Source organism: Pseudomonas sp. Irchel 3F3, assembly GCF_900187545.1.
In the GTDB taxonomy this organism is placed as follows: domain Bacteria; phylum Pseudomonadota; class Gammaproteobacteria; order Pseudomonadales; family Pseudomonadaceae; genus Aquipseudomonas; species Aquipseudomonas fortuita.
In genome coordinates this window covers 113,094-338,640 of the sequence record NZ_FYDS01000006.1, presented here as the reverse complement: position 1 = coordinate 338,640, position 225,547 = coordinate 113,094, and the positions used below count along the sequence as shown (strand labels likewise).

Here is a 225,547-nt window from a genome sequence, read left to right as displayed (position 1 = left end):
GGGATGTTCACCCTGAGTATCACCAGATCACCGATCATCTGCCGAACATGTACCGGTATCTGAAGGAGTTCGACACGGTCTTGTCGCTAAACTATGACCTGCTGGTTTACTGGACGGTGGCCTATGGTCTCAACATCCCGGACGGCCATATGTTCAAAGACTGCTTCGTCGATGGCGGGGTATTCGATGACGACTGGCGTCGATTCCGGAAGCTGTACAAGGAGCGAGTGAATACGTTGGTGTTCTACCCCCATGGCAGCTTAGCTTTATGCCGCAACAACATAGAGGAAGAGTTCAAGATCCGCGCATTGGGCGGCGGCTTGCTGGAAGCCATTCTTCAGGAGTGGAAAAACGAGCGTGTGGTACCGCTGTTTGTCAGTGAAGGAACCATGCGTCAGAAGGTAGCTTCGATTCAAAATAGCTACTACCTGTCGACTGTCTATCGAGAGGTGCTTACGGCGCCCCGGAAGACACTGACACTGTTCGGTTGGGGCCTGGGGGAGCACGACAGGCATTTGCTCAAGCGAATGAAGGGGACGGGCATTGAGCGCGTAGCCGTCTCAGTCTTTCGGGGATATCAGCCTTATTGCAACATGGCTTACCAAATCATTCAGGATGACCTGGGGCCAGTTGAGGTCGATTTCTTCGACAGTGAGAGCCCGGGCTGCTGGGTTCAACCCGAATAGCGGGCAGGACATCCACTCCTGAAATCTCAGAGGTGGCTGTAAGGCCCGTCATTACTGGGCTAGACAGTTTTTATTCTCTGGCGCATTTGTCCGAGTCAACGGTTTTGGGGGCTCGCGACAGTTTTGCGTTTCCTCCGAATCGGGCTGAAGGCCACGGAAACTGGGCCTCTTTGCGACAGTTTTAATTCTCTAAATCCAAAAAGCCCTCCATATGGAGGGCTTTTTGCTTAATGATGATCAGGCAATAGCGCCCCAGGACATATGACTCGAATGCCTTGGGGAGCGAGGGGTACTGTCAGATCTGCATCGCCATGCCGTCCACATTCATCGCTGCCTGGCGCAAGGCCTCGGAGCGGGTCGGGTGGGGGTGGCAGGTCAGGGCGATGTCTTCTGCCGAGGCCGAGAATTCCATGGCCACACAGAACTCACCGATCATCTCGCTGACGCTTGGGCCCACCAGGTGCACACCTAGCACTTCATCGGTTTGGGCATCGGCGATGACTTTGGCGAAGCCTTCGGTCTCGTGGTTGATCTTGGCGCGGCTGTTAGCGGTGAAGGGGAATTTGCCGACTTTATAAGCACGCCCTTCGGCTTTGAGCTGCTCTTCGGTCTTGCCCACGGTGGCCAACTCCGGGCGGGTGTAGATCACGCCAGGGATGAGGTTGTAGTTGACCTCGTGGGGCTTGCCGGCAATACGCTCGATGCAGGCTACGGCTTCGTCTTCGGCCTTGTGCGCCAGCATCGGGCCGGAAGTGACGTCACCAATCACCCACACACCGGGCACAGAAGTGCGGTGGTGTTCGTTACCGAGCATGCCGCGCTTGTCGGTTTCCAGGCCCACGCTCTCAAGGTTCAGCCCCTTGGTATAAGGGCGGCGGCCGATAGCCACCAGCACGTAATCGGCCTGCAGCGATTCTGCGGTGCCGCCGGCAGCAGGCTCCAGCGTCAGGCTCACACCCTCGGCACTTGCAGTGGCTTGAGTCACTTTGCTGCCCAGCTTGAACACCATGCCTTGCTTGGCGAGTGCCTTTTGCAGGGTCTTGGCGGTTTCCGTGTCGGTACCTGGGCAGATGCGATCAAGGTATTCGATGACGGTGACTTGGCTGCCCAGGCGGCGCCAGACGGAACCCAGCTCAAGGCCGATCACGCCGGCACCGATGACGACCAGATGCTTGGGCACTTGCGGCAGCGACAGTGCGCCGGTCGAGTCGATGATGCGCTGGTTATCGATGGTCACCCCCGGCAGAGGGGTGGGCTCCGAGCCGGTGGCGATGACCACATCCTTGGCTTGCAGCGCAGTTTCGCTGCCGTCTTCAGCCTTTACTACAACCTTGCCGACGCCGTCCAGGCGGCCCCAACCTTTGATCCAGTCGACCTTGTTTTTGCGGAACAGGTATTCGATACCTTTGGTCAGGCCGGTCACGCTCTCGTCCTTCTGTTTCATCATCTGGGCGAGGTTAAGGGTGGGCTTTACTTCGATACCGAGGTGGGCGAACTCTTCACCGCTGGCGGCCTCGTACAGCTCGGACGCATGCAACAGTGCCTTGGAGGGCATGCAGCCCACGTTCAAACAAGTGCCGCCCAAGGTCGAGCGGCCTTCCACGCAGGCAACACTCAGGCCAAGCTGGCCAGCGCGGATGGCTGCGTTGTAGCCGCCAGGGCCACCGCCGATGATCACCACGTCATAGGATTTCATGGGTTCAACTCCAGGATGTAGAAGCGCGAGAGGGGCACAAGGTTAAGCTGAGATGCGAGAATTGTATACAATCTGCTGTATGGATAAGATCAGTTGGTTCTAGACCTTGGTCTCGTTTAGAGGAAACCTCCCACCAATGAACTACTCTGATCCGACGACGTTCGAAATATCAGGCGTTGTAGCCAGAAACGGATAGGGAGGGTTGTTCATGCTCGCGCAACTTCCACCTGCACTGCAGAGCCTGCATCTGCCGCTGCGGCTGAAATTGTGGGACGGTAACCAGTTCGATCTGGGGCCTAGCCCGCAGGTCACCATCCTGGTCAAAGAGCCACAGTTGATCAGCCAGTTGACGCACCCGAGCCTGGAGCAGTTGGGCACAGCGTTCGTCGAAGGCAAGCTGGAGCTGGAAGGCGACATCGGTGAAGCCATCCGGGTATGTGATGAGCTGAGCGAGGCGCTGTTGCCTGATTTTGAAGAGGCTTCGCCGGCGCGGCTTGCTCACGACAAAAGCACTGACGCTGAAGCCATTTCCTATCACTACGATGTTTCCAACGCGTTCTATCGGCTGTGGCTGGATCAGGACATGGCCTATTCGTGCGCCTACTTTCGCGAGCCTGATAACACGCTCGATCAGGCACAGCAGGACAAGTTCGACCACCTGTGTCGCAAGTTGCGCCTCAATGCCGGCGACTACCTGCTGGACGTGGGCTGTGGTTGGGGTGGCCTTGCGCGCTTCGCTGCACGGGAATATGACGCCAAGGTATTCGGCATCACCTTGAGCAAGGAGCAGCTCAAGCTTGGCAGGCAGCGGGTCAAGGCCGAAGGGTTGGCCGACAAGGTCGACCTGCAGATTCTCGACTACCGTGACCTGCCTCAAGACGGTCGCTTCGACAAGGTTGTCAGCGTTGGTATGTTCGAGCATGTCGGGCATGCCAACCTGGCGCTGTATTGCCAGAAACTGTTCGGCGCCGTGAGGGAAGGGGGGCTGGTGATGAACCACGGGATCACCGCCAAGCATGTCGATGGCCGCCCGGTCGGACGTGGCGCAGGTGAGTTCATCGACCGCTACGTGTTCCCCCATGGCGAGCTGCCTCACCTGTCGATGATCAGCGCCAGCCTCTGCGAAGCGGGACTGGAGGTCGTAGACGTGGAAAGCCTGCGCCTGCACTACGCCAAGACCCTGCATCACTGGAGCGAAAACCTGGAGAATCAGCTGCACAAGGCGGCGGCGCTGGTGCCGGAAAAAACCCTGCGCATCTGGCGCCTGTACCTTGCAGGTTGTGCCTATGCCTTTGAGAAGGGCTGGATCAACCTGCACCAGATCTTGGCAGTGAAGCCATACGCCGACGGGCACCATGACCTGCCCTGGACGCGCGAAGATCTGTATCGCTAAGCATGTAGATGCGGATTTTGTGGGAGCGGCCTTGTGTCGCGAGAGGGCCGCAAGGCCGCTCCCACACTCATACTGCTTAGCTTAAAGGATTGGCGAAATCAGCCGTGCAATCCGCATCCCCAACTGCTGCAGTCGATGAGTGTCCAGGCTGTCCTCCGCAGTGATTTCCCGCGACTGTTCAAAGTCATTGATCAGCATCTTCTCCACCTGGTCGGCGAAGCTGCGGTCGACGGTGAGCAGGGTGATCTCGAAATTCAGACGGAACGAGCGGTTGTCCAGGTTGGCACTGCCGATCGCGCTGACATCATCGTCCACCAGCACCACCTTTTGATGCAGGAAGCCCGGCTGATAGCGGAACATGCGCACACCCGCGCGCACCGCTTCGAAGGCGAACAGGCTTGAGGCGGCATAGACCACACGATGGTCTGGTCGTGACGGGATCAGCACGCGTACATCGACCCCACGCAGCACCGCCAGGCGCAAGGCGGCGAACACCGCCTCGTCCGGGATGAAGTAGGGGCTGGTAATCCACACCCGGCGGGTGGCGGAGTGGATTGCTTCGAGGAAGAACAGCGAGCAGGTTTCCTGCGGGTCGGCCGGGCCGCTGGCCAAGGCCTGGCACAGCACGCCGTTGTCCGGGTAGGTATCCGGCAGGATCAGCGGCGGTAGCTGGCGCGTGGCCCAGTACCAGTCTTCGGCGAACGACTCCTGCAGGCAGGCCAGCACCGGCCCGCCGATTTGCACATGGGTGTCGCGCCAAGGGGAAAGCTTCGGGTGCTCACCGAGGTATTCATCGCCCACGTTGTGCCCGCCGATGAACCCAATCAGGCCATCCACTACCACGATCTTGCGGTGATTGCGGAAGTTTACCTGGAAGCGGTTGAACCAACCGCGGCGGGTGGCGAAGGCATGAATCTGCACACCGCCGTCGCGCAGCTGCTGGCTGTAGCGGGCTGGCAAGGCATGGCTGCCGACGCGGTCATAGAGCACGAATACCTGCACCCCTTCGGCGGCCTTACGGAGCAGCAGTTGTTGCAGTGCCTTGCCGAGGTTGTCGTCATGGATGATGAAGAACTGCACCAGCACCACATCGCGGGCTTTGTCGATGGCGGCGAAGATGGCATCGAAGGTGGCCTTTCCATCGATCAGCAACTTCACCTGGTTGTTCGCCAGGCAGGGCATGCGGCCCAGCTTGGGCATGGCGCGCAGGGCTGTGTAGCTTTCTGATTCCCGGGCGGTGAGGGCTTCTTCCACCCAAGGCCGCCAGTTGAGATTGGCCATGGCCACGTGCATCTCCTGGTTGGCCTGGCGCCTGGCCTTGATGTAGGCATAGAACGAGCGGGCGCCGAAGATCAGGTAGGGGATCAAGGTAAGGTAGGGGATGAAAAACAAGGGCATGGCCCAGGCGATGGCGCCTTGGGCGGTACGCACGGTAAAGATCGCGTGCAGCGCGGCGACGATACCCAGTAAGTGAATCAGTCCGAGTAGGTAACCAAAAAAGTAGGGGCTGTGGTAATCCATATGCATCCTGCTTGCCGAGTACACTTGAGGTAACAGAACACGTTCCCGGTCCGCCTTGCAACCTGAAGGTGGATTTGGCGTCCAAGTTTCAGCCCGGCCCGCTTGGCCGGTTTTTTCAGGAGCGATCGTCCATGAAGATTCGTCTGCCACTGTTGGCGTTGGCCCTGGCCATGAGCAGCCCACTGGTGCATGCCCAGATGCTGCAACCAGGTTTGTGGGAGCTGACCACCAGCAATATGCAGGTCGATGGCAAACCGTTACCCGACATGCAGTTCATGCTCGGTCAGTTGAAAAATCTGCCGCCAGAGCAACGCGCGATGATGGAGGGGGTATTGGCGAAACAGGGGGTAACTGTCGGTGGCAATGGTGTGCGTTCGTGCCTGACGCCAGAGCAGGTGGCCACCAACGATATCCCACTGCAGGATCCGAAATCGGGCTGCACTCAAAAGATTACCGACCGTACCGGTAATGTGTGGAAGTTCCAGTTCAGCTGCCCCAAGGCACAAGGTACTGGCCAGGCTACCTTCCTCAGCGACCGGGAGTTCACTACTCAGGTCAGTGGTACCTTCAACGCTTCGGGTGTGCAGCAGCAAGGCAGCATGAACACCCGTGCGGTGTGGCTAGGTAATGACTGTGGCACGGTCAAACCGCGCAGCTGACGTCCCATTGCCATTGGCTGGTAGCGACGGCGTCGTGGGCATGCAGGCTTTCTGCATGTTCCACGCGCAGCTTGAAGGCCGTGCTCCATTCCATTTGCCGCAGTGAGTTGTGCAGGCGTCGTGCGGCGTCTTCGCAGAACATCAGGTTCTGCCCGTTGGCCAAGGCGAAGGCTTGTTCGTCTGCACGTTTCACAGCAGTCTGCACAGCGGTCCCCAAGCTTCCCTCTACGCAGTTAATCAATTCGGTGATGGGTAGATCCTGCTGAGTGCCGCGCAGCCGTACCTGAATTTGCGCGGTACTGCGTTGGCTATGGGGCGTCGCCACAATGCCTTTGGCGCTACCCAGCCACTGCAATATGGCGGATTTTTCGACCTGCTGCTCGCTGAAATCGTCCAGGAACTGCTGCTGAATCAGTTGCCGTGCAAGTGCAGCCGAGCACGGGCAGGTGGAGGAGTACGGAACGGAAACAGATAGTTCCACGTGGAACATTTCATTTTCTATCCTTGCATCGACTGTTACCGCATAGCTTTTCCAGCCTGCCAATGGGCTGATCAAAGCCGGCCGTTTCAGCATGTGCTCGAAGCGCAGGCGCAGGTAGGCTGCCGAAGAAAGGCCCTCATGGCTGCTCAGGAAATCAGCCAGTAGCCGCCTGATTGCCAGCGGAGTGAGGGGCTGGTGCTCCAATGTCTCAAGGGCAAGGTAAAGCCGCGACATATGGATACCGCGTGAACTGCCGTCAACCAGGCTTACGCCTGCATCGATTTTGGCGGCTGCGGTACGCCCTTCGAATTGCACAGGCAAGGCGATGCCGCACATGCCCACCCAGTCCAAAGGCAAGGTGTACTCCAGGGCTTGTGCTGCGATGTCGGGGAGCTTGAGCTGGGTCATCTGGCTTTCCAAACAAAAAGAGGCATCAGTGGCAAGCGCCGATCAGGCTGCAATGCAGCTTGAAGCGCTGCCCACTGGAGCTGGATACGCGGTTCAGAGTGGTCCAGCCAACGCGACGGCTGTAACCCACCCAGGCTTCGCCATCGCTGGCCAGGCCGGTAAAAAAGGTCAACGTGCCATAGCGGCTGTTGGTTTGTGCCCATAGGCGCCGGCTGGTGAAGTCGTAGCCGCGCAGGTAGAACATATTTCCTTCGTTGCGCACGCTGTAATAGCTGCCTTTGCCGTCCTGGCAGGCAAGCAGTGTCGCGCTGCGTGTACACATCGCCATCGGGCTGTTCTTTGGCATGGCGAACAGCGAAGTAGGCATGGCGAGCAACAGCAACACCATGGCGCGCAGCAGATTCATTTTTCATCCCCGGTGAATACTCGTCTGTCGAGAACGGCTTGGCGAAATTGTATTGTTACTTTATAACATTGTGCAATGCATCGTTTCGAATGCGCTCGCCTGAAGAGGTTTCGCCATGTCCAATCGTCTCCCTGTCACCGTGCTGTCTGGCTTCCTTGGCGCCGGCAAGAGCACTTTGCTCAACCATGTGCTGCGTAACCGCGACCACCTGCGGGTCGCGGTCATCGTCAACGACATGAGTGAAATCAACATCGACGCCAGCGAGGTGCAGCGCAACGTCAGCCTCAACCGCGCTGAAGAGAAACTGGTCGAGATGAGCAACGGCTGCATCTGCTGCACACTGCGTGAAGACCTGCTCGAAGAGGTTGCGCGGCTGGCCGAAGAAGGCCGCTTCGATTATTTGCTCATCGAGTCCACGGGTATCTCGGAGCCGCTGCCGGTTGCCGAGACGTTCACGTTTCGCGACGAGCAGGGCCGCAGCCTTTCCGACATGGCGCGGTTGGATACCATGGTCACTGTGGTCGATGGCCTGAATTTTTTACGCGATTACCAGGCAGCAGACAGCCTGGCCAGCCGTGGTGAAACCTTGGGCGAAGAGGACGAGCGGTCGATCAGTGATCTGCTGATCGAGCAGGTGGAGTTCGCCGATGTGTTGTTGCTGAGCAAGATCGACCTGATCAGCCAGCACGAGCGCGAAGAACTCATGGCCATTTTGCGCAGCCTCAACGCCCGGGCGCAGATCGTGCCCATGGTCATGGGCCAGGTGCCGCTGGCGCGCATTCTGGACACTGGCCTATTCGACTTCGACCAGGCTGCTCAAGCGCCTGGCTGGTTGCAAGAATTGCGCGGCGAGCATGTGCCGGAGACTGAAGAGTACGGCATCGCGGCCACGACCTGGCAGGGGCGGCGGCCACTTCATCCACAGCGCTTTTTTGATTTTATCCACAAGCCCTGGAGCAATGGTCGGCTGCTGCGTTCGAAGGGTTTTTTCTGGTTGGCCAGCAAGTACCAGGAAGCCGGTAGCTGGTCCCAGGCAGGTGGCATGATGCGCCATGGTCTGGCGGGCCGTTGGTGGCGTTTCGTGCCGCGCGAGCAGTGGCCCCAGGATGTGGATAACACTGCCGATATCTTGAAACACTGGCACGCCGAAACCGGTGACTGCCGGCAGGAATTAGTGTTCATTGGTCAGAATATCGACTTCAAAAAGTTATCCACAGAGCTTCAGGCCTGCTTGTTGACGGATGAAGAAATGGAGTTGGGGCCTATGGGCTGGTTGCGTCTGGCTGATCCATTTGGCCCTTGGCACGAGGAGGCAGCAGCATGAACCAGGCGCTCAAGCCTGTGGATATCTTCCAGGTGTTTGGCGAAACGCCGCTGGTGTTGACCGACGTGCTGCAGGACGGCGTGAACCTGGCGGTCTGGCGCCGGCGCTTGCCGCCACAGCTGGAGGATTTTGCCGAGCTGGTAGTCAGCCTTGGGCAACCCCTGTCAGATCAGTGGGTAATGGATGTGGACGAGCAGCAGATGCCGGTTATGTCGGATTTGCTACGCGAAGCGGCGGACCTGCAGGGTTACGAAGCGTTCGTGGCCGATGTAGCCTGGCTGGTGGCGGCATATACCTGCCTGGTTGGCGCGCGGCGGGTCGGTTTGCGCCTGCGGGTGCTGACCGGGCCCATGTGCCCGCGCTTTCATGTGGATAACGTGCCGTTGCGATTGCTCACCACCTATGCGGGCCCGGGTAGCGAGTGGTTGCGAGAGCAGGAGAGCCCACGCGGGGAGTTACACACAGCTCAAGTGCCTGTGAATAACATTCAGAAACTGCACGTCGGTGAAGTGGCTGTACTCAAGGGCGAGAAGTGGCAGGGCAACGAAGGTGCAGGGCTGGTGCACCGCTCGCCCTCGGGCCAGCAAGGGCGCCTGCTGCTCAGCCTTGACTGGCTAGCCTGACGGCGCATAGTGAGCCTTTACCCCGCCTGAAGCCACCCCATGCTGCAGAACATTCCCACCCATGTCATTGCAGGCCCCCTGGGCGCCGGCAAGACCACCCTGATCCGCCATCTGCTGGCCCAGCGCCCGCGCAACGAACGCTGGGCGGTCTTGATCAACGAATTCGGCCTGGTTGGCCTGGATGCGGCGTTGCTCAGCCGTGACGAAGATGGCATCGCCATCGGCGAGGTTGCAGGTGGCTGCCTGTGTTGTGTCAACGGCATGCCGTTTCAGGTGGGCCTGGGCCGGTTGTTGCGCAAATCCCGGCCTGACCGGCTGTTTATCGAGCCGTCTGGCCTGGGTCACCCGTTGCAGCTGCTTGCTCAGCTGAAACAGGCTCCGTGGGCTGGAGTGCTGACAATTCAGCCATTGTTGATGGTTGTCGATGCGCAATCCATGGCGCGAAACGAGCCGCTTCCGGACGCCCAACAGCAGGCTTTCAACGCCTCTGAATACGTGCTTTTCAACAAGTCGGAGGCTGTGGATGAAAAATCTAAGTTGTTGATAACTAATAAATTTAACGACAAGAATGTGATGTGGTCGGTACAGGGCCAGGTGCCGCTATCAAGCCTTCCTGGCGCCCTCGTAGAGATTGTCGACAGCCCATTTCAGGAAGACCAGATTGTCGACAATCTTGGGGGAGCCCCAACAATATTGTGGACAGACCCCAGCCAGCCGATCTGTCTTGCGCAGGAGGGGGAGGGAGGTTGGAGCATTGGCTGGCGCTGGCATCCCGCACAGCAGTTTTATCCACAGCGCCTACTGGCGTTCTTGCGGACCTTGCCATGGCGGCGTGCCAAAGGGGTTATCCACAGCGTGGAAGGTTGGCAATCATTTAATGGGCTCAAGGGTGACATGCCGATATGGCAGCCCAGTGAATGGCGCAGGGATAGCCGTATCGAGCTGATTTTTGATCAGCCGCAATCGCAACCCACGCTGCAAGCGGGGTTGAGCGAATGCCGCGTCAGCTGATCAGTTGCGCCAGCGATTGTGTTCCTGACGCCACTGCTGCATCTCGATGACATTGTCGGTGCGTGGTGGTGTCTTGATTTCAAACGGGTAGGGCGCCAGCTCGATCTGCACGCTGTGCGCGCCGAACTGGGTCACAGTACCCGGGTGGCGTTGCTCGCCGGTGACGGTGAACTCAAAGGCATAGATGCGCGCCAGGCGCTTGCGGCCATTGGCGTCACGGACAAAGGCGATGCGCTTGAGTGCGACGGCATCGTCGAGCAGCTCGAGGTCGAGCTTGGCACAGTGCTGTTTGACCCGTTCCAGGGCTTTTTCGCGCAACCCATGGTTGTGCCACAACCAGCCGCCTGCCGTGGCCAACAGCATCAGGACGAAGACGTTCTCCAGGGTCAACATTTGCATATGCTCCAAACAGGTAGATCCAGCTTAACTGCGTCCCTGGCCTGTCGTACAGGTGGCAATCGAGTTCATACTGCGCTGCGCACAATCCTTGAAACAGCTTTGGAAACCTCCCGCATGAAACGTACCCCGCACCTGCTCGCCATTCAGTCCCATGTGGTGTTCGGCCACGCCGGCAACAGCGCCGCGGTGTTTCCCATGCAGCGTATCGGGGTCAATGTCTGGCCGCTCAATACCGTGCAGTTCTCCAATCACACACAGTATGGCCAGTGGGCGGGTGAAGTGCTTGCCCCGGCGCAAATTCCTGCGTTGGTGGAAGGTATTTCCAATATTGGCGAGCTGGGTCACTGCGATGCTGTGCTTTCCGGCTACCTGGGCAGTGCCGAGCAGGGGCGGGCGATCCTGGCTGGCGTCGAGCGGATCAAGGCGGTGAACCCAAAGGCTCTGTATCTGTGTGACCCGGTCATGGGGCATCCGGAGAAGGGCTGCATCGTGCCGCCGGAGGTGAGCGAGTTCCTGCTCGACGAGGCGGCGGCCCGGGCCGACATCCTGTGCCCCAACCAGCTGGAACTGGACAGCTTCTGTGGGCGCCGCGCACAGTCGCTGGAGGATTGCGTGAACATGGCGCGCAGCCTGCTGCAGCGTGGCCCGCAGGTGGTACTGGTCAAGCACCTGGTTTACCCCGGGCGGGCCGAAGACCAGTTCGAAATGCTGCTGGTGACTGCCGAGCACAGCTGGCACCTGCGCCGCCCGCTGCTGGCGTTCCCGCGGCAGCCGGTGGGGGTGGGTGACCTGACCTCAGGCCTGTTCCTGGCGCGTGTGCTGCTCGGCGACAGCTGGGTGCAAGCCTTCGAATTCACCGCTGCAGCCGTGCATGAGGTGCTGCTGGAAACCCAGGCCTGCGCCAGCTACGAACTACAACTGGTGCGGGCCCAGGACCGCATCGCCCATCCGCGGGTGCGCTTTGAGGCGCAGCCGCTGGCGCTTTAGATCGCGTCGGTTTTCAGGTCCTGGTAGCGCTTCTCAAGCTCTTGGCGGATCTGCCGACGCTGCTGGCCTTGCAGGAAGCGGCGCTTTTCTTCGCTGCTGTGCGGCTGGCGCGGCGGCACCGGCACCGGGCGGCGGTTGTCGTCGACCGCGACCATGGTGAAGAAGCAGCTGTTGGAGTGGCGCACCGAGCGCTCGCGGATGTTCTCGGTCACCACTTTGATGCCGACTTCCATCGATGTATTGCCGGTGTAGTTGACCGACGCCAGGAAGGTCACCAGTTCACCCACGTGCACGGGCTCGCGGAAGATCACCTGGTCGACCGACAGGGTCACCACATAGCTGCCGGCATAGCGGCTGGCGCACGCATAGGCCACTTCGTCGAGGTACTTGAGCAGGGTGCCGCCATGTACGTTGCCAGAAAAGTTGGCCATGTCCGGGGTCATCAGGACGGTCATGCTCAGCTGGGCGTTTCCAGGTTCCATAGTGTGCTCACGGTGAGGTTGCGCTGAATCGGGCGAATGGGGGGCGTTATCTGCTGACACTTCTGTTCCCCTCTTTTGAATTTGCCTTGTTGGTACGGGACGTTGGCTGACGCGCCATCGTCACGCTGATCATGCCATCAGCGGCGCTTTTCCAGCCGATCTGTTTCTGCATATTGCACCGGCTTTTTGCGGCGGGGTGCGATGTTAACCTGAGTACGCCCATGCAACATGGGCATTCCTGCATTCAATACAGTATGTACTTGCTGCTCGCTCAGGTTTGCCTTGGCAGAGGAGCGGTCTGCCCAGGCATTCAAAAAAAAGACGAGAAAAGGAGTATCACGCCATGCATGCCATCAGCTTTATCCAGGACCTGGCAGTCATCATGCTGGTCGCTGGCGTGGTCACCATTCTCTTTCACCGCCTCAAACAGCCCGTCGTACTGGGCTATATCGTCGCCGGCTTCATCATCGGCCCGCATACCCCGCCATTCGGCCTGATCCATGACGAAGAAACCATCAAGACCCTTGCTGAACTGGGAGTGATCTTCCTGATGTTCTGCCTGGGGCTCGAATTCAGTCTGCGCAAGCTTTTCAAGGTTGGTGCCACGGCGTTCATCGCGGCCTTCCTGGAAATCGTGCTGATGATCTGGATCGGCTTCGAGATTGGCCGCTGGTTCGGCTGGAACACCATGGATTCGCTATTCCTCGGCGCGATCCTGGCCATTTCCTCGACCACCATCATCGTCAAGGCACTGAATGACCTGAAGATGAAGAACGAGCGCTTTGCCCAGTTGATCTTCGGCGTGCTCATCGTGGAGGACATCCTTGGTATCGGCATTATTGCCCTGCTGTCAGGCATCGCTGTCAGCGGCACGGTCAGCTCGGGCGAAGTGTTCTCCACAGTGGGCAAGCTGTCACTGTTCATGATCGTTGCCTTGGTTATCGGGATTCTGCTGGTGCCGCGGCTGCTGGCCTATGTGGCCAAATTTGAAAGCAACGAAATGCTGCTGATTACCGTGCTTGGCCTGTGCTTCGGCTTCTGCCTGTTGGTGGTAAAGCTGGAATACAGCATGGTGCTGGGCGCCTTCCTGATTGGCGCGATCATGGCCGAATCACGTCAGTTGCTGAAGATCGAACGCCTGATCGAGCCGGTACGCGACCTGTTCAGTGCCATCTTCTTTGTCGCCATCGGCCTTATGATCGACCCACAAGTGCTCGTCGATTACGCCTGGCCGATCGTGGTCATCACCCTGGCGGTGGTATTGGGCAAAATGCTCTCCTGCGGCATGGGGGCGTTCATTGCCGGTAATGACGGGCGCACATCGCTGCGGGTGGGCATGGGGCTTTCGCAGATTGGCGAGTTTTCCTTCATCATCGCCGCGCTGGGCATGACGCTGCAGGTGACCAGCGACTTCCTTTACCCGGTGGCGGTCGCGGTATCGGCAATTACCACGCTGCTGACGCCCTATCTGATCCGTGCGGCCGACCCGCTGTCGCAGAAACTTGGCAATGTGGTGCCCAGCCGCCTGGCGCGGGTGCTTTCGTTGTATGGCGAGTGGTTGCGCAATATACAGCCGCAGGGCGAGAGCGCCATGCTGGCGGCGATGATCCGGCGCATCCTGTTGCAGGTGGGGGTGAACCTGGCGCTGGTGATCGCCATTTTCTTCAGTGGTGGTTACTTTGCAGAGCGCATCGGCAACTGGCTCAGTGAGTGGGTCAGCGATGCCAGCCAGCAGAAGGCGGTTATCTGGGGCGCGGCGTTGTTGCTGTCGCTGCCCTTCCTGATCGCTGCCTATCGCAAGCTCAAGGCACTGTCGATGCTGCTGGCAGAAATGGGCGTGAAGCCGGAAATGGCCGGGCGCCATACCCAGCGAGTGCGCCGGGTGATCGCCGAGGTTATCCCGCTGTTGTCGCTGCTGGTGATTTTCCTGCTGCTGTCGGCATTGTCGGCGAGCATTCTGCCCACCAACGAGTTGCTGTTGGTCATTGCCGTGGTGGCGGCGGTGGTGGTGGCCTTGCTGTGGCGCTGGTTCATCCGCGTGCACACGCGCATGCAGATCGCCTTGCTGGAGACGCTGGAAAACAGTCGCGAGAATACGCACTGAAGGGCGCAATGCTCCCTGAGCAAGATTTCATCGTCGTTCGCGGGGACTGAGCGGTAGCAATGTCGCCAGGCGGAGAAAGCCTGGCGATTCTAGCCACATTGATGGCACCGGGCCGTAAACTTCCTGTGCCTGTCCGGCCTCTTCCCGGGCTTGCCCGCTTCCACAGGTACCCCACAGGAGCTGGAGGCGATGGTGTTCCTGTGGGGGCAGAGATTGAAATCAGCTCTCCAGCCAGACATCCCGCGCCCAGTGCCACACTGATTCCCAACTGTCTTCACCGGCAATTTCCTCTTCGGCGTCCCACAGCACCACGGTGCCGTCTTCTTCGACGCAGTAGTAGTTGTCGCCATCCTGGCACAGCGGAATCAGGTCACGCGGCACGCCGGCGTCCCAGGCGTTGGCGGCAACGTCAGGCAGGTAGGTGTGCGATTGTGGGTCGGTGACGGTTACCGGCTCCAGCGAGCCATACACCACGTCGCTGACGGTCAGTAGAAACTCTTTGAACACGAACGGTATGTTGATGAACAGCTCTTCTTCGATTTCGACCAGCTGGTCCTCGTCGGGAAGCTCAAGGGGCACCGGCACTGGCTGATTGGCTTCACGGAGTTGTTCGATCACTTCTTCCACGGTTCACTTCCTCTGACCTAGATGACAACGCTGCGCGTTATACCCTAGTAGGCCACTCTGGCAAAAGCAAAAACCCCGGGACAGGCCCGGGGTTTTTTATGTAGCACGCAGCGGTTAGCCGTTTTGACGGATACCGGCCACCAGCCAAGGCTGGTTCTCGCCTGGGGCGCGAACCATGTGCCAGCTTTCGCTGAACACTTCGCCCTGGTCGAAGCGCGAGGTTTTCGACACGCCGCGGAAGGTCAAGGTGGCGTCCGTGCGGTCGGCGCGGTCGTCGATACCGTCCAGCTGTACTTCGAGGTTGTCGATGTAGGTGGCCTGGAAGCCGTCACCCAGCTCAGCACGCTCACGCTTGAGGAACTCGAGCATTTGCGGGGTAACGAACTCGCTGATCTTGTCCATTTCGTTGGCATCCCAGTGCTGCTGCAGCGACTGGAAGTGGTTACGGGCGGCAGCCAGGAAGCTTTGCTCGTTGAACCAGGCCGGGGCGTTGATCACCGGAGCGGCGGCAGGTGCGGCCGAACCACCAAAGACCGATGGCTGTGCTGGCTGGTTGTGGGCTTCACGCTGCATCGGCGCATGGCCTGGCATAGCCATTTGCGGCTGCTGCTGGCGGCGGCGCGCTGCAATGAAGCGGAACACCAGGAAGGCGATGAGCGCCACGATCAGGAAGTCCATGATCTGGAAACCTTCGAAACCGTCGCCCATGAACATGGACGCCAGCAGTCCACCGGCGGCCAGGCCGGCCAGTGGGCCCAACCAGCGCGAAGCACCGCTGGCGGCAGCCGGGGCACGGCCAGGTGCGGTCGGTGCGGCTGCAGGCGTGGTTGGCGTGGCTTGGCGGGTCTGGTGGATAGGCGCGGAGCCCGAGCTCTTGCCGCCGCCGAAACGTTTGGCGTTGGCGTCCAGGCTCAGCGTCAGGCCGACGCAGAGCGCCAGTGCGATGCTAAGAAAACGTTGCATAAGTGGGATATCCCCTGTTGTGGATTGCACGCGCGTCATGTTGCACAGGTTCCCGTGCACATGACCAGTGACATAGTGTTTCGAGCTTTTGCCTGAATGTTACAAGGCCGCCCGGCAGAGCGGCCCAGTACATCAGATGGCTTCGAGCTTCGCATACCCCAGCATCAGCCACTTGCTGCCTTCGGCAAAATTCACTTGTACCCGTGCCTGGGCGCCCGAACCCTCGAAGTTGAGGATCACGCCTTCGCCAAACACCGCATGTTGCACGCGCTGGCCGAGGTTGAACGCCGTCTGTGGAATATTGGCATTGGCAAACAGGTTACTGTTGGTGGCCGTCTTGGCCCCACTGAACGGGCGACTGACGCTGTTGGACAGACGCACCTCCTGAATAAGGCCTGCGGGAATTTCACGTACGAAACGCGACACCTTATTGTAGGTTTCGCTGCCATACAGGCGACGTGTTTCGGCGTAGGTCATGACCAGCTGGCGCATAGCCCGTGTAATTCCCACATAGGCCAGGCGGCGCTCCTCTTCCAGACGGCCGGGTTCTTCCAGGCTCATCTTGTGCGGGAACAGGCCTTCTTCCATGCCCACCAGGAACACATACGGGAACTCCAGGCCTTTGGCGCTGTGCAAGGTCATCAGCTGGACGCTGTCTTCATGCTCATCGGCCTGGGTATCGCCGGCTTCCAGCGAGGCATGGCCGAGGAAGGCCGAAAGCGGCGAGAGATCGGCGTCTTCTTCGGTGGACTCGAAGTTGCGCGCCGCGCTGACCAGTTCCTCGAGGTTTTCTACCCGTGCCTGGCCCTTTTCACCCTTTTCTTCCTGGTGATAGGTGATCAGCCCGGATTGTTCGATGGTGGTCTGGGTCATGGTATGCAGCGGCATGTCCGTGACCTTCGTGGCCAACCCCTCGATCAGCTCGATGAAGGCACCCAGAGCGCTGGCGGCGCGGCCTTTCAGCGCCTTGGCAGCCAACAGCTGGCACATGGCTTCCCACATCGACACCTGGCTGTGGCGGGCATGCTCGCGGATGGCTTCGACGGTTTTCTCGCCAATGCCGCGTGGCGGCACGTTGATCACCCGCTCCAGGGCCGCATCGTTGCCACGCCCTTCGATCAGCCGCAGGTAAGCCATGGCGTTCTTGATTTCGGCGCGCTCGAAGAAGCGCTGGCCACCATAGATACGGTACGGGATACGCTCGCGCAGCAGGGCCTCTTCCAGCACCCGCGATTGGGCGTTGGAACGGTAGAGAATGGCGATTTCGTTACGCGCATTGCCCTGCTTGACCAGGCTTTCGATGGTTTCCACCACGTAGCGCGCTTCGTCGTGCTCGTTGTAGGCCGCGTACAGCGTCAGCGGTTCGCCTTCACCCATGTCAGTCCACAGTTCCTTGCCCAGGCGCCCGCTGTTGTTGACGATCAGGGCGTTGGCAGCCTTGAGGATGCCGCCGGTGGAGCGGTAGTTCTGCTCCAGGCGGATCATTTCGGCGTCGGGGAAGTCGGCGGTGTACTGGTGAATGTTCTCGATTTTGGCGCCGCGCCAGCCGTAGATCGACTGGTCGTCGTCGCCCACCGCCATCAGGCTGGCACCACCGCGCGCCAGCAGGCGCAGCCAGGCGTACTGCACGGCGTTGGTGTCCTGGAACTCGTCTACCAGTACATGCTGGAAGCGCCGCTGGTAGTGCTCAAGCAGGCCCGGGTGGTCGCGCCACAGGTCCAGTGCACGCAGCAACAGTTCGGAGAAGTCGATGACCCCCGCGCGCTCACAGGCCTGTTCGTAGGCGGTATACACCTCGCGCATGGTCGCCAGGAACAGGTCGCCCCCCGCCTGTATATGCTGCGGGCGCAGGCCTTCATCCTTCTGCCCGTTGATGAACCACTGGGCCTGGCGTGCCGGCCACTTCTGCTCGTCCAGCCCCAGTTCGCGCATGACCCGCTTGATCAGGCGCTGCTGGTCATCGCTGTCGAGGATCTGGAAGTTCTGCACCAGCCGTGCTTCCTGCCAGTGGGCCCGCAGCAGGCGATGGGCCAGCCCGTGGAAGGTACCGACCCACATGCCTGCCGGGTTGATCCCCAGCAGTTGCTCGATCCGATGGCGCATTTCTGCCGCAGCCTTGTTGGTGAACGTCACCGACAGGATTGAGTGCGGCGATGCTTGTTCCACCTGGATCAGCCATGCGATGCGATGCACCAGCACGCGGGTTTTACCGGAGCCGGCGCCAGCAAGCACCAGTTGACGCCCGAGCTTGGCCGCGACGGCCTGGCGTTGAGCATCGTTGAGGGAGTTCAGCAGGAGGGAGAGGTCATCTGTGTGCATCGCGCCATTCTAGGGCGGGGCAAGTGCCGGGTAAATGGTACTGTATAAATAATCACCCTCTTACGCTGCCATTCATCAGTGCAGCCCGGTTGCAGCAGTGGGCCGGCCGAACCTGATCACACCCTCGTTCTGCCGGCCTGGTGCTTAAGGGGCTACTCAGGGTGTCTCAGTCGATGGTCACGATTTTCAGCCTGCCCTCGCAGCCCTGGATTTCCAGGTCGGTCCAGGGGCTGATGCCCGCTTGCTCGTAGGCAACCGGCTTGGTCGTCATCACGGCCATGGAGGGGGAGTCAGGCTCAATCAGATCAAGACGAAGCACTTCCCAACCGCCGCGGTGGCGGGGGGATGGGGTGCTCAGTACCGGTTCGATTCCTGGATTGGCGACCGTTACGGTGCCGAACACGCGAAACGCCTCCTTGCCGGGGCGCTTGTCGTTGATTGCTACGAAGTTGTCGATGTCGATTGCCATGATTTGAGCCTCTGATGAAAGATGGGGTGCCTCGCGGGGCACGCACCACTTTCATCTCGCGCAGGCCAGACTGAAATCGGGAACGGCTTCAGCTATGCCAGGCTCTTCCGCGGTGGGCCAGCAGGCTGTTGGCCTGCTCCGGACCGTTGTTGCCAGCCGGATAGTGGCGTGGCGCCTGGAAGTGTTCTTCCCAGCCCTTGAGGATCGGGTCGATCCAGGCCCAGGCTGCTTCCACTTCGTCACGCCGCATGAACAGCGTGGAATCGCCCTCCAGGATATCCAGCAGCAGGCGTTCGTAAGCGTCCCAGCGGCGGGTCTGGCCGAACACCTGCGCCAGGTTGAGGTTCAGGTCCACCGGCTCCAGCCGCATACCTTTGCCTGGGCTCTTGGTCATCATGCGCAGGCTGATGCGCTCATCTGGTTGCAGCTGGATCAACATTTGGTTGACCTGACCACCGCTGAACAGCTCGTGGGGTACAGGCTTGAACTGAATGACGATCTGCGACGAACGCCGTGCCATGCGTTTGCCCGTGCGCAGGTAGAAGGGCACACCTGCCCAGCGCCAGTTGTCGATGTGCGCTTCGATGGCCACGAAGGTTTCTGTATCGCTGTCGTTGTCGACGTCCTTTTCGAAGTAATAGGCAGGCACCTCCTGGCCGCCGATGTGTCCGGCACCGTACTGACCGCGCACGGTCTTGTCCTGCACATCCTGGCCGGTGATCGGTTTGAGGGCCCGCAGTATCTTCACTTTTTCGTCGCGCACCGCTTCAGCCTCGAACTGCGCAGGCGGCTCCATGGCCACCAGGCACAACAGCTGCAGCAGGTGGTTCTGCAGCATGTCGCGGGTTGCCCCGGCACGGTCGTAATAGGCGCCGCGGTTCTCTACCCCGAGGGTCTCGCAAACGCTGATCTGGACGTGGTCGACCTGATTGTTGCGCCACACCGGCTCCAGCAGGGCATTGGCGAAGCGCAGGGCCATCAGGTTCTGCACGGTTTCCTTGCCCAGGTAGTGGTCGATGCGAAAGACCTGGTTTTCGTCGAACACTGCGCCAATCGCTTGGTTGATGGCGGTGGCCGAGGCCAGCGAGTGGCCAATCGGTTTTTCCAGCACGATACGCGCTTCGGGGTCGGCCAGGCCGGCGTTGCGCAGGTGGTTGGCAATTGGCACGAACAGGTTGGGAGCGGTGGCCAGGTAGAAGATGCGCGTCAGCCCGCCGGGCTCGCCCAGGTAGCGTGCCAGGCGGCCGAAGTCGGCACTTTGCGAAGCATCCATGGCGAAATAGTCCAACCGGGCGGAAAACCGCTGCCAGACCTCTTCGTCGAAGTCACTGCGGGCAATTTGTGCCCGGCAGTGGCGTTCGGCGAGCTTGAGGTAGTCGTTACGTGGCAGGTTGCGCCGCGCCAGCGCGATGATGCGCACAGCATTGTTCAGGCGGGCCTCGCGGAACAGGTGGTAGAGCGCGGGAAGCAACTTGTGCAGCGCCAGATCGCCGGTGCCACCGAACACCAGAATGTCGCAAGGAATAGTCAAACCGCCACTCTCCACGTTCGTTTAACTGGGCGGGTTGGCGTCCATGTAGTATAACTACAAGAAAGCTACAACCCGGCCAGCCGATCATAACCGAGTCCAGCCCGTGAATCTGTTGCAACACATTGCCCAATCGCGCCACTTGCTGCGCAAATCGGAACTCAAAGTGGCCGACCACGTGCTGCTCGACCCGGCTGCGGTCATGCACAGCTCCATGGCCGACCTGGCGCACAGCGTGGGTATCAGTGAACCGACCATCGTGCGTTTCTGCCGGGCAATCGGTTGCTCGGGGTTCCAGGACCTGAAATTGAAGCTGGCGCAGAGCCTGGCCGCCGGGGCCAGTTTTGGCCAGTTCGCGATCCATGAAGATGACTCGGTTGCCGACTACAGCCTGAAGATTTTCGACACCACCCTGCACACGCTGATGGAAGTGCGCGAGCACCTCGACCCGCATGCGCTGCAACAGGCCGTGAGCGCCATGGCCCAGGCGCAACGCGTGGAGTTCTATGGCTTTGGCGCATCCGGCGCGGTAGCGGCGGATGCCCAGCACAAGTTCTTCCGCCTGCTGCTCAGTGCGGCCGCGTATTCCGACCCGCACATGCAGGCGATGTCCGCGGTTACCTTGAGGCCTGGGGATGTGGCGGTGTGCATTTCCCAGTCGGGCCGTTCCAAGGACCTGCTGATTACCGCCAATCTGGTGCGTGAGAGCGGTGCCAACCTTATTACCTTGTGCCCAAGCCAGACGCCGTTGGCCGAGCTGTCGACCGTGAACCTGGCAATCGACGTGCATGAGGACACCGAAATCTACACCCCGCTGACCTCGCGTATCGCCCACCTGGTGGTGATCGATGTGCTGGCCATGGGCGTGGCCATGGCGCGCGGCCCGAGCCTGGTCAACCACCTGAAGAGCGTAAAGCGCAGCTTGCGCAGCCTGCGTTTGTCGCCCAAGTCGATCAAGGCTACAGACGACTGAATCCAACCTGTAGCGGCCTCTTCGCGGGCTTGCCCGCTCCCACAGCAATTGCACCGATTAAAAAGGTGCACAGTACCTGTGGGAGCGGGCGAGCCCGCGAAGAGGCCGCTACAGGCAGTAAAAATTCACGATTCTGTCACCATCCCACAGCCAAACCGTAAACCTTCAAGGCCAGTCTGAAAGTCCCGCATCCTATCTGGGAGACAGGCAATGGCACGTGACCACGACGGTATCTACCAACCCAACGCCAAGGCTCGCAAGCAGCAGGAAAAGGATCAGCGCCGCATGGAATACCGCCGCGCGATCGAGACCTATTGCGACCAACGTCAACTGCTGCGCGAGCTGGTGGACTACCCCGAGTTGCAAGCACTTACAGTGTGGCAGTCTTCAGTGGCAACTTCCCCGAAAAACGCTCAACAAGCGCACTGATCAGCGCACGTTCGCTGCGGATGAACGCCAGAAACGCCAAGGCCACCGGCGACTGCCGCTTGGCCTTGGCCTGCACCACGCACCAACTGCGGTACAGCGGCAGCTCTTCTACCGGTAACTCTTTCAGTGCGCCTGTGGCCAGTTCCAGATTGACCGCATGGCGAGTCAGCAGGGCAATCCCCAGGCCGGCGATCACACACTCGCACTGGGCATCGGCCGAGGCCACTTCCAGGGTCTGGGTGAAATGCACGCGCTTGTCCTTGAAGTACTCCTCGCAGGCCTTGCGTGTGCCTGAACCCTGCTCGCGTACCAGCAAGGTATGAGGCTCCAGGTCTTGCAGGCGCAATTGCTCCAGCTTGCACAGCGGATGCTCAGGCGGCGCCACTGCGATGATCGGGTTGTTGAGGAACGGCAGAAATTCCAGGCCCATGTCCTGCGGCACCATCGACATGATGATCAGGTCGTCGCGGTTGTCCGAAAGGCGGCGGATGGCTTGGGCGCGATTGACCACCGTCAGGGTCAGATTGACCTCCGGGTGACGTTGCTTGAAGGCGGCGAACAGGTGTGGCACGAAGTACTTGGCGCTGGACTCGATCGCCAGTTTCAGCTGCCCTTGCAGTGAGCCCTGCATGTCCGACAGCTGCATGTCCAGGCTCTCGAGGCGGCCGAATATATCGCGGCTGGCACGTTGCAGCGCCTCGGCCGCTTCGGTCAGGTACAGCTTCTTGCCCACGTACTCGAACAACGGCTGCCCAATCAGCTCTTCGAGCTGACGAATCTGTAGACTAACGGCGGGTTGCGTCAGGGACATTTCTTCCGCTGCACGGCTGTACGAGCGCAAATCACACACCTCATTGAAGATCTGCAATTGACGCAAAGTCATACGCATCAAGGACTTACGCATTTATAACCCGCCCTTCGGCAATACCTTGTTACCGCACTATAAGCTTTTGCTAATATTGCATCTAACAAATATTGATTTTTGTTTATCGACCTACAGCGCTAGGGTGAATACGCGACTGGCCAGCAACGCCTGGTCACGCGCCGACCGGTAGAACCGGCTCGACTGTTCCTACGGCTTTGGGAAGACTCCAGTGATAAAAAAAATCCTGATCGCCAACCGAGGTGAAATCGCAGTTCGGATCGTGCGTGCCTGCGCCGAGATGGGCATACGCTCGGTAGCGATCTATTCCGACGCCGACCGGCATGCCTTGCACGTCAAGCGCGCCGACGAAGCACACAGCATTGGCGCCGAGCCGCTGGCCGGGTACCTGAACCCGCGCAAGCTGGTGAACCTGGCTGTGGAAACCGGCTGTGATGCCCTGCACCCGGGCTATGGTTTCCTATCGGAAAACGCTGAACTGGCAGAGATCTGCGCTGAACGCGGGATCAAGTTCATCGGCCCGGCCGCCGACGTCATTCGCCGCATGGGCGACAAGACCGAAGCGCGCCGCACCATGATCGCCGCTGGTGTGCCGGTAACCCCGGGCACCGAAGGCAACGTTGCCGATATTCATGAAGCCCTGAGCGAAGGTGAGCGCATCGGTTACCCGGTGATGCTCAAGGCCACCTCCGGTGGTGGCGGCCGCGGTATTCGCCGTTGCAACAGCCGCGAAGAGCTGGAGCAGAACTTCCCGCGAGTGATTTCCGAAGCCACCAAAGCCTTTGGTTCGGCCGAAGTGTTCCTGGAAAAGTGCATCGTCAACCCCAAGCACATCGAGGCACAGATCCTCGGTGACAGCTTCGGCAACGTGGTGCACCTGTTCGAGCGTGACTGCTCTATCCAGCGCCGTAACCAGAAGCTCATCGAAATTGCCCCAAGCCCACAGCTCACGCCCGAGCAGCGCGCCTACATCGGCGACCTGGCGGTGCGTGCGGCCAAGGCGGTGAACTACGAGAACGCCGGTACCGTGGAGTTCCTGCTCGCCGATGGCGAGGTGTACTTCATGGAAATGAACACCCGGGTGCAGGTGGAACACACCATCACCGAGGAAATCACCGGTATCGACATTGTCCGTGAGCAGATTCGCATCGCCTCGGGCTTGCCGCTGTCGGTCAAGCAAGAAGACATCCAGCACCGCGGTTACGCGCTGCAGTTCCGCATCAACGCCGAAGACCCGAAGAACAACTTCCTGCCCAGCTTCGGCAAGATCACTCGTTACTACGCCCCCGGTGGCCCGGGCGTGCGTACCGATACAGCGATCTACACCGGCTACACCATTCCGCCGTTCTACGACTCCATGTGCCTGAAACTGGTGGTGTGGGCGTTGACCTGGGAAGAGGCCATGGACCGCGGCCTGCGAGCCTTGGACGACATGCGTGTGCAAGGGGTGAAGACCACTGCCGCCTATTACCAGGAAATTCTGCGCAACCCGGAATTCCGTAGCGGGCAGTTCAATACCAGCTTCGTCGAAAGCCACCCTGAACTGACCAACTACTCGATCAAGCGCAAACCCGAAGAGCTGGCCTTGGCCATCGCCGCCGCCATCGCCGCCCACGCAGGCCTGTGAGGAAACCTATAATGTCCAAGAAAATTCACGTAACCGACACGATCCTGCGCGACGCCCACCAGTCCCTGCTGGCCACCCGCATGCGTACCGAAGACATGCTGCCGATCTGCGACAAGCTCGACAAAGTCGGCTACTGGTCGCTGGAAGTCTGGGGTGGCGCCACCTTCGACGCGTGCGTGCGCTTCCTTAAGGAAGACCCGTGGGAGCGCCTGCGCAAGTTGCGCGCAGCCCTGCCCAACACCCGCCTGCAAATGCTGCTGCGCGGCCAGAACCTGCTGGGTTACCGCCACTACAGCGACGACGTGGTCAAAGCCTTCGTCGCCAAGGCAGCGGTCAATGGCATTGATGTGTTCCGCATCTTCGACGCCATGAACGACGTGCGTAACCTGCGCGTGGCCATCGAAGCGGTCAAGGCTGCCGGCAAGCATGCCCAGGGCACCATCGCCTATACCACCAGCCCGGTGCACACCATCGAGGCCTTCGTGAAGCAGGCCAAGCAGATGGAAGCCATGGGTTGCGACTCGGTGGCGATCAAGGACATGGCCGGCCTGCTGACCCCGTTCGCCACGGGTGAACTGGTCAAGGCGCTGAAGGCTGAGCAGTCGCTGCCGGTGTTCATCCACTCCCACGATACCGCCGGCCTGGCCGCCATGTGCCAGCTCAAGGCTGTGGAAAACGGCGCCGATCATATCGACACCGCCATCTCGAGCTTCGCCTGGGGCACCAGCCACCCGGGTACCGAGTCGATGGTTGCTGCGCTCAAGGGCAGCGAATTCGACACCGGCCTGGACCTGGAGCTGCTGCAGGAAATCGGCTTGTACTTCTACGCCGTGCGCAAGAAGTACCACCAGTTCGAAAGCGAATTCACCGCCGTGGACACCCGCGTGCAGGTCAACCAGGTGCCCGGTGGCATGATTTCCAACCTGGCCAACCAGCTCAAGGAACAGGGCGCGCTCAACCGCATGAACGAAGTGCTGGCCGAAATCCCGCGTGTGCGTGAAGACCTCGGCTTCCCGCCGCTGGTGACGCCGACCTCGCAGATCGTCGGCACCCAGGCGTTCTTCAACGTGCTGGCTGGCGAGCGCTACAAGACCATCACCAACGAGGTGAAGCTGTACCTGCAAGGCGGTTACGGCAAGGCCCCGGGTGTGGTCAACGAGCAGCTGCGCCGCCAGGCGATCGGCAGCGAGGAAGTGATCGATGTGCGCCCGGCCGACCTGCTGAAGCCAGAGATGACCAAGCTGCGTAACGACATCGGCGCCTTGGCCCGCTGTGAAGAAGACGTGCTGACCTTCGCCATGTTCCCGGATATTGGCCGCAAGTTCCTCGAAGAACGCGAAGCCGGCACCCTCACTCCGGAAGCCCTGTTGCCAATTCCAGAAGCTGGCGCCGTTTCTGCTCCAGGCGGTGAAGGGGTACCGACCGAGTTCGTCATCGACGTGCACGGCGAAACCTACCGCGTCGACATCACCGGGGTGGGTGTTAAGGCCGAAGGCAAGCGCCACTTCTACCTGTCTATCGACGGCATGCCGGAAGAAGTGGTGTTCGAGCCACTCAACGAGTTCGTCGGTGGCGGCGGTAGCAAGCGCAAGCAAGCCACCGATCCAGGTCACGTCACCACCACTATGCCGGGCAACATCGTTGATGTACTGGTCAAGGAAGGGGACGTGGTCAAGGCTGGCCAGGCCGTGCTGATCACCGAAGCCATGAAGATGGAAACCGAAGTGCAGGCGGCCATTGCTGGGAAGGTCGTGGCCATCCACGTGGCCAAGGGCGATCGCGTGACGCCGGGTGAGATCCTGATCGAGATCGAGGGCTGAGATAAGCCCTCATCTACAAGCGGTTAACCTCTGGGGAGCGGATGCTCCCCTTTTTTTGTGCTGTATTTGCCGGCCTCATCGCGGGACAAGCCCGCTCCCACAGGTTTACCACTGCACTTGAGGGCAGTGCAGTACCTGTGGGAGCGGGCTTGTCCCGCGAAGAGGCCAGTGAGACCCATACAGCTATCAGCCGTTGCGGCATGCCTCAAGTGTATTCACCTGCCCCTCGGGCCGCTGATTCTCCTGGCTCAACCACCGCTCGAAGCCGGCAGCCACCGCTGGCCATTCATCATCGGTAATCGAATACCACGCCGTATCGCGGTTATGGTCCTTCACCACCAGGTGCTTGCGGAATACGCCTTCGTAGACGAAGCCAAACCGCTCCGCTGCGCGCTTGGAGCGGGCATTGGCGTTGTTGCACTTCCACTCCAGCCGACGGTTGCCCAGTTCGAAGCCCAGCTTGCCCAGCAGGTACACCGCCTCGGTGCCCTTGGGGGTGCGCTGCATGGCGGCGCCGAAGGCGATGTGGCCGATTTCAATGCGCCCGTGGTCGGGCACGATCGACATCAGGCTGAGAATACCCTGGGCCTGGCCGCTCGCGCGGTCGATTACGGTGTAGAACAGCGGGTCGCGCCCTGCGGCGTTGCCCTGCAGCCAACGGTCGAATTCGGCCCGCTCGGTGAACGGGCCATAGGGCAGGTAGTCCCACAGCACTGGGTCGGACGTTGGGCCTTGCAGCACTTGCCAGAGGTCGTCGCCATGGCGCGCCGGGTCGAGCTTTTCCAGGCGGATGAAGCGGCCTTCAATTGGCTCGGCCTGGGGCGTTGCGGCGGGTTTCCAGTTCAATGCGTCTGTCATGTTCGGCCTACAAGCCTTTGCGGAATTGGATGAAGCCCGACCGCTCGGCAACCTGCTGATACAGGCTGATGGCGGTAGCATTGGTTTCGTGGGTCAGCCAGTGCACCTTGATGCAGTTGTCGGCCTTGGCTGTGGTGTAGACGTGCTCGATCAGCTGGCGACCAATGCCCAGGCCGCGCTGCGAGCTGTCCACGTACAGGTCCTGCAGGTAACAAGAGTTTTCGATGCTCCAGTTAGAACGATGGTAGATGAAGTTGACCATCCCCACCGCCTTGCCATCGACCCAGGCCAATGCCGCATGGGTTGGCTCGCTCGGGTCGAGCAGGCGCTGCCAGGTGCTGAGGCTGACTTCATCGGCCAACTCGGTTTCATAGAAGTGCAGGTAGGCCTGCCACAGGGCGAGCCAGGCGGCATGGTCTTGGGCGCCGACAGGGCGCAGGGTAACGCTGGGCATGGGGCTATTCCTTCAGGGTTGGCGCATGTGCGCTGCGAGTTGGTTGTCCAGTTGATCGGGGCTGGCGGCCAGCCCGTCACGCACGCCGGCGATATCTTGCGCGGAGCGGTTCTGGCTGAGCTTGCGCGCACCTTGCAGGCGGGCGATGGGCAGGCGGATACCGACGATGGCGCGCAGCATGCCCTCGATGTAGTCGGCAGGGGCGTCGGTGACTTTCCACGGTTCGCTGCGACCGTGTTCGTGGCGATCGGTCAGGCGGCTCACGATGGCGAGCAGGGGCTCGGCTTCATGGATGACTTCGGCCGGGCCATACGCGTGGACGGCCAGGTAGTTCCAGGTCGGCACCACTTTGGGGTTATCGGCTTTGCTCGGGTAGTAGCTGGGGCTGACATAGGCGTCGGCACCGGGGAAGACCAGCAGGGCTTCGCTACCTTGTGCCAGGTCCTGCCATTGGCGGTTGGCCCGTGCCAGGTGGGCATAGACGGTGCCGAACTCGCCCTCGGTGATATCCACCAGTACCGGCAGGTGTGTGGCCAACAGGCCTTGGTCACCTTGGCTGACCAGCACGGCCAGGCGGGTGTCGAGCATGTGCTGGTGCAGGCGGCCGAGTTCGTGTTCCTGATGGGGTTTGCTGTTGTACATGCTCGGTTTCCTTGTGCAGTGGAGCCATCCTAGGCAGGCTATTGGTTCTGGGTAAGAGCCATTAATGCCTGTTTTCATAGGTCCAATGCCATGAATGATAGCCCCCTCGTTTTGCCTTTCGACCCTTCCGGGATCGCCCTGGACCGCCGCCGCGGGCTCAGCCAGCAGCTGTACCAGGCGCTGCGCGCGCGGGTGCTGGACGGGCGCTTGAGCAGCGGCACCCGGCTGCCGGCCACCCGCGAGTTGGCCACCATGCTGGTGTTGTCACGCAACAGCGTGGTGCGGGCTTACGACCAGTTGTACGCCGAGGGTTACATCGAAAGCCGTGTCGGCGATGGCACCTATGTAAGCCGGCTACCAAAACTATCCACACAAGTATCCACAGGGTTATCCCATGGGTTATCAACAGGGTTATCCACAATTTCAGAAGAATATACTGAGGATTTATCCAGCCACCGACGTTCAAGCGAAGCTTTGCGGCGTCTGAAAACCCATCACTTGTCGCCACCAAGGAGCGGTCAGCCGCGTGCTTTTCGCGTTGGCATTCCAGCATTCGACCTGTTCCCGTTTGACGTCTGGGCCAAGCTGCAGGCGGGTTTCTGGCGTAACCCGACCCCCGCTCAACTCGGTTATGGCAACCCGGCGGGCGAGCCGATGCTGCGCGAACTGATCGCTGCCTACTTGCGTCGCTCGCGCGGGCTGAATTGCATGGCTGAACAAATTGTGATCACCAGTGGCGCGCAGCAGGCCATTAGTCTTTGTGCACAGTTGCTATTAGAGCCGGGCGACGGCGTAGCTGTGGAAAACCCGGGCTATCGGGCGGCCGGTCACGCCTTTGCACTGGCGGGTGGCCAGTTGTGCGGCGTACCGGTGGATGGGGAGGGGATGGATTGCAGCCGGCTTGGGCAACTGAAGGATTGTCGGATGGCCTATGTGACGCCTGCCCACCAGTACCCGACCGGGGTGACCATGAGCTTGGCGCGCCGCCTGGAATTGCTGGCCTGGGCTGACCGAAACGATGGCTGGATCATCGAGGACGACTACGACGGTGAGTACCGATACAGCGGCGCGCCCTTGGCCCCGTTGGCGGCCCTCGACCGGCACGGGCGCGTGCTGTACGTCGGCACCTTCGGCAAGATTGCCTTCCCGGCGCTGCGCCTGGGCTACCTTGTACTCCCGCCGCAGTTGGCGCAAGCATTCAGCCAGGGCAAGGCGCTGGCGGTGCGGCATTCAGAGGTCAGCAGCCAATGTGTGATGGCCGAGTTCATGGCCCGCGGGCACTTTCAGCGGCACATCCGGCGCATGCGCAAGGCGGCGCTAAGCCGGCGCAATGTACTCAAGGCAGGCTGGCCTGAGGATATTCCCGGTTTGGGCGCCATGCCGGCAGTGGCGGCCGGGCTGCATGTGAAGGTTGATGTGGATAACTTTGCGCGCGAACAGGAACTGGTGGCCAAGGCGGAAGCGGTGGGAGTGGAGGTTACGCCGCTGAGTAATTTCTGGTTGACGGACAGCGAGGTGCCTGTGGATAAGCGAGCGGGGCTGGTGCTGGGGTTTGCGGCGGTGCCGGAGGGAGAGATTGCCGAGGCACTGATGAAACTGCGAAAGGCCTGGAGAAGGTGAATGGGGCCGCTGTGCGGCCCAGGGCGCTATATCAGGTGCCGGACTTGATCCGCGTCCAGGCCCGGGTCCTGGCCCGTTCGGCATCCCGCGCAAGTGGCTTGAGGGTATACAGCTTGGCCATCGCCTCCGCAGTCGGGTACAGGTTGGGGTTGTTGCGAATCGCCGGGCTTACCTTGTCGGTCGCATCCTTGTTCGGGTTGGGGTACCCGACAAAGTCGCTGATCGGCGCAATCACCTCCGGCCGCAGCAGGTAGTTGATGAACGTATGGGCGTCTTCCGGGTTGGCCGCGTTTTTCGGAATCGCCAGCATGTCGAACCAGATCGGCGCGCCTTCCTTGGGCAGGCGCATGTCCACCACCACGTCGTTCTTCGCCTCGCGGGCGCGGTTTGCGGCCTGCGAGAAGCTGCCGCTGTAGCCCACTGCCACGCAGATGTCGCCATTGGCGATGTCTGCCATGTACTTCGAGGAATGGAAGTAGGTGATGTAGGGGCGAATCTTCAGCATCAGCGCCTCAGCCTTCTTGTAGTCGGCCGGTTTGTCACTGTTCGGTGGCAAGCCCAGGTACTGCAGGGCCAGTGGCAGAATCTCCGAAGGCGAGTCGAGCAGGGCCACGCCGCACTGCTTGAGCTTGGCAATGTTCTCTTCCTTGAAGATCAGGTCCCAGCTGTCGACCGGCGCGTTGTCGCCGAGTGCAGCCTTGACCTTGGCCGGGTTGAAGCCGATCAGCACGGTGCCGTACATGTACGGCACGGCAAACTTGTTACCCGGGTCGTTGGCCTCGATCAGTTTCATCAGCGCCGGGTCCAGGTGTTGCCAGTTCGGCAGCTTGCTGCGGTCTAGCGGCTGGAATACCCCGGCCTCGATCTGCTTGGCGAGAAACACATTGGAAGGCACCACCACGTCATAGCCGGAGTTGCCGGTGAGCAGCTTGGCCTCCAGTGCTTCGTTGGTGTCGAAGATGTCGTAGATCAGTTTGACGCCGCTGTCCTTCTGGAAGTCGGTCAAGGTCTGCGGGGTGATGTAATCGAACCAGTTATACACACGCAGGGTGCGCTGCTCGGCTTGGGCGTGCAGGGCACCGGTGAACAGGGTGGCAGCGATGAACGGGGCGAGCAGACGCTTGAGTCGGACCATTACCGGGCTCCTGGCTGGGCGCGCTGGAAGCCTTCCAGCACATTGACCGCGTTGATACCGATTTCTTCCACAGCGTAGCCGCCTTCCATCACGAACAGGGTCGGCTTGCCGAGCTGGCCGATGCGCTTGCCCATTTCCAGGTAGTCCGGGCTGTCGAGCTTGAACTGCGAGATGGGGTCGTCCTTGAAGGTGTCCACACCCAAGGAGATGACCAGCACGTCGGCGTCATAGCTGGCGATGCGCTGGCAGGCGTCTTCCAGCGCGGCGCTCCAGGCGGCCCAGTCGCTGCCGGCCGGCAAAGGGTAATTGACGTTGCAGCCCTCGCCGGCACCTTCGCCGGTTTCGTCGGCATAGCCGAGGAAGAACGGGAATTCGTCCTGCGGGTCGCCGTGGATCGAGGCGAAGAACACGTCGTCGCGGCTGTAGAAGATGTCTTGGGTGCCGTTGCCATGATGGTAGTCAACGTCGAGGATGGCGACTTTGCGCTTGCCCTGGTCGAGGAACGCCTGGGCAGCGATGGCGGCGTTGTTCAGGTAGCAGTAGCCGCCCATCACTTCACCGGCGGCGTGATGCCCTGGCGGGCGGCACAGTGCGAAGGCCGAATGGGCGCCTTGCTGGATCGCTGCCTGGGCGGTAAGGGCGACCTGGGCGGCGCTGTAGGCCGCTTGCCAGGTGCCGGCGGTGATCGGCGCACCGGCATCGAAGCTGTAGTAGCCCAGTTCACCGTGCAGGCCGGTGGGCTTTACCTGGCGCAGCGTGCGTGCAGGCCAGGTGAAAGGCAGCAGGTCGCCTTCCTGGCCCAATGCTGCCCAGCGTGCCCAGGCGCCTTCGAAGAAGTCCAGGTAATCGGCGCTGTGGACGCGCAGCAATGGCGCCCGGCCGAAGTCGGTCGGGCCCTGGATATCGCCGAGGTCGCGCTTTTTCACCTGGTCGAGTACATGGTCGGCACGCGAAGGCATTTCGAAACAGGGCATCAGCTTGCCGTCGATCAGCTCGCAGCGGCCATGGTGCAGGCGGTGGTCATCGGAATAGATCGTCAGCATTGTTGTTCTCCGGTGGGTACTGGCGTGGGTCCATTGTCATGGGCGGGTCAGTAGCGGAGAACGACGCAAGTGGCCAAAAGGGGATCGATCTGGCCAAGCTCTCTGGTCGTGCTTTCCTGTGCCGGCCTCTTCGCGGGCTTGCCCGCTCCCACAGGTATCCCAAAGTACTCGGGACTTGTGCAGTTTCTGTGGGAGCGGGCAAGCCCGCGAAGAGGCCGGTACAGGTCAACCGCGGAAGTGGCTGGGCGCCACACCACTCCAGCGCTGGAAGGCATGGCGGAAACTGGCCGTCTCGCTGAACCCCAAGGTCTCGGCAATACGGTAGATGGGCATCTGCTCATCGGCCAGCAACTGCTTGGCCCGCTCGAACCTGAGCTCGTCCAGCAGCTGTTGATAACTGCTGCCCAGCGCCTGTAGATGCCGGCGCAAGGTGCGCGACGAGCAGTTCATTTGCCGTGCCAGGCCTTCCAGCCCAGGCGCGGCATCCAGTTGCTGGGTCAGCAGCTGACGAATACGCCCCAGCCAGGCCTGGCGGCCGGTGAACTCAAGGTTCAGGCGCCGGCAGCGCTCGCTCATGGCTTTGTGGGTAATCGGGTCGGCCAGCGGCAGCGGCGTGTCCAGCCAGCGTCGTTCGAAGGCAAAGGCATTGTCTTCGGCGGCAAAACCGACCGGGCACTGGAATGCATCGGCATAGCGCACGTGGTAGCCGGGCCGAGTGTGCTCGAAACGGGCCCCCAGCAACGGCAACGGGCGGCCAAGCAGGTCATCGCAGATGACTTTCAGCGACACCAGGCAGAACTCGGCGTTGAAAGCGCTCAGTGCCGGGCTGTCGTGGTAGTCGCTGGCGCTGAACCAGACCCGCTGGCCATCGTCGAGCAAGCGCAGCTTGAAGACTGTTCCCAGCAGTGCCGGATACTGCAGCGCCAGGCGCAAGGCGTCACCCAAAGTGGCACTGGAGAGCAGGGCGTAACCCAGCATGCCGTAGCACGACACATGCATGCGCCGGCCCAGTTCCAGGCCGATGTCCTCGCGCCGGGCCACGGCGTTGGCGCACACCTGCAATTCCTGCTGGGTGGTGATGCGCGCATCCGCGTGCCCCAGGTCTGCCGGGCCAATGCCGCTGCCGGCCAGCAGCGCCGAAGCCTCGCAACCTTCTGCCTGAAAGACGTTGAGGATCAGCGAAACGGCGTTGAGGGTAGTCAGATGGCTGTGCAGCATGCTGGGTAATCCCGTGGGGCTGGGACGCATTATGGAGCAAGTTGTGTGCCGATATCCGGGCGTTCGGGCAAATCCATCAGACAAAAAAAGGCCCGAAGCATTGGCTCGGGCCTTGAAAGGTTGAGAGGTGTCTAGTCCCTTAACCTGGTGAGACTGTTTGCAGCGGTCGGGTTACGCCTTCAGCGGAACCAGACGTGGAGCGATCATGTTTTCCGGACGCAGGATGTCGTTCAGCATCTCTTCGTCCAGCAGCTTCTCTTCGCGCACCAGTTCCAGCACGCCGCGGCCGGTTTCCAGGGCAACGCGGGCGATACGGGTGGCGTTTTCGTAGCCGATGTACGGGTTCAGGGCGGTGACCAGGCCGATCGAGTGCTCAACCAGTTCACGGCAGCGCTGTTCGTTGGCAGTGATGCCGACGATGCAGTGCTCGCGCAGCATGTCCATGGCACGTTGCAGCAGGCGGATCGAGTCGAAGATCTTGTAGGCGATCAGCGGTTCCATCACGTTCAGCTGCAGTTGGCCACCTTCGGCGGCGACGGTCAGGGCCAGGTCGTTGCCCATGATGGCGAAGGCGACTTGGTTGACGGCTTCCGGGATAACCGGGTTGACCTTGCCTGGCATGATCGAGCTGCCTGGCTGACGCGCTGGCAGGTTGATTTCGTTGATGCCGGTGCGAGGGCCGCTGGACAGCAGGCGCAGGTCGTTGCAGATCTTCGACAGCTTGACGGCAGTACGCTTGAGCATGCCGGAGAACAGCACGAAGGCGCCCATGTCGGAGGTGGCTTCGATCAGGTCGGCAGCCGGTACCAGCGGCTGACCGCTGATGATTGCCAGGCGTTGCACCGCGAGCATCTGGTAGCCCGGGTCGGCGTTGATGCCGGTACCGATGGCAGTACCACCCAGGTTGATTTCGGTCAGCAGCTCAGGCGCCAGCGAACGCAGACGGTTGAGGTCTTCGGTCATGGTGGTGGCGAAGGCGCGGAATTCCTGGCCCAGGGTCATCGGCACGGCGTCCTGCAGCTGGGTACGGCCCATCTTCAGTACGTGGTCGAACTCTTTACCTTTGGCTGCGAAGGCCTGGATCAGGCTGTCGAGGCTGGCCAGCAGGGCATCGTGACCCAGCAGCAGGCCCAGACGGATAGCGGTCGGGTAGGCGTCGTTGGTCGACTGCGCCATGTTCACATCGTTGTTCGGGTGCAGGTACTGGTACTCACCCTTCTGGTGACCCATGGCCTCCAGCGCGATGTTGGCGATGACTTCGTTGGCGTTCATGTTGGTAGAAGTACCAGCACCGCCTTGAATCATGTCTACCACGAACTGTTCGTGGTAGTCGCCCTTGATCAGTCGTGCGCAGGCTGCGCTGATCGCAGCGTGCTTGGCATCGCTCAGGTGCCCCAGCTCACGGTTCGCGTCAGCAGCTGCCTGCTTGACCATCGCCAGGCCGACTACCAGTTTCGGGTAGTGCGACAGTGGAACGCCGGAGAGGTGGAAGTTGTTGGCAGCGCGCAGTGTCTGGATGCCGTAGTAGGCATCAGCAGGAACTTCAAGGGTACCCAACAGATCTTTTTCGACGCGGAACGATGCAGCGGAGGACATGATGTATATCATCTCGATGTTGACCCGGCACATGCCGGAATGGCGCCAATCCTAGGCCTTAAGGTGATTTTGCGGCCAATGCTGTTGCACGCTAACCTATGCACAAACGGCATAGTGTTTCATGTGACGCCAATTGACATTCGAGCGTGTTCCATTTTGGTGCACGCCGGGAGATGTGCTTCGTGAACCTTGAAAGCAAATGGCTGGAAGATTTCAGCGCACTCGCCGCTACCCGCAGTTTTTCACAGGCGGCAGAGCGGCGTTTTGTCACCCAACCGGCCTTCAGCCGGCGCATTCGCAGCCTTGAAGCGGCATTGGGCCTGCAACTGGTGAACCGTTCCCGCACGCCCATCGAACTGACTGAAGCCGGCCAGCTGTTTCTGGTCACGGCACGCACTGTTGTCGACCAGTTGAGCGAAATTCTGCGCCATTTGCATCATCTTGAGGGCGGGCAGGGCGAGGTGGTGCAGGTGGCTGCGGCACACTCCCTGGCGTCGGGTTTTTTCCCCCGTTGGGTTGCCCAGTTGCGCAACGACGGTTTGAACATCGCCACTCGCCTGGTTGCGACTAACGTCGGAGATGCCGTGCATGCATTACGCGAAGGTGGCTGCGACCTGATGCTGGCTTTCTATGACCCGGACGCGGCCCTGCAGATGGATGCCGAGATCTTCCCCTCACTGCACATGGGCACCACCGAAATGTTGCCGGTGTGTGCCGTGGATGCCGAGGGCAAGCCGTTGTTCGACCTGGAAGGTGAGGGCAGTGTGCCGTTGCTGGCCTATACCGCTGGCGCATTTCTGGGCCGCTCGGTCAATTTGCTGCTGCGCCAGCGCAACCTGCGCTATACCACCGTCTATGAAACCGCCATGGCCGACAGCCTCAAGAGCATGGCGCTGGAGGGTATGGGTATCGCCTGGGTACCGCGCCTGTCGATGCGTGGCGAGCTGGAGCGCGGCGAACTGGCCGTCTGCGGCGGCAGCCAGTGGCATGTGCCACTGGAAATACGCCTGTACCGCTGCGCCCTGGTGCGCAAGGCCAACGTCAGGCTGTTGTGGCGCAAGCTCGAGGGTGCGGCGGCGGTTGACCCAAAAGTCAGCCAAAGCCCCGAAAAATAAGGCCCGACAGTTGGTCGCCGGGGTGCCTTAAACGCACCACCTTACGGTATACTGCGCGGCCTTTCGACCGGATGAGTCCGGTCCTGATCAGCAAACAAGCCACGCCGGTCGTCCCGCGTGGCTTGTTGTTTTTTGACGCGCCCGCGGGCGCACAAGCGAAGAGGCTCGACGATGAGTGCACTGGTTGGCGTGATCATGGGCTCCAAGTCCGATTGGTCCACCCTTAGCCACACCGCCGATATGCTGGAAAAACTCGGCATTCCTTACGAAGTGAAGGTGGTTTCTGCCCACCGCACCCCGGATCTGCTGTTCCAGTATGCCGAGGAGGCCGAAGGCCGCGGCATCGAGGTGATCATCGCCGGTGCCGGTGGCGCAGCCCACCTGCCAGGCATGTGCGCCGCCAAGACCCACCTGCCAGTGCTGGGTGTGCCGGTGCAGTCGTCGATGCTGTCGGGCGTCGATTCGCTGCTGTCGATCGTGCAGATGCCAGCCGGCGTGCCGGTTGCCACGCTGGCCATCGGCCGCGCCGGTGCGATCAACGCTGCGCTGCTGTCGGCCAGCATCCTGGGCGCCAAGTACCCGCAGTACCACGCGGCACTGAAGCAGTTCCGCACGGAACAGACCGACACTGTGCTGGACAACCCAGACCCGCGCCAGGCTTGAGGCTCAACCCATGAAGATCGGTGTAATCGGTGGCGGCCAGCTGGGCCGCATGCTGGCCCTGGCGGGTACCCCGCTGGGCATGAACTTCGCCTTCCTCGACCCGGCACCGGACGCCTGTGCCGCGCCGTTGGGCGAGCATCTACGTGCCGACTATGGCGACCAGGACCACCTGCGCCAGCTGGCCGACGAAGTCGACCTGGTCACCTTCGAGTTCGAAAGCGTACCGGCCGAGACCGTGGCTTTCCTCTCGCAGTTCGTGCCGGTCTACCCCAGTGCCGAAGCGCTGCGCATCGCCCGTGACCGCTTGTTCGAAAAGAGCATGTTCCGCGACCTGGGTATTCCTACCCCGGCCTTCGCCGACATCCTTTCCCAGGCAGACCTGGACGCCGCAGTGGCCAGCATCGGCCTGCCTGCCGTGCTGAAAACCCGCACCTTGGGCTACGACGGCAAGGGTCAGAAGGTGCTGCGCACGCCAGAAGACGTGGTAGGCACCTTCGTCGAGCTGGGTAGCGTGCCGTGCCTGCTGGAAGGCTTCGTGCCGTTCACTGGCGAAGTGTCGCTGGTGGCCGTGCGTGCCCGTGATGGCGAAACCCGCTTCTACCCGCTGGTGCACAACACCCACGAAAGCGGCATCCTGCGCCTGTCGGTGGCCAGCCAGGCGCACCCGCTGCAGGCATTGGCCGAAGACTACGTTGGCCGTGTGCTGCAGAAGCTGGACTACGTTGGCGTCATGGCCTTCGAGTTCTTCGAAGTTGACGGTGGCCTGAAGGCCAACGAAATCGCCCCGCGCGTGCACAACTCCGGGCACTGGACCATCGAAGGCGCCGAGTGCAGCCAGTTCGAGAACCACCTGCGCGCCGTCGCTGGCCTGCCGCTGGGCTCGACGGCCAAGGTGGGCGAGAGCGCAATGCTCAACTTCATCGGTGAAGTGCCGGCCGTGGACAAGGTCGTCGCCATCGGCGACTGCCACCTGCACCACTACGGCAAGGCCTTCAAGGTCGGCCGCAAGGTTGGCCACGCCACGTTGCGCTGCCATGACATGGCCACCCTTCAGCGCAAGATTGCCGAAGTAGAGGCTCTGATCAGCAACTGATCGGGCTACAAATCGAACTTCTGCAAGCGGCTTGCCCTCTGAACATGGCAACAAGCCAAAGCCCGTCTAGGCTTTGGCTTGCTCCATATTCACTGCAGAGGGATTGCCATGGGCATCATTGGAACCATTTTTATCGGCCTCATCGTCGGCCTGCTGGCCCGCTTCATCAAGCCGGGCGACGACAGCATGGGCTGGATCATGACCATCCTGCTGGGTATTGCCGGCTCCTTGCTGGCGACCTATGGCGGCCAGGCACTGGGCATCTACCAGGCCGGTCAGGCGGCGGGCTTCTTTGGCGCGCTGGTCGGTGCCGTGGTCCTTCTGGTGATCTACGGATTCATCAAGAAACGCTGAATACTGGTTAGAATGCCCGGCAATTCATTCGAGTTGCCGAGCATTGCCATGCGAGCCTTTTTTCTCGTCCCCCTGTTGTTGGCCAGTACCCTGGCCCATGCCGAACTGCCTGAAACCGACTGGCTGGAGCTTATGCCCAAGTCGGACCAGAAAGCGCTCGAGCAAATGCCCGAAATCGATCACAACTCGCCGGAAGCCATGGGCACCTTTACCGACAAGGGTGGGCTCAAGCAGAGCAAGGGCCTGCCAGCGGTGATGTATTCGACCAAGACCGTGGCTGCCATGAACGGCAAGGACATTCGCCTGGGTGGCTACCCGGTGCCGCTGGAAAGCGATGCCAAGGGCAACAGCACGCTGTTCTTCCTGGTGCCGTACCCGGGCGCGTGCATCCATGTGCCGCCACCGCCGCCGAACCAGCTGGTGCTGGTGCGCTACCCGAAAGGGTTGAAGATCGATGACATCTACACACCGCTGTGGGTCAGCGGCAAGCTGAAGGTGGAAAAGGTCAGCAATGACCTGGCCGATGCGGCCTATGCGCTGGATGCGGGGAAGGTGAGGGTGGTGGAAGACGCAGACCTCTGATACCTGGCCCGGCCTCTTCGCGGGCAAGCCCGCGAAGAGGCCGGCAAAAACATTGCAGGCCTCAGATCATTTCACAACCGATCTGTACACCCAGCGAATGACTCGCCCCAGGCTTCAATTCCACCAGATCATTCCACACATTCGCTGTCTCGATGCACAGCATCCGCTGCCAGCCATCATCAGCCATGTCCGCCAGCTCCTTGGCCCGCTCGGTCCAGGGGTTCCAGATCACCGCCGAGCGCGAGCCACTGCTGGTCAAGGTAATCCGCCGGTTCCAGTGCGGGTCGACAATGCTCAGGGTCTGTGGGGTAGCGAGGTAGATCCGGTCAGTTTCCCCGGCAAACGCCAGTGCGCCCTGCTGCTCCCGCTGTTCCCAGTCGGCAAGGGTTTCGATATAGCCCAGGCCCTCGACGCCTTCGACCCGCGCCTGGCGCACATCGCTGACCGCGAAGTAGCTGTGCAAGGCCTGGCTGATGGTAACGGGGGTATTGCCCATATTGCGGCTGGTCAGGTTCAGCTTTAGCGCCTCATCCAGCTCCACCACCAGCTTCAGCTCGACCTCATGAGGCCAGCCGGGTAGATCGCCCTGCGCTTCAGGCAATTGGAATTCAATGCGCAGGCCGTTGCCCGCTTCCTCGATACCCAGCAGCTGCCAGTCACGCGAGCGCGCAAGCCCGTGAGCAGGCGCCTGCTCGCCGTGGTACATGGCCTGAACGGCCTGGGGGTTGCGCTGCAGGTTGCCGAACCACGGCCAGCACACCGGCACACCGGCGCGTACCGACTTGCCGTGGCGGAAGATGGCCTGGTCGCTCAGCCACAGCAGCGGCGGCTCGCCGACCCGCTGGTAGCTGAGGATCTGTGCGCCCTGCTGGGCGATCAGGAGTTCGGCGCGATCGCTGCTGATACGCCAGCAATTGAGTTCGCCATGTTGCTCGGTTACGACCTGAAAGGTAGCCATTGCGTTCATCTCATTGATAGCCAGTGGGCCTTGGACCCGGGCACATGCAATGAGTTTACCGCCCGCGTGGCTCAGCGACGAGGCACGGAACGGGTGCGGCCACTGCCGTCGATGGCGACGAAGACGAATGCCGCTTCGGTAACCTTGCGCCATTCACTGGACAGCGGGTCGTCGCTCCACACTTCGACCATCATCTGAATCGAGCTGCGGCCGATTTCCAGGGTCTGGGTATAGAACGACAGCTGTGCGCCCACTGCAACGGGTACCAGGAAGGCCATGCGTTCAATGGCCACGGTCGCCACGCGGCCACCGGCGACGCGGCTGGCCATGGCGGTGCCGGCCAAGTCCATCTGGGCAACCAGCCAGCCGCCGAAGATGTCGCCAAACCCGTTGGTTTCGCGCGGGAGTGCGGTGATTTGCAAGGCCAGGTCGCCTTGCGGGATTGGATCTTCTTGTTCGAGCTCAATCATGCGATGGGGCCTCTGACCCGTGACGCTTTTCGTTGGTGTGGCGCGAAGGCCGGGTAAACGATTCAGCTTGAAACATACTACGCCGATTTCGTTTCACTGGACGGCCGTAGGGAAACTCTGCGAAACCGTCTGACATAAAGACCGGCGTTTTCGCACAACATCCCACGCGGGCAACAACCTTTTCCTACGAATCAGCAGTATATAGGGCATAACTGCCAGCGACGACCGCGCATTCATGAATATCTGTATGGATTTTGTATCGCTTTCGGCGCGGCTCGGCAATTTGCTATCTTCGCCTGTCTCCCAATCCAGAAGCCGCGTGCCAAGCGGCCTGCATGCCCTACAAGAGAACAACGATCGATGACTTCCGTGCCGAGCAGTATCGAGCAGCCTCCGCGGCCGCTGACCCGCAGTGACTACAAAACACTCTCGCTGTCCGCCCTGGGTGGCGCACTGGAGTTCTACGACTTCATCATCTTCGTGTTCTTCGCCACGGTGGTTGGCAAGCTGTTCTTCCCGGCCGACATGCCCGAGTGGCTGCGCCTGATGCAAACGTTCGGCATCTTCGCCGCTGGCTACCTGGCGCGGCCGCTGGGGGGCATCATCATGGCCCACTTTGGTGACCTGCTTGGACGCAAGAAGATGTTTACCCTGAGCATCTTCATGATGGCCCTGCCGACCCTGATCATGGGCCTGCTGCCAACATACGCACAAATCGGCATGTGGGCGCCGATCCTGCTGCTGCTGATGCGGGTGATCCAGGGCGCGGCGATTGGTGGCGAGGTGCCGGGCGCCTGGGTGTTCGTCTCTGAGCACGTACCGGCGCGCAACACCGGCTACGCATGCGGTACCCTGACCGCAGGCCTGACGGCGGGCATTCTGCTGGGCTCGCTGGTGGCGACCTTGATCAACAGCGTGTACAGCGCCGACGAAGTGGCCGATTACGCCTGGCGTATCCCGTTCCTGCTCGGCGGTGTGTTCGGCCTGTTCTCGGTGTACCTGCGCCGCTGGCTGCACGAAACCCCGGTGTTTGCCGAAATGCAGCAACGCAAGGCGCTGGCCGAGGAGCTGCCGCTGCGCGCCGTGCTGCGCGACCACCGCGGCCCGATCATCCTGTCGATGCTGCTGACCTGGATGCTGTCGGCCGGTATCGTGGTGGTTATCCTGATGACCCCTGCGCTACTGCAGAGCTTCTACCACATCAGCCCGCTCGACTCGCTCAAGGCCAACAGCATGGCCATCGTGCTGCTCAGCTTTGGCTGCATCGGCGCCGGCAGCCTGGCCGACCGCTTTGGGGCGGGGCGGGTGTTCGTGATCGGCAGCCTGCTGCTGCTGGCCAGTTCCTGGACCTTCTACCATAGCCTGCCAACCCGGCCCGAGCTGCTGTTCCCGCTGTATGCGCTGACCGGCCTGTGCGTGGGTGTGATCGGCGCGGTGCCTTATGTGATGGTCAAGGCATTCCCGGCGGCGGTGCGCTTCAGTGGGCTGTCGTTCTCGTACAACGTGGCCTACGCGATTTTCGGTGGCTTGACGCCAATGGTGGTGACCGCGCTGCTGAAAGTAAGCCCGATGGCGCCTGCCTATTATGTAGCAGGCCTGTGCGCCGTGGGTCTGGCGGTAGGCCTGTACCTGCTCGCCAACAAGCGCTGATCTGTTTCGGGGCTGCTGGCCTCTTCGCGGGCACGCCCGCTCCCACAGGGCTCAGCACAACCCCTGTGGGAGCGGGCGTGCCCGCGAAGAGGCCAGACCTGCTATCAGTGATGGCCTTTCATCCAATTGTCACAATGAAGTCATATCGTGTTCATGCGGCCTGCCGATACTTGGGCCCGTTCCATCCAACACCCCAATATTCCTGCTAGGAGCAAGGCATGAAACTGAAGCGTTTGATGGCGGCCCTTACCTTTGCCGCCGCTGGCGTTGCAACCGCCAACGCGGTAGCCGCTGTCGATCCTGCAATCCCGACCTACACCAAAACCACCGGTGTTTCGGGCAACCTCTCCAGCGTCGGTTCCGATACCCTCGCGAACCTTATGACCCTGTGGGCCGAGGCCTACAAGAAGGAATATCCGAACGTAAACATCCAGATCCAGGCTGCCGGCTCTTCCACCGCGCCACCCGCGCTGACCGAAGGCACCGCCAACCTCGGCCCGATGAGCCGCAAGATGAAGGACGTCGAGCTGCAGGCCTTCGAGCAGAAGTACGGCTACAAGCCAACTGCCATCCCGGTTGCCGTCGACGCCCTGGCCGTGTTCGTGCACAAGGACAACCCGATCAAAGGCCTGACCATGGCCCAGGTCGACGCCATCTTCTCCTCCACCCGCCTGTGCGGTGGCAAGGCTGATATCAAGACCTGGGGCGACGTTGGTGTGACCGGTGATCTGGCCAACAAGCCAATCCAGCTGTTCGGCCGCAACTCGGTATCGGGCACCTACGGTTACTTCAAGGAAGAAGCCCTGTGCAAAGGCGACTTCAAGCCTAACGTGAACGAACAGCCTGGCTCGGCGTCGGTCGTGCAGTCGATCAGCTCCTCGCTGAACGGCATCGGCTACTCGGGTATCGGCTACAAGACCGCCAGCGTCAAGACCGTAGCCCTGGCCAAGAAAGAAGGCGGCGAGTTCGTTGAAGACAACGAAGCCAATGCCCTGAACGGCACCTACCCGCTGTCGCGCTTCCTGTACGTCTACGTCAACAAGGCCCCGAACAAGCCTTTGGCGCCGCTGGAAGCCGAGTTCGTCAAGCTGGTACTGTCGCAAGCTGGCCAGCAGGTCGTGGTGAAAGATGGCTACATCCCGCTGCCGGCCAAAGTCGTCGACAAGACCCTGGCTGACCTGGGCCTGTCCCACGCCGGTAACGTCGCAAAGAAGTAAGTAACTGAAGAGGGGGCCGGTGCTGATGCCCGGCCTCTTCCACGAATTTCCAGTCCGAAGCCAGGTTCACTGTGCGGCGGGCTTTCGCGCGTCACCACTTTGTAATGTTTTTGTCACACGGGACCGCTAGGGTGTGCGCATGAATGATCTGGCCAATTCCAACATGACCCAAAACTCCCAGCCCGTGCGCATTGATTTCAATACGCCCGAGTTGCAACGCAAGCGCCGCATGCGTGCGCTCAAGGACCGCCTGACCCGCTGGTACGTCCTGGTGGGCGGGCTTGCCGTGTTGGCGGCAATCACCCTGATCTTCTTCTACCTGGCCTATGTGGTGTTGCCACTGTTCCAGGGCGCCGAGCTCACCAGCAAAAAAGCCCTGGAGCCTACCTGGCTGCAACAGGATGCCGGTAAGCCGCTGCTGATCGCGCTTGAAGAACAGAACCTGGTGGGGATGCGAGTTTCGGACAAGGGCCAGGCACTGTTCTTCGATACCAAGACCGGTAACGAGCTCAAGCGGGTCGATCTGCCAGTGCCGGCAGACACCCAGGTCACCTCGATCAGTACCGACCAGCCGGGCAGCCCGTTGGTGGTGCTGGGTTTGTCCAATGGTCAGGCGCTGGTGTTCCACCACACCTACAAGATCACCTACCCGGACAACAAGAAAACCATCACCCCCGGCATCGACTACCCGTACGGTGAGCAGCCGTTCGTGCTCGACGAACAGGGCCGTGCGCTGGAACACGTCAACGTCAACGTCAATGGCGACACCCTGGTACTGGCCGGGTCTACCGGCGCGCACCTGCAGGTGGTGCAGCTGACGCGCACCGAAAACATGATGACCGAAGAGGTCACCACCGAGCAGAACCGTATCGTGCTGCCGCAGATGACCGAAGCGGTGAAGAACATCTTCATCGACCCGCGTCAGCAGTGGCTCTACGTGATCAACGGCCGCGCCACCGCCGACGTGTTCAGCCTGCGTGACAAGAGCCTCAACGGCCGCTACAAACTGGCCGAAAGCGCTGACACTGAAATTACCGCCAGCGCCCAGTTGGTCGGCGGCATTTCGCTGATCATTGGTGATTCCAAAGGTGGCCTGGCCCAATGGTTCATGGCCCGTGACCCGGACGGCGAATCGCGCTTCAAGCAGATCCGTACCTTCCAGATGGGCAAGGCCCCGGTGGTGCAGATCGACGCCGAAGAGCGCCGCAAAGGCTTCATCGCCCTGGACGCCGACGGCAAGCTGGGCGTGTTCCACAGCACGGCGCACCGCACCCTGCTGGTGGAGCCTGCTGCCGAAGGCCCGGGCACCTTGGCCCTGTCGCCGCGCGCCAACCGTATCATCATCGAAGAGGGCGGCAAGCTGCTGCCGCTGAGCCTGCGCAACCCGCACCCTGAAGTTTCCTTCAGCGCACTGTGGGGCAAGGTGTGGTACGAGAACTACGACGAGCCGAAATACGTCTGGCAATCGACTGCTTCCAATACCGACTTCGAGCCCAAGCTGAGCCTCTCGCCGCTGACCTTCGGTACGCTGAAGGCCGCGTTCTACGCGATGATCCTGGCCGCCCCGCTGGCCATTGCCGCCGCCATCTACACCGCCTACTTCATGGCCCCGGGCATGCGCCGCAAGGTCAAACCGGTGATCGAGCTGATGGAAGCCATGCCGACGGTAATCCTCGGCTTCTTCGCCGGCCTGTTCCTGGCGCCGTACCTCGAAGGCCACCTGCCTGGCGTGTTCAGCCTGTTCCTGCTGATGCCGTTCGGCATCCTGCTGGCCGGCTTCACCTGGAGCCGCCTGCCGGAGTCGATCCGCCTGCGTGTGCCGGATGGTTGGGAAGCTGCGATCCTGATACCGGTCATCCTGTTCACCGGCTGGTTCGCCCTGACCATGAGCCCGCACCTGGAAAACTGGTTCTTCGGCGGTGACATGCGCCTGTGGATCACCAACGACCTGGGCATCACCTACGACCAGCGCAACGCCCTGGTAGTGGGTATCGCCATGGGCTTTGCGGTCATCCCGAACATCTACTCCATTGCCGAGGATGCCGTATTCAGCGTGCCGCGCAGCCTGACCCTGGGCTCTTTGGCCCTGGGTGCGACGCCTTGGCAGACCCTGACCCGCGTGGTCATCCTCACCGCCAGCCCGGGTATCTTCTCGGCGCTGATGATCGGCATGGGCCGTGCGGTGGGTGAGACCATGATCGTGCTGATGGCCACCGGCAACACCCCGGTGATGGAGATGAACCTGTTCGAGGGCATGCGCACCCTGGCCGCCAACGTGGCCGTGGAAATGCCGGAATCGGAAGTCGGTGGCAGCCACTATCGCGTGCTGTTCCTGGCCGCCCTGGTGCTGCTGATGTTCACGTTCGTCATGAACACCTTGGCCGAGCTGATTCGCCAGCGTCTGCGCAAGAAATACTCGTCGCTTTGATAGAAAGGTAGCGATCCGTGAAAAAGGATTCCCTCAAAGGCTGGTTCAAGAGCGGCGCCCCTGGCGTCTGGATGAGCGGCGGCGCCGTGGCCATGGCGGTGATCATGACCGTCGGCCTGCTGGCGGTGATTGCCGTGCGCGGCCTGGGCCACTTCTGGCCGGCCGATCTTGTCCAGGCCACCTACAAGGTGCCGGGCCAGGCTGACCATGTCGTCATCGGCGAAGTGGTGCAAAAGGAAGAGGTACCCCGTGCCCGCCTGAAGGGGGCCGGCCTGCCGGTACCGGACCAGGGCCCGGAGTTCATGACCCGCGAGCTGATAAAGGTGGGTAACCGCGACCTCAACGGCAGCGACTTCACCTGGGTGGTCGGCGACTGGCTGGTCGATGAACAGCGCCCGGCCGACCTGATCGCCCTGGAGCGCCGCGAGTGGGGCAACTTCTATGGCTACCTGGTCAGCGTCAAGGAAGAGGGCCGCGTAGTTGCCGAAGGCCCTGCTGCGTGGAACGAACTGCAGGCCCGCCTAAAGCGCGCCAACCAGCTCAACGGTGAGCTGCAGCAGTTGGAGAAGAAGGACATCGGTGCCATCAACCATGGCCTTGAGCGCCTGCGCCTGCAGGCCCGCAAGCTGGAACTGGACGGCAAGCTGGACGCCGCCGCCCAGGCCGACATGGACGCCGACCGCGCCGAGCTGAACAGCCGCTACAAAGCCATCGAAGACCGCTTGAGCGGCCTGCACCAGGCGTTCGCCCGCGACAGCCTGGTGGCCCGTGACGCCAACGGCCGTGAAGTGGAGATCAACCTGAGCAAGGTGGTGCACGCCATCCAGCCGAACGGCATGTCCGGTTTCAACAAGCTGGGTACTTACTTTGCCAAAGTCTGGGAGTTCCTCAGCGATGACCCGCGTGAGGCCAACACCGAAGGCGGTATCTTCCCGGCCATTTTCGGTACCGTGATGATGACCCTGATCATGGCCGTAATCGTCACCCCGTTTGGCGTGCTGGCTGCTGTGTACCTGCGCGAGTACGCACGGCAAGGCCCGGTGACCCGCCTGATCCGTATTGCAGTGAACAACCTGGCTGGCGTGCCGGCGATCGTCTACGGTGTGTTCGGCCTGGGCTTCTTCGTCTACGTGCTGGGTGGCTCGATAGACCGCTTGTTCTTCCCCGAAGCCCTGCCGGCGCCGACCTTGGGTACCCCGGGCCTGCTGTGGGCATCGTTGACCCTGGCACTGCTGGCTGTTCCGGTGGTGATCGTGGCCACCGAAGAAGGTTTGGCGCGTATTCCGCGTACCGTGCGCGAGGGCTCGCTGGCCTTGGGCGCGACCAAGGCCGAGACGCTGTGGAAGATCGTCTTGCCCATGGCAAGCCCGGCCATGATGACCGGCATGATCCTCGCCGTGGCCCGCGCTGCCGGTGAAGTGGCGCCGCTGATGCTGGTGGGTGTGGTGAAGCTGGCGCCGTCGCTGCCAGTGGACGGGAACTACCCCTACCTGCACCTGGACCAGAAGATCATGCACTTGGGCTTCCACATCTATGACGTCGGCTTCCAGAGCCCGAACGTCGAGGCCGCGCGGCCGCTGGTGTACGCCACGGCACTGTTGCTGGTGCTGGTGATCGCTTCCCTCAACTTGTCGGCCGTGTGGATCCGCAACCACCTGCGCGAGAAGTACAAGGCGCTGGACAGCTGAGCCTGATTGCAAGCGTGCCCCCGGTGAGCCGGGCGGCCCTTTGAAACGAATTGACAGCGTATGGAGTTGACCATGCAGCAAGATTCTCATACCCACGGCATCGACATGTCTGCCCTGGGCCGCAACAAGCAGAGCCTGCACCTGGCCGAAGAAACCGTGGCCATCGAAGTGCCGGGCCTGAGCCTGTTCTACGGCGACAAGCAGGCGCTGTTCGACGTCAGCATGAACATTCCCAAGCAGCGCGTAACCGCCTTCATCGGCCCCTCCGGCTGCGGCAAGTCGACCCTGCTGCGCACCTTCAACCGGATGAACGACCTGGTTGATGGCTGCCGTGTGGAAGGCGCCATCAACCTGTACGGCAACAACATTTACCGCAAGGGCGAAGACGTGGCCGAGCTGCGCCGCCGTGTGGGCATGGTGTTCCAGAAGCCCAACCCGTTCCCCAAGACCATCTACGAGAACGTGGTCTACGGCCTGCGTATCCAGGGCATCAACAAAAAGCGTGTGCTTGACGAAGCCGTGGAGTGGGCGCTCAAGGGCGCGGCCCTGTGGGACGAGGTCAAAGACCGCCTGCACGAGTCGGCGCTAGGCCTTTCCGGTGGCCAGCAGCAGCGTCTGGTCATCGCCCGCACCATTGCCGTGGAGCCGGAAGTGCTGTTGCTCGACGAACCGTGCTCGGCACTGGACCCGATCTCGACCCTGAAGGTCGAAGAACTGATCTACGAATTGAAAGCCAAGTACACCATCGTCATCGTGACCCACAACATGCAGCAGGCGGCCCGGGTTTCGGACTACACCGCATTCATGTACATGGGCAAACTGGTCGAATTCGGTGACACCGATACCCTGTTCACCAACCCGGCGAAGAAGCAGACCGAAGACTACATCACCGGTCGCTACGGCTAGCAGCCACGCGGCCCGCTCCCACAGGGAATGACACGAACTACTTGAAGCTTGAAGCCTCTTCGCGGAGCGAACGATGATCAACAAAGAAAGCCTTACTCACCATATTTCCCAGCAGTTCAACGCCGAGCTCGAAGAGGTGCGCAGCCACCTGCTGGCCATGGGTGGTCTGGTGGAAAAACAAGTCAATGACGCGGTTACAGCGCTGATCGAGGCCGACTCGGGTCTGGCCCAGCAAGTGCGCGAAGTCGACGAACAGATCAACCAGATGGAGCGCAACATCGACGAGGAATGCGTGCGCATCCTCGCCCGTCGCCAGCCGGCGGCCTCCGACCTGCGCCTGATCATCAGCATCTCCAAGTCGGTGATCGACCTTGAGCGCATTGGTGACGAGGCCACCAAAATTGCTCGCCGCGCCATCCAGCTGTGCGAAGAAGGCGAGTCGCCGCGCGGCTACGTCGAGGTGCGCCACATTGGCGACCAGGTGCGCAACATGGTCCGCGATGCGCTTGATGCTTTTGCCCGCTTCGATGCCGACCTGGCATTATCGGTAGCCCAGTACGACAAGACCATCGACCGCGAGTACAAGACTGCCCTGCGCGAGCTGGTGACCTACATGATGGAAGACCCGCGCTCTATCTCGCGGGTACTGAGCGTGATCTGGGCGCTGCGCTCGCTGGAGCGTATCGGTGACCATGCCCGCAACATCTCCGAGTTGGTGATTTACCTGGTGCGCGGCACCGACGTGCGCCACATGGGCCTCAAGCGGATGACGGCAGAAGTGCAGGGTACCGCTGTCGCCGACGGCGAAAAGGCTAATGTTCCGGGCGAATCTGACGATAAGTAAGGTTGCTCCCGAGCTTCGACGCCCGGCCTTGGCCGGGCGTTTTCGTTTGCGGTCGAGGAGCCGGCAGGCACCCGCGAACGATGTGAAGAAGTCCCGGCGTGACCAGGTTGTAGCAAATGGCCATTATTTGGCAGTAGGCTAGTCGGGATTCAGAAGGAGTATTGATGAGTAAAGTGAATGTGCTGGTCGTGGATGACGCCCCGTTTATCCGTGACCTGGTCCGCAAGTGCCTGCGCAATGCCTTCCCGGGCATGGCCATCGACGACGCCATCAATGGTCGCAAGGCCATGGCCATGCTGGGCAAGGAAGCCTTCGACCTGGTCCTGTGTGACTGGGAAATGCCGGAAATGTCCGGCCTGGAATTGCTCACCTGGTGCCGTCAGCAGCCAGCGCTGAAGAACCTGCAGTTCATCATGGTGACCAGCCGTGGCGACAAGGAAAACGTCATTCAGGCGATCCAGGCGGGCGTTTCCGACTTTGTTGGCAAGCCGTTCACCAATGAACAACTGCTGACCAAGGTGAAAAAAGCGCTGACCAGGATCGGTAAGCTCGACAGCCTGATGGCCATCGGCCCGGCGCGGGCCAACCCGGCATTCGCCAACGATTCTTTGAGTGCCCTGACAGGTGGCAAGCCAGAGGCAGCCAAGGTGACGGCCCCCCCATCGGCGCCAGTGGCTGCCAAGCCATTGGTCACTGCACCTACGCCTCCAGCCCCCGCGCCGACGGGGCGGGGCCAAGGCCAGTTGCGCCTGGCCAGCGGCATGCAACCGTGCGTGATCAAGGCGCTGAGCCTGAAAGAGGCGCTGTTGGTGGTACGCCGCAGCGAAGCGCTGCCGCAGGTGCTGGAGGGCGCCGTGCTGGACCTGGAGCAGGGCGAGAACGCCGAAGTCGCCCGCCTGAACGGCTACCTGCACGCCGTTGCCGCATTGGAGCCCAAGCCCGACAGCGACTGGCTGCAGTTGACCTTCAAGTTTGTTGACCAGGACGCCCAGAAGCTTGATTACCTGTCGCGCCTGATTGCCCGCGGCACCGCGCAGAAACACTTCACACCCGGCGCCTGAGCCCGGCAATTCATGCGGCGAAGCTGAAATCCTGGGGCTGCTGCCGCAGCCCTATCGCGACACAAGGCCGCTCCAAAAGCCCGCGCAGCCCTGAGCCATCCGACCAACTGCAATACCTGCCTCAAAACGCGCTGCTAGGCTTCGACAGATCATAACTGTCAAAAAGCCACTATCATGCCCGCCCGCCTGCTGCTGTTCTGTGCATTGCTCATGGCCTCGGCGTCGAGCCTGGGTGTGACGCTCTATAAAATCACCGACGATTTCGGTGTCGTGTCCTATACCGACCGGCCAGGCCCTGGCGCCAAACCCTTGGTGCTGCGCGAGCCCATGGTCGAAACGCTCGAAGGCCAAGTGCTGCTGAACGCGAAAACCTTCGACGGCGGCGTGAGCTTTTCGGCACGCAACGAGCTGCATGTGCCGGTAGAGGTCGAATTACGCCTGGACAACCTGGTGAACGCCCAAGGCGGCGATGCCCCGCGTATCGTGCGCCGGCTGCTGCCGCCGCGCACCACGCAAATGCTCAGCGTGCTCAGGGGGCGCCCCGGGCTGCTGCTGAACTACCGCTCGACGCTGCTCCAGGCCATGGGGGACCCTGGCAAGCGGCCTCAGGGCTTCCGGTATGCGTTCCCCTGGGTCGGCGGGCCGTTCCGCGTCACCCAAGGCCCCAACGGCCGTGTCAGCCATTTTGGGCCCAAAGGGCGCTACGCCATGGATTTCGCCATGCCTGAAGGCACTACCATCATCGCGGCGCGGGAAGGCGTGGTGGTGAAGACGCAGAACAGCCAGAGCGGGCGCGAGCCCAACCCCTCGGGCAACTTTGTCAGGATCCTGCACCCGGACGGCACCATGGGCGTTTATCTGCACCTGATGCGTGGTTCGGTGGTGGTGGCGGAGGGGCAGCGGGTACGCCAGGGGCAGATGCTGGCCAAGTCGGGCAATACTGGCAACAGCACAGGCCCGCACCTGCATTTTGTGGTGCAGCGCAATGTGGGGTTGGCGCTGGAGTCGATACCTTACCGGTTCGACCGGCCGATCAGCGGGTTGCCCGACTTTACTGCGGGTAACCCTTGAGATTTTTGGGGCCGCTTTGCGGCCCTTTCGCGGCACAAGGCCGCTCCTACAGGATTACGCGAACCCCTGTAGGAGCGGCCTTGTGCCGCGATGGGCTGCGCAGCAGCCCCGTACTCCTCAATCGAGCTTGAGCACCTTGGCCAGCACGATCTTGGGCCCTTTCATCTTCTTGATGATGATGCGCAGCCCTTCGACCTCCAGCACTTCCTCTTCTTCCGGTACGCGCTTGAGCGTCTCGTAGATCAGCCCCGCCAAGGTTTCCGCCTCGATGTGATCGAGGTCGATGCCCAGCAGGCGCTCCACCTTGAACAGCGGGGTGTCACCGCGTACCAGCAGCTTGCCTGGCTGGTACGCAAGGATGCCGCGCTCGGTCTTGCGGTGTTCGTCCTGGATATCGCCCACCAGCACTTCCAGCACGTCTTCCATGGTCAGGTAGCCGATTACCTTGCCGTCGGCTTCCTCCACCAGCACGAAGTGCGCGCCGCCCTTGCGGAACTGCTCCAGCAGTTGCGACAGCGGCATGTGCCGCGATACGCGCTCCAGCGGCCGGGCAAGGTCGTCCAGGTCGATGGTCTCGGGCAAGTGCTCCAGTTCGGCAAGCTCCAGCAGCAGGTCCTTGATGTGCAGCAGCCCGGTGAACTCTTCACGCTCGGCGTCATACACCGGGTAGCGGCTGAATTTGTGGCGACGTATCAAAGCCAGGATCTGCTTCAGCGGTGCATTGGCATCGATGCTGACCATGTCTTCACGCGAGTTGGCCCAGTCGACCACTTCCAGCTCGCCCATTTCCACGGCCGAGGCGAGCACACGCATGCCTTGGTCGCTCGGGTCCTGGCCACGGCTGGAGTGCAGGATCAGCTTCAGCTCTTCACGGCTGTAGTGGTGGTCGTGGTGCGGGCCCGGTTCGCCCTGGCCGGCAATGCGCAGGATGGTGTTGGCGCTGGCATTGAGCAGGTAGATGGCCGGGTACATCGCCCAGTAGAACAGGTACAGCGGCACGGCCGTCCACAGCGACAGCAGCTCGGGCTTGCGGATGGCCCAGGATTTGGGCGCCAGCTCACCGACCACGATGTGCAGGTAGGAAATGACAAAGAATGCGACGAAGAACGACACGCCCTTGATCAGTTCGGGCGAGTCGACACCGAAGTACGCGAGCAGCGGCTCGAGCAAGTGGGCAAAGGCCGGTTCGCCGACCCAGCCCAGGCCCAGGGAGGCGAGGGTGATGCCCAGCTGGCACGCTGACAGGTAGGCGTCGAGCTGGTTGTGGACCTTGCGCAGGATATTGCCGCGCCAGCCATGCTGTTCGGCGATGGACTCCACGCGCGTGGCGCGCAGCTTGACCATGGCGAACTCGGCGGCAACGAAGAAGCCGTTGAGCAGCACCAGCAGCAAGGCAAAGATGATCATGCCGAAATCGGCGAATAACGAGGTGAGGCTGATACCAGGGGAAGGGTCCATGATGGAGTTTTTACGGGGTCCGTCTTGAGATTGGGAGAAAAAAAGTGCCAGCTCTTGCTGGCACAGGGGATCCAATGTAGCGGCTGGGGCCGTAAAAGCAAAGGGTGGCTGGCTTATTGCGGTCCGTGTGGAAGCGGGCCTGCCCGCGAAGGGCTGCGCAGCCGCGCCGATCTCAAGCCTTTTCGTTGACCAGTTGTGCCGGCGCAAAGTGACAGGTAAAGGTGCTGCCGTGGCCCGGCACGCTGCTGATGTCCAGTTTGCCGCGGTGGCGCATCAGCACATGCTTGACGATCGCCAGCCCCAGCCCTGTGCCACCGGTATTCGATGCACGGCTGGAGTCCACCCGGTAGAAGCGTTCGGTCAGGCGGGGCAAATGCTTGGCGTCGATGCCCACCCCCGAGTCCTGCACCGACAAGTGGGCACCCTGGGCATCGGCCCACCAGCGGATGCGGATGTTGCCCTCGTCCTGGGTGTACTTGACCGCGTTGAACACCAGGTTGGAAAAGGCACTGCGCAGCTCTGACTCGCTGCCCTTCAGCTTCACACCGGGCGCGGCTTCGAGGGTGATGCGCTGGTTACGTGGCCCAGACAGGGCCTGAGCGTCGTTCTTGATCGCGGCGAGCAGGGCTTCGACCGCCACCGGCTGGTTGTCCGACGGGTAATCGGTGGCTTCCAGCTTGGCCAGCAGCAACAGGTCGTTGAGCAGCGTCTGCATGCGCGAGCCTTGCTGGCTCATCTGCTGCAGGGCGCGGCCCCAGCGCGGGTTCACATCCTCTACGTTGTCCAGCAGGGTTTCCAGATACCCCGTGATCACCGTCAGTGGCGTGCGCAATTCGTGCGACACGTTGGCGACGAAGTCCTTGCGCATCTGTTCCAGCTGGTGAATGCGCGTGACATCGCGCACCAGCATCAGGTGTTCGTTGTTGCCGTAGCGGGTGATGTGCAACTGCAGGCGCATCCGGTCGTTGATGGGCGAGGGTATTTCCAGCGGTTCGAGGTAGTTCTCCGTCTCGAAGTACTCCTTGAAGCGCGGATGGCGCACCAGGTTGGTTACCTGCTGGCCACCGTCCTGCGGGGTCTTGAACCCCAGCAGGGTTTCGGCGGCACGGTTCCACCACTCCAGGTTGCCGTCGCTGTCGAGCATGATCACCGCGTCGCGCAGCGCGGCGGTGGACTCCTGCACCCGGTCGATCACTGCCTGCAGGCGGCCACGCACGCGCTGGTCGCGGCGCTGCAGGTGGTAGATGCTGTCGAACACCTCGCCCCATAGGCCGTAACCATCGGGCGGTGCTTCATCGGGTTGGTGGTTGCGCAGCCAGTCGTGCAGGCGCAGCAGCTGCTTGAGGGTCCAGCCCAGGTAAAGCGCCAGGCCAATGGCCAGGCTCCAGCCATAGTAGCCGCTGACCAGCCCGCCAATCAGGCAGACGGTAATCAGCAACAACAGATGGCGAATCAGGGTTGCGTGCCAGTTCTGGTTCAATTGACGGTCCTTGTACAACGACGTGCAGCTTGGCGCTTTTGAACTCGATCAGCTCTTGGTCGAGAAGCGGTAGCCAGTGCCCCGCACGGTTTGTACCAGATTTTCGTAGGCCTCACCCAGCGCCTTGCGCAGACGACGGATGTGTACGTCGACGGTGCGTTCTTCGACATAGACGTTGCCGCCCCACACCTGGTCCAGCAGCTGGCCACGGGTGTAGGCGCGCTCCTGGTGGGTCATGAAGAACTGCAGCAGGCGGTATTCGGTGGGGCCCATCTCGGCGGGCTTGCCGTCGATGGTGACGCGGTGGCTGATCGGGTCGAGCAGCAGGCCGCCGACTTCGATCGGTGCTTCGCTGTCGCTCGGGCCGGTGCGACGCAGCACGGCTTTCAGGCGCGCTACCAGTTCGCGCGGCGAGAACGGCTTGGTGATGTAGTCGTCAGCACCCACTTCAAGGCCCTGGATCTTGTTGTCCTCTTCACCCTTGGCGGTAAGCATGATGATCGGGATGTCGCCGGTCAGCTCATCGCGCTTGAGGCGGCGGGCCAGCTCGATGCCAGAGGTGCCGGGCAACATCCAGTCGAGCAGGATCAGGTCCGGTTTGCGGTCGACGATGATCGCGTGGGCCTGTTGGGAGTTTTCCGCTTCCAGGCAGTCATAGCCGGCCATTTCCAGGGCAACGGCGATCATCTCGCGAATGGGTGCTTCGTCGTCGACGATCAGAATGTTCCTGCCAACCATGCTCAAAACCTCTCCTGGATTCGGTGTCTTGGCCCGCATTAGATAACGGAATTATTGCAGCTGTGTGACAGGGTGTTGGCCGTTATGGCGACATTGCGTGACTGAACTAGGCTTGAAAGGGCCGCTGCGGCGGCAACCCGAACCTAATTCCCCCAGAAACAATGGTGAATCCAATGACACGACAAACGCTGAGCTGGATGGCCCTTTTCACTGCGCTGGCGCTCCCGGGGGTGGCGTCGGCCCACCATGCCATGGAGAAGGACGGCATGTGGGTCGATCATGCCGGCATGACGCTGTACACCTTTGACAAGGATGCGGGCGGCAAGTCGATGTGCAATGACGCGTGCGCCAAAAACTGGCCACCGTTGCTGGTCAAGAAAGAAGACGAAGCACCGAAGGACAAATGGACCCACGTAACGCGTGACGATGGTGCAATGCAGTGGGCCTACGACGGCAAGCCGCTGTATACCTTCATCAAGGACACGAAGGCCGGTGACAAGACCGGTGATGGCGTGAAAGACGTCTGGCATATCGCCAAGCCTTGATATTGCCGGGGCCGCTGTGCGGCCCATGGCCGGCAAGCCAGCTCCCCCGGTTTTTGTGCAGCCTCGCAGGCAGCGCTGTACCTGTGGAGGCTGGCTTGCCGGCGATAGGGCCATCAGCCTTGACGCAGTGTGTAGTCCAGCACTACCCCGATGAACACCAGCAACCCCGCCCAGTGGTTGTGCAAAAACGCTTTGAAGCACGACTCGCGGTCCAGCTTGCGCGTCGACCAGTACTCCCACGCAAAGCACGCCGCCGCACCCAGCAACCCCAGGTGGAACCAGCCCCCCAGTTCGAAGCGGCTACCCGCAAGTAACAGGCAACCTAGCGACAGCATCTGCAAGGTGAGGATGATCGCCCGGTCGGCTTCGCCGAACAGGATCGCGGTCGACTTTACGCCAATCTTCAGGTCGTCATCGCGGTCGACCATGGCGTAATAGGTGTCGTAACCCACCGTCCACAGCAGGTTGGCGATGTACAGCAGCCAGGCGCTGGCCGGCAACTCGCTCCCTGCGGCGGTGAAGGCCATGGGAATGCCCCAGGAATACGCCGCGCCCAGCACCACCTGCGGGTAATAGGTGTAGCGCTTCATGAATGGGTAGCAGGACGCCAGCGCCACCGCGCCAAACGACAGCCACACCGTGCGGCTGTTGGTGCATAGCACCAGCAGGAAGCTTACCCCGACCAGGATCGCAAACAGGGCCAGCGCCTCGCGCGGCTTGACCCGGCCGCTGGCCAGCGGCCGGTCGGCGGTGCGTTTGACGTGGCCGTCCACCTTGCGGTCGGCAAAGTCGTTGATGCAGCAGCCCGCGGCCCGCATCAGCACTACGCCAAGGCCGAAGATCAGCACGTTGGCCAGGGTGGGAGCACCGTTGCCGGCAATCCACACCGCCGACAGGGTCGGCCACAGCAGCAGGTAGATACCGATCGGCCGGTCCATGCGGCTGAGCTGGACGAAGTCCCAGGCCCGTGGGTGCAGGCGGTTCAGTGACTTCAGCAGTTGCATGTACATCAGCGGTTTTCCTCCCTGGCCGCTTGCCACAAGGCCGGCAGGAACACTTCTGCCACCAGCAGGTCCAGGCCGTCTCGTTCAAAGCGCGAGCGGCGCCCCCAAAGTGCTGCATGGGCGGCGTCGGCCGGCAGCCACGCCTGTGGGTAGCTGCACACTTCGATCGGGTGGCGGATGAACGCTTGGTCGCAGAACAGCAGCTCGCCCAGCGAGCGGCTGCCGAGGGTTTCCAGGTCCAGCCCGCCGCGCTCCAGGGCGCTGCGGCTGGCGACACTGCGGGCGAACACCCAAGGCTGGCCATGGCCGCGCAGGTACACCTCGCGCACCCAGCCTTCGGCGCCGGCGGCAATGCCCAGCGCTTGGCATTCATCGTCGCGCAGCGGTTGCCAGCCCTCGAACAGCGGGGTGACGGAGAAGTGATCAAAGGACAGGCGGGTCAGGCGGCGGGTCAGCGAACCCTCGTCGAACAACCAGTCAAGGGTAGGCTGGTCGAAGTCGGTCGCCAGCTGTGAATACGGCAGCCACGCGACAGCGGCTGCTTGCGGGGATTCGTACGACACGTCGGTCTGCTTGTTACAACCAATGAGGCGGCGAGCTTAGCATGATTGCCCCGACTGCTTGCATAATGGCTGAAGCAGGGCCAAAGACCCGCCAGATAAAGCCTGAGTTCTAACGAGGAAAAGACCTGATGAAAAAGTGGCAATGTATTGTCTGTGGCCTGGTCTACGACGAAGCCGAAGGCTGGCCCGACGACGGCATCGCCCCCGGCACCCGTTGGGAAGATGTGCCTGAAGACTGGCTGTGCCCCGACTGTGGCGTGGGCAAAAGCGACTTTGAAATGATCTCCATCGGCTAATCGAGGAAAGCACGACATGACGTCCCCTGTGGTAATCATCGGCACCGGCCTGGCGGGCTACAACCTGGCCCGTGAATTTCGCAAGCTCGATGCGCAGACGCCGCTGCTGCTGATCACCGCCGACGATGGTCGCTCCTACTCCAAGCCCATGCTCTCCATGGGCTTTGCCAAGCAGAAAGACGCCGACGGCCTGTGCATGGCCGAGCCGGGTGCCATGGCCGAGCAACTGAATGCCGAGGTTCGTACCCATACCCGCATCAGCGGCATCGACCCAGGCCACAAGCGCCTGTGGATCGGCGAAGAGGCTGTGGAGTACCGCGACCTGGTGCTGGCCTGGGGGGCGCAGACCGTGCAGGTGCCGATAGAAGGCGATGGCAGCCATCTGGTGTTCCCGATCAACGACCTGGAAGACTACGCACGCTTCCGTACCGCCGCCGTCGGCAAACAACGTGTGCTGATCCTCGGTGCCGGCCTGATCGGCTGCGAATTCGCCAACGACATGAGCTTGGGGGGCTTCCAGGTCGACGTGGTGGCGCCGTGCGAACAGATCATGCCGACCCTGCTGCACCCGGCCGCTGCGGCGGCGGTGCAGGGCGGGCTCGAAGGCCTGGGTGTACACTTCCACCTGGGGCCCGTGCTGACCCGCTTGCACCAGGTGGACCACGGCCTGGAGGCACACCTGTCGGATGGCAGCGTGATTGCCTGCGACCTGGTCGTTTCGGCCATTGGCCTGCGCCCCCGCATCGACCTGGCCGCCGCGGCCGGCTTGCAGACCCATCGTGGCGTCAGCGTAGACCGCGAATTACGTACATCCCACGCCAACATCTTCGCCCTTGGCGATTGTGCCGAGGTCGATGGCATCAACCTGCTCTACGTGATGCCGCTGATGAGCTGTGCCCGGGCGCTGGCGCAAACCCTGGCCGGCAAGCTGACAGCGGTGGCCTACGGGCCGATGCCTATCACCGTCAAGACCCCGGCCTGCCCTTTGGTGGTATCGCCGCCGCCCTTGGGGCACGATGGTACTTGGCAGGTGGAGGGGCAGGGCAGTGACCTCAAGGTGCTCTGCCACGGGGCTGACGGCGAATTGCTGGGTTATGCCCTGACCGGGACAGCCGTCATGGACAAGCTGGCACTGAATCGCCAGTTGCCACCGGTAATGGCGTAAATAGAGGGCGTTCTGTCGGATTTATCCTGTTGTTGCCTGCACAATGGCCGGCCTGATACTGGCGCGGCCCCTGAGCACGTGCCATTCTCACTTCCGTCTGCCGCAGATTAGAGCCTGCGGTGCCTTGAGCGCTGCTCCCAAAGGCAGCACGGCATAACAACAAGAATTCCGTCAAAGAGGCTTCACTATGCGCAAACCAGAACTCGCCGCCGTCATCGCCGATAAGGCTGATCTGACCAAGGAAAAGGCCAATCAGGTGTTGAACGCGATTCTCGACAGCATCACCGGTGCCCTGGACAAGGACACGGTGACCCTGGTCGGTTTCGGCACCTTCGAAAAACGTCATCGCGGCGCGCGTACCGGCAAAAACCCGCAAACCGGTGAGCCGGTCAAGATCAAAGCCAGTAACACCGTGGCCTTCAAGCCAGGCAAGAACCTCAAGGACAGCGTCAATCCACCGGCCGCGCCAGCCAAGGCCGCCAAGAAAAAGTAAGCTTCCGCTGACGAATCGTTGATCCCGAACGGGCGCCTTCATGGCGCCCGTTGTGCTTTACACGCAGTAACTGCTGTGAACTTGCATAAAATGGTCGTTAAGAGGATAAAGTGCGAAACTTAGTCACTTTTACATCGAGGCGTGTCGATGAAGTTCCGCTTTCTTCTCTGGGCCATGGGGCTTTTGATGGCCAGGGCCAGCCGTAACAACCCGGCATTCCAGCAGCAGCTCAAGGGCAAGGACCTGGTGTTCCAGATGCAGACCCTGGACGGCAAGGTTGCCCGGCACTTCGTCGTCAACAACGAGCGCATCAGCAGCAAGGGCGGCGCACATCCGCAGCCGGCCTTCGCCATCGCCTTCAAGGACGCTGCCTACGGCTACGCCACGATGCAGGCGGGCAACAAGCAGTTGGCGTTCATGCAGGGGATTCAGGACAAGAACATCCAGATCAAGGGCAACCCGGCGCTGGTGATGTGGTTCCAAGGCTTGATGAAATACCTGAAACCGAAGAAGAAAGGCTGAAATTGCCGGGGCTGCTGCGCAGCCCATTCGCTGGCTTGCCGGCGATTGGGCCGCAAAGCGGCCCCTCGCGATATCAGTGCGGTGCGTGAAACTGCGAAGCCAGCTCGCGCAGCAGGTTCTCGGCCTCGAGCACCTTGTTCACCACATCCTCGGCCTTGTCCCGGGTAATCCCCAGGCGCTCCAGCAACTCGTCAGGAATCTCTTCCTGCGGCCCGGAGCCAATCCCTCGTGTACGCAACAGGCGGGTCGCCAGGCACACCAGGTTGGGGAACGCCGAATACTCGCCGTCGTACGCCGGGTCGTGCTGGAAGCGCAGCGCGGTCGACAGCTCTTCGGGCATGTCCCACAGCTTCATCAGCCAGGCACCGATCTGTTCGCGGCTGATGCCTAGCAGGTGCTGTTCCACATAGGTGTGGTTCAGGTGCGGGTTCACCTCCAGGTGGCGGCAAATCAGCGAGAAGTGCGGCGGGAACACGTGCGCCAGCAGCAGGTAACCGAAGTTGTGCAGCAGCCCGGCCAGGTAGGTCAGCCCGGCTTCGGGGCGTTCTGCCCGAGGCATGGCGCGGGTCAGGCCTTCGATGATCGCGGCAGTGTAGATCGACTGCTGCCAGTAGGGTGTGGCCTGTTGCGGCTGGTCTTTCGGCAGGCTCAAGGTCTTGCCCAAGGCCAGGCCCAAGGCCAGGTTGATCACCAGGTCGAAACCCAGCACGCGCACGATGGCGTCCTCCACCGAGCGGATCTTGCCCGGCGAAGCGTAGTAGGGCGACGCCGCCCAGCTGACTACCTGCGCCGCCAGCGCCGGGTCGGTTTCGACCACGCCGGTGATGTCATCGATGCTCGCGTTGGGGTCTACCCGCAGCTTGATGATCTTCTGCGCGGTATCGGCCAGCGGCGGAATCTCGATGGTTTCTTCCAGACGCTTCTGGATGCGTCGGGCGGTGAACGCCTGAACGGCATTGGTGATTTCCAGGGTGTCGTCATGGGGGCGGTCGAGGTTGGGGCTGATGGCCTCGACCTCCTGGCCGAAGCTGCTGGCGCTGGCCTTGGCCAGCATGCGCTTGAAGTGGGCGTGCTCAATCTCTAGCAGCAGGCCGACTTCACCAGACTGGATGTACACAGTCTCGGCGTCGAGCAGGCTCTTTTCGTACTGGCACGGTGAGCTGGTCAGCGCAGGAATGGCGGGCAGGGCCTTCAGCTGGTGCTTGTCGAGCATTTGCTTGAGGCGCGGCACCGACACGGCGGTGAGCTTGCGCCCGGTCAGCTCGGCCAGGCGGTTGAGGTCCAGCAGTTGGCTCTGCGGGAACAGCACCATGAGTGCGCCGACCTCGTCGTCGAGAAGCACCGCCTGGACCCGGGAGGCCGCAGGCAGGTGCGGGTGTTCGACCACCTCACGGTAGACGACGCCGACCTTGTCGAGCAGCAGCCTGATAACAGAGGGGGCGTGTGGGGTTGCGGTGTCCAGGGCAACTTCAGTCATGGTCCGTATCCACTGATTCTTTTAAACGCGAAGTATAACCAGCCTGCGAGCAAATCTGGATCCATTCTGGGACTAGCGTCACACTTGGCCATATTGCTGGCCATGGCGCAGCCAGCGGTCGAGCAGCGGGCTGACATGGTCCGGCCAGCGGGCCACCAGGGCCTGGGCGGCATCGCGCACAGCCGGTAACAGGTCGGCATCGCGCATCAGGTCGGCGACCTTGAATTGCAGCAGGCCGGTTTGGCGTGTACCCAGCATTTCGCCGGGGCCGCGCAGTTCGAGGTCTTTCTCGGCAATGATGAAGCCGTCGTTGGTCTCGCGCATGATCCCTAAGCGTTCGCGGCCAATCTGCGACAGTGGCGGGTGGTACAACAGCACGCAATGGCTGACGGCACTGCCCCGGCCAACCCGGCCGCGCAGCTGGTGCAACTGGGCCAGGCCCAGACGTTCTGGGTTTTCGATGATCATCAGGCTGGCGTTGGGGACGTCCACGCCGACTTCGATGACCGTGGTCGCGACCAGCAGCTGCAATTCGCCGGCCTTGAACTGGGCCATGATTTCGGCTTTTTCCGCAGGCTTCATGCGGCCGTGGATCAGGCCCACACGCAATTCGCCCAAGGCGCTGCCGAGTTCTTCATAGGTGCTTTCGGCGGCCTGGCAGGTCAGCTCTTCGGATTCTTCGATCAGGGTGCACACCCAGTAGGCCTGACGCCCCTCGGCGCAGGCGGCGCGAACCCGTTCGACCACCTCGAAGCGGCGGCTGTCGGCTACCAGCACGGTGTTTACCGGCGTGCGTCCAGGGGGTAATTCGTCGAGCACCGAGGTGTCCAGGTCGGCGTAGGCGCTCATGGCCAAGGTGCGCGGAATAGGGGTGGCGGTCATGATCAGCTGGTGCGGGCACAATTCGCCTGCCACGCCTTTCTTGCGCAGGGCCAGGCGTTGCTGCACGCCAAAACGGTGCTGCTCGTCGATGATCGCCAGGGCCAGATGCTTGAACTTCACTTCTTCCTGGAACAGCGCGTGGGTGCCGACCACCATGGGCGCACCGTTGGCGATCTGCTCCAGGGCGCTGGCCCGGGCCTTGCCTTTGAGCTTGCCGGCCAGCCAGGCCACTTCGATGCCCAGCGGTTCGAGCCAGCGCTTGAAGGTGATGAAGTGCTGTTCGGCGAGGATCTCGGTGGGCGCCATCAGTGCCACCTGATAGCCCGCTTCCAGCCCTTGCAGTGCTGCCAGGGCGGCAACCACGGTCTTGCCGGCACCGACATCGCCCTGTACCAGGCGCATCATTGGCTCGTGCTGGCTGAGGTCGTAGGCAATTTCGTTGGCCACGCGCTGCTGTGCGCCGGTAGGCTGAAAGCCCAGGTTTGCCAGGTACTGCGCCTGCAGGCGCGTGGCCTTGGGCAGCACCGGCGCCCGCAGGCTGCGCAGGCTCTCGCGCAGGCGTTGCTGCGACAACTGGTGGGTCAGCAGCTCTTCAAAGGCCAGGCGGTGCTGGGCCCAGTGCTGGCCTTCGGCAAGTTCATCAAGGTCGGCGTCGGCCGGCGGGTTGTGCAGGTAACGGATGGCATCGTCCAGCGGCGCCAATTGGTAGTCCCGGGCCAGCTCGTCAGGCAGCCAGTCGGGCAGGCTGCGCGGGCCAAGCAGGCCCAGGCTCTGCTGGCACAACAGGCGCAGGCGTTGCTGGGTGAGGCCTTCGGTGGACGGGTAGATCGGCGTCAGGGTCTGTTCCACCGGTGGCGGCGGCTCGTCACCATTCAGTGCGCGGTACTCCGGGTGGTAGATTTCCAGGCCCGAGGCACCGGGGCGGGCTTCGCCGTAGCAGCGCAGGTGGGTGCCACGTTTCAGGCCTTCCTTCTGCGCGTTGCTGAAGTGGTAAAAGCGCAGGCTCAGCACGCCGGTGCCGTCACCCAGGCGCACCACCAGGCTGCGTCGCTTGCCCATGGTCACGTCGGCGCCGCTGACCACGCCCTCGATCACGGCATCCTGCCCTGGGCGCAATTGGCCGATCGGCACCACACGGGTGCGGTCCTGGTAGCGCAGGGGCAGGTGGAACAGCACATCCTGCAGGTTCTCCAGGCCGACCTTGGCGAGTTTTTCCGCCATGGCCTCGCCAACGCCCTTGAGTACCGTGACCGGGACCTTCGACAGCTCACTCATGACTCAGGCCGTTTGTTCCGCAGGGGCTTTGGCGACCGAGCACAGGCGGATCGAGTCGGCGAGGATCTCGATGGCCTTTGGCCGCGGGAAGCTGGCGCGCCAGGCGATGGCCACGGTACGGAACGGTGCCGGTGCCGTCAGTGGGCGAACTTCGATGACCCCAGGTGCATAGTGGTGGCTGTGCACCGCCGACAGCGGCAGGATCGACACGCCAAGGCCCGACGCCACCATGTGGCGGATGGTTTCCAGCGAGCTGGACTCGACGGTGGTGTGCCTGGCGCCTTCGCCCCCCTTGTTCAGGGTAGGGCAGGCTTCCAGTACCTGGTCGCGGAAGCAGTGGCCCTCACCAAGCAACAGCAGGCTCTTGTCGTTGAGCATGGCGGTGTCGATGGTCTTTTTCGCCGTCCATGGGTGGTCGGCGGGCATCAGGGCGCAGAACGGCTCATCGTACAGCGGCAGGGTCAGCACATCGGCTTCGTTGAACGGCAGGGCGATGATCACTGCGTCCAGCTCGCCGTTACGCAGCTTTTCACGCAGTACGTGGGTGAAGTTTTCTTCGATGTACAGCGGCATCTGCGGCGCTACGCGATGCAGTTGCGGAATCAGGTGCGGGAACAGGTACGGGCCGACGGTATAGATGGCACCGACCTTGAGCGGGGCAGTCAGCTGGTTCTTGCCGGCCTGGGCCAGCTCGCGGATGCCCTGGGCCTGCTCCAGTACCTTCTGTGCCTGGGCGACAATGCTCTCGCCGACGGGGGTCAGGCGTACCGCGCTTTTGCTGCGCTCGAAGATCAGAACGCCAAGCTCATCCTCGAGCTTCTTCACACCGACCGACAGGGTCGGCTGGCTCACATGGCAGCGTTCGGCGGCATGGCCGAAATGCTGTTCCTGGGCGAGTGTGACGATGTAGCGTAATTCTGTGAGGGTCATAACGTGCGTCCATGAAGTTGCGGGCCCAGCATAGCGGCTGCAATCGATAGACGCACGTTATCAGACTTGCCGATTTGTGACAGAAGCAAAAGTCTTAGCGGCGGTCCAGCGAGTAGACGAACGGTGCCACGACTTCGATCGTGCCATTGTTCAGCAACTCGGGTGGCGGCTTGGGTACCGTGCCGGCCCGACGGATCATTTCAAGGGTTGCCCGGTCCAGTGCGGCACTGCCCGACCCACCTGCCATGGAGTACGACACGACCTTGCCTTCGGCGTCGACCACGAAGCGCAGGCGGTTGATGCCTTGCAAGCCGCGACGGCGCGCGTCTTCCGGGTAGCGCTTGTACTTGGCCAGGTGGCGCAGCAGGTCGCTCTGCCAGGTTGGCAAGGCGTTGCTGTTGGACGCAATGCTCGGCGCCGGTGCCGCGGACTTCTGCGGTGGCGTATTGCTGGGCGGTGCGTCTACCGTTTGCTCGGTAGGTGGCGCTTCCTTAGGCGGCTCAGGCTTTTTCTCGGGCTTCGGCGGCTGGGGCTTGGCCTTCGGCTTGGGCGGCTTGGGGATGGCGATCTTGGGCTTGGGTGCTTCCGCCAGCTTGGGCAACGGCGGTTCTTCGACCGGTGCCGGTGGCTGCGGAGCCGCTTTCGGTGGTGGTGGTGGCGCAGGCTCCGGTAACGGTGCCAGCTCCACCATCATCGCTGCCGGGGGCAGCTCGATGGCCTGAGGCACCGACCAGTTGAGCGTCAGCAGCACGGCGACCACGTGCACGCCCAGCACGATCGCCAGGCTGCCACCGTAGCGCGCCATGTTTGAGCGCGTTTTCGTCATTTCTTGGCTGCCGTCTCGAGACCTACCAGACCGACCTTGAGGTAGCCGGCCGCCCGCATGTTGTTCATCACTTCCATCAGGTCGCCGTAATCCACGCCTTTGTCAGCCTGGAAGAAGATGGTGGTTTCCTTGTCACCCTTGGTCTTGGCGTCGAGCATCGGGCCAAGCTGGTCGGGCGCCGCAACCTGATCGTCGCCGACGTACAGCTTCTGGTCGGCCTTGACGCTGACGAACACCGGTTTCTCGGGCCTGGGCGCCGGCTTGGCGGTTGAAGCCGGCAGGTCGACCTTGATGTCGACCGTGGCCAAGGGGGCAGCGACCATGAAGATGATCAGCAGCACCAACATCACGTCGATGAACGGCGTAACGTTGATTTCGTGGTTTTCGGCGAGGTCGTCGCCACCTTCGTTGAGATGCAGGCCCATGGCTTACCCCACTTTCACCATGTGCGGGGCGGCGCGCTCGCTGCCCTGGTGGTCCAGGTCACGGCTGACCAGCAGCAGTACCTGAGCGGAGGCGTCGGACACCTGGGCCTTGTAGCCAGCGATGGAGCGGGCGAAGACGTTGTAGATGACCACAGCCGGGATTGCAGCGACCAGGCCCAGGGCGGTGGCCAGCAGGGCTTCGGCGATACCTGGGGCAACCACCGCCAGGTTGGTGGTCTGGGTCTTGGCGATGCCGATGAAGCTGTTCATGATGCCCCACACGGTACCGAACAGACCGACGAAAGGCGCGGTGGAGCCGATGGTGGCGAGCACGCCGGTGCCGCTGCTCATGGTGCGGCCGCTGGCGTGCACCAGGCGCTCCAGACGGAAGCTGACGCGTTCCTTGATACCTTCTTTTTCGCGGGCGTTGGCCGACAGGCGCATCTCTTCGAGGGCATCGTGGACCAGGGTATGGGCCAGGGTACCTTCCTTGTTGGAGACTTCGCTCGCGTCTTTCAGGGTGGTGGATTTCTTCAGCTGGGCGATTTCGCCACGCAGGCGACGTTTGGCGCCCATCAGCTCGAAGCCTTTGGCGATCCAGATGGTCCAGGTAATGATGGAGGCGATGGCCAGGCCGATCATGACGATCTTGACCACGATATCGGCGTTTTTGTACATGCCCCATGGGGACAGGTCGTGGGCCATGCCCAGCGAGGTGTCTTCAACCAGCGCCTCAACGTTCGGGTCTACCGCAGCCGGTGAAGCAGCAGCGTTGGCAGCAGGAGCCTGCGCATCGGCAGCCGGGGCAGCAGCAGGTGCGGCCGGGGCAGTGGCAGCAGCAGGCGCGGCGGCGTTGGCGGTTGGCTCATCGGCCATGGCCACCGGGGCCAGCACCAGGCTGAGTGTCAGCGCGGCGATGGCGCGCCAGGCGCGCGACGGGGTTGGCGAAGCGGAAGGTTGAATACGTGTCATGCTGGCCGGACCTGATGAAGAAATAAAGTGAGCGTTCTCCAAGGCCTCGAGGTAGGCCGAGAACAAATTGGCGGCCATTATTGCAAGTAATTCTTGTTAACAAAAGTAATCTTGTTGCTTTTTTCGCCTATGGTCTAGCCATCCATCGTGTAGCGTGGGTGGGCTGATCAATTGGTCTAGGGAGTTCAGAGATGTCAGACCTTTCCGTGATGGTGGTGGGTTGTGGTGATGTAGGTGGGCGTCTGGCCCTGCAAATGCTGGGTAAAGGCTGGCAGGTAAGCGGCTTGCGCCGCGCTGTCGGGCAGCTGCCTGCGGGCGTTCAACCGGTTGCCGCGGACCTGGCCGAACCGTCGATCCCGCAAGCCTGGCCACAGGGCACGCTGGATTATCTGGTGTACTGCGTGGCGGCCAGCCAGCACGACGAGGCCGGTTACCAGGCGGCTTATGTGGATGGCTTGCGCCATGTGCTGGCCTGGCTGGCCGAGCGAGGCCAGCGCCCCCGTCGCCTGTTGTTCGTCTCCAGCAGCAGCGTGTATGCGCAGAAGGACGGCGAGTGGGTCGAGGAAGGCGCAGCCACAGAGCCCGAAGGTTATTCCGGGCGTGTGATGCTGGAGGCTGAACGGCTGGCGCTGGCCAGTGGTATCCCGGCGAGCGTGGTGCGCCTGACCGGCATCTATGGCCCAGGCCGCGAGTGGCTGTTGAGCCAGGTGCGCCAGGGTTACCGTGTGGCCGAAGAGCCGCCGCTGTATGGCAACCGCATTCATGCCGAAGATGCCGCCAGCCTGTTGGCGTTTCTGCTGCAGGCCGATGCGGATGGCAAGGTGCTGGACGACTACTACATTGGCGTTGATGACGACCCGGCGCCCCTGGCCGACGTGGTGGCCTGGCTGCGGGCATACATGGGGGTTACCGAGTGGTCCGATGAGCAGCGGGTTCGGCGTACTGGCAGCAAGCGCTGCAGCAACGCCCGGGCCCGGGCGCTGGGCTGGGCACCGGAGTACCCAAGCTACAAGGAAGGGTATGCAGCCATCCTGAAAGGAGGGCGTTGAATTTACCGGCCTCTTCGCGGGTAAACCCGCTCCCACAGGGGTATCACAAGGCCTGAAGACAGTGATTACCCGCTAAGAGGCCAGTGCATTCAGTGCAAATGCAGCAGGATTCAGTTCTGCTCCAGCACCCACTGGCGCTTGCCCGCCGCAAGCTCCGGCATTTCATCCGGTTGCGCACGGTTCACTGCCTGGAAAATCTCCAGCTTGTCGCCAGTTCGCTTGATGATGAACGGTGCACCACGCTGGTTACGCTCCAGCCACAGGCTGTCATTGCTGCCGCCCATGGTCGCGCAGTCACCTGCCAGGCACAGGGCAAAACGGTCCGGCCCCGGCAGGCCGGTGACGTTGCCGGTGTCGCTGAAGCGCACGCTGGCACCTTTGCCCTCACCTTCGACCACCTTCCAGTTGCCGCCCAGGTAGGCCTGGTACAGCGCTTTCTCGAAGCTGCTGCCCAGCGGCGCATTGGCAGTTGCCGGCGCCTTGGCACGCACGAAGGTCTGCTTGGCGCCACGCTGGTCGACGGCTTGCAGCTCGTCACCGTCGAGCGACAGCTGCTCGGTCTGGCCGCCCTCGAAGCTGGCCTGCCATTGCTTTTCGTTGCTGCTCAGCTGGCCGTCAGCGGCCTCGAAGCCATTGCTGTAGCTGGCCTGCTGGCTGGCAACGTCGAGCTTCCATTCGAACACGGGGCCGTGTTCATTCAGCGCTTGGCGCAGGCTGCCGCCCTTGACCGCTGCAGTGATGGCCTCCTGGTTGATCCAGGTGCCGTTGAAATCTTCGGGTTTGTGGCTGGCGCAGCCGCCCAGTAGCAGGGCTGCCAGCGCGATGGGCAGTGCTTGACGCATGACGGGGTAACCTTGCAAAAGGAGGAGTGACGGGCAGGGCGCCCGTCACCGGGGCATCACTCGATGACCAGGATGGCGTCCATTTCGACCTGGGCACCTTTCGGCAGCGCGGCAACGCCGATGGCGGCACGGGCCGGGTAGGGTTGCTCGAAGTAGCGGCCCATCACCTCGTTGACCTTGGCGAAGTGGCTCAGGTCGGTGAGGAAGATGTTCAGCTTGACGATGTCCTTGAACGAACCGCCAGCGGCTTCAGCCACGGACTTGAGGTTCTCGAATACCTGCACGGTCTGGGCTTCGAAGCCTTCGACCAGTTCCATGGTCTTCGGGTCCAGCGGGATCTGGCCCGACATGTACACCGTGTTGCCGGCCTTGATCGCCTGCGAGTAGGTGCCGATGGCGGCTGGGGCCTTGTCGCTCGTGATGACGGTCTTGCTCATGATGACTCCTTGCGGTTGGCGGACTACGTACGCATGCGGGTGATGCGGACCACGCCGGTCAGGGTACGCAGCTTCTTGATCACACGCGCCAGGTGCACACGGTCGTGCACGCTGACCACCAGTTGGACCACGCTGATACGGCCGTCGCGTTCGTCCATGCTGATCTTCTCGATGTTGCCGTCGGCGGCGTTGACGCTGCTGGCCAGCAGGGCAATAAGGCCGCGCTGGTGCTCCAGTTCGACACGCAGTTCGACATTGAACTCACCGGTGATGTCCTTGGCCCAGGAAAGCTGCACGCATTTTTCCGGGTTGTGGCGGATTTCACTGATGTTGCGGCAATTTTCCAGGTGCACGACCATGCCCTTGCCGGCCGACAGGTGGCCGACGATCGGGTCGCCAGGGATTGGCGTGCAGCATTTGGCGTAGCTCAGCACCAGGCCTTCGGTGCCACGGATCGCCAACGGGCCTTCCGGCGCAGGCAACTGCTCGCCGTCAGCCGACAGCAGGCGGCGTGCGACCACGTAGGCCATGCGGTTGCCCAGGCCGATGTCTTCGAGCAGGTCTTCGATCAGTTCCAGGCGGTACTCGGCGAGAATCGCCTGGATGCGCTCCTGGGGGATTTTATCCAGGCTGCTGTCAAAGCCGGTGAGTACCTTGTTCAGCAGGCGCTCGCCCAGGCTGATGGACTCGGAGCGGCGCTGTTGCTTCAGGGCGTGACGGATGTGCGTACGCGCCTTGCCGGTCACCACGAAGTTGAGCCAGGCCGGGTTCGGCCGAGCGCCGGGGGCGCTGACGATTTCCACCGTCGAGCCGCTTTGCAGCGGTTCGGACAGCGGCGCCAGGCGGCGGTTGATGCGGCAGGCGATGCAGCTGTTGCCGACGTCGGTGTGTACCGCGTAGGCGAAGTCCACCGCCGTGGAGCCTTTGGGCAGCTCCATGATGCGGCCTTTGGGCGTGAACACGTAGACCTCGTCCGGGAACAGGTCGATCTTCACGCTCTCGATGAATTCGAGTGAGTTGCCGGCACGTTGCTGCAACTCGAGGATACCTTTGACCCACTGCCGCGCGCGGGCATGGCTGCCCTTGGGCTGCTCGTCGTCGTTGGACTTGTACAGCCAGTGCGCGGCGATGCCGTTGTTGGCCATCTCTTCCATTTCGCGGGTGCGGATCTGGATTTCGATGGGCACGCCGTGCATGCCGAACAACGTGGTGTGCAACGACTGGTAGCCGTTGGCCTTGGGGATCGCGATGTAATCCTTGAAGCGACCAGGCAGCGGCTTGTACAGGTTATGCACGGCGCCGAGCACGCGGTAGCAGGTGTCGACCTTGTCGACGATGATGCGGAAGGCATACACGTCCATGATCTCGTTGAAGGCACGGCGCTTGCCGCGCATCTTCTTGTAGATGCCATAGAGGTGTTTCTGCCGGCCGCTGACCTCGCCTTCGATGCCGTCGGCAGCCAGGCAGTTGGCCAGCGAGTGTTCGATCTTGGCGACGATCTCTTTACGGTTGCCGCGTGCGCTTTTCACCGCCCGGTGAATCAGCGACGAGCGCATTGGGTGCATGGCCTTGAAACCCAGGTCCTCGAACTCCACGCGCACGGTGTGCATCCCCAGGCGATTGGCGATAGGGGCGTAGATTTCGAGGGTTTCCTTGGCAATGCGCCGGCGTTTTTCGCCGGACAGCACTTCCAGGGTGCGCATGTTGTGCAGGCGGTCGGCCAGCTTGACCAGAATCACGCGAATGTCGCGGGCCATGGCCATGGCCATTTTCTGGAAGTTTTCGGCCTGCGCCTCGGCCTTGGTCTCGAAGTTCATCTGGGTCAGCTTGCTGACCCCATCGACCAGTTCGGCCACCGTCTCGCCAAACTGCTGGCTGAGGGCTTCCTTGGCGATACCGGTGTCTTCGATCACGTCGTGCAGCATGGCCGCCATCAGGCTTTGATGGTCCATGTGCATGTCGGCGAGGATGCTGGCCACGGCCAGCGGGTGGGTCACGTAGGGCTCGCCGCTGCGGCGGCGCTGCCCATCGTGGGCCTGTTCGGCGTAGAAATAGGCGCGCCGGACCAGGTTGACCTGTTCGGGGCCAAGGTAGGTCGACAGCCGTTCGGCCAAGGCTTCTATACCCGGCATGGGTTGACCTCCTGCGGAGGAAGAGGGCCTTGCGCCGTGCGACGTCGACCTGGCATCAATCAGACAGCCTCGTTGTTCTCGTCCTCGAAGGCGGCGAAGACCGGATCCTCGGTGACGATCTCTTCTGCGGCGATGAACTCGTTGGTGACGATGCCTTCGGCGATTTCACGCAGGGCAACAACGGTCGGCTTGTCGTTTTCCCACGCTACGCGTGGTTCTTTGCCGCCGGTCGCCAGCTGGCGAGCGCGCTTGGTCGAGAGCATGACCAGCTCGAAGCGGTTATCCACGTGTTCCAGGCAGTCTTCAACAGTTACGCGGGCCATGGTCTTCCTCAGTAGCAAATGCGGTGGGCGTGCAGCCCAGTAATGGGCAGGCGGACTCGATAGTATAAAAATTCACCAGCCAATAGGGAAGCGCTGTTTTGCCGGGCGGTCACCTTGAAGCACTGTGTTTGCTTCTTCGCGGGTAAACCTGCTTCCACAGGCACCGCCTACCCTGTGGGAGCAGGTTTTGCCGCGAAAGTGCCGGACCAGACAGCCGCAATACTTGAGCCCGACGATAACCTCAGAGCATCGCGCCACGCAACCGCGGCGTCAGCTCTTCGAACAAGGTCTGCACCGAGCGCAGCGCCCGGCAATCCGGCCGGGTCAGTAGCCAAAGCTGAGTGTCGCAACCCGGTAGCGGTCCGCTCAGCGCTTCCACGCCGGGCAGGGCGTGCACCATGTAATCCGGCAGCGCCGCCACGCCCAGGCCGGCGGTTACCAGCTGGGCGATGGTCGACATCCCGCTGCACTGGTAGCGCGGGCTCAACCCAGGGTGCTGCTGGTTGCGCCAGACCACCGTGGGGTGGTCCTGCATCGAGTCGTCGGGGGCGATCCATGGCACGCTGACGGCCGATTCTGCCAGGCGCTCGCGCCACTGCGGCTGGCCGCAAACCACATAGGATGTTGACCCCAGGTTGCGACCTACCAGGTGCTCCGGTGGTGTATTGGTCAGGCGCAGGGCAATGTCGGCGTCACGCCGGCTGAGGTTGGCGAAGGTATTCGAGGTGCCCATCTCCAGCGACAGGGCCGGGTAGTTGGGCATGAACTCGGCCAGCGCCGGCAGCAGCAGGCTATGCATCACCGCCTCGGTGCAGGTCACCCGCACCGTGCCGCTGACCACCTGCTCGCCACTGGTCATGGCAATGCGTGCCGCCTCCAGCGCCTGCTCGGCGCGCTCGGCCTGCTCGGCCAGGGCCTGCGCGGTGTCGGTCGGCAGGTAGCCCTTGCGGCTCTTGACGAACAAGGCGGTGCCCAGCGCCGACTCCAGCCGGCGGATCGAGCGGAACACCGTCGAAACGTCGACTTTGAGGAGCTCGGCGGCCTTGGCCAGCGAGCGGCCACGCTCCAGTGCCAGGACCAGGGAGAGGTCGGCGTGGGTGATCTGATATTGCATTGGTGCACGCTCTGCTTGCCGAATTGCCAATGTCTGTTGCGTCGGGGCCATTTTATAGTGAAACCGCCCCCCGGAATCAATGCGTCCGGTCGGGTAACCAATCCCCACGATGGGAAAGTGAAAAAAACAACAGCTGCAACCATCGTCGCCCGTGAGGCGCCAGCCGTATCCCCACATCGCCGCAGCACATCAAAGGATGTACACCATGACGTCGGTAACCCCGTGCGCCAGTTCTTCCAGCGAGATGAATGACTTCCTCCAGGCCCACCCGGACACACAGTACGTCGACCTGCTGATCTCCGACATGAATGGCGTGGTACGTGGCAAGCGCATCGAGCGGGCCAGCCTGCACAAGGTGTACGAGAAAGGCATCAACCTGCCGGCTTCGCTGTTCGCCCTGGACATCAACGGTTCCACGGTCGAAAGCACCGGCCTTGGCCTGGACATTGGCGATGCCGACCGCATCTGCTTCCCGATCCCCGGCACACTGTCGGACGAGCCATGGCAGAAACGCCCCACCGCCCAGCTGCTGATGACCATGCACGAGATCGAAGGCGCGCCGTTCTTTGCCGACCCGCGTGAAGTGCTGCGTCAGGTGGTGAGCAAGTTCGACGACCTGGGCCTTACGATTTGTGCTGCGTTCGAGCTGGAGTTCTACCTGATTGATCAGGACAACCTCAACGGCCGCCCGCAGCCGCCGCGCTCGCCCATTTCCGGCAAGCGTCCGCAGTCGACCCAGGTGTACCTGATCGACGACCTCGACGAATACGCCGACTGCCTGCAGGACATGCTCGAAGCGGCCAAGGAGCAGGGCCTGCCTGCCGATGCCATCGTCAAGGAAAGCGCCCCGGCGCAGTTCGAGGTCAACCTGCACCACGTGGCTGACCCGCTGAAGGCCTGCGACTACGCGATCCTGCTCAAGCGGCTGATCAAGAACGTGGCCTACGACCATGAAATGGACACCACCTTCATGGCCAAGCCCTACCCGGGCCAGGCAGGCAACGGCCTGCACGTGCATATTTCGTTGCTGGACAAGAAAACCGGCAAGAACATCTTCTCAAGCGATGACCCGCTGCAAAGCGACACGTTGCGCCACGCCATTGGTGGTGTGCTGGAGACGATGCCGGCATCGATGGCCTTCCTCTGCCCGAACATCAACTCCTACCGCCGCTTCGGTGCGCAGTTCTATGTGCCCAATGCGCCGAGCTGGGGCCTGGACAACCGCACCGTGGCCGTGCGCGTACCTACCGACAGCAGCGACAACGTGCGCCTGGAACACCGCGTGGCCGGCGCCGACGCCAACCCGTACCTGATGCTTGCGGCAGTCCTTGCCGGCGTGCACCACGGCCTGACCAACAAGGTCGAGCCGGATGCGCCGATCGAAGGCAACTCCTACGAGCAACTGGAACAGAGCCTGCCGAACAACCTGCGTGATGCCCTGCGCGCGCTGGACGACAGCGAAGTCCTCAACCAATACATCAGCCCGGACTACATCGATATCTTCGTGGCCTGCAAGGAAAGCGAACTGGCCGAGTTCGAAGTGTCGATCTCCGACCTTGAGTACAACTGGTACCTGCACACGGTGTAAGCCCATGAGCGCAAATGCGGTCCCCCTGATCGGTGTCAGCGCCTGCCGCCAGCAGGTGGGGAAGAACTCGTCGCATACAGTAGGCGACAAGTATGTCGAGGCGGCCGGCTTTGCCGGTTTGCCGCTGATCTTGCCGGCCCGTGACGGCGGCAGTGACACGCAGGCGCTGCTGGCCCGTCTGCACGGCATTGTTTTTACCGGCTCGCCTTCAAATATCGAACCGCATCATTACAATGGCGCCCCTAGCGCGGCGGGTACCCGGCACGATCTGGCGCGCGATCGCCTGACCCTGCCGCTGCTGCAGGCGGCAATTGCCGCTGGTGTGCCGGTGTTCTGCATCTGCCGTGGTTATCAGGAACTGAATGTGGCGTTGGGTGGCAGCCTGCACCAGCGCGTGCAGGAATTGCCCGGTTACCTTGACCACCGCGAACCTGAGGACGCACCCCTGGAGGTGCAATACGGCGCTCGTCACCTTGTCGGCATCGAGCCAGGCGGGTTGTTCGAGCGCCTGGGGCTGGCTGAGCAGTTCGAGGTCAACTCGCTGCACAGTCAAGGCATCGAACGCCTGGCGCCCGGCCTGCGTGTCGAGGCGCGGGCCCCGGATGGCCTGATCGAAGCGGTGTCCATGCCCGCAGCGCCGGGCTTTGTGCTCGGCGTGCAGTGGCACCCGGAATGGCGCTTCACCGAAAACCCGGTTTCGCTGCGCCTGTTTCAGGCGTTTCGCGAGGCCTGCATTGCCTACGCAGCACGGGAGGGCGCACGGCAGGAAACAGTCTGACGTCAGCCGAAGGTCTCGGATGACCGGTCCCCGGCAGCAAGCTTTCAATGAGTGAAAGCAGGCCTTGTGCGCAAGGCCTGCGAAAACAATTCCAAAATTTACGGCAAATACTCATGAGCAATTATACAGAAGCCGGCCGCCCACCCGATGTGGCGGCCGACGCAGGCAACACCCAGCGCGGCAAGGGCTTGGCCAAAGGCCGCTTGGGCCTGCTGGCCAGCGTGGTGCTGGGCATTTCCACCATCGCCCCGGTCTACACCCTGACGGGCGCCCTCGGCCCGACCGTGCGCGAGGTGGGTGCCCACCTGCCAGCGGTGTTCATCGTCGGCTTCCTGCCGATGCTGCTGGTGGCCCTGGGCTACCGCGAGCTGAACTCGGCAGAGCCGGACAGCGGTACTTCGTTTACCTGGTCGGCGCGTGCCTTTGGCCCGATGATCGGGTGGATCGGCGGCTGGGGGCTGGTGGTCGCCACCACCATCGTGCTGTCGAACCTGGCGGGTGTAGCCGTCGACTTCTTCTACCTGTTCCTTGGCCAGATCACCGGCAAGCATGAGCTGGCAGCATTGGCCGACAATCTGTTGATCAACATCAGCACCTGTTGCGTGTTCATCGGCCTGGCCGTGTGGATCTGCTGTCGTGGCATCGCCACCACCATGACCGTGCAGTACGGCCTGGTGGCCCTGCAGTTGCTGGTGCTGATCGGCTTTGCCTTCGCCGCCTTCGGCGGCACCACTGCGCCGCCACCGCTGGCGTTCGATTTCGCCTGGTTCAACCCGTTCGGTGTCGAGTCGTTCTCGGCCTTTGCTGCCGGGCTGTCGCTGTCTATCTTCATTTTCTGGGGCTGGGACACGTGCCTGACCGTCAGCGAAGAGTCGGTGGGCAGCGAAGAGGTGCCGGGCAAGGCTGCCACCTGGACCGTTATGTTGATCCTCGGGCTGTACCTGTTCACCGCTATCGCCACTCTGCAGTTTGCCGGTATCAGCGAAACCGGGCTGGGCCTTAACAACCCACGCATCCAGGAGAACGTCTTCGCCCACCTGGCCGGCCCGGTCATGGGGCCGCTGGCGATCCTGATGTCCATCGCCGTGCTGGCCAGCACCGCGGCATCGCTGCAGTCCACCTTCGTGGCGCCGGCGCGGACTCTGTTGGCCATGGGTTACTACGGTGCGGTACCGCAGAAGTTTGCCAGCGTCTGCCCGCGTTCGCAGACCCCACGCTACGCCACCATTTGCGCTGGCCTGGCAGCAGGCCTGTTCTACGTGACCATGCGTACCCTGAGCGAGAACGTGCTGGCGGATACCATCACCGCGTTGGGCATGATGATCTGCTTCTACTATTCCCTGACCGCGTTCGCCTGCGTCTGGTATTTCCGCGACAGCCTGTTTGACAGCCTGCGCCACTTCATCATGCGCGGCCTGTGCCCGTTGACAGGTGGGGTGATCTTGTCGGTGATTTTCGCGCGCACCGCCATCGACAGCGCCTCGCCGGACTTCGGCAGTGGCTCGCATGTGGGCGGGCTGGGGCTGGTGTTCGTGATTGCCGCGATCATCTCGGTGCTCGGCATCGGGCTGATGATGCTGTCGCGCATGCGCGCGCCGGCTTACTTCCTGGGGGCTACCCTGCGTCAGCAGGCTACCCTGCCGCTGCAGGAATGACTGGAAGGGGCTGCTCTGCAGCCCATTCGCGGGACAAGCCCGCTCCCACAAATACTGCGCCGACATTGAAGGCAGCGGTTGTCCTGTGGGAGCGGGCTTGTCCCGCGAATGGGCCGCAAAGCGGCCCCATCGTTTTCAGCCAACCAACTGTTTCAGCAAGGCCCCGTGGCGCTGCTGCTGTTTCTTCAGCACCAGGCGATTAGAACGGAACACCGACTTCAAATCTTCCAGCGCGACGTCGAAATCATCGTTGATGATCACGTAGTCATACTCGTCGTAGTGCACCATCTCGCTCACCGCTTCCTTCATGCGCCCGGCGATGATCTCTTCGCTGTCCTGCCCACGGCCGTCCAGGCGCTGACGAAGGGCTTCCTGGCTTGGCGGCAGGATGAACACCGACAATGCCTGCGGCATCAACTTGCGCACCTGCTGGGCGCCTTGCCAGTCGATTTCCAGGATCAGGTCATAGCCCTGGTCCAGGGTGTGCTGCAGTGCACTGCGCGAGGTGCCATAGAAGTTGCCGAACACTTCTGCATGCTCCAGGAAGTCGCCTTGCTGGATCAGCGCCTTGAACTCCTCATGGACAACGAAGTGGTAGTTCACTCCGTGCTCCTCGCCCGGGCGCATGGCGCGGGTGGTGTGCGAGACCGAGACGCGGATTTGCTGGTCGTCCTTGGTCAGGGCCGTTACCAGGCTGGTCTTGCCGGCGCCCGAAGGGGCCGAAACGATGTAGAGGGTGCCGCTGCTGTGGTTCATGGTCGGGGTGGCCTTACTCGATGTTCTGTACTTGTTCACGCATCTGTTCGATCAATACCTTCAGGTTGACCGCCGCTTGCGTACTGCGTGGGTCGAAGGCCTTGGAGCCGAGGGTGTTGGCTTCGCGGTTGAGTTCCTGCATCAGGAAGTCCAGGCGCCGGCCGGCGGCGCCGCCACCCTTGAGCACCCGACGCACTTCGGTGACGTGGGTGCTGAGGCGGTCGAGTTCCTCGGCCACGTCGCTCTTCTGGGCCAGCAGCACCATCTCCTGCTCCAGGCGCTGCGGGTCGAGTTCGGCCTGCATGTCGCCGAAACGGTCGAGAATCTTCTGCCGCTGCGCCGCCAGCATCTGCGGCACCAGGGCGCGCAGGGTGGTGACTTCGCTGGTCATGTTGTCCAGGCGCTCGTTGATCAGCCGGGCCAGTTCCTGGCCTTCGCGCTGGCGGCCAGCCTTGAGTTCGGCCAGGGCTTCGTCGAACAGTGCCATGGCCTCGGCGTTCAGCGCCTGTGGGTCGCTGGTGTCTGCCACCAGCACGCCTGGCCACGACAGCACTTCCAGCGGGTTCAGCGGTGCCGGCTGCTTGATCAGGCCGGCCACTTCCTCGGCGGCGGCGACAAGCTGTGCGGCGCGCTCGTGGTCTACCTTCAGCGGCTTGCCGTTGCTGTCTTCATTGAGGCGCAGGGTGCATTCCACCTTGCCCCGTGAAAGGCCCTGGCGCAGGCCTTCGCGCACGGCGCCTTCGAGGTCGCGCAGGGCCTCGGGCAAGCGCAGGTGGGGTTCCAGGTAACGGTGGTTGACCGAGCGCAGCTCCCAGATCAGGGTGCCTTGGCTGCCGGCGCGCTCGACACGAGCAAAAGCGGTCATGCTGTGCACCATGGGGAGTACCTCGCGTAGATGTATGAACGGTGGGAGCCTCTCGGCTGCAAGGCGCAGGATTGTAGCGCAGTGGGGCCTCGGCGCCCAATCCACCCATGTTACAGAGGGGTGGCCACGGCAGTCGGAAAAGGCGACGGGCTGTGTCGGGCGCGACAATAGGCATGTCTTCCCCGCGCTGCGGGCTCTATAATGCTCGGCAGATTCAAAGTCCCAGTACAGGTATCCCAGATGAAACGTCCAAGTGGTCGCGCCGCCGATCAGCTCCGCTCGATCCGCATCACCCGCAACTACACCAAGCACGCCGAAGGGTCGGTACTGGTCGAGTTCGGTGACACCAAGGTCATTTGCACGGTCAGCGTGGAAAACGGTGTGCCGCGCTTCCTCAAAGGCCAGGGCCAAGGCTGGCTCACCGCAGAGTACGGCATGCTGCCGCGTTCCACCGGCGAGCGTAACCAGCGCGAAGCCAGCCGTGGCAAGCAGGGTGGCCGCACCCTGGAAATCCAGCGCCTGATCGGCCGTTCGCTGCGCGCTGCGCTGGACATGAGCAAGCTGGGTGACATCACCCTGTATGTCGACTGCGACGTGATCCAGGCCGATGGCGGCACCCGTACCGCGTCCATCACCGGTGCCATGGTCGCCCTGTGCGACGCCCTGGCGGTAATCAAGAAGCGCGGTGGCCTTAAGGGCGGCAACCCGCTCAAGCACATGATTGCTGCCGTGTCGGTAGGCATGTACCAGGGCCAAGCCGTGCTCGACCTGGATTACCCGGAAGACTCCGCTGCCGAAACCGACCTGAACGTGGTGATGACCAGCGCCGGTGGCTTCATCGAAGTGCAGGGCACCGCTGAAGGCGCGCCGTTCCAGCCGGAAGACTTCAACGCCATGCTGGCGCTGGCGCAGAAGGGCATGAACGATATCTTTGAGCTGCAGCAGGCGGCTCTGGCTGACTGACTGTTTGGGGCCGCTGCGCGGCCCATTCGCGGGACAAGCCCGCTCCCACAAGATTTGTACAGCTTTCCAGCCATGCATGAATCCTGTGGGAGCGGGCTTGCCCTGCGAATGGGCTGCGCAGCAGCCCTGGCATGCTCCCACAAGCTTTGTACAGCTTTCCAGCCATGCATGAATCCTGTGGGAGCGGGCTTGTCCCGCGAATGGGCTGCGCAGCAGCCCTGGCACTCAGATGGTCAACGTCCAGTCATAATCCACGATAAGCGGCGCATGCTGGGAGAAGCGCGGCTGACGCGGCAGGCGGGCGTTGCGCACGAAGCGGCGCAGGCCCGGCGTGAGGATCTGGTAGTCGAACCGATAGCCCAGGTTGAGCATCTCGGCCTGCTCGTTGTCTGGCCACCAGCTGTACTGGTCACCTTCACGGCTGACTTCACGCAGGGCATCGACGTAACCCATCTCGCCGGTGATCGCATCCATCCAGGCGCGTTCCGGCGCCAGGAAGCCCGGCGACTGCTGGCTGTCACGCCAGTTTTTGATGTCGAGCTTCTGCTGCGCCACGTAGAACGAGCCGCAATAGATGTATTCGCGACGCTTGCGACGCTGTTTGTCCAGGTACTTGGCGAAGTCGTCCATCAACTTGAACTTCTGGTTCAAGTCTTCGTCGCCGTTCATGCCCGAAGGCAGCAGCAGGCTGGCAATACTGACTTTGTCGAAATCTGCTTGCAGGTAACGCCCGTAGCGGTCGGCTGTCTCGAAGCCCAGGCCGGTGATGACTGCCTTGGGCTGCATGCGCGAGTAAAGGGCCACACCACCTTGGGCAGGCACCTCCGCGTCGCAGGCATAAAGGAAATAGCCATCGAGCTGGAAAGCTGGGTCATCGAGTTCAAAGGCCGAGGCGCGGGTATCCTGAAGGCAGATGACGTCGGCATTCTGGGCTTGTAGCCAGCTGAGCAAACCACGCTCGGCCGCAGCCTGAATGCCATTAACGTTCACACTGATGATCCGCATAAATGGCCCCAAAAATCTCGTGCGTGTATGATACCCGAGCTCAACCCATTTAGCTAAATCCGTGGTGTCCGGGACTATTCATGCAGCCGTATCAGCGCGACTTTATCCGTTTTGCCATCGATCGCGGGGTACTGCGTTTCGGTGAATTCACCCTGAAATCGGGGCGTACCAGCCCGTATTTCTTCAATGCCGGCCTGTTCAACACCGGTTCTGCATTGGCCGAGCTGGGGCGGTGCTATGCCGCAGCCATCGTCGACAGCAAGATCCCGTTCGATGTGCTGTTCGGCCCGGCCTACAAGGGCATCCCTTTGGCGGCGACCACCGCCGTGGCCCTTGCCGATCAGCATCAGCTCGATGTGCCATGGTGCTTCAACCGCAAGGAAGCCAAGGACCATGGCGAAGGCGGCAGCCTGGTTGGTGCGCCGCTGGCCGGTGATGTGCTGATCATCGACGACGTGATCACCGCCGGTACCGCCATCCGCGAGGTCATGCAGATCATCAACGCCCAGCAGGCCAAGGCCGCTGGTGTGCTGATCGCGCTGAACCGCGAAGAGCGTGGCAATGGCGAACTGTCGGCGATCCAGGAAGTGGAACGCGACTTCGGTATCCCGGTGGTCAGCATCGTTTCGCTGACCCAGGTGCTGGAGTTCCTGGCCGATGACCCGCAGCTCAAGCAGCATCTGCCGGCTGTCGAGGCTTACCGGGCGCAGTACGGGATCTGATCCTGGCCTGGAAATGAAAAAGGCGACCTTCACATGAAGGTCGCCTTTTTTGTGTCACCTGTTCCGGCCCTTTCGCGGGTGAACCCGCTCCCACAGGATCTCCACAGCCCTCAAAGGCGGTGCTATCCCCTGTGGGAGCGGGTTTACCCGCGAAGAGGCCGGTGCAGGCTAGCCAATCACTCAGCGCGGCTTTCGGTTGGTAATGAGGGTACCCACGCCGCTGTCGGTGAAGATTTCCAGCAGCACCGCGTTCGGTACGCGGCCGTCGATGATGTGCGAGCTGTTCACGCCACCCTGCACCGCATCCAGCGCGCACTTGATCTTCGGCAGCATGCCGCCGTAGATGGTGCCGTCGGCGATCAGTTCGTTGACCTGCTCGGTGGTCAGGCCGGTCAGTACCTGGCCCTGTTTGTCCATCAGGCCGGCGATGTTGGTCAGCAGCATCAGCTTCTCGGCCTTCAGCGCCTCGGCTACCTTGCCAGCCACCAGGTCGGCGTTGATGTTGTACGACTCACCGTTGGCGCCCACGCCGATCGGCGCGATCACCGGGATGAAGTCACCCTTCACCAGCATGTTCAGCAGGTCGGTGTTCACGCTTACCACTTCGCCCACGTGGCCGATGTCGATGATTTCCGGGGTGGTCATCTCGGGCGTCTGGCGGCTGACGGTCAGCTTGCGGGCGCGGATCAGTTCCGCGTCCTTGCCGGTCAGGCCGATGGCGCTGCCGCCGTGGCGGTTGATCAGGTTGACGATGTCCTTGTTGACCTGGCCACCCAGCACCATCTCCACCACGTCCATGGTCGCCGAGTCGGTGACGCGCATGCCGTCGATAAAGTGGCTTTCGATCGACAGGCGCTTGAGCAGGTCGCCGATCTGCGGGCCACCACCGTGGACCACCACCGGGTTGATGCCCACAGCCTTCATCAGCACGATGTCACGGGCGAAGCCTGTTTTCAGCTCCTCGCTTTCCATCGCGTTGCCGCCGTACTTGATCACCAGGGTCTTGCCGACAAAGCGGCGGATGTAAGGCAGTGCTTCGGACAAAACCTCGGCTACATGGGAAGCGGCATCGCGATCGAGGGTCATGCAGGGCTCCTGTAAGGAACAGATAGTCGGTCAGAACGGCAGTTGCAGCTCAGGCTCAACCCGCAGCAACTGGGTACGGAATACATCCTTGATACGTTGCAATTCGGCGTCGCTGTCGGCCTCGAAGCGCAGCACCAGCACCGGGGTGGTGTTGGAGGCGCGGACCAGGCCCCAGCCGTGGGTATAGTCAACCCGCACACCATCGATGGTGGTCAGGCTGGCTTCGCCCCAATCGGCGTCGCGTTGCAGTGCATCAATGATGCTGAATTTACCCTCGTCGGTCACATCAATATTGATTTCCGGCGTGGAAATATCGTTAGGGAAGGCGGCAAACAGGTTTTCGGCGCTCTGTCCGGCCTTGCTGAGGATCTCCAGCAGGCGCGCGGCGCTGTAGATGCCGTCGTCAAAACCGTACCAGCGTTCCTTGATGAAGATGTGACCGCTCATTTCGCCGGCCAGCAGCGAGCCGGTCTGTTTCATCTTCTTCTTGATCAACGAATGGCCGGTCTTCCACATCAGTGCGCGGCCGCCATGCTGTTCGATCAGCGGGGTCAGGCGACGGGTGCATTTGACGTCGAAGATGATTTCGGCGCCGGGGTTGCGCGCCAGCACGTCCTGGGCAAACAGCATCAGCAGGCGGTCCGGGTAGACGATGCTGCCGGTGTTGGTCACCACGCCGACGCGGTCGCCGTCACCGTCGAAGGCCAGGCCGATGTCGGCGCCGGTTTCCTTGACCTTGGCGATCAGGTCTTCGAGGTTTTCCGGCTTGCCCGGGTCCGGGTGGTGGTTGGGGAAGTTGCCGTCGACCTCGCAGAACAACGGGATCACTTCGCAGCCCAGGGCTTCGATCAGCTGCGGTGCGACCACGCCGGCGGCGCCGTTGCCACAGTCCACCACCACTTTGAGCTTCCTGGCCAGCTTCACGTCGCTGACGATTTGCTGGAAATAGCGGTCCAGGATCTCAACCTTTTCCACGCGGCCTTCGGCCAGGGTCAGGTCGTTGGTTTTCAGGCGGGTCAGCAGGGCCTGGATCTGTTCGTTGGCCAGGGTGTCGCCGGCGATGACGATCTTGAAACCGTTGTAGTCCGACGGGTTGTGGCTGCCGGTCAGCATCACGCCCGACTTGCCGGCCAGCACATTGGCCGCGTAGTACAGCGCCGGGGTGGGCACCAGGCCGATGTCGCTGACCTGGCACCCGGCATCGACCAGGCCTTTGATCAGCTGTTCGACCAGCATCGGGCCCGACAGGCGGCCATCGCGGCCTACCGAAACCTGCGGTTCGCCCTGGGCCAGGCTTTGCGCGCCGATGGCGCGGCCGATCCAGTAGGCGGTTTCGGCGTGAAGGGTTTTGCCGACCACGCCACGAATGTCATAGGCGCGGAAAATGCTGTCTGGTAGCGCGGCGGGGACCAGGTGGGCCATGTCGTTCATCTCTGGTAGCTCCAATAATCAAAGGTCTGGGCAGGCGCAAACTGACGCTTGGACGGTGCTTTCGCCAGAGAGTTCGCCATCCTTGGCCTGAACGGTCATCTGCCGGCTCAGTGGCTGCCGGAGTGACCAAAGCCACCAGCGCCACGCTGGCTTTCATCGAACGCTTCGACGATGTCGAAATGGGCCTGCACCACCGGCACCAACACCAGCTGGGCGATACGTTCGCCAACGGCGATGGTGAACGGCGTGTTGCCACGGTTCCAGCACGACACCATCAGCTCGCCCTGGTAGTCCGAGTCGATCAGGCCGACCAGGTTGCCCAGCACGATGCCGTGCTTATGGCCCAGGCCCGAGCGCGGCAGGATTACCGCGGCCAGCCCCGGGTCGCCAATGTAGATCGACAGGCCGGTAGGAATCAGCAGGGTCTGGCCTGGCTCGAGGACGGTGTCCTCCTTGAGCAGGGCGCGCAGGTCCAGGCCGGCGGAGCCGGGGGTGGCGTAGGTCGGCAGCGGGAATTCGCTGCCCAGGCGTGGGTCGAGAATCTTGGCTTGAAGAGCGTGCATGTAACTTATTGAACCTGGTTGAGCCGATCGGCGATGAAGGCGACCAGTTGCCGGGCGATCTTGCCTTTGCTGGTCTGCGCGAAGAGGGTCTGGTGCTGCTGGCGGTCGATCACGGTCAAGGCGTTTTCTTCGCTGTTGAAGCCGATGCTGGGGTTGGCCACATCATTGGCGACGATCAGGTCGAGGTTCTTGTCCTTGAGCTTGCGCGTGGCGTAATCGAGCAGGTGTTCGGTTTCGGCGGCGAAGCCGACGCTGAACGGGCGGTCGCTGCGGCCAGCAATGGTGGCAAGGATATCGGGATTGCGCACCATCTGCAGCAGCATGCCGTCGCCGGTCGTAGGATCTTTCTTCAGCTTTTGCGTGGCAACGACTTCCGGGCGGTAGTCCGCGACCGCGGCCGAGGCGATGAACAGGTCACACGGCATGGCCGCTTCACAGGCCGCGAGCATGTCCCGCGCGCTGACCACGTCGATGCGGCTGACCCGGTCGGGCGTTGGCAGGTGCACAGGGCCCGTGACGAGGGTGACCCGAGCCCCGGCTTCGGCGGCTGCTTCGGCCAGGGCGAAGCCCATCTTGCCGGAGCTATGATTGGTGATGTAGCGCACCGGGTCGATGTTTTCCTGGGTCGGGCCGGCGGTGATCAGCACGTGCTTGCCGGTCAGTGCCTGGCGCTTGAAGCTTTCTGCGGCGCACCAGGCCAGGTCGGTGGCTTCGAGCATGCGGCCCAGGCCCACGTCGCCACAGGCCTGGCTGCCGGACGCCGGGCCGAACACCTGGATGCCACGGCTCTTGAGCAGTTCGAGGTTGGCCTGGGTAGCCGGGTCGCGCCACATCGCCTGGTTCATGGCCGGGGCGACGGCGACGGTGGCGTCGGTGGCCAGCACCAAGGTGGTCAGCAGGTCGTCGGCCATGCCTTGGGCCATGCGCGCCATGAGGTCGGCCGTGGCCGGGGCGATCAGTACCAGGTCGGCCCACTTGGCCAGTTCGATATGGCCCATTGCCGCTTCGGCGGCAGGGTCGAGCAGGTCCATGTGCACCGGGTGGCCCGACAGCGCCTGCAGGGTCAGCGGGGTGATGAACTCGGCACCACCACGGGTCATGACGACGCGCACCTGCGCGCCGTGCTCCAGGAGACGGCGAATCAGCTCGGCGCTTTTGTAGGCGGCAATGCCGCCACCCACGCCGAGAACGATGCGCTTGCGATACAGCCGCTGCATAGGCTTGCCTTTTTCCAGTGAGAGCGGGCGGCGACGTTTGAGATTGCCTGCGGCAGTACGTCGCATGTACGAGGCGAAATAGATTAACACAGGGTCGAAATGGGCCGCAGCAAGGGCAGGGGGCGGGGATGAATATCAGGGAATGGCCGGCTGAAGAAAGGCCGCGGGAGAAGTTGCTGCAGCGTGGGGCTGGCAGCCTGACCGATACGGAGTTGCTGGCTGTATTTCTCGGTTCAGGTGTGCGCGGGCGTAATGTGGTGGAGCTGTCGCGAGGCCTGCTGGTGAAGTTCGGGAGCTTGCGCCGGTTGTTGGAGGCCGACCGCGAGGCCTTCGTCGGCGAGCTTGGGCTGGGCCCGGTGAGGTACAGCCAGTTGCAGGCGCTGCTGGAAATAGGGCGCAGACACCTGGCGACATCGATTGAGCGGGAATCTGCCATGGACAGCCCGGAAACGGTGCGGCGCTATTTGAAAGCGATGCTGCGACATGAGGCCAGTGAGGTGTTCGGGTGCCTGTTTCTGGATACCAAGCACAGGCCGCTGGCGTTTGAAATCCTGTTCAGGGGCACGATAGATCGGGCGAGTGTCTACCCGCGGGAGGTGGTGCGGCGGGCGTTGCTGCATAACGCGGCGGCTTTGATCCTGTGTCACAACCATCCTTCGGGGAACAGTGAGCCGAGCCAGGATGACGTGCATTTGACCCTGTCGTTGAAGCGGGGGCTGGGGCTGATCGATGTGCGGGTGCTGGATCACATCATCATCGGTGACGGGGAGCCCTTATCGATGGTTGAGCAGGGGTGGATTGTCGCTTAGAGGTGTGCATGTGCCGGCCTCTTCGCGGGACAAGCCCGCTCCCACAGATTCGCCGCCATATTGGAGGGCAGCGCAGACCTTGTGGGAGCGGGCTTGTCCCGCGAAGAGGCCGGTGCAGGCTTACTTGGTAACCGACACCTTGCTGAAATCCAGCCGCCCGAACGGGCTCACCTGGTACCCCTCAACCCCTTGGCGCAACAGCGTCGCCGCCGTCGGGTGCGCCAGTGGTACCCACAGCGCCTGCTGCTGAATCAAGGTCTGCGCCTGCTGATACAACCGGCTACGCACGCTCTGGTCGTTGGTGGTGCGCCCGGCGCTGATCAGCTGGTCCAGGCGGTTGTCGCAGAAGCGGGCAAAGTTGGTCCCCGACTCGACCGCAGCACAGGAAAACTGCGGGCTGAGGAAGTTGTCCGGGTCGCCGTTGTCACCCGCCCAGCCCATGAACAGCAGGTCATGCTCACCGGCTTTGGCGCGGCGGATCAGCTCGCCCCATTCGATCACGCGGATCTCTGCCTTGACCCCGATCTTGGCCAGGTCGGCCTGCAGCATCTGCGCGCCAAGGCTGGGGTTTGGGTTGAGCAGGCTGCCCGACGGGCGGGTCCAGATGGTGGTGCTGAAACCATCGCTCAGGCCGACCTTGGTCAGCAGGGCCTTGGCTTTCTTCACGTCCAGCGGGTAGCCAGGCAGGTCCTTGGCATAGCTCCAGGTGTTGGGCGGGTAGGGGCCATTGGCGGCCACTGCGGAGCCTTCGAACACGGCCTTGAGGTAGGCCTGTTTGTCGAAGGCCAGGTTGATGGCCTGGCGTACTTCCGGCTTGTCCAGCGGTGGGTGCTGGCTGTTGATGGCGACGAAGGCTGTCATGAACGCCGGGGTAGTGGCCACCTTGAGGCTGCCGTCCTTGCCGGCCTCGGCAATGTCCAGGGGCTTGGGTGACAAGGCCACCTGGCACTCGCCACGCTTGAGCTTTTGCAGGCGCACGTTGGCATCGGTGGTAATGGCGAAGATCAGCGGGTCGACCGCGGGCTTGCCGGCGAAGTAGTCAGGGTTGGCGCGGTAACGTACCACGGCGTCCTTCTGGAAACGCTGGAACACGAACGGCCCGGTGCCGATCGGCTGGTTGTTGAGCTTCTCGGGCGTGCCCGCCTTCAGCAGCTTGTCTGCATATTCGGCAGAGTAGATCGAGGCGAAGCCCATGCTCAGCGTGGCCAGGAACGTGGCGTCCGGGTGGCTGAGGGTAAAACGCACGGTGTTCGGCGCTGGCGCCTCGATAGCCTTGATCAGGCTGCCCAGCTGCAGCGACTGGGCATGTGGGTAGCCACCCGGTGCAGTCTTGTGCCAGGCATGGGCGGGGTAGAGCATGCGCTGGAAGCTGAACAGCACATCGTCGGCGTTCAGCGCGCGGCTTGGCTTGAAATAGGCAGTGGTGTGGAATTTCACGTCATCGCGCAGGGTAAAGTCATACACCAGGCCGTCGGCTGACACCGTCCAGCTGGTTGCCAGGCTCGGCACCACCTTGCCTTGCGCGGCGTCGAACTCCACCAGGCGGTTCATCAGCACGTCGGCCGTGGCGTTGGTGGTGGTCAGTGAGTTGTACTGCACCACGTCGAAGCCCTCAGGGCTGGCTTCGCTGCAAACGCTCAGCGGCGCGGCCTGGGCTGCACCGGCAGCGAACAGCGCGCCGGCGGCGAACAGGGAGTTGAACAATAAGGAAAGGGCGGCAGCACGCATGGTGGCTCCTTGGCTGTCAGTGGCCCATCTGCCAGTGCAGTCTGGAAAAGGCCTACCCTAGTGCGCCCGTCGGTAAATGACCACACCCTTTTTTACAAATGTGGCGACGAGTGGTCGACGGCCGACGGGGCCTGCCGCTATGCTGGCCCGGCGCGTTCTGGCGTGCGGCAATGTGTATCTACTGTTGTTGCAGCCAAGTCTTTCTGGTATAAAGCAGCGCTCTTTTCTAGGGGCTCGGCCTGTCGCATAAGCGGATCCGGTCGATAAGACCTCCAGAATCACGGCGCCCAGGCGCCAAAGACTGAGAGATTAAGCGGCCAACCCATGCCGGGTTGGGCATGTGGTTTTAGAGGGCTGAGTCATGTCGAGAGTCTGTCAAGTTACTGGTAAGGGTCCAGTAACCGGGAACAACATTTCCCACGCAAACAACAAAACCCGTCGTCGTTTCCTGCCGAACCTGCAGCACCACCGTTTCTGGGTTGAATCCGAGAAGCGTTTCGTGCGTCTGCGCGTTTCCGCCAAGGGCATGCGTATCATCGACAAGCGCGGCATCGACGCCGTTCTGGTTGACATCCGTAAAGCTGGCGCCAAGGTTTAAGGGAGAGCATCATGCGTGAATTGATCCGTCTGGTTTCGAGTGCCGGTACCGGCCACTTCTACACCACCGACAAGAACAAGCGCACCACCCCGGACAAAATCGAGATCAAGAAATATGATCCGGTTGTTCGCAAGCACGTGGTGTACAAGGAAGCCAAGATCAAGTAATTGATCGGCGACCTGAAAAAAACCCGCATCCGAGAGGACGCGGGTTTTTTTATGCCTGTCCGGTGCCTTACTTCTGCTCGAACATCACATAGATCTTGCGGCAAGGCTCGAGCACTTCCCAAGTGCCCTTGAACCCGGCAGGGATGACAAACCGATCACCGGCCCGCAGGGTCTTGGCCCCGCCGTCCTGGTCACGCAGCACCGAAACGCCCTGGACGATCTCGCAGTACTCGTGCTCGGTGTAGTTCACCGTCCACTGCCCCACCTCACCTTCCCAAACGCCTGCGGCAAACTGCCCGCAAGGGCTGGAGTAGTGGTTATAGACCGCTTGGTCTGGCTCGCCCTTGAGGATTTTTTCCGCCGCCGGGCGGTAGCGTTCGGCCTCGGTGATGATCTGCGCGAAGTCGATGATGCTGTCGATTCTCATGGTGCGGCTCCTGTTTTTGTTTAATAAAATGAACATCAGTAGGCGTTTGAGCCTTTCGTGTCAAATATATTGATAGTTTACACCGGCTGGTTTAGGGTATCGCTTGCCAGTGTGCGCTCGTCGCCCGGCCAGAATTCTGACAACGCCTGTGAGTCCTCAGTGCGGCGTTGCACCTAAACAAGAGGAGGAGTTTCGTATGACTACCCTGACCCGTGCGGACTGGGAACAGCGTGCCCAGCAACTGAAGATTGAAGGCCGCGCCTTCATCAACGGCGAATACACCGATGCCGCATCCGGTGAAACCTTCGAGTGCCTGAGCCCGGTCGACGGACGCTTCCTGGCCAAGGTTGCCAGCTGCGACCTGGCCGATGCCAACCGCGCTGTGGAAAACGCCCGCGCCACCTTCAACGCCGGCGTGTGGTCGCAACTGGCCCCGGCCAAGCGCAAGGCCAAGCTGATCCGCTTTGCCGACCTGCTGCGCAAGAACGTTGAAGAGCTGGCGCTGCTGGAAACCCTGGACATGGGCAAGCCGATCGGCGACTCCTCCAGCATCGACATCCCGGGTGCGGCCCAGGCCATTCACTGGACTGCCGAAGCCATCGACAAGGTCTACGACGAAGTTGCCCCGACCCCGCACGACCAGCTCGGCCTGGTGACCCGCGAACCCGTGGGTGTGGTGGGTGCAATCGTACCGTGGAACTTCCCGCTGCTGATGGCCTGCTGGAAACTCGGCCCGGCGTTGGCCACCGGTAACTCGGTGGTGCTCAAGCCGTCCGAAAAATCCCCGCTGACCGCCATCCGCATCGCTCAGCTGGCCATTGAAGCCGGTATCCCGGCTGGCGTGCTGAACGTGCTGCCAGGCTACGGCCACACCGTAGGCAAGGCCCTGGCCCTGCACATGGACGTTGATACCCTGGTGTTCACCGGCTCGACCAAGATCGCCAAGCAGCTGATGGTGTACGCGGGCGAATCGAACATGAAACGCATCTGGCTGGAAGCCGGCGGCAAGAGCCCGAACATCGTCTTTGCCGACGCGCCGGACCTGCAAGCTGCCGCCGAGGCCGCTGCCAGCGCCATCGCCTTCAACCAAGGCGAAGTGTGCACCGCAGGCTCGCGCCTGCTGGTCGAGCGTTCGATCAAGGACAAGTTCCTGCCAATGGTGGTCGAAGCCCTGAAAGGCTGGAAGCCAGGCAACCCGCTGGACCCACAGACCACGGTCGGTGCCCTGGTCGACACCCAGCAGATGAACACCGTGCTGTCGTACATCGAGGCTGGCCACAAGGACGGCGCCAAGCTGCTGGCCGGCGGCAAGCGCACCCTGGAAGAGACTGGCGGCACGTATGTCGAGCCGACCATCTTCGACGGCGTGACCAACGCCATGCGCATCGCCCAGGAAGAGATCTTCGGCCCAGTGCTGTCGGTGATTGCCTTCGACACTGCCGAAGAAGCCATCGCCATTGCCAACGACACGCCCTATGGCCTGGCGGCTGGCATCTGGACGTCGGACATTTCCAAGGCCCACAAGACCGCCCGTGCCGTGCGCGCTGGCAGCGTCTGGGTCAACCAGTACGACGGTGGCGACATGACCGCACCGTTCGGTGGCTTCAAGCAGTCGGGCAACGGCCGTGACAAGTCGCTGCATGCGCTGGAGAAATACACCGAGCTGAAGGCGACCTGGATCAAGCTGTAACTCCAGGGGGCCGCGTTGCGGCCCAATCGCCGGCAAGCCAGCTCCCACAGGTTCTTCGCAGCCCTCAAGGCCTCCGTTATACCTGTGGGAGCCCTGCTTGCCGGCGATGGGCTGCACAGCAGCCCCAACAATAGCCGGGTCGGCTCACGCTGACCCGGCTTCGTCGTTTTTGCTGTTCACGAATTCTGCCTGGGAGGCTGCAATGCGTTGGGGTACCTACTTCGCCGTACTGGCATCGGTGCTGAGTGTCGGGCTGGCGCTCGGCGTGAGCATGCCGCTGGTGTCCCTGCGCCTGGAGGCTTGGGGCTACGGCAGCTTTGCCATCGGCGTGATGGCGGCGATGCCGGCGCTGGGTGTGCTGGCCGGTGCCAGCCTGGCCAGCCGCCTGGCCGGCTGGGTTGGCGTACCTTCTGCGATGCGCCTGTGCCTGTGGGGTGGGGCGCTATCGATCGGCCTGCTGGCCCTGTTGCCTAGCTACCCGCTGTGGCTGCTGCTGCGGCTGATGATCGGCATGTCCCTGACCGTGGTGTTCATCCTGGGCGAAAGCTGGATCAACCAGCTGGTGGTCGAGCAATGGCGTGGTCGCCTGGTGGCGCTGTACGGTAGCAGCTACGCGTTGAGCCAGCTGGCCGGGCCACTGGTACTGGGCTTTCTCGGCTCTGATGACGATTTCGGTTTCTGGGCTGCGACGGGCCTGCTGCTGGTCGCGCCGCTGATCCTGCTGGGGCGAGGCGGTGCACCGAGCACGGAAGCGTGCAACGTGACCTTCGGCGACCTGTTTCGTTTTTGCCGTCGTTTGCCGGTGATCGCCTGGGCCATTGCCCTGTTCGCTTCGTTCGAGGCGATGATCCTGACTTTGCTGCCGGTGTATTGCCTGCAGCAGGGCTTTACCACCGAGATTGCCCTGTTCATGGTCAGTACCGTGGTGGTGGGTGATGCGGTGTTGCAACTGCCCATCGGGGCGTTGGCCGACCATATGTCGCGCCGCACCCTGTTCACCGGCTGCGCGGTGACCCTGCTGGTGTCCAGCCTGGCGATTCCACTCATGCTGCATACCCCGGTGATCTGGCCGTTGTGGGTATTGTTCGGGGCCAGCGCAGGGGGCTTGTTCACCTTGTCGCTGGTACTGATTGGCGAGCGCTACCGGGATGACGCGCTGGTGCGGGCCAACGCCCATGTTGCGCAGCTGTGGGGTATTGGTTGCCTGCTCGGGCCACTGTTGGCGGGGGCGGGGAGCCAGTGGGTCAGCGGGCACGCGCTGCTGTGGCTGATGGCGGCGGGGGCTGCGGGGCTGGTTGTGTTGACCCAGCGGCGTGGGGCGTTTGAACCGGTTTCTGCCTGATGGATTTTGGGGCCGCTTTGCGGCCCTTTCGCGACGCAAGGCCGCTCCCACATTGATCGGTGTACACCGTACCGTTGTGGGAGCGGCCTTGTGTCGCGATGGGCTGCGAAGCAGCCCCAACGATAGCGGCTACAACATCTTCTCCAAGCCAACCGCCTTGCTGATCCACGCGTTGAACCGCCGCCACATCCCACCCGGTTCAGACGTCAGCACGTGCCGCTTGCCATTGTCCTCGGTCGCCCACACCAGCTTGCCCCCCACCAGCTTCACCTGGTAACTCAACGCAGGCGCCATACCCTGTTGGGCCAGCTCGCGGGTGTACTCCGCCAGCTCCGGGCTGTCCACCAGCACTCCAACCTCGGTGTTCCACAGCACTGAACGCGGGTCAAAGTTGAACGAGCCGATGAAGGTCTTGCGCCGGTCGAATACGATCGCCTTGGTGTGCAGGCTCGAATCCGAACTGCCACGAAAACTCAACCGCCCCGCGCTTGGGTCGCCTGGCTGCCGGCGAAGCTCAAAAAGCTGCACCCCGTGCTCCAGCAAGGCCCGGCGATAGGGCGCGTAGCCGCCATGCACGGCCGGCACGTCGGTGGCTTCCAGCGAGTTGGTCAGCAGCTTCACCGAAACGCCAGCGTCGGCGCGGCCGGTCAGGTACAGCAGGCCCGGTTCGCCCGGCACAAAGTAGGCCGATGCCAGGATCAGTTCGCGGTGCACGTTGGCCAGGTCCGGTGCCAGTTGCTGGCTCAACAGCAGCTGTGGGTCCGGTTCGTTGTCGGCCAGCACCTTGTTGGGTGCATCCCACAGCACTTGGGCGTGGGCCCAGATCAGCTCGTTGCGCCACACGTCCAGGCGAGGCTGCGACTGGTAGGCCATCAGGCGGTCGTACAGGGCTTTGCGTTGGGTCCTGGCTTCGGCCAGCGACACTTCCAGGCGATGGCGGCTGGCACGCAGGTCGTTGGCATTCGGGTCGCGCCAGAGGAAGTCGGCGATCGGCCGGCTGAGGGCGCTGTTCCAGTACTGGTCGAAACTGTGCCCCAGCTGCTCGGCCACCGGGCCAATACCCAGCAGGTCGATGTCGGTGAAGTTGAGGTTGGGCTCGGCATCGAAATACTCGTCGCCCAGGTTACGCCCGCCGACAATCGCCATGCTGTTGTCCACCAGGAACAGCTTGTTGTGCATGCGCCGGTGCTGGCGCGACAGGTTGAACAGCCGGCCCATGGCGCGGGTCACGCCAGTGCTGCGGCCCAGGTGCAGCGGGTTGAACACGCGGATCTGGATGTTGGGGTGGGCATCGAGGGTGCCCATGATGGTGTCCAGGCCGTCGCTGGTGGTGTCGTCCAGCAGGATGCGCACACGCACGCCACGGTCGGCTGCACGCAGCAATTCATGCACCAGGGCGCGGGTGCTGAGGCCGTCGTGGACGATGTAGTACTGCAGGTCGATGCTCGCCTGGGCGTTACGGATCAGTTCGGCACGGGCGCGGAACGCTTCATTGCTGTTGGGCAGCAGGCGAAAGCCCGAGCGGCCGCCGTAAGGCGCGGCCTGGCGCAGCACCGAGCGGCCAAAGGCGGAGTCATGGGCGGGCAGCGCCTGGCTGGTTTCGCGGGGCGCGCTGACGCTGGTGCAGCCGGCAAGGCCGAGCAGCAGCACCAGCAGCAGGGGCAAGGCGTGCTGGAGTCTCAAGGGTGGACCGTCCTGTGCAGCAAGGGCTTTGGGGTTGGACCGTGGCGGGCGGCGCAAAGTTACGCGTCGGCGCTTTCTTCATCCAGTAGACGAAGGGCGGTTTCACCTACCTTGCGCACAGCGGCCTCGATCTGAGGCGTCGGCCGCGCGGCGAAGTTCATGCGCAGGCAGTGGCGAAACTTGCCCGAGGCCGAGAAGATGCTGCCCACGGCAACTTGCACACCTTGCTCCAGTAAAGCCCGGTTCAAGCGCAGCGTATCGAAATGTTCGGGTAATTCTACCCACAGCATGAAGCCACCTTGGGGGCGGCTGACCCGGGTGCCTGTTGGAAAGTAGCGGGTTACCCATTCGCTCATCAGGTCGCGGCCACGCTGGTACTGGCTACGCATGCGCCGCACGTGGGGCTGGTAGTGGCCGCCGGCGATGAAGTCGGCGATGGCCAGCTGCGGCTGGCTGGCGCTGCTGCCGGTGCTGATGTACTTCATGTGCAGCACCCGCTCCAGGTAGCGCCCGGGCGCCACCCAGCCTACCCGCAGGCCGGGGGCGAGGGTCTTGGAAAATGAGCTGCAGAACAGCACGCGTCCATCGTCGTCGAACGACTTGATAGTCCGCGGACGCGGGTAGGTGTAGGCCAGGTCGCCGTACACATCGTCCTCCAGAATCGCCACGTCGTAGCGCTGCGCCAAGCTAAGGAGGGCCTTCTTTCGGGCCTCGGGCATGATGTAGCCGAGCGGGTTGTTGCAGTTGGGGGTGATCTGGATGAGCTTGATCGGCCACTGCTCCAGGGCCAGTTCGAGCGCCTCCAGGCTGATGCCGGTCAGCGGGTCGGTGGGAATTTCCAGCGCCTTCATGCCTAGGCCCTTGAGGGTTTGCATGGCGCCGTGGAAGCTGGGCGAGTCGACTGCGACGATGTCGCCTGGCTCGCAGACCGCGCGAATGCTGCACGACAGCGCCTCGTGGCAGCCGGTGGTCACGACCAGGTCGGCCGGGCTCAGGCGGCAGCCGGAGTCCAGCATCAACCGCGCAACCTGCTCACGCAGGGCCAGGTTACCGTGGATGTTGTCGTAATACAGGCCGGGCATGTCCTGCCGCCGACTTAACTGAGCCAGGCTGCGCAGCAGGGGCTTCAGGGTAGGGGTGTTGATGTCGGGCATGCCACGGCCGAGCTGGACCACATCCTGGCGCGGCGTGCTGCGGATGAGCTCCAGCACCTGCTCCCATTGCGAAATATCCACCGGGCGCTGGGCCGGGCGGCTGACGGCGGGCAGCGCTGGCAGCTGGCGGTGGTCGCTGACGAAGTAGCCGGATTTGGGCCGGGGCGAGACCATGCCGCTGTCTTCCAGCATGCGATAGGCCTGTTGCACGGTGCTCAGGCTGACCCCGTGTTCCACGCTCAGGGCGCGCACAGAGGGCAGGCGCTGGCCAGGGCGATACAGGCCTTGCTCGATACGGGCGCCGAGCAGTTCGGCCAGGTTCAGGTAGAGGGTCACGGCATACTCCTGCGCTGCATTGGCATAGCGACCGGTACAGTTGGGCTGAAAATACAGCATTCAGTCGGCCAACGGCCAATTCTGTATGGGAATAATAAGGCTGTATTGGCTCTGTATTGTCGATGGTGCCGACGCGCATCCTTTCTCCACGGTATCAACTGAACGAGAGGGTGCGGTGATGGGCGGCATGAGCGATGTGCGCTTGCAACTGATGGCCAGTGAACTGGAAGCCGGGCAGCAGGCCAAGGTATTCAACGCGCCGCAAGGGCTTGGGCGTTGGGGGCTGATGCTGCATCGCTGGCATACCCGCAGGGCGCTGTTGCAGCTGACGGATGACGAGTTGCGCGATGTCGGGCTGAGCTGGGAGCAGGCCCGTACAGAGGGACGTAAACCCTTCTGGAAAGACTAACAACGAGACGCTGCGCGGCCGCTCCTACACCGACCGCGTCAGTTTTCAGATCAACTCTTTAAGCCTATGCCACAGCATGCCCAGCGCCAGCAGTGGCGAGCGCAGGTGCTTGCCGCCGGGGAAGGTGATATGCGGCACGTTGGCGAACAGGTCGAAACGCCCGCTTGCCTGGCCACTGATTGCCTCGCCCAGCAGGCGCGCGGCCAGGTGGGTGGCGTTGAGCCCATGGCCTGAATAGGCCTGGGCGTAATACACGTTCGGCTGGCTGGCCAAGCGGCCAACCTGCGGCAGGCGGTTGGCGCCGATGCCGATCATGCCGCCCCACTGATAGTCGATGCGCACGTCGGCCAGCTGCGGGAACACCTTGAGCATCTTCGGCCGCATGTAGGCGGCGATATCTTTCGGGTCGCGGCCTGAATAGTGGCAGGCACCGCCAAACAGCAGGCGGTGGTCGGCAGACAGCCGGTAGTAATCCAGCGCCACGCGCTGGTCACACACCGCCATGTTCTGCGGCAGTAAAGCGCGGGCGCGTTCTTCGCCTAGCGGTTCGGTGGCGATGATGAAGCTGCCGGCCGGCAGCACCTTGCCGCCCAGCTCGCGGTTGAGGCCGTTGAGGTAGGCGTTGCAGCACAGCACCAAGGTCTTGGCGCGTACCCGGCCCTGGGCGGTATGCACTTGCACCTCGGGGCCATAGTCGACGCGGGTAACCTCGGACTGCTCGAACAGCTTCACGCCCAAGCGGCTGGCCACGGCCGCTTCACCCAAGGCCAGGTTGAGCGGGTGCAGGTGGCCGGAGCCCATGTCGACCAGGCCGCCCACATAGCAGTCGGCGCCGACCACGCTGTGGATATCGTCCTTGCCGACCAGCCGCAGCTCATGCGCATAGCCCAGGCTGCGCAGTTCTTCGGCGTCTTCGGCAAAGCCCAGCAGCTCGGCCGGCTTGTTGGCCAGGTCGCAGTAGCCCCAGGTCAGGTCGCAGGCGATGGCATGTTTCTCTACCCGCTCGCGCACGATCTGCACGGCCTCCAGGCCCATCAGCCTCATGCTGCGCACGCCTTCCTCGCCAATCACCGGCAGAAACTGTTCCAGGCCGTGGCCGACGCCGCGGATCAACTGCCCGCCATTCCGCCCGCTGGCGCCCCAGCCAAGTTTGCGCGCTTCCAGCAGGATGACCGAAAAGCCGCGTTCGGCCAGCTCGATGGCGGTGTTCAGCCCCGAGTAGCCGCCGCCGACGATGCAGACATCGGCGCTGTGCTCGCCTTGCAGGAAGGAGTAGTCAGGGTGTGGCGCGCTGCTGGCGGCGTAATAGGAGGCGGCGTGCTGCGCGCTGTGGATCATGGGCTTGGTCCTGAGGCTGGTGGGCTAGGGGAGGAGGATAAGTCGGGGTGGGGTAGTGGGCAACAAGGCGAGGGCTGCGCCCTCGTTCGCGGGCAAGCCCGCGAATGGGCTTATAATCCAACTTATCAATCAGCTTTGTACTTGCCCATGTCCTGCAACCGTCACAAGATCCACTTCCTGCGCGAACTCATCCCCTCGTTCGAGTGCGAGCCCGGCTGCCACGATTGCTGCGGCCCGGTCACCACGTCGACGGACGAAATGGCCCGCCTGCCGCGCAAGTCCCAGGCCGAGCAGGAAGCCGCTCTCGAGCGCCTGGACTGCGTGCACCTGGGCCCCAACGGTTGCACGGTGTATGAAGAGCGCCCCATGATCTGCCGCCTGTTTGGCACCACACCACGCATGGCCTGCCCGCGTGGCCGTGGCCCTGAGCCGATGATCGAGCCCGCAGCCGAGCAACTCGTGCACCAGTTCATCGCCACCACCCGGCAGGTGCTGGTCTAGTCTCAGTCCGGGATCGGCAGGCAGAGGCTTTCTTTCACCTCTTCCATCACGATGTAGCTCTTCGATTCGCGCACATGCGGCAGCTTCAGCAGAATGTCGCCAAGCAGCTTGCGGTACGACGCCATTTCCGAAATGCGCGCCTTCACCAGGTAGTCGAAGTCACCTGACACCAGGTGGCATTCCAGCACGTGGGGCAGCTTCAACACCGCGCGGCGGAACTCTTCGAAGGTGTCGCCCGACTTGTAGTCCAGGCTGATTTCCACGAACACCAGCAGGCTGCCCTTGAGGTGCTGCGGGTTCAGGCGGGCGTTGTAGCCCATGATGATGCCCTCGCGCTCCAGACGGCGAACCCGCTCGGTGCAAGGGGTGGTGGACAGCCCAACTTTCTCGCCCAGTTCGGTGAAGGAAATACGCCCGTCATTCTGCAAGATCCGCAGGATGTTACGGTCGATCTTGTCCAGTTCACGCTTGCTCTGGTGCTGGGTTCTCATAGGGGATGCCCCTCCGTGAAAGGCGATTTTGCCGAGAATTCTCGCCAATAATAGGCTTTTATATAGTGAATTGCACTGGTCTCAAATTCCTATACTGCGCCCATTCATGCCATATCAATAAAAGTCTGCGGCGTGCCGCGTGTGAGGGATATAACGATGCGAGTTCTGGTACTTGGTAGCGGTGTAATCGGAACCGCCAGTGCCTATTACCTGGCCCGGCAAGGTTTTGAAGTGACGGTGGTCGACCGCCAGCCGGCGGTGGCCATGGAAACCAGTTTTGCCAACGCAGGCCAGATCTCGCCCGGCTATGCCTCGCCCTGGGCCGCCCCAGGCGTGCCGCTGAAGGCCATCAAGTGGCTGCTCGAGCGCCACGCCCCCTTGGCCATCAAGCTCACCGGCGACGTCGACCAGTACCTGTGGATGGCGCAGATGCTGCGCAACTGCACCGCCAGCCGTTACGCGGTAAACAAGGAGCGCATGGTGCGCCTGTCCGAGTACAGCCGCGACTGCCTTGACGAACTGCGCGCCGAAACCGGCATTGCCTACGAAAGCCGCTCCCTGGGTACCACCCAGCTGTTCCGCACCCAGGCCCAGGTGGATGCCGCGGCCAAGGACATTGCCGTGCTCGAGCAGTCTGGCGTGCCTTACGAACTGCTGGACCGCGACGGTATTGCCCGCGTCGAACCGGCCCTGGCTGGCGTGAAGGACATTCTGGCCGGTGCCCTGCGCCTGCCTAACGACCAGACCGGTGACTGCCAGATGTTCACCACCAAGCTCGCCGACATGGCCATCAAGCTGGGTGTGGAGTTCCGTTTTGGCCAGGACATCCAACGCCTGGACTTCGCCGGCGATCGCATCAATGGCGTGTGGATCGACGGCAAGCTGGAAACCGCCGACCGCTACGTGCTGGCGCTGGGCAGCTACTCGCCGCAGATGCTCAAGCCGCTGGGTATCAAGGCCCCGGTCTACCCGCTGAAGGGTTACTCGCTGACCGTGCCGATCACCAACGGCGACATGGCCCCGACCTCGACCATTCTGGACGAGACCTACAAGGTCGCGATCACCCGTTTCGACAACCGTATCCGTGTTGGCGGCATGGCTGAAATCGCCGGTTTTGACCTGTCGCTGAACCCGCGTCGGCGTGAAACGCTGGAGATGATCGTCAACGACCTTTATCCTCGCGGCGGTGACCTGAGCCAGGCCAGCTTCTGGACCGGGCTGCGTCCGGCGACCCCGGACGGCACACCGATCGTTGGTGCCACGGCGTTCCGCAACCTGTTCCTGAACACCGGTCACGGTACCCTGGGCTGGACCATGGCGTGCGGTTCTGGTCGCCTGCTGGCCGACCTGATTGCGCGCAAGAAACCGCAGATCAGTGCCGAAGGCCTGGACATTTCCCGTTATGGCAACAGTCGGGAAGCGACCAAGCACGGGCAGGGCGCGCCGATTCACCAGCAGTAATCGCCTGCACCGGCCCATTCGCGGCTAAAGCCGCTCCCACAGGGATCGCATGGCCTTGGCCATTGTGCGGTCCCTTGTGGGAGCGGCTTTAGCCGCGAAGAACCCAACACCGTTTTCAACCTGTGAACCACCATAAGGCAGCCGCCATGCGTCCCGCCCGCGCCCTGATCGACCTCCAGGCCCTGCGCCACAACTACCGTCTGGCCCGTGAACTGACCGGTGCCAAAGCCCTCGCCGTAATCAAGGCCGACGCCTATGGCCATGGTGCCGTACGCTGCGCCCTGGCCCTGGAGGCCGAAGCCGACGGCTTTGCCGTTGCCTGCATCGAAGAGGCGCTGGAGTTGCGCGCCGCCGGTATCAAGGCCCCGGTGCTGTTGCTGGAAGGCTTCTTCGAAGCCAGCGAGCTGGCGCTGATTGCCGAGCACGACCTGTGGTGTGTGGTGCATTCGCTTTGGCAACTTGAAGCCATCGAGAAAACCCAGCTGCACAAGCCGCTCACCGTCTGGCTGAAGCTGGACAGCGGCATGCACCGCGTCGGCCTGCACCCCAAGGATTACCATGAGGCCTACCAACGCCTGCTGGCCAGCGGCAAGGTTGCGCGCATCGTGCTCATGAGCCACTTCGCCCGCGCCGACGAGCTGGATGCCGACGCGACCGCCCAGCAGATTGCCGTGTTCGAGGCCGCCCGCCAGGGCCTGGCCGCCGAGTGCAGCCTGCGCAACTCGCCTGGTGTGCTGGGCTGGCCGCAAGCGCCTGGCGACTGGGTACGCCCGGGCCTGATGCTGTACGGCGCCACGCCGTTCGAAGTGCCCCAGGCCCAAGCCTCACGGCTGCAACCGGTAATGACCCTGCAATCGCGGGTGATCAGTGTGCGCGAGCTGCCTGCCGGTGAGCCCGTGGGCTACGGCGCCAAGTTTGTCAGCCCACGGCCAACCCGTGTAGGCGTGGTCGCCATGGGCTATGCCGATGGCTACCCGCGCCAGGCGCCCAATGGCACCCCGGTACTGGTCGCTGGCCAGCGCACCCAGCTGATCGGCAGGGTGTCGATGGACATGCTCAGCGTCGACCTCACCGACGTGCCGCAAGCCACTGTCGGCAGCCCGGTCGAACTGTGGGGCAAGCAGATACTGGCCAGCGAAGTGGCCGCCCATGCGGGTACTATCCCTTACCAGATTTTCTGCAACCTGAAGCGTGTACCGCGGGACTACATCGGCGAATGACACGCTGAAGCGGACAGGTTGAGGGGTGGTGTGTTGTAAATACTGAACGGCATTGCCATGATATCGTTCACATCCATCCCCCTTTCCACCGTTTCAGGAGGCTCCAGCTTTGGACGTCGGCGAACGACTGCAAGCCATCCGCAAGCTCAAGGGCCTGTCCCAGCGCGAACTCGCCAAGCGTGCCGGTGTGACCAACAGCACCATCTCGATGATCGAGAAGAACAGCGTGAGCCCCTCCATCAGCTCGCTGCGCAAGGTGCTGAGCGGCATTCCCATGTCCATGGTCGAGTTCTTTTCGGTCGAGCTGGAACCTGAAAGCCCCACTCAGATCGTCTACAAGGCCCACGAGCTGATCGACATCTCGGACGGTGCGGTGACCATGAAGCTGGTCGGCAAGTCGCACCCTAACCGTGCCATCGCGTTTCTCACCGAGGTATACCCGCCAGGTGCCGACACCGGTGCCGAAATGCTCACCCACGACGGCGAAGAAACCGGCATCCTGCTCGAAGGCCGGCTGGAGCTGGTGGTCGGCAACGAGATCTTCATTCTCGAAGAAGGCGACAGCTACTACTTCGAAAGCACGCGCCCGCACCGCTTTCGCAATCCGTTCAACCAGCCCGCACGCCTGATCAGTGCAGCGACGCCATCAAACTTTTGATCCAGCGCAGTGCATTGATTCGGCAATACCCCTTTCCAGTGTAGGGTCGTTTCACGGCCTCTGGGTTCCCGCTATACTTTTCAACGCTCGCCGTTCCGTGGCCGCGAGCGTGATTAGCCACCATGAGGGTGTTCGCGTGAACCAAATCAAGAAGATGCTGGCCGTACCAGCAGCCGTATTCGCCCTCTGGGCAATGAGCGCAACCGCTGCAACCAATGACGACATTGCCAAACGCCTCGAGCCGGTTGGCCAGGTGTGCGTCCAGGGCCAGGAATGCAAAGGCATGGAAGTGGCCGCTGCAGCGGGGGGCGGGGGAGCCAAGACGCCAGATGACATCATCGCCAAGCACTGCAATGCCTGCCATGGCAGCGGCCTGCTCGGTGCACCGAAGATTGGCGATACCGCCGCGTGGAAAGAACGCGCCGACCACCAGGGCGGGCTGGATGGCATCCTGGCCAAGGCCATTACCGGCATCAACGCCATGCCGCCCAAGGGCACCTGCGCGGACTGCTCGGATGACGACCTGAAAGGGGCGATCAAGAAAATGTCCGGTCTGTAAGACACAGCTGAATTGCATGAGGCCCGCCTTTGATGGCGGGCTTTGTTTTTTGTGCTGGCTGCCCTGGCCCTTTCGCGGGGCAAGCCCGCTCCCACAAGAACACCACTGCCTTCAGGTGCTGTGAGGTGCCAGTGGGAGCGGGCTTGTCCCGCGAAGAGGCCGGTACAGGCAACCAACCCGCCAGTGCCATGTCCAACCCCTGAACCCATGGATGTCTCAGGAGGCCCTGATGCACCTCTGCTCCATCGACCAGGCTGTCGAGCAGGTCTTGTCCCGGCTGCCAGCCCATATTCACATGGGCCTGCCTTTGGGCCTGGGGAAGCCTAATGCTTTCGTCAACGCCCTCTACGCCCGCGTGCGCGAGCTGCCCGAGCGGCAGCTGACTATCTACACCGCGCTCTCCCTGGGCCGCCCGCCATTGGGCGATGGCCTGCAGCGGCGGTTTCTCGAACCCTTCGTCGAGCGCGTCTTCGCCGACTACCAAGAGCTCGACTACCTCGCTGACCTGCGCAACGACAGCCTGCCGGCGAACATCCGCGTCGAGCAGTTCTTCATGCAGCCCGGTAGCCTGCTGCACAGCGAGGCTGCCCAGCAGGACTACATCAGCAGCAACTACAGCCACGCCGCACGCGATATCAACGCCAAGGGCCTGAACCTGGTCGCGCAACTGGTGGCCGCCACACCTGAAAGGCCTGTTCACCTGAGCCTGGCCTGCAACCCCGACATCACCCTCGACCTGCTGCCGATGATCGCCAAGCGCCGCGCGGCCGGCGAAACCATCCTCATGCTGGGCCAGGTGCATGCCGAGCTGCCTTACATGCCGGGCGATGCGGAACTGCCCATTGATGCGTTCGACCTGCTGCTCGATGAAGCCGAGCAACGTCGCCTGTTCTCCACCCCGAACATGCCGGTCGGCACCCAGGACCACTGCATCGGCTTGCACGCCAGCACGCTGGTACGCGATGGCGGCACCCTGCAGATCGGCATCGGTGCCATGGGCGATGCAGTCGCCGCCGCGTTGCTGGCGCGTCAGGGTGACAACGCCGGCTACCGCACCTTGCTCGACGAGCTGGATACGGGCCCGTGGCATGCGCTGATCGAGCGCGAAGGGGGGCTGGGGACGTTTGCCCAAGGCCTGTACGGCTGCAGCGAGATGTTCGCCAATGGCCTGTTGGTGCTTGCCGAAGCAGGCCTGCTGCGGCGCCCGGCCGATGAGCAGGGGCCCGTGGTGCATGGTGGCTTTTTCCTCGGCCCTCAGGCGTTCTACCAGCGGTTGAGGGAGATGCCACTCGAAGCGCGTGCGCGGTTTGCCATGACCCGCATCAGCTTTATCAACGAGTTGTACGGGCAGGAAGAACTCAAGCGGCGCCAGCGCCGCGATGCGCGCTTCATCAACACTGCGTTCGCCATGACCTTGCTCGGCGCCGGGGTGGCCGATCAGCTGGAGGACGGCCGCGTGCTCAGCGGCGTTGGCGGGCAGTACAACTTCGTCGCCCAGGGCCACGCGCTGGAAGGCGGGCGTTCGATTCTGCTTTTGCGCAGCTGGCGCGAGGCAGGCGGGGAGGTGACCTCAAACCTGCTCTGGACCTACGGCCACTGCACCATCCCCCGGCACCTGCGCGATATCGTGGTGACCGAATACGGCATTGCCGACTTGCGTGGGCAGACCGACAGCGAGGTGATTGCGCGGTTGCTGGCGGTGAGCGATTCGCGGTTCCAGCAGGGGCTCATCGAGCAGGCAAAAGAGGCCGGCAAGCTACCCAAGGGTTTTGAGCTGGACGCTCGTTTTACCGACAATACGCCGCAGCGGTTGGAAGCGATCAGGGCGCGGCATGCGCGGCTGTTCCCGGAGTATCCGATGGGGACGGACTTTACAGCTGAGGAGCGGGACCTGTTGCGGGCACTGAACTGGTTGAGGAGCAAGTTCAAGCTGAGCGAGGTGCTGGAGCTGGGCAAGGCAGCGTTGGATGCGCCGGGGCCGGAGGGGTATCAAGGGCACCTGGAGCGGATGGGGCTGGACGCTCCGCAGGGATTGAAGGAAGAGCTGTACCAGCGGCTTTTGCTGGCAGGGTTGGCGGCGACCTGAAAATTGCCGGGGCTGCTTTGCAGCCCATCGCCGGCAAGCCAGCCCCCACAGGAGTTTCACAAAGGCCGTGCCTTGTGCAGTACCTGTGGGAGCCGGCTTGCCGGCGATGGGGCCGGTACAGGCTTACTCGATGAAGCTGACCACACCACCTTCCAGCGACTTCACCCGGGCCAGCGACTCAACACGGTAGCCCTGGCTGTCCAGCTCGGCACGGCCGCCCTGGAACGACTTCTCGATCACGATACCCAGGCCAGCCACGGTGGCGCCGGCCTGTTTGATGATCGAGATCAGCGCCTGCGACGCCTTGCCGTTGGCCAGGAAGTCGTCGATCACCAGCACGCGGTCGCTGCTGTTGAGGTGGCGTGGCGAGATGGCCACGGTGTTCTCGGTCTGCTTGGTGAAGGAGTACACCGAGGCAGTCAGCAGGTTCTCGGTCAGGGTCAGCGACTGGTGCTTGCGCGCAAAGATCACCGGTACGCCCAGCTTCAGGCCAGTCATCACGGCCGGGGCAATGCCCGAGGCTTCGATGGTGACGATCTTGGTCACGCCGGCGTCGGCGAACAGGCGGGCGAACTCGTCACCGATCAGCTGCATCAGCGCCGGGTCGATCTGGTGGTTGAGAAACGCGTCGACTTTAAGAACCTGGTCGGAAAGCACGATGCCTTCTTCGCGAATCTTCTGATGCAGTGCTTCCACTTTGTTTTCCTCGATGTAGCAAAGGTCGCCGCAAATAGCGGCAAAGTTAAAGAGTAATGGTTGATCAGCGTTTGAGCATTGCCCGGATATCGGCCAGGGCGTTGTTGCCGCGTGCGGCCTTTACCTCGACCGGCGCATCGTCCAGGCCCTCCCAGGCCAGGTCGTCCGGAGGCAGTTCGTCAAGGAACCGGCTGGGCGTGCAGTCGATGACCTCACCGTACTGCTTGCGCTTGGCAGCGAAGGTGAAGGCCAGGGTCTGGCGCGCGCGGGTGATGCCCACGTAGGCCAGGCGGCGTTCCTCTTCGATGGTGTCGGCCTCGATGCTGGAGCGGTGCGGGAGGATTTCCTCTTCCATGCCCATGATGAACACGTACGGGAACTCCAGGCCCTTGGAGGCGTGCAGGGTCATCATCTGCACACCTTCGGCGTTTTCTTCCTCTTCCTGCTGGCGCTCGAGCATGTCGCGCAGCACCAGCTTGCCGATGGCATCCTCGATGGTCATGTCACCCTCTTCGTCCTTCTCAAGGGTGTTTTTCAGCGCTTCGACCAGGAACCAGACGTTGCTGATACGGAACTCCGCCGCTTTGTCGCTGGCGGTCTGCTGGCGGATCCAGTTCTCGTAGTCGATGTCGCGGATCATCTCGTGCAGCGCGGCGATCGGGTCTTCCAGGGCAACCTTTTGGCGTACCCCGTCCAGCCAGTGCTTGAAGCGCTGCAAACGCTCGGTGTAGCGGGCGTCCAGGTGCTCGCCAAGGCCCAGCTCTTCGCTGGCGGCGTACATCGAAATGCCCCGCTCGGTGGAATAGTTGCCAAGCTTTTCCAAGGTGGTGGAGCCGATTTCGCGACGCGGTACGTTGATCACCCGCAGGTAGGCGTTGTCATCATCCGGGTTCACCAGCAGGCGCAGGTAGGCCATCAGGTCCTTGACCTCCTGGCGGCCGAAGAAGCTGTTGCCGCCCGACAGGCGATATGGCACCTGGTGGTGCTGCAGCTTCAGTTCGATCAGCTTGGCCTGGTAGTTGCCACGGTAGAGGATGGCGAAGTCGCTATAGGGGCGGTTGGTGCACAGGTGCAGGGTGAGGATTTCCATGGCCACGCGTTCGGCCTCGGCTTCCTCGTTCTTGCAGCGGATGACGCGGATCTCGTCGCCCACGCCCATCTCGCTCCACAACTGCTTCTCGAACGCGTGCGGGTTGTTGGCGATCAGCACGTTGGCACAGCGCAGGATGCGGCTGGTGGAGCGGTAGTTCTGCTCGAGCATGACGATTTTCAAGGAAGGGTAGTCCTCCTTGAGCAGCATCAGGTTTTCGGGGCGCGCACCGCGCCAGGCGTAGATCGACTGGTCGTCGTCGCCCACCACGGTGAACTGGTTGCGCATGCCGATCAGCATTTTCACCAGCAGGTACTGGCTGGCGTTGGTGTCCTGGTATTCGTCCACCAGCAGGTAGCGCACCCGGTTCTGCCAGCGTTCGAGCACCTCGGGGTGCTCCTGGAACAGCTTGACCGGCTGCAGGATCAGGTCGTCGAAGTCCACCGCGTTGAACGCCTTGAGCGTGCGCTGGTAGTGGGTATAGACGATGGCGGCCGTCTGCTCGCGCGGGTTGCGCGCCTTTTCCAAAGCCTCGGGCGGCAGCACCAGGTCGTTCTTCCAGGCACCGATCATGTTCTTGATCTCGTCGATGCCGTCGTCGCCGGAGTACTCCTTCTGCATGATGTCCGACAGCAACGCCTTGATGTCGGACTCATCGAAGATCGAGAAGCCCGGCTTATAGCCAAGGCGTTCGTGCTCCTTGCGGATGATGTTCAGGCCCAGGTTATGGAAGGTACATACCGTCAGGCCACGGCCTTCCCCCGGACGCAGCAACGTAGCGACCCGCTCCTTCATCTCGCGTGCGGCCTTGTTGGTGAAGGTCATCGCCACGATGTACTGGGCACGGATGCCGCAGTTCTGGATGAGGTGGGCAATCTTGCGCGTGATCACGCTGGTCTTGCCCGAACCTGCACCGGCGAGCACCAAAAGAGGGCCGCCGACGTAGTCACGGGCTTCCTGCTGCCGGGGATTGAGTCGGGACATGCTAGAAACCGGGGGTCGCCAGAAAATAGCCGCGCATTCTAACAGGCATGGGGCGGTTGTGGCGCGACCGTCTGACGTCTGAGTCAGACTTTTGTCTGTCCCATTATTAGTGCGGCTAATGCTACTAGAGGAAAAAATCATATTTGCCGCTTCCCCTCGTTTCGAGCAGGATGCACGACAAAATACGTCGGAATGCTACGGTCGCAAATGCATGTATAAAAGTGAAAATCATTTTCATTAATGCAGTAGCATAATGGCTGATATCGTTGCACCGTGAAGTCCTAAGGAGCCCGCTTGTCCACGCCTGTCGAACCTTTGCGTTTGCTGCTGTTGGCTGATGAGCCGCAATGGGCCGCCTTGTTGCACGCATGCATGCCTGCCCTGAACGGCAGTGCAGTGCTGCTGACCGCGCCTGACTGGGACGCGGTGGATAGCCTGTTCAGCCATGATCGCCAGGCCGTGGTGCTGGCAACCCCAGCCCTGCAGCCGGCACCTGGGCGCTGCGAGCTACCGACCATCCTGCTGCTCGATCACGAGCCTGAGGTGGCGCCCGGCGCGGTCAGCGACTGGCTGGTACGCGACCAGCTCAATGCCGACGCCCTGCGCCGCTCGCTGCGCCATGTGCGCGAACGTGGAGTGCTGGTGGCCACCTTGCAGCGCCTGGCCGAACAGGACCCATTGACCGGCATCGCCAACCGCCAGGGCTTTCAGGCCTTGCTGACCGCGCGGCTGGCCGAAAACGATGGCCGTGGCATTGCCTTGGGCCACCTGGACCTGGACAACTTCCGCCACGTCAACGATGCGCTCGGCCACCAGAGCGGTGACCGCCTGATTCTGCAAGTGGTGGCGCGGCTGCAAAACCAGCTGGAGGCTGGCGACCAGCTGGCGCGCCTGGGCAGCGACGAGTTTGCCTTGCTGATCGACACCCGACGCGACGCCAACCGCGCCGAATGGATCGCCGAACGCATCATAGAGGCCTTGGCCGAACCCTACTGGATCGACGGCGAAAGCCTGCTGCTGGGGTGCAGCCTGGGCTTGGCCCATGCCCGCGCGCAGAGCGGCGCCGACCCGCTGATGTGGCATGCGCACATTGCCATGCGCCAGGCCAAGGGCAGCCAGGGCTGTACCTTCCATGTGTTCAACGAGCGCATCAATCGCAACGCCCGCAGCCTTGCCGACCTGGAAAGCGAACTGCGCCGCGCGCTGCGCCGTGACGAGCTGGAGCTGCACTATCAGCCGCGGCTCGACCTGGCCGATGGGCGCATCGTCGGCCTGGAGGCGCTGGTGCGCTGGCGCCATGCCGAACGCGGGCTGTTACCGCCCAGCGAGTTCGTGCCCCTGGCCGAGCAGAGCGGCCTGATCGTGCCGTTGGGCTACTGGGTCATCTCCCGCGCCTTGCGCGACATGCAGGCGCTGTGCGAGCGCGGTCTGGAGCCGTTGCACATGGCGGTAAACCTGAGTTTCCGTCAGTTCCAGGACAGCCAGCTGCTGGCCACCCTGAGTCGGCTGATCCTTGAGCATGGGGTGGACGCGCGCTGGCTGGAGTTCGAACTGACCGAAACGGCGGTGATGCGCCGCAACGAGCTGGTGCGCCAGACCATGGACGCCCTCGGCCGCCTGGGCGTGCGCTTCTCCCTAGACGATTTCGGCACCGGGTTTTCTTCGTTCGTGCACCTCAACAGCCTGCCGATCACCTTGCTCAAGGTGGACCGCAGCTTTGTTGCAGAAATGGAAATGCGCGAGGAGAACCGCAAGCTGGTGCACGCCATGATCAACCTGGCGCACAACCTCAACCTCGAGGTGGTGGCCGAAGGGGTGGAGAGTGAAGAGCAGCTGGCCTTGTTGCGCGGGTTTGGCTGTGACCAGGTGCAGGGCTTTTTGGTCAGCAAGCCGCTGCCGGTCGGGGAGCTGATCGATTTTTTGCTGAAGGTGCCTGGCCGTCAGCTGAATGTTGTCCCTTAGGGCCCTTTCGCGGGCACGCCCGCTTCCACAGGGACCACGCAATCCTGTGGGAGCGGGCGTGCCCGCGAAGAGGCCCCGAAGTCAGGCCGAAGCAGCAGCCTCTGCACGCGCTTGCGCCTTCCCCAATAACCGTTTCATTCGCCACTCAAAGCCAAATGTCAGCGCCACTGCCGCACATGCCAGGCCCAGCGCCAGCCCCCACCAGATCCCCACGGCGCCACCGCCCAGGGTAAAGGTGAACAACCAGGCGCTCGGCGCACCCACCAGCCAGTAGCACACCAGCCCGATCAGGAAGGTGGTCTTGGCATCTTTCAGCCCACGGATCGAACCCATGGCAATCGTCTGCATGCCGTCGAACAGTTCGAACCATGCCGCCACCATCAATAACTGCACAGCCACCCGGAAGATCGCGGCAAAGGCCGGATCATTGCGGTCGATAAACAGTCCTACCAGCGCTTCGGGCAGCAGCAGGAACAGTGCGGCGAAGGCAAACATGATCATTGCCCCAAAGCCGATGCCCACGCGCCCGGCGCTGCGCGCCGCCAGCAGGTTGCCAGCGCCGTAGTACAAGCCCACGCGCATCGTCACCGCATAGGACAAGCCCGTCGGCACCATGAACGCGGTGGACACGATCTGCAGGGCGATCTGGTGCGCCGCCAGTTCGGTGCTGCCCAGCACACCCATGCACAGCGCAGCGAAGGCGAACAGGCCCACTTCCACCATGTAGGTGCCGCCAATCGGCAAGCCCAGCCGCCACAGCTCGCGCAGGGCCGGCAGCGACGGGCGCGACAGGCCTTTGCGTAGCGGGTAGGCGGCATAGGCCGAATGCCAGCGGATGTACAGCGCCAGGGCGATGGCCATGCCCAGCGATACCACTGCGGTGACCAGGCCGATGCCCATCAGGCCCAGTTTTGGCAGGCCGAACATGCCTTCGATCAACGCCACGTTGAACAGGTAGTTGAGCACCGTGCCGACCACGCTGATCACCATCACCGGGGTCGAGCGGCCCAGCGCGCTGGTAAAGCCACGCAAGGCCATGAAGGTCAGGTAGCTGGGCAGCGCCAGTGGCAGCAGGGTGAGGAATTCGGCGGCCGAGGCAACGTTTTCGGGCTGTTGCCCGAACAGCAGCAGTACTGGCTCGAGGTTCCACAGGGCCAGCGCGGCGATCAGCGCCAGGCCCCAGGCCAGCCACACGCCGTTCTGTGCCAGGCGGGTGGCACCTTCGATGTCGTTGGCGCCCTTGCGGATCGCCACCAAGGTGCCGACCGCAGCGATCACGCCCAGGCAAAAGATCGACACGAACGAGTAGCTGGCCGCACCCAGGCCGCCACCGGCCAGTGCCTGTGGGCTGATACGGGCCATCATCAGGGTATCGGTCAGCACCATCAGCATATGCGCCAACTGCGAGGCGATCAGCGGCCCGGCCAGGCGCAGCAAAGCCTTGAGTTCTGTGGTGGGCGCGACATGCATGGGGGCGGTCCTTTCCTGGGAAAACAACAAAGGGCGATTCTGAGGCTTTGGTCAACTTTGTACAAAAGGATAAAAGCGATCATTGGCATGAGTCTGACTCATGTATATATGCTTATTGATGATTAGTTTCACAGCCCGGTATGGCAGGTGCCTCATGTCCCGACAGCTCCCTCCGTTGTATGCCCTGCGCGCATTCGAAGCTGCCGCGCGGCATTGCTCCTTCACCCGTGCCGGCGAAGAATTGTCGATTACCCAAAGTGCTGTCAGCCGGCATGTCCGCACGCTGGAAGAGCACTTTGCCTGTCGCCTGTTCGTGCGCAGCGGCCGCAGCCTGCAATTGACCGAAGCGGCGCGGGTGCTGTTGCCGGGGGTGCGCGAAGGCTTCGCGGCGCTGGAGCGGGCCTGCGATAATTTGCGCGGTGAAGATGACATCCTGCGCATGAAAGCCCCATCGACATTGACCATGCGCTGGTTGCTGGCGTGCCTGAGCCGGTTCCGGCACTTGCAACCGGGTAACGAAGTGCAGCTGACCAGCGCCTGGATGGACGTCGACCACGTGGACTTCAACCAGGAGCCATTCGATTGTGCGGTGCTGCTCAGTGATGGCGTGTTCCCGGCGGAGTGGGAGGTGCGCAAGCTGTTTCCAGAGTTGCTGATCCCGGTCGGCGCGCCCGACCTGCTCGACGAAGAACCCTGGGACGTGTGCCGGCTGGCCTCTATCGAACTGCTGCACCCCACGGTGGACAAGCGTGACTGGCGGGAATGGCTGGAGCGCATGGGGCTTGGCGACAAGGTTTCGCTCAAGGGCGGGCAGGTGTTCGACACCCTGGAGCTGGGCATGATTGCCGCAGCGCGGGGCTACGGGATTTCCATGGGTGATTTGCTGATGGTGGCCGAAGATGTGGCGCAGGGGCGGTTGAGCCTGCCTTGGCCGACAGCAGTGCCCAGTGGGATGGACTACTACCTGGTATGGCCGCGCACCCGGCCGGGTGGCGAGCGGTTGCGGCGCTTGAGTGACTTTCTGGCAGACGAGGTGGCGGCGATGGACCTACCGGATGTGGAAATCCTGCCGCCTCTCTGATCGCCTGTACCGGCCTCTTCGCGGGCTCGCCCGCGAAGAGGCCGAGACGGTTTTACATCGAGCCCAGGTTCAACGCTTGTGCGCAAGCCTGCAGCGAGCGGCGCTCGCTCTGCGCATACAGTGCCAGCTCATCCTGCACCGGCAGCCCCAGCGCGGCTTCGAATGCATCCCGGTTGGCATTGCTGCCGTACTCGGCCTGCGCATCGTCGCCCAGGTTGGACTGGAAGATCCCCGCTGCGCTCACCGGCAGGAAGTCCTCGTACACCAATGCCTCGAAATGCACATGGCCAGCATCGATCAGCCCCTGCAGGGTGGTTGGGCGGCCTTCCTGGTCACGCGCAGCCAGGCCTTTCTCGGTGGCAAAGTAGCGGAAGTACGCCAGGCCTTGTTCACGCATCTGCGCCAGGTCATCCGGGAACTCGGCAAAGGTATCTTTGAGCAAGGCCATGTAGCGCTCGGCATTGGCTTCGGCCGGTGCGCCACCCAGGGCGGCGCGGGTGGCGTCGAGCAGCTTGTCGTACAGCTGGCGACCTTTCGGCGTCAGGGCTGCACCGCGTTGCTCGATTTCGCCAAAGCGCGCGGTGTGGCTGCCTTCGCTCCCCTGCTGGTCGCTGAACGCGACCTTTTCCTGCAAGGCCTTGAAGCTGGTCTGGCGCAGCAGGATCGGGTGGCGGCGGGTGGGCGGGCCTTCGACCACGGCTTTCGGCGGGATGCCCTTGGCCGGCATGCCGAGCTGGATCGCATCGATGTCCAGGGTGCGTGGGGTCAAGTGGTTGATGTGCGGGCCCTTGAAGGCCACCACATCGGCAATCAGGCGGTGCTGGTCGTGCAGTTGCTGGTACTGCTCGGCGGTGACGGTGGCGTCATGGTGCCAGCGGAAGGTGTGTAGCGCTTCTTGCACGAACGCTTCGGCATCGGCTGCGTTCAGGCCGCCATCGCGCTCGCACTTGGCGATCAGTTCGAGGGCGCGGGGGGTGAAGATCTGGCGCTTGGCCAAGATGCTCTGTGCCAGCTCACGCAGCTGCGGGTTGTCGATCAGCTCCAGGCGCAGCAGCGAGGTGAACACACGGAACGGGCTGACGTGCAGCGACTGCTCGTGTACCGCGCGGAAGGCGGTGGAGTGCACCGGCACACCGGCGGAGCTGAGGTCGTAGTAGCCGACCGGCTGCATGCCCATGACGGCAAACAGGCGGGCGATGGTGGCCAGTTCTTCGGCGGTGCCGACGCGGATGGCGCCGTGGCGCTCGTGGTCCAGGCGCTCGATTTCGCCGGTCCAGCGCAGGGCCTGGGCAACCTCGGGTTGCTGGGCCATGACCTGCTGGTTGATTTCGCTCACCAGCTCCAGCAGCGTGCCGTACAACGGCACTTCCTGTTTGTACATGAGCGACATGGCGGCAGAGAACTGCGCGCGAATGCTGTCTGGGCTGACGAAATCGTGGGCGGGCATCGCTAGCTTCCTGGTTGGGTTCGGACGCTTACATGAAAGCTGGGAATGCACTTGGCTCACAAGCGAAAAAAAGTGAGTGTGTCATTCCTTTTTTGATCGACCTTCAGGGCCATTGGGGCTGCTTTGCAGCCCATTCGCGGCACAAGGCCGCTCCTACAGGGGACCGCGTGCTGTTTGTAGGCGTGGCCTTGTGCCGCGAATGGGCCGCAACGCTGCCCCGGCAATCTCAAGCCTGAAGTTGCTCCTGAATCCATTCCACCAGCGCCCGCACCTTGGGCACCTCCGCCGCATGCTCGGCATACGCCAGGTAATGCGCCCCGGCACTGCGCATCGCATGGTTCCACGGCACCACCAGGCTACCCTCGGCCAACTCCTTCGCCGCCAGGTAACGCGGCACCAACGCCACCCCGCACCCCGCCTGCGCCGCGCTCAAGGCCATATAGAACGTATCGAAGCGTGGCCCGTGGTAGGCGCTGACGCTTTGCAAACCCAGCTCCAGGAACCACTCATGCCAGGCCTCGGGCCGTGAGGTGCTTTGCAGCAGCACCAGGTCGGCCAGTTCTGCAGCATCGCCCAGCGTGCGCCCGGCCAGCAGCTCCGGCGCGCACACCGGCACCACCTCTTCGCGGAACAGCTCCACGCAGGTGGCACCAGGCCAGGTGCCCTGGCCATAGAAGAACACCACGTCTGCCGAGCCCTGCAGCAGGGCGAACGGCTCCATCTCGTTGCGGATGTCCAGGTGGATGTTGGTGTGGCGTTTGCCAAAACCCTTGAGGTGCGGGATCAACCAGCGCACGCCAAAACTCGGTTGAGTGGCTACTTTCAATATCTCGGTCTGCTCGCCGTAAGTGAGCACGTAGCGGCTGGACATGTCCACCTGGGTGAGGATCTTGTTGACCTCGGCCAGGTACAGGCTGCCGGCCGGGGTCAGTTGCAGGCGCCGGCGGATGCGCAGGAACAGGTGATGGCGCAGCATGTCTTCAAGTTGCGCTACCTGCTTGCTGACGGCGCTCTGGGTCAGGTGCAGTTCTTCGGCGGCACGGGTAAAGCTCAAATGACGGGCTGCAGCTTCAAAGCACTGCAGGGCGGTCATGGAAGGCACCAGGCGTTTGGACATAGTGGTCTCTGCGGCTCAAATCATTACCTGACGGAATGATATGCGGAATAAAGGTCGTTTGTTGTACCTATGTGATCGGATTAATACTGATCCACATCATTTTTCCACCCCATCACCCGATGTAGGAGAAACACAATGGTTGCTGGATTGCTCGAGCGCCTTGGCGTTGCCGCCGAGGCTTACACCCAGGGCGACTACCCTGTTCACACGCCGATCGACGGCAGCCAGATCGCCTCGGTGAAACTGCTTGGCAAGGCCGAGACCATCGCCCGCATCGATCAGGCCCAGAGCGCCTTCGAGGCCTGGCGCACTGTGCCAGCCCCGCGCCGTGGTGAACTGGTGCGCCTGTTTGGCGAAGTGCTGCGTGAGCACAAGGCCGACCTTGGCGAGCTGGTCTCGATCGAAGCCGGCAAGATCACCCAGGAAGGCCTGGGCGAAGTGCAGGAAATGATCGACATCTGCGACTTCGCCGTGGGCCTGTCGCGCCAGCTGTACGGCCTGACCATCGCCTCCGAGCGCCCGGGCCACCACATGCGTGAAACCTGGCACCCGCTGGGCGTGGTTGGCGTCATCAGCGCCTTCAACTTCCCGGTTGCCGTATGGGCCTGGAACACCGCCCTGGCCTTGGTGGCCGGTAACTCGGTGGTGTGGAAACCGTCTGAAAAGACCCCGCTGACTGCTCTGGCTTGCCAGGCGCTGTTCGACAAAGCCCTGAAAGCCTTCGGCGATGCCCCGGCTGGCCTGGCACAACTGGTGATCGGCGGCCGTGAAGCTGGCGAAGCCATGGTCGATGACCCGCGCGTACCGCTGGTCAGCGCCACCGGCAGCACCCGCATGGGGCGCGAAGTCGGCCCACGTGTAGCTGCCCGATTCGGCCGTAGCATCCTCGAGCTGGGTGGCAACAACGCCATGATCCTGGCGCCGAGCGCCGACCTGGACCTGGCCGTGCGGGGCATCCTGTTCTCGGCGGTGGGCACCGCCGGCCAGCGTTGCACCACCCTGCGCCGCCTGATCGTGCACCGCTCGATCAAGGACGAAGTGGTTGCCCGCGTCAAAGCCGCCTACGGCAAAGTGCGTATTGGCGACCCACGCAAAGACAACCTGGTGGGCCCGCTGATCGACAAGCTGTCGTTCGACGCCATGCAGGGTGCGCTGGCCAAGGCCCGCGACGAAGGTGGCCAGGTGTTTGGTGGCGAGCGTCAGCTGGCCGACCAGTACCCGAACGCCTACTACGTATCGCCTGCCATCGCCGAAATGCCGGCGCAGAGCGACGTGGTGCGCCACGAAACGTTCGCCCCGATTCTTTACGTGCTGGCTTACGACGACTTCGAAGAGGCCCTGCGCCTGAACAACGAAGTGCCACAAGGCCTGTCGTCGTGCATCTTCACGACCGACATCCGTGAGGCGGAGCGCTTCCAGAGTGCTTCGGGCAGCGACTGTGGTATCGCCAACGTCAACATCGGCACCAGCGGTGCCGAGATCGGCGGTGCGTTTGGTGGCGAGAAGGAAACCGGCGGTGGTCGTGAGTCGGGTTCGGATGCGTGGAAAGGCTACATGCGTCGCCAGACCAACACCGTGAACTACTCGCGCGAGCTGCCGCTGGCGCAGGGTATCGTGTTCGACTAATCCATGCTGCAAGGCCGGGGGCATAGCCCCCGGTTCGCGGGGCAAGCCCGCTCCCACAGGGATCGTGCAGGTGGCACTGATCATTGTGGGAGCGGGCTTGTCCCGCGAATGGGCGGCAGCGCCGCCCCAACGCTATAAGAACAACACTGCTGGAGCCGGGCCATGTCCGAACTGCGTCAACAATGCTTGTGGGAACACGTCAGCAAACCGACCGTTGCCGCCCAGGCCCTGGCCGGTGAGCACAAGGCTGATGTCTGCGTGATCGGCGGCGGCATTACCGGCCTGTCGGCGGCCATCCATCTGCTCGAACAGGGCAAGTCGGTGATCCTGCTGGAGGCCTGGAAGATTGGCCACGGTGGTTCCGGGCGCAACGTCGGCCTGGTCAACGCCGGCACCTGGATCCGCCCCGACGACGTCGAGGCCACCCTCGGCCAGAAGCAGGGCAGCCGCCTGAACAAGGTGCTCGGCGAAGCCCCTGGCGAAGTGTTCGCCATGATCGAGCGTCTGGGCATCGACTGTCAGGCCCAGCACAAAGGCACGCTGCACATGGCGCACAACGCCACCGGCATTGCCGACCTCGAAGCCCGCCACGAACAATGGCGCCGCCGCGGTGCCGACGTGGAGCTGCTGACCGGCGCCCAATGCCAGGAATACTGCGGTACCAACAAGATTTCCGCCGCGCTGCTCGACCGCCGCGCCGGCACCATCAACCCCATGGGTTACACCCAGGGCCTGGCGGCTGCCGTGGCGCGCCTGGGTGGCAAGCTGTTCCAGCAGTCTTCGGTTGAAGGCCTGGAGCGTGATGGCGATGGCTGGCGGGTGAAGACTGCGCGTGGCTCGGTGCGCGCCGACAAGGTTGTGATTTCCACGGGCGCCTACACCGAAGGCGACTGGAGCAACCTGCAAAAGCAGTTCTTCCGCGGTTACTACTATCAGGTGGCGTCCAAGCCGCTGCAGGGCGCCGCAGCCGATAAAGTGCTGCCACACGGCCAAGGCTCGTGGGACACCCGTACCGTGCTCAGCAGCATCCGCCGCGACGATCAGGGCCGCCTGCTGCTCGGCAGCCTGGGCCGGGTCGACAACAAGCCGTCGTGGTTTGTGCGCAGCTGGGCGGACCGTATCCAGAGCCACTACTACCCGGAGCTGGGCAAGGTCGAGTGGGAAATGCACTGGACCGGCTGTATCGACTTTACCCCCGACCACCTGATGCGCCTGTTCGAGCCTGCGCCGGGGTTGGTGGCGGTTACGGGTTACAACGGGCGGGGCAACACCACAGGTACCGTGATCGGCCGTGCCTTTGCCGAGTTTCTGCTCAAGGGTGACGCGGACAGCCTGCCGATTCCGTTCTCGCCCATGAGCGGCGTGAGTGCGCCTTCGCTGCGGACTGCGTTCTACGAATCCGGCTTCTCGCTGTACCACGCGGGGCAGTGCCTGAGGGTTGTGTTGTAAGTACTGGCCTCTTCGCGGGCACGCCCGCTCCCACAGGAATCGCGCAGATGCTGAGACCTGTGGGGTTCTTGTGGGAGCGGGCATGCCCGCGAAGAGGCCGGCGCAGGCTTACTTGTGCAGCCAGCTGAGGAAGCCGCCTTTCTTGATCAGGGCCGGCTTTTGCAGCAACAACGATTCCCGGCTCTGCCGCCGGAACCGCTGCAACTTGCTCAACGCCGTCTGCACTTCACCACGCTGCTGCAAACAGCTCTTCACCTGTTCCTTTTCGATGCGGTACAGCACGCAACTGGTCAGCGTGCGGAACTCGGCGAACGAGTCATCCTCATCAATGATGCCCTCGATTCCCAGCACCTCTCCCGGCCCCATGCGCCCGGCTTCGATCCGCTTGTCGCCCTCGCGCACCGACGCCGAAACCACACCGCTGCCAATCACCAGCAAATGCTCGGAAAGCTCGCCAACCCCCAGTATCACCTGGTCCGCCAGGTACTCCACCGCCGTCATGCGCTGGCTCAGCGCGTCGCGCTCCTCATCGCTTAGCGAGCGGAACACCCGCACTTCGTCCAGCACCTCGCGCTGGCGGCTGCGCGGCGGCAGGGCCAGGTCCACGTTCCACATCACCCCGCTGGCCTCCAGGTGCCGGTGGGCAAGGTCGAACAGCTGATTGCGTGCGTCGCCCTTGGTGCCCGCGTCGGCCACGAAGCCGCTGGCCTCGTACTCCACGGACTCCAGCGTCGAGGCCTTCACCGTCACCTTCGGCTTTGGGGTCGCAAGAATGGCACTGACGCCCTGCAGGGCCTTTTCCAGCGCATCGAATACCCGCTTGGGCCGCACCTTGGCCGGTACCACCACGCTGATCGACACCCCATGCACATCGGCCGGGCGGCTGTGGTTGAGCAGCCGCGCCTTGGCCGCGACCGAGTTGGGGATCACCGCCAGGCTGCCGCTGCCGGTCAGCAAGCGCGTGGCGCGCCAGTCGATGTCCAGCACCTTGCCTTCGGTACCGTCGATGGAGATTGAATCGCCAATCTGATAGGGCCGCGTGGTGTTCAGCACGATGCCGCTGAATACGTCGGCCAGGGTGCTCTGCAGCGCCAGACCGATGACGATGGCCATCACCCCGGACGTGGCCAGCAAGCCCTTCACCGGCAGCTGCATCACATAGCCCGCGGCAGCCACGACGGCGGCCAGAAAGATCAAAGCCCCCAGCACATCCTGCAGCAACCGGCCGCCATGGCTGCCACGGGCGACCAGCAGCTGGCCGAACACCACCGTGACCGTGCGCGCACCAAACAGCCACCAGCCGATGGCCAGTACCGTGGCCATGAGGTTGCGCGAGACATCGTCGGGCCAGGGTGGCGGTTGCAGCGGGCTCATGCCGGCAGCCACCAGCACCGAGCTGAATAGCAGGAATATCACCAGCCGCGTGCCAATGCGCCAGGCACGGCGCTGCATGGGGATGACTTGCCAGAGCATGAGGTCGAGCAAGATCAGGGCAGTACCGAGCAACAACGGGAAGGACTGGATGAACGCCAGCATGGTGGTCTCGGGGGTGAGGGTAGGGCTGTGGGTAGTAATAGAGCAGGTTGCTGCTGCAGGCAATGGGGCCTGCACCGGCCTCTTCGCGGGTAAACCCGCTCCCACAGGGGCTGCGCATGACTTGCAGGATGCGCGATCCCTGTGGGAGCGGGTTTACCCGCGAAGAGGCCAGCAAATAAAACGCCAATCTATCGTTCATAAAACAGAACGCTAAAGCCAAAAACCACTATCTACCGCTCCAAAGGTGATGGTTTTAATCTTCTCCCATCAACGCGAAACACCCAACTTACTGAAAACAGAAACCCTTAGGAGCAACGACCATGACCAACTTCAAATACAACCGCCTGAACAAAGACGACGCCGCCGTACTGCTGGTCGATCACCAGGCTGGCCTGCTGTCCCTGGTCCGTGACATCGAACCAGACGCGTTCAAGAACAATGTGCTGGCGCTGGCTGACCTGGCCAAGTTCTTCAACCTGCCGACCATCCTCACCACCAGCTTCGAGCAAGGCCCCAACGGCCCGCTGGTGCCAGAGCTGAAAGCCCTGTTCCCGGACGCCCCGTACATCGCCCGCCCAGGCCAGATCAACGCCTGGGACAACGAAGATTTCGTCAGGGCGGTAAAGGCCACCGGTAAGAAGCAGCTGATCATCGCCGGCGTCGTGACAGAAGTGTGTGTGGCCTTCCCGGCCCTGGCGGCCCTGGAAGAAGAGTTCGATGTGTTCGTGGTGACCGACGCCTCCGGCACCTTCAACGCCATGACCCGCGACGCCGCCCACAACCGCATGAGCCAGGCCGGTGCGCAACTGATGACCTGGTTCGGCGTGGCGTGTGAGCTGCACCGCGACTGGCGCAACGACGTCGAAGGCCTGGCCGCGCTGTGCTCCAACCACATCCCGGACTACCGCAACCTGATGACCAGCTACAACGCCTTCAACGCCGGCAAGTAAGCCGACCGCCCCGGGCACCGCCAGTCGGTGCCCGCCAAGGGCAGCACACCCATCCAATCCACCGCCCGTTCGCCGTTGCACAGTGAATGCGGGCACGCTCATCTCAAGGAACGCCGATGAACACCGCACTCCAACACAACCGCGAAGTGGTGACCGTATGCCTGCAACACCAGGTTCTCGCTAGCCCGACGAACTCCACGCCGGCCCAACCGCCACGCTGGAAGCAGGCGTTGCTGACCTACCTGGTGATCTGCCCCATGACCATGATCATTCCGCAGCTGCTAGCGCCGCTGTTCGCACGCTTCCCGCAGCTGGGCGGCCCGATCACCGGCAACCTGATCGTCAACCTGTTCGTCATCCTGCCCGTGGTGTTCTACATCATGCCTTGGGTAACCCGCCGCTGCGCCAACTGGCTGCGCGGGCAGCAAAAGGTTTGAACACGGCTAACCTTCTTCAACCCACCGCACATCCAGCCAAGCCCTGACCTTGCGTCAACCGGCATGCTTCGCAGTCGCCCTGCCGGCCCCAGTCGGAGAAGCCTATGTCCCAGGACCGCAACGACAAGACCCGTCGCCAGTTCCTCGCTACCAGCACCGTGCTCGGTGCGGCCGGCGCGCTCTGGTCCGCATTGCCCTTCGCCGGCCAGGCCGGTTCCGCTCACGCATCCATCCAAGGAGGTTCCATGACCGCTGACCTGATTCTGTTCAATGGCAAACTGCACACCGTTGACCGCGAAAAACCTACCGCGACTGCTGTCGCGATCAAGGATGGGCGCTTCATCGCCGTGGGCAACGATGCCGAGGCCATGGCCCACAAGGGCACTACCACGCAGATCATCAACCTCAAGCAGCGCACGGTCATCCCCGGCCTGAACGACTCGCACCTGCACCTGATCCGCGGTGGCCTGAACTACAACCTGGAGCTGCGCTGGGAAGGCGTGCCGTCGGTGGCCGATGCCCTGCGCATGCTCAAGGACCAGGCTGCGCGCACGCCCACCCCGCAGTGGGTACGCGTGGTGGGCGGCTGGAACGAATTCCAGTTTGCCGAAAAACGCATGCCCACCCTTGAGGAGATCAACCAGGCTGCGCCCGACACCCCGGTGTTCCTGTTGCACCTGTATGACCGCGCGCTGCTCAACCGCGCTGCGCTCAAGGCGGTCGGCTACGACAAGGCCACCCCGAACCCGCCGGGTGGCGAAATCCAGCGCGACAAGTTCGGCAACCCCACCGGCATGCTGATCGCCCGCCCGAACGCAATGATTCTCTACGCTACCTTGGCCAAAGGGCCGAAGCTGCCACTGGAGTATCAGGTCAATTCGACCCGCCAGTTCATGCGTGAACTGAACCGCCTGGGCCTGACCAGTGCCATTGACGCCGGCGGCGGCTACCAGAACTTCCCCGACGACTATTCGGTTATCCAGGAGCTGGCCGACAATAACCAGCTGACCGTGCGCATCGCCTATAACCTGTTTACCCAGAAGCCCAAGGAAGAGCTGGACGACTTCAAGAAGTGGACCTCCAGCGTCAAGCTGCACAGCGGCACCGACTTCCTGCGCCATAACGGCGCCGGCGAAATGCTGGTGTTCTCCGCCGCCGACTTCGAGGACTTCCTCGAGCCACGCCCGGACCTGCCACAGACCATGGAAGAGGAGCTGGAACCGGTGGTGCGGCACTTGGTCGAGCAGCGCTGGCCATTCCGCCTGCACGCCACCTACAACGAATCGATCACGCGCATGCTCGACGTGTTCGAGAAGGTCAACCGCGACATCCCGTTCAACGGCCTGCCGTGGTTCTTCGACCACGCCGAAACCATCACCCCACAGAACATCGAGCGCGTGCGCGCCTTGGGCGGTGGTATCGCCGTCCAGGACCGCATGGCCTTCCAGGGTGAGTACTTCGTCGACCGCTACGGCGCCAAGGCTGCCGAGCAGACCCCGCCCATCAAGCGCATGCTCGACATGGGCGTGCCTGTGGGGGCCGGCACCGATGCCACCCGCGTGTCCAGCTACAACCCGTGGACCTCGCTGTACTGGCTGGTCAGCGGCAAGACCGTCGGCGGCATGGAGTTGTACCCGGAAGGCCTGGACCGCGACACCGCACTGCAACTGTTCACCCAAGGCAGCGCGTGGTTCTCCAGCGAGCAGGGCAAGAAGGGCCAGATCAAGGTGGGCCAGCTGGCCGACCTGGCGGCGCTGTCGCTGGACTTTTTCAGTGTTGAGGAAGAGGCGATCAAGGGCATCGAGTCGGTGCTGACCATCGTCGATGGCAAGGTGGTGTACGGCGCTGGCGAGTTCGACAAGCTTGGCCCTGCGCAGGTGCCGGTACTGCCGGAGTGGTCGCCGGTGGCCAAGGTGCCGGGGCACTGGCGCGTGGGTACGCCATCTTTGGTAGCCGCCGTGCACCAGTGCAGCGGGCCATGCGGGGTGCATGCGCACAGCCATGAGAAGGCACGGCATTCGAGTGTCCCGGTGAGTGACTTCCAGGGCTTCTGGGGTTCGCTGGGTTGTTCCTGCTTTGCTTTCTGAGCTGCTTTGCCTGGATAAATGACGGCCGCTTCGCCGGACAAGCCCGCTCCCACAGGTTCACCACCCATCCCGAGGGCAGTGGGGTAACTTGTGGGAGCGGGCTTGTCCCGCGAAAGGGCCGTGACTGACAGCCACCGACTCACGCCATGTCGCTGATCGCAAATTCCTCAGCCAGATGATCGATCAGCGCCCGCACCGACGGCAGTAACCCCCGCCGCGACGGGAAGATCGCATGCACGATGCCGCAACGCGGGTGCCACTCAGGCAGCAATTCCACCAAGCGCCCCGAAGCCAGGTCCTCGCGAACCGCCACCCTCGGCAAGTGCGCGATCCCCACCCCGGCCACCACGAAATGGCGCAGTGCAAACAGGTCATCGGTCACCATGCGCGGTGTGTGCGGGATGACGATGCTGCGGCTGTTGTCCTCACCCTGGAACAGTTCCCACTGGTACTCGCGCTGGGCACTGCCCCAATGCACGCTGGGTAGCGTGCCCAGCAGCTGCGGGTCAAACCCTTTGGGCAGTTGCGCCAGGTAGTGCGGCTGGCCGACCAGGCACTGGGTGCTGTTGCTCAGCACCTTCATCACCATGTCGGTGTTCTCCAGCGGCGGAAAGCGCACGCGCAGGGCGATGTCGAAGCCCTCGTGCAGCAGGTCGACACGGCGGTTGGTACTTTCGATGAACAACTCCACCTGCGGGTACTTGAGCATGTAGCGGGTCAGCATCGGCCCGACCCAGGAGTTGAGCAGGGTGGTCGGGCAACTGATGCGCACCAGCCCGCGCGGCTCGCTGCGGTTGCGTTCGATGATTTCCGCCGCGCCCTCGGCCTCCACGCGCATGGCCAGGCAACGGTTGTAGTAGGCCTGGCCGATCTCGGTCGGCGAGCAGTGCCGGCTGGTGCGGTGCAGCAGGCGCACGCCCAGGCGGTCTTCAAGGTCGGCGATGCGCCGGCTGAGTTTCGACTTGGGCATGTCCAGCGCCCGCCCGGCCGGGGCGAAGCCGCCGTGCTCCACGACTTGGGTGAAGTAGTAGAGGGAGTTGAGGTCTTCCAATGATCGTTCTCCAAACGGAACGCTAAGGGCGGTTTTCGCAGTCTAGTGCAGCAAAGGTGATGATTTTAATCTGTGCCCATCAACGCGAAACACACCGGATTGCTGAAAGATTCATAACCCTTCAGGCCGGTGCGCAGCTGATGACTTGGTTCGGCGTGGCCTGCGAGCTGCACCGCGACTGGCGCAACGATGTCGAAGGGCTGGCTGCGCTGTGCTCCAACCACATTCCGGATTATCGCAATTTGATGACCAGCTATAACGCGCTGACTGCGGGTAAGTAAGCAAACCAGTAGCAGTACGCACAAAGGCCGGCTCCCTCTGCAGGGAGCCGGCTTTTTTTGTTTGCTGTACCGGCCTCTTCGCGGGCACGCCCGCTCCCACAGGTACTGCACAGTTTCAGAACCAGTGGTGATCCTGTGGGAGCGGGTTCACCCGCGAAGAGGGCGGTACAGGCAGCATCAATTCATGGGCTGTGGCTCAATCCCTTTCCGCAACGACTCAAGCAACCTTCTGCCGTTTCGAGCGCATTCAGGTTGCTCCGGAACAGGCTTTTGCCTGTGTCATCTGTTCACGCAGGAGGGGGTGGGCACGACGTGGCCCCACGCTATAAACCTTTCTCGGAAATCTCCTACATGAAAGAGCGGAAGGCATAACGGCGCTAAACGGGCACGCCGAGAGCAAACTGAGCACCCGGAAATTTTTCAGGAGTGACTCCATGCGCAGCGCCAACGCTAGCTTGAAAAGTGTAAGGCATGACCTTACACTCAACCATCGGTGATAAGAAGTTTCAGGCACAAAGGCCTGAGGCTGCTCCATCAGCATCGTGACACGTCTGGAGTGCGTGCAGATCATGTGAATCGCTTGCGGCGTTTACTGGCTTCTCTTGAAGTTGCACAAACCGCAGCAGACATGAACCGGCCGGGTTACCGTCTTCATCCTCTGCACGGAAAGCTGGAAAGCTATTGGGCAGTAAATGTCTCGGGTAACTGGCGAGTGGTGTTCCGCTTCGTGGGTACCGATGTGGAGCTTGTTGACTATCTGGATTATCACTAGGAGCTTGAGTCATGCCTATGTTCGATCCTCCCCATCCTGGGGAGTCTTTGCGAGAAGATGTGTTGCCCGCAATTGGCATGAACGTTTCTGAGTTAGCTCGCCACCTCGGCTATTCGCGGGGGCAGTTGTCCACGGTACTCAATGGGCGCGCCGCCATTTCTGCCGATCTTGCTTATCGGCTTGAGCTGGCAGGCCTGGGGCCTGCCCGGCAATACCTTGCCGAACAGGCAGCTTACGATCTTTGGCAAGCCGCTCAGCGTGAGCATCCTCAAATAGAGCGGTTGGTGTTCGCCTGACTACTCAAACCGCATCCGAATCAAACAACCGCTCCAGCTCCACCCGCGCCTCCTTGGCCGTCTGCATCACCTTGGCCCGGTCATCGCGTACCTGCCCCTGGGCCACCAGCACTTCTTCGTCATGCTGGGTAAACCGTGCGATACGGTCCGCCGCCTGTTCATCGCTCAAGCCCAACCCCACCAGCGCGCGGCGGGTCATTTCCAGGCTGGAGTAGAACGTCTCGCGAATCGGCTCGGCGCCTGCATCCACCAACTTGTGCACATGCTGGCGGTTACGTGCCCGGGCCAGCACCTTCAGGTGCGGGTACAGGCGTTTCACCCGTTCAGCGGTATGAATGGCGGCTTCTGGGTCATCGATGGTGATGATGAAGTACTCCGCTTCACCCACCTTGGCGGCGTGCAGCACCTCGGGGCGCAGCGGGTCGCCGTAGAACACCGGCACCTGTTCGAACATGCGGGTCATCTCGATGGCGTCCACTGAGGTTTCCAGGGCTATGAACGGGATTTTTTGTGCCCGCAGGATGCGCGCGACGATCTGGCCCATGCGGCCCATGCCGACGATCACCACCCGCGGCGTATCCGTCTGGATCTGCTTGTACTGCTCGGGCACTTCACGCGCCGGTTGCGGGCGTTTGAGGGCGCGGGCGCAGCCCAGCATCAGCAGCGGGGTGATGGCCATCGACAGGGTAATGGTCATCAGCAGCAGGTCGTAGGTCTGGGTGTCGAACAGGCCTTGGTCCTTGCCCAGCTTGAAGACCACGAAGGCGAACTCGCCACCGGCCGCCAGTACCATGCCCAGGCGCAGGGCGCTGGCGCTGTTCAGGCCACCGACCAGGCGCCCGACGCCGATCAGCAGCACCAGCTTTACTGCTACCAGCAGCAGGGTCAGGCCCAGTACCACCAGCGGCATATCCAGCAGCAGGCGAAGGTTGGCGCCCATGCCCACGCTGATGAAAAACAAACCCAGCAGCAGGCCCTTGAACGGCTCGATCTGCGATTCCAGCTCGTGGCGGTATTCCGAGTCGGCCAGCAGCAGGCCGGCGAGGAAGGCGCCCAGGGCCATGGATATACCCGCTTCTTCCATCAGCCAGGCGGTGCCGATCACTACCAGCAGTGCGGTGGCAGTAGACACTTCCGGCAGGCCGGTGCGGGCCACGGTGCGGAACACCGGGCGCAACAGATAGCGACCACCGATGATCACCACGGCGATGCTGGCGAATACCTTCAGGCCGTGTTGCAGGCTATCGCCGTGGCTGGCGTCCGGCCCACTGGCGGCCAGTAGCGGTACCAGGGCAATCAGCGGGATCGCAGCGATGTCCTGAAACAGCAGGATGGCGAACGCCAGGCGGCCGTGCGGGGCGTTGAGCTGCTTGCTCTCGGCCAGGCTTTGCAGGCCAAGGGCGGTGGACGACAGCGCCAGGCCCAGGCCGAGGACGATGGCTGCCGGCAGCGTCTGGCTGAAGCCGAACAGGGCAATGGCACCGAGCAGCGCGCCGGTCAGCAGCACCTGCGCGGTACCCACACCGAACACCGACTTGCGCATCAGCCACAGGCGCTTGGGCGACAGCTCCAGGCCAATGATGAACAGCAGCAGGACCACGCCCAGCTCGGAAATGTGCGCCACGCTTTCGGTGTCGCGGATCAGGCCAAGTGCCTGCGGGCCGATGGCTACACCGGCCAGCAGGTAGCCGAGCACGGCACCCAGTTGCAGGCGCTTGGCCAGGGGGACGGCGACGACGGCCGCGAGCAGAAAGATCACCGCGGTTTGCAGAAGGCTGCCTTCGTGTGGCATTGGCTCTTACTCCATGAGCTGCCGGGGCAGCATTTGAACAGTTTGGCCGACGATTTTGAGGGGTGGAGGGGGGGCAGACAATCAGCTGTCCGGGAGAAACATTGTCCCGTAAAGAAGGACAGTTGCCGCAGGGCGCTGTCAAACGCAGGTTCTGCTGCTGGGGCTGAAATTTCCAGGGCCGCTTTGCAGCCAGGGCAATTTAACTGCTCCCCGGCCGGTACTGCAGGGCCTCGGCCAGATGTGGCCGGCCGATTGCCTCACAACCCTCGAGGTCCGCCAGTGTCCGCGCCACTTTCAACAACCGGTGCGCTGCCCGCAACGACAAGGTCAACCGTTCGCAGGCCCCTTCCAGCCAAGCTTGGTCCGCCGCCGTCAATCCGCAATGGCGACGCAACCCGTCGAGGTCGAGAAACGCATTCACGCACCCTTGGCGGCGCTGCTGTACCTCCCGCGCCTGCGCTACCCTGGCTGCCACATCGGCACTGGCTTCACCACAGGGCTGATTGTTCAGCGTGGTGCTTTCGCGAGCCACGGTCAGGTGCAGGTCGATGCGGTCCAGCAGCGGCCCTGATAGCTTGTTGCGGTACCGCGCGATCTGCTCGGTGCTGCAGCGGCAGCGGCCAGTAGGGTCGCCCAAGTAGCCGCAAGGGCATGGGTTCATCGCCGCCACCAGCTGAAAGCGCGCCGGAAAGCGCACTTTGTCGCGTGCCCGGGCAATCACGATCTCGCCCGACTCCAGCGGCTCGCGCAGCACCTCCAGCACACGCCGCTCGAACTCTGGCAGTTCATCGAGAAACAGCACGCCATGGTGGGCGAGGGTGATTTCGCCCGGTTGCGGCCGGCTGCTGCCTCCAACCAGTGCCGGGCCGGATGCGGAGTGGTGGGGATGGCGAAACGGTCGCTGCGGCCAACTGCTCAGAGGTGTATGCCCGCTGACCGACTGAATGGCAGCCACCTCGAGCGCCTCGTGCTCGTCCAGCGGTGGCAGCAGCCCCGGCAGGCGGCTGGCGAGCAAGGTCTTGCCGGTGCCGGGTGGCCCGGTGAACAGCAGGTTGTGCGCCCCAGCCGCCGCCAGCATCAACGCGCGCTTGGCCGCCAGTTGGCCCTGCACCTCGCTCAGGTCAGGGTAGGGACGTTGATTCAGGATCAAGCCATTGGCCGCGTACGGCGGCAATGGCACCTGGCCGTTCAGGTGGGCGACCAACTCCAGCAGGTGGCCCACCGCATACACCACCAGCCCGCCTGCCAGGCTGGCTTCCTCGGCATTTTCCCGTGGCACCACCAGCGCCCGGCCTGCTTCGCGTGCCGCCAGGGCCGCAGGTAGCACGCCCTGGACAGGGCGCAATTTCCCCGAAAGCGCCAGTTCGCCCAGGCATTCCATATCGGCCAGGGTGGCAGTCGGCACCTGGCCATCTGCGGCGAGGATACCCAGGGCAATGGCCAAGTCATAGCGCCCGCCATCCTTGGGCAGGTCGGCGGGGGCGAGGTTCTGGGTAATGCGCCGCTGCGGGTAGCTAAGCCCGGAGTTGACGATGGCGCTGCGTACCCGGTCCTTGCTTTCCTTGACCGTGGTTTCTGGCAGGCCGACCAGAGTGAGATGGGGCAGGCCGTTGGCCAGGTGGGTTTCGACGCTGACCGCGGGTGCCTGCACACCCACCTGGGCGCGGCTGTGGACGAGGGCTAGTGACATGGACGCTCCGTTGTCGCTGAAAAGGGCCGCTTCCTGCGGCTGGGTCAAGGATAGCGATGGTGGCCACGACAGGCGCAACAAGTGTGCGTCGTGGTTTTGCAGAGCAGGTTTTTTCCCTGTGTTTTCTTTAAAATCGGCAAAAAATGGATCCAATAATCTTTGCGCAGGTGGGTGGTATGGCTTAGTGTTGTTGGGCAAATGCCGTTGCCATGGGATGGCACAGCGTCTTCTTTCAAATGGACTTGAGGTATTGCGCCGTGCAAACGCTCGCCCAAACGCGCCAGGTGATTCGCGAACTGGTGCAGGCCAATTCATTCATTGAACTCACCCGGTGTTTCGACAGCCTTGAGGCGCAATGGCGCCAAGCCGCGCCCGGCGAGTTCCCGGCCTACCTGGCGGCCATCGAAGGGCACATGCTGGTGGACCTGGAAAACCAGGGTGACAGGGCCCTGAGCCAAGTGCTCAAAGCCTGGATTGATGCCTGCCCCAAGGCTTACCACCCGCAAGTGGTAATGGGCATGCACTGTTTCCACCGGGCCTGCCAGGTGCAGGATGGTGGCCAACGCAACGCTGCCCGCTTGCTGGCCGTCGAGCAAATTTGTGAAACCGCGACCGCGCACCTGTTGCGTGCAATGGACCGCTCTGCACAACCCGTGGCAGCGGCCATTGGCATGCTGCGTGTCAGTGCGCAACTGCGCGAACCTGGCTGGTTGATCGAACTGTTTCAGGGGCAGCCTGCGCGGTACAGGCCCAGTGCCCATGCCGATGTGGAAGCGCAGGAAGCCGCAGCCCCCTTGCTCGTGAAGTACGGGCTGTTGCCCTTGGCCGAGCTGCCCCAAGCATTACCGGCGTGCCTGAGCAGGCGGGCCGATCACGAAAACGAAGCACCACGCTATTACTGGTTGCGCCATGCGCTGGTGGCCCGCCCTGGTTGTTTCGAAGCGATCCAGGCGCTGGCCGTTTACCTGTTGCCCCGTTGGGGTGCCAGTTTTGATGCGCTGGACCTGTTGGCCAATGGGCCGTTGTGCGATGGGTGGGACGAAGCGCTGCGCAATGCGTTGCGCTGGATGGCCGTCGAAGAACGGCTGAAGCTGCCACATGCCGAGCAGTTGCAGGCCGTCGCGGATTGGCAGCAACTGTTCGATAGCTGGCTGCAACGCCCGCTAAGGCCCAGGGAAAGCGCCGTCGTGCTGGCCTGGCGAGGCGCGCTGCGCAGCAGTGCCTTGCAAGACCATGCAGGCGGTATGCGTGATTTCGCCGCGAGCTTGGCATGCAACGCCAGTCATGGCGCCATCCCTGCGATGGGCGAGCCATTTCGCTGTTTTGTCGGGCTGATACTGTGTGATGGCATGGCAGATGAGCATCAGCTGTTGCGCACCGCCATCGAGCGCCTGTGTGAAGGCCGCTCGCATGCTGGCGCTTGTGCAATGCGCGCTGCCGGGCATCGCTTCGGCCTGTGGGGGCTGCCGCGTTCGGCCGAGCAGGCAAGGCTCTGGTCACAGGTGGCGGTGACCCGCCAGCGCGCGGGCCATGCGCCAGGCTTCGATGTGCTCGCTGTGGCGCGGCTGCTGTGGGCTGCCAACCGGCACGAGGTGGCTTGTTACCTGTACGAGCGCTTTGCGGAGCTGAGCTTGCCGGGTGCTGCCCTTGGCCTGTACGAGCTGCACAGCGGCGGCCTGGGCAACACCCCGGCGCACTATCTGGACGACGAGACGGCTGAGTATTGGCTGCAGCGTGCGGTAGAGGCGGGCAGCAGGCAGGCCAAGTACAACCTCGCCTGCCTGCGTATGGAGGGTGATGAGGACCTGAGTGAGCGAAGTGCCATGCTGGCTGTCAGGCGCCTGCTGGTCGATGCGCTGGGTAATCCGCACACCAATGCGCGTGCGCGCTTGCACCTGGGTATCCTGTTGCGCCAGTTTGGCGAAGTCCAGGAACGGGCCGAGGCCGTCGCCTACCTGTCGAGCCTGGTCGAGCACCCGGACCCGTGGGTTGCCGGACGGGCCAGCGCCGAACTGGGGCTGGCCTGGATGCAGGGGCGCGGCACTCGCAAGCAGAGCCGTTTTGCTGCCATCGAATGGGCCAACCGTGCGGTTGCCTTGCAGCCTGGGGATTCAGCCATCGAAAACATCCAGGCCGAGATCCTCAACTCGCACAACCGGGTGAAGACCCTGGTTACCCAGTGTGGTGCGACCCTGTTTCGCGGCACCTTGCACGCCAGCGAGTTGCCGCCGAAACAGGCAGTATCCGAGCCGGGCCGGCTACGGGCGTCGGCCTGATACCCTCAGGGCTTGGCGCCGAGGATGATGTGCGAGGCCTTGATCAGCGCAGTGGCCTTCACACCCGGTGCCAGGCCCAGCTCCTGCACGGCTTCGCGGGTCACGATGGCAAACACCTCGGTGCCGCCGGCCAGCTTCAGCACCACTTCGGCATTCACTGCACCATCACCCACCCGCACCACTTCGCCTTCCAGTGCGTTACGGGCCGATAGCTTGTAGCCGGCGGCGTCGGTCAGCAGTACCACCCACGGCGCCTTGACCAGCGCCACGGCGTCTTTGCCGACGTTGATGCTGAGGTTATGCAGGCTGGCCATGGTGACCACCGCTACCAGCTTTTCGCCGCCACCCAGGGTCAGCTCGACTTCGGCATTGACCGCGCCGGGCTGAACGTTGGTGACTTTGCCTTCAAAAACATTGCGTGCGCTGACTTTCATGGGGAACGCTCCGTGTAACAACCCGCGCCAGAGGGATTCAGGCGCGCACATAAACCCAGGCAGTCAGGCCCGATGCGAGCGTGACGGCGACGCGCTTGTAGTCGGCAACTTCATAGCGGTCCGCCGCCGCCAGCTCTTCTTCGCTGATCTGGAAGACCGTGCCGGCCACGCTGTCGTCGGCCTGGCTGCTGGGGGAAACGATGGGGTGATGGGACTTGCCGCTAGCCGCCAGCACAGCCGGGTCGGTGATCTCGACCCAGTCCTGTCGGTAGCCCGGCATGCGGTCGGCCTGGCCGCTCAGCTCACGGCCGAAGTTGGCCCGTTGCACGGCCTTGTCCTGCAGCGTGCCGTAGGAAAACAGCAGTACCGGGTATGCGCTGGAGGGCTGCATTCACTGATCCTGTGGGGTCGGGTTCAGCCGTGCTTCCAGCTCGGCTACTTGTTTTTCCAAAGCCTCCAGGCGAGCACGGGTGCGCGCCAGCACAACCATCTGGCTGTCGAATTCGTCACGGCTGACCAGGTCCAGCTTGCTGAAGGCACCTTGCATCAGCACCTTGAACTGGCTTTCCAGTTCTGCACGGGGCTGGGCGGTATCGCTGCTGAACAGGCGCGAGGCCTGGTCGCTCAGGGCATCGAGAAGGGCTTTGGGCGCAAGCATGGGGCAGTCCACTGAAACTTAGAATGGCCGGCAGTGTAGCACGCACAAACCGGACGTTTGGGTGCACGTTTTTCGCGCAATGCGCCCTGCCGGTGCGCACCGAAACTGTGCATGTTTCCCATGCTGGCGACTGGCCAATCCCGACCCTTTCGCATAACTCGCTGTTTTCCGGTGATTTGCCGGAACTGGCAAGGTTTCTGCAAAGACCTGTACGAGCCATGCACTGATGCAGTTCCTTGTGACCAAGCAGTGCGCACGCGGAGCCGGATGCCGACGACGCGTTACAAAGCCAACCGCTGCGCTTAGACTTGAGACGGGTTTGTTTTCCTGGGGCAAGTCCACCAAATCGGGAGAGAGTTTCATGAAGCTAGTCACAGCCATCATCAAGCCGTTCAAGCTGGACGACGTGCGCGAGTCGCTGTCGGAAATCGGCGTGCAGGGCATCACTGTTACTGAAGTCAAAGGCTTCGGCCGGCAGAAGGGCCACACCGAGCTGTATCGCGGTGCTGAATATGTGGTCGATTTTCTGCCCAAGGTGAAGATCGATGTTGCCATCGATGACAAGGACCTTGATCGGGTAATCGAAGCCATCACCAAGGCAGCCAACACCGGCAAGATCGGTGACGGCAAGATTTTCGTGGTGAATCTGGAGCAGGCGATCCGCATCCGTACCGGCGAAACCGATACCGACGCGATCTAAGCAGCAACAACGCCTCACCAAACCCAACGCCCCAGGAGAAAACAACATGACTCTGCGTAAGATCGCAGGGCTAGGAGCCCTATTGTCCCTCGTAATGCCCGGGCTTGCCTTGGCCGAGGAAGCCGCCCCAGCGCTGAACTCCGGTGACACCGCCTGGATGTTGACCGCAACGGCGCTGGTGCTGTTCATGACTATCCCGGGCCTGGCCCTGTTCTATGGCGGCATGGTGCGTTCCAAGAACGTGCTGTCGGTGATGATGCAATGCTTTGCAATCACCGGCCTGATGAGCATTCTCTGGGTCGTTTACGGCTACAGCATGGCCTTCGATACCACCGGTATGGAAAAGGGCGTGCTCAACTTCAACTCCTTCGTCGGGGGCTTCTCCAAGGCCTTCCTCAGCGGCGTCACGCCCGAGAACTTGACGTCGGCCACTGCACTCTTCCCTGAGGCGGTATTCATCACCTTCCAGATGACCTTCGCCATCATCACCCCGGCACTGATCGTGGGTGCCTTCGCCGAGCGCATGAAGTTCTCTGCGATGCTGGTGTTCATGGGCATCTGGTTCACCCTGGTGTATGCGCCGATCGCCCACATGGTGTGGAGCGGTGACGGTGCACTGATGTGGGACTGGGGCGTACTGGACTTCGCTGGCGGCACCGTGGTGCACATCAACGCCGGTATCGCAGGCCTGGTCTGCTGCCTGGTGCTGGGTAAGCGCAAGGGCTACCCGACCACCCCGATGGCCCCGCACAACCTGGGCTACACCCTGATGGGCGCGGCCATGCTGTGGATCGGCTGGTTCGGCTTCAACGCAGGCTCCGCCGCCGCCGCCAACGGCACCGCTGGCATGGCCATGCTGGTCACCCAGATCGCCACCGCTGCTGCTGCGCTGGGCTGGATGTTCGCCGAGTGGATTGGTCACGGTAAACCCAGCGCCCTGGGCATCGCTTCGGGTGTGGTTGCCGGCCTGGTTGCCATCACCCCGGCTGCAGGCACCGTGGGGCCGATGGGCGCCTTGGTGATCGGCCTGGCTTCGGGTGTGATCTGCTACTTCTGCGCCACCACCCTCAAGCGCAGGCTCGGCTATGACGATTCGCTGGATGCCTTCGGTGTACATGGTGTCGGCGGCATCATCGGGGCAATCCTTACCGGTGTGTTCGCAGCGCCGGCGCTGGGCGGCTTCGGCACCGTCACCGACATTGGCATGCAGGTCTGGATCCAGGCCAAAGGCGTGATCTTCACCGTGGTCTACACCGCCATCGTAACTTACGTGATCCTCAAGGTGCTGGATCTGGTAATGGGCCTGCGGGTCAACGAAGAAGAAGAGTCGGTCGGCCTCGACCTGGCTCAGCACAACGAACGCGGCTACAACCTGTAACTGCGACGCGGTAAAAACTTGCCCGGCTTGCCGGGCATTTTTTTGCCAGATTTTCAGCATTTCGCGCTTGGCAAACGGTTTATCCGGCACGTTCGCGACGTAGGTAAAAAACTTACAGGTCGCAGGGCGTTTATGGAGCTTTGCTTTTTCCACGGGCGCGCTAGAATGCGCGCCGAAGGGTGTTTGACGTGTAGTCCACACACTTCGCCAGCCTTTGCTAGGCTTGCCAATAGCGTGTGGCCAGCAGGGGCTAGATGGATTTGTCAGGTCCTGCCAGGAGCAGGGCCTGCTGGGTGCCGCCTCCCATCAGGAGCGCCGACCCAAGGGCAGTGGCCTAACCCACGGCCAGTTGAATTTTCACTGGTGGCTGCCGGTCTACGGCTGCACTGGTCTATAACTAACCTGCTTTCGCAAGTCATGAGGTAGAACATGAGCGACGACGATCTGGAAAACGACGACCTCGAAGTAGGCGATGAAGACGAGGTTGATGAAGGCCTCGAAGCGGCAGCTGACGATGTCGCCGAAGATGCGGGCGATGACGACAGCAGCCCGGCACCCGCTGCCAAGGGCAAGTCCAAGGCGGCTGTTTCGGTAGACGAACTGCCGAGCATGGAAGCCAAGCAGAAAGAGCGTGATGCACTGGCCAAGGCGATGGAAGAATTCCTTTCGCGCGGTGGCAAGGTGCAGGAAGTCGAGGCCAACGTGGTCGCCGACCCGCCCAAAAAGCCGGACAACAAGTACGGCAGCCGCCCTATCTGAGTGGCTGACCGCAAAAAAAGCCCGCCGTCGCTGCGGGCTTTTTTGTGGGCGTTTGCCGGTATATTTTCATTGCCAGTGAGATCGAGCGCAGCTCGCGATGCGCCGCGCGGGCGGCGCTCGATATACGCACCAACGCAAATTTCGAGGCGGTCTCTTGTCAGCGCCAGCGGGAAAGGAGGTCGGGCAGCTGCGACAGGCGCTGGATTTCGGCATCCGGTGCCTGCTCACCCGTCCAGGCCTTGCCCTGAGGGTTGAACCAGACGGCCCGTAGCCCTGCTCGCTGGGCGCCTGCGATGTCATCGCCGGGGTGGTCGCCGATGTGAACGGCGGCGCTGGCATCCGCCTCGCCTCGGCGCAGGGCTTCCAGGAACGGTGCCGGGTCCGGCTTGCCAATGCCGAGGTCCTCGGCGCACAGGGCAAAGCGGAAGTAGTCCGCCAGCCCCAACCGGCTCACGTCGGCGTTGCCGTTGGTGACCACGCCCAGGATGTAATGGTGACGCAGGACCTCCAGTACCGGCTGCACCTCGGGGAAGATCTCCACCTGGTGGCGAGCATGCAGGAACACTTCAAAGCCTTCGTTGGCCAGCGCCTGCGCTTGCTTCTCGCTGTAGCCGACCTCTTCCAGGGCATGGAACAGCACCCGTCGGCGCAGGGCGCTGATGCGGTGCTTGAGGCCGGGGTCGGCCTGTACCAGCCGCTCGCGAATGGCAAACAGGTGCTCCACCGGCACCCCGCCCAGGATCGGGGCGTTGGCTTCGAGCCAGTCGCGCAGCACGACTTCTGCGCTGGCGATGACCGGCGCGGTGTCCCACAGGGTGTCGTCGAGGTCGAACGTGATCAGCTTGATGCTCATGAGTCTGTGCCTTTGCTGCGTTTGGCCCGAGGGTGGGCGCTGTCGTACACCGCGGCCAGGTGCTGGAAGTCCAGGTGGGTGTAGATCTGCGTGGTGCTGATGTCGGCATGGCCGAGCATTTCCTGCACCGCCCGCAGGTCCTGGGACGATTCCAGCACATGGCTGGCGAAGGAATGGCGAAGCATGTGTGGGTGCAGGTGCTGGCCCAGCTCGCGCTCACCCGCCTTCTGCACACGTTGCTGCACAGCCCGTGGAGTGATGCGGTTGCCCTGGCGGGTGATGAACACCGCGCGGTCACGCGGGTTGCCGATGCCGCGCAGGCGGTACCAGGCGTGCAGCGCCTCGCGGGCTTTGCGGCCAACGGGCAGCACGCGGGCTTTGCCACCCTTGCCCAGCACCTGCACCAGCCCGGCGGCAAGGTCGATGTGATCGAGGTCGAGGTTGGTCAGCTCGGACAGGCGCAGGCCCGACGAGTAGAACAGTTCAAGGATCGCCTGGTCACGACGGGCAATAAAATCGTCATCGACGCCGCCATCAAGCAGCTGCAGGGCGCGGTCGGTGTCCAGCACCTTGGGCAACCGGCGCTCACCCTTGGGCGCGCTCAGGCCAGTGGCCGGGTCGTGCTGGCACAGGCCTTCGCGGTTGAGGTAGCGGTACAGGCCGCGCACCGCCGACAGCAGCCGTGCCAGGCTGCGGGAGGACTGGCCGTGGTGGTGCAGGCGGGCGATCAGTTGGCGCAGTTGCTGGATTTGCAGCGCTTGCCACCCGGCAATACCGTGTTCCTTGCAGTAAGCGGTGACCTTATCCAGGTCGCGACGGTAGCCCAGCAAGGTGTGCTCCGACACCTGGCGCTCGTTGCGCAGGTGTGCGCAATAAGCCTCCAGTTGGCGTTCCATCAGCGTACCGAGCGCAGGGTCTGGGTAACGCGCGGTACAACGCGGCCGAGCACTTCGGCGATGTAGCCAAGGAACAGGGTGCCGACGCTGCTCTTGTAGTGTTGCGGGTCGCGGCTGCCGATCGCCAGCACCCCGTGCAGCCCTTGGTATTCGAGGGTGGCCACGGCACTGGAGCCCACCTCCCGGCGCTGTTCCTCACCGAACAGAAAGGCCAGCTCATGCTCACGCAGGTTGCCACTGACCGTCTTGCCACCGCCCAGCAGAGCACCGATGGCCTGTTGCGCCTCGGTGTTGCTGACCCAGCGCCCGACCGGCGCGCCGTTGTCGCCGAACAGGATGAGGCTGACGAACGGCACCTGGAACTCCTGGCGCAGGCTGTCTTCGACCGCCATTACCACTTCTTCCAGGGTGCCGGCATCGAGCAGGTCGAGGATCAGCCGCCGGGTCTTGTCGAACAGCCGGTCGTTGTCGCGAGCCACATCCATCAATTGCGACAGGCGATGGCGCATCTCGATGTTACGGTCACGCAGCAGCTTGAGCTGACGTTCCACCAGCGACACGCTGTCGCCACGCTGATGCGGTATGCGCTGTTCGATCAGCAGTTCGTCGTGCTCGGCAAAGAAGGTGGGGTGGGCGCGCAGGTAGGCGACCACCGCTTCGGCATCGAGCTCGGCGGACTGCTGGGGTACAACCTGGGGCTGATCGGTCATGGCGGTTACTCGCTTAGAGACGAACCTGTCCTTCGTAGACGCGTACGGCCGGGCCGGTCATCACCACGGGCTTGCCGGGGCCGGCCCATTCGATGTGCAGGCGCCCACCGGGCAGGTCGAGGGATACCGGGGAATCCATCCAGCCTTGGCTGATGGCTGCCACGGCGGCGGCACAAGCACCGGTGCCGCAGGCCTGGGTTTCGCCCGCGCCGCGTTCCCACACACGCAGGTTGGCGCGGTGGCGGTCGATGACCTGGAGGAAGCCGGCATTCACCCGCTGCGGGAAGCGTGGGTGGTTTTCGATCTTCGGGCCCAGCTCATGCACGGGGGCAGTATGCACGTCATCGACGCGCAGCACGGCATGCGGGTTACCCATGGACACGGCGGCAATCGAATGCAGCTGGCCGTCGACTTCCAGTGGGTAGTTCAGCGCCTGCTCGTCAGCGACAAAGGGAATGTCGGCAGGGATGAAGCGCGGTGGGCCCATGTCGACACTCACCTGGCCGTCGTTCTGCACGTCCAGCACGATGATGCCGCTTTTGGTTTCCACGCGGATGCGCTTTTTCGCGGTCAGGCGCTTGTCCAGCACGAAGCGGGCGAAGCAGCGCGCACCGTTGCCGCACTGCTCCACTTCGGAGCCGTCGGCGTTGAAGATGCGGTAGCGGAAGTCCACTTCCGGGTTGTTCGGGGCCTCGACGATCAGCAACTGGTCGAAGCCGATGCCGGTATGCCGGTCACCCCATTGCTTGGCGTGCTTGGGCTGGATATGCGCGTGCTGGCTGACCAGGTCGAGGACCATGAAGTCGTTGCCCAGGCCATGCATCTTGGTAAAACGCAGCAGCATGGGCTTACTCCGGCAGCAGGCTTTCGCCAGCGTACAGTTCGGCGATGGTTTCGCGGCGGCGTACTTCGAACGCCTGGTCGCCGTCGACCAGGATTTCAGCGCAACGGCCACGGGTGTTGTAGTTGGAGCTCATGACAAAACCATAGGCGCCCGCGGACTGCACGGCCAGCAGATCGCCTTCGGCCAGGTTCAGCACACGGTCCTTGCCGAGGAAGTCGCCGGTCTCGCAGATCGGGCCGACCAGGTCGTAGGCACGGCCTTCACCCTCGCGTGGCACGACCGGGCTTACACCCATCCAGGCCTGGTAAAGCGCAGGGCGAATCAGGTCGTTCATCGCCGCATCGATGATGGCGAAGTCTTTGTGTTCGGTGTGCTTGAGGTATTCCACGCGGGTCAGCAGCACGCCAGCGTTGGCCACGATGTAGCGGCCCGGCTCGAACACCAAAGCCAGGTCGCGCGTGCCTACGCGTTCGCGAATAGCCTTGATGTAGTCGGCCACCAGCGGTGGTTCTTCGTCGCGGTAGCGCACGCCAACGCCGCCACCCAGGTCCAGATGGCGCAGGTGGATGCCGCAGTCGGCAAGGCGGTCGACCAGGTCCAGCAGGCGGTCCAGGGCATCGAGGAACGGCTCAACGGTGGTCAACTGGGAGCCGATGTGGCAGTCGACGCCAACCACTTCCAGGTTCGGCAACTGCGCGGCACGCACGTAGATGGCCTCGGCGTCGGCAATGGCGATGCCGAACTTGTTTTCTTTAAGGCCGGTGGAGATGTACGGGTGGGTACCGGCGTCAACGTCCGGGTTGACCCGCAGCGACACCGGGGCAACCTTGCCCATCTCGGCTGCCACGACTTGCAAACGCTCCAGTTCGTCGGTGGATTCGACGTTGAAGCAGTGCACACCCACTTCCAGGGCGCGGCGCATGTCTTCGCGGGTTTTGCCGACGCCAGAGAACACCACGCGGTCGGCGCGCCCGCCAGCGGCCAGCACGCGCTCCAGCTCACCACCGGAGACAATGTCGAAACCTGCGCCCAGGCGCGCCAGTACGTTCAACACGCCAAGGTTGGAGTTGGCCTTGACCGCGAAGCACACCAGGTGCTCGGTGCCTTGCAGGGCATCGGCGTAGTTACGGTACTGGGCCTCGATGTGGGCGCGCGAGTACACGTAGGTGGGGGTGCCGAAACGTTCGGCGACGGCCGACAGGGCCACCCCTTCCGCGAACAGCTGGCCGTCGCGGTAGTTGAAAGCGTTCATCTGGTTTCCTTACTGCGCAGGCGACTGCTCGGGCTCGGACTGCAGCTCCGGCTGCGCTTGCGCCGGCGCCGGCTGGGCTTTTGGCTGGTGCTGGTGCGACTTGTGCGCTTTGCCGTTATCGCCGTCTTCAGGCAGGTACAGCGGGCCTTTCTGGCCGCAGGCCGAAACGAGGCAGGCAACAGCGACCAGCGCCGCGAAGGAGGAAATCAGGCGCTTCATGGGTGAAATCCTTAGAAAAATGCAGTATTGCGCCCGAGTATACCGAGCGACCGGCGGCTTGCCTATGCAAGGGCCGGTCCGCCGGGCGGGCTATTCTTACCGCCTTCAATGGCTAATCTTTGCATTCGGCGCCAAGCGCCCGTATCTTGCCCGGCTTGCCTGTAACGCAGCCAATTTCGAGGTTCCTGCAATGAGTTTGAGTGAAGCGCGTTTCCATGATCTGGTCGACGCGACCCAACAGGCGTTGGAAGACCTGTTCGACGAGAGCGGCCTGGACCTGGACATGGAGAACTCCGCCGGTGTGCTCACCGTCAAGTTCGAAGGTGGCGCCCAGCTGATTTTCAGCCGCCAGGAACCGCTGCGCCAGCTGTGGCTCGCCGACCGCTCAGGTGGCTTCCACTTCGATTACGACGAAGAAAGCGGCAAGTGGGTGTGCGAGAAGAGCGAAGAGCTGTTGGGCGAAATGCTCGAGCGCATCGTCTGGGAGCGGGCCGGCGAGAAGCTGGACTTCGACGAGATCTGACATGAGCACCGCCCCGGCCCGTCCCCCCAAGCCGCTCTACAGCAACGTCAGCCCCGCTGTGCCATCACCGTGCATCAGCGTTTGCCGGCTGGACGAACAGCGGGTGTGCACTGGCTGCCAGCGGCATGTGGAGCACATTCGCGAATGGCGCTCGGCCGATGACGAACGGCGTCGGCAGATTTGCCGCGAGGCCCAGGCCCTGCGCGACCAGGCTAAGGCACACTGATAGCAAGGGCTTGAGTATTTGCCCGGCTGTGGTAGTGTCGGGTTTCTGCGTCGGTGACGCCAAAGCCTTCACAAACCCCGCCCTTGGGCGGGGTTTTGCTTTATCTGCACGACGAAAATCGCCTGTTCAAAGGAGTCTGACTGGATCATGAGCACCAAGCCTTCCCTCATCCTCACCCGATTGGACGTACAGCGTCTGCAGCGTCTGATCGACAGCCTCGACGAAAGTACGCCGGGTGTGCTCGCCCTGCAGGACGAGCTGGACCGCGCCGAGCAGGTGGTCGGTCACGATGAAGTGCCGGCGGGCGTGGTCACCATGAACTCGCGCGTGCACTGCCGTGAGGAAGCCAGCGGCAAGGACTACCACCTGACGTTGGTCTATCCGAAGGATGCCGGGCCGGAAGGTAATGTCTCGGTCCTGGCACCGATTGGCTGCGCCTTGCTGGGGCTGTCGGTGGGCGAGCAGATCGACTGGCCGGCACCGGGGGGCAAGACCCTCAAGCTGAAGCTGCTGGAAGTGGAGTACCAACCAGAAGCGGCGGGCGATTACGACCTGTAAGGCTCAAGGGGGCTGCAAGGCAGCCCTCGGTCATTCACCCAGCACCTGCTCCAGCCCCTCATTCAACGCCTGCTCCAGCACCCGCTTGTAGTTCAGGTACACCTGCGTCGCGCCCAGCCGGTCATCCAGCAGCTCGGACAAATCCAGATCGGTGATGTAGCACCGGTACTGTCCGGCAGCGCGCCGTTGCCCGATGATCTGCCTGGCCACCACCGCATACAGCTGCGCACCATGCTCCAGCTCGGAAAACTCTTGCTGGTCGCAGTACAGCGTCACATGCGCCGCACCCGCCACACCGGCCTGGATGATGGCTTGCACCTCATAGTAGGGCTGGTCGCTGCCCTCGACCGGGGCTTGGCGCGGCTCGAGGCTACGCGCCTTGCCAACGCCGGAAGGCAACAGTTGCGCATAGTGGATATCCAGTGAGGCAGCGCGCTGGGTATCCAGCGGCAGCCGGGCATCACGGCGCATCACCACCGAACGCAGGAACCGCTGCAGCGGCAGCAGCAGGTGGGCTTCGTCATGCAGGGGCAGGCGTTGCTGCCACAGGGCATTGTACTCATCCAGCACATACAACTCGGCCCAGCCACCTTGCAGGCGGTAGAACACCTGGATGCAAGCCGGGCGGCCCTGTTCCAGCACCAGGCGCAGGTCGTGGTCCAGCAGGGCGTTGGTATCCAGGTACAGCGGGCTGTAGGCGCTGCGTTCTTCGCCCAGGTGGGCCAGCAGCCCCTCGTGCTCGGCCAGGGTGGCCAGGCCTACATGCCCGGCCAACAGCTCCAGCACATGGGTGTGCTGGGCTACCTCTAGCAGGTAGCGGTGGTTGGCGCCCTGGTCCAGCAGCAGCTGCACCGTGTCAAAAATTTCCTCCACGCGCTGGCTGATGGCCTGTGCGCGGCTCGGGCAAAAGCAGCGTATCCGCACCCGTGGCCGGTGGCCCCGCAGCACCGGGCTATTGAGGAAGTCGCGCAGGCAGCGTACCAGCGCATGTTCGCCTTCGTAGCGCTGGACCAGCACTTCGTTCCAGCTGTTCAGGGTGACTTGGTCCAGGGTCAGTACCAGGTTCTCGCGCACGCCTGCGTAGCTCAACGAGTCGGTACGCTCGGTGGTCATCAGGATGTTCAGATCGCGGTGATGGCGCAGCGGGTCGATGGCGACGTTGACCAGCAACAAAACCTCGTCGGCAACGCTGGGCTGCAGCAGGCGCACTTCGCTGACGATCGGCAAGGGCAGGGGAATACTTTGCTGCAGGCAACCCATCAGGTTGAACAGCTCTAATTCACTGAGGTCGCTGGCGCCGGGGTGCAGCGCCATGCGCGTGCTGCTGTCGATCACGCCGTTACGATGGGCCCAGGCCAGCAGCTCGATCAGCTCGCGGCAGCGCTTTATCGGGCTGAAGTGCTCCACCTCGTGGGTGCTCAGGTTGCCGCAGTACAGCTCCCAGTGGTGGCTGCCGGGCTCCTTGCGGTTAGGTGCCTGAACCAGGGTCAGGGTCCCTTCGGCAAGGTCCGGGGCGATGCCGGGGTTGATCACCTCGACCTTGCCGGCGCGGCGCTCGAAGGCCGCGTACAGGCGCCGGCCCAGCACATTGAGGTCGCGCTGCTCGGCACGGCTGCTGGCGTTCTGGGTGCTGGCGAACTGGCTGAGGAAGCGGTAGCTGTGGTTCAGCTCGGCCACCAGTTCGCGGCGCTCGACAGCGACTTGCTGCACTTTCCATTGGCTACGGCTATCCAGCAGGGCCAACTGACGCTGGTCCCAGCCCCACTCGTCTGCCAGGCGCTGCAACAGCCGGCGCTGCCAGCCATTGGCGCGGCCTTGGTCGCTGAGCTTCTTGTTCACCTTCAGGTACAGGCTGCGCCGCACCCGTTCCAGGCGTGCGACCGCGCCGCGCTGCAGCAGGTAGCGCTCGATACGCCGATAGACCATGACGTAGGGGTCCAGTGCGTCGAGGTCGAGCTGATTGGCGAACACTGCCTGCTTGTAGTCCAGGCTCAGACAACGCACGGCGGGGTGTTCACTGGCGTAGGCCTCGGTCAGCAGCAGCTTGAGTAGCGACTTGTAGGGCGAATCGATGCCCTTGAACAGTTGCCACAGGCCGGCACCGACGAACTCGCCGGGTGGAACGTGTGCCAGGTTGCCGAGATCGAGAGTGTCCTGGCTGCGGATGAAGCGTTTGGTCAGCAGGGTCTGGGTGTAGGCGTGATAATTGTGTTCCTGGTAGACGGGCACCAGCCACCACAGTGGTGTCCGGCCTGCCAGCCAGAGGGTGGTGCGGTAGAACTCATCCAGCAGCAGGTAGTGCTGGGTGGTGCCGCAGTCATCGGAGCCCAGCTGGCCGTCGCGCTGGCCTTGGGCAAAGCCTTGCGTGTCGATCAGGAAGAAGTGCGCCTCGGCGCCCAGGCTTGCTGCCCAGTCCTCCAGCAATTGGCACTTGCGGCGCAGTTCTTCCAGCAAATGCTCGGGCAAGCCGGGCGCATGGCACACCCACAGGTCCATGTCGCTATGCTCGGCCTGGGCCAGCGAGCCCAGGCTGCCCATCAGAAACAATCCGTGGATAGGGCGCGGCGGGTTGCCATGGCGGGCTTTGTAGGTGAACGAGCGGGCCAGGCGCTGGGCCTCGACCACCAGCTCGGCACCTGGCTCGTAACCCGATACGCCCGCAGGCGTGCTACCCGAGACGTAGCCCGGCAATAATGGGTGGTTCACGTGAAACAGCAGCGGCAGTAGCGTCAGTACCTGTTGCTGGCGTGTCGACAGGCCTTCCATAGCCCGCTGCAGGCGCCCTTGATTCAGTTGCAGGAAACGCGCACGCAATGTTGCCAGGACCTTGCGGTCGATGCCTTCGTCCAGGTCAGGGCGGATTTCGTGAGGGTGATTCATTGCGCGCTCGGGCAGGCCAGTGAAGCTGTGGCGAGTTTAGCCTGAGTAGCGGGGCCGGATAAGCGGCAATTGGGTTTTTGGCGCCATTTTCCCAGCGCGCGCCTGCTCCAGCTTTCGCTGCGCTTCAGGCATGATGGACGCATTGAGATCATGTAGAGAGTTTCCGATGCGTGTATGGATCGATGCCGACGCCTGCCCCAAGGCGGCCAAGGATCTGATCGTCAAGTTCGCCCTCAAGCGCAAGTTCGAGGTGGTGATGGTGGCGGGCCAGGCCGTGGCCAAGCCGGCGTTTGCGATCGTGCGCCTGATCGTGGTGCCCAGCGGCATGGACGCAGCCGACGACTACCTGGTCGAACACGCCGTGCCCGGCGAGCTGGTGATCTGCAGTGATGTGCCCCTGGCTGACCGCCTAGTGAAAAAGGGCGTGGCGGTGCTGGACCCGCGCGGTCGCGAATTCGACGAGCGCAACATGGGCGACCGCCTGGCGGCGCGCAACCTGTTCACCGAGCTGCGCGAGCAGGGCCAGGCGGGAGGAGGGCAGGGGACTTATGGCGAGCGTGAAAAGCAGGCGTTTGCCAATGCGCTGGACCGGATCATTGCCCGGCTGAGTAAAACCTGATGCGGGGCTGCTTTGCAGCCCCAAGGACTTACTGGTCACCCTCGTGCGTCAGTTCCAGCACCCGGTCCACCAACTTGTAGATCCCGCCAGCTGCCTCGCTGATCGACTTGGCCTCCATGTAAGCCGGAGTCGTCACCAGCTTGCGCTGGGTGTCTTCGACAATGTCGTGTACATCGCACGCCTCATGGGTGCCGCCCATCTTCTCGACAGCCGCCGCAGTGTCTGCGTCGCTGCCGATGGTGCAGACCACGCCCGGCCCGTAGATCTTCGCCGCAAGTGCTGGCGAAATGCAGATCAGGCCAACTGGCTTGCAGGCGTCGGCAAAGGCTTCGGCCAGGGCCAGCACGTCCGGGTTGACGCTGCAGTTGGCGCCTTCCACGGCGAAGTTGGACAGGTTTTTCGCCGCCCCGAAACCGCCCGGCACGATCAGCGCATCGAAGTCTTCGGCCTTGGCTTCGCGGATGTCCTTGACCTCACCACGGGCAATGCGCGCCGACTCCACCAGCACATTGCGCGACTCGGGCATTTCCTCGCCGGTCAGGTGGTTGATGACATGCATCTGCGCGATGTTCGGCGCGAAGCACTGCACCTGCGCACCGCGCTGGTCGAGGCGCAGCAGGGTGATCACGCTTTCGTGGATTTCGGCGCCGTCATACACGCCACAGCCGGAAAGAATCACCGCTACTTTTTTTGTCATGTTCATTACTCCAGTGTCGAGGCGCTAAATGTCCTCTAGTTTGGCAGATGTCGCCATAGGGGTTGCCGCAGGCGCGGCCTAATCTTGATGGATACCGCCTGAGGCCGTACCCATGGACCTGATACTGCTGGCCGTGCCGTTCTTCTTCGTGCTGATCGCCGTGGAGCTGGTGGTCGACCGCGTGCGTGGACAACGCAACTTTACCCTGGCCGACTCGATCAACAGCCTGAGCACCGGCGCGCTGTCGACCAGCACCGGGTTGCTGACCAAAGGCGCAGGGCTGGTGACCTATGCCCTGGCGTTCGAGCATTTGGCGCTGTTGCGCCTGCCGGCCGAAGCCTGGTGGGTATGGCTGCTGGCCTTCGTCCTGTACGACTTCTGCTACTACTGGTTGCACCGTCTGGGCCATGAACGCAACGTGCTGTGGGCTGCGCATTCGGTGCATCACCAGAGCGAGGAATACAACCTCACCACCGCGCTGCGCCAGACCAGTAGCGGGTTCATCTTCTCGTGGGTCTTCTACCTGCCGATGGCGCTGCTGGGCGTGCCGCCACTGGTGTTCATTACCGTGGCATCGCTCAACCTGCTGTACCAGTTCTGGGTGCATACCCGGCACATTCCCAAGCTTGGCTGGCTTGAGTGGGTGTTGATCACGCCATCCAACCATCGCGTCCACCATGCGCAAAATCCTGTTTACTTGGATCGCAATTATGGCGGCGTGTTCATTCTCTGGGACCGTCTGTTTGGCACCTTCAAAGAGGAAGACCCGGCCGAGCCGGTGGTGTTCGGGGTAACCACGCCACTGGCCAGCTGGAACCCGCTGTGGGCTAATCTGCAGTTCTATGCCCAGCTCTGGCATGACGCCCGGCACACCGCCAGCCTGTGGGACAAGCTGCGCATCTGGTTCATGCCCACTGGCTGGCGCCCGGTCGATGTGGCCGCACGCTTCCCGCAGGCCAAACAGGACCTGACGGTGTTTCGCAAGTTTGAGATTACCTTGGCTCGACCGCAACAAGCCTACGTGGCCATGCAGTTCGCGGTTTATGTGGCCTTGGGCAGCTACCTGATGGATGTGGCCGAGCGCGTGCCGGTCGCGGCGCTGGTGCTTGGCTGGTCGCTGATGGCATTTGGTCTGTTCGTGCTGGGCGCGTTGCTGGAGAACCGGCCCTGGGCTGCGCGCCTGGAGCTGGCGCGGCTGGTGGCGAATGCGCCGGCGCTGTACCTGGCCGGCGCACTGGGGCTAGCGGTGGTCGCGCCGCTGCTCTGGTGGTTGCTCGTGGTCTACAGCCTGTTCAGCCTCTGGGGCCTGGGCCTGGTCTGCCGCCTTGCGCTCCGCGCGCAAAGCGCGGAAGCGCCGGCGCAACCACAACAAGGCACCCAGACCCAGCAGGCCACCGAGCACCCATAGCTCGTAACGCTTCACGTTGCCCAGCAGGCCTTCGAGGATGGCACCGAAGTGGTACGCGGCCGCGCCCAAGGCAATTGCCCAGACGGCCGCGCCAATACCATTGAGCAGCAGGTAGCGGCGCGGCGGGTAGCCCGACAGGCCAATGGCCACCGGCATGACCGTGCGCAGGCCATAAACGAAGCGGAAGCTCAGCACCCAGATGTCGGGGTGACGGCGGATGTGGTCCAGCGCCCGGGCACCCATGGCTTCCCAGCGCGGTTTGCGTGCCAGGATCCTGCGCCCATGGCGACGGCCCATGAAGTACCACAGCTGATCGCCGGCATAGCTGCCCAGGAACGCCACCAGGCACACCAGCTTGATGTCCATGTACCCACGGAATGCAAGGAAACCCGCAAGCACCAAGATGGTCTCGCCTTCGAAGAAGGTGCCTAGAAAAAGGGCAAAATAGCCGAAATCCTGCAGGAATTGTTGAAGCATTTTCTGAGGTGCTGGCGAAATGAACGCGCAGCCTACCCCTTCGCGCGCATTCGTGAAAGTGTCCAAATGTGTCTCGACGTGAACAATTCCTACACAGACAATGCCAGAGCCCACGCGCCATGGCTTGCCCTGGTGTGTCACACAGGCGTCATAATGGGCGCTTATCTTGCCGCTCAATTGATGATAGGGCGTTAACGTCCTCAGGAACGCCAGATGAATAATGAAGTGCTCACCCCTGTCGCGATGAAGGATGCCCAGGAGCTCCCAGAAGAGATGGTGCAGACCCCGCCAGACCTGCCGCCGGCGGCCGAGCCCGAGCCCGAGCCCGTAGAGGAGCAGGTGGCCGAGCCTGTGGCTGCGGTAGCCGCGCCCGTGCCGGCCCCGGCAATTGCCGTCCCTGGCCTGGACGACAGCAGCCTGTACATTCATCGTGAACTCTCGCAGCTGCAGTTCAACATCCGGGTGCTGGAACAAGCCCTGGACGAGAGCTACCCACTGCTCGAACGCCTCAAGTTCCTGTTGATTTTCTCCAGCAACCTCGACGAGTTCTTCGAGATCCGCGTCGCCGGCCTGAAGAAGCAGATCAATTTCGCCCGTGAACAGGCCGGTGCCGACGGCCTGCAGCCGCACCAGGCGTTGGCGCGCATCAGCGAGCTGGTGCACTTCGAGGTAGAGCGCCAGTACGCGATCCTCAACGACGTGCTGCTGCCGGAGCTGGAAAAGCACCACATCCGCTTTATTCGCCGCCGTTACTGGACGCCCAAACTCAAGACCTGGGTGCGCCGCTATTTCCGCGACGAAATCGCCCCGATCATCACCCCGATCGGCCTGGACCCGACCCACCCGTTCCCGCTGCTGGTGAACAAGAGCCTCAACTTCATCGTCGAGCTGGAGGGGGTCGATGCCTTCGGCCGCGACTCGGGCTTGGCGATCATCCCGGCTCCACGCCTGCTGCCGCGGGTCATTCGGGTGCCTGAAGAAGTGGGCGGCCCGGGTGCCAACTACGTGTTCCTGTCGTCAATGATTCACGCGCACGCCGACGACCTGTTCCAGGGCATGAAGGTCAAGGGCTGCTACCAGTTCCGCCTGACCCGTAACGCTGACCTGGCGCTGGACTCCGAAGAAGTCGACGACCTGGCCCGCGCCCTGCGCGGCGAGCTGTTCTCGCGCCGTTACGGCGATGCCGTACGCCTGGAGGTAGCCGACACCTGCCCGAAACACCTGTCGGACTACCTGCTCAAACAGTTCAGCCTCAGCGAAAGCGAGCTGTACCAGGTCAATGGCCCGGTCAACCTTACCCGCCTGTTCAGCATTACCGGCCTGGACAGCCACCCGGAGCTTCAGTACACGCCGTTCACCCCGGCGATCCCCAAGCTGCTGGTGAACGCCGACAACATTTTCAGCGTGATCAGCAAGCAGGACATCCTGCTGATGCACCCGTTCGAGTCCTTCACCCCGGTGGTCGACCTGCTGCGCCAGGCCGCCAAGGACCCGCATGTGCTTGCCGTGCGCCAGACGTTGTACCGTTCCGGGGCCAACTCGGAAATTGTCGATGCCCTGGTGGACGCGGCGCGTAACGGCAAGGAGGTCACTGCGGTGATCGAATTGCGCGCGCGCTTCGACGAAGAGTCCAACCTGCAGATGGCCAGCCGCCTGCAAGCGGCCGGTGCGGTGGTGATCTACGGCGTGGTCGGCTTCAAGACCCACGCCAAGATGATGTTGATCCTGCGCCGCGAGCAGGGCGAAATCGTGCGTTATGCCCACCTGGGCACTGGCAACTACCACGCCGGCAACGCCCGCCTGTACACCGACTACAGCCTGCTGACCTCTGACGACGCCCTTACCGAGGACGTGGGCAAGCTGTTCAGCCAGCTGATCGGGATGGGCAAGACGCTGCGCATGAAAAAGCTGCTGCACGCGCCGTTCACCCTGAAGAAGGGCATGCTCGACATGATCGCGCGGGAAACCCAGTTCGCCCTCGAAGGCAAGCCGGCGCACATCATTGCCAAGTTCAACTCGCTGACCGACGCCAAGGTCATCAAGGCGCTGTACAAGGCCAGCCAATCGGGTGTGAAAATCGACCTGGTGGTGCGTGGCATGTGCTGCCTGCGCCCAGGTATTCCCGGGGTTTCACACAATATCCAGGTGCGCTCGATCATTGGCCGCTTTCTTGAGCACACGCGGGTGTTCTACTTCCTCAACGGCGGCGAGGAGCAGATTTATCTGTCCAGTGCCGACTGGATGGAGCGCAACCTCGACAAGCGCGTCGAGACCTGCTTCCCGGTGGAAGGCAAGAAGTTGTTGCTGCGGGTGAAGAAGGAGCTGGAAAGCTACCTGACCGACAACACCCACGCCTGGACCTTGCAGCCAGACGGGCGCTACGTGCGCAGCACCCCGACCGGCAACCAGAACCCGCGCAGTGCCCAGGCGACCCTGCTGGAGCGCCTGAGCAACCCGGTCCTCAACGTACGCTGAGGACGAAGCCGACCCGGGCCAGCCACTCCGCCTCGTTGGCGAAGTCGGCCTGGGTCAGCTGGTTCTGCTCCAGCCAGCCCTCAGGGAAGGCGACATCCAGGCTGTTGTCCCCACCGTTCAGTACCACCTTCGGCATCTGCTGGTTGCCCCGGATATGGTGGAACAGAATGGCGAAGCGCAGCAGCACGCACAGGCGCAGCAGCTTGATACCCTCTTCACCCAGCTCGGCGAACTTGTCCTTGGGGATGTTGCGGCGATGGCCGCGCACCAGCAGGGCCATCATCTGCTGGTCTTCGCGAGAGAAGCCCGACAGGTCGGAGTGCTCGATCAGGTAGGCGCCGTGCTTGTGGTAGTGGTAATGGGCGATATCGAGGCCGACTTCGTGCACTTTCGCCGCCCAACCCAGCAGATCGCGCCAGTTTCCATCTTTCAGCTCCCAGGCGTCGGCCACTTGGTCGAAGGCATGCAGTGCCTTGCGTTCCACGCGTGCAGCCTGGCCCTGGTCCACGTGGTAACGCTCCATCAGCGAATTGAGGGTGCGCTCACGTACGTCTTCGTGGTGGTGGCGGCCAAGCAGGTCGAACAGCACGCCTTCACGCAGGGCGCCGTCACAGTGGTCCATGCGCTGCAGTTCCAGCGCGTCGAAGATCGCTTCGAGAATGGCCATGCCCGCCGGGAAGATGGTGCGCCGGTCCGGCTTGATGCCGTCGAAGTCGATCTTGTCGACTTCGCCCAGCTTGAACAGCTTGCGCTTGACCCAGGCCAGGCCCTCGGCGTTGACCTCGCCATTGCCCAAGCCGCCGGCCTTGATGGCGGCGCCGATGGCGCGGATGGTGCCGGACGAGCCAATGGCCTCGTCCCAGGTCAGGCGATGCAGGGCATGCTCGATGCTCATCAGTTCCAGGCGCGCGGCGGTGTAGGCCTGGGCGTAGCGGGCCGGGGTGATCTTGCCGTCACGGAAGTAGCGCTGGGTGAAGCTGACGCAGCCCATTTGCAGGCTTTCGCGCAGCAGCGGCTCGAAGCGCTGGCCGATGATGAACTCGGTACTGCCGCCGCCGATGTCCGCCACCAGGCGCTTGCCGGGTGTGTCGGCCAGGGTGTGCGACACGCCCAGGTAAATGAGGCGCGCCTCTTCACGGCCGGAGATCACCTCCACCGGGTGGCCGAGGATGGCTTCGGCACGCTGGATGAACTCGTTACGGTTGCGCGCTTCGCGCAAGGCGTTGGTACCGACGATACGCACGGAGCCTGCCGGCATGCCGTTGATCAGCTGGGAAAAGCGCTTGAGGCAATCCAGGCCTCGTTCCATTGCCTCTTCACTGAGCTTGCGCTCTTCGTCGATGCCGGCGGCAAGCTGAACCTTCTCGCCGAGCCGCTCGAGAATGCGGATTTCTGTATGGTGGGCCTTGGCCACGACCATGTGAAAACTGTTGGAGCCAAGGTCGATGGCGGCGATCAGGGACAGGTTCTTCGCGATGGTATGCGGCATGATCTGGTTGTTCTCGGTCGTTAACCCGGCAATCGTGCCACGATAGCAGGCTGTCGCCAACGCGTGACACGCAGCCGATGTGCTGGCCTTGATGCAAGGCAATGTGCCATTCGATTCTATGACGGCTGTATGACAGTTTCGATTCGCGGCGTCTTGCACAACTATAGTTACACTCAATCGTCCGCGGCTTCCTGTAGGCGGCGGGTGCGGCTATGATGGGCAACGTTTTTTTGCTTACGACCCTGGAGATATCCATGAGCAGCGATCTGATCAAACATGTCACCGACGCCACCTTCGAGGCCGAAGTCCTGAAAGCCCAAGGCCCGGTGCTGGTCGACTACTGGGCTGAATGGTGCGGCCCATGCAAGATGATCGCGCCAGTCCTGGACGACATCGCTACCACCTACGATGGCAAGCTGACCGTCGCCAAGCTGAACATCGACGAAAACCAGGAAACCCCGGCCAAGCACGGCGTGCGTGGTATCCCGACGCTGATGCTGTTCAAGAACGGCAACGTCGAAGCCACCAAGGTGGGCGCTCTGTCCAAGTCGCAGCTGGCCGCGTTCCTCGACGCCCACCTGTGATGTGAAAAAGCCCCGCAATTGCGGGGTTTTTCTTTTTCAGAGCACTAGACGCAGAAAAAAGCAAGTGTTACATTCGGCCTCGCACTGCTTTTTCAGTGCCCTCTACATGCCGTCGCCGAAGCATCCCTAATTCGAATCAGTACGCGATCCTGTCGCCATCTAGCGGCGCGGCCTCATTAAGCCAGAAGCTTAATTCTCCCTTCTTACATGATTACGTCACTCCCCTTATGAACCTGACTGAACTCAAGCAAAAGCCGATTACCGATCTTTTGGAAATGGCCGAACAGATGGGCATCGAGAACATGGCCCGTTCGCGCAAACAGGACGTGATTTTCGCCCTGCTGAAGAAGCATGCGAAGAGCGGCGAAGAGATTTCGGGTGACGGCGTGCTGGAGATTCTCCAGGATGGTTTCGGTTTCCTGCGCTCGGCTGATGCGTCCTACCTGGCCGGCCCGGACGATATCTACGTCTCGCCCAGCCAGATCCGCCGTTTCAACCTGCGTACCGGCGACACCATCGTCGGCAAGATCCGCCCGCCAAAGGAAGGGGAGCGTTACTTCGCTCTGCTGAAGGTTGATACCATCAACTTCGACCGTCCGGAAAACGCGAAGAACAAGATCCTGTTCGAAAACCTGACGCCGCTGTTCCCGAACAAGCGCCTGAAGATGGAAGCTGGTAACGGCTCCACCGAGGACTTGACCGGTCGCGTCATCGACCTGTGCGCCCCGATCGGCAAAGGCCAGCGTGGCCTGATCGTCGCCCCGCCAAAAGCGGGCAAGACCATCATGCTGCAGAACATCGCGGCCAACATCACCCGTAACAACCCCGAGTGCCACCTGATCGTCCTGCTGATCGACGAGCGCCCGGAAGAAGTAACCGAAATGCAGCGCACCGTGCGCGGCGAAGTGGTTGCCTCCACCTTCGACGAGCCGCCAACCCGCCACGTGCAGGTTGCCGAAATGGTGATCGAGAAGGCCAAGCGCCTGGTCGAGCACAAGAAGGACGTGGTCATCCTGCTGGACTCCATCACCCGCCTGGCGCGTGCCTACAACACCGTGATCCCGAGCTCCGGCAAGGTGCTGACCGGTGGTGTTGACGCCCATGCCCTGGAGAAGCCAAAGCGTTTCTTCGGCGCCGCGCGTAACATCGAAGAGGGCGGTTCGCTGACCATCATCGCCACCGCGCTGGTCGAAACCGGCTCGAAGATGGACGAAGTGATCTACGAAGAGTTCAAGGGCACCGGCAACATGGAGCTGCCACTGGACCGCCGCATCGCTGAGAAGCGCGTGTTCCCGGCCATCAACATCAACCGTTCCGGTACCCGCCGCGAAGAGCTGCTGACCGCCGACGACGAACTGCAGCGCATGTGGATCTTGCGCAAGCTGCTGCACCCGATGGACGAAATCGCCGCCATCGAGTTCCTGGTCGACAAGCTCAAGCAGACCAAGACCAACGACGAGTTCTTCTTGTCGATGAAGCGCAAGTAAGCTTCGCAGGCATCACGCAAAAGCCGGGGAAACCCGGCTTTTTGCTGTTTGTCACAAAAGACCGTTCGCCAGCACGCCGAACGAAGGCCAACATGCTGCTTGTGGCGTGGGGGCCTGCCTGATCAGGCATTTGCCTCCTGCCTCCCGAAGACCAGCGAAGCCGGGCTGGTTGATGAATCGTCACATGGATGTCTCTTATAAGGTACACTTGGATGTACGCAGTTCATCACGTTATATCCGCTAATGATGTGGATGTTTACCAGGCATGGCTGAACACCATTCGTGACACAAGGGTGAAGGCGCGAATCACTACAAGGGTCGACCGGGCGGCGCAGGGCCATTTTGGCGTGACCGAGCCAGTGGGTGATGGCGTGTTCGAGATGAAACTGGACTTCGGGCCAGGCTAGCGCGTCTATTACGCCATCTCCGGGCGGAAGATCATTTTCCTGCTCGGAGGTGGCACGAAAGACCGGCAGCAGGCGGATATTGATCAAGCCAAATCTCTGTGGCAGAGGCACAAGGTAGCGCTATGACCGGCACACGCTCGCATGAAGAAAGTGTTCTCGAAATGCTCCGCAAGGATGAGTCTTTCGCCATCGATTATCTTGCCGTTGCGCTTGAAGAAATAGATGAGCCTGGTGGCGCCGCAGGTTTTCTGACGGCGGTTCGACGCGTAGCGGAAGCGCGTGGTGGGATGGGTAATCTGTCCCAGGCCACGGGGCTTGCGCGTCCAAACCTCTATCGAGCATTGGCTGCTGATGGGGACCCAAGATTATCGACTGTATTGAAGGTGCTGCAGGCCCTTGGAATCGGGTTGTCAAAGGTTGTATCGCATAATCGGTGAGGCGCAAGGTAAGCGTCCCGACCAAGGCGTGAAGCGGCCACCAATGCATTTTTGCCCCCAAACAATGCCCGAACGGCGCTACACTCTGCACCCCGACCGATACGGCCAACACGAGGCTTTTGCATGCAGTATCGCGACTTGCGCGACTTCATCCGTGGCCTGGAACAGCGCGGCGAGCTCAAGCGCATCCAGGTTCCGATCTCCCCCGTCCTGGAAATGACCGAGGTCTGCGACCGCACCCTGCGTGCGAAGGGCCCGGCATTGCTGTTCGAAAAGCCCACCGGCTTCGACATCCCGGTGCTGGGCAACCTGTTCGGCACCCCTGAGCGCGTGGCCATGGGCATGGGCGCCGAGTCGGTCGATGAACTGCGCGAAATCGGCAAGCTGCTGGCCTTCCTCAAGGAGCCCGAGCCCCCCAAGGGCCTGAAGGACGCCTGGTCGAAGCTGCCGATCTTCAAGAAAGTCGTGTCGATGGCGCCGAAAGTGGTCAAGGACGCGGTGTGCCAGGAAGTGGTGGTCGAGGGTGACGATGTCGACCTCGGCGCACTGCCGATCCAGCACTGCTGGCCAGGCGACGTGGCGCCGCTGATCACCTGGGGCCTTACCGTTACCCGTGGCCCGAACAAGGACCGCCAGAACCTGGGCATCTACCGCCAGCAGGTCATCGGCCGCAACAAGGTCATCATGCGCTGGCTCAGCCACCGTGGTGGTGCCCTCGATTACCGTGAGTGGTGCGAGAAAAACCCCGGCCAGCCGTTCCCGGTTGCCGTGGCCCTGGGGGCTGACCCGGCGACCATCCTGGGTGCCGTGACCCCGGTGCCGGACACCCTCTCCGAGTATGCCTTCGCCGGCCTGCTGCGCGGCAACCGCACCGAGCTGGTCAAGTGCCGTGGCAGCAACCTGCAAGTACCGGCCACCGCCGAGATCATCCTGGAAGGGGTGATCCACCCGGGCGAAATGGCACCGGAAGGCCCGTACGGCGACCACACGGGCTACTACAACGAGGTGGACAGCTTCCCGGTGTTCACCGTCGAGCGCATCACCCACCGGCAGAAGCCGATCTACCACAGCACCTACACCGGGCGCCCGCCTGATGAGCCTGCCATTCTCGGTGTGGCGCTGAACGAAGTGTTCGTGCCGATCTTGCAGAAGCAGTTCCCGGAAATCACCGACTTCTACCTGCCGCCTGAAGGCTGCTCGTACCGCATGGCGGTGGTGACCATGAAGAAGCAGTACCCAGGTCACGCAAAGCGCGTGATGCTGGGTGTATGGTCGTTCCTGCGACAGTTCATGTACACCAAGTTCGTTATTGTCACCGATGACGATATCAACGCCCGTGACTGGAACGATGTGATCTGGGCCATCACCACGCGCATGGACCCCAAGCGTGATACGGTGATGATCGACAACACGCCGATCGACTACCTGGACTTCGCGTCGCCGGTATCGGGGCTGGGGTCGAAGATGGGCCTGGATGCCACGCACAAGTGGCCGGGCGAGACTACACGCGAATGGGGACGGGTCATCGTCAAGGACGAAGCCGTCACCCGCCGTATCGATGAGCTGTGGGATCAGTTGGGAATAGATTGATGCAGGTAACGTTGCAGCCGTCCGGGGCGGTGCTGGCGCTGGAACCCGGGGAACGGATCCTGGATGGAGCGCGGCGGTTGGGCTATGACTGCCCGAATAGCTGCCGCAATGGCAATTGCCATGTCTGCGCCGCGTTGTTGGTCGAAGGGCGGGTACGCCAGGGCGGCGAAGTCCGTGACCATGGCGAGCTGTTTACCTGTATTGCCGAGCCGCTGGAGGACTGTGTGTTGCTCTGGGATGGTGTGCTCGCTTTGGGCGAGCTGCCGGTGCGCAAGCTGGCGTGCAGCGTCACTGAATGCGTCGAGGTGGGTGGCGATGTCTGGCGGGTGCGCCTGCGTGCGCCTGCTGGCAAGCCCTTGCGTTACCACGCCGGGCAGTACCTGATGATCGAGCGCGAGGGCGGCAAGCCTGCCGCGTTCTCGCTGGCCTCAGCACCTCACGCCGGCCGTGAGCTGGAGCTGCACGTGCTGGCGCGGGAACCCAGCGCATTGCAACTGATCGAGCAGCTCAGGCGTGACGGGCTGGCGCGCATCGAAATGCCGTTTGGCGACACCCACCTGGCTGAGCTGCCCGACGGCCCGTTGGTCTTGATTGCCGCCGGCACCGGCATGGGCCAGATGCACAGCCTGCTCGAGCACTGCCGAGCCAACGGTTTCAAGCACCCGGTACACCTGTACTGGGGGGTGCGCCGGCCCGAAGACTTCTACCAGATCGAGCACTGGGACGAATGGCAGCGCTTGCCCAACCTGTTCCTGCACCAGGTCGTCAGTGACCTGTGCGGTTGGGAGGGGCGCTGCGGCATGTTGCATGAGGCGGTCTGCGAGGACATCGCCGACCTCAACACCGTGCATGTGTATGCGAGCGGCTCACCGAACATGATCTACGCCACCCTCGACGCCCTGGTCGACGCCGGCATGGATGCACATCGCATGCGTGCGGATGTGTTTGCCTACGCGCCACGCGGTTAATAACCGAAGTTGGAACAAGTGGGTATAAGGCGGTAATTGTTACCGCCTTGGCCAATAACTTTCACCGTTGCCGAAACAGTACTTACCCAGTCGTCGGAACCGCGCATTAAAGTCTTGCTCAAGGGCTTGAGTATTCCTCTATTTCTGTCCTATGGTTAGTGCAAGGCCCTTGGCACAAGGCTTGGGGCCGCACCTTGATCGCACCTCGCTACATCCGTAGTTCACAGGGATAAATGGCGGCAGCTTATGTCGGCACTTGAAAGTATGTCTTGGCAAGTTTCGTATCCTCCGGCACTCGACTTCGGTCAGCAACATACTCGCGACCAGTTGTTCAACTCCATGAAGACGACCATGTCTCGGCATCAGGGCGGGCCGGTGTGGCTGTTTGCCTATGGTTCGCTGATCTGGCGCCCGGAGTGCAATTCCGTGGAGCGCCAGCGTGCACGGGTGCATGGCTATCACCGTGGCTTGTACCTGTGGTCGCACGAACATCGCGGTACACCGGAAACCCCCGGCCTGGTGTTTGGCCTGGACCGCGGTGGTTCCTGCAGCGGTTTTGCCTACCGGCTGGATGAGAGCAACCTGGACGATTCGCTGATGGCCCTGTGGCAACGCGAGATGCCGTATCCGGCCTATCGGCCGCACTGGCTCAATTGCCGGCTGGGCGACGGCAGCAAGGTGCAGGCCTTGGGCTTTGTGCTGGAACGGCATTTGCCGTGCTATGCCGGCAACCTGCCGGACACCTTGCTCAGCCAGATCCTGGCCAGTGCCAAAGGGCGTTATGGCACCACCCGCGACTATGTCGAGCAGACCTTGAACGCATTGCGCAGCCACCAGATGCCTGATCGCAACCTGGAGGCGCGGTTCAGGCGTTGCCATAACCTGCGTGAAGTTTGAATTTTTGGGGCCGCTGTGCGGCCCCAGAAAAAATCAATGCATCAGCACCACCAACTTACCCACAGCCTGCCGCTGCCCCAGTTTCTCGATGGCAGCCCCAGCCTCGGCCAGTGGATAAGTCTGCGACACCAGCGGCTTCAACTTACCTTCGGCATGCCAGGCAAACAGCTGCTTGAAATTGGCCGCATTATCCTCGGGCTGGCGCTGTGCGAACGCGCCCCAGAACACCCCCAGCACCGCCGCGCCTTTGAGCAGCACCAGGTTGGTCGCCAGTTGTGGAATGCTGCCGCTGGCAAACCCCACCACCAGCAGCCGGCCATTCCATGCCAGCCCGCGCACTGCCTGTTCGAACAGCTCGCCGCCGACCGGGTCGTAGATCACGTCCACACCCTGGCCGCCGGTCAGGCGCTTGATTTCCTCGCGCAGGCTGGCCTGGCTGTAATCGATCAGTTCATCTGCCCCGGCAGCCTTGGCCACGGCCAATTTTTCGGCACTGCTGGCCGCCGCGATCACCCGCGCACCCATGGCCTTGCCGATTTCCACCGCCGCCAGACCGACCCCGCCGGATGCGCCCAGTACCAGCAGCGTCTCGCCTGCTTGCAGTTGGCCGCGCTGGCGCAGGGCGTGCATCGAGGTGCCATAAGTCATGCCAAACGCCGCAGCGGTGGTGAAGTCCATGCTCGCCGGGATCGGCAGCACGTTGTAGAACGGCACTGCCACCTGCTCGGCGAACGAACCCCAGCCGGTGAGTGCCATGACCCGGTCGCCGACCTTGAACGCGCCGGCTTTTTCGCCCACTGCTGCCACCACGCCCGCAGCTTCGCCGCCGGGGGAAAACGGTAGCGGTGGCTGAAATTGGTATTTGCCCTCGATGATCAGGGTGTCGGGAAAGTTGACACCGGCGGCCTGCACATCCAGCAGGATCTCGGTTTTCTTCGGCAGCGGGCTGGCCACGTCTTCCAGTACCAGATCGCGCGCCGGACCCAGGGTTTTGCACAACACAGCTTTCATCGGGGCTATTCCTTTGCGGGTAGTGGCCGATAAGTGTAGGAGGGCCGCTTGCCGGGTCAACGAGCATGGCCCGCCCTGATGAGCCGGCATAAGCCCGGGCTTGGGTTTGAGCGGCGTGCTGGGTAAGCTGGCGCCAACTGTATTGAGGAGCGAATTCGTGAAAGCGTGGATCTTGATGGTGCTGGCGCTGCTGTTGCCGGCTGCGGCCATGGCCGAAGAAGCCAAGGAAGGGGCGCCAAAGGTTGCCTACATCAGCCTGAGCCCACCCTTTGTGGGCAACTATGCCCTTGATGGCGGCCCACGGCTGCGCGTGTACAAGGCCGATGTGGCCCTGCGCGTGACCGGCGACGAAGCGGCCAAGGCGGTAAAGCACCACGAACCGCTGATCCGCAACCAGCTGGTGGCACTGTTCACTCAGCAGACCGTGGACAACATGAGCAATGTCGAGGCCAAGGAACACCTTCGCCAGGAGGCGCTGAAGCAGGTGCAGCAGGTGCTGGAAGCGGAAGAAGGCAAGCCGATCGTCGAAGACCTGCTGTTCAACAACCTGATCGTGCAGTGATCAATGTGGGAGCGGGCGAGCCCGCGAAGCAGGCGGCGCGGTGAATGGCACCGGCTTCGCCGGTGTTCGCGGGCTTGCCCGCTCCCACAGTTGCCGACCATAGATCCTGAGGTGTCATGAGGCCAGGCTACGGCGAAACCGCGCCAGGGCGACGCTGAAAAACACCAGGCCTATCAGCGCCAGCGCCAGGATATCCGGCCACACGACTGTCCACCCGGCATCCCGGAACAGGATCGCGGTACCCAGGCTGACGAAGTGCGTCGACGGCGACCCCTGCATCACCCATTGCAACCACTGCGGCATGCTGTCCAGGGGTGTGCTGCCGCCAGACAACAACAGCATCGGGATGATCACCGGGATCGCCAGCAGGCCGAACTGCGGCGTCGAGCGTGCCAGGGTGGCCAGGAAGATGCCCAGCGCGGTACTGGCAAACAGGTAAAGCGTAGTCACGGCCAGGAACAGCCCCATCGAGCCGGACAGTGGCACGCCCAGTGCGCCTTTCACCACCACCACCAGCGAAACCCACGTGCAGATCACCACCACCAGCGCGTTGCTGCCGATCTTCGCCAGCATGATTTCCAGTGCGGTGAGCGGCAGCACCAGCAGGTGGTCGAGGGTGCCATGTTCACGCTCGCGCAGCAGTGCGGTGCCAGTGAGGATGATCGCCAGGATGGTGATGTTGTTGACGATCTGGATCACCGCCAGGAACCAGCCCCCCTCAAGGTTGGGGTTGAACAGCGCCTTGGGGTTGATCAGCACCGGGCTTTGCACGTTGCCACGCTGGGTGTAGTCGAGCAGTTCACGCTCGAAGATGCGCCCGATGTAGCCGGCGCCCATGAATGCCTGGCTCATGGCCGTGGCGTCGACGTTGATCTGCAGCTCCGGCGAGCGCCCGGCCAGCAGATCGCTCTGGAAGTTCACCGGTACATTGATCACGAAGGTGTACTCGCCGCTGTCCATGGCCTGGTCCAGGCGTTCTGCGGGCAGCGGTACGGCGGGCTGGAACTCGGGCGGTTGCAGGGCTTCGGCCAGCTTGCGCGACAGCTGGCTGTGGTCTTCGTCGACGACCGCTACGCTGGCGTTGTGTACGCCAATCACCGAGCCGGCCGCCGGCATGTAGATCGCCACGCTAAAGGCATACAGCAGGAACAGCAGCAGTACGCTGTCATGGCGCAGGCTGGTCAGTTCTTTCAGGCCCAGGCGCAGGGTGTGGTTCAGGCGCGACATGTCAGGCCTCCTGCTTCTTCAGCATGGCCAGGCTCAGGCCGGTAAACACCGCGAAGAAGCCCAGCAGGATCAGGCACTGCGGCCATAGCTCGCGCAGCCCCAGCGCCTTGGTGAAGGTGCCGACCGCGATATCGAGAAAGTAGCCCGCCGGGAACAGCTGACCCATCACCGCCGCTGCGCCGTCCAGTGACGAGCGCGGCACGATCAGCCCGGAAAACTGGATGGTCGGCAGGCTGGTGATGATCATGGTGCCCAGGATGGCTGCGATCTGGGTGCGGGTGAAGGCCGAGATCAGCAGGCCCAGGCTGGTGGTGGCCAGCAGGTAGGCCACGCCACCACAGGCCAGGGCCAGCACACTGCCTTTGAGCGGCACGGCGAACAGCCAGCGGTTCATTGCCACCAACAGCGCCAGGTTGACCAGGCTCACGGCCAGGTAAGGCACCTGCTTGCCAAGCAGGAACTCCAGGCGGGTGAGGGGTGTGGCGTAGAAGTTGGTGATGGAGCCGAGTTCTTTTTCGCGGACAATGCCCAGCGCGGTGAGCATGGCCGGAATAAAGGCCAAAATCAGCGCCATCACGCCCGGGCCGATGGCATTTACGCTGACCACGTCCTGGTTGTAGCGAAAACGCGTTTCCAGGCGCACCAGGTCCTGGCGCGGCTGCGGCTGGGGGCTGGCCTTTGCCAGTTGCTCAAGGTTGGCCTGGTGCACGGCTTCAACGTAGTTGCGGCTGGTTTCTGCACGGAACGGCATGCCGCCGTCGAGCCAGGCCGCCACCACCGGTTGGCGCCCGGCGTACAGGTCGCGGCCAAAGCCGGGCGGGATCTCCAGCGCCAGTTTGATTTCCGAACGTTGCAGGCGTTGATGCATCTCGCGGCTGTCACGAATCGGCGCCTGTTCGGCAAAATAGCGTGAGCCACGGAAGGCTTCGAGGTAGGCCCGGCTTTGTGGGCTCTGGTCCTGATCGTGCACGGCGAAGGCAAGGTTTTCCACATCCAGCGAAATGCCGTAGCCGAAGATCACCATCATGAACAGCGCGCCCAGCAGGGCGAAGGCCAGGCGCACCTTGTCACGCAGCAGCTCCTTGCCCTCACGGCTGGCCACCGCCAGCAGGCGGCGCAGGCTGAAGCCCTGACGCAGTGGCGGGGCGGCCGTGGCTGCCTGCACCAGCACGGCGTTATCTGCGGCTTGCGGCGCGAGCTCCTGGGCCTGCTCCAGGCAGCGCACGAACGCATCCTCCAGGGTGTCGCCCTGGTACTGGCGCTGCAGGGCATCGGGCGTGTCGCAGGCCAGTACCCGGCCGGCATGCATCAACGAGATGCGGTCGCAGCGCTGGGCTTCGTTCATGAAATGGGTTGAGAGGAAAATGGTTACGCCCTGTTCGCGTGATAGTTCAACCAGCAGGCGCCAGAAGTCGTCCCGAGCGGCGGGATCGACGCCGGAGGTTGGTTCGTCGAGAATCAACACTTCCGGGCGGTGCAGCACCGCCACCGCCAACGACAGGCGCTGGCGCAGGCCAAGGGGCAGGGCGCCGGAAGGTTGATCAGCGATAGCAGCGAGGTCGAAGCGCGCGATCAGCTCATCGATGCGCGGGGTGCTCTCGGCTTTGGGCAAGTCGAACAGGCGGGCATGCAAGGCCAGGTTCTGTCGGGTGCTGAGCTCGCCATAAAGCGAGAAACTCTGCGACATGAAACCGACCCGCTTACGCGTGGCCAGGTCACTGGCGTCCACCGGGCGCCCCAGCAGGCTGGCGCTGCCCTCGCTGGCCGGCATCAAGCCGGTGAGCACCTTCATGGTGGTGGTTTTGCCGCAGCCGTTGGAACCGAGAAAGCCGAAGATCTCACCACGGCCAATGGCGAAACTGACCTTGTCTACCGCAGTGAAATCGCCAAAGCGCAGGGTCAGGTCGTGGGCCTCGATGGCGACCGGGCTGTCTGTGGCCGGGCGCGGTGGGATGCGCAAGGGTTGATGCTGCGCCTTGCCCGCGCCCTGGTAGTGGGTGAAGGCGTCGTCCAGCTTGCCGCTTGGGGTGACGGCAGCCAGTTCGTGGCTCGGGCCTGCGGCCAGCAGGTGGCCGCCATCGAGCATCAGGCAATGCTCGAACTGTTCGGCCTCTTCCATGTAGGCGGTAGCCACCAGCAGGGTCAGCTGCGGGCGCTGTGCGCGAACCTGTTCGACCAGCTCCCAGAAGCGCCGACGCGACAGCGGGTCCACGCCGGTGGTGGGTTCGTCGAGGATCAGCAGGTCCGGCTCGTGGATCAGCGCGCAGCACAGCCCCAGCTTCTGCTTCATGCCACCCGACAGCTTGCCGGCCGGCCGCTTGGCAAAGCGTTGCAGGTCGGTGGCCTGCAGCAGGTTGGCCATGCGCTGTTCGCACTCGCGGCGGCCCAGCCCGAACAGGGTGGCGAAAAAGCGAATGTTCTCGCTGATCGACAGCTCCGGGTACAGGTTGTTGCCCAGCCCCTGTGGCATGAACGCCACTTTCGGGTACAGCGCCGCCCGATGACGCCGCTGGCGGATCGAGCCACCCAGCACCTGCAGTTCGCCCTGTTGCAGGCGTTTGACGCCTGCAATCAACCCCAGCAAGGTTGATTTACCGGCGCCATCAGGGCCGATAAGCGCGCAGCGGGTGCCTGCAGGCAGGCTGAAATCGAGGGTGTGCAGGGCCACCAGGTCGCCGTAGCGGTGGCTGATGCCCTCGGCCAGCAGTGCCGGGGCGTTCATTGCAGGTTGGCCGGCCAGTCCACCTCAGCCGTGCGCACAAACCCAGCGCCGGGCATGCCCGGTTTGGCCTGCGGCACGGCGCCTGGGTCGGTCAGGCGAAGCTTGACCCGGAACACCAGCTTTTGCCGCTCGTCGCGGGTTTCTACCTGTTTGGGGGTGAACTGGGCCTTGGCGGCGACAAAGGCCACCTTGGCCGGCAAGGCACGTTCGGGCAGGGCGTCCAGCACGATGCGCGCCTGGTCACCTACGGTCAGCTGGCCGCTGGTGGACGCTGGGAGGTACAGGTTCATGTACTGGTCGCTGGGGTCGATCAGCATCAGCACGCGGCCGCCGGCACCCAGCACTTCACCGGGCTCGGCCAGGCGCAGCTGGATAATGCCGTTGATGGGCGCACGCAGGCTGCTGTCGTCGATTTCGCTGGTGAGCTGCGCCACCTGGGCCTCGGCGGCACCGATGGCAGCCTTGATCGCTGCCAGTTGGGCGCGGGCGGCGACCACGGCGGCGTTGGCAGTGTCAAAGCGTGCCTGTTGCTGGTCGAGTAACTGCTGGCTCGCGTATTTGCGCTGGAAAATTTCGCGCACGCGCTTGAGCTCCTGGCTGGCCAGCAACAGCTCGCTTTGACGCAGTTGCACGCTGGCCTGGGCGGCGGCGTAGTTTTCCCGGGCGCGCAGCACTTCGGCTTCGGCCTGGCTGCGCTGGGCTTGCATGGTGCGGGTGTCGATGCGCGCCAGCAACTGGCCGCGGGTAACCTTGTCACCTTCGTCGACCAGCACTGCTGCCAGGCGACCGGGGACTTTACTGGCAATCTGGACTTCGGTGGCTTCGAGGCGGCCGTTGCCCATACTCAGTCCTTCGGGCAACTGGTCGTGGAGCGACTTCCAGTACCCCAGCCCTCCGGCTGCAGCGAGCAGGGCGATCAGCGCGGTGGCGAAGATTCTGGGGGCGTATCGGTTCATCGTTCTGCATCCTTGCGCTCATGCACACCACATCATGGCGCGGGGCCACGCGTGGCGTGTTGATATCGGTCAAACCCTTGACCTTAGCCACGGATTCAACGAAGCGCGACAATTACCGCCCATTGTTCGGGGGTCACCGGCATGACCGACAGCCGGCTGCCCTTTTGTACTAGCGGCAACTCGGCCAGACCGGACTGCTGCTTCAGCCTGCCCAGTTCCAGTACCCGCGGCAGGGTTTGCACATGGGCCACATCCACTGCACTCCATGGGTTCTTGTCGGCCGTGGCCTTGGCGTCGTAGTAGTGGCTTTGTGGGTCCAGCGCGGTGGGGTCGGGATAAGCCGCGCGGATGATTCTGGCAATGCCGGCAATGCCCGGTTGCGGGCAACTGGAGTGGTAGAAGAAAAATTCGTCACCTACGTTCATGGCCCGCAGGAAATTCCGCGCCTGGTAATTGCGCACACCGTCCCAGCGCGCTTCGCCCAGGCGGCCCAAGCCTTCGATGGACAGTTCGTCGGGCTCGGATTTCATCAGCCAGTAGGCCATGGATACTGCTCCTGAAAAGGTTTGAAATAACCTGTTGCACGAAACCGACAGCCGGTTGGCGTCAAGGTTTGCTTGCGGACGCAGGTTGTCGGAAAATGCGCCCCGTTTAAAGCGCGATCCGCTGGCGATACTCAGAAAATCGCCAAGCACTGAACAGTTTGCCTGGGGGGCAATCTTCGATGAATCAACGCAAAAAGCCGGATCTGCTGTGGATTCTGGTGTTCATTTTTGGCCTGGGTGTGGTCACTACCGGTTATGCGCAGGGTTTGTGGGAGCGCAAGCTGGACAGCGCCTATCAAATGCCGGTTGACGCCAGCCAGCCACAACGTTGATGCTCTCCGCTGGCGCCGCTCAACGCGGCGCCAGGTACCAGTCACGGTCCGAGACCGTCCCTTGCAGCGGTACATCCCAACTGGCTTGCGCCAGCCGCTCGACCTTCTGGCATTCGTGCGCCAGCCCCAGCAGCAATGGTTTTTTCCAGGTTTGCCGACGTGCCTGGTAGGCCAGGCTGCGATCATAGAACCCACCCCCCATGCCCAGGCGCCCGCCCACTTCGTCAAAACCGACCAGCGGTAGCAGGATCAGGTCCAGCGCCCAGACCGGCCGCTGGCGCCTGCGGTCCGTGAGCGGCTCGGGAATGCGGAAACGATTGGGCTTGAGCTTTTCGCCCTGCTCGAACCGTTGGAACACCATGCGCGTGCGCGGCCAGGCGTGCAGCACCGGCAGGTAGGTGCGTTTGCCGCGACGCTGGGCTTCGCGCATCAACAGGCAAGGGTCGATTTCGCCGTCGTTGGGCAGATACAAGGCAATGTGCCGGGCGCGGCGGAACAACGGATGCTGTGCCAGCTGGCGATACAGGCCGAGGGTGGCCTGGCGTTGCTGGGCAGGGGTGAGGGCACGGCGGGCATTGCGAAGCAGGCGACGGAGCTGGGGGCGGGTGAGCGGCGCGGTGTCGGTCATGGCACGAGCGATCCCAGGAGGGCTGGCCGACACTGCAAGGTCGACCAAAGCGAATCGCCCGCCTTGAGAGGCGGGCAACAGAATTCAGGCTCCCCGGTCAGACCGCTGTCGGTGTAGCCCTTGAACCCGAAAGTTCAAGGTGGAGATTGCAGGGGGCGTTAAGGCTTTCCGTCGGGCGGACATGCACACCGGCCCCAGCGTGCAACCCCCGTGGTTGTGCGTATCGGCTCAGGGACATAACCGACTGGCGCATCCACCAGGGAGTGGCGCCAGTATACCAATCTCAACCGATTTTGGTATCCGTGTCGTCGGACAATGCCTTATCTACCCGATCCAGCAGGTCGCGCACCTGTTCGCGATTGGTGCTGCTGGCCGGGGCTTCGGTGCGGTCTTCCTGGCGGTGCAGCATTTCGTGGGTAATGTTCAATGCCGCCATGACCGCGATGCGGTCGGCGCCAATCACCTTGCCGCTGCTGCGGATCTCGCGCATCTTGCCGTCCAGGTAGCGCGCGGCGCTGACCAGGTTGTTGCGCTCTTCCGGCGGGCAGATGATCGAGTATTCTTTGTCGAGGATCTGCACGGTGACGCTATTGCTTGAACTCATGAGTCTTGCTCCAGAGCCTTGAGGCGTAAGATCATCGACTCGACCTTGCGCTTGGCGATCTCGTTCTTTTCGATGAGGTGGGCGCGCTCTTCGCGCCAGGATTTTTCCTGAGCTACTAGGAGTGCATTTTGCCGTTTTAGTTGCTCGACGCGTTCGATCAGCAACTCGAATCGGCTCATCAGTGCCTGAAGGTCGTTCTCTTGCGTGGGTTGCACTCGATTCGCTCCGTCGTTGAGTCACCTGGCGATGATGCCTCTCCCTGGGCGGCGACGGCCAGTGCCGATGGTCTTGGCGCGCCTGCCGGTGCTAGGATACAAGGCCTCCATTCTAGTCATTGCGCCGTCTGGCGCCTAGCTGCCCATGCCCAATACCCAATCGCCTTACATCGCCTTCGCCATGCTGCTCTCGAGCAATGGTCATCCTGTCACCCCGGCCGAACTGCACGGCCTGCTGATCGGCCGCAGCTGCGCCGGTGCCGGTTTCGATGCCGATGCCTGGCTGGCCGATGCCGCCCAGTTGCTGGAAACCGAGCCCGGTGACACCGTGCGCAACGCCCTGATCGGCCTGCAGGAAATGGTCAAGGGTGAGCTGACCAGCGACGATATGGCCATCGTCCTGCTGCTGCCTTCCGACGACGCCGCCCTCAGCGATCGCGCCACCGCGCTGGGCCAGTGGTGCCAAGGGTTCATTACCGGTTTCGGCCTGAATGCCGGGGGCAAGGACCTGTCCGACGAAGCCAAGGATGTGCTGCAGGACCTGGTGGCCATTTCCCAGGTACAGGAAGCCCTCGAAGAGTCTGAAGACGGCGAGAGCGACTACATGGAAGTCATGGAATACCTGCGCGTGGCGCCTCTGCTGCTGTTCTCGGAGCTGGCCAAGCCGGCCGCACCCGCGCCCAAGCCATCGCTGCACTGATCAACCGGGGGTAGTCTGCCCATGAGCCACATTCCCAAGGCCGAGTATGCCCGCCGGCGCAAGGCGCTGATGGCGCAGATGGTCCCCAACAGCATCGCCATCCTGCCCGGCGCCGCAGTTGCCATCCGCAACCGCGACGTCGAGCACGTATACCGCCAGGACAGCGACTTTCAGTACCTCAGCGGCTTTCCGGAGCCTGAGGCGGTCATTGCGCTGATCCCGGGGCGTGAGCATGGCGAGTACGTGCTGTTCTGCCGTGAGCGTAACCCGGAGCGCGAGCTGTGGGACGGGCTTCGGGCCGGTCAGGAAGGCGCAGTGCGCGATTTCGGCGCCGACGATGCCTTCCCCATCACTGACATCGACGAGATCCTGCCGGGCCTGATCGAAGGCCGCGAGCGGGTATACAGCGCCATGGGCAGCAACCCCGAGTTCGACCGGCGGCTGATGGACTGGATCAACGTGATCCGCTCCAAGGCCCGCCTGGGCGCGCAGCCGCCGAACGAGTTCGTTGCGCTGGATCATCTGCTGCACGACATGCGCCTGTATAAATCGGCTGCGGAAGTGAAGGTGATGCGGGCTGCCGCAGCCATCTCGGCGCGGGCACATGTGCGTGCCATGCAGGCCTGCCGGGCCGGGCTGCACGAATACAGCCTGGAAGCCGAACTGGATTACGAATTCCGCAAGGGCGGCGCGAAGATGCCTGCCTACGGCTCGATTGTCGCGGCCGGGCGCAATGGCTGCATCCTGCACTATCAGCAGAATGACGCCCTGCTCAAGGATGGCGACCTGGTGCTGATCGACGCCGGTTGCGAAATCGACTGCTACGCCAGCGACATCACCCGCACCTTCCCGGTCAGCGGGCGCTTTTCGCCCGAGCAGAAGGCCATTTACGAGCTGGTGCTCAAGGCACAGGCCGCGGCGTTTGCCGAAATCGCCCCGGGCAAGCACTGGAACCACGCCCACGAGGCGACCGTGAAGGTCATTACCGAAGGTCTGGTGGAGCTGGGCCTGCTCACCGGCGAGGTGCATGCGCTGATCGACAGCGAGGCCTATCGCGCCTTCTACATGCACCGTGCCGGCCATTGGCTGGGAATGGATGTGCACGATGTGGGCGAGTACAAGGTGGGCGGCGAATGGCGTGTGCTGGAACCCGGCATGGCGCTGACCGTCGAGCCGGGCATCTACATAGGTGCCGACAATCAGGCAGTGGCCAAAAAATGGCGCGGCATTGGTGTAAGGATCGAGGACGACGTGGTGGTGACCAGGCAAGGTTGTGAAATCCTGACTTCAGGCGTGCCGCGTACGGTTGCCGAGATCGAGGCGCTGATGCAGGCCGCCCGCAAGGACGCCGCATGAGCCGCGTGAACCTGGCAATCATTGGCGGTGGCCTGGTGGGCGCAAGCCTGGCGTTGACCCTGCAGGCCGGGGCCAAGGCGCGCGGCTGGAAGATCCTCCTGATCGAGCCGTTCGCACCCGGCGACAGCTTCCAGCCCAGCTACGATGCGCGCTCTTCGGCGTTGTCGTTCGGTACTCAGCAGATCTACCAGCAGCAGGGCCTTTGGCAGGCCATTGGCCGGCGTGCCGAGCCCATCCGGCAAATTCACGTGTCTGACCGTGGCCGCTTCGGCGCCACCCGCCTGGATGCCCAGGAAGAGGGAGTGCCGGCGCTGGGCTACGTGGTGGAAAACGCCTGGCTTGGCCAATGCCTGTGGCAAGGGCTGGACAGCGACGTGGTGAGCTGGCGCTGCCCGGCAGAAGTGACCTCGATGCAGGCGATCGAAGGCGGTTACCGCCTGGGGTTGAATGACGACACCCAGCTGGAATGCGACCTGGCGGTACTGGCTGACGGCGGCCGTTCCGGGCTGCGCGAGCAGTTGGGTATTCACGTGCGTCATACGCCGTACCAGCAGAGCGCATTGATCGCCAACATCACCCCGGGTGAGGCCCACGGCGGCCAGGCGTTCGAGCGCTTCACCGAAGAAGGCCCCATGGCCCTGCTGCCGCTGCCGGAAAACCGCTGTGCACTGGTGTGGACACGCCAGGGCATGGATGCGCGGCGCCTGGCCGACATCGACGAGCGCGGCTTCCTGCGCGAGCTGCAAGGCGTGTTTGGCTATCGTCTGGGCACGCTGCACCAGGTCGGCGCACGGCACCTTTACCCCCTGTCACTGATCGAGGCCCAGGAACAGGTGCGGCCGCACCTGGTGGTACTGGGCAATGCCGCGCACAGCCTGCACCCCATCGCTGGCCAGGGCTTCAACCTGTCGCTGCGCGATGTGCAGTCGCTGGCCGACGCGTTGCTGGCCGGCCCGCAGCAGCCTGGCGACCTGGCCACGCTGCAGGCTTATGCCCAGCGCCAGCGTCTGGACCAGGCCATGACCATTGGCTTTTCCGACCAGGTCACCCGCCTGTTTGGCAGCAATCAGCCGTTGCTGGCCGCCGGTCGTAACCTCGGCCTGCTGGGGCTCGACCTGTTGCCGCCGGCCAAAAGCTGGTTCGCCCGCCAGGCCATGGGCCTTGGCACCCGCCCCGATCCGCGAGGGCAGGCATGAGCAACCCGCGTAAACTGGCACGCCGTGCACGCATGTTGCGCTGGATGCTGAACCTCTACCCGCCGTACCTGGGTGCTGGTATCCGCGTGCAGTCCATCAGCCCGGACCTGCGCAGCGTCAAAGTGGCGATGAAGCTGACCCGCTGGAACCGCAACTATGTCGGTACCCAGTTCGGTGGCAGCCTGTATTCGATGGTCGACCCTTTCTACATGTTGCTGCTGATCGAGCAACTGGGCCGCGACTACATCGTCTGGGACAAGGCCGCCAGCATCGATTTCATCTCGCCGGGCAAAGGCCCGGTGTATGCCGAATTTCACGTTGATGACGCGCTGCTGGACGACATTCGCCAGCAGACCGCCACCGGCAAGAAGTGCCTGCCGCGATTGCAGGTCGATATCCGCGATGGTGCCGGCGAACTGGTGGCGCGGGTCGATAAAACCCTATACGTGCGGCTCAAGCCGCAAGCGAGGCTGGCGTAAGGCATGGAAACGCGCGCAGATCTGTTGATTGTCGGTGCCGGTATGGTCGGCAGCGCACTGGCCCTGGCGTTGCGCCACAGTGGCTTGCAAATCCTCTTGCTCGATGGCGGCCCGCTGACGGTCAAGCCCTTCGACGCCCAGGCACCCTTCGAGCCACGTGTCAGCGCGCTGTCGGCGGCCAGCCAGCGCATCCTCGAGCGCCTTGGCGCGTGGGACGGCATTGCCCAGCGGCGTGCCACGCCGTATTCGGACATGCATGTGTGGGACGGCAGCGGCACTGGGCAGATTCATTTCTCGGCCGCCAGCGTGCACGCCCACGTGCTTGGCCATATCGTCGAGAACCGGGTGGTGCAGGATGGCCTGCTGGAGCGCCTGCACGACAGCGACATCGGCCTGCTGCCCAACGCGCGGATGGAGCAGTTGCGTCGCTCGGGAGACGAGTGGTTGCTGACCCTGGCCGATGGCCGGCAGCTGCGTGCACCGCTGGTGGTTGCCGCCGACGGTGCCCAATCAGCGGTGCGGCGCTTGGCGGGCTGCGAAACCCGCGAATGGGATTACCTTCACCATGCCATCGTCACCAGTGTGCGTTGCAGTGCCGGGCACCAGGGCACGGCCTGGCAGCGTTTCACCGATGAGGGGCCGTTGGCTTTCCTGCCGTTGACCCGTGATGGCCAGCAGGACTGGTGCTCGATTGTATGGTCGACCACCCCGGAGCATGCCGAGCAGCTGATGGCACTGGATGAAGCTGCCTTCCTGCAGGCCCTGGAGCGGGCCTTCGAGGGGCGCCTGGGGGAGGTGCTGCAGGCCGACCCGCGGGTATGCGTGCCGCTGCGCCAGCGCCACGCCAAGCGCTATGTGGATGAAGGCCTGGCCTTGATCGGCGATGCTGCGCACACCATCCACCCGCTGGCGGGGCAGGGTGTAAACCTGGGCTTCCTCGATGCCGCAGTACTGGCCGAAGTGCTGGTCAACGCTTGCGAGCGCGGTGAGCGGCTGGCGGATGTGAAGGTGTTGAGCCGTTACGAGCGGCGGCGCATGCCGCACAACCTGGCGCTGATGGCAGCAATGGAGGGCTTCGAGCGCTTGTTCCAGGCCAACCCGCTGCCGTTGCGCTGGTTGCGTAACAGCGGGTTGAAACTGGTGGAGCAGATGCCGGAGGCCAAGGCGCTGTTTGTACGCCAGGCGCTGGGTTTGAGTGGTGATCTGCCGGATCTGGCCAAAGCCTGAGGGTTGCTCCTGCAATGGGCGGTGCAAGCTCTGCAACATCCGGTAACTGCTAGGTAGATGAGCCAGAAAATGGGATTCACTACCATTCGCACCTCTCAAACGATCCGAGGAGTGCTTCCCATGTTGCCACGCAAGCCCCTACTGGCCGCCCTGGCCCTGACCCTGTTCGGCGGCACTGCCCAAGCGGCGGATGAAGTGGTGGTGTACTCCTCGCGCATCGACGAGCTGATCAAGCCGGTGTTCGATGCCTACACCGCCAAGACCGGGGTCAAGATCAAGTTCATCACCGACAAGGAAGCCCCGCTGATGCAGCGCATCAAGGCCGAGGGCGACAACGGCGTGGCCGACCTGCTGTTGACCGTCGATGCCGGCAACCTGTGGCAAGCCGAGCAGATGGGCATCCTGCAGCCGATCAAGTCCGACATCATCGACCAGAACATTCCGCCGCAGTACCGCGCCTCGTCCCATGACTGGACGGGCCTGAGCCTGCGCGCCCGCACCATCATCTACTCCACCGAGCGGGTCAAGCCCGAGGAGTTGAGCACCTACGAAGCCTTGGCCGACAAACAGTGGGAAGGCCGCCTGTGCCTGCGCACGGCAAAGAAGGTGTACAACCAGTCGCTCACCGCCACCCTGATCGAGACACATGGCGAGGCGAAAACGGAGCAAATCGTCAAAGGCTGGGTCAACAACCTGTCCACCGACGTGTTCTCCGACGACAACGCGGTAATCCAGGCCATCGAGGCCGGCCAGTGTGACGTGGGCGTGGTCAACACCTATTACTACGGCCGCCTGCACAAGCAAAACCCGAACCTGCCGGTGAAGATCTTCTGGCCCAACCAGGGTGACCGTGGCGTGCACGTCAACCTGTCGGGTATTGGCCTGACCAAGCATGCGCCACACCCGGAAGCGGCGAAAAAGCTGGTGGAGTGGATGACAGGTGAAGACGCGCAAAAGCTGTTCGCCGACATCAACCAGGAGTTCCCGGCCAACCCGAAGGTCAAGCCTTCCGAGGAAGTGGCGGCATGGGGCAGCTTCAAGGCTGACAGCATTCCGGTGGAAATTGCCGGCAAGCGCCAGGCCGAAGCCATTCGTTTGATGGATCGCGCTGGCTACAACTAAGCGCCAGGCCGTATCCTTCCGGGGCCTTCAGAGGCCCCTTCGCGGGACAAGCCCGCTCCCACAGTACCTTCACAGGACCGATGCCTTGTGCAGTCCCTGTGGGAGCGGGCTTGTCCCGCGAACGACCGCGCAGCGGTCGCCATCGCAACCGAGAATCAAGCCTTGCCCCACACCCCCCAACGCCGCTGGTACCTCCCGGTCTCCCTGATCGCCGCCCTCGTGCTGCTGCCCTTGAGCGTCCTGCTGTTGTCCTGGCAGTCGATCGATATGCAGATCTGGTCGCACCTGCTCGACACCCAGATGAACCGCCTGTTGGGCAATACCCTGACGCTGGTGGTGGGCGTGGGTATCGGCGTCACTGTACTGGGCGTCAGCCTCGCCTGGCTCACCAGCCTCTGCGAGTTCCCCGGCCGGCGCTGGCTGGACTGGGCGCTGATGCTGCCGTTCGCCATCCCGGCCTATGTGCTGGCGTTCGTCTTCGTCGGCCTGCTGGACTTCGCCGGCCCGGTGCAAAGCGCCCTGCGTGAGGTGTTCGGGCCGATGCGCCTGCCGCGGGTGCGCTCCACCGGCGGGGTGATCATCGTGCTGGTGCTGGTGTTCTACCCCTATGTCTATCTGCTGGCGCGCACGGCCTTCCTGGCCCAGGGCAAAGGCCTGATGGAAGCGGCGCGCGTACTCGGGCTATCGCCCCTGCAGGCTTTCTGGCGTGTGGCCTTGCCGATGGCACGGCCGGCCATCGGTGCCGGCATTGCCCTGGCCTTGATGGAAACCCTGGCCGACTTCGGCGCGGTGGCCGTGTTCAATTTCGACACCTTCACCACCGCCATCTACAAGACCTGGTACGGCTTCTTCAGCCTGTCCAGCGCCGCCCAGCTGGCCAGCCTGTTGTTGCTGGCAGTGATGCTGGTGCTGTACGGCGAGCGCCGTGCCCGTGGGGCCAGCCGCAGCGGCAACGAGCGGCCGCGGGCGCAGGCGCTGTACCACCTGCGCGGGGTCAAGGCGCTGCTGGCCAGCGGCTGGTGCCTGCTGGTGTTTGCCTGCGCCTTCGTCATCCCGCTGCTGCAGCTGCTGGCGTGGTTCTGGCAACGCGGCCGGCATGACCTGGACGAGCGCTATGTCGGCCTGGTGTTGCACACCCTGTACCTGGGCAGCATGGCGGCACTGGTCACGGTGAGCGTGGCGCTGGTGCTGGCCTTTGCCCGGCGCCAGGCGCCGACGGGGGGTATCCGCGCCGGGGTCGGCCTGGCCAATCTGGGCTATGCCTTGCCCGGCTCGGTGCTGGCAGTGTCGATCATGCTGGCGTTCAGTTACCTCGACAACCACTTGGTGATTCCGCTGTCCAGCTGGCTGGGCGGGGCAGGCAAGCCGCTGTTGCTGGGCAGCCTGGCCGCCCTGCTGCTGGCCTACCTGGTGCGTTTCATCGCCGTGGCCTACGGGCCGCTGGAAAGCAGCCTGGAGCGTATCCGCCCGTCACTGCCCGAGGCCTCCCGTAGCCTGGGCGTGGGTGGGCCCAGATTGTTTTTCAAGGTGTATCTGCCGCTGCTGGTGCCCGGTGCCCTCAGCGCCGCCCTGCTGGTGTTCGTCGATGTGCTCAAGGAGATGCCGGCCACCTTGCTGATGCGACCGTTCGGCTGGGACACCTTGGCGGTACGGGTGTTCGAGATGACCAGCGAGGGCGAATGGGCGCGTGCCTCGCTGCCCGCATTGACGCTGGTACTGGTGGGCCTGCTGCCGGTCATCGGCCTGATCCGCCGTTCGGCACATCGGCCCGGTCACAGTCGCTGAGGGTGTCAGCCTGCGTCCTTGCGGCTACAATGCGCGGCATTCGCGCGGTGGGTCCTACAAGAAGAGCTGACGATCAAACGTCATCGACCGCCGCCGCTTCGCCACGCCCGGAAGGAGAAACCCATGGGACAGCGCACGCTTTTGTATGACCTGCACCTGGCGCTTGGCGCCAAAACGGTCGATTTCGGTGGCTGGGACATGCCCCTGCACTATGGCTCGCAGGTCGAGGAGCACCACCAGGTGCGCAGCGATTGCGGGGTTTTCGATGTTTCCCACATGACCGTGATCGATGTCGATGGCAGCGACGCAACTGCCTGGCTGCAACGTTTGCTGGCCAACGACGTGGCCCGCCTCAAGGCTACCGGCAAGGCGCTGTACAGCCCGCTGCTCCAGGAGCAGGGCGGGGTGATCGACGACTTGATCGTCTACCGCACGGAAACCGGCTACCGCCTGGTCACCAACGCCGCTACCCGGGCGAGAGTGCTCGATTGGCTAGAACGCCAGCGGGCCGGTTTTACTGTGAAATTCCAGGTCCGCCCCGACCTGGCCATTCTCGCCATCCAGGGCCCACGTGCCCGCGAAAAGGTCGCAGCACTGCTCAGCCAGGCGCGTGCGGCGCTGATTCGCGATCTGCGACCGTTCGAAGGTGTCGCCGACGGTGACTGGTTCATTGCCCGCACCGGGTATACCGGTGAGGACGGCCTGGAGATCATCTTCCCGGGCGATCAGGCGGTGGCATTCTTCAATGATTTAGTCGGCGCCGGCATCGCCCCCAGTGGCCTGGGTGCCCGCGATACTCTGCGCCTGGAAGCCGGCATGAACCTGTACGGCCAGGACATCGACGAAGCCCATACCCCGCTGACCTCCAACCTGGGCTGGAGCATCGCCTGGGAGCCAGCCGAGCGTGACTTCATCGGCCGCGCCGGCCTGCTGACGGAAATCGAACAGGGTGTGCAGGAAAAGCTGGTCGGCCTGGTGCTGGAAGAGCGCGGCGTGCTGCGTGCCCACCAGGTGGTGCGTGTGGCCGGGATTGGCGAAGGGGAGATCACCAGTGGTAGTTTCTCTCCTACGCTGAGCAAGTCCATTGCCCTTGCGCGCGTACCCATGGCCACCGGTGACCGCGCCGAGGTGGAAATCCGCGGCAAATGGTACCCGGTGCGAGTGGTCAAACCGACCTTCGTGCGCCACGGCAAGATCCTGATCTGAACATTTATCAACCGGCGGGCGTACCGCTGAGCCAATCGAGGAATTCAAGACATGAGCAATATCCCCGCCGACCTGCGTTTTGCCGAAAGCCACGAGTGGGCGCGCCTGGAAGCCGACGGCAGCGTGACCGTGGGTATCAGTGACCACGCCCAGCAAGCCCTGGGTGACGTGGTATTCGTCGAGCTGGCCGAAGTCGGCAAGGTATTCGCCGCTGGCGACGCTGCCGGTGTGGTCGAGTCGGTCAAGGCCGCTTCGGACATTTACGCCCCGATCGGCGGCGAAGTGATCGCAGTCAACGAAGAACTGGCCGATAGCCCGGAGCAGCTCAACGAAGAACCCTACACAGCGTGGATCTTCAAACTGAAGCCAAGCAACCCGGCCGAGCTGGAAAAGCTGCTGGATGCTGCCGGCTATGCAGCTGCCATCGGCGAGTAACTGATAGATCTTGGGGCGCAACGCGCCCCCGGCTTTCGCCAGGCCAAAGCAAGTTTCCCCGCAGAATCGGCAATCCCTTCCTAGACTTGTAAGTCTCCATGAGACCTGGTCTAGGAAGAGAGCGTCGTCATGTCCCAGTCGCCATCCCTGCATCAACTGCAAGAGCTCAACCCTTTCCTGCATCGCCACCTGGGCCCCGATGGCGCAGAACAGCAGGCCATGCTCAACGTGCTGGGTGTCGCCAGCCGCAGCGAGCTGATCGAGCAGACCGTACCGCCAGGCATCCGCCTCAATCGCCCACTTGACCTGCCAGCGGCGCTGGATGAGCAGGCCGCGCTGGCCAAACTCGCCGGCTACGCCGCACAGAACCAGGTCTGGACCAGCCTGATCGGCATGGGCTACCACGGCACCATCACCCCCACGGTCATCCTGCGCAATGTGCTGGAAAACCCCGGCTGGTACACCGCCTATACGCCGTATCAACCCGAAATCGCCCAAGGCCGCCTGGAGGCGCTGCTGAACTTCCAGCAAATGGTCATCGACCTCACCGGGCTGGCGCTGGCCAATGCCTCGCTGCTCGATGAAGCCACCGCCGCCGCCGAGGCCATGGCCCTGGCCAAGCGGATGGCGCGCAACAAGAGCAATGCCTTCTTTGCTGACGAGCACTGCCACCCGCAGACGCTGTCGGTACTCAAGACCCGCGCCGAGGGCTTTGGCTTCGAATTGATCGTCGACGCTGTGGATAACCTTGGCAATCACGCGGTATTTGGCGCTTTGCTGCAGTATCCCGACACCCACGGCGAGGTGCGTGACCTGCGCCCGCTGATCGACCAGTTGCACAGCCAGCAGGCACTGGCCTGCGTGGCTGCCGACCTGCTCAGCCTGGTGGTGCTGACGCCCCCCGGCGAGCTGGGGGCCGATGTGGTACTGGGTTCGACCCAGCGCTTTGGTGTGCCGATGGGCTACGGCGGCCCCCACGCGGCCTATTTCGCCTGCCGCGACGACTACAAGCGTGCCATGCCGGGGCGCATCATTGGCGTGTCGCGCGATGCCCGTGGCAACACTGCGCTGCGCATGGCCCTGCAAACCCGCGAGCAGCATATCCGCCGCGAGAAGGCCAACTCCAACATCTGCACGGCCCAGGTGCTATTGGCCAACATTGCCGGCTTCTACGCGGTGTATCACGGCCCTGAAGGCCTGCAGCGCATCGCCCAGCGTGTGCACCGGCTGACCGTCATCCTGGCTGCTGGCCTTGAAGCCAAAGGCATCCAGCGGCTCAACCGGCATTTCTTCGACACCCTTACCCTGGATGTCGGCGGCACCCAGGCGGCCATCATCGAAAGCGCCGAAGCCGCGCACATCAACGTGCGCATTCTTGGGCGCGGGCACCTGGGCGTGAGCCTGGACGAAACCTGTGACGAGCACACGGTGCTGCGCCTGTTCGATATCTTCCTGGGTGTGGACCACGGGCTGGAGATCGCTGCCCTCGATCAGCTGGCCCTGCCCCAAGGCATCCCGGCCGGGCTGGTGCGGCGCACGCCGTTTCTCGCTCACCCGGTGTTCAACCTGCACCACAGCGAAACCGAGATGCTGCGCTACCTCAAGCAGCTGGAGAACAAGGACCTGGCCCTGAACCAGTCGATGATCCCGCTGGGCTCGTGCACCATGAAACTCAACGCCACCAGTGAAATGATCCCCATCACCTGGCCCGGCTTTGCCCAGATGCACCCCTTTGCGCCGGCGGCCCAGGCCACGGGTTACAAGGCGATGATCGACGAACTGGAAAGCTGGCTGTGCGCAATCACCGGCTTCGACGCCATCTGCATGCAGCCCAACTCCGGTGCCCAGGGCGAGTACGCAGGCCTGATGGCCATCACCCGCTACCATCGCAGCCGCCACCAGCCCCAGCGCACGCTGTGCCTGATTCCCTCGTCAGCCCACGGCACCAACCCGGCGTCGGCGCAAATGGCGGGCATGGAGGTGGTGATCGTGGATTGCGACGACCACGGCAACGTCGACTTGAACGATCTCAAGGCCAAAGCCCACGCGGCCGGGGAGCGCTTGTCGTGCCTGATGGTCACCTATCCGTCCACCCACGGTGTGTACGAAGAGGGCATCCGCGAAATCTGCGAAGTGGTCCATCAGCACGGCGGCCAGGTGTACATGGATGGCGCCAACCTCAATGCCCAGGTGGGCCTGGCGCGGCCGGCCGACATGGGGGCCGATGTTTCGCACATGAACCTGCACAAGACTTTCTGCATCCCTCACGGCGGTGGTGGCCCGGGCATGGGGCCGATTGGCATCCGCGCGCACCTCACGCCGTTCGTTGCCAGCCACCCGGTGGTACCTGTGCCCGGCCTGGACCCGAACAACAGCGCGGTCAGCGCCGCACCCTGGGGCAGCGCGAGCATCCTGCCGATCAGCTGGATGTACATTGCCATGATGGGGCCGCAGCTGGCCGATGCCAGCGAGGTGGCAATCCTGTCGGCCAACTACCTGGCCAGCCAGTTGGGCGGCGCCTTCCCGGTGCTCTACCGCGGGCGCAACCAGCGGGTGGCGCATGAGTGCATCTTCGACTTGCGGCCGTTGAAAGCACAGACGGGCATCAGCGAGGAGGACGTGGCCAAGCGTTTGATGGACTATGGTTTCCACGCCCCGACCATGTCATTCCCGGTGCCGGGCACGCTGATGGTGGAGCCGACCGAAAGTGAGTCCAAAGCCGAGCTGGACCGGTTTGTCGAGGCGATGCTGGCGATTCGTGCAGAGATTGGCGAGGTGCAGGACGGCAACTGGCCGGCGGAGAACAACCCCCTCAAGCATGCGCCGCATACCCTGGCTGATGTACTGGGGGTGTGGGACAGGCCGTATAGCCTGGAGCAGGCGGTGGCACCCAGTGCGCACGTGCGCCAGCACAAGTACTGGCCGGCGGTGAACCGGGTGGACAACGTGTATGGGGACAGAAACCTGTTCTGCGCGTGTGTGCCGGTGGAGGCTTACCGCTGAGATTAGTGCTGGGTTTTTCGCGGGCTTGCCCGCTCCCACAGGAATTGCACCAGATTCAGCCTTGTGCGGTCCCTGTGGGAGCGGGCAGGCCCGCGAAGCAGGCGACGCGGTTACTCGGCTACTGCATTCTTGGCCAGGATGGCATTGGCCAGCTCCATGTCGGAAGCTTGCATCCCTGGGTGCTCTGCCCGTGCCTGGCGCATGGCCGCTTCCAGGAACGGCCCGCGGATTGCGCCTTCGCTGGCGACGAAGCTGCTGGCGTCATCCTGCGCGGCTACTACCAGTTTGTGATCCCGCGAGGTCAGGTAGCTCGATCCAGTGGTTGCACCGGAAGTCATCACGTTACGCCAGAAGGTATCGGCCATGGCCGAGCCAATGGGCAGCGAAAGCAAGGCAGCGGCAGCGATGGCGGTTTTGAGACGCATGTTGAAACACCTCGAAGGGTGAGGGTTAAAGATGCGCGATTTGATCTTTTCTGCCAGGGCAAGTTCCTTGAATACAAAGGACTTTTCGTCAGTTGCAGACACGCAGTACTTCCTCGGTACGGGTCTGCCCGCTAGCCACTTTGGCCTCGCCGCAACGGCGCAGGTCAACCAGGCCATCGGCCAGCGCCTGACGCCGTAAATGGGTCAGATCGGTGTTCGGGCCAATCAAAGCACGCAGGCTCTCACTGGGCTGCAGCAGTTCGAACAACCCCGTGCGCCCATGAAAACCGGTGCCTCGGCAGGTCCGGCAGGTGTCTGAAGGATTCGCTCCACAGTCCGGGCACAACGTACGCACCAGGCGCTGGGCCATGACCCCGACCAGTGTGGCCTTGATCAGGTAGTCGGCCACACCCAGCTCTTGCAGGCGCGTGATTGCCGCGCAGGCGTCGTTGGTATGCAGGGTCGACAGGACCAGGTGCCCGGTCAGGGCCGCCTGTACCGCCACCAGGGCCGTTTCGCGGTCGCGGATTTCGCCGATCATGATGATGTCCGGGTCCTGGCGCAGCATGGCCCGCACGGCGCTGGCAAAACCCAGGTCCAGCGCGGGCTGCACCTGTAGCTGGTTGAAGGCCGGTTCCAGGCGTTCGATCGGGTCTTCGATGGTGCACACGTTTACCTGCGGCGTGGCCAGCAGTGTGAGGCTGGTGTACAGCGTGCTGGTCTTGCCGGAACCGGTGGGGCCGGTGACCAGGATGATGCCCTGGCGCTGGCGCAGCAGGCTTTGCCACTGCGCCAGCTGCGGCCCCTCCAGGCCGAGGTGGTCGAAGCCCTCGTGCAGTTGGTGTGGGTCGAACACGCGCAGTACCAGCTTTTCGCCGAACGGGGTCGGCAGCGTCGACAGCCGTAGTTCCACTTCACCACCACCCGGTAGCCGGCTTTGCAGGCGGCCGTCCTGGGGCCGACGCTTTTCTGCTACGTCCATGCGGCCAAGGTGTTTCAGGCGGCTGACCAGCGCCAGGGTGACCCCGGCGGGGAAGGCATACACGGTGTGCAGCAGGCCATCGATGCGGTAGCGCAACTGGCCCTGGTCGCGTCGTGGCTCCAGGTGGATATCGCTGGCGCGCTGCTCAATGGCGTATTGCAGCAGCCAGTCGACGATATGCACGATGTGTGCGTCGTCTGCGCTGGCTTCGGTCTGGCGCATGCCCAGTTCCAGCCACTGTTCGAGGTCGCCCAGGCTGGACGATTGCTGGTGCTGCGCGCCCTTTACCGACTGGGCCAAGTGGTGAAACGACTGCCCTGCCTGGCGGATTTGTGTGGGGCTGGCCAGCACGCGGCGGATCGGCCGACCCAGGCTGCGGGCCAGGTCTGCCTGCCAGTCGTTCTGGTAGGGCTGGGCGCTGGCGACGGTGATGCCGGAGGGGTCGTCGGCGACGATGAGGATGCCGTGGCGCTGGGCAAAAGCAGGGGATACCAGGCCGGCGACTTGCGGCAGGTCGAGTTGCAGGGGGTCGATACGCAGGTAGGGCTGACCGACCTTGCCGGCCAGCCATTGGCAGAGGTAGTCCACGTCCAGCAGCCGGCCTGGTTGCCGGCGGTCTTCCAGGCAGCAGGCGGCGATGTGTTCCAGCGGGTGGCCGGCGGGCTGTGCGGCGGCGTGTTCGAGTACTTGCAGGGTGTCGTTGGCGTGTAGGTACTGATCGGTGAGCAGGGCCTGAAGCACGCGCTTCAGATCGAGTTCCAGGTTGTCGGGGGTGTGCATGGTTGGCGTCCGTGCCTGATGGGGAAGTGCTGATCAAGGCTAGCCGGGCGGCGGAAGAGCATCGGAGGTGAAGGGTTTCAGGAATTTGCTATTTCTGTGCCGGCGATAGCGCCGCAAATATTCATACAACCGCCAGCTCCACCCGGTGCATGTTGGTCAGGCTCACTTCACCCACACACACCAGGTTACGCAGTTTTTGCGCAATCACCTCGGCCCGGTGCCAGCTCAGGCCGCCAATGCCGACTTCGATGTCCAGCCAGTCATCCTGCTGGCTGACGTGCACGCTGTGCGGGGTCAGGAACTGCAGGGCAAACAGGTTGAGCACGCGGCACAGGCTGTCGGGCTCGGCATCTGCTTGCAGGCGGTAGTGCACGGTGCTGTGGGCGTTGCTGGCGGCCCAAGCGTCGGTACGGGGCTGTGCGTTCATGCTGGTCTCCGCGAATGTGGGAGAAATTCTTGCACGTCAGGCGCGGCATTTTTTCGCTATCATTTGATCATTTTGCCCATTTGATGAATTGATCAATTCAGATAATGCCAATCAGGAGATTGAACAATGCATAGTGAGCTGGACGCCTACGACCGCCGCATTCTCGAACTGCTGCAAGAGGACGCTTCGCTGTCCAGCGCGCAGATCGCCGAGCGCGTGGGGCTGTCGCAATCGCCGTGCTGGCGGCGCATACAGCGCTTGAAGGAAGAGGGGGTGATTCGCGGGCAGGTGACCTTGCTGGACCGCAAGAAAGTCGGCCTGAACACGCAAATTTTCGCCGAGGTGAAGCTCAATGCTCACGGGCGCTCCAACTTCACCGAGTTTACCGAGGCGATCCGCGGGTTTCCGGAGGTGCTGGAGTGTTATGTGCTGATGGGGGCAGTGGACTTTCTACTGCGCATCGTCACGTCGGATATCGAGGCCTACGAACGGTTCTTCTTCGAAAAACTGTCGAACGTGCCGGGTATCCAGGAAGTGAACTCTATTGTGGCGCTGTCCGAGATCAAGTCCACCACCAGCCTGCCGCTGTCGCGGTGAGGCCATTCGCGGCGCCGAACCGCCGCGAAATGGCGACGCGGTATCAAGCCTTGATCAGGTGCTTCCAGCCGCGACTCTGATCCACTGCCCGAGCCTGTTCGATACGTGCGTCCAGCACTTCATCACTGATTGGCAGTTCGGCCAGCTCGTGCAGCTTCTTCAGGTCGCCATACAGGCGGTCCATCTGCGGCGCTTCCAGCACCTGGCGAGCATGGTGTAGCCAGGCCAGCAGTTGCTCGATACGTGGCAGCTGCTCGGCCAGGTCTTCTGGGCGCTGGGTGTACAGCGGCAGCTTCAACGCGCGGCCTTCTTCGCCCAGCAGGTGTGCCAGCCAGCTGGCCAGCTGCGCCTTGCCCTGGCGTTCGCCACGGCCTTTGCGCTCCACGGTCCAGGAACGGGCCAGCAGCCAGCGCGAGGTTTCCAGCGAGAACTGGCCCCAGCGCACGTCTTCCAGTTCTTCGGCGAACTGCTCGGGGGCAGCGCGGCGGATGTCTTCGTCATCGTTGCCGGCCTGCACCAGCGGGCGCCAGTCTTCCAGCAGGGCGTCGAGGCTGCTGCGCAGGTCACGGGTGCTCGCGCGTGGCGCGGCCTGGCCAAGGCTGGCGGTGAGGGCGCGCAGCTCGCTCAGGCACTCGACCCAGTCCTGCAGCAGGCGCCAGTGGCCGTTGTGGCGGTACTGCTCGGCCAGGCGCTGGCTGCTGCCCAGCAGTTGCCAGGCCAATGCGGCGTAAGCGTCGTCCAGGGCCATCTCGGCGTCCAGCTCGCTGTGCGGCAGGCCCAACTCGTAGCTGTCCGGCTCCAGCAGGCGGTAGCCACGCTCGGCCTTGCTGATGTCGCAGGGCATCAGCGGCAGGCTGGCGGCCAGCTCGGCGGCAAGCTCCAGCAGTGCTTGCGGGTCACCTTCGCGCAGTTCCAGCTCCAGCTCGCAGATCTCTTCCTTGCGCTTGCCGGCGATCACGAAGCCCTGGTCCAGCGCGGCTTCGATCACCACTTTGCTCTTGCCACGGCCCCAGGCGATTTCGGCGTATTCACGGCTGAAGTCGGTAGTGAACAGCGGCTTGATGGTTTTCTTGTCCAGGTCTGCCAGTTGCTCGGGCCAGCAGGTGGCGTCCAGCTTCTTCAGGTCGAGCTTGACCTTGTCCAGGTTCCATTCGTACTCGTTGCGCTCGGACAGGCCGGCCACGCTGGTGCCGCGGCATTTGAGGGTCTGGATGACGGCATCGCCATCGCGGCGCAGGCGCAGGGCGACACGGGCGGCGGACAGCTCACGCTCGGGGGTGTCGAAGTACTGGTTGAGCAGTTCACGGGTCTGCCAGCCGGACTTGTTGCGCTTTTTCAGCAGAGGGTGCTCGCGCAGGGCGGCAAGGGTCTCGCGGCTGGCGCGGAGCTTCAGTTCGGTTTCTTTGTGCATCACAGACTCGAAAGAGGGGCGTGGTTGGCGGAGAGTCTACAGCAGTCAGCCACCAACGGTTTATTCCAGACAGCGGATAGTCCTATGATGGGCAACGCTTCCGAGGAGTATGTGCATGCCGTTGCCGACGCTGAAAGACCAGTTTGCCGCCTTGATCGCCGCGCCTTCGGTCAGTTGCACCCAACCTGCGCTGGACCAGTCCAACCGCCACGTGATCGACCTGCTGGCGGGGTGGCTGGGCGACCTGGGGTTCAAATGCGACATCCAGCAGGTCACTGCGGGCAAGTTCAACCTGCTGGCCAGCCGCGGCAGCGGCCCGGGTGGCCTGGTGCTGGCCGGGCACAGCGATACCGTCCCCTATGACGAACAACTGTGGGCCAGCGACCCGCTGAAGCTGACCGAGGTCGATGGCCGCTGGGTCGGCCTGGGCAGCTGTGACATGAAGGGTTTTTTCGCCTTGGTCATCGAAGCCGTCATCCCGCTGTTGGAGCACGACTTCAAGCAGCCACTGCTGATCCTCGCCACCTGCGACGAAGAAAGCTCCATGTCCGGTGCCCGCGCCCTGGCTGAGGCCGGCCAGCCCCTGGGCCGTGCTGCGGTCATCGGCGAGCCTACCGGGCTGCGGCCGATCCGCATGCACAAGGGCATTCTCATGGACCGCATCGACATCCTCGGGCGCAGCGGCCATTCGTCGGACCCAAGCCTGGGCCGCAGCGCCCTGGAGGCCATGCACGCGGTGATGGCCGAGCTGATGGGCTTGCGCCAGCAATGGCAGCAAACCTACCGCAACCCGCAGTTCACCGTGCCGACCCCGACCCTGAACTTCGGCTGCATCCACGGCGGCGACAACCCCAACCGCATCTGCGGCCAGTGTGCGCTCGAATTCGACCTGCGGCCGCTGCCGGGCATGGATGTGGAGCAACTGCGCGCAGCCATACGCGAGAAGCTGGTGCCCGTGGCCGAGCGCCATGATGTGCGCATCGACTATGCACCGCTGTTCCCGGAGGTGCCGCCGTTCGAGCAGGCTGCCGATGCCGAGCTGGTGCAAGTGGCGGAACGCCTGACCGGCCATCGCGCCGAAGCGGTGGCGTTTGGCACCGAAGCGCCTTATCTTCAGCAGCTGGGCTGCCAGACCATCGTGCTGGGCCCTGGCGACATCGCCTGTGCCCACCAGCCCGGCGAATACCTTGAAATGTCACGAATCGAGCCTACCGTGCGTCTATTGCGTGACCTGATCCGGCACTATTGCCTGCACTAAACGTCAATCGAGTTGATTCGTTCCTGCCTAGAGGAGACCGCGCGTGACCGCAAGCCTGTTCCGACGATGATCTTGAACGCCCCTTGTATCGCCGTTCTCCGTCCACTTATCCACAGGCCCTGTCATGCCCGACTACGTCAACTGGCTGCGTCATGCCTCCCCGTACATCAATGCCCATCGCGACTGCACCTTCGTGGTCATGCTCCCCGGCGATGGGGTGGAACACCCTAATTTCGGCAACATCGTCCACGACCTGGTGTTGCTGCACAGCCTTGGCGTGCGCCTGGTGCTGGTGCATGGCTCGCGCCCGCAGATCGAAAGCCGATTGGCCGAGCGCGGGCTGACCCCGCACTACCACCATGGCCTGCGTATCACCGATGCCGCCACCCTGGACTGCGTGATCGATGCCGTTGGCGCCCTGCGCCTGGCCATCGAGGCACGCCTGTCGATGGACATCGCCGCGTCGCCGATGCAAGGCTCGCGCCTGCGGGTGGCGTCTGGCAACCTGGTTACCGCACGGCCGATCGGCGTGCTCGAAGGGGTGGACTACCACCACACCGGTGAAGTGCGCCGGGTCGACCGCAAGGGCATCAGCCGCCTGCTCGACGAGCGCTCCATCGTGCTGTTGTCGCCGCTGGGCTACTCGCCCACCGGCGAAATCTTCAACCTGGCCTGTGAAGATGTGGCCACCCGTGCCGCCATCGAACTGGGGGCCGACAAGTTGCTGCTGTTCGGCGCCGAGCCGGGCCTGCTGGACGCCGACGGCAAGCTGGTGCGGGAACTGCGCCCGCAGCAGGTTGCCCCGCACCTGCAGCGTCTGGGCAGCGACTACCAGGGCGAACTGTTGGACGCCGCCGCCGAGGCCTGCAAGGGCGGCGTGGCGCGCAGCCACATTGTCAGTTATGCCGAGGACGGCGCACTGCTGACCGAACTGTTCACCCGGGGTGGTGGCGGTACGCTCGTGTCGCAGGAGCAGTTCGAAGTGGTGCGCGAGGCAACCATCGAGGATGTGGGCGGCTTGCTGGAACTGATCAGCCCGCTGGAAGAGCAGGGCATTCTGGTGCGCCGCTCGCGTGAAGTGCTGGAGCGGGAGATCGAGCAGTTCAGCGTGGTCGAGCGCGAGGGCATGATCATCGCCTGTGCGGCGTTGTACCCGATTGCCGAATCCGAAGCAGGAGAGCTGGCATGCCTGGCGGTGAACCCGGAATACCGCCACGGCGGGCGCGGAGATGAATTGCTGGAGCGCATCGAGAGCCGGGCGCGGCAGATGGGGTTGAATACCCTGTTCGTGCTGACGACGCGTACGGCGCACTGGTTCCGTGAGCGCGGTTTTGCACCCAGCGGTGTGGAGCGGCTGCCATCGGCGCGGGCTTCGCTGTACAACTACCAGCGCAATTCGAAGATTTTCGAGAAACCGCTTTAAGCCTGTACAGGCCTCTTCGCGGGACAAGCCCGCTCCCACAGGGTAATCTCCAGTGCTGAAGCTTGTGGCTTACCTGCGGAAGCGGGCGACACCGGTCTCAAACAAGAACGCCGCCCTTGAGGGGCGGCGTTTTTGTTTACACGGTATGCAGGTACCAGTTGTACTCGAGGTCGGAGATCGAGTGCTCGAACTCCTCCAGCTCGCTTTCCTTGCACGCGACGAAGATGTCGATGTACTTCGGATCGATGTACTTGTTGAGGATCTCGCTGTCGTCCAGCTCGCGCAAGGCATCGCGCAGGTTGTTCGGCAGGCTCTGCTCCAGCTGCTCGTACGAGTTGCCTTCGATTGGCTTGCCCGGCTCGATCTTGTTGGTCAGGCCGTGGTGCACGCCTGCCAGCACGGCCGCCATCATCAGGTACGGGTTGGCGTCGGCGCCGGCGACCCGGTGCTCGAGGCGCACGGCATCTGCCGAGCCTGTTGGCACCCGCAGCGCTACGGTGCGGTTGTCCAGGCCCCAGCTTGGCGCGTTCGGAACATAGAACTGCGCGCCAAAGCGGCGGTACGAGTTGACGTTCGGGCAAAGGAACGCCATGGACGCGGGCAGGGTCTCGAGCACACCGCCGACAGCGTGACGTAGCGCGGCGTTCTGCTCGGGATCCTCGCTGGTGAAGATGTTGTGGCCATCTTTGTCCAGCACGGAAATGTGTACATGCAGGCCGTTGCCTGCCTGGCCCGGGTAGGGCTTGGCCATGAAGGTGGTATCCATTTCATGGTCGTACGCAATGTTCTTGATCAACCGCTTGAGCAGTACTGCGTAGTCACAGGCCTTGAGCGGGTCGGGGACGTGGTGCAGGTTGACTTCGAACTGCGCCGGGGCGCTTTCCTTGACGATGGCGTCGGCCGGGATGCCTTGTTCTTTCGCGCCTTCGAGGATGTCCTGCAGGCAGTCGGCATATTCGTCGAGGTCGTCGATCAGGTACACCTGGGTCGACTGCGGGCGTTTGCCCGAAATTGGCGAGCGCGGCGGCTGCGGGCGGCCGTTCACGTTCTCCTGGTCGATCAGGTAGAACTCCAGTTCGAATGCAGCGCAAATGGTGAGGCCCATCTCGTCGAACTTGCTCACCACCTGACGCAGCACTTCACGAGGGTCGGCGAAGAACGGCTCGCCTTCGATCTCGTGCATGGTCATCAGCAGTTGGGCAGTGGGGCGCTTTTGCCACGGCTCGTTACAGAGCGTGTCGGGGATCGGGTAGCAGATGCGGTCAGCATCGCCAATGTCCAGGCCAAGCCCGGTACTTTCGACGGTGGAACCGTTGATGTCCAGGGCGAAGAGGGAGGCCGGCAGGTTGATGCCTTTCTCGTAAACCTTGTGGAGGCTGGTGCGCTCAATGCGCTTGCCGCGCACCACACCATTCATATCTGCAATCAGAAGGTCAACGTAGAGAACCTCAGGATGTTCCTTAAGGAACGCGTTCGCTTCGTTAAGCTGAACGGCACGCGGGGGTACCGACATGATGCAACACCTTTGTTGTTAAAAATATCAATCAAGGGGGGCTTGCAGGACCAGTCAATCGAAAAGCCATACTGATGTCAAGCCAACCCCATGATGCCCTGAAATGGCACATCTACGGCAGATTTGCTGCAAATCGGGGCGTGCCATTATCCGCTATTTCACCTGCAAAGGGGTATCTCAAGCGTGCCGTCTTTTATTTTTTACGCGGGTGTTGTGTAAAAAAATGAACAAGGCTAAGCTCGGTCACAACCCAGAACACAATAATACGAGGGTCACATGGTCCGCTTGCCGCGACCTGAAAGCACTGCCTGCGCAGTGCCAACGGGTACCTCTGTCGTTTTTGCAAGCTTCGTCAATGGCGTGGTCGCCCTGGCCGCAATAATTGACGTTTGGCGTCTACGGTCCTGGCCTCGAAGCGGCTTGCCGCCTTTCACTTCGTCTTCCTGCCCTTCCAACTCATTATGGACACACTTGTTTTCAGTGTATCCACTGCGGCGCTGCGCGGGGGTTTTTGCTTTAGCAATCTACTCCATCCAGAATCAACGTGCGGCCCACCTTACCTCCTGAGGTATTTATGAGTAACAACCTCGACCAGCTCACCGATTGGTTGAAAGAGCACAAGATCACCGAAGTCGAATGCATGATCAGTGACCTGACCGGCATCACGCGCGGCAAGATTTCGCCCACCAACAAATTCATCGCTGAAAAAGGCATGCGCCTGCCCGAGAGCGTGCTGCTGCAGACCGTGACTGGCGACTACGTCGACGACGACATCTATTACGAACTGCTCGACCCGGCCGACATCGACATGATCTGCCGCCCCGACGAGAACGCCGTGTTCCTGGTGCCGTGGGCCATCGAGCCGACAGCGCAGGTGATCCACGACACCTACGACAAGAAGGGCAACCCGGTCGAACTGTCGCCGCGCAACGTGTTGAAGAAAGTCCTCAAGCTCTACGCCGACAAGGGCTGGCAGCCGATTGTCGCGCCCGAGATGGAGTTCTACCTGACCAAGCGCAGCGAAGACCCGGACTTCCCGTTGCAGCCCCCGGTAGGCCGTTCGGGCCGCCCGGAAACCGGCCGCCAGTCGTTCTCGATCGAAGCCGCCAACGAATTCGACCCGCTGTTCGAAGACGTGTACGACTGGTGCGAACTGCAGCAGCTGGACCTGGACACGCTGATTCACGAAGACGGCACGGCGCAGATGGAAATCAACTTCCGTCACGGCAACGCCCTGCACCTGGCCGACCAGATCCTGGTGTTCAAGCGCACCATGCGCGAGGCTGCACTCAAGCACAACGTGGCCGCCACCTTCATGGCCAAGCCCATGACCGGCGAGCCGGGCAGTGCCATGCACCTGCACCAGAGCGTGGTCGACCTGGCCACTGGCAAGAACATCTTCAGCAATGAAGACGGCAGCATGAGCGAGCTGTTCCTCAACCACATTGGTGGCTTGCAGAAGTTCATCCCCGAGGCGCTGCCGCTGTTCGCCCCCAACGTCAACTCGTTCCGCCGCTTCCTGCCCGACACGTCGGCGCCGGTGAACGTGGAGTGGGGCGAAGAAAACCGCACTGTCGGCCTGCGCGTACCGGATGCCGGCCCGCAAAGCCGCCGGGTCGAGAACCGCCTGCCGGGCGCTGACGCCAACCCTTACCTGGCCATTGCCGCCAGCCTGCTGTGTGGCTACATCGGCATGGTCGAAGGCATCGAGGCCAGCGCGCCGGTGCAGGGCCGTGGCTACGAACGCCGCAACCTGCGCCTGCCGCTGACCATCGAAGATGCCCTGGAGCGCATGGAAAACAGCCGTGCGTTGGTGCAGTACCTGGGCAAGAAATTCATTACCGGCTACGTCGCCACCAAGCGCGCCGAGCACGAGAACTTCAAACGCGTCATCAGTTCCTGGGAGCGTGAGTTCCTGCTGTTCGCTGTCTGATAAACCCTGGGGCCGCTGGAGCGCGGCTGTCGAACAACGGAGAAGCACATGAGCGTCAACAACCCGCAAACCCGTGAATGGCAAACCCTGAGCGGGGAGCACCATCTCGCACCTTTCAGTGACTACAAGCAGCTGAAGGAGAAGGGGCCGCGCATTATCACCAAGGCCCAGGGCGTGCATTTGTGGGACAGCGAGGGGCACAAGATCCTCGACGGCATGGCGGGCCTGTGGTGCGTGGCGGTCGGCTACGGCCGTGAAGAGCTGGTGCAGGCGGCAGAAAAGCAGATGCGCGAGCTGCCGTACTACAACCTGTTCTTCCAGACTGCTCACCCGCCTGCGCTGGAACTGGCCAAGGCGATCACCGATGTGGCGCCCGAAGGCATGACCCATGTGTTCTTCACCGGCTCCGGCTCAGAAGGCAACGACACCGTGCTGCGCATGGTGCGTCACTACTGGGCGCTGAAGGGCAAACCGCACAAGCAGACCATCATCGGCCGTATCAACGGCTATCACGGCTCCACCTTCGCCGGTGCTTGCCTGGGCGGCATGAGCGGCATGCACGAGCAGGGCGGCCTGCCGATCCCGGGCATCGTGCACATCCCGCAGCCGTACTGGTTCGGCGAAGGCGGTGACATGACCCCGGATGCGTTCGGTGTCTGGGCGGCCGAGCAGCTGGAGAAGAAAATCCTCGAAGTGGGCGAAGACAACGTCGCCGCCTTCATCGCCGAGCCTATCCAGGGCGCAGGCGGCGTGATCATCCCGCCAGAAACCTATTGGCCGAAGGTGAAGGAGATTCTTGCCAAGTACGACATCCTGTTCGTTGCCGACGAAGTCATCTGCGGTTTCGGCCGTACCGGCGAATGGTTCGGCTCTGACTATTACGACCTCAAGCCCGACCTTATGACCATCGCCAAGGGCCTGACCTCCGGTTACATCCCCATGGGCGGTGTGATCGTGCGTGACAAAGTGGCCAAGGTCATCAGCGAAGGCGGTGACTTCAACCACGGTTTCACCTATTCGGGTCATCCGGTCGCGGCCGCGGTGGGCCTGGAAAACCTGCGCATCCTGCGCGACGAGAAAATTGTCGAGAAGGCGCGCACTGAAGCGGCACCGTATTTGCAAAAGCGTTTGCGTGAGCTGCAGGACCACCCGCTGGTGGGTGAAGTCCGTGGCCTTGGCATGCTCGGCGCGATCGAGCTGGTCAAGGACAAGGCCACCCGCAGCCGTTACGAGGGCAAGGGTGTGGGCATGATCTGCCGTAACTTCTGCTTCGAAAATGGCCTGATCATGCGCGCGGTGGGTGACACCATGATCATCGCGCCGCCGCTGGTGATCAGCCATGCGGAGATCGACGAGCTGGTGGAAAAGGCGCGCAAATGCCTGGACCTGACGCTCCAGGCGATCAACTGAGCACCTGCTAGGCTAGCGATGTGACATTAAGTCGTTACAACGCCCTGCTTTCCTTGATACAGGGCCTTGTAACTTGCCAGACTAGCGACTGTTTCAGTCGCCGCGCGCTCTGCACCGTGGGTCCTGGCTGCTGAACGGAAGGCTAAACAAAAATTCTGGAGCATTACGCATGAAGAAAATGGGCAAGACGTTGCTGGCCGCCGCCCTTATGGGTGCCATGGCCTCCGCTGTTCAGGCTGAAGACAAGGTGTTGAACGTCTACAACTGGTCGGACTACATCGCGCCGGACACCATCGCCAAGTTCGAGAAGCAGACCGGTATCAAGGTCAAGTACGACGTCTTCGACAGCAACGAAACCCTCGAAGCCAAGCTGCTGGCAGGCAAGTCGGGCTACGACATCGTGGTGCCGTCCAACAACTTCCTGGCCAAGCAGATCAAGGCGGGTGTTTACGAGGAGCTGGACCGTTCCAAGCTGCCGAACTGGAAGAACCTCGACCCCGACCTGCTCAAAGCCGTTGGCGATGCCAGCGACAAGGACAACAAGCACGCCTTCCCGTACATGTGGGGCTCGATCGGCATCGGCTACAACCCGGAGAAGGTCAAGGCCGCGCTGGGCGTGGACAAGATCGACTCGTGGGACGTGGTGTTCAAGCCTGAGAACATCGCCAAGCTCAAAAGCTGCGGTGTGAGCTTCCTCGATGCACCGACCGAAATGATCCCGGCCGCGCTGCACTACCTGGGCCTGCCGAGCAACAGCACCAAAAAAGAAGACCTGAAGGCCGCCGAGGACCTGTTCCTCAAGATTCGTCCTTCGATCACCTACTTCCACTCGTCCAAGTACATCGGCGACATGGCCAACGGCAACATCTGCGTGGCGGTCGGTTACTCGGGTGACCTGGAGCAGTCCAAGGCCCGCGCCCACGAAGCTGGCGACAAGGTGAAAGTGGACTACGTCATTCCGAAAGAAGGCGCCGGTACCTTCTATGACATGGTCGCCATCCCCAAAGATGCCGAGCATAAAGACGCCGCCTATCAGTTCATGGACTTCCTGATGCAGCCGGAAATCATGGCCGAGATCACCAACGCCGTGCGCTTCCCGAACGGCAACCAGGCTGCCACTGCGCTCGTGAACAAAGACATCAGCGGTGACCCGAGCATCTACCCGCCTGCCGAAGTGAAGAAGCAGCTGTACGCGATCGCTGCGCCTGACGCTTCTGTGCAGCGTGTAATCACCCGCAGCTGGACCAAGATCAAATCGGGCAAATAAGCCCTATGCGACACCTCTGGGCCGGGCTTTACCGGCCCAGAGCCAGTGAAAGGCAATTGTTGATTGCGGCATCGAAGCTGCGAAGGTAAGTTGCGCGCCGGTTTTGCGTGTGCGGCAGCATTGTCGCGACCCAGGCACTGATTGTGAGGAGCACCCACTTGTCTATTTCTGTATACCGCAAGGCCTTGATGGCTGGTGCGGGCCTGACGCTGGCATGCAGCGTCCAAGCGGCGCCTACGGTGCACTTCTACAACTGGTCCGACTATATCGGCCCGACCACACTCGCGGACTTCGAGAAAGCAACGGGCATCAAGCCCGTGCAGGACGTGTTCGATTCCAACGAAACTCTGGAAGGCAAGCTGCTGGCCGGTAATACCGGCTATGACGTGGTGGTGCCGTCCAACCATTTCCTCGGCAAGCAGATCAAGGCGGGCGCGTTCCAGAAGCTCGACAAGAACCTGCTGCCCAATTATTCCAACCTGGACCCTGGGTTGATGAAGCGCCTGGAAAAGAACGACCCGGGCAACCAGTACGCCGTGCCTTACCTGTGGGGCACCAACGGCATCGGTTACAACGTCGACAAGGTGAAGGCCGCGCTGGGCGTGGACACCATCGACTCCTGGGCCGTGCTGTTCGAACCCGAGAACATGAAGAAGCTCTCCAAGTGCGGCGTGGCCTTCCTCGACTCGGCGGACGAAATGCTGCCGGCGGTACTCAACTACATGGGGCTCAACCCCAACAGCACCGACCCCAAGGATTATGCAAAAGCGGAGCAGAAGCTGCTGGCCGTGCGCCCGTACGTGACCTACTTCCACTCGTCCAAGTACATCACCGACCTGGCCAACGGCGACATCTGCGTCGCGGCAGGCTTCTCCGGAGATGTGTTCCAGGCCAAGGCCCGCGCTGAAGAAGCGAAGAAGGGTGTGAACCTGGCCTATGCCATTCCCAAGGAAGGCGGCAACCTCTGGTTCGACGTGCTGGCGATCCCCAAGGATGCCAAGAACGTCAAAGAGGCCCACGCCTTCATCAACTATTTGCTGAAACCTGAGGTTATCGCCCAGGTCAGTGATTACGTCGGTTACGCCAACCCGAACCCCAAGGCTGGCGACCTGATGGACCAGGCCGTGAGGACTGACGCCGCGGTATACCCACCGCAGGAAGTGCTGGACAAGATGTTCGTCAACAGTGAGTTGCCACCCAAGGTGCAACGTTTGATGACCCGCAGCTGGACCAAGGTCAAGTCGGGCAAGTAACAATCCAGGCCCGCCGCAAAGCAGGGGCGGGCACACAAATCTTGTTGGGAGTTTCACTCATGGCAGTTGCCTCCGGTGCCTATAAGAAAGCCCTCGAGGGTGGCCAGCAACCCAAGCAGGTGCTGGTCAAGATCGACCGGGTCACGAAAAAATTCGACGAAACCATCGCCGTAGACGATGTGTCGCTGGAAATCCGCAAAGGCGAGATCTTTGCCCTGCTGGGTGGCTCCGGTTCTGGCAAATCGACCTTGCTGCGCATGCTGGCCGGCTTCGAGCGCCCGACCGAAGGGCGAATCTTCCTCGATGGCGTCGACATCACCGACATGCCGCCCTACGAGCGGCCGATCAACATGATGTTCCAGTCTTATGCACTGTTCCCGCACATGACCGTGGCGCAGAACATCGCCTTTGGCCTGCAGCAGGACAAGATGCCCAAGGCCGAGATCGATGCCCGCGTGGAGGAGATGCTCAAGCTGGTGCACATGACCCAGTACGCCAAGCGCAAGCCGCACCAGTTATCCGGTGGCCAGCGTCAGCGTGTGGCCCTGGCCCGCTCGCTGGCCAAGCGCCCCAAGCTGCTGCTGCTCGACGAGCCGATGGGGGCGCTGGACAAGAAACTGCGTTCGCAGATGCAGCTGGAACTGGTGGAGATCATCGAGCGGGTGGGCGTGACCTGCGTGATGGTGACCCACGACCAGGAAGAGGCCATGACCATGGCCCAGCGCATTGCCATCATGCACCTGGGCTGGATTGCCCAGATCGGCTCGCCCGTGGACATTTACGAAACGCCGACCAGCCGCCTGGTGTGCGAGTTCATCGGTAACGTCAACCTCTTCGAAGGTGATGTGGTCGATGATGCCGAAGGCTACGCGATCATTGCCAGCCCGGAGCTTGAGCGCAAGATCTACGTGGGCCATGGCATCACTACTTCGGTGGAAGACAAGCACATCACCTACGCCTTGCGCCCGGAAAAGCTGCTGGTAACCACCAAGCAGCCGGATTTCGAGCACAACTGGTCGCGCGGCAAGGTGCATGACATCGCCTACCTGGGTGGCCACTCGGTGTTCTACGTGGAGTTGCCGAGCGGCAAGGTTGTGCAGTCGTTCGTCGCCAACGCCGAGCGCCAGGGTACCCGCCCGACCTGGGGCGATGAAGTGTACGTGTGGTGGGAAGACGACAGCGGCGTGGTACTGCGGTCATGAAATTGCGCAAGCTCAAGCGAGCCTTCCAGCGCCTCACCCCGCGGGGGCGGCACGTGGTGATCGGCGTGCCGTTCATCTGGCTGTTCCTGTTCTTCATGCTGCCGTTCTTCATCGTGCTGAAGATCAGCTTCGCCGAAGCCGACGTGGCGATCCCGCCGTATACCGAGATCTACAGCTACGTCGAAGACAAGATCCAGTTGGTGCTCAACCTGGCCAACTATGGCTTGTTGACCGAGGATGAGCTGTACCTCTCGGCTTACCTGGGCTCGTTGAAGATGGCTTTCTTCAGCACCCTGCTGTGCCTGCTGATCGGCTTCCCGATGGCCTACGCCATTGCCAACGCCAAGAAGGAAACCCAGACCGTCCTGCTGCTGTTGATCATGATGCCGACATGGACCGCGATCCTGATCCGCGTCTATGCCTGGATGGGTATCCTGAGCAACAACGGCCTGCTCAACGGCTTCCTGATGTGGACCGGGTTGATCGACCAGCCGCTGCAGATCCTCAACACCAACCTGGCGGTGTACATCGGCGTGGTCTATTCGTACCTGCCGTTCATGATCCTGCCGCTGTTCGCCAACCTGGTGAAGCATGACCCGAGCCTGCTCGAGGCTGCATCCGACCTGGGCTCGAGCACTTTCAACAGCTTCTGGAAGATTACCGTTCCGCTGTCGAAGAACGGCATCATCGCCGGCTGCATGCTGGTGTTCATCCCGGTGGTGGGCGAGTTCGTGATCCCAGAACTGCTCGGCGGCCCGGAAACCCTGATGATCGGCAAGGTGCTGTGGCAAGAGTTCTTCAACAACCGTGACTGGCCGGTAGCTTCTGCGCTGGCGGTAGTGATGCTGGCGATCCTGATCGTGCCGATCCTGCTGTTCAACCGCAGCCAGGCCAAAGAAATGGAGGGCCGCGCATGAAACGCTTCAGTTTCTCCAAGCTGATGCTGGTGCTTGGCTTGCTGTTCATCTACCTGCCGATGCTGATCCTGGTGATCTACTCGTTCAACGCCTCCAAGCTGGTGACGGTGTGGGGGGGCTGGTCGATCAAGTGGTACGTCGGCCTGCTCGACAACACCCAGCTGATGGGTTCGGTGATGCGCTCGCTGGAAATCGCCTGCTACACGGCGGTGGCAGCGGTGGCGCTGGGTACCCTGGCGGCCTTTGTGCTGACCCGGGTCACCCGCTTCAAGGGCCGCACGCTGTTCGGTGGCCTGGTCACTGCGCCGCTGGTAATGCCTGAAGTGATCACCGGTCTGTCGCTGTTGCTGCTGTTTGTGGCCATGGCGCAGATGATCGGCTGGCCCCAGGAGCGCGGCATCGTCACCATCTGGATTGCCCACACCACGTTCTGTGCAGCGTATGTGGCGGTAGTGGTGTCGGCACGCCTGCGTGAGCTGGACCTGTCGATCGAAGAAGCGGCGATGGACCTGGGTGCCAAGCCGTGGAAGGTGTTCTTCCTGATCACCATCCCGATGATCGCGCCATCGCTGGCAGCAGGCGGCATGATGTCGTTCGCGCTGTCGCTGGACGACCTGGTGCTGGCCAGCTTCGTGTCCGGCCCGGGCTCGACCACCTTGCCGATGGAGGTGTTCTCGGCAGTGCGCCTGGGCGTGAAGCCGGAGATCAACGCCGTGGCCAGCCTGATCCTGCTGTCGGTGTCGCTGGTGACCTTCTTTGTCTGGTACTTCAGCCGCCGCAGCGAAGAGCGTCGTCGCAAGGCGATTCAGCAGGCGATCGAGGAAGGCGCTGCGGCCAACGCTTCGCAGCCGCAGGTCAAGCGCCCGACACAGGTGGCTGCGTCGGCCTGACCCGGCCCTTTCGCGGCGGTTCGGCCCTTTCGCGCCGAACCGCCGCGAAGGCTCCAGCATCGAATCAAAGCCATACTGCATCCCAGTGTGGATATTCCCGGACACTTCTGACCAATCCAGCCCTCAATGGATTGGCAACAATGTACCGGGCTACATGCACCATGCTTTCCTCCCTTCTCAATGACCGGTCCTGATACCCAGGCTGCCATACCGGGTCATGCTTAACCCCTGCCTGATGTAATGCGAGACTGGAGCGGGACTTGAACCTGCGCATCAGGGTAGCCAGTGTTGTTCCTTTCAGCTCGATCAGCCAATGCAGATGGTCTGGCATCAGCACCCACGCCAGTGAGCGGCAGGCGTGCTCTTGATCGGCTTGCCGCAATTGGTGAATGACTAACCGGGCATGGTGGAAGTCATCGAATAGCGGCTTGCGCTGATGGGTAACAGTGGTCAGCAGATACAGCCTGCCAAGTTCTGAATAGCGACCACGACGAAGCAGATGGGATTGGGCCCTGGGCATCAGGTTCTTCCTTGAATAGAGATCAACATCCCAAGGTAGTGGCTGTGTTGCACCCCCAGGGAAGCAGATGATTTCTGGATATGGCAGGACCGGCCCTTTCGCGGGTGAACCCGCTCCCACAGGTACTGCACAGGATTCAGCCTATGCACGATCTCTGTGGGAGCGGGTTCACCCGCGAAGAGGCCGGCACAGGCTGTGAAAATGCCGAACTGATCCGCGTCAGTGATGTTTATCGAACCCTGAACTACGCTCACAGTCGCATTCCACAAATCATTTGTGCACAAGCAAGGAGCCAGCATGGCGTTGATACGTCCGTTGTCGGTCGTCTGCCTGGGGCTGCTTTACATGCTCACTGGCTGTAGCAAGGAAGAGGTCCCCGAGACGCTGCCTCGGGTTGGTGTGCAGCAGGTCCAGCCCACCGACTTCGCTGCCCGGGTTACCCTGACCGGCGACGTACAGGCGCGGGTGCAGACCGACCTGTCATTCCGGGTTGGCGGCAAGATCATTTCGCGCAGCGTGGACGTGGGCGATCACGTGAAGGCCAACCAGGTGCTGGCCCGGCTGGACCCGAAAGACCTGCAGAACAACGTCAACTCGGCTAAGGCCGAGGTGTTTGCCGCGCAGGCGCGGGTTACCCAGACCAGCGCGGCCTTTGTGCGCCAGCAAAAACTGTTGCCCAAGGGCTACACCAGCCAGAGCGAGTACGATTCCGCCGAAGCCGCGCTGCGCAGTAACCAGAGCGCGCTCAAGGCCGCCCAGGCGCAACTGGCTAACGCCAACGAACAACTCAGCTATACCGCACTGGTCTCCGAGGCCGCCGGGGTCATCACCGAGCGCCAGGCCGAGGTTGGCCAGGTGGTGCAGGCGACCATGCCAATCTTCAGCCTGGCCACTGACGGCGACCGCGATGCAGTGTTCAACGTCTACGAATCACTGCTGGTAGCGCCGCCCAGCGATGCGGGGGTGATCGTCAGCCTGCTGGACGACCCCAAGGTCCAGGCGCATGGCTTCGTGCGCGAGATCACGCCCACGGTGTCTGCGCAAAGCGGCACGGTGCAGGTCAAGGTAGGCCTGAAGGACGTACCAGCAGGTATGCAACTGGGCGCACCCGTGACCGCCACCACCAATGCTCAGGGCCGGCCCAGCATCGAGCTGCCGTGGTCGGCACTGACCAAGGCCCTGCATGACCCCGCCGTGTGGGTGGTGGGCGAGGGCGACAAGGTGGAATTGCGCAAAGTCGAAGTCAGCCGTTACCTCACCGGCAAGATTGTGGTCGCCAGTGGCCTGAAGGGTGGTGAAACCGTGGTGGTCACGGGTGGGCAGCTGCTGCACCCCGGCATGCAGGTGCAAAAGGTCGACGCCAAGGCCCAAGGGGGTGAGCTATGAAGCGCCTGCTGCTGATGCTGTCGGCCGGCGTATTGCTGGCTGGCTGCAGTAGCGAGGAAGAGGCCCCCGAGCCGGTTCGGCCGGTGCTGTCGGTCAAGGTCGAACCCCAGGTACAGGCGCAACTGGGCCGCTTCGCCGGCAGTATCCAGGCGCGTTTCGAAAGCACCCTGGGCTTCCGGGTTTCCGGGCGCATTGCCCGGCGCTGGCTGGATGTGGGCGCCCAGGTGAAGCCCGGCGACACCTTGGCCACCCTCGACCCCACCGACCAGCAGAACCAGCTGCGCGCCGCCGAAGGCGACCTGGCCAAGGTGCAGGCGCAGTGGATCAACGCCCAGGCCGATGCCCGTCGCCAGCAACAGCTGTATGACCGTGGCGTTGGTGCCCAGGCCCAGCTGGATATCGCCCAGACCAACCTGAAAACCACCAGTGCGGCGCTGGAGCAGGCGCGCTCTGCGCTCAGCCAGGCTCGCGACCAGCTCGACTACAGCACCTTGCGCACCGACCACGCCGCCGTGATCACCGCATGGCAGGCCGAAGCCGGGCAAACCGTTACGGCCGGCCAAGCGGTGGTGACCTTGGCCCGACCGGATGTGAAAGAAGCGGTAATCGACCTGCCGATCGGGCTGGCTGAGCAGTTGAGCAAAGGCCTGACCTTCACCGTTGCCTCGCAACTCGACCCGACCATCAGCACCACGGCCAGCCTGCGCGAACTGGAACCCCAGGCCGACGCCACCACCCGTACCCGCCGCGCCCGCCTGACGCTGGCCGGCACGCCAGCGGCGTTCCACCTGGGCACTGCCATCAGCGTGACCCTGAGTTCTGAAGTGACGCCTCGTAGCGAGCTGCCCTTGAGCGCGTTGCTGGAGCGTGACGGCAAGACCCAGGTGTGGGTGATCGATACGCAGCAGAAGACCGTGGCAACCCGTGACGTGGAGCTGATCGAGCGTACCGCCGACAGCATCGTGCTGACGTCAGGCGTGCAGCCCGGCGAGCGCGTGGTTACCGCGGGTGTGAACAGCCTCAAGCCTGGCCAGAAGGTCACCTTCGACGAGGATGCGCAATGAAAGGAAGCTTCAACCTCTCCGAATGGGCGCTCAAGCACCAGTCATTCGTGTGGTATCTGATGTTCGTTGGCCTGCTGATGGGGATTTTTTCGTACTTCAACCTCGGGCGCGAGGAAGACCCGTCATTCACCATCAAGACCATGGTCATCCAGACCCGCTGGCCCGGTGCGACCCAGGACGAAACCCTGTACCAGGTCACCGACCGCATCGAGAAAAAGCTCGAAGAACTCGACTCGCTCGACTACACGAAGAGCTACACCCGCCCCGGTGAATCCACGGTCTACGTCTACCTGCGCGACACCACCAAGGCCAAGGACATTCCGGATATCTGGTACCAGGTGCGCAAGAAGATCCAGGACATTCGTGGCGAATTCCCGGCGGGTATCCAGGGCCCGGGTTTCAACGACGAATTCGGTGATGTATTCGGCTCGATCTACGCCTTTACCGCCGACGGCCTGACCTTGCGACAACTGCGTGACTACGTGGAACAGGCCCGGGCCGAGGTGCGCGATGTGCCCAACATCGGCAAGATCGAGCTGGTCGGCACTCAGGACGAAATGCTGTACCTGAACTTCTCCACCCGCAAGCTGGCCGCCCTGGGCATTGACCAGCGCCAGGTGATGCAGGCCCTGCAATCGCAGAACGCGGTGACCCCGGCTGGCGTCATCGAGGCCGGCCCGGAACGTATTTCGGTGCGTACCTCCGGCCAGTTTGCCTCGGAAAAGGACCTGCAAACCGTCAACCTGAGGATCAACGACCGCTTCTTCCGCCTGGCCGACATCGCCGACATCGAGCGCGGATACGTCGACCCGCCTTCACCGATGTTCCGCTACAACGGCCAGACGGCGTTGGGCCTGGCCATCGGCATGAAGGCCGGTGGCAATATCCAGGTGTTCGGTGAGGCGCTGAAAAAGCGCATGGACAAAGTGGTCCAGGACTTACCGATAGGTGTCGGCGTACACACCGTGTCGGACCAGTCCGTGGTGGTCAAGCAAGCGGTCGGCGGCTTTACCAGTGCGCTGTTCGAGGCAGTGGTGATTGTGTTGGCCGTCAGTTTTGTCAGCCTCGGCGTGCGTGCGGGCCTGGTGGTGGCCTGTTCGATCCCGCTGGTGCTGGCCATGGTGTTCGTGTTCATGGAGTACAGCGGCATCACCATGCAGCGGATATCGCTGGGGGCGTTGATCATTGCGCTTGGCCTGCTGGTGGACGATGCGATGATTACCGTGGAGGTGATGGTCACGCGGCTGGAAATGGGCGAAAGCAAGGAGCAGGCGGCGACATTCGCCTACACCTCCACAGCCTTTCCCATGCTGACCGGCACCTTGGTGACCGTGGCGGGTTTTGTGCCTATCGGCCTGAACGCCAGCTCCGCGGGTGAATACACCTTCACCCTGTTCGCGGTCATCGCCGTGGCCCTGATCGTGTCTTGGGTGGTGGCAGTGTTCTTTGCGCCGGTGCTAGGGGTGCATATTCTCAAGAGCGACAAGGTCAAGGCCCATGAGGCTGAGCCTGGCCGTGTCGGGCGGGCATTTGAAGGCGGGTTGCTGTGGTGCATGCGCAACCGCTGGTTGACCATCATCGGTACCGTGGTGCTGTTCGCGCTGGCGCTCTTTTGCATGCGCTTCGTGCAGAACCAGTTCTTCCCGTCCTCGGACCGCCCGGAAATTCTCGTCGACCTCAACCTGCCACAGAACGCCTCGATCGAGGAAACGCGCAAGGTGGTCGACCGCTTCGAGGCGCGGATCAAGGACGACCCGGACCTGGTGCACTGGAGCACTTACATTGGTCAGGGTGCGGTCCGCTTCTACCTGCCCCTCGACCAGCAGTTGCAGAACCCTTACTACGCGCAGCTGGTGATTGTCAGCAAAGGCTTCGAAGAGCGCCAGGGCATGATGGAGCGTTTGCAGAAGATCCTGCATGAAGAGTTCGTCGGCATTGGCTCCAATGTGCAGTCGCTGGAAATGGGCCCGCCTGTAGGGCGGCCGATCCAGTACCGGGTCAGTGGTCCTGATATCGATCAGGTGCGCAAGCACGCGATCGAACTGGCCACCTTGCTTGACCAGAACAAGCACATCGGCGAGATGATCTACGACTGGAACGAGCCGGGTAAGGTGCTGCGGGTGGAAATCGCCCAGGACAAGGCACGCCAGCTGGGGCTGTCGTCGGAAGACGTGGCCAATGTGATGAACAGCATCGTCAGTGGCGTGCAGATCACCCAGGTCAACGACAACATCTACCTGGTGGACGTGGTCGCGCGGGCCGAAGACAGTGAGCGCGGCTCGCCCGATACCCTGCAGAACCTGCAGATTCTCACCCCCAATGGTACTTCGATCCCGCTGCTGTCATTCGCTACCGTGCGCTACGAGCTGGAGCAGCCGCTGGTGTGGCGCCGGGATCGCAAGCCGACCATCACCCTCAAGGCTTCGGTCACTGGCGAGATCCAGCCCACCGACCTGGTGGCACAGCTCAAGCCGAAGATCGATGAGTTCGCCAGCCAGCTGCCGGTCGGTTACGAAGTGGCCACTGGCGGTACGGTGGAGGAGAGCAGCAAGGCCCAGGGCCCGATCGCCAAGGTCATTCCGCTGATGCTGTTCCTGATGGCGACCTTCCTGATGATCCAGCTGCACAGCGTGCAGAAGCTGTTCCTGGTGGTCAGCGTGGCGCCGCTGGGGTTGATCGGTGTAGTGCTGGCGCTGGTGCCCACCGGTACCCCGATGGGCTTCGTGGCGATCCTCGGCATCCTGGCGCTGGCGGGCATCATCATTCGTAACTCGGTGATTCTGGTGACCCAGATCGACGAGTTCGAAGCCCAGGGCTTCTCGCCTTGGGATGCGGTAGTGGAAGCCACCAACCATCGTCGGCGGCCGATCCTGCTGACTGCGGCGGCGGCGAGCCTGGGCATGATCCCGATCGCCCGCGAGGTGTTCTGGGGGCCGATGGCCTACGCCATGATTGGCGGGATCATCGTGGCAACGCTGCTGACGCTGCTGTTCCTGCCGGCGCTGTATGTGGCCTGGTACAAGATTCGCGAGCCGCAGAAACAAAACTGAAGCCTTGTACGGACCCTGTGGGAGCGGGTTCACCCGCGAATGCGACGGTAGCTCCACCCTCGCATTCGCGGGTGAACCCGCTCCCACAGGGCTTTGCGTCGGCTGCAGAATCGCGATTTTGATTTGGTTATATAAACATTCTTAAACAGTATTTTTAAGAATAACTCCGCCTCACTACTATTGCCCTCAAGCCAGGCGCAAATCCCCTTCAAACCTCTGCCCGGCACCCTCACTCCAAGGAGAACGAGCATGAGTGCATCTCTGCGTAGCATCGACGGTCAGGACGAAGCCACCATTCTGCGTGAAATCCAGAGCGCTTTGCGCGACCTGCGGTTTGGTGCGGTGGAGATCACTGTGCACAACGCTCAGGTCGTACAGATCGAGCGCAAGGAGAAGTTCCGCCTGCAACAGCCCGGCAACAAGTCCGGCTGAGCACGCCCTACATCCAAAATTAGAAAAATGCCAATCGGGAGCTTCACCATGTCCATCCGCCGTTATGCGCTCGCCGCCCTGGCCAGTGCTGTTTTTGCCGGTTCCGCCATCGCCAAGGACTACGAACTGCTGAACGTGTCCTACGACCCGACCCGCGAGCTGTATCAGCAGTACAACGCCGAGTTCATCAAGCACTGGCAGCAGGCCCACCCGGGCGACAAGGTGAAGATCCAGCAATCCCATGGCGGCTCGGGCAAGCAGGCCCGTGCGGTGATCGACGGCTTGCGCGCCGACGTGGTGACCCTGGCCCTGGCCGGCGACATCGACGAAGTTGCCAAGCTTGGCAAGACCCTGCCGGACAACTGGCAGACCCGTCTGCCGGACGCCAGCACCCCGTACACCTCGACCATCGTGTTCCTGGTGCGCAAGGGCAACCCGAAAGGTATCAAGGACTGGGGCGACCTGATCAAGAAGGACGTTTCGGTCATCACCCCCAACCCGAAGACTTCCGGCGGTGCGCGCTGGAACTTCCTGGCCGCCTGGGCCTATGGCCTGAAGACCGGTGGTAGCGAAGACAAGGCCAAGGCCTACGTGCAGGAGCTGTTCAAGCACGTACCGGTGCTGGATACCGGCGCCCGTGGCTCGACCATCACCTTCGTCAACAACGGCCAGGGCGACGTGTTGCTGGCCTGGGAAAACGAAGCGTTCCTGGCGCTGAAGGAAGACGGTGGCGCCGACAAGTTCGACATCGTCGTACCTTCGCTGTCGATCCTGGCCGAGCCGCCAGTGGCGGTGGTGGACAAGAACGCCGAGAAGAAGGGCAATACCGAAATTGCCACCGAATACCTCAAGCACCTGTACAGCCCGGCCGGCCAGAAGATTGCCGCCGAAAACTTCTATCGCCCGCGTGACGAGAAGGTCGCTGCCGAGTTCGGCAAGCAATTCCCGAAACTGGACCTGGTAACCATCGACAAGGACTTCGGTGGCTGGAAAACTGCACAACCCAAATTCTTCAATGATGGCGGTGTGTTCGACCAGATCTATCAGGCACAGTAAACGCCAAGGAAAAGCGGGGGCCGCCTTGCGGCCCATTCGCGGCACAAGGCCGCTCCCACAAAGAGCCGCGATCCCCTGTGGAACCGCGATCCCTGTGGAAGCGGCCTTGTGCCGCGAATGGGCTGCAACGCAGCCCCAGGATTCAAAAGCTTGCACCGGCCCGGGGTTGATTCCGGGCTTAGTGCGTTCAACCAGGGATACTTATGTCACGTCGTATTTCCCCCGTCATACCCGGCTTCGGGCTGACGCTGGGCTACACCTTGGTGTACCTCAGCCTGATCGTGCTGATACCGCTGGCCGCCATGTTCATTCATGCCTCGCAGCTGACCTGGGAGCAGTTCTGGAACATCATCAGTGCGCCGCGGGTGATCGCCGCACTCAAGCTGAGTTTCGGCACCGCCCTGTTCGCCGCCATCATCAACGGGGTGATCGGCACCCTGCTGGCCTGGGTGCTGGTGCGCTACACCTTCCCGGGGCGCAAGATCATCGACGCGATGATCGACCTGCCGTTCGCCCTGCCCACCGCCGTTGCCGGTATCGCCCTGACCGCCCTGTACGCGCCTGCGGGCTGGGTTGGCCAGTTTGCGACCGACCTTGGCTTCAAGATTGCCTACACCCCGTTGGGCATCACCCTGGCGCTGACCTTCGTCACCTTGCCGTTCGTGGTGCGCACGGTGCAGCCGGTGCTGGCCGACATCCCGCGTGAAGTGGAAGAGGCCGCTGCCTGCCTGGGGGCCAAACCGCTGCAGGTGTTCCGCCATATACTGGCGCCAGCGCTGCTGCCGGCCTGGCTCACCGGCTTTGCCCTGGCCTTCGCCCGCGGTGTGGGCGAGTATGGTTCGGTGATCTTCATTGCCGGCAACATGCCGATGAAGACCGAGATCCTGCCGCTGCTGATCATGGTCAAGCTCGACCAGTACGACTACACCGGCGCGACCGCCATCGGCGTGCTGATGCTGGTGGTTTCCTTCATCCTGCTGCTGCTGATCAACCTGCTGCAGCGCCGCATCGAAACCCCTTGAAGGAGGCCGGCATGTCCAGTTCATCCCTGAGTGCAAGCGCCGCCGCCAACGCCGCCCGCCGTGGCAGTGCTACGTCGCGGCGCATTCTTATCGGCCTTGGCTGGCTGGTGTTCGCCCTGTTCCTGCTGCTGCCGCTGGTGATCGTGGTGTCGCAGGCGCTGAAGAACGGTTTTGGCACCTTCTTCGAGGCGATCTTCGAGCCTGACGCCTTGTCGGCGCTGAGGCTGACCCTGCTCGCTGTAGCCATTTCGGTACCGTTGAACCTGGTGTTCGGTGTCAGCGCCGCCTGGTGCGTCAGCAAGTACACGTTCCGTGGCAAAAGTATCCTGGTCACCCTGATCGACCTGCCGTTCTCGGTATCGCCGGTAATCGCCGGCCTGGTCTACGTGCTGATGTTCGGCGCGCAGGGCCTGTTCGGGCCTTGGCTGCAGGACCATGACATCCAGATCGTCTTCGCCCTGCCGGGCATCGTCCTGGCGACCATCTTCGTCACCGTGCCGTTTGTGGCCCGTGAGCTGATCCCGCTGATGCAAGAACAGGGCACGCAAGAAGAGGAGGCTGCGCGCCTGCTGGGCGCCAATGGCTGGCAGATGTTCTGGCACGTGACCTTGCCCAACATCAAATGGGGCCTGATCTATGGCGTGGTGCTATGTACTGCACGGGCCATGGGCGAGTTTGGCGCGGTGTCGGTGGTGTCGGGCCACATTCGTGGCGTGACCAATACCTTGCCGCTGCATGTGGAGATCCTCTACAACGAGTACAACCACGTCGCGGCCTTCAGCGTGGCCAGCCTGTTGCTGATCCTGGCGCTCTTCATCCTGCTGCTCAAGCAGTGGAGCGAGAACCGTATTAACCGCCTGCGCCACAGCGCCGCGGAGGAATGATTCATGTCGATCGAAGTTCGTAATGTCAGCAAGCGCTTCAACAGCTTCCAGGCCCTGAACAACATCAACCTGGACATCAACAGCGGCGAGCTGGTGGCGCTGCTTGGCCCGTCCGGCTGTGGCAAGACCACCCTGCTGCGCATCATTGCCGGCCTGGAAACCCCGGACCAAGGCAACATCGTGTTCCATGGCGAGGATGTGTCCGGCCACGACGTGCGTGACCGCAACGTCGGTTTCGTGTTTCAGCACTACGCGCTGTTCCGCCACATGAGCGTGTTCGACAACGTCGCCTTCGGCCTGCGCATGAAGCCCAAGGGCGAGCGCCCGAGCGAGAGCAAGATCGCCGAGAAAGTGCACGAGTTGCTGAACATGGTGCAGCTGGACTGGTTGTCCGACCGCTACCCGGAGCAGTTGTCTGGCGGCCAGCGTCAGCGTATTGCCCTGGCCCGCGCCTTGGCAGTGGAGCCCAAGGTGCTGCTGCTGGACGAGCCGTTCGGTGCGCTGGACGCCAAGGTGCGCAAGGAGCTGCGGCGTTGGCTGGCGCGGCTGCACGAGGACATCAACCTGACGTCGGTGTTCGTCACCCACGACCAGGAAGAGGCCATGGAAGTGGCTGACCGCATCGTGGTCATGAACAAGGGCGTGATCGAGCAGATCGGCTCGCCGGGCGAGGTGTACGAGCAGCCGGCCAACGATTTTGTCTACCACTTCCTGGGCGACTCCAACCGCCTGGCGCTGAGCGAAGGGCACCATGTGCTGTTCCGCCCGCATGAGGTGTCGTTGTCACGGCATGAGACCGAAGGGCACCATGCTGCCGAGGTGCGGGATATCCGGCCGTTGGGCGCTACCACGCGGGTAACGTTGAAGGTGGAAGGGCAGAGCGAGCTGATCGAGGCCGAGGTGGTCAAGGACCATGACAGCCTGACCGGGTTGGCGCGGGGAGAGACGTTGTTCTTCCGGCCGAAGGTTTGGCAGAAGGTGGCGGATATCTGATCTGCCCTTGATGATGAGAAGCCCGGGCTTGGTCTCGGGCTTTTTTATGCCTGTCGGATTGCCGGGGCTGCTCCGCAGCCCATCGCGACACAAGGCCGCTCCCACAGGGAACTGCAATTTCCTGTGGGAGCGGCCTTGCGTCGCGATCGAGGGCGCAGCCCTCGCGGCAATCTCATGCCTTACGCGAATATTTTGCATGCCCCCAATGCATAGCCTTTAGCCATGAAAGCCGCAGCCTACGCAATCCGTGGCTTTCACGGACCCCCTCAAAAACAATATTCAATTCAGTTCTAACCATAATTTTAAACATTACTTTAAGAGATAAGCCTCTGGCCCCGATGATTCAGCCACACACCTGAATCGAGACCCCAGGAGTTTGATCAATGGGTAATGTCCAGTCGGCCGTCAGGGCCTACGACCAGCCATGGCGCCCGGCCCCGGGTGACCTGGTCGAGCTTGGACGCACGCTTCGCCTCCCGCTTGGCCAGCTGCGCCTGCAACGCACGCCCGTCAGCGGTCTCAAGCGCCGCGACAAGCTGGTGTTGGGCCTGCTGGTGCTGGCCCTGCATGGCGCCGCAGCGTACTGGGTCAGCCAGGCGCCAACCCCCGAACTGCCGGTGGTGCCGCCACAGGTGCCGCCCATGACTATCGAATTTGCTGCGCCTGCACCGCCTGTGGTCGAGCCTCCGCCGCCAGCGCCCGCGCCGCCCGTGGTCGAGCCACCACCGCCACCACCGGTAGTCGACGAACTGGCCGCCAAGCCCAAACCCAAGCCAAAGCCCGTGCCTAAGCCTGTGGTCAAGCAAGCGCCCAAGCCACAGCCCAAGCCGGTCGAGGCACCACCGCCAGCGCCGGTGGCCGCCCCCGCACCGCCTGCGCCTGCGCCACCCGCGCCGGCCCCGATAACCCCGGCATCGGCCAACGCCGCGTACCTGAAGAACCCGGCACCGGAATACCCGCAAATGGCCCAGCGCCGTGGTTGGGAAGGCACCGTGCTGTTGCGCGTAGAGGTGCTGCCCAGCGGCAAGCCCGGGCAGATCCAGGTACAGAAAAGCAGTGGCCGTGACGCCCTCGACGCTGCCGCGCTGGCCGCGGTCAAGCGCTGGAGCTTCGTACCCGCCAAGCAGGGCGATGTGGCCCAGACCGGCTGGGTCAGCGTGCCGATCGATTTCAAGCTTCGCTAACTATTTCGCAGAACACAGGAAGACATCATCATGAGCCTGCTGGCATCCCCTCTCGAATCCGTTGAAAGCGCAGTCATCTGGCTGCTGGTCGGTTTTTCTGTCGTCACATGGGGCCTCGCCCTGGTCAAGGTTGCGCAGTTCGTGCGGCTTAAAAACCAGGACAAGCGCTTTCACAAGCAGTTCTGGGCTGCCTCCAGCCTGGACTCGGCCGCTGAACTCAGCCATGAGCTGCCCGGGCCGGCTGCCCGCGTTGCCCAGTCCGGCTACGCCGCGATTGCCGTTGGCGATACCCAGGCCAACGACCTGAGCCACGCCATCAACCACCAGGACCGTCTGGAGCGCGCCTTGCGCCAGCAGATCGTGCGTGAGCGCCGCTCGCTGGAAACCGGCCTGGCGGTGGTCGCGAGTATCGGCAGCACCTCGCCCTTCATCGGCCTGTTCGGCACCGTGTGGGGCATCATGGAAGCGCTCAAGGGCATCAGTGCGGCCGGCTCCGCCAGCCTGGAAACCGTCGCCGGGCCCATCGGTGCGGCACTGGTGGCTACCGGTGTGGGCATCGCCGTCGCGGTGCCTGCGGTGCTGGTGTACAACTACTTCCTGCGTCGCCTCAAGCTGACCGCCGCCGACCTGGATGACTTCGCCCACGACTTCTACAGCCTGGCGCAGAAGAGTGCCTTCCGCGTGCTGGTGCACCCCGCTGTGCAAAAACCCCAGGCTGGTTTCACCCAGCCGGTAAAGGAGGCGTCCTGATATGGCCTTTTCGACCCAGGACAGCGACGAAGTCCTCAGTGAAATCAACGTCACGCCCTTGGTAGACGTCATGCTGGTGTTGCTGGTGGTGTTCATCGTCACCGCGCCGCTGCTGACCAATGCCATCCCCATCAACTTGCCCAAGACCGAGGCCGTTGCCCCGGTGGAGCAGAAGGACCCACTGGTGGTCAGCATCGACGGCGAGGGCAAGCTGTTCATCAACAAGGACCAGATCCAGCCCGACCTGCTGGAAACCAACCTCAAGGCCGCCAAGGACAAGGACGCGAACGTTCGCGTGCAACTGCAGGCCGATGACGGCGTGAACTACGGCGAAGTGGCGCGGGCCATGGCAGCCATCGAACGTGCGGGGATCAGCAAACTGGCGGTGATCACCGCGCGCTGATGGCAGCAAAACTTCTTCAGGCAAGTGACTCACGCAAGTGCGTTGGGGCCATATCTCTTGGCAGGGGTAGGCCCTTTTTTTTTGCCTGTGAGGGCCCTGTCGCCGGCAAGCCAGCGCCCCCAGGTATTGTGCTGCCCTCAGGCTTTGTGCAGTCCCTGTGAGAGCTGGCTTGCCGGCGATAGGGCTATCGGCATAAATTACATATAGTTATTAATAAATAGCTTCTTATTCCTTTACGAATATAACTCCCTCCCTATACTTGTCTCCAAGCACGCAAACTTACTGGAGGCGTCCCCATGCGCAATGAGTCTATTCGTTACCTGATTGTGCCGGGCTGGCAAGGATCGCCAGACAACCATTGGCAGAGTCACTGGCAGCGTACCCTGCCCAACAGTGCGCGGGTCGAGCAGCACGACTGGCTCACCCCGCAACGTCAGGACTGGGTGCGGGCGCTGGAGCAGGCGGTTGCCGCCGAGCGTGCGCCGGTGATCCTGATTGCCCACAGCCTTGGCTGCATCACTGTCGCCCATTGGGCCGCGCAGGCCAGCCCGGCCTTGCTGCGCAGGGTGCGTGGTGCACTGCTGGTGGCGCCGGCAGACGTCGAGCGCCCCACCTGCGCGCCAGCCCTGCGTAACTTTGCGCCGATCCCTGGCGAAGCGCTGCCGTTTCCCAGCCAGGTAGTCAGCTCGGACAACGATCCGGCCGTGAGCGTGCCGCGGGCGCTGTACCTGGCCCAGGCATGGGGCGCCGAAGCGGGGTTGCTGAGCAATGCCGGGCACATCAACGTCAAGTCCGGGCATGAGCGCTGGGAACAAGGCTTCGCCTACTTGTATCGCTTGCAGAGCCGGGTTGAGCAGCGCGCACTGCGTCGCGCCTGACACCCCTTGCTGTTTACCGTTTACCTGACGCCCGGCCATTGCAGGCCTGGGGCGGGAGTTCGTCATGACGCTTCAACACCCGTTTGGCCAGCCACTGCTGACCTTCCCTGAGCTGGACAAAAGCCCGCTGAGCATCCGTGCCAAGGCCTTGGTGTTCATCGACCCGCGTTCGCAGCAGTTGCGTGAAGACCTTGAGCGTCTGGCACCGCAACCCTTGCCCGTGCTGATCCGGGGCGAAACCGGCACCGGCAAGGAACTGCTGGCCCGGCAGATCCATCGTGCCAGCGACCGTGGAGGGCTATTCGTGTCGGTCAACTGTGCGGCCATCAGCCCCACTTACGCCGATGCCGAGCTGTTCGGCTATAGCGCCGGCAGCCATGGCGGTACGGCCAGCAGCCGCGCCGGCTGGTTCGGTTCGGCCAACGGCGGCACGCTGTACCTGGATGAGATTGCCGACTTGCCGCTGGCCATCCAGGGCAAGCTGCTGGCGGCCCTGGAAAACCGCGAGGTCACCCGGGTGGGCGCACAGCAGCCACAGCCGGTGGATGTGCGCCTGGTCGCCGCCACCAGCATCGACCTGGCGCGCGTGGTACGTGCCGGGCGTTTCAACGAGCGCCTGTACCAGTACCTGCGCGAGGGTGCGCTGGAACTGCCGCCACTGCGCGAGCGGCCGGGCGATATCCTGCCGCTGGCCGAGTATTTTGTGGGCATCTACAGCGCGCGTCTGCAGCGGCCTGTGCCATTGGTAAGCGAGGCTGCGCAGCAGGTGCTGGAAGCGCATTTCTGGCCTGGCAATACCCGCGAACTGGAGAACGTCATTCACTTTGCCTTGCTGGTGAATGACGGCGCGGAGATCCAGCCTGAGGACCTCGACTTGCCCAACACCGCGGGCTAGACATCGCTCACAAGCAAAGTGGCTGGTGGCATTTTGTTTTTGGAATAAGCAGCTAAATAAAAGATATTGTTACGGAATAAAAAATCTAGGTATTGTCCGCCTCACGCCCGCTGGTGAACCGGTTGGGCACCCGATTCGCCATCGCCGATGGCCCAGATTCAGAACAAGGACCACCATGAAGAAGACCCTGCTGACCACCGCCCTGGCCGCTGCCCTGTCGTTCTCAGGCCTGGCCGCCGCCGCCGAGAAACTGGTGGTTGCCGCTACCCCGGTACCCCACGCCGAGATTCTTGAGCTGATCAAGCCTGCTCTGGCCAAGGAAGGCGTGGACCTGGAAATCAAGGTCTTCACCGACTACGTGCAGCCGAACGTGCAGGTGGACCAGAAGCGCCTTGACGCCAACTACTTCCAGACCCTGCCTTACCTGAAGAGCTTCAACGAAGGTAAGGGCACGCACCTGGAAACGGTGATCGGCGTACACGTCGAACCCTTCGGTGGCTACTCGAAGAAGATCAAGAACCTGTCTGAGCTGAAGGAAGGCGCTACTGTGGCCATCCCTAACGAAGGCAGCAACAGCGGCCGCGCCCTGATCCTGCTGCAGAAGGCTGGCCTGATCACCCTGAAAGACCCGAAGAATGCCCTGGCCACCCCCAAGGACATTGCCGAAAACCCGAAAAAGCTGAAGTTCCGCGAGCTTGAGTCGGCCATGCTGCCGCGTGTGCTGGACCAGGTCGACCTGGACATGATCAACACCAACTACGCGCTGGAAGCCGGCCTGAACCCGGCCAAGGATGCGCTGGTGATCGAAGGCGCTGACTCGCCATACGTGAACTTCCTGGTTGCCCGCCCGGACAACAAGGACAGCGAAGCCATCCAGAAACTGGCCAAGGCCCTGACCAGCCCGGAAGTGAAGGAATTCATTGCCAAGAAGTATCAGGGGGCTGTGCTGCCGGCGTTCTGATTCGCTTGCGATACCCTGCATAACCCAACGCCGACACCCCTGTGTCGGCGTTTTTGTTTCTGTATCTTGGGCCGCTTTGCGGCCCAATCGCGACGCAAGGCCGCTCCCACATGGGTTCGGCGTACGCGGGCCATTGTGGGAGCGGCCTTGCGTCGCGATTGGGCTGCAAAGCAGCCCCAGGATGTATGCCCGGTGAAAAATGCTTGGTGATATGCATATGCAATAAAGGTATTTATTAAAAATTTTTTAGATCATTAGAGTCTAGCAATCGTGCCCCGCGCACCCTGCAGACTTGCTCTACCCATGACCCTCGACACCGCATTCATCCTCAGCACGTTACCCGCCTTCCTCAAGGCCGTGGGCGTGACCTTGCAGGTAGGCCTGATCGCCATTGCCACCTCGCTACTGGTCGCCCTGGTCAATGCCACGCTGCTGGTACTACGCACCCCCTACCTGTGGCGACTGGTCAAAGCCTACGTGGAGCTGGCGCGCAACACGCCGCTGCTGATCCAGCTGTTCTTCGTCTACTTCGCCTTGCCGAGCCTGGGGCTGAAAATTTCCGGTTTCAGCGCAGCGATCATCACCATGACCTTTATGGGCGGTGCCTATCTCACCGAGGTGTTGCGGGCCGGCATCGAGGCCGTGCCGCGCGCCCAGCTCGAATCCGGGCGCTCCATCGGCCTGTCCGAGGGCCAGTTGCTGCGCCATGTGGTGCTGCCCCAGGCCACTATCCTCAGCTTGCCGGCGCTGTTCGCCAATTTCATCTTCCTGCTCAAGGAAACCACCGTGGTGTCGGCGGTGGCCGTGCCGGAAATCCTCTACACCACCAAGAACTACATCGCGCTGTACTACAAGACCTACGAAATGCTCACCGTGCTGACCTTGCTCTGCGTGCTGCTGTTCCTGCCGCTGTCGTTGCTGCTGCGCTACGTGGAAAGGAGGCTGCAACATGGCCAGTTCGGCATCTGAACTGTTGCTGCAGGCGTTGCCGCAGCTGGCTGGCGGCGCCGCGCAGACCTTGGCCATCTCGGCGCTGGGCATCCTGTTCGCAACGCTGGGTGGCGTGCTGTACGGCGTGCTGGCAACCGTGGGCAACCGTGCCCTGAACATCGTCTTGCAGGTGTACCTGGAGCTGTTCCGCGCCATCCCGGTGCTGGTCTGGCTGTACCTGGTGTTCTTTGGCCTGCCGATCTTCTTTGCCCTGAGCATCCCCAGCTTCTGGTGCGCCGTGCTGGTTTTGGCCCTGTGGGGCGCCAGCGAGGTGGGCGAGGTAGTGCGCGGTGCATTGGCTTCGCTGCCACGTGGCCAGCGCGAGGCCGGGCTGTCGATCGGCCTGGCCGGCTGGCAGCTGTATGGCTACGTGTTGCTGCCCCAGGCACTCAAGCGCATGACCCCGCCGACCATCAACATCTACACGCGGATCATCAAGACCAGCTCGCTGGCGGTGCTGATCGGCGTGGTCGAGGTGATCAAGGCCGGCCAGCAGATCATCGAACGCACCTACGAATCGGTGCTGATCTACGGCGCCTTGTTCCTGTTCTTCTTCATCATCTGTTATCCGCTGTCCGCCGCTTCGCGCGTGCTGGAACGCCGCTGGGCACACTCATGAGCGCATTGATCGAATTCCAGGGTTTCAACAAGTTTTTTGCCGAGCACCAGGTGCTCAAGGACGTCGACCTCAAGGTGGCGGCCGGCGAAGTGGTGGTCATCCTCGGCCCCAGCGGTTGCGGCAAGAGCACGCTGCTGCGCTGCCTGAACGGCCTGGAGCAGGCCCACAGTGGCCACCTGCGGCTGGGCGGGCTAGAGCTGCTTGACCCGCGCACCGACTGGCGCCACGTCCGTCAGCGGGTGGGCATGGTGTTCCAGAGCTATCACCTGTTCGGCCACATGAGCGTGATCGACAACCTGCTGCTTGGCCCGCTCAAGGTACAAAAACGCGAACGCGCCGAGGCCCAGGCCCAGGCCGAGGCGCTGCTGGCGCGGGTCGGCCTGCTGGACAAACGCGACGCCTTCCCCCGGCAATTGTCCGGCGGCCAGCAACAGCGCATCGCCATCGTGCGCTCACTGTGCATGAACCCCGAGGTGATGCTGTTCGACGAGGTTACCGCCGCCCTCGACCCGGAAATGGTCAAGGAGGTGCTGCAAGTGATCCAGGGCCTGGCCCGCGACGGCATGACCTTGCTCATCGTTACCCACGAAATGGCCTTCGCTCGCGCGGTGGCCGACCGCATCGTGTTCATGGAGGCCGGCAGGATCCTTGAACAAGGCGACCCCGAGAGCTTCTTCACCAAACCGCAGACCGCACGCGCGCAGCAGTTCCTGGAGAAATTCTCCTTCGTAGAAAGCCTGCCAAAGACACTGCACAAGGAACTGTCATGAAAACTGCCAACCTCACCAAACTGCTGGCGCCGTTGTTCGGCCTGGCCCTGCTCGCCGGTTGCAACAAGGCCGAAGAACCGCCCAAGCCGGCAGCGGCGTCGCCAGCCACCAGCTACCTGGAAACCATCAAGGCCCGCGACAAGCTGATTGTCGGGGTGTTCACCGACAAACCGCCGTTTGGCTTCGTCGATGAAAAAGGCCGCTATGTGGGCTTTGACACTGACATCGGCCGGCGCCTGGCCAAGGACCTGCTGGGTGATGAAAACAAGGTCGAGTTCGTTGCCGTGGAACCGGCCAGCCGTATTCCGTTCCTGCAGAGCGACAAGGTCGATCTGATCCTCGCCAACATGACCGTCACCCCGGAGCGCAAGGAAGCGGTGGACTTCACCAACCCCAACCTGCGCGTTGCCGTGCAGGCCATCGTTGCAGATGGCAGCCCGGTGCAGAAGCTTGACGACCTGGCCGACAAAACCATCATCGTCACCACCGGCACCACGGCCGACATCTGGCTGACCAAGCACCACCCTGAGTGGAAACTGCTCAAGTTCGAGAAGAACAGCGAGTCGCTGCAAGCCCTGGCCACTGGCCGTGGCGATGCCTATGCCCAGGACAACCTGATCCTGTTCAGCTGGGCCAAGCAGAACCCGGGCTACCGCGTGCTGCCGCAGCTGCTGGGTGACGAAGCGCCGATTGCGCCAGCGGTCAAGAAGGGCAACACCGAGCTGCGTGACTGGGTGAATGCCGAGCTGGCCAAGCTGGGGGAAGAGAAGTTTCTGCTGAAACTGTATGACCAGTATGTGCGCAAGGAACTGAGCGATGACACCAAGCCGGAAAGCGTGATTGTCGAAGGGGGCAAGTGGCAGGGCTGACCGTGTAATTGGGGCCGCTTTGCGGCCCCATCGATCACCCACCCGGTACCAGCCTCAGGGTACTCTGCGCCGGAATCACCCCCATCTGCGCCCGCTGATACTGCCCCTGCACATACCCCTTGGCCTGGTCTGCATAATGCCTGTCGAACGGCACGCCACTCTGCCCGACCGGGTTGATGGTCAGTGCCTGCCCGGCATCGGCAAAGTCGATCAGCCGCCGCGTCGACGGCCCATAGGTCACCGGCCATGGCGCCGGGCCGATCTTCGCCGAGAGGTTGTTGGGCACTTCATGGGTACCGGGTGCGGCGAACGGCCCGACGTTGAACAGCAGGTTCAGCGGCTTCTTTACCCCCAGCGGGTGGTTGTGGGTCAGGGTATGCGCCTTGCCCCATTGCCAGCGGGCCGGGTCGCTGCCCAGGGCGTCACGCAAGTGCTTCAAGCTGCTCTGCCAAGCCGTGCGCACGACTGCGGTACGGTCGGTACGCTGGTTGCCACCGCGGGTGTTCCACCAGGGTGAGTCGGCATCCGCGGCCAGGCGTGGCAAGGCAGCGTCGATGGCGCGGGTGCTGATCAGTACCGGGAACCACGTGTCGCCCAGTTCGTCATGCAGGGCCGCGAATGCCAGTTCGTAGAGGAACTGGTTGAACAACGTGGCGCTGGTCGAGTCCAGCGGGTAGTCGCCGCGCCAGGCAGCCAGCTGCTCGACCAGCTCCTTTTCTTCGTCACCTTCGGCCACCGCGCGCAGCGTTGCCAGCAGCGGTGCAAGGGTGCGTGGACCGTGATCGCTGGCCGAGTCCAGCTGCAGTGCCTGGCTGTTCTGCGTATCCCATTTCACATCAGGGTTGGCCAGCTGTCGGTCGAGTTGGCGGCCACGGTCGGGCAGGTTGTAGTAACCCGGTATCGGCACCGCTGCCGGCGGCTGGTAGTTGGCCGAGACGATATAGCCGCGGGCCGGGTTTTCCTGCTGCGGGTTAACGTTGAAAGGGTAGAAACCGAGCTTGTCGGCCTGCGCGCTGGCACCGTCGAGGATGAATGCCGGGTCGACGCCGTCGGGGCGGATTGGCAGCTTTGCCGCCGCCCACCAACCGATATCGCCACCCGCATTGGCCCAGACAAAGTTAAGCCCCGGCGCGTGAACCTTGGCAGCGGCATCGCGCATCTTGCCCAGGGTATCGGCACGGTTGAGCTGGTAGAAACCTTCGAGGATCGGGTTTTCGGTTTCCAGAAACGCCCACCACATGGCGATTGGCGTTGACCCGGCCGTGGCGCCCAGCACGTCGTTGACGATCGGGCCATGGGGCGAGCGGCGCAGGCTGAGGGTCACCGGCGCTTCGCCTTTCACCGCGATCTGCTGTTCGGTCTTTTGCAACGCCTGCCATTTGCCGTCGACCATGACCTGGTTGGGGTCGGCAGGGTTGGTGCGCTCGGCGATCAGGTCGAGGTCGTCGTTCTGGAACATGGTCAGGCTCCAGCCGAAGTCGCGGTTATGGCCCAGCAAGGCGAACGGGTTGAGCGCCTGGAAGTAGCCATACAGGTTGAAGCCGGGTGCTGACAGTTCGGCCTCGTACCACACCGCGGGCACCGCGAAGCCGATATGCGGGTCGCCGGCCAGCAGCGGCTTGCCACTGCGGGTATGGCTGCCGGCCACTGCCCAGGCGTTGCTGCCTTCGAACTGCGGGATACCGGCCTCGCCCAGTGCGTCATGGCTGAGCCGGGCGAGGGCCTCCAGGCTTTGCCAATCGGCAGCGGCCAGTGGTGTGCCGAGGGCGCCTTCGGGCTGCCAACCGAGGTCGAAGATGTTCAGGTATTCAGGCCCCAGCTGGTCGCGGATGTAGGTCAGTGCGGGCTCGGTGCGAAACGCGGCCGCGAAGCTGTAGGCCAGGTAACCGGCGATGCTCAGAGTGTCTTCGGCGGTGAACGGACGCGGCGTGATGCCGAGCAGGTCGAACTCCATGGGCTTGGGATGGCTGGCCTGCCAGCTGTTGACCCCGTCGAGGTAGGCTTGCAGGGCCTGCCAGGCAGGTGACTGCGGGTCCTGACGGCTGGCCATCAGGGCGGCCTGCTCGCGAATGCGCAGGCTGCGGAACAGGGTGTCGGTGGGTAGCAGCTTGTCGCCAAGCACCTCGGCCAGTTCGCCACGGGCCAGGCGCCGCATTATCTCCATCTGGAACAGCCGGTCCTGGGCATGCACATAGCCCAGGGCGCGATACAGGTCTGGCTCGCTCTGCGCTTGCAGGTGCGGCACGCCGCGGGCGTCGTAGCGCACGCTGACCGGCGCTTGCAGGCCGGCCATGGCCGCCTCGCCCTCGCGCTGTGGCAGTTTGCCCTGCACGTACCAGTAACCGACGCCAGCGGCTACGGCCACAACCACGGCCAACAGGGTCAGGCTGCGCTTCATGCAGACTCCTTGTGCGTTCAAGCAGAAAATGTGGTCCGATCATCGGTGGATTCGCGAACAGAGCATAGCCCCCAGGAAGGAGTTTCCATGTCCCTCAGCGAAAAACAGAAAATGCTCACAGGCCAGCTCTACCACGCTGGCTGCCCTGAGCTGCAAGCCGAGCAGATCGCCAACAAGCACTGGATGCACCGTTACAACAGCAGTGTCGAATTGCTCAACGAGGCACGTCATGGGTTGCTGGTGGAGCACTTTGCCCACGTTGGCGAAGGCACGGTGATCCGCCCGCCGTTCTATTGCGACTATGGCTACAACATCAGTATTGGCCGCAATACCTTCATGAACTTCAACTGCGTGATCCTCGATGTGGTGCCGGTGCGTATCGGCGATGACTGCCAGATCGGCCCCAACGTCCAGATCTACGCCGCCGACCATCCGCTCGACCCCGAAGTGCGGCGCAGCGGGCTGGAGAGCGGGCGGCCGGTGACCATTGGCAACAACGTGTGGATCGGCGGCGCGGCGATCATCCTGCCGGGGGTGACCATTGGCGACAATGCCGTGGTGGGTGCCGGTAGTGTGGTGACCCGGGATGTGCCGGCGGGTGCGACGGTGGTGGGTAACCCGGCGCGGGTGCGTCAGCCCGCCCAGGGGCAGTAGCAGCCCACTGCCAGTGTATTGGAGGCGCTGACCTGGCGGCCGTCGAGCAGGGCCTTGAGCATTGGCTCGACGAAACTGTTGCTGGCATTGCACACCGCACCCTCGCTGTAGGGGCCGAAGTAGGCCAGGCGGCCTTGCCGGTCCCAGATGGCCACGGCCGGGGAGGCGGGCAGGTGCTCGCTGCCGGGCAGGTTGGCGATGGGCTTCAGGGCGGTGAGGTTGGCGGGCAGTTGGCCGTGGCTGCCGGGCTTTTGCAGCACGTGGAAGGTAACGCCGCGGCCTGCGAACTGGCTGACCAGGTCGCCCAGGTGCTGCTGGTTGCCGACATTGCACGGGCACGCGGGGTCCCAGAAATGCACCACACGAACCGGGCCGGGGCCGGCCAGCTCGGCCGGTAGTTGCAGCTGGCTGCCATCGAACAGCGTGGCCTGGTTGACGAACGGGCGCAGGTAGCGGGCCTGAAAGGTGGTGTAGGCCTGCCAGAGTATGACGGCGCTGACCAATAAGGCGATTACCGTGCACAGCGGTTTGATGATTCGGCTATTCATGACGACTCGGTGACCCTTTGTGGGGGCGGGCTTGTCCCGCGAAGCAGGCGACGCGGTGGATGGCCCCGGCGTTGCCGGTGTTCGCGGGACAAGCTCGCTCCCACAGTGATCGCGCCAGCTTTCAGTCTTTGTGCAAGACAGTGGTTGTTCAAAGGTGAGCAAGCTTGCCATGACGCCGGCCAGAGCTGAAGATTCCAGATCAATACTTGCATCAATGTGGATGTGCTCGATGCCCGCTGCTTTTCACCCCGACCTCCTGCGCACCCACCTGGCGCCGTTGGCCGCTCGCCAGCCGTTAACGACCGAGGCGCAGGGCTACCAGCGCTTCTACGGCCTGAACCTGCCGGTACACAGCTGGCTGGGCGGTTTCCAGGCGGCGGGCTTCGACCTGGTCGGGCAGGCCTGGTTGCCCGACCAGCCCACCGCGACGCTGTTCTTGCTGCACGGCTACTACGACCACATGGGCCTCTACCGGCATGTGATCGAGTGGGCACTCAAGCAGGGTTTTGCCGTGATCAGCTGCGACCTGCCCGGCCACGGCCTGTCCAGTGGTGAGCGGGCCAGCATCAGTGATTTCGCAGTGTACCAGCAGGTGCTGGACGCCCTGTTCGAACAGGCGCGCCTGCTGCAACTGCCGCGCCTTTGGCACCTGTGCGGGCAGAGCACGGGCGGCGCCATTGCCGTGGACCACCTGCTGCACCAGGGCGCACGCAGCCCGATCAATGGCCAGGTCATCCTGTTGGCACCGCTGGTGCGGCCGTGCTCCTGGCGTTGGTCGAAGTTCAGCTATCGGGTGCTGCGGCATTTCGTCAACGGCATCGAACGACGCTTCAGCGAGAACACCAACGACCCGGCCTTCCTGCCGTTCCTGGAAGCCGACCCGCTGCAACCGCGCCGCTTGCCAACCGCCTGGGTGGGTGCACTGATCGCCTGGGTCAAACGCATCGAGGCCGCGCCACGCAGCACGCGGCGGCCGTTGATCGTGCAGGGGGAGGCCGATGGTACGGTGGACTGGCCTTACAACCTCGCAGTGCTCAAGGCCAAGTTTGCCGAGCCGCAGATCCTGATGTTGCCCGAAGCCCGTCACCACTTGGCCAACGAGCTACCGGGCATCCGCCAGCGCTACTTCGACTTCATCGACCAGCGGCTGGGCTGATCATTGCAGGTCGTTGGCGCTCTGGCCAACCGCCAGGCCAGCGCGGACAGCGGCCAACGCCGCCTGGTAGTAGGCCTTGCCGTCCGGCGACTCGGCAAAGGTGGCGAACTCTTCCAGCTCGGCATCGGACAAGTCGCGGTAGACGTACAGCAGCGTGTTGTTGAGGTCTTCGCCAATCTGCCCCATCAGCCGTTGGCGCTGGCCGTCTAGCAGGCCCTGGGCCTGGCCGCCGCCGAACAGGCCGGGGATCATCGAACTGAGGCTATCGGCCGCCACACCGGCGATGGCCAGGCTCACTTCGGCGCCGGCTTCACGCGCTGGCAGGGCCTGGGCCAGGTGGCCGATGACCAGCAGGCGGTCGTCGCTGGCCTGGATCTTCGGCAGGCCCTTGGCGTTCTTGGCCAGCTCGTCCTTGCGGGTGGCCTTGAGTTCGGCTGCTACCACCTTGCGCCCTAGCGGTGACTGGAAGAACGCCAGGGCCGGAGCCGGGTTGGCCAAGGTGGCGCGCAGCTTTGCCTGGGCGCGGCGGTCCACCGCCTGGGCCTGGAAGCGCTGGTTGCTGTTGTTGACCAGCGCCTGGTAAACGGCGGGTGGCAAACTGTTGCGGTAGCGTTCCTGGGCGGCGCTCAGGGCATCGTTGAAGTGGGCGCGCTGGTCGGGCCAGCCGGCGGCCTTGTACAGTTGATCCAGGTTGTCTGCCCAGACAGGCACGGTGCAGATCATCAGCAGAATCAGGGAAAACAGACGGCGCATTCAGGACTCCTGTCGGCAGGTGGCTATTGTCCTTGGCCCGGCGCCGGTTTGTCGAGATATCAGCGTGTTTCTCGGCCAAGTGGCGCTGTGCGCCGACAGGGCGAATGGATATGATGCGCGCCATGCACATATCCCCTGAACACCCGATGCTTGCGGCCGTCGTCGACGATCTGGCCACCCATGGCTGGTCCCAGCAGGCACTCTTTCTGCCTGCCGAACTGGTGCGCGCGCTGGCAGCCGAGTGCCGTCGCCGTGATGCCGAGGGCGAGCTCAACCCGGCGGGGGTGGGGCGCGGTGCTACCCAGGAGGTGCGCGAAGCCATTCGCGGTGACCAGATCCAGTGGATCGACCCCGGGCAGGCAGAATCCTGCGACCAGTACCTGACGGCCATGGACCAGTTGCGTCTGGCAATCAATCAGGGCCTGTTCCTGGGCCTGGAAGACTTTGAGTGCCATTTTGCCCTGTACCCTCCGGGCGCCTTCTATCGCCGGCACCTGGACCGCTTTCGCGACGATGACCGGCGCATGGTGTCGGCTGTGTTGTACCTGAATGAAGGCTGGCAGCCGCAGGACGGTGGCCAGTTGCGCATGTTCCTGGCCGGCGACGTAGAGCATGACGTGGAGCCTGTGGCGGGCTGCCTGGTGGTGTTCCTGTCGGGTGAAGTGCCTCACGAAGTGCTGCCGGCCGGGCGTGAGCGGTTGTCGTTGACCGGTTGGTTCAGGCGCCGTGGCAATGACCTGTTCTGACCTGCCCAAAGTGCTGGTCAGCGCCTGTCTGCTCGGCCAGCCGGTACGCTATGACGGCCGGGCCAGCGGGCATCCGGACCTGTTGCAGCAGTGGCAGGCCGAAGGGCGCGTTGTACCGTTGTGCCCGGAGGTAGCCGGTGGCTTGCCCACCCCGCGCCCGCCAGCGGAGATTCCGGGCGGACAGGGCGGTGCAGTACTCGACGGCAGCACGCAGGTGCTGACGGTGACGGGCGAAGATGTAACTGCCGAGTTTGTGGCCGGGGCGCAACTGGCGCTGGCACTGGTGCGCCGGCATGGCATTGGCGTGGCGGTGCTGAAGGCGGGTAGCCCTTCGTGTGGTAACCGGTTGACCTATGACGGCACGTTCAGTGGTGTGAAAGTGGCGGGGGAAGGGGTGACCACGGCGCTGTTGCGGCGGGCTGGGGTGCAGGTGTTCAGCGAGCTGGAGCTGGAACAGGCGCAGCGGGCTTTGGGGTAAACCTGTACCGACCTCTTCGCAGCACAAAGCCGGTACAGGCAATACAAATCTTATTGCCCGGCTGCAGTCTCCTGCACACCCTTGAACCACTTCTGCTCAAGCTCGGCCGTGCGGCCACTGTCTTTCAAGCGCTGCAGCGCATTGTTCACGGCACTTTCGAACGCCGGGTTGTCCTTCTGAAACGGGATCACCAGTTTCTTGTCGCCAAATGGCAGGCTCACATCCAGCGGGCCGTCGCCTTTGGGCGCATTACTCGATGGGGTAAGTGCGATGTCATATTTGCCACTCTCGACACCGCTCATTACTTCTTCGGCCGGGGTTTCGACAAACTCGGCGCGCAAGTCCAGTTCCCTGGCCAGGTCCTGGCCAAATTCGATGTCGAAACCGGTCAGGTGGTCATCTTGTTTGAAGGCGTACGGCGAGTTGTCGGCCTGTACGGCAATACGCAGTTCGCCCCGGTCGGCGATTTCGTCGATCAGCTCCGCCTGGGCCAATGGACTGATCAGTACTGCCAGCAGTACCCCTATGGTCGAACGCATGATTGCCCCTTTTCTTTTAACTGATGAAAAACCTTCGCCACGGCTTTCTTCCTCGCCGTGATCGAGCGCAGCCTATGACCTTGAAGCCTCGGCATTGTTTAACCCTGACTGAAATATTTCTGTCAGGCAATGTGAACACCTTGCCGATTATTTCAACTAAGGTGAACTACCGTCGTCGGCAGATGAATGGCGGCGGTCAATAAGTGAATCACAGGAGAAGTGAATGAACAGCCTATTTTCGCGCGCTGCCGTTGCCGGTCTGCTGATGGGAGTGTCGGTTTTCGCCGGTGCTGCGGACGCCCTGAAGAGCCAGGAGCCGCCCAAGGATGCCAAGGTCTTCATCGTTTCCCCCGCCGATGGTGCCACGGTCGACAAGACCTTCACCGTCAAGTTCGGCATCGAGGGTATGGCGCTCAAGCCAGCGGGTGACCAGACCCCTCACAGCGGCCACCACCACCTGCTGGTGGACGTGGATAAAGAACCCGTCGCCGATATGCCGCTGCCGACCAGCCTGATGCCAGAGGCCGGCACCGCACTGCCGGCGGGCCCGCAGGTGCTGCACTTCGGCAAGGCGCAGACCGAAACCAGCATCACCCTGACGCCGGGTAAGCACACCCTGCAACTGATCCTGGGTGACCAGTACCACGTGCCGTTCAAGCCAAGCGTCGAATCGAAGAAGATCACTGTTGAAGTGAAATAAAAAAAAGGGAGGCCACAATGGCCTCCCTTTTTTTCATGCTGCAAGCAAACTTAGAACAGGACGCGGGAACGGATGGTGCCCTTGACCTGTTGCAGTTTCTCTTGCGCCAGGTCCGAGTACTCGGCGTCGACGTCGATCACCACGTAACCGACTTTCTCGTTGGTCTGCAGGAACTGACCGGAGATGTTGATGCCGTTTTCGGCGAAGACCTTGTTGATCTCGCTGAGCACGCCCGGGATGTTTTCGTGGATGTGGAGCAGGCGGTGCTTGCCAGGGTGGGCAGGCAGGGCCACTTCCGGGAAGTTGACCGAGGACACCGAGGTACCGTTGTCGCTGTACTTGACCAGCTTCTCGGCCACTTCGAGGCCGATGTTGGCCTGGGCTTCGGCAGTGGAGCCGCCGATGTGCGGGGTCAGGATCACGTTGTCCAGGCCGCGCAGCGGGCTTTCGAACTCTTCGTCGTTGGAGCGTGGCTCGACCGGGAACACGTCGATGGCGGCGCCGATCAGGTGCTTGTCCTTGATGGCGGCGGCCAGGTGGTCCAGCTCGACCACGGTGCCACGGGCGGCGTTGATCAGGATCGCGCCCTTCTTCATCGCGCGGATTTCCTTCTCGCCGATCATCCACTGGGTGGATGGCAGCTCAGGCACGTGCAGCGAGACGATGTCGGCCAGGCCCAGCAGCTCGTTCAGGCTGGTGACCTGCACGGCGTTGCCCAGTGGCAGCTTGGTCAGTGGGTCGTAGAAGTACACCTGCATGCCCAGGTTCTCGGCCAGTACCGACAGCTGGGTCCCGATCGAGCCGTAGCCGACGATGCCCAGTTTTTTGCCGCGGATTTCGAACGAGTTGGCCGCGCTCTTGATCCAGCCGCCACGGTGGCAGGAAGCGTTCTTCTCAGGGATGCCGCGCAGCAGCAGAATGGCCTCGGCCAGTACCAGCTCGGCCACCGAACGGGTGTTGGAGTACGGTGCGTTGAACACGGCGATACCGCGCTCGCGGGCAGCTTCCAGGTCGACCTGGTTGGTGCCGATGCAGAAGCAGCCAACAGCGACCAGTTTCTTGGCGCAGTCGAAGATCTCTTCGGTGAGCTGGGTGCGCGAACGGATGCCGATAAAGTGGGCATCGGCGATCTTTTCCTTCAGCTCGGCTTCCGGCAACGAACCAGTGAGGTATTCGATGTTGGTGTAGCCGGCGGCCTTGAGGGTATCGACCGCGTTCTGGTGCACACCTTCAAGAAGAAGGAACCGGATCTTGCTCTTGTCGAGAGAAGTCTTGCTCATCTGCGTAAACCTGTATCCCGGAGAAAAAATGGCGAGGGGTGATGCCAGGCGCGAGGGCAGCCTTAGCATGAACAGCGGGAGGGCTATGCTAGCATACGCGACACAATCTGAGCTTATCCCGACAGGTGAAGAGTGCTCAGGGTGACTATGAATAAGTCGAGAGTTCCAGCGATGACCCACCCCGCTGTAATTGATGAACTGATGACCCTTGTCGACCCTGGCAAGGTCCTGACCGACGCGGCTTCCCTCGAAGCGTATGGCAAGGATTGGACCAAGCATTACCCCCCGGCGCCCAGCGCCATCGTCTTCCCCAAGACAGTAGAACAGGTGCAGGCCATTGTGCGCTGGGCCAATGCGCACAAGGTGGCCCTGGTGCCATCGGGCGGGCGCACCGGGCTTTCTGCCGGGGCCGTGGCGGCCAATGGCGAGGTTGTCGTTTCCTTCGACTACATGAACCAGATTCTCGGCTTCAATGCCTTCGACCGCACCGTGGTCTGCCAGCCGGGGGTAATCACCCGGCAGCTGCAAACCTACGCCGAAGAGCAGGGCCTGTATTACCCGGTGGACTTCGCTTCCAGCGGCTCCAGCCAGATTGGCGGCAACATCGGCACCAACGCTGGCGGCATCAAGGTGATTCGCTACGGCATGACCCGCAACTGGGTGGCCGGGCTGAAAGTGGTTACCGGCAAGGGCGAGTTGCTGGAGCTGAACAAAGACCTGATCAAGAACGCCACCGGCTATGACCTGCGCCAGCTGTTCATTGGCGCCGAAGGCACGCTGGGCTTCGTGGTCGAGGCCACCCTGCGCCTGGACCGTACCCCGCGCAACCTCACTGCCATGGTGCTTGGCACACCGGACTTCGACTCGATCATGCCGGTGCTGCACGCCTTCCAGGGGAAGCTGGACCTCACAGCCTTCGAGTTCTTCTCCGACAAGGGCCTGGCCAAGATCCTCGCGCGCGGCGATGTACCCGCCCCGTTCGCGACCGACTGCCCGTTCTATGCACTTCTGGAGTTCGAAGCCAGCACTGAAGAAGTCGCCAACGAAGCGTTGGCCACCTTCGAGCATTGCGTCGAGCAGGGCTGGGTGCTGGACGGGGTGATGAGCCAGAGCGACACCCAGCTTAAAAACTTGTGGAAGCTGCGCGAGTACCTGTCGGAAACCATCTCGCACTGGACACCCTACAAGAACGACATTTCCGTCACCGTGTCGAAAGTGCCCGCGTTCCTGCGTGATATCGACGCCATCGTCGCGGAGCACTACCCGGATTACGAAGTCGTGTGGTACGGCCACATCGGCGATGGCAACCTGCACCTGAACATCCTCAAGCCCGAACACATGAGCAAGGACGACTTCTTTGCCTCATGCACCAAGGTCAACAAATGGGTGTTCGATATCGTCAAGCGCTACAACGGCTCGATCTCCGCCGAGCACGGCGTGGGCATGACCAAGCGCGACTACCTGGGCTACAGCCGCTCGCCGGAAGAAATCGCCTGCATGAAGGCAATAAAGGCCGTCTTCGACCCTAACGGCATCATGAATCCGGGTAAGATCTTCGCACCTGAATAAAAAGCAGTACCCAGAGGAGTCGGCCATGAGTTACCAGCACCAGTACGTAGACGGCACGCGCATTCACTTCCCGCTGGGCAAGGTGGTGTGCATCGGCCGTAACTATGCCGAGCATGCCAAGGAACTGGACAACCCGATCCCCACCGAGCCGCTGCTGTTCATCAAGCCGGGCAGTTGCGTGGTGCCGACCGAGGGCGGCTTCAAGATCCCGGCCGACCGGGGTTCGGTGCACTATGAGGCCGAAATTGCCGTGTTGCTGGGCAAGCCGCTGTCGACCCACCCGAGCGAGGAAGAGGTGCTGGACGCCATTTCCGGTTATGCCCCGGCGCTGGACCTGACGCTGCGCGACGTGCAGGCCAAGCTGAAAGAGAAGGGCCTGCCGTGGGAGCTGGCCAAGTGTTTTGACGGCGCCTGCGTACTGCCGCCGTTCGTCTCTGCTGCCAGCTTCGAAGACGTCACCGACATCCCGGTGCGCCTGACCGTCAACGGCGAAGTGCGACAGGATGGCAACAGCGCGATGATGCTGAACCCGATCGTGCCGATGATCCAGTACATGGCGGCGCATTTCTCGCTGCAGGCCGGGGATGTGATCCTCACCGGTACACCGGCGGGTGTGGGACCGTTCAATGTTGGTGACGAGCTGGTGCTGGAGCTGCCGGGCGTGAGCCGCTTCGAAAGCCGGGTGCTTTAACTCGAAGCCGCGTCGCCCTCTTCGCGGGTAAACCGCCCCCACAGGTATTGCACAGGCCTTGAATACTGTGCTGAACCTGTGGGAGCGGGTTTACCCGCGAAGAGGCCGGCCCTGTTTACCCTTTTTTCACACCCTATCCGGATAATGCGCTGACCTACGCCCATTCCCCAGGAAGCCCGCATGCCATCACCCTCCAGCGCCCCGGTAACTCCCAAGCGTCGCTTCTACCGGCGCTGGCCTTTCGGCCTTGCCGTGGCGGCGGTGATCGGCTATGGCGTCGCAGTGGCGATGCACTGGGATGACCGCGGCGCGCTGTGGGTGAAAGAGCGCTTCGAAAGCACCGGCGAGCGCAGCGAAAGCGTGTGGTTGCCAGACTATCAGGTCGACATCGATGCCAAACCGTTACCAGGCATGGACGATGACGAAGCCTCGGACGTGGCCTTCAACCCGCATACCCGCACCCTGTTCGCGGTCATGGGCAAGAACCCGATCCTGGTCGAGCTGAGCCTGGAGGGCGATGTACTGCGCAAGATCCCCCTCAACGGCTGGAACAACCCGGAAGGCGTTGCGGTGCTGGAAGACGGCAATCTGGCCATCACCGACGAGCGCCTGCATGACCTGACCGTGGTCAAGGTGGACGCGCAGACCACCGCGCTGAACCACGACGACTTTCAGAGCCACGACCTGGGCCCGTCGGTGAAGAGCAACAAGGGCTTCGAGGCGGTCGCCTGGGACCCGCTGCGTCAGCGCCTGATCATCGGCGAGGAGCGCCCGCCCAAGCTGTACACCTGGAACACCGATGGCCGCAGCCCGCTCAAGGGCGAGAAGCAGCCGTTACCCAGCGAGGAACTCGACCTGCGTAACCTGTCTGCACTGGCGGTCGACCCGCGCACTGGTCACCTGCTGGTGCTCTCGGCCGATTCCAACATGCTGTTGGAGCTGGACGAGCAGGGCCAGCAGGTCAGCTTCATGACCTTGCTGGGAGGCTTCAACGGCCTTGAAGACACCATTCCAAGGGCTGAAGGGGTGGCCATGGATGACAAGGGAAACTTGTATATGGTCAGCGAGCCGGCTTTG

The 225,547-nt window shown here is 62.6% G+C and carries 211 protein-coding genes, 1 other RNA gene and 4 pseudogenes (2 of these 216 only partly in view); 124 read left to right on the top strand and 92 right to left on the bottom strand.

Annotated features, from left to right (window positions below; genetic code table 11):
• Positions 1–686 carry the 3' portion of a DUF4917 family protein gene (locus tag CKW35_RS15265; protein WP_095116272.1) on the top strand. 313 nt of this gene lie to the left of the window's left edge, so the window shows 686 of its 999 coding nt (coding positions 314–999); the start codon falls outside the window, past its left edge; it ends in the stop codon at positions 684–686.
• Between the two features lie 295 nt (positions 687–981).
• On the opposite strand, the gene lpdA is transcribed toward CKW35_RS15265, so the two are convergent.
• Positions 982–2,382 (bottom strand): dihydrolipoyl dehydrogenase, encoded by a 1,401-nt coding sequence (gene lpdA / locus CKW35_RS15260; protein ID WP_016489887.1) that lies wholly within the window; start codon positions 2,380–2,382, stop codon positions 982–984.
• 208 nt (positions 2,383–2,590) lie between these two features.
• On the opposite strand from lpdA, the gene cfaB reads away from it, so the two are divergent.
• On the top strand, positions 2,591–3,775 hold the full coding sequence (gene cfaB, locus CKW35_RS15255) for a C17 cyclopropane fatty acid synthase CfaB (RefSeq protein ID WP_016489886.1): 1,185 nt from the start codon (positions 2,591–2,593) through the stop codon (positions 3,773–3,775).
• Between the two features lie 81 nt (positions 3,776–3,856).
• Here the strand turns inward: cfaB and cls are convergent, their stop codons facing one another.
• The gene (gene cls / locus CKW35_RS15250; RefSeq protein WP_016489885.1) at positions 3,857–5,296 is read right to left on the bottom strand and encodes a cardiolipin synthase; all 1,440 of its coding nucleotides are present in this window, start codon (positions 5,294–5,296) and stop codon (positions 3,857–3,859) included.
• A 131-nt stretch (positions 5,297–5,427) separates the two neighbouring features.
• On the opposite strand from cls, the gene CKW35_RS15245 reads away from it, so the two are divergent.
• Entirely contained in the window at positions 5,428–5,955 is a 528-nt protein-coding gene (locus tag CKW35_RS15245; RefSeq protein WP_016489884.1) for a DUF3617 domain-containing protein, read from the top strand.
• Here the strand turns inward: CKW35_RS15245 and folE2 are convergent.
• Both folE2 and CKW35_RS15235 read right to left on the bottom strand, forming a co-directional pair.
• Entirely contained in the window at positions 5,939–6,844 is a 906-nt protein-coding gene (gene folE2 / locus CKW35_RS15240; protein ID WP_095116270.1) for a GTP cyclohydrolase FolE2, read from the bottom strand. The genes CKW35_RS15245 and folE2 overlap by 17 nt on opposite strands.
• 25 nt (positions 6,845–6,869) lie before the next feature.
• Positions 6,870–7,250, bottom strand: a complete 381-nt coding sequence (locus CKW35_RS15235) for a hypothetical protein (RefSeq protein ID WP_023048553.1) — start codon at positions 7,248–7,250, stop codon at positions 6,870–6,872.
• A 115-nt stretch (positions 7,251–7,365) separates the two neighbouring features.
• On the opposite strand from CKW35_RS15235, the gene zigA reads away from it, so the two are divergent.
• From zigA to CKW35_RS15220, 3 genes are read left to right on the top strand one after another with little or no spacing between them, the layout of a single operon-like run.
• Positions 7,366–8,574 carry a zinc metallochaperone GTPase ZigA gene (zigA, locus tag CKW35_RS15230; protein WP_023048552.1) on the top strand — a complete coding sequence of 403 codons (1,209 nt, stop codon included), beginning with the start codon at positions 7,366–7,368 and terminating at the stop codon, positions 8,572–8,574.
• The gene (locus tag CKW35_RS15225; RefSeq protein WP_016489880.1) at positions 8,571–9,197 is read left to right on the top strand and encodes a DUF1826 domain-containing protein; all 627 of its coding nucleotides are present in this window, start codon (positions 8,571–8,573) and stop codon (positions 9,195–9,197) included. Before zigA ends, CKW35_RS15225 begins: the two co-directional genes overlap by 4 nt.
• 39 nt (positions 9,198–9,236) lie before the next feature.
• Complete coding sequence (locus tag CKW35_RS15220; protein ID WP_095116266.1) at positions 9,237–10,208, top strand: GTP-binding protein; 972 nt, start codon at positions 9,237–9,239, stop codon at positions 10,206–10,208.
• Here the strand turns inward: CKW35_RS15220 and CKW35_RS15215 are convergent, their stop codons facing one another.
• Positions 10,209–10,601, bottom strand: a complete 393-nt coding sequence (locus tag CKW35_RS15215) for a DUF3301 domain-containing protein (protein ID WP_016489878.1) — start codon at positions 10,599–10,601, stop codon at positions 10,209–10,211.
• 120 nt (positions 10,602–10,721) lie between these two features.
• Here CKW35_RS15215 and pdxY point away from each other — a divergent pair, with 120 nt between their 5' ends.
• Positions 10,722–11,594: a pyridoxal kinase PdxY gene (gene pdxY, locus CKW35_RS15210; protein ID WP_016489877.1), complete on the top strand. Its 873-nt coding sequence runs from the start codon at positions 10,722–10,724 to the stop codon at positions 11,592–11,594.
• Here the strand turns inward: pdxY and CKW35_RS15205 are convergent.
• Positions 11,591–12,076 carry an acyl-CoA thioesterase gene (locus CKW35_RS15205; RefSeq protein ID WP_003253263.1) on the bottom strand — a complete coding sequence of 162 codons (486 nt, stop codon included), beginning with the start codon at positions 12,074–12,076 and terminating at the stop codon, positions 11,591–11,593. The genes pdxY and CKW35_RS15205 overlap by 4 nt on opposite strands.
• Before the next feature lie 343 nt (positions 12,077–12,419).
• Between CKW35_RS15205 and CKW35_RS15200 the strand changes: the two genes are divergently transcribed.
• Positions 12,420–14,180 carry a cation:proton antiporter gene (locus CKW35_RS15200; RefSeq protein ID WP_016489875.1) on the top strand — a complete coding sequence of 587 codons (1,761 nt, stop codon included), beginning with the start codon at positions 12,420–12,422 and terminating at the stop codon, positions 14,178–14,180.
• Positions 14,181–14,399: 219 nt separating this feature from the next.
• On the opposite strand, the gene CKW35_RS15195 is transcribed toward CKW35_RS15200, so the two are convergent.
• From CKW35_RS15195 to zwf, 5 genes are all read right to left on the bottom strand, one after another.
• Positions 14,400–14,807, bottom strand: coding sequence for an SMI1/KNR4 family protein (locus CKW35_RS15195; RefSeq protein WP_016489874.1), 408 nt, complete (start codon positions 14,805–14,807; stop codon positions 14,400–14,402).
• Between the two features lie 114 nt (positions 14,808–14,921).
• Complete coding sequence (locus CKW35_RS15190; RefSeq protein WP_016489873.1) at positions 14,922–15,770, bottom strand: Tim44 domain-containing protein; 849 nt, start codon at positions 15,768–15,770, stop codon at positions 14,922–14,924.
• A gap of 132 nt (positions 15,771–15,902) precedes the next feature.
• Positions 15,903–18,089, bottom strand: coding sequence for a DNA helicase II (uvrD, locus tag CKW35_RS15185; protein ID WP_016489872.1), 2,187 nt, complete (start codon positions 18,087–18,089; stop codon positions 15,903–15,905).
• 166 nt (positions 18,090–18,255) lie between these two features.
• Entirely contained in the window at positions 18,256–18,558 is a 303-nt protein-coding gene (locus CKW35_RS15180) for a hypothetical protein (protein WP_095116263.1), read from the bottom strand.
• Between the two features lie 88 nt (positions 18,559–18,646).
• Positions 18,647–20,089, bottom strand: a complete 1,443-nt coding sequence (gene zwf, locus CKW35_RS15175) for a glucose-6-phosphate dehydrogenase (RefSeq protein ID WP_095116259.1) — start codon at positions 20,087–20,089, stop codon at positions 18,647–18,649.
• Positions 20,090–20,192: 103 nt separating this feature from the next.
• Here zwf and hexR point away from each other — a divergent pair, with 103 nt between their 5' ends.
• Positions 20,193–21,059: a transcriptional regulator HexR gene (gene hexR / locus CKW35_RS15170; protein WP_016489869.1), complete on the top strand. Its 867-nt coding sequence runs from the start codon at positions 20,193–20,195 to the stop codon at positions 21,057–21,059.
• Positions 21,060–21,269: 210 nt separating this feature from the next.
• Complete coding sequence (locus CKW35_RS15165) at positions 21,270–21,488, top strand: PA3496 family putative envelope integrity protein (protein WP_080641095.1); 219 nt, start codon at positions 21,270–21,272, stop codon at positions 21,486–21,488.
• On the opposite strand, the gene CKW35_RS15160 is transcribed toward CKW35_RS15165, so the two are convergent.
• The gene (locus tag CKW35_RS15160) at positions 21,430–22,392 is read right to left on the bottom strand and encodes a LysR family transcriptional regulator (protein WP_016489868.1); all 963 of its coding nucleotides are present in this window, start codon (positions 22,390–22,392) and stop codon (positions 21,430–21,432) included. The genes CKW35_RS15165 and CKW35_RS15160 overlap by 59 nt on opposite strands.
• 190 nt (positions 22,393–22,582) lie before the next feature.
• Between CKW35_RS15160 and CKW35_RS15155 the strand changes: the two genes are divergently transcribed.
• The gene (locus CKW35_RS15155) at positions 22,583–23,998 is read left to right on the top strand and encodes an acetyl-CoA carboxylase biotin carboxylase subunit (RefSeq protein ID WP_016489867.1); all 1,416 of its coding nucleotides are present in this window, start codon (positions 22,583–22,585) and stop codon (positions 23,996–23,998) included.
• An 11-nt stretch (positions 23,999–24,009) separates the two neighbouring features.
• Complete coding sequence (gene oadA / locus CKW35_RS15150; protein WP_095116255.1) at positions 24,010–25,818, top strand: sodium-extruding oxaloacetate decarboxylase subunit alpha; 1,809 nt, start codon at positions 24,010–24,012, stop codon at positions 25,816–25,818.
• Between the two features lie 186 nt (positions 25,819–26,004).
• On the opposite strand, the gene CKW35_RS15145 is transcribed toward oadA, so the two are convergent.
• From CKW35_RS15145 to CKW35_RS15135, 3 genes are read right to left on the bottom strand one after another with little or no spacing between them, the layout of a single operon-like run.
• On the bottom strand, positions 26,005–26,676 hold the full coding sequence (locus CKW35_RS15145; protein WP_060519723.1) for a GNAT family N-acetyltransferase: 672 nt from the start codon (positions 26,674–26,676) through the stop codon (positions 26,005–26,007).
• A gap of 7 nt (positions 26,677–26,683) precedes the next feature.
• Positions 26,684–27,130 (bottom strand): GNAT family N-acetyltransferase, encoded by a 447-nt coding sequence (locus CKW35_RS15140; protein ID WP_016489864.1) that lies wholly within the window; start codon positions 27,128–27,130, stop codon positions 26,684–26,686.
• A 12-nt stretch (positions 27,131–27,142) separates the two neighbouring features.
• Positions 27,143–27,772, bottom strand: coding sequence for an FMN-binding negative transcriptional regulator (locus CKW35_RS15135; protein ID WP_016489863.1), 630 nt, complete (start codon positions 27,770–27,772; stop codon positions 27,143–27,145).
• Positions 27,773–27,862: 90 nt separating this feature from the next.
• On the opposite strand from CKW35_RS15135, the gene CKW35_RS15130 reads away from it, so the two are divergent.
• On the top strand, positions 27,863–29,392 hold the full coding sequence (locus CKW35_RS15130; protein WP_016489862.1) for a PLP-dependent aminotransferase family protein: 1,530 nt from the start codon (positions 27,863–27,865) through the stop codon (positions 29,390–29,392).
• Positions 29,393–29,423: 31 nt separating this feature from the next.
• On the opposite strand, the gene CKW35_RS15125 is transcribed toward CKW35_RS15130, so the two are convergent.
• The 4 genes from CKW35_RS15125 to aspA form a co-directional block, all read right to left on the bottom strand.
• Positions 29,424–30,527 (bottom strand): polyamine ABC transporter substrate-binding protein, encoded by a 1,104-nt coding sequence (locus tag CKW35_RS15125; RefSeq protein ID WP_016489861.1) that lies wholly within the window; start codon positions 30,525–30,527, stop codon positions 29,424–29,426.
• Positions 30,527–31,570: a histone deacetylase family protein gene (locus CKW35_RS15120; protein ID WP_016489860.1), complete on the bottom strand. Its 1,044-nt coding sequence runs from the start codon at positions 31,568–31,570 to the stop codon at positions 30,527–30,529. The genes CKW35_RS15125 and CKW35_RS15120 overlap by 1 nt, the downstream gene beginning before the upstream one ends.
• Before the next feature lie 225 nt (positions 31,571–31,795).
• On the bottom strand, positions 31,796–32,788 hold the full coding sequence (locus tag CKW35_RS15110; RefSeq protein ID WP_095116253.1) for an AraC family transcriptional regulator: 993 nt from the start codon (positions 32,786–32,788) through the stop codon (positions 31,796–31,798).
• A gap of 171 nt (positions 32,789–32,959) precedes the next feature.
• On the bottom strand, positions 32,960–34,384 hold the full coding sequence (gene aspA / locus CKW35_RS15105; protein ID WP_024717848.1) for an aspartate ammonia-lyase: 1,425 nt from the start codon (positions 34,382–34,384) through the stop codon (positions 32,960–32,962).
• A 182-nt stretch (positions 34,385–34,566) separates the two neighbouring features.
• Here aspA and CKW35_RS15100 point away from each other — a divergent pair, with 182 nt between their 5' ends.
• The 5 genes from CKW35_RS15100 to CKW35_RS15080 all read left to right on the top strand — a co-directional run bounded on the left by CKW35_RS15100 (position 34,567) and on the right by CKW35_RS15080 (position 38,191).
• Positions 34,567–35,499 carry a LysR substrate-binding domain-containing protein gene (locus CKW35_RS15100; protein ID WP_161775561.1) on the top strand — a complete coding sequence of 311 codons (933 nt, stop codon included), beginning with the start codon at positions 34,567–34,569 and terminating at the stop codon, positions 35,497–35,499.
• A gap of 171 nt (positions 35,500–35,670) precedes the next feature.
• Complete coding sequence (gene purE, locus CKW35_RS15095) at positions 35,671–36,162, top strand: 5-(carboxyamino)imidazole ribonucleotide mutase (RefSeq protein ID WP_016489856.1); 492 nt, start codon at positions 35,671–35,673, stop codon at positions 36,160–36,162.
• Between the two features lie 10 nt (positions 36,163–36,172).
• Positions 36,173–37,255: a 5-(carboxyamino)imidazole ribonucleotide synthase gene (locus CKW35_RS15090; RefSeq protein WP_095116250.1), complete on the top strand. Its 1,083-nt coding sequence runs from the start codon at positions 36,173–36,175 to the stop codon at positions 37,253–37,255.
• Positions 37,256–37,363: 108 nt separating this feature from the next.
• Positions 37,364–37,609: a GlsB/YeaQ/YmgE family stress response membrane protein gene (locus CKW35_RS15085; protein ID WP_010955824.1), complete on the top strand. Its 246-nt coding sequence runs from the start codon at positions 37,364–37,366 to the stop codon at positions 37,607–37,609.
• 48 nt (positions 37,610–37,657) lie between these two features.
• Complete coding sequence (locus tag CKW35_RS15080; protein ID WP_161775560.1) at positions 37,658–38,191, top strand: DUF3299 domain-containing protein; 534 nt, start codon at positions 37,658–37,660, stop codon at positions 38,189–38,191.
• Positions 38,192–38,252: 61 nt separating this feature from the next.
• Here CKW35_RS15080 and CKW35_RS15075 read toward each other — a convergent pair whose 3' ends face one another.
• Together CKW35_RS15075 and CKW35_RS15070 are read right to left on the bottom strand one after the other, a co-directional pair.
• Positions 38,253–39,149: a D-hexose-6-phosphate mutarotase gene (locus CKW35_RS15075; RefSeq protein WP_016489853.1), complete on the bottom strand. Its 897-nt coding sequence runs from the start codon at positions 39,147–39,149 to the stop codon at positions 38,253–38,255.
• Between the two features lie 71 nt (positions 39,150–39,220).
• A complete protein-coding gene (locus CKW35_RS15070; protein ID WP_016489852.1) occupies positions 39,221–39,619 on the bottom strand; it encodes an acyl-CoA thioesterase in 399 nt (132 codons plus the stop codon).
• A 360-nt stretch (positions 39,620–39,979) separates the two neighbouring features.
• Here CKW35_RS15070 and CKW35_RS15065 point away from each other — a divergent pair, with 360 nt between their 5' ends.
• The 8 genes from CKW35_RS15065 (at position 39,980) to CKW35_RS15030 (ending at position 50,484) form a co-directional block, all read left to right on the top strand.
• Positions 39,980–41,269 carry an MFS transporter gene (locus CKW35_RS15065; RefSeq protein WP_016489851.1) on the top strand — a complete coding sequence of 430 codons (1,290 nt, stop codon included), beginning with the start codon at positions 39,980–39,982 and terminating at the stop codon, positions 41,267–41,269.
• Between the two features lie 218 nt (positions 41,270–41,487).
• Positions 41,488–42,486 (top strand): phosphate ABC transporter substrate-binding protein PstS, encoded by a 999-nt coding sequence (locus tag CKW35_RS15060; protein WP_016489850.1) that lies wholly within the window; start codon positions 41,488–41,490, stop codon positions 42,484–42,486.
• Between the two features lie 139 nt (positions 42,487–42,625).
• Positions 42,626–44,914: an ABC transporter permease subunit gene (locus CKW35_RS15055; protein ID WP_095116248.1), complete on the top strand. Its 2,289-nt coding sequence runs from the start codon at positions 42,626–42,628 to the stop codon at positions 44,912–44,914.
• A 71-nt stretch (positions 44,915–44,985) separates the two neighbouring features.
• On the top strand, positions 44,986–46,602 hold the full coding sequence (gene pstA / locus CKW35_RS15050; RefSeq protein ID WP_172455922.1) for a phosphate ABC transporter permease PstA: 1,617 nt from the start codon (positions 44,986–44,988) through the stop codon (positions 46,600–46,602).
• A 72-nt stretch (positions 46,603–46,674) separates the two neighbouring features.
• Positions 46,675–47,508, top strand: coding sequence for a phosphate ABC transporter ATP-binding protein PstB (pstB, locus tag CKW35_RS15045; protein WP_016489847.1), 834 nt, complete (start codon positions 46,675–46,677; stop codon positions 47,506–47,508).
• A gap of 73 nt (positions 47,509–47,581) precedes the next feature.
• Positions 47,582–48,352, top strand: a complete 771-nt coding sequence (gene phoU / locus CKW35_RS15040; protein WP_016489846.1) for a phosphate signaling complex protein PhoU — start codon at positions 47,582–47,584, stop codon at positions 48,350–48,352.
• A 164-nt stretch (positions 48,353–48,516) separates the two neighbouring features.
• Entirely contained in the window at positions 48,517–49,413 is an 897-nt protein-coding gene (locus CKW35_RS15035; RefSeq protein WP_095116246.1) for a response regulator, read from the top strand.
• Positions 49,414–49,587: 174 nt separating this feature from the next.
• On the top strand, positions 49,588–50,484 hold the full coding sequence (locus tag CKW35_RS15030; protein ID WP_016489844.1) for a peptidoglycan DD-metalloendopeptidase family protein: 897 nt from the start codon (positions 49,588–49,590) through the stop codon (positions 50,482–50,484).
• Between the two features lie 117 nt (positions 50,485–50,601).
• Here CKW35_RS15030 and CKW35_RS15025 read toward each other — a convergent pair whose 3' ends face one another.
• The 3 genes from CKW35_RS15025 to phoB form a co-directional block, all read right to left on the bottom strand.
• The gene (locus CKW35_RS15025; RefSeq protein WP_095116244.1) at positions 50,602–51,942 is read right to left on the bottom strand and encodes a hemolysin family protein; all 1,341 of its coding nucleotides are present in this window, start codon (positions 51,940–51,942) and stop codon (positions 50,602–50,604) included.
• A 172-nt stretch (positions 51,943–52,114) separates the two neighbouring features.
• Positions 52,115–53,422, bottom strand: coding sequence for a phosphate regulon sensor histidine kinase PhoR (gene phoR / locus CKW35_RS15020; RefSeq protein WP_023046971.1), 1,308 nt, complete (start codon positions 53,420–53,422; stop codon positions 52,115–52,117).
• A 48-nt stretch (positions 53,423–53,470) separates the two neighbouring features.
• Complete coding sequence (gene phoB / locus CKW35_RS15015) at positions 53,471–54,160, bottom strand: phosphate regulon transcriptional regulator PhoB (protein ID WP_003253341.1); 690 nt, start codon at positions 54,158–54,160, stop codon at positions 53,471–53,473.
• Between the two features lie 173 nt (positions 54,161–54,333).
• Here phoB and CKW35_RS15010 point away from each other — a divergent pair, with 173 nt between their 5' ends.
• The gene (locus CKW35_RS15010) at positions 54,334–54,705 is read left to right on the top strand and encodes a hypothetical protein (RefSeq protein WP_016489841.1); all 372 of its coding nucleotides are present in this window, start codon (positions 54,334–54,336) and stop codon (positions 54,703–54,705) included.
• Between the two features lie 113 nt (positions 54,706–54,818).
• Here CKW35_RS15010 and ubiA read toward each other — a convergent pair whose 3' ends face one another.
• Both ubiA and CKW35_RS15000 read right to left on the bottom strand, forming a co-directional pair.
• Positions 54,819–55,715, bottom strand: a complete 897-nt coding sequence (gene ubiA / locus CKW35_RS15005; RefSeq protein WP_016489840.1) for a 4-hydroxybenzoate octaprenyltransferase — start codon at positions 55,713–55,715, stop codon at positions 54,819–54,821.
• Positions 55,715–56,272, bottom strand: coding sequence for a chorismate lyase (locus CKW35_RS15000; RefSeq protein ID WP_023046969.1), 558 nt, complete (start codon positions 56,270–56,272; stop codon positions 55,715–55,717). Before CKW35_RS15000 ends, ubiA begins: the two co-directional genes overlap by 1 nt.
• Before the next feature lie 128 nt (positions 56,273–56,400).
• Here CKW35_RS15000 and CKW35_RS14995 point away from each other — a divergent pair, with 128 nt between their 5' ends.
• The 4 genes from CKW35_RS14995 to CKW35_RS14980 all read left to right on the top strand — a co-directional run bounded on the left by CKW35_RS14995 (position 56,401) and on the right by CKW35_RS14980 (position 58,748).
• On the top strand, positions 56,401–56,568 hold the full coding sequence (locus CKW35_RS14995; protein WP_016489838.1) for a rubredoxin: 168 nt from the start codon (positions 56,401–56,403) through the stop codon (positions 56,566–56,568).
• 16 nt (positions 56,569–56,584) lie between these two features.
• Positions 56,585–57,733 (top strand): NAD(P)/FAD-dependent oxidoreductase, encoded by a 1,149-nt coding sequence (locus CKW35_RS14990; protein ID WP_095116242.1) that lies wholly within the window; start codon positions 56,585–56,587, stop codon positions 57,731–57,733.
• Between the two features lie 187 nt (positions 57,734–57,920).
• Entirely contained in the window at positions 57,921–58,226 is a 306-nt protein-coding gene (locus CKW35_RS14985; protein ID WP_016502242.1) for an HU family DNA-binding protein, read from the top strand.
• A 147-nt stretch (positions 58,227–58,373) separates the two neighbouring features.
• The gene (locus tag CKW35_RS14980; protein WP_016502241.1) at positions 58,374–58,748 is read left to right on the top strand and encodes an SCP2 sterol-binding domain-containing protein; all 375 of its coding nucleotides are present in this window, start codon (positions 58,374–58,376) and stop codon (positions 58,746–58,748) included.
• Between the two features lie 73 nt (positions 58,749–58,821).
• Here CKW35_RS14980 and CKW35_RS14975 read toward each other — a convergent pair whose 3' ends face one another.
• The 6 genes from CKW35_RS14975 to exbB form a co-directional block, all read right to left on the bottom strand.
• On the bottom strand, positions 58,822–60,225 hold the full coding sequence (locus tag CKW35_RS14975; protein ID WP_060519709.1) for an aminoacyl-tRNA deacylase and HDOD domain-containing protein: 1,404 nt from the start codon (positions 60,223–60,225) through the stop codon (positions 58,822–58,824).
• A gap of 78 nt (positions 60,226–60,303) precedes the next feature.
• Positions 60,304–62,382, bottom strand: coding sequence for an ATP-dependent DNA helicase RecG (recG, locus tag CKW35_RS14970; RefSeq protein WP_016489833.1), 2,079 nt, complete (start codon positions 62,380–62,382; stop codon positions 60,304–60,306).
• A 3-nt stretch (positions 62,383–62,385) separates the two neighbouring features.
• A complete protein-coding gene (locus CKW35_RS14965; protein WP_016489832.1) occupies positions 62,386–63,312 on the bottom strand; it encodes a hydrogen peroxide-inducible genes activator in 927 nt (308 codons plus the stop codon).
• A gap of 94 nt (positions 63,313–63,406) precedes the next feature.
• Positions 63,407–64,138, bottom strand: coding sequence for an energy transducer TonB (locus CKW35_RS14960; protein WP_016489831.1), 732 nt, complete (start codon positions 64,136–64,138; stop codon positions 63,407–63,409).
• Positions 64,135–64,563, bottom strand: a complete 429-nt coding sequence (gene exbD, locus CKW35_RS14955) for a TonB system transport protein ExbD (RefSeq protein WP_003253367.1) — start codon at positions 64,561–64,563, stop codon at positions 64,135–64,137. The genes CKW35_RS14960 and exbD overlap by 4 nt, the downstream gene beginning before the upstream one ends.
• 3 nt (positions 64,564–64,566) lie before the next feature.
• On the bottom strand, positions 64,567–65,535 hold the full coding sequence (gene exbB, locus CKW35_RS14950; RefSeq protein WP_024717847.1) for a tonB-system energizer ExbB: 969 nt from the start codon (positions 65,533–65,535) through the stop codon (positions 64,567–64,569).
• A gap of 191 nt (positions 65,536–65,726) precedes the next feature.
• Between exbB and CKW35_RS14945 the strand changes: the two genes are divergently transcribed.
• Positions 65,727–66,584 carry an SDR family oxidoreductase gene (locus CKW35_RS14945; protein ID WP_095116240.1) on the top strand — a complete coding sequence of 286 codons (858 nt, stop codon included), beginning with the start codon at positions 65,727–65,729 and terminating at the stop codon, positions 66,582–66,584.
• Between the two features lie 110 nt (positions 66,585–66,694).
• Here CKW35_RS14945 and CKW35_RS14940 read toward each other — a convergent pair whose 3' ends face one another.
• From CKW35_RS14940 to CKW35_RS14920, 5 genes are all read right to left on the bottom strand, one after another.
• Positions 66,695–67,426, bottom strand: coding sequence for a hypothetical protein (locus CKW35_RS14940; protein ID WP_016489828.1), 732 nt, complete (start codon positions 67,424–67,426; stop codon positions 66,695–66,697).
• 56 nt (positions 67,427–67,482) lie between these two features.
• Positions 67,483–67,863 (bottom strand): RidA family protein, encoded by a 381-nt coding sequence (locus CKW35_RS14935; RefSeq protein ID WP_016489827.1) that lies wholly within the window; start codon positions 67,861–67,863, stop codon positions 67,483–67,485.
• A 23-nt stretch (positions 67,864–67,886) separates the two neighbouring features.
• Positions 67,887–69,995 carry a bifunctional GTP diphosphokinase/guanosine-3',5'-bis pyrophosphate 3'-pyrophosphohydrolase gene (spoT, locus tag CKW35_RS14930; RefSeq protein ID WP_016489826.1) on the bottom strand — a complete coding sequence of 703 codons (2,109 nt, stop codon included), beginning with the start codon at positions 69,993–69,995 and terminating at the stop codon, positions 67,887–67,889.
• Positions 69,996–70,054: 59 nt separating this feature from the next.
• Complete coding sequence (gene rpoZ / locus CKW35_RS14925) at positions 70,055–70,318, bottom strand: DNA-directed RNA polymerase subunit omega (protein ID WP_003253383.1); 264 nt, start codon at positions 70,316–70,318, stop codon at positions 70,055–70,057.
• A 241-nt stretch (positions 70,319–70,559) separates the two neighbouring features.
• Positions 70,560–71,432: a LysR family transcriptional regulator gene (locus CKW35_RS14920; protein ID WP_016489825.1), complete on the bottom strand. Its 873-nt coding sequence runs from the start codon at positions 71,430–71,432 to the stop codon at positions 70,560–70,562.
• Positions 71,433–71,637: 205 nt separating this feature from the next.
• On the opposite strand from CKW35_RS14920, the gene CKW35_RS14915 reads away from it, so the two are divergent.
• The 3 genes from CKW35_RS14915 to CKW35_RS14905 all read left to right on the top strand — a co-directional run bounded on the left by CKW35_RS14915 (position 71,638) and on the right by CKW35_RS14905 (position 75,453).
• The gene (locus CKW35_RS14915; RefSeq protein ID WP_016489824.1) at positions 71,638–73,020 is read left to right on the top strand and encodes a glutamine synthetase family protein; all 1,383 of its coding nucleotides are present in this window, start codon (positions 71,638–71,640) and stop codon (positions 73,018–73,020) included.
• Between the two features lie 4 nt (positions 73,021–73,024).
• Positions 73,025–73,798, top strand: coding sequence for a gamma-glutamyl-gamma-aminobutyrate hydrolase family protein (locus CKW35_RS14910; protein WP_023046965.1), 774 nt, complete (start codon positions 73,025–73,027; stop codon positions 73,796–73,798).
• 113 nt (positions 73,799–73,911) lie between these two features.
• Entirely contained in the window at positions 73,912–75,453 is a 1,542-nt protein-coding gene (locus CKW35_RS14905; RefSeq protein ID WP_016489822.1) for an APC family permease, read from the top strand.
• A 135-nt stretch (positions 75,454–75,588) separates the two neighbouring features.
• Here the strand turns inward: CKW35_RS14905 and gmk are convergent, their stop codons facing one another.
• Together gmk and CKW35_RS14895 are read right to left on the bottom strand one after the other, a co-directional pair.
• Positions 75,589–76,209: a guanylate kinase gene (gene gmk / locus CKW35_RS14900; RefSeq protein ID WP_016489821.1), complete on the bottom strand. Its 621-nt coding sequence runs from the start codon at positions 76,207–76,209 to the stop codon at positions 75,589–75,591.
• A gap of 13 nt (positions 76,210–76,222) precedes the next feature.
• On the bottom strand, positions 76,223–77,086 hold the full coding sequence (locus tag CKW35_RS14895; protein ID WP_095116238.1) for a YicC/YloC family endoribonuclease: 864 nt from the start codon (positions 77,084–77,086) through the stop codon (positions 76,223–76,225).
• A 228-nt stretch (positions 77,087–77,314) separates the two neighbouring features.
• On the opposite strand from CKW35_RS14895, the gene rph reads away from it, so the two are divergent.
• Complete coding sequence (gene rph / locus CKW35_RS14890; RefSeq protein ID WP_095116236.1) at positions 77,315–78,037, top strand: ribonuclease PH; 723 nt, start codon at positions 77,315–77,317, stop codon at positions 78,035–78,037.
• Between the two features lie 225 nt (positions 78,038–78,262).
• Here rph and CKW35_RS14885 read toward each other — a convergent pair whose 3' ends face one another.
• Entirely contained in the window at positions 78,263–79,042 is a 780-nt protein-coding gene (locus CKW35_RS14885) for an exodeoxyribonuclease III (RefSeq protein WP_003253401.1), read from the bottom strand.
• 80 nt (positions 79,043–79,122) lie between these two features.
• Between CKW35_RS14885 and pyrE the strand changes: the two genes are divergently transcribed.
• Positions 79,123–79,764 (top strand): orotate phosphoribosyltransferase, encoded by a 642-nt coding sequence (gene pyrE, locus CKW35_RS14880; protein WP_003253405.1) that lies wholly within the window; start codon positions 79,123–79,125, stop codon positions 79,762–79,764.
• A 180-nt stretch (positions 79,765–79,944) separates the two neighbouring features.
• On the opposite strand, the gene argB is transcribed toward pyrE, so the two are convergent.
• From argB to coaBC, 4 genes and pseudogenes are all read right to left on the bottom strand, one after another.
• Positions 79,945–80,850, bottom strand: a complete 906-nt coding sequence (gene argB / locus CKW35_RS14875) for an acetylglutamate kinase (RefSeq protein ID WP_004575216.1) — start codon at positions 80,848–80,850, stop codon at positions 79,945–79,947.
• A 30-nt stretch (positions 80,851–80,880) separates the two neighbouring features.
• Positions 80,881–82,248, bottom strand: a pseudogene (locus tag CKW35_RS14870) (phosphomannomutase/phosphoglucomutase); the annotation flags it as partial.
• A 140-nt stretch (positions 82,249–82,388) separates the two neighbouring features.
• Positions 82,389–82,844, bottom strand: a complete 456-nt coding sequence (dut, locus tag CKW35_RS14865) for a dUTP diphosphatase (protein ID WP_016712700.1) — start codon at positions 82,842–82,844, stop codon at positions 82,389–82,391.
• Between the two features lie 5 nt (positions 82,845–82,849).
• A complete protein-coding gene (gene coaBC / locus CKW35_RS14860; protein ID WP_016489816.1) occupies positions 82,850–84,061 on the bottom strand; it encodes a bifunctional phosphopantothenoylcysteine decarboxylase/phosphopantothenate--cysteine ligase CoaBC in 1,212 nt (403 codons plus the stop codon).
• Positions 84,062–84,189: 128 nt separating this feature from the next.
• Here coaBC and radC point away from each other — a divergent pair, with 128 nt between their 5' ends.
• Positions 84,190–84,870: a DNA repair protein RadC gene (gene radC, locus CKW35_RS14855; protein WP_023048208.1), complete on the top strand. Its 681-nt coding sequence runs from the start codon at positions 84,190–84,192 to the stop codon at positions 84,868–84,870.
• A 120-nt stretch (positions 84,871–84,990) separates the two neighbouring features.
• Here radC and CKW35_RS14850 read toward each other — a convergent pair whose 3' ends face one another.
• Positions 84,991–86,598 carry an ABC transporter substrate-binding protein gene (locus CKW35_RS14850; RefSeq protein ID WP_016489814.1) on the bottom strand — a complete coding sequence of 536 codons (1,608 nt, stop codon included), beginning with the start codon at positions 86,596–86,598 and terminating at the stop codon, positions 84,991–84,993.
• A gap of 361 nt (positions 86,599–86,959) precedes the next feature.
• Here CKW35_RS14850 and rpmB point away from each other — a divergent pair, with 361 nt between their 5' ends.
• Both rpmB and rpmG read left to right on the top strand, forming a co-directional pair.
• On the top strand, positions 86,960–87,196 hold the full coding sequence (gene rpmB / locus CKW35_RS14845) for a 50S ribosomal protein L28 (protein WP_003253504.1): 237 nt from the start codon (positions 86,960–86,962) through the stop codon (positions 87,194–87,196).
• A gap of 11 nt (positions 87,197–87,207) precedes the next feature.
• Positions 87,208–87,363: a 50S ribosomal protein L33 gene (rpmG, locus tag CKW35_RS14840; RefSeq protein ID WP_003253507.1), complete on the top strand. Its 156-nt coding sequence runs from the start codon at positions 87,208–87,210 to the stop codon at positions 87,361–87,363.
• A gap of 67 nt (positions 87,364–87,430) precedes the next feature.
• On the opposite strand, the gene CKW35_RS14835 is transcribed toward rpmG, so the two are convergent.
• Positions 87,431–87,790: a cupin domain-containing protein gene (locus CKW35_RS14835; protein ID WP_016489813.1), complete on the bottom strand. Its 360-nt coding sequence runs from the start codon at positions 87,788–87,790 to the stop codon at positions 87,431–87,433.
• Between the two features lie 196 nt (positions 87,791–87,986).
• On the opposite strand from CKW35_RS14835, the gene CKW35_RS14830 reads away from it, so the two are divergent.
• Both CKW35_RS14830 and CKW35_RS14825 read left to right on the top strand, forming a co-directional pair.
• Entirely contained in the window at positions 87,987–89,480 is a 1,494-nt protein-coding gene (locus CKW35_RS14830) for an aldehyde dehydrogenase (RefSeq protein WP_016489812.1), read from the top strand.
• A 202-nt stretch (positions 89,481–89,682) separates the two neighbouring features.
• Entirely contained in the window at positions 89,683–90,822 is a 1,140-nt protein-coding gene (locus CKW35_RS14825; protein ID WP_016489811.1) for an MFS transporter, read from the top strand.
• Positions 90,823–90,951: 129 nt separating this feature from the next.
• Here the strand turns inward: CKW35_RS14825 and CKW35_RS14820 are convergent, their stop codons facing one another.
• Together CKW35_RS14820 and CKW35_RS14815 are read right to left on the bottom strand one after the other, a co-directional pair.
• On the bottom strand, positions 90,952–92,505 hold the full coding sequence (locus tag CKW35_RS14820; protein ID WP_016489810.1) for a phospholipase D family protein: 1,554 nt from the start codon (positions 92,503–92,505) through the stop codon (positions 90,952–90,954).
• Between the two features lie 59 nt (positions 92,506–92,564).
• Positions 92,565–93,995: a PLP-dependent aminotransferase family protein gene (locus CKW35_RS14815; protein WP_161775551.1), complete on the bottom strand. Its 1,431-nt coding sequence runs from the start codon at positions 93,993–93,995 to the stop codon at positions 92,565–92,567.
• A 178-nt stretch (positions 93,996–94,173) separates the two neighbouring features.
• Here CKW35_RS14815 and CKW35_RS14810 point away from each other — a divergent pair, with 178 nt between their 5' ends.
• Positions 94,174–94,404, top strand: a complete 231-nt coding sequence (locus CKW35_RS14810; RefSeq protein ID WP_016489808.1) for a DUF1127 domain-containing protein — start codon at positions 94,174–94,176, stop codon at positions 94,402–94,404.
• Positions 94,405–94,449: 45 nt separating this feature from the next.
• Here the strand turns inward: CKW35_RS14810 and CKW35_RS14805 are convergent, their stop codons facing one another.
• A complete protein-coding gene (locus CKW35_RS14805) occupies positions 94,450–95,742 on the bottom strand; it encodes an FAD-binding oxidoreductase (RefSeq protein ID WP_095116234.1) in 1,293 nt (430 codons plus the stop codon).
• A gap of 147 nt (positions 95,743–95,889) precedes the next feature.
• On the opposite strand from CKW35_RS14805, the gene CKW35_RS14800 reads away from it, so the two are divergent.
• A complete protein-coding gene (locus tag CKW35_RS14800; protein ID WP_095116232.1) occupies positions 95,890–96,243 on the top strand; it encodes a YkgJ family cysteine cluster protein in 354 nt (117 codons plus the stop codon).
• Between the two features lie 2 nt (positions 96,244–96,245).
• Here the strand turns inward: CKW35_RS14800 and dadR are convergent, their stop codons facing one another.
• Entirely contained in the window at positions 96,246–96,734 is a 489-nt protein-coding gene (gene dadR / locus CKW35_RS14795) for a transcriptional regulator DadR (RefSeq protein ID WP_003258963.1), read from the bottom strand.
• A 156-nt stretch (positions 96,735–96,890) separates the two neighbouring features.
• Between dadR and dadA the strand changes: the two genes are divergently transcribed.
• The 5 genes from dadA to CKW35_RS14770 all read left to right on the top strand — a co-directional run bounded on the left by dadA (position 96,891) and on the right by CKW35_RS14770 (position 102,718).
• Positions 96,891–98,195 carry a D-amino acid dehydrogenase gene (dadA, locus tag CKW35_RS14790; protein WP_016489805.1) on the top strand — a complete coding sequence of 435 codons (1,305 nt, stop codon included), beginning with the start codon at positions 96,891–96,893 and terminating at the stop codon, positions 98,193–98,195.
• A 146-nt stretch (positions 98,196–98,341) separates the two neighbouring features.
• A complete protein-coding gene (gene alr / locus CKW35_RS14785) occupies positions 98,342–99,415 on the top strand; it encodes an alanine racemase (protein ID WP_016489804.1) in 1,074 nt (357 codons plus the stop codon).
• Positions 99,416–99,524: 109 nt separating this feature from the next.
• Complete coding sequence (locus CKW35_RS14780) at positions 99,525–100,073, top strand: cupin domain-containing protein (RefSeq protein WP_016489803.1); 549 nt, start codon at positions 99,525–99,527, stop codon at positions 100,071–100,073.
• A 154-nt stretch (positions 100,074–100,227) separates the two neighbouring features.
• The gene (locus CKW35_RS14775; protein ID WP_033731233.1) at positions 100,228–100,632 is read left to right on the top strand and encodes a cytochrome c5 family protein; all 405 of its coding nucleotides are present in this window, start codon (positions 100,228–100,230) and stop codon (positions 100,630–100,632) included.
• 229 nt (positions 100,633–100,861) lie between these two features.
• Complete coding sequence (locus CKW35_RS14770) at positions 100,862–102,718, top strand: acetyl-CoA hydrolase/transferase C-terminal domain-containing protein (protein ID WP_095116230.1); 1,857 nt, start codon at positions 100,862–100,864, stop codon at positions 102,716–102,718.
• A gap of 123 nt (positions 102,719–102,841) precedes the next feature.
• Here CKW35_RS14770 and CKW35_RS14765 read toward each other — a convergent pair whose 3' ends face one another.
• Entirely contained in the window at positions 102,842–103,414 is a 573-nt protein-coding gene (locus tag CKW35_RS14765; protein ID WP_003253535.1) for a xanthine phosphoribosyltransferase, read from the bottom strand.
• Between the two features lie 64 nt (positions 103,415–103,478).
• Entirely contained in the window at positions 103,479–105,488 is a 2,010-nt protein-coding gene (gene rep / locus CKW35_RS14760; protein ID WP_095116228.1) for a DNA helicase Rep, read from the bottom strand.
• A 294-nt stretch (positions 105,489–105,782) separates the two neighbouring features.
• Here rep and CKW35_RS14755 point away from each other — a divergent pair, with 294 nt between their 5' ends.
• Positions 105,783–107,450 carry a bifunctional diguanylate cyclase/phosphodiesterase gene (locus CKW35_RS14755; protein ID WP_095116227.1) on the top strand — a complete coding sequence of 556 codons (1,668 nt, stop codon included), beginning with the start codon at positions 105,783–105,785 and terminating at the stop codon, positions 107,448–107,450.
• Positions 107,451–107,531: 81 nt separating this feature from the next.
• Here CKW35_RS14755 and CKW35_RS14750 read toward each other — a convergent pair whose 3' ends face one another.
• A complete protein-coding gene (locus tag CKW35_RS14750) occupies positions 107,532–108,920 on the bottom strand; it encodes a NorM family multidrug efflux MATE transporter (protein ID WP_016489798.1) in 1,389 nt (462 codons plus the stop codon).
• Positions 108,921–109,074: 154 nt separating this feature from the next.
• Between CKW35_RS14750 and CKW35_RS14745 the strand changes: the two genes are divergently transcribed.
• Positions 109,075–110,001: a LysR substrate-binding domain-containing protein gene (locus tag CKW35_RS14745; RefSeq protein WP_016489797.1), complete on the top strand. Its 927-nt coding sequence runs from the start codon at positions 109,075–109,077 to the stop codon at positions 109,999–110,001.
• A 52-nt stretch (positions 110,002–110,053) separates the two neighbouring features.
• On the opposite strand, the gene CKW35_RS14740 is transcribed toward CKW35_RS14745, so the two are convergent.
• Positions 110,054–111,448, bottom strand: a complete 1,395-nt coding sequence (locus CKW35_RS14740; RefSeq protein WP_023047189.1) for a VOC family protein — start codon at positions 111,446–111,448, stop codon at positions 110,054–110,056.
• A gap of 226 nt (positions 111,449–111,674) precedes the next feature.
• Complete coding sequence (locus tag CKW35_RS14735; RefSeq protein WP_016489795.1) at positions 111,675–112,565, bottom strand: LysR family transcriptional regulator; 891 nt, start codon at positions 112,563–112,565, stop codon at positions 111,675–111,677.
• Positions 112,566–112,700: 135 nt separating this feature from the next.
• Between CKW35_RS14735 and CKW35_RS14730 the strand changes: the two genes are divergently transcribed.
• Complete coding sequence (locus CKW35_RS14730) at positions 112,701–114,191, top strand: aldehyde dehydrogenase family protein (RefSeq protein ID WP_016489794.1); 1,491 nt, start codon at positions 112,701–112,703, stop codon at positions 114,189–114,191.
• A gap of 162 nt (positions 114,192–114,353) precedes the next feature.
• Positions 114,354–115,640, top strand: a complete 1,287-nt coding sequence (locus CKW35_RS14725; protein WP_023047191.1) for an FAD-binding oxidoreductase — start codon at positions 114,354–114,356, stop codon at positions 115,638–115,640.
• Between the two features lie 108 nt (positions 115,641–115,748).
• Here the strand turns inward: CKW35_RS14725 and CKW35_RS14720 are convergent, their stop codons facing one another.
• On the bottom strand, positions 115,749–117,176 hold the full coding sequence (locus CKW35_RS14720) for a mechanosensitive ion channel family protein (protein WP_016489792.1): 1,428 nt from the start codon (positions 117,174–117,176) through the stop codon (positions 115,749–115,751).
• Between the two features lie 320 nt (positions 117,177–117,496).
• Here CKW35_RS14720 and ycaC point away from each other — a divergent pair, with 320 nt between their 5' ends.
• The 3 genes from ycaC (at position 117,497) to CKW35_RS14705 (ending at position 120,650) form a co-directional block, all read left to right on the top strand.
• Positions 117,497–118,126, top strand: a complete 630-nt coding sequence (ycaC, locus tag CKW35_RS14715) for an isochorismate family cysteine hydrolase YcaC (RefSeq protein ID WP_016489791.1) — start codon at positions 117,497–117,499, stop codon at positions 118,124–118,126.
• A gap of 116 nt (positions 118,127–118,242) precedes the next feature.
• Entirely contained in the window at positions 118,243–118,563 is a 321-nt protein-coding gene (locus CKW35_RS14710; RefSeq protein WP_016489790.1) for a hypothetical protein, read from the top strand.
• Positions 118,564–118,808: 245 nt separating this feature from the next.
• Positions 118,809–120,650: an amidohydrolase gene (locus tag CKW35_RS14705; RefSeq protein WP_177434966.1), complete on the top strand. Its 1,842-nt coding sequence runs from the start codon at positions 118,809–118,811 to the stop codon at positions 120,648–120,650.
• 139 nt (positions 120,651–120,789) lie between these two features.
• On the opposite strand, the gene CKW35_RS14700 is transcribed toward CKW35_RS14705, so the two are convergent.
• Positions 120,790–121,701: a LysR substrate-binding domain-containing protein gene (locus CKW35_RS14700; RefSeq protein ID WP_095116221.1), complete on the bottom strand. Its 912-nt coding sequence runs from the start codon at positions 121,699–121,701 to the stop codon at positions 120,790–120,792.
• A 122-nt stretch (positions 121,702–121,823) separates the two neighbouring features.
• Between CKW35_RS14700 and CKW35_RS14695 the strand changes: the two are divergent.
• The 3 genes and pseudogenes from CKW35_RS14695 to CKW35_RS14685 all read left to right on the top strand — a co-directional run.
• Positions 121,824–121,982, top strand: a pseudogene (locus tag CKW35_RS14695) (hydrolase); the annotation flags it as partial.
• Between the two features lie 493 nt (positions 121,983–122,475).
• A complete protein-coding gene (locus CKW35_RS14690; RefSeq protein WP_080642829.1) occupies positions 122,476–122,754 on the top strand; it encodes a type II toxin-antitoxin system RelE/ParE family toxin in 279 nt (92 codons plus the stop codon).
• 11 nt (positions 122,755–122,765) lie between these two features.
• Entirely contained in the window at positions 122,766–123,050 is a 285-nt protein-coding gene (locus CKW35_RS14685) for a HigA family addiction module antitoxin (RefSeq protein WP_024717670.1), read from the top strand.
• 4 nt (positions 123,051–123,054) lie between these two features.
• On the opposite strand, the gene CKW35_RS14680 is transcribed toward CKW35_RS14685, so the two are convergent.
• A complete protein-coding gene (locus CKW35_RS14680; protein ID WP_095116218.1) occupies positions 123,055–124,842 on the bottom strand; it encodes a monovalent cation:proton antiporter-2 (CPA2) family protein in 1,788 nt (595 codons plus the stop codon).
• Positions 124,843–125,041: 199 nt separating this feature from the next.
• Positions 125,042–126,532, bottom strand: coding sequence for a YifB family Mg chelatase-like AAA ATPase (locus CKW35_RS14675; RefSeq protein ID WP_024717669.1), 1,491 nt, complete (start codon positions 126,530–126,532; stop codon positions 125,042–125,044).
• Between the two features lie 257 nt (positions 126,533–126,789).
• Here CKW35_RS14675 and CKW35_RS14670 point away from each other — a divergent pair, with 257 nt between their 5' ends.
• Positions 126,790–128,808, top strand: a complete 2,019-nt coding sequence (locus tag CKW35_RS14670) for a DUF4034 domain-containing protein (RefSeq protein ID WP_095116215.1) — start codon at positions 126,790–126,792, stop codon at positions 128,806–128,808.
• 5 nt (positions 128,809–128,813) lie between these two features.
• On the opposite strand, the gene CKW35_RS14665 is transcribed toward CKW35_RS14670, so the two are convergent.
• The 3 genes from CKW35_RS14665 to CKW35_RS14655 are packed head-to-tail and all read right to left on the bottom strand — an operon-like array spanning position 128,814 to position 129,900.
• A complete protein-coding gene (locus CKW35_RS14665; RefSeq protein WP_016489777.1) occupies positions 128,814–129,242 on the bottom strand; it encodes a molybdopterin-binding protein in 429 nt (142 codons plus the stop codon).
• Between the two features lie 37 nt (positions 129,243–129,279).
• Complete coding sequence (locus CKW35_RS14660; protein WP_016489776.1) at positions 129,280–129,633, bottom strand: gamma-glutamylcyclotransferase family protein; 354 nt, start codon at positions 129,631–129,633, stop codon at positions 129,280–129,282.
• Positions 129,634–129,900 carry an accessory factor UbiK family protein gene (locus CKW35_RS14655; protein WP_024717668.1) on the bottom strand — a complete coding sequence of 89 codons (267 nt, stop codon included), beginning with the start codon at positions 129,898–129,900 and terminating at the stop codon, positions 129,634–129,636. It lies immediately after the preceding gene.
• A gap of 361 nt (positions 129,901–130,261) precedes the next feature.
• Here CKW35_RS14655 and glnK point away from each other — a divergent pair, with 361 nt between their 5' ends.
• From glnK to sutA, 3 genes are all read left to right on the top strand, one after another.
• Positions 130,262–130,600, top strand: a complete 339-nt coding sequence (gene glnK / locus CKW35_RS14650) for a P-II family nitrogen regulator (RefSeq protein ID WP_002555808.1) — start codon at positions 130,262–130,264, stop codon at positions 130,598–130,600.
• A 46-nt stretch (positions 130,601–130,646) separates the two neighbouring features.
• Positions 130,647–131,978 (top strand): ammonium transporter, encoded by a 1,332-nt coding sequence (locus CKW35_RS14645; protein ID WP_016489775.1) that lies wholly within the window; start codon positions 130,647–130,649, stop codon positions 131,976–131,978.
• 429 nt (positions 131,979–132,407) lie between these two features.
• Positions 132,408–132,737, top strand: coding sequence for a transcriptional regulator SutA (sutA, locus tag CKW35_RS14640; RefSeq protein ID WP_016489774.1), 330 nt, complete (start codon positions 132,408–132,410; stop codon positions 132,735–132,737).
• A 157-nt stretch (positions 132,738–132,894) separates the two neighbouring features.
• On the opposite strand, the gene CKW35_RS14635 is transcribed toward sutA, so the two are convergent.
• The 6 genes from CKW35_RS14635 to CKW35_RS14610 are packed head-to-tail and all read right to left on the bottom strand — an operon-like array spanning position 132,895 to position 137,511.
• Positions 132,895–133,590, bottom strand: coding sequence for an HAD family hydrolase (locus tag CKW35_RS14635; RefSeq protein ID WP_095116213.1), 696 nt, complete (start codon positions 133,588–133,590; stop codon positions 132,895–132,897).
• Entirely contained in the window at positions 133,587–134,486 is a 900-nt protein-coding gene (xerC, locus tag CKW35_RS14630; protein ID WP_016489772.1) for a tyrosine recombinase XerC, read from the bottom strand. Before xerC ends, CKW35_RS14635 begins: the two co-directional genes overlap by 4 nt.
• Positions 134,486–135,196: a DUF484 family protein gene (locus CKW35_RS14625; RefSeq protein WP_060519688.1), complete on the bottom strand. Its 711-nt coding sequence runs from the start codon at positions 135,194–135,196 to the stop codon at positions 134,486–134,488. Before CKW35_RS14625 ends, xerC begins: the two co-directional genes overlap by 1 nt.
• Positions 135,197–135,209: 13 nt before the next feature.
• Positions 135,210–136,040, bottom strand: a complete 831-nt coding sequence (dapF, locus tag CKW35_RS14620; protein WP_016489770.1) for a diaminopimelate epimerase — start codon at positions 136,038–136,040, stop codon at positions 135,210–135,212.
• A gap of 4 nt (positions 136,041–136,044) precedes the next feature.
• Positions 136,045–137,292: a diaminopimelate decarboxylase gene (gene lysA / locus CKW35_RS14615; RefSeq protein ID WP_023047197.1), complete on the bottom strand. Its 1,248-nt coding sequence runs from the start codon at positions 137,290–137,292 to the stop codon at positions 136,045–136,047.
• A gap of 9 nt (positions 137,293–137,301) precedes the next feature.
• Positions 137,302–137,511 (bottom strand): lipoprotein, encoded by a 210-nt coding sequence (locus tag CKW35_RS14610; protein WP_016489768.1) that lies wholly within the window; start codon positions 137,509–137,511, stop codon positions 137,302–137,304.
• A 190-nt stretch (positions 137,512–137,701) separates the two neighbouring features.
• On the opposite strand from CKW35_RS14610, the gene cyaY reads away from it, so the two are divergent.
• The 3 genes from cyaY (at position 137,702) to rnk (ending at position 138,818) form a co-directional block, all read left to right on the top strand.
• On the top strand, positions 137,702–138,034 hold the full coding sequence (cyaY, locus tag CKW35_RS14605) for an iron donor protein CyaY (RefSeq protein ID WP_016489767.1): 333 nt from the start codon (positions 137,702–137,704) through the stop codon (positions 138,032–138,034).
• 1 nt (position 138,035) lies between these two features.
• Positions 138,036–138,260, top strand: a complete 225-nt coding sequence (locus CKW35_RS14600; protein ID WP_016489766.1) for a DUF1289 domain-containing protein — start codon at positions 138,036–138,038, stop codon at positions 138,258–138,260.
• 147 nt (positions 138,261–138,407) lie between these two features.
• Complete coding sequence (rnk, locus tag CKW35_RS14595) at positions 138,408–138,818, top strand: nucleoside diphosphate kinase regulator (protein WP_016489765.1); 411 nt, start codon at positions 138,408–138,410, stop codon at positions 138,816–138,818.
• A 30-nt stretch (positions 138,819–138,848) separates the two neighbouring features.
• Here the strand turns inward: rnk and CKW35_RS14590 are convergent, their stop codons facing one another.
• Positions 138,849–141,698: a class I adenylate cyclase gene (locus tag CKW35_RS14590; protein WP_095116211.1), complete on the bottom strand. Its 2,850-nt coding sequence runs from the start codon at positions 141,696–141,698 to the stop codon at positions 138,849–138,851.
• A 166-nt stretch (positions 141,699–141,864) separates the two neighbouring features.
• Between CKW35_RS14590 and CKW35_RS14585 the strand changes: the two genes are divergently transcribed.
• Entirely contained in the window at positions 141,865–142,317 is a 453-nt protein-coding gene (locus tag CKW35_RS14585) for a YaiI/YqxD family protein (RefSeq protein WP_016489763.1), read from the top strand.
• Positions 142,318–142,345: 28 nt separating this feature from the next.
• Here CKW35_RS14585 and elbB read toward each other — a convergent pair whose 3' ends face one another.
• Positions 142,346–143,014 carry an isoprenoid biosynthesis glyoxalase ElbB gene (gene elbB / locus CKW35_RS14580; RefSeq protein WP_016489762.1) on the bottom strand — a complete coding sequence of 223 codons (669 nt, stop codon included), beginning with the start codon at positions 143,012–143,014 and terminating at the stop codon, positions 142,346–142,348.
• A 112-nt stretch (positions 143,015–143,126) separates the two neighbouring features.
• Here elbB and CKW35_RS28590 point away from each other — a divergent pair.
• Positions 143,127–143,753, top strand: a pseudogene (locus tag CKW35_RS28590) (sterol desaturase family protein); the annotation flags it as partial.
• Positions 143,754–144,254: 501 nt separating this feature from the next.
• Here CKW35_RS28590 and CKW35_RS14570 read toward each other — a convergent pair.
• Positions 144,255–144,899 (bottom strand): DedA family protein, encoded by a 645-nt coding sequence (locus CKW35_RS14570; RefSeq protein WP_172455925.1) that lies wholly within the window; start codon positions 144,897–144,899, stop codon positions 144,255–144,257.
• A 213-nt stretch (positions 144,900–145,112) separates the two neighbouring features.
• On the opposite strand from CKW35_RS14570, the gene ppk1 reads away from it, so the two are divergent.
• Positions 145,113–147,374: a polyphosphate kinase 1 gene (ppk1, locus tag CKW35_RS14565; protein WP_016489759.1), complete on the top strand. Its 2,262-nt coding sequence runs from the start codon at positions 145,113–145,115 to the stop codon at positions 147,372–147,374.
• On the opposite strand, the gene ppx is transcribed toward ppk1, so the two are convergent.
• On the bottom strand, positions 147,361–148,863 hold the full coding sequence (ppx, locus tag CKW35_RS14560) for an exopolyphosphatase (protein ID WP_016489758.1): 1,503 nt from the start codon (positions 148,861–148,863) through the stop codon (positions 147,361–147,363). The two genes, ppk1 and ppx, sit on opposite strands and share 14 nt — an antisense overlap.
• A gap of 254 nt (positions 148,864–149,117) precedes the next feature.
• Here ppx and trxA point away from each other — a divergent pair, with 254 nt between their 5' ends.
• The 7 genes and pseudogenes from trxA to CKW35_RS14525 all read left to right on the top strand — a co-directional run bounded on the left by trxA (position 149,118) and on the right by CKW35_RS14525 (position 155,233).
• Positions 149,118–149,447 (top strand): thioredoxin TrxA, encoded by a 330-nt coding sequence (trxA, locus tag CKW35_RS14555; RefSeq protein ID WP_016489757.1) that lies wholly within the window; start codon positions 149,118–149,120, stop codon positions 149,445–149,447.
• A 227-nt stretch (positions 149,448–149,674) separates the two neighbouring features.
• Complete coding sequence (gene rho, locus CKW35_RS14550) at positions 149,675–150,934, top strand: transcription termination factor Rho (RefSeq protein ID WP_003253661.1); 1,260 nt, start codon at positions 149,675–149,677, stop codon at positions 150,932–150,934.
• Positions 150,935–151,146: 212 nt separating this feature from the next.
• Positions 151,147–151,467, top strand: a pseudogene (locus CKW35_RS28875) (type II toxin-antitoxin system RelE/ParE family toxin).
• Positions 151,464–151,778: an addiction module antidote protein gene (locus tag CKW35_RS14540; RefSeq protein WP_016489756.1), complete on the top strand. Its 315-nt coding sequence runs from the start codon at positions 151,464–151,466 to the stop codon at positions 151,776–151,778. Before CKW35_RS28875 ends, CKW35_RS14540 begins: the two are co-directional and overlap by 4 nt.
• 123 nt (positions 151,779–151,901) lie before the next feature.
• The gene (gene ubiD / locus CKW35_RS14535) at positions 151,902–153,368 is read left to right on the top strand and encodes a 4-hydroxy-3-polyprenylbenzoate decarboxylase (protein WP_016489755.1); all 1,467 of its coding nucleotides are present in this window, start codon (positions 151,902–151,904) and stop codon (positions 153,366–153,368) included.
• The gene (locus CKW35_RS14530) at positions 153,368–154,336 is read left to right on the top strand and encodes a CDP-6-deoxy-delta-3,4-glucoseen reductase (RefSeq protein ID WP_016489754.1); all 969 of its coding nucleotides are present in this window, start codon (positions 153,368–153,370) and stop codon (positions 154,334–154,336) included. The genes ubiD and CKW35_RS14530 overlap by 1 nt, the downstream gene beginning before the upstream one ends.
• Before the next feature lie 246 nt (positions 154,337–154,582).
• Positions 154,583–155,233, top strand: coding sequence for a gamma-glutamylcyclotransferase (locus tag CKW35_RS14525; protein WP_016489753.1), 651 nt, complete (start codon positions 154,583–154,585; stop codon positions 155,231–155,233).
• A gap of 33 nt (positions 155,234–155,266) precedes the next feature.
• Here CKW35_RS14525 and CKW35_RS14520 read toward each other — a convergent pair whose 3' ends face one another.
• On the bottom strand, positions 155,267–156,244 hold the full coding sequence (locus tag CKW35_RS14520) for an NADPH:quinone oxidoreductase family protein (RefSeq protein ID WP_023048874.1): 978 nt from the start codon (positions 156,242–156,244) through the stop codon (positions 155,267–155,269).
• Between the two features lie 157 nt (positions 156,245–156,401).
• Between CKW35_RS14520 and CKW35_RS14515 the strand changes: the two genes are divergently transcribed.
• On the top strand, positions 156,402–156,806 hold the full coding sequence (locus CKW35_RS14515) for a flagellar basal body-associated protein FliL (protein ID WP_016489751.1): 405 nt from the start codon (positions 156,402–156,404) through the stop codon (positions 156,804–156,806).
• Between the two features lie 114 nt (positions 156,807–156,920).
• Here the strand turns inward: CKW35_RS14515 and CKW35_RS14510 are convergent, their stop codons facing one another.
• The 4 genes from CKW35_RS14510 to CKW35_RS14495 all read right to left on the bottom strand — a co-directional run bounded on the left by CKW35_RS14510 (position 156,921) and on the right by CKW35_RS14495 (position 162,256).
• Entirely contained in the window at positions 156,921–158,033 is a 1,113-nt protein-coding gene (locus CKW35_RS14510; protein WP_023048875.1) for an ABC transporter permease, read from the bottom strand.
• Between the two features lies 1 nt (position 158,034).
• Positions 158,035–160,755, bottom strand: a complete 2,721-nt coding sequence (gene rbbA, locus CKW35_RS14505) for a ribosome-associated ATPase/putative transporter RbbA (RefSeq protein WP_095116205.1) — start codon at positions 160,753–160,755, stop codon at positions 158,035–158,037.
• Positions 160,752–161,711 carry an HlyD family secretion protein gene (locus CKW35_RS14500; RefSeq protein ID WP_095116203.1) on the bottom strand — a complete coding sequence of 320 codons (960 nt, stop codon included), beginning with the start codon at positions 161,709–161,711 and terminating at the stop codon, positions 160,752–160,754. The genes rbbA and CKW35_RS14500 overlap by 4 nt, the downstream gene beginning before the upstream one ends.
• Before the next feature lie 95 nt (positions 161,712–161,806).
• Complete coding sequence (locus CKW35_RS14495) at positions 161,807–162,256, bottom strand: EVE domain-containing protein (protein WP_016489748.1); 450 nt, start codon at positions 162,254–162,256, stop codon at positions 161,807–161,809.
• Positions 162,257–162,435: 179 nt separating this feature from the next.
• Between CKW35_RS14495 and CKW35_RS28395 the strand changes: the two genes are divergently transcribed.
• Entirely contained in the window at positions 162,436–162,588 is a 153-nt protein-coding gene (locus CKW35_RS28395; RefSeq protein ID WP_016489747.1) for a hypothetical protein, read from the top strand.
• 19 nt (positions 162,589–162,607) lie between these two features.
• Here the strand turns inward: CKW35_RS28395 and CKW35_RS14490 are convergent, their stop codons facing one another.
• From CKW35_RS14490 to CKW35_RS14475, 4 genes are all read right to left on the bottom strand, one after another.
• Entirely contained in the window at positions 162,608–163,216 is a 609-nt protein-coding gene (locus CKW35_RS14490; protein WP_024718086.1) for a 5-formyltetrahydrofolate cyclo-ligase, read from the bottom strand.
• A gap of 86 nt (positions 163,217–163,302) precedes the next feature.
• Positions 163,303–163,482, bottom strand: a non-coding RNA gene (gene ssrS, locus CKW35_RS14485) — 6S RNA.
• 17 nt (positions 163,483–163,499) lie between these two features.
• Positions 163,500–163,820 carry a cell division protein ZapA gene (locus tag CKW35_RS14480; RefSeq protein ID WP_016489745.1) on the bottom strand — a complete coding sequence of 107 codons (321 nt, stop codon included), beginning with the start codon at positions 163,818–163,820 and terminating at the stop codon, positions 163,500–163,502.
• The gene (locus tag CKW35_RS14475) at positions 163,817–163,999 is read right to left on the bottom strand and encodes a TIGR02449 family protein (RefSeq protein WP_029886233.1); all 183 of its coding nucleotides are present in this window, start codon (positions 163,997–163,999) and stop codon (positions 163,817–163,819) included. The genes CKW35_RS14480 and CKW35_RS14475 overlap by 4 nt, the downstream gene beginning before the upstream one ends.
• A 181-nt stretch (positions 164,000–164,180) precedes the next feature.
• On the opposite strand from CKW35_RS14475, the gene CKW35_RS14470 reads away from it, so the two are divergent.
• From CKW35_RS14470 to gcvP, 10 genes are all read left to right on the top strand, one after another.
• On the top strand, positions 164,181–164,735 hold the full coding sequence (locus CKW35_RS14470; RefSeq protein ID WP_016489744.1) for a YecA family protein: 555 nt from the start codon (positions 164,181–164,183) through the stop codon (positions 164,733–164,735).
• 21 nt (positions 164,736–164,756) lie between these two features.
• A complete protein-coding gene (gene pepP, locus CKW35_RS14465; RefSeq protein ID WP_095116201.1) occupies positions 164,757–166,091 on the top strand; it encodes a Xaa-Pro aminopeptidase in 1,335 nt (444 codons plus the stop codon).
• Positions 166,088–167,287 (top strand): 2-octaprenyl-6-methoxyphenyl hydroxylase, encoded by a 1,200-nt coding sequence (ubiH, locus tag CKW35_RS14460; protein ID WP_095116199.1) that lies wholly within the window; start codon positions 166,088–166,090, stop codon positions 167,285–167,287. Before pepP ends, ubiH begins: the two co-directional genes overlap by 4 nt.
• Positions 167,284–167,766: a DUF4442 domain-containing protein gene (locus CKW35_RS14455; RefSeq protein WP_016489741.1), complete on the top strand. Its 483-nt coding sequence runs from the start codon at positions 167,284–167,286 to the stop codon at positions 167,764–167,766. The genes ubiH and CKW35_RS14455 overlap by 4 nt, the downstream gene beginning before the upstream one ends.
• 3 nt (positions 167,767–167,769) lie before the next feature.
• On the top strand, positions 167,770–168,993 hold the full coding sequence (locus CKW35_RS14450; RefSeq protein WP_016489740.1) for a 2-octaprenyl-3-methyl-6-methoxy-1,4-benzoquinol hydroxylase: 1,224 nt from the start codon (positions 167,770–167,772) through the stop codon (positions 168,991–168,993).
• Between the two features lie 120 nt (positions 168,994–169,113).
• The gene (locus CKW35_RS14445; protein ID WP_016489739.1) at positions 169,114–170,115 is read left to right on the top strand and encodes an extracellular solute-binding protein; all 1,002 of its coding nucleotides are present in this window, start codon (positions 169,114–169,116) and stop codon (positions 170,113–170,115) included.
• 162 nt (positions 170,116–170,277) lie between these two features.
• Complete coding sequence (locus CKW35_RS14440) at positions 170,278–171,900, top strand: iron ABC transporter permease (protein ID WP_060516832.1); 1,623 nt, start codon at positions 170,278–170,280, stop codon at positions 171,898–171,900.
• Between the two features lie 123 nt (positions 171,901–172,023).
• Positions 172,024–173,106: a glycine cleavage system aminomethyltransferase GcvT gene (gcvT, locus tag CKW35_RS14435; RefSeq protein WP_016489737.1), complete on the top strand. Its 1,083-nt coding sequence runs from the start codon at positions 172,024–172,026 to the stop codon at positions 173,104–173,106.
• Between the two features lie 51 nt (positions 173,107–173,157).
• Positions 173,158–173,541: a glycine cleavage system protein GcvH gene (gene gcvH, locus CKW35_RS14430; protein ID WP_016489736.1), complete on the top strand. Its 384-nt coding sequence runs from the start codon at positions 173,158–173,160 to the stop codon at positions 173,539–173,541.
• 129 nt (positions 173,542–173,670) lie between these two features.
• On the top strand, positions 173,671–176,544 hold the full coding sequence (gene gcvP, locus CKW35_RS14425; protein WP_095116197.1) for an aminomethyl-transferring glycine dehydrogenase: 2,874 nt from the start codon (positions 173,671–173,673) through the stop codon (positions 176,542–176,544).
• Positions 176,545–176,654: 110 nt separating this feature from the next.
• On the opposite strand, the gene CKW35_RS14420 is transcribed toward gcvP, so the two are convergent.
• The 3 genes from CKW35_RS14420 to CKW35_RS14410 form a co-directional block, all read right to left on the bottom strand.
• The gene (locus tag CKW35_RS14420; RefSeq protein WP_024718088.1) at positions 176,655–176,969 is read right to left on the bottom strand and encodes a DUF2388 domain-containing protein; all 315 of its coding nucleotides are present in this window, start codon (positions 176,967–176,969) and stop codon (positions 176,655–176,657) included.
• An 88-nt stretch (positions 176,970–177,057) separates the two neighbouring features.
• Complete coding sequence (locus CKW35_RS14415) at positions 177,058–178,731, bottom strand: GspE/PulE family protein (protein ID WP_060516825.1); 1,674 nt, start codon at positions 178,729–178,731, stop codon at positions 177,058–177,060.
• Between the two features lie 121 nt (positions 178,732–178,852).
• Positions 178,853–179,158, bottom strand: a complete 306-nt coding sequence (locus CKW35_RS14410; protein WP_016489732.1) for a hypothetical protein — start codon at positions 179,156–179,158, stop codon at positions 178,853–178,855.
• Positions 179,159–179,284: 126 nt separating this feature from the next.
• Here CKW35_RS14410 and CKW35_RS14405 point away from each other — a divergent pair, with 126 nt between their 5' ends.
• A complete protein-coding gene (locus tag CKW35_RS14405) occupies positions 179,285–179,755 on the top strand; it encodes an Lrp/AsnC family transcriptional regulator (RefSeq protein WP_003253717.1) in 471 nt (156 codons plus the stop codon).
• Positions 179,756–179,798: 43 nt separating this feature from the next.
• On the opposite strand, the gene CKW35_RS14400 is transcribed toward CKW35_RS14405, so the two are convergent.
• Positions 179,799–181,166: a CYTH domain-containing protein gene (locus CKW35_RS14400; RefSeq protein WP_024718089.1), complete on the bottom strand. Its 1,368-nt coding sequence runs from the start codon at positions 181,164–181,166 to the stop codon at positions 179,799–179,801.
• 115 nt (positions 181,167–181,281) lie between these two features.
• Here CKW35_RS14400 and argE point away from each other — a divergent pair, with 115 nt between their 5' ends.
• A complete protein-coding gene (gene argE / locus CKW35_RS14395; RefSeq protein ID WP_016489730.1) occupies positions 181,282–182,424 on the top strand; it encodes an acetylornithine deacetylase in 1,143 nt (380 codons plus the stop codon).
• Positions 182,425–182,548: 124 nt separating this feature from the next.
• Positions 182,549–183,847 (top strand): amino-acid N-acetyltransferase, encoded by a 1,299-nt coding sequence (gene argA, locus CKW35_RS14390; protein WP_016489729.1) that lies wholly within the window; start codon positions 182,549–182,551, stop codon positions 183,845–183,847.
• A 136-nt stretch (positions 183,848–183,983) separates the two neighbouring features.
• Here the strand turns inward: argA and CKW35_RS14385 are convergent, their stop codons facing one another.
• A complete protein-coding gene (locus CKW35_RS14385) occupies positions 183,984–185,360 on the bottom strand; it encodes a glutamine synthetase family protein (protein ID WP_016489728.1) in 1,377 nt (458 codons plus the stop codon).
• Positions 185,361–185,934: 574 nt separating this feature from the next.
• Between CKW35_RS14385 and CKW35_RS14375 the strand changes: the two genes are divergently transcribed.
• From CKW35_RS14375 to CKW35_RS14345, 7 genes are all read left to right on the top strand, one after another.
• Entirely contained in the window at positions 185,935–187,293 is a 1,359-nt protein-coding gene (locus CKW35_RS14375; RefSeq protein WP_016489727.1) for a glutamine synthetase family protein, read from the top strand.
• Between the two features lie 48 nt (positions 187,294–187,341).
• Positions 187,342–188,703: an aspartate aminotransferase family protein gene (locus CKW35_RS14370; RefSeq protein WP_016489726.1), complete on the top strand. Its 1,362-nt coding sequence runs from the start codon at positions 187,342–187,344 to the stop codon at positions 188,701–188,703.
• A 169-nt stretch (positions 188,704–188,872) separates the two neighbouring features.
• Positions 188,873–189,970 (top strand): polyamine ABC transporter substrate-binding protein, encoded by a 1,098-nt coding sequence (locus CKW35_RS14365; protein ID WP_016489725.1) that lies wholly within the window; start codon positions 188,873–188,875, stop codon positions 189,968–189,970.
• A gap of 158 nt (positions 189,971–190,128) precedes the next feature.
• Entirely contained in the window at positions 190,129–191,223 is a 1,095-nt protein-coding gene (locus CKW35_RS14360) for a polyamine ABC transporter substrate-binding protein (RefSeq protein WP_016489724.1), read from the top strand.
• Positions 191,224–191,282: 59 nt separating this feature from the next.
• Entirely contained in the window at positions 191,283–192,425 is a 1,143-nt protein-coding gene (gene potA / locus CKW35_RS14355; RefSeq protein ID WP_016489723.1) for a polyamine ABC transporter ATP-binding protein, read from the top strand.
• A complete protein-coding gene (locus CKW35_RS14350; protein WP_016489722.1) occupies positions 192,422–193,342 on the top strand; it encodes an ABC transporter permease subunit in 921 nt (306 codons plus the stop codon). Before potA ends, CKW35_RS14350 begins: the two co-directional genes overlap by 4 nt.
• On the top strand, positions 193,339–194,232 hold the full coding sequence (locus CKW35_RS14345) for an ABC transporter permease subunit (protein WP_016489721.1): 894 nt from the start codon (positions 193,339–193,341) through the stop codon (positions 194,230–194,232). The genes CKW35_RS14350 and CKW35_RS14345 overlap by 4 nt, the downstream gene beginning before the upstream one ends.
• A 64-nt stretch (positions 194,233–194,296) precedes the next feature.
• Here the strand turns inward: CKW35_RS14345 and CKW35_RS14340 are convergent, their stop codons facing one another.
• Positions 194,297–194,752, bottom strand: a complete 456-nt coding sequence (locus tag CKW35_RS14340) for a transposase (protein ID WP_023047984.1) — start codon at positions 194,750–194,752, stop codon at positions 194,297–194,299.
• Positions 194,753–195,049: 297 nt separating this feature from the next.
• Here CKW35_RS14340 and CKW35_RS14330 point away from each other — a divergent pair, with 297 nt between their 5' ends.
• The 18 genes from CKW35_RS14330 (at position 195,050) to CKW35_RS14245 (ending at position 212,958) form a co-directional block, all read left to right on the top strand.
• Positions 195,050–196,138 (top strand): efflux RND transporter periplasmic adaptor subunit, encoded by a 1,089-nt coding sequence (locus CKW35_RS14330; protein WP_016489719.1) that lies wholly within the window; start codon positions 195,050–195,052, stop codon positions 196,136–196,138.
• Positions 196,135–197,202 carry an efflux RND transporter periplasmic adaptor subunit gene (locus tag CKW35_RS14325; protein ID WP_070086383.1) on the top strand — a complete coding sequence of 356 codons (1,068 nt, stop codon included), beginning with the start codon at positions 196,135–196,137 and terminating at the stop codon, positions 197,200–197,202. Before CKW35_RS14330 ends, CKW35_RS14325 begins: the two co-directional genes overlap by 4 nt.
• Complete coding sequence (locus CKW35_RS14320) at positions 197,199–200,252, top strand: efflux RND transporter permease subunit (RefSeq protein WP_095116193.1); 3,054 nt, start codon at positions 197,199–197,201, stop codon at positions 200,250–200,252. The genes CKW35_RS14325 and CKW35_RS14320 overlap by 4 nt, the downstream gene beginning before the upstream one ends.
• 249 nt (positions 200,253–200,501) lie before the next feature.
• Positions 200,502–200,684: a sulfur starvation response protein OscA gene (oscA, locus tag CKW35_RS14315; protein WP_016489716.1), complete on the top strand. Its 183-nt coding sequence runs from the start codon at positions 200,502–200,504 to the stop codon at positions 200,682–200,684.
• A gap of 48 nt (positions 200,685–200,732) precedes the next feature.
• Complete coding sequence (locus CKW35_RS14310) at positions 200,733–201,740, top strand: sulfate ABC transporter substrate-binding protein (RefSeq protein ID WP_016489715.1); 1,008 nt, start codon at positions 200,733–200,735, stop codon at positions 201,738–201,740.
• Between the two features lie 203 nt (positions 201,741–201,943).
• Entirely contained in the window at positions 201,944–202,762 is an 819-nt protein-coding gene (cysT, locus tag CKW35_RS14305) for a sulfate ABC transporter permease subunit CysT (protein WP_012274724.1), read from the top strand.
• A gap of 11 nt (positions 202,763–202,773) precedes the next feature.
• The gene (cysW, locus tag CKW35_RS14300) at positions 202,774–203,646 is read left to right on the top strand and encodes a sulfate ABC transporter permease subunit CysW (RefSeq protein ID WP_016489714.1); all 873 of its coding nucleotides are present in this window, start codon (positions 202,774–202,776) and stop codon (positions 203,644–203,646) included.
• Positions 203,647–203,649: 3 nt separating this feature from the next.
• The gene (locus CKW35_RS14295) at positions 203,650–204,639 is read left to right on the top strand and encodes a sulfate/molybdate ABC transporter ATP-binding protein (protein WP_016489713.1); all 990 of its coding nucleotides are present in this window, start codon (positions 203,650–203,652) and stop codon (positions 204,637–204,639) included.
• 383 nt (positions 204,640–205,022) lie between these two features.
• A complete protein-coding gene (locus CKW35_RS14290; protein ID WP_012274721.1) occupies positions 205,023–205,823 on the top strand; it encodes an energy transducer TonB in 801 nt (266 codons plus the stop codon).
• 30 nt (positions 205,824–205,853) lie between these two features.
• Positions 205,854–206,573: a MotA/TolQ/ExbB proton channel family protein gene (locus tag CKW35_RS14285; protein ID WP_016489712.1), complete on the top strand. Its 720-nt coding sequence runs from the start codon at positions 205,854–205,856 to the stop codon at positions 206,571–206,573.
• Position 206,574: 1 nt separating this feature from the next.
• Entirely contained in the window at positions 206,575–206,976 is a 402-nt protein-coding gene (locus CKW35_RS14280) for a biopolymer transporter ExbD (protein ID WP_016489711.1), read from the top strand.
• Between the two features lie 296 nt (positions 206,977–207,272).
• The gene (locus CKW35_RS14275; protein ID WP_016489710.1) at positions 207,273–207,854 is read left to right on the top strand and encodes an alpha/beta hydrolase; all 582 of its coding nucleotides are present in this window, start codon (positions 207,273–207,275) and stop codon (positions 207,852–207,854) included.
• Positions 207,855–207,918: 64 nt separating this feature from the next.
• Positions 207,919–208,749: a sigma 54-interacting transcriptional regulator gene (locus CKW35_RS14270; RefSeq protein WP_016489709.1), complete on the top strand. Its 831-nt coding sequence runs from the start codon at positions 207,919–207,921 to the stop codon at positions 208,747–208,749.
• A gap of 175 nt (positions 208,750–208,924) precedes the next feature.
• A complete protein-coding gene (locus tag CKW35_RS14265; protein WP_016489708.1) occupies positions 208,925–209,710 on the top strand; it encodes a MetQ/NlpA family ABC transporter substrate-binding protein in 786 nt (261 codons plus the stop codon).
• A 303-nt stretch (positions 209,711–210,013) separates the two neighbouring features.
• On the top strand, positions 210,014–210,679 hold the full coding sequence (locus CKW35_RS14260; RefSeq protein WP_016489707.1) for an amino acid ABC transporter permease: 666 nt from the start codon (positions 210,014–210,016) through the stop codon (positions 210,677–210,679).
• Positions 210,660–211,319 carry an amino acid ABC transporter permease gene (locus CKW35_RS14255; protein ID WP_016489706.1) on the top strand — a complete coding sequence of 220 codons (660 nt, stop codon included), beginning with the start codon at positions 210,660–210,662 and terminating at the stop codon, positions 211,317–211,319. The genes CKW35_RS14260 and CKW35_RS14255 overlap by 20 nt, the downstream gene beginning before the upstream one ends.
• Positions 211,316–212,089: an amino acid ABC transporter ATP-binding protein gene (locus CKW35_RS14250; RefSeq protein WP_016489705.1), complete on the top strand. Its 774-nt coding sequence runs from the start codon at positions 211,316–211,318 to the stop codon at positions 212,087–212,089. The genes CKW35_RS14255 and CKW35_RS14250 overlap by 4 nt, the downstream gene beginning before the upstream one ends.
• Complete coding sequence (locus CKW35_RS14245; protein ID WP_016489704.1) at positions 212,086–212,958, top strand: transporter substrate-binding domain-containing protein; 873 nt, start codon at positions 212,086–212,088, stop codon at positions 212,956–212,958. Before CKW35_RS14250 ends, CKW35_RS14245 begins: the two co-directional genes overlap by 4 nt.
• 34 nt (positions 212,959–212,992) lie before the next feature.
• Here CKW35_RS14245 and CKW35_RS14240 read toward each other — a convergent pair whose 3' ends face one another.
• Positions 212,993–215,356, bottom strand: a complete 2,364-nt coding sequence (locus CKW35_RS14240) for a penicillin acylase family protein (protein ID WP_095116191.1) — start codon at positions 215,354–215,356, stop codon at positions 212,993–212,995.
• An 87-nt stretch (positions 215,357–215,443) separates the two neighbouring features.
• Here CKW35_RS14240 and CKW35_RS14235 point away from each other — a divergent pair, with 87 nt between their 5' ends.
• Entirely contained in the window at positions 215,444–216,010 is a 567-nt protein-coding gene (locus CKW35_RS14235; RefSeq protein ID WP_060516816.1) for a sugar O-acetyltransferase, read from the top strand.
• Here CKW35_RS14235 and CKW35_RS14230 read toward each other — a convergent pair.
• Positions 215,989–216,558 (bottom strand): DUF6436 domain-containing protein, encoded by a 570-nt coding sequence (locus tag CKW35_RS14230; RefSeq protein WP_060516814.1) that lies wholly within the window; start codon positions 216,556–216,558, stop codon positions 215,989–215,991. The two genes, CKW35_RS14235 and CKW35_RS14230, sit on opposite strands and share 22 nt — an antisense overlap.
• A gap of 229 nt (positions 216,559–216,787) precedes the next feature.
• Here CKW35_RS14230 and CKW35_RS14225 point away from each other — a divergent pair, with 229 nt between their 5' ends.
• Positions 216,788–217,714, top strand: a complete 927-nt coding sequence (locus CKW35_RS14225) for an alpha/beta hydrolase (RefSeq protein ID WP_060516813.1) — start codon at positions 216,788–216,790, stop codon at positions 217,712–217,714.
• On the opposite strand, the gene CKW35_RS14220 is transcribed toward CKW35_RS14225, so the two are convergent.
• A complete protein-coding gene (locus CKW35_RS14220) occupies positions 217,715–218,467 on the bottom strand; it encodes a DUF2059 domain-containing protein (RefSeq protein ID WP_023047251.1) in 753 nt (250 codons plus the stop codon).
• Positions 218,468–218,580: 113 nt separating this feature from the next.
• Here CKW35_RS14220 and CKW35_RS14215 point away from each other — a divergent pair, with 113 nt between their 5' ends.
• A complete protein-coding gene (locus CKW35_RS14215; protein ID WP_024718090.1) occupies positions 218,581–219,213 on the top strand; it encodes a 2OG-Fe(II) oxygenase in 633 nt (210 codons plus the stop codon).
• Complete coding sequence (locus CKW35_RS14210; protein ID WP_023047250.1) at positions 219,200–219,691, top strand: DUF523 domain-containing protein; 492 nt, start codon at positions 219,200–219,202, stop codon at positions 219,689–219,691. The genes CKW35_RS14215 and CKW35_RS14210 overlap by 14 nt, the downstream gene beginning before the upstream one ends.
• Before the next feature lie 50 nt (positions 219,692–219,741).
• Here CKW35_RS14210 and CKW35_RS14205 read toward each other — a convergent pair whose 3' ends face one another.
• Positions 219,742–220,230, bottom strand: a complete 489-nt coding sequence (locus tag CKW35_RS14205; RefSeq protein ID WP_095116189.1) for a transporter substrate-binding domain-containing protein — start codon at positions 220,228–220,230, stop codon at positions 219,742–219,744.
• Between the two features lie 223 nt (positions 220,231–220,453).
• On the opposite strand from CKW35_RS14205, the gene CKW35_RS14200 reads away from it, so the two are divergent.
• Positions 220,454–220,930: a DUF4399 domain-containing protein gene (locus tag CKW35_RS14200; protein WP_016489695.1), complete on the top strand. Its 477-nt coding sequence runs from the start codon at positions 220,454–220,456 to the stop codon at positions 220,928–220,930.
• A 50-nt stretch (positions 220,931–220,980) separates the two neighbouring features.
• Here the strand turns inward: CKW35_RS14200 and serA are convergent, their stop codons facing one another.
• Complete coding sequence (gene serA / locus CKW35_RS14195) at positions 220,981–222,210, bottom strand: phosphoglycerate dehydrogenase (protein WP_016489694.1); 1,230 nt, start codon at positions 222,208–222,210, stop codon at positions 220,981–220,983.
• 171 nt (positions 222,211–222,381) lie between these two features.
• Here serA and CKW35_RS14190 point away from each other — a divergent pair, with 171 nt between their 5' ends.
• The 3 genes from CKW35_RS14190 to CKW35_RS14180 all read left to right on the top strand — a co-directional run.
• Positions 222,382–223,779: an FAD-binding oxidoreductase gene (locus CKW35_RS14190; RefSeq protein ID WP_016489693.1), complete on the top strand. Its 1,398-nt coding sequence runs from the start codon at positions 222,382–222,384 to the stop codon at positions 223,777–223,779.
• A 25-nt stretch (positions 223,780–223,804) separates the two neighbouring features.
• Positions 223,805–224,470: a fumarylacetoacetate hydrolase family protein gene (locus tag CKW35_RS14185; protein ID WP_023047248.1), complete on the top strand. Its 666-nt coding sequence runs from the start codon at positions 223,805–223,807 to the stop codon at positions 224,468–224,470.
• A gap of 180 nt (positions 224,471–224,650) precedes the next feature.
• Positions 224,651–225,547 carry the 5' portion of an SdiA-regulated domain-containing protein gene (locus tag CKW35_RS14180; RefSeq protein WP_016489691.1) on the top strand. It continues 24 nt past the right edge of the window, so 897 of the gene's 921 nt are visible here — the first part of the coding sequence; the start codon lies at positions 224,651–224,653; its stop codon lies beyond the right edge, outside the window.

Bases quoted from the DNA above. Each gene is read 5' to 3' on its own strand.
- cfaB (WP_016489886.1), top strand. From the start codon at position 2,591: ATGCTCGCGCAACTTCCACCTGCACTGCAGAGCCTGCATCTGCCGCTG.
- CKW35_RS14405 (WP_003253717.1), top strand. From the start codon at position 179,285: ATGCATAGTGAGCTGGACGCCTACGACCGCCGCATTCTCGAACTGCTG.
- CKW35_RS14610 (WP_016489768.1), bottom strand. From the start codon at position 137,511: ATGAAGCGCCTGATTTCCTCCTTCGCGGCGCTGGTCGCTGTTGCCTGC.
- CKW35_RS15110 (WP_095116253.1), bottom strand. From the start codon at position 32,788: ATGCTGCACAGCCATCTGACTACCCTCAACGCCGTTTCGCTGATCCTC.
- CKW35_RS15120 (WP_016489860.1), bottom strand. From the start codon at position 31,570: ATGCTGACGATCTATTCCGATGACCACCGCCTGCACCATGGCCGCTGC.
- sutA (WP_016489774.1), top strand. From the start codon at position 132,408: ATGAGCGACGACGATCTGGAAAACGACGACCTCGAAGTAGGCGATGAA.
- ycaC (WP_016489791.1), top strand. From the start codon at position 117,497: ATGACCAACTTCAAATACAACCGCCTGAACAAAGACGACGCCGCCGTA.
- CKW35_RS14230 (WP_060516814.1), bottom strand. From the start codon at position 216,558: ATGAATAGCCGAATCATCAAACCGCTGTGCACGGTAATCGCCTTATTG.
- CKW35_RS14935 (WP_016489827.1), bottom strand. From the start codon at position 67,863: ATGAGCAAGACCGTCATCACGAGCGACAAGGCCCCAGCCGCCATCGGC.
- CKW35_RS14490 (WP_024718086.1), bottom strand. From the start codon at position 163,216: ATGACCGACACCGCGCCGCTCACCCGCCCCCAGCTCCGTCGCCTGCTT.
- CKW35_RS14270 (WP_016489709.1), top strand. From the start codon at position 207,919: ATGACGCTTCAACACCCGTTTGGCCAGCCACTGCTGACCTTCCCTGAG.
- xerC (WP_016489772.1), bottom strand. From the start codon at position 134,486: ATGGAACGCCAACTGGAGGCTTATTGCGCACACCTGCGCAACGAGCGC.
- CKW35_RS14345 (WP_016489721.1), top strand. From the start codon at position 193,339: ATGAAACGCTTCAGTTTCTCCAAGCTGATGCTGGTGCTTGGCTTGCTG.
- CKW35_RS14590 (WP_095116211.1), bottom strand. From the start codon at position 141,698: ATGAATCACCCTCACGAAATCCGCCCTGACCTGGACGAAGGCATCGAC.
- CKW35_RS14215 (WP_024718090.1), top strand. From the start codon at position 218,581: ATGCGCGCCATGCACATATCCCCTGAACACCCGATGCTTGCGGCCGTC.
- CKW35_RS14475 (WP_029886233.1), bottom strand. From the start codon at position 163,999: ATGAGCCGATTCGAGTTGCTGATCGAACGCGTCGAGCAACTAAAACGG.
- CKW35_RS14680 (WP_095116218.1), bottom strand. From the start codon at position 124,842: ATGCCACACGAAGGCAGCCTTCTGCAAACCGCGGTGATCTTTCTGCTC.
- CKW35_RS14185 (WP_023047248.1), top strand. From the start codon at position 223,805: ATGAGTTACCAGCACCAGTACGTAGACGGCACGCGCATTCACTTCCCG.
- aspA (WP_024717848.1), bottom strand. From the start codon at position 34,384: ATGTCCTCCGCTGCATCGTTCCGCGTCGAAAAAGATCTGTTGGGTACC.
- oscA (WP_016489716.1), top strand. From the start codon at position 200,502: ATGAGTGCATCTCTGCGTAGCATCGACGGTCAGGACGAAGCCACCATT.
- CKW35_RS14585 (WP_016489763.1), top strand. From the start codon at position 141,865: ATGCGTGTATGGATCGATGCCGACGCCTGCCCCAAGGCGGCCAAGGAT.
- CKW35_RS14260 (WP_016489707.1), top strand. From the start codon at position 210,014: ATGACCCTCGACACCGCATTCATCCTCAGCACGTTACCCGCCTTCCTC.
- CKW35_RS14330 (WP_016489719.1), top strand. From the start codon at position 195,050: ATGGCGTTGATACGTCCGTTGTCGGTCGTCTGCCTGGGGCTGCTTTAC.
- elbB (WP_016489762.1), bottom strand. From the start codon at position 143,014: ATGACAAAAAAAGTAGCGGTGATTCTTTCCGGCTGTGGCGTGTATGAC.
- CKW35_RS14805 (WP_095116234.1), bottom strand. From the start codon at position 95,742: ATGATCCACAGCGCGCAGCACGCCGCCTCCTATTACGCCGCCAGCAGC.
- oadA (WP_095116255.1), top strand. From the start codon at position 24,010: ATGTCCAAGAAAATTCACGTAACCGACACGATCCTGCGCGACGCCCAC.
- CKW35_RS15165 (WP_080641095.1), top strand. From the start codon at position 21,270: ATGGCACGTGACCACGACGGTATCTACCAACCCAACGCCAAGGCTCGC.
- ppk1 (WP_016489759.1), top strand. From the start codon at position 145,113: ATGAATAATGAAGTGCTCACCCCTGTCGCGATGAAGGATGCCCAGGAG.
- CKW35_RS15075 (WP_016489853.1), bottom strand. From the start codon at position 39,149: ATGGCTACCTTTCAGGTCGTAACCGAGCAACATGGCGAACTCAATTGC.
- CKW35_RS14645 (WP_016489775.1), top strand. From the start codon at position 130,647: ATGACTCTGCGTAAGATCGCAGGGCTAGGAGCCCTATTGTCCCTCGTA.
- CKW35_RS14920 (WP_016489825.1), bottom strand. From the start codon at position 71,432: ATGCAATATCAGATCACCCACGCCGACCTCTCCCTGGTCCTGGCACTG.
- CKW35_RS14735 (WP_016489795.1), bottom strand. From the start codon at position 112,565: ATGTCCAAACGCCTGGTGCCTTCCATGACCGCCCTGCAGTGCTTTGAA.
- CKW35_RS15220 (WP_095116266.1), top strand. From the start codon at position 9,237: ATGCTGCAGAACATTCCCACCCATGTCATTGCAGGCCCCCTGGGCGCC.
- CKW35_RS15190 (WP_016489873.1), bottom strand. From the start codon at position 15,770: ATGCAACGTTTTCTTAGCATCGCACTGGCGCTCTGCGTCGGCCTGACG.
- CKW35_RS14265 (WP_016489708.1), top strand. From the start codon at position 208,925: ATGAAGAAGACCCTGCTGACCACCGCCCTGGCCGCTGCCCTGTCGTTC.
- rnk (WP_016489765.1), top strand. From the start codon at position 138,408: ATGAGCACCAAGCCTTCCCTCATCCTCACCCGATTGGACGTACAGCGT.
- CKW35_RS14980 (WP_016502241.1), top strand. From the start codon at position 58,374: ATGAAGTTCCGCTTTCTTCTCTGGGCCATGGGGCTTTTGATGGCCAGG.
- CKW35_RS14965 (WP_016489832.1), bottom strand. From the start codon at position 63,312: ATGACCCTCACAGAATTACGCTACATCGTCACACTCGCCCAGGAACAG.
- CKW35_RS14325 (WP_070086383.1), top strand. From the start codon at position 196,135: ATGAAGCGCCTGCTGCTGATGCTGTCGGCCGGCGTATTGCTGGCTGGC.
- CKW35_RS15010 (WP_016489841.1), top strand. From the start codon at position 54,334: ATGACACGACAAACGCTGAGCTGGATGGCCCTTTTCACTGCGCTGGCG.
- coaBC (WP_016489816.1), bottom strand. From the start codon at position 84,061: ATGCAGCGGCTGTATCGCAAGCGCATCGTTCTCGGCGTGGGTGGCGGC.
- CKW35_RS15200 (WP_016489875.1), top strand. From the start codon at position 12,420: ATGCATGCCATCAGCTTTATCCAGGACCTGGCAGTCATCATGCTGGTC.
- CKW35_RS14415 (WP_060516825.1), bottom strand. From the start codon at position 178,731: ATGCACACCCCCGACAACCTGGAACTCGATCTGAAGCGCGTGCTTCAG.
- exbD (WP_003253367.1), bottom strand. From the start codon at position 64,563: ATGGGCCTGCATCTCAACGAAGGTGGCGACGACCTCGCCGAAAACCAC.
- CKW35_RS15025 (WP_095116244.1), bottom strand. From the start codon at position 51,942: ATGGACCCTTCCCCTGGTATCAGCCTCACCTCGTTATTCGCCGATTTC.
- CKW35_RS14830 (WP_016489812.1), top strand. From the start codon at position 87,987: ATGACTACCCTGACCCGTGCGGACTGGGAACAGCGTGCCCAGCAACTG.
- ubiD (WP_016489755.1), top strand. From the start codon at position 151,902: ATGCAGTATCGCGACTTGCGCGACTTCATCCGTGGCCTGGAACAGCGC.
- rpmB (WP_003253504.1), top strand. From the start codon at position 86,960: ATGTCGAGAGTCTGTCAAGTTACTGGTAAGGGTCCAGTAACCGGGAAC.
- ubiA (WP_016489840.1), bottom strand. From the start codon at position 55,715: ATGTACATGCAACTGCTGAAGTCACTGAACCGCCTGCACCCACGGGCC.
- CKW35_RS14385 (WP_016489728.1), bottom strand. From the start codon at position 185,360: ATGTCGGTACCCCCGCGTGCCGTTCAGCTTAACGAAGCGAACGCGTTC.
- CKW35_RS14665 (WP_016489777.1), bottom strand. From the start codon at position 129,242: ATGAAAGTCAGCGCACGCAATGTTTTTGAAGGCAAAGTCACCAACGTT.
- CKW35_RS14720 (WP_016489792.1), bottom strand. From the start codon at position 117,176: ATGCTGGCGTTCATCCAGTCCTTCCCGTTGTTGCTCGGTACTGCCCTG.
- CKW35_RS14250 (WP_016489705.1), top strand. From the start codon at position 211,316: ATGAGCGCATTGATCGAATTCCAGGGTTTCAACAAGTTTTTTGCCGAG.
- CKW35_RS15160 (WP_016489868.1), bottom strand. From the start codon at position 22,392: ATGCGTAAGTCCTTGATGCGTATGACTTTGCGTCAATTGCAGATCTTC.
- rep (WP_095116228.1), bottom strand. From the start codon at position 105,488: ATGTCCCGACTCAATCCCCGGCAGCAGGAAGCCCGTGACTACGTCGGC.
- CKW35_RS14915 (WP_016489824.1), top strand. From the start codon at position 71,638: ATGACGTCGGTAACCCCGTGCGCCAGTTCTTCCAGCGAGATGAATGAC.
- CKW35_RS15130 (WP_016489862.1), top strand. From the start codon at position 27,863: ATGAATGATAGCCCCCTCGTTTTGCCTTTCGACCCTTCCGGGATCGCC.
- CKW35_RS14450 (WP_016489740.1), top strand. From the start codon at position 167,770: ATGGAAACGCGCGCAGATCTGTTGATTGTCGGTGCCGGTATGGTCGGC.
- CKW35_RS14255 (WP_016489706.1), top strand. From the start codon at position 210,660: ATGGCCAGTTCGGCATCTGAACTGTTGCTGCAGGCGTTGCCGCAGCTG.
- argB (WP_004575216.1), bottom strand. From the start codon at position 80,850: ATGACCCTCGATCGCGATGCCGCTTCCCATGTAGCCGAGGTTTTGTCC.
- gmk (WP_016489821.1), bottom strand. From the start codon at position 76,209: ATGAACCACAGCAGCGGCACCCTCTACATCGTTTCGGCCCCTTCGGGC.
- CKW35_RS14245 (WP_016489704.1), top strand. From the start codon at position 212,086: ATGAAAACTGCCAACCTCACCAAACTGCTGGCGCCGTTGTTCGGCCTG.
- purE (WP_016489856.1), top strand. From the start codon at position 35,671: ATGAGTGCACTGGTTGGCGTGATCATGGGCTCCAAGTCCGATTGGTCC.
- CKW35_RS14400 (WP_024718089.1), bottom strand. From the start codon at position 181,166: ATGCACAAAGAAACCGAACTGAAGCTCCGCGCCAGCCGCGAGACCCTT.
- CKW35_RS14885 (WP_003253401.1), bottom strand. From the start codon at position 79,042: ATGCGGATCATCAGTGTGAACGTTAATGGCATTCAGGCTGCGGCCGAG.
- CKW35_RS14285 (WP_016489712.1), top strand. From the start codon at position 205,854: ATGAGCCTGCTGGCATCCCCTCTCGAATCCGTTGAAAGCGCAGTCATC.
- potA (WP_016489723.1), top strand. From the start codon at position 191,283: ATGGCAGTTGCCTCCGGTGCCTATAAGAAAGCCCTCGAGGGTGGCCAG.
- CKW35_RS14350 (WP_016489722.1), top strand. From the start codon at position 192,422: ATGAAATTGCGCAAGCTCAAGCGAGCCTTCCAGCGCCTCACCCCGCGG.
- dapF (WP_016489770.1), bottom strand. From the start codon at position 136,040: ATGCTGCTGCGTTTTACCAAGATGCATGGCCTGGGCAACGACTTCATG.
- CKW35_RS15205 (WP_003253263.1), bottom strand. From the start codon at position 12,076: ATGGAACCTGGAAACGCCCAGCTGAGCATGACCGTCCTGATGACCCCG.
- spoT (WP_016489826.1), bottom strand. From the start codon at position 69,995: ATGCCGGGTATAGAAGCCTTGGCCGAACGGCTGTCGACCTACCTTGGC.
- CKW35_RS14775 (WP_033731233.1), top strand. From the start codon at position 100,228: ATGCTGGCCGTACCAGCAGCCGTATTCGCCCTCTGGGCAATGAGCGCA.
- alr (WP_016489804.1), top strand. From the start codon at position 98,342: ATGCGTCCCGCCCGCGCCCTGATCGACCTCCAGGCCCTGCGCCACAAC.
- radC (WP_023048208.1), top strand. From the start codon at position 84,190: ATGAATATCAGGGAATGGCCGGCTGAAGAAAGGCCGCGGGAGAAGTTG.
- CKW35_RS15065 (WP_016489851.1), top strand. From the start codon at position 39,980: ATGACTTCCGTGCCGAGCAGTATCGAGCAGCCTCCGCGGCCGCTGACC.
- CKW35_RS14310 (WP_016489715.1), top strand. From the start codon at position 200,733: ATGTCCATCCGCCGTTATGCGCTCGCCGCCCTGGCCAGTGCTGTTTTT.
- CKW35_RS14370 (WP_016489726.1), top strand. From the start codon at position 187,342: ATGAGCGTCAACAACCCGCAAACCCGTGAATGGCAAACCCTGAGCGGG.
- CKW35_RS14530 (WP_016489754.1), top strand. From the start codon at position 153,368: ATGCAGGTAACGTTGCAGCCGTCCGGGGCGGTGCTGGCGCTGGAACCC.
- CKW35_RS14995 (WP_016489838.1), top strand. From the start codon at position 56,401: ATGAAAAAGTGGCAATGTATTGTCTGTGGCCTGGTCTACGACGAAGCC.
- CKW35_RS14445 (WP_016489739.1), top strand. From the start codon at position 169,114: ATGTTGCCACGCAAGCCCCTACTGGCCGCCCTGGCCCTGACCCTGTTC.
- CKW35_RS14210 (WP_023047250.1), top strand. From the start codon at position 219,200: ATGACCTGTTCTGACCTGCCCAAAGTGCTGGTCAGCGCCTGTCTGCTC.
- CKW35_RS14365 (WP_016489725.1), top strand. From the start codon at position 188,873: ATGAAGAAAATGGGCAAGACGTTGCTGGCCGCCGCCCTTATGGGTGCC.
- CKW35_RS14520 (WP_023048874.1), bottom strand. From the start codon at position 156,244: ATGAAAGCTGTGTTGTGCAAAACCCTGGGTCCGGCGCGCGATCTGGTA.
- dut (WP_016712700.1), bottom strand. From the start codon at position 82,844: ATGCACGCTCTTCAAGCCAAGATTCTCGACCCACGCCTGGGCAGCGAA.
- CKW35_RS14740 (WP_023047189.1), bottom strand. From the start codon at position 111,448: ATGCCCGCCCACGATTTCGTCAGCCCAGACAGCATTCGCGCGCAGTTC.
- CKW35_RS15145 (WP_060519723.1), bottom strand. From the start codon at position 26,676: ATGACAGACGCATTGAACTGGAAACCCGCCGCAACGCCCCAGGCCGAG.
- CKW35_RS14340 (WP_023047984.1), bottom strand. From the start codon at position 194,752: ATGCCCAGGGCCCAATCCCATCTGCTTCGTCGTGGTCGCTATTCAGAA.
- CKW35_RS15180 (WP_095116263.1), bottom strand. From the start codon at position 18,558: ATGGCAATCGACATCGACAACTTCGTAGCAATCAACGACAAGCGCCCC.
- CKW35_RS14710 (WP_016489790.1), top strand. From the start codon at position 118,243: ATGAACACCGCACTCCAACACAACCGCGAAGTGGTGACCGTATGCCTG.
- glnK (WP_002555808.1), top strand. From the start codon at position 130,262: ATGAAGCTAGTCACAGCCATCATCAAGCCGTTCAAGCTGGACGACGTG.
- CKW35_RS28395 (WP_016489747.1), top strand. From the start codon at position 162,436: ATGAATCAACGCAAAAAGCCGGATCTGCTGTGGATTCTGGTGTTCATT.
- CKW35_RS14500 (WP_095116203.1), bottom strand. From the start codon at position 161,711: ATGAACCGATACGCCCCCAGAATCTTCGCCACCGCGCTGATCGCCCTG.
- CKW35_RS14470 (WP_016489744.1), top strand. From the start codon at position 164,181: ATGCCCAATACCCAATCGCCTTACATCGCCTTCGCCATGCTGCTCTCG.
- CKW35_RS14905 (WP_016489822.1), top strand. From the start codon at position 73,912: ATGAGCAATTATACAGAAGCCGGCCGCCCACCCGATGTGGCGGCCGAC.
- CKW35_RS14685 (WP_024717670.1), top strand. From the start codon at position 122,766: ATGCCTATGTTCGATCCTCCCCATCCTGGGGAGTCTTTGCGAGAAGAT.
- CKW35_RS14495 (WP_016489748.1), bottom strand. From the start codon at position 162,256: ATGGCCTACTGGCTGATGAAATCCGAGCCCGACGAACTGTCCATCGAA.
- CKW35_RS14275 (WP_016489710.1), top strand. From the start codon at position 207,273: ATGCGCAATGAGTCTATTCGTTACCTGATTGTGCCGGGCTGGCAAGGA.
- dadA (WP_016489805.1), top strand. From the start codon at position 96,891: ATGCGAGTTCTGGTACTTGGTAGCGGTGTAATCGGAACCGCCAGTGCC.
- CKW35_RS14375 (WP_016489727.1), top strand. From the start codon at position 185,935: ATGAGTAACAACCTCGACCAGCTCACCGATTGGTTGAAAGAGCACAAG.
- CKW35_RS14725 (WP_023047191.1), top strand. From the start codon at position 114,354: ATGTCCGAACTGCGTCAACAATGCTTGTGGGAACACGTCAGCAAACCG.
- CKW35_RS14990 (WP_095116242.1), top strand. From the start codon at position 56,585: ATGACGTCCCCTGTGGTAATCATCGGCACCGGCCTGGCGGGCTACAAC.
- cysT (WP_012274724.1), top strand. From the start codon at position 201,944: ATGTCACGTCGTATTTCCCCCGTCATACCCGGCTTCGGGCTGACGCTG.
- zigA (WP_023048552.1), top strand. From the start codon at position 7,366: ATGTCCAATCGTCTCCCTGTCACCGTGCTGTCTGGCTTCCTTGGCGCC.
- CKW35_RS14895 (WP_095116238.1), bottom strand. From the start codon at position 77,086: ATGGTGCACAGCATGACCGCTTTTGCTCGTGTCGAGCGCGCCGGCAGC.
- pdxY (WP_016489877.1), top strand. From the start codon at position 10,722: ATGAAACGTACCCCGCACCTGCTCGCCATTCAGTCCCATGTGGTGTTC.
- trxA (WP_016489757.1), top strand. From the start codon at position 149,118: ATGAGCAGCGATCTGATCAAACATGTCACCGACGCCACCTTCGAGGCC.
- CKW35_RS14750 (WP_016489798.1), bottom strand. From the start codon at position 108,920: ATGCATGTCGCGCCCACCACAGAACTCAAGGCTTTGCTGCGCCTGGCC.
- serA (WP_016489694.1), bottom strand. From the start codon at position 222,210: ATGAGCAAGACTTCTCTCGACAAGAGCAAGATCCGGTTCCTTCTTCTT.
- CKW35_RS15225 (WP_016489880.1), top strand. From the start codon at position 8,571: ATGAACCAGGCGCTCAAGCCTGTGGATATCTTCCAGGTGTTTGGCGAA.
- rpoZ (WP_003253383.1), bottom strand. From the start codon at position 70,318: ATGGCCCGCGTAACTGTTGAAGACTGCCTGGAACACGTGGATAACCGC.
- CKW35_RS15235 (WP_023048553.1), bottom strand. From the start codon at position 7,250: ATGAATCTGCTGCGCGCCATGGTGTTGCTGTTGCTCGCCATGCCTACT.
- CKW35_RS14280 (WP_016489711.1), top strand. From the start codon at position 206,575: ATGGCCTTTTCGACCCAGGACAGCGACGAAGTCCTCAGTGAAATCAAC.
- cyaY (WP_016489767.1), top strand. From the start codon at position 137,702: ATGAGTTTGAGTGAAGCGCGTTTCCATGATCTGGTCGACGCGACCCAA.
- pstA (WP_172455922.1), top strand. From the start codon at position 44,986: ATGAGCGGCGGCGCCGTGGCCATGGCGGTGATCATGACCGTCGGCCTG.
- CKW35_RS14730 (WP_016489794.1), top strand. From the start codon at position 112,701: ATGGTTGCTGGATTGCTCGAGCGCCTTGGCGTTGCCGCCGAGGCTTAC.
- cls (WP_016489885.1), bottom strand. From the start codon at position 5,296: ATGGATTACCACAGCCCCTACTTTTTTGGTTACCTACTCGGACTGATT.
- argA (WP_016489729.1), top strand. From the start codon at position 182,549: ATGCCCGACTACGTCAACTGGCTGCGTCATGCCTCCCCGTACATCAAT.
- pstB (WP_016489847.1), top strand. From the start codon at position 46,675: ATGCAGCAAGATTCTCATACCCACGGCATCGACATGTCTGCCCTGGGC.
- CKW35_RS14410 (WP_016489732.1), bottom strand. From the start codon at position 179,158: ATGAACGCACAGCCCCGTACCGACGCTTGGGCCGCCAGCAACGCCCAC.
- CKW35_RS14235 (WP_060516816.1), top strand. From the start codon at position 215,444: ATGTCCCTCAGCGAAAAACAGAAAATGCTCACAGGCCAGCTCTACCAC.
- CKW35_RS15035 (WP_095116246.1), top strand. From the start codon at position 48,517: ATGAGTAAAGTGAATGTGCTGGTCGTGGATGACGCCCCGTTTATCCGT.
- CKW35_RS14745 (WP_016489797.1), top strand. From the start codon at position 109,075: ATGTCCCGACAGCTCCCTCCGTTGTATGCCCTGCGCGCATTCGAAGCT.
- dadR (WP_003258963.1), bottom strand. From the start codon at position 96,734: ATGAGAACCCAGCACCAGAGCAAGCGTGAACTGGACAAGATCGACCGT.
- CKW35_RS14420 (WP_024718088.1), bottom strand. From the start codon at position 176,969: ATGCGTCTCAAAACCGCCATCGCTGCCGCTGCCTTGCTTTCGCTGCCC.
- CKW35_RS14200 (WP_016489695.1), top strand. From the start codon at position 220,454: ATGAACAGCCTATTTTCGCGCGCTGCCGTTGCCGGTCTGCTGATGGGA.
- rbbA (WP_095116205.1), bottom strand. From the start codon at position 160,755: ATGAACGCCCCGGCACTGCTGGCCGAGGGCATCAGCCACCGCTACGGC.
- CKW35_RS14800 (WP_095116232.1), top strand. From the start codon at position 95,890: ATGTCCTGCAACCGTCACAAGATCCACTTCCTGCGCGAACTCATCCCC.
- recG (WP_016489833.1), bottom strand. From the start codon at position 62,382: ATGAGTGAGCTGTCGAAGGTCCCGGTCACGGTACTCAAGGGCGTTGGC.
- uvrD (WP_016489872.1), bottom strand. From the start codon at position 18,089: ATGCACACAGATGACCTCTCCCTCCTGCTGAACTCCCTCAACGATGCT.
- gcvT (WP_016489737.1), top strand. From the start codon at position 172,024: ATGGGACAGCGCACGCTTTTGTATGACCTGCACCTGGCGCTTGGCGCC.
- CKW35_RS14295 (WP_016489713.1), top strand. From the start codon at position 203,650: ATGTCGATCGAAGTTCGTAATGTCAGCAAGCGCTTCAACAGCTTCCAG.
- CKW35_RS15135 (WP_016489863.1), bottom strand. From the start codon at position 27,772: ATGTACAACAGCAAACCCCATCAGGAACACGAACTCGGCCGCCTGCAC.
- CKW35_RS14205 (WP_095116189.1), bottom strand. From the start codon at position 220,230: ATGCGTTCGACCATAGGGGTACTGCTGGCAGTACTGATCAGTCCATTG.
- CKW35_RS14570 (WP_172455925.1), bottom strand. From the start codon at position 144,899: ATGCTTCAACAATTCCTGCAGGATTTCGGCTATTTTGCCCTTTTTCTA.
- CKW35_RS15125 (WP_016489861.1), bottom strand. From the start codon at position 30,527: ATGGTCCGACTCAAGCGTCTGCTCGCCCCGTTCATCGCTGCCACCCTG.
- CKW35_RS15070 (WP_016489852.1), bottom strand. From the start codon at position 39,619: ATGATTGAGCTCGAACAAGAAGATCCAATCCCGCAAGGCGACCTGGCC.
- phoB (WP_003253341.1), bottom strand. From the start codon at position 54,160: ATGGTTGGCAGGAACATTCTGATCGTCGACGACGAAGCACCCATTCGC.
- CKW35_RS15245 (WP_016489884.1), top strand. From the start codon at position 5,428: ATGAAGATTCGTCTGCCACTGTTGGCGTTGGCCCTGGCCATGAGCAGC.
- CKW35_RS14705 (WP_177434966.1), top strand. From the start codon at position 118,809: ATGACCGCTGACCTGATTCTGTTCAATGGCAAACTGCACACCGTTGAC.
- argE (WP_016489730.1), top strand. From the start codon at position 181,282: ATGCCGTTGCCGACGCTGAAAGACCAGTTTGCCGCCTTGATCGCCGCG.
- CKW35_RS15140 (WP_016489864.1), bottom strand. From the start codon at position 27,130: ATGCCCAGCGTTACCCTGCGCCCTGTCGGCGCCCAAGACCATGCCGCC.
- CKW35_RS14510 (WP_023048875.1), bottom strand. From the start codon at position 158,033: ATGTCGCGCCTGAACCACACCCTGCGCCTGGGCCTGAAAGAACTGACC.
- CKW35_RS14975 (WP_060519709.1), bottom strand. From the start codon at position 60,225: ATGACTGAAGTTGCCCTGGACACCGCAACCCCACACGCCCCCTCTGTT.
- rph (WP_095116236.1), top strand. From the start codon at position 77,315: ATGAAACGTCCAAGTGGTCGCGCCGCCGATCAGCTCCGCTCGATCCGC.
- CKW35_RS15030 (WP_016489844.1), top strand. From the start codon at position 49,588: ATGCCCGCCCGCCTGCTGCTGTTCTGTGCATTGCTCATGGCCTCGGCG.
- CKW35_RS14810 (WP_016489808.1), top strand. From the start codon at position 94,174: ATGGGCGGCATGAGCGATGTGCGCTTGCAACTGATGGCCAGTGAACTG.
- CKW35_RS14675 (WP_024717669.1), bottom strand. From the start codon at position 126,532: ATGTCACTAGCCCTCGTCCACAGCCGCGCCCAGGTGGGTGTGCAGGCA.
- gcvH (WP_016489736.1), top strand. From the start codon at position 173,158: ATGAGCAATATCCCCGCCGACCTGCGTTTTGCCGAAAGCCACGAGTGG.
- CKW35_RS14220 (WP_023047251.1), bottom strand. From the start codon at position 218,467: ATGCGCCGTCTGTTTTCCCTGATTCTGCTGATGATCTGCACCGTGCCT.
- CKW35_RS14455 (WP_016489741.1), top strand. From the start codon at position 167,284: ATGAGCAACCCGCGTAAACTGGCACGCCGTGCACGCATGTTGCGCTGG.
- CKW35_RS14290 (WP_012274721.1), top strand. From the start codon at position 205,023: ATGGGTAATGTCCAGTCGGCCGTCAGGGCCTACGACCAGCCATGGCGC.
- CKW35_RS14225 (WP_060516813.1), top strand. From the start codon at position 216,788: ATGCCCGCTGCTTTTCACCCCGACCTCCTGCGCACCCACCTGGCGCCG.
- pepP (WP_095116201.1), top strand. From the start codon at position 164,757: ATGAGCCACATTCCCAAGGCCGAGTATGCCCGCCGGCGCAAGGCGCTG.
- CKW35_RS15060 (WP_016489850.1), top strand. From the start codon at position 41,488: ATGAAACTGAAGCGTTTGATGGCGGCCCTTACCTTTGCCGCCGCTGGC.
- CKW35_RS14480 (WP_016489745.1), bottom strand. From the start codon at position 163,820: ATGAGTTCAAGCAATAGCGTCACCGTGCAGATCCTCGACAAAGAATAC.
- rpmG (WP_003253507.1), top strand. From the start codon at position 87,208: ATGCGTGAATTGATCCGTCTGGTTTCGAGTGCCGGTACCGGCCACTTC.
- rho (WP_003253661.1), top strand. From the start codon at position 149,675: ATGAACCTGACTGAACTCAAGCAAAAGCCGATTACCGATCTTTTGGAA.
- phoU (WP_016489846.1), top strand. From the start codon at position 47,582: ATGATCAACAAAGAAAGCCTTACTCACCATATTTCCCAGCAGTTCAAC.
- CKW35_RS14540 (WP_016489756.1), top strand. From the start codon at position 151,464: ATGACCGGCACACGCTCGCATGAAGAAAGTGTTCTCGAAATGCTCCGC.
- CKW35_RS14600 (WP_016489766.1), top strand. From the start codon at position 138,036: ATGAGCACCGCCCCGGCCCGTCCCCCCAAGCCGCTCTACAGCAACGTC.
- lysA (WP_023047197.1), bottom strand. From the start codon at position 137,292: ATGAACGCTTTCAACTACCGCGACGGCCAGCTGTTCGCGGAAGGGGTG.
- CKW35_RS14660 (WP_016489776.1), bottom strand. From the start codon at position 129,633: ATGCAGCCCTCCAGCGCATACCCGGTACTGCTGTTTTCCTACGGCACG.
- CKW35_RS14960 (WP_016489831.1), bottom strand. From the start codon at position 64,138: ATGACGAAAACGCGCTCAAACATGGCGCGCTACGGTGGCAGCCTGGCG.
- CKW35_RS14625 (WP_060519688.1), bottom strand. From the start codon at position 135,196: ATGACCGATCAGCCCCAGGTTGTACCCCAGCAGTCCGCCGAGCTCGAT.
- CKW35_RS15080 (WP_161775560.1), top strand. From the start codon at position 37,658: ATGCGAGCCTTTTTTCTCGTCCCCCTGTTGTTGGCCAGTACCCTGGCC.
- CKW35_RS15085 (WP_010955824.1), top strand. From the start codon at position 37,364: ATGGGCATCATTGGAACCATTTTTATCGGCCTCATCGTCGGCCTGCTG.
- exbB (WP_024717847.1), bottom strand. From the start codon at position 65,535: ATGACACGTATTCAACCTTCCGCTTCGCCAACCCCGTCGCGCGCCTGG.
- CKW35_RS15090 (WP_095116250.1), top strand. From the start codon at position 36,173: ATGAAGATCGGTGTAATCGGTGGCGGCCAGCTGGGCCGCATGCTGGCC.
- cysW (WP_016489714.1), top strand. From the start codon at position 202,774: ATGTCCAGTTCATCCCTGAGTGCAAGCGCCGCCGCCAACGCCGCCCGC.
- CKW35_RS14525 (WP_016489753.1), top strand. From the start codon at position 154,583: ATGTCGGCACTTGAAAGTATGTCTTGGCAAGTTTCGTATCCTCCGGCA.
- folE2 (WP_095116270.1), bottom strand. From the start codon at position 6,844: ATGACCCAGCTCAAGCTCCCCGACATCGCAGCACAAGCCCTGGAGTAC.
- CKW35_RS14770 (WP_095116230.1), top strand. From the start codon at position 100,862: ATGCACCTCTGCTCCATCGACCAGGCTGTCGAGCAGGTCTTGTCCCGG.
- CKW35_RS14240 (WP_095116191.1), bottom strand. From the start codon at position 215,356: ATGAAGCGCAGCCTGACCCTGTTGGCCGTGGTTGTGGCCGTAGCCGCT.
- CKW35_RS14320 (WP_095116193.1), top strand. From the start codon at position 197,199: ATGAAAGGAAGCTTCAACCTCTCCGAATGGGCGCTCAAGCACCAGTCA.
- CKW35_RS15215 (WP_016489878.1), bottom strand. From the start codon at position 10,601: ATGTTGACCCTGGAGAACGTCTTCGTCCTGATGCTGTTGGCCACGGCA.
- CKW35_RS14850 (WP_016489814.1), bottom strand. From the start codon at position 86,598: ATGCGTGCTGCCGCCCTTTCCTTATTGTTCAACTCCCTGTTCGCCGCC.
- CKW35_RS14910 (WP_023046965.1), top strand. From the start codon at position 73,025: ATGAGCGCAAATGCGGTCCCCCTGATCGGTGTCAGCGCCTGCCGCCAG.
- CKW35_RS14835 (WP_016489813.1), bottom strand. From the start codon at position 87,790: ATGAGAATCGACAGCATCATCGACTTCGCGCAGATCATCACCGAGGCC.
- CKW35_RS14655 (WP_024717668.1), bottom strand. From the start codon at position 129,900: ATGCTTGCGCCCAAAGCCCTTCTCGATGCCCTGAGCGACCAGGCCTCG.
- CKW35_RS14825 (WP_016489811.1), top strand. From the start codon at position 89,683: ATGCGTTGGGGTACCTACTTCGCCGTACTGGCATCGGTGCTGAGTGTC.
- CKW35_RS14190 (WP_016489693.1), top strand. From the start codon at position 222,382: ATGACCCACCCCGCTGTAATTGATGAACTGATGACCCTTGTCGACCCT.
- pyrE (WP_003253405.1), top strand. From the start codon at position 79,123: ATGCAGCCGTATCAGCGCGACTTTATCCGTTTTGCCATCGATCGCGGG.
- lpdA (WP_016489887.1), bottom strand. From the start codon at position 2,382: ATGAAATCCTATGACGTGGTGATCATCGGCGGTGGCCCTGGCGGCTAC.
- CKW35_RS14945 (WP_095116240.1), top strand. From the start codon at position 65,727: ATGTCAGACCTTTCCGTGATGGTGGTGGGTTGTGGTGATGTAGGTGGG.
- CKW35_RS14985 (WP_016502242.1), top strand. From the start codon at position 57,921: ATGCGCAAACCAGAACTCGCCGCCGTCATCGCCGATAAGGCTGATCTG.
- ubiH (WP_095116199.1), top strand. From the start codon at position 166,088: ATGAGCCGCGTGAACCTGGCAATCATTGGCGGTGGCCTGGTGGGCGCA.
- ppx (WP_016489758.1), bottom strand. From the start codon at position 148,863: ATGCCGCATACCATCGCGAAGAACCTGTCCCTGATCGCCGCCATCGAC.
- CKW35_RS14635 (WP_095116213.1), bottom strand. From the start codon at position 133,590: ATGAGCATCAAGCTGATCACGTTCGACCTCGACGACACCCTGTGGGAC.
- gcvP (WP_095116197.1), top strand. From the start codon at position 173,671: ATGTCCCAGTCGCCATCCCTGCATCAACTGCAAGAGCTCAACCCTTTC.
- CKW35_RS14940 (WP_016489828.1), bottom strand. From the start codon at position 67,426: ATGCGTCAAGCACTGCCCATCGCGCTGGCAGCCCTGCTACTGGGCGGC.
- CKW35_RS15055 (WP_095116248.1), top strand. From the start codon at position 42,626: ATGAATGATCTGGCCAATTCCAACATGACCCAAAACTCCCAGCCCGTG.